152 protein-coding genes, 30 tRNA genes, 6 rRNA genes, 74 pseudogenes and 1 riboswitch (2 of these 263 cut by a window edge) are annotated in these 230,686 nt (G+C 33.8%); of the genes and pseudogenes, 54 read left to right on the forward strand and 208 right to left on the reverse strand.

What is annotated here, in order from left to right:
- Both ABLV90_RS13180 and ABLV90_RS13185 read right to left on the reverse strand, forming a co-directional pair.
- Positions 1-791, reverse strand: partial view of a DUF445 domain-containing protein gene (locus tag ABLV90_RS13180; RefSeq protein WP_460872752.1) — the 5' portion only. Its footprint begins 340 nt before the window's first position; only the first 791 of its 1,131 coding nucleotides appear in the window; its start codon is at positions 789-791; the stop codon falls past the left edge of the window.
- Positions 792-1,111: 320 nt separating this feature from the next.
- Positions 1,112-1,577 (reverse strand): annotated as a pseudogene (locus tag ABLV90_RS13185) (helix-turn-helix transcriptional regulator).
- A 431-nt stretch (positions 1,578-2,008) separates the two neighbouring features.
- Here ABLV90_RS13185 and purU point away from each other — a divergent pair.
- Positions 2,009-2,859: pseudogene (purU, locus tag ABLV90_RS13190) on the forward strand (formyltetrahydrofolate deformylase).
- Between the two features lie 323 nt (positions 2,860-3,182).
- On the opposite strand, the pseudogene ABLV90_RS13195 reads toward purU, so the two are convergent.
- Together ABLV90_RS13195 and ABLV90_RS13200 are read right to left on the reverse strand one after the other, a co-directional pair.
- Positions 3,183-3,325 (reverse strand): annotated as a pseudogene (locus ABLV90_RS13195) (IS5/IS1182 family transposase); the annotation flags it as partial.
- Positions 3,326-3,634: 309 nt separating this feature from the next.
- Positions 3,635-3,901 carry a hypothetical protein gene (locus ABLV90_RS13200; protein ID WP_460872753.1) on the reverse strand — a complete coding sequence of 89 codons (267 nt, stop codon included), beginning with the start codon at positions 3,899-3,901 and terminating at the stop codon, positions 3,635-3,637.
- Between the two features lie 327 nt (positions 3,902-4,228).
- Here ABLV90_RS13200 and ABLV90_RS13205 point away from each other — a divergent pair, with 327 nt between their 5' ends.
- Positions 4,229-4,573, forward strand: a complete 345-nt coding sequence (locus ABLV90_RS13205; protein ID WP_427706996.1) for a hypothetical protein — start codon at positions 4,229-4,231, stop codon at positions 4,571-4,573.
- 130 nt (positions 4,574-4,703) lie between these two features.
- Here the strand turns inward: ABLV90_RS13205 and ABLV90_RS13210 are convergent, their stop codons facing one another.
- From ABLV90_RS13210 to ABLV90_RS13220, 3 genes and pseudogenes are all read right to left on the reverse strand, one after another.
- Complete coding sequence (locus ABLV90_RS13210; protein WP_460872754.1) at positions 4,704-5,972, reverse strand: dicarboxylate/amino acid:cation symporter; 1,269 nt, start codon at positions 5,970-5,972, stop codon at positions 4,704-4,706.
- 120 nt (positions 5,973-6,092) lie between these two features.
- Positions 6,093-6,716 carry a response regulator gene (locus tag ABLV90_RS13215; protein WP_460872755.1) on the reverse strand — a complete coding sequence of 208 codons (624 nt, stop codon included), beginning with the start codon at positions 6,714-6,716 and terminating at the stop codon, positions 6,093-6,095.
- A 20-nt stretch (positions 6,717-6,736) separates the two neighbouring features.
- Positions 6,737-7,847: pseudogene (locus ABLV90_RS13220) on the reverse strand (GAF domain-containing sensor histidine kinase).
- A 196-nt stretch (positions 7,848-8,043) separates the two neighbouring features.
- On the opposite strand from ABLV90_RS13220, the gene ABLV90_RS13225 reads away from it, so the two are divergent.
- Positions 8,044-8,871: an RluA family pseudouridine synthase gene (locus ABLV90_RS13225; protein WP_460872756.1), complete on the forward strand. Its 828-nt coding sequence runs from the start codon at positions 8,044-8,046 to the stop codon at positions 8,869-8,871.
- A 68-nt stretch (positions 8,872-8,939) separates the two neighbouring features.
- On the opposite strand, the gene fumC is transcribed toward ABLV90_RS13225, so the two are convergent.
- The 43 genes and pseudogenes from fumC to ABLV90_RS13440 all read right to left on the reverse strand — a co-directional run bounded on the left by fumC (position 8,940) and on the right by ABLV90_RS13440 (position 27,956).
- Positions 8,940-10,325 (reverse strand): class II fumarate hydratase, encoded by a 1,386-nt coding sequence (gene fumC, locus ABLV90_RS13230; RefSeq protein ID WP_460872757.1) that lies wholly within the window; start codon positions 10,323-10,325, stop codon positions 8,940-8,942.
- A gap of 245 nt (positions 10,326-10,570) precedes the next feature.
- Positions 10,571-10,988: pseudogene (locus ABLV90_RS13235) on the reverse strand (hypothetical protein).
- A gap of 208 nt (positions 10,989-11,196) precedes the next feature.
- Positions 11,197-11,382, reverse strand: coding sequence for an SAS053 family DNA gyrase inhibitor (locus ABLV90_RS13240; protein WP_427706989.1), 186 nt, complete (start codon positions 11,380-11,382; stop codon positions 11,197-11,199).
- Positions 11,383-11,405: 23 nt separating this feature from the next.
- Complete coding sequence (locus ABLV90_RS13245; RefSeq protein WP_460872758.1) at positions 11,406-12,005, reverse strand: glucosamine-6-phosphate isomerase; 600 nt, start codon at positions 12,003-12,005, stop codon at positions 11,406-11,408.
- Positions 12,006-12,189: 184 nt separating this feature from the next.
- Positions 12,190-12,661, reverse strand: a pseudogene (trmL, locus tag ABLV90_RS13250) (tRNA (uridine(34)/cytosine(34)/5-carboxymethylaminomethyluridine(34)-2'-O)-methyltransferase TrmL).
- 1 nt (position 12,662) lies between these two features.
- The gene (gene queG, locus ABLV90_RS13255; RefSeq protein WP_460872759.1) at positions 12,663-13,793 is read right to left on the reverse strand and encodes a tRNA epoxyqueuosine(34) reductase QueG; all 1,131 of its coding nucleotides are present in this window, start codon (positions 13,791-13,793) and stop codon (positions 12,663-12,665) included.
- A gap of 180 nt (positions 13,794-13,973) precedes the next feature.
- Positions 13,974-14,697, reverse strand: a pseudogene (locus tag ABLV90_RS13260) (amino acid ABC transporter ATP-binding protein).
- Complete coding sequence (locus tag ABLV90_RS13265; protein WP_046466316.1) at positions 14,690-16,153, reverse strand: ABC transporter substrate-binding protein/permease; 1,464 nt, start codon at positions 16,151-16,153, stop codon at positions 14,690-14,692. The pseudogene ABLV90_RS13260 and the gene ABLV90_RS13265 overlap by 8 nt, the downstream one beginning before the upstream one ends.
- A gap of 168 nt (positions 16,154-16,321) precedes the next feature.
- A pseudogene (locus ABLV90_RS13270) lies at positions 16,322-17,405 on the reverse strand (PTS transporter subunit IIC).
- A gap of 223 nt (positions 17,406-17,628) precedes the next feature.
- Positions 17,629-17,714: transfer RNA gene (locus tag ABLV90_RS13275), tRNA-Leu, on the reverse strand.
- Positions 17,715-17,755: 41 nt separating this feature from the next.
- A tRNA-Gly gene (locus ABLV90_RS13280) sits at positions 17,756-17,830 on the reverse strand.
- Between the two features lie 19 nt (positions 17,831-17,849).
- Positions 17,850-17,924 (reverse strand) — tRNA-Gly (locus ABLV90_RS13285).
- Between the two features lie 18 nt (positions 17,925-17,942).
- Positions 17,943-18,017: transfer RNA gene (locus ABLV90_RS13290), tRNA-Gly, on the reverse strand.
- 18 nt (positions 18,018-18,035) lie between these two features.
- Positions 18,036-18,110, reverse strand: a tRNA-Gly gene (locus tag ABLV90_RS13295).
- 7 nt (positions 18,111-18,117) lie between these two features.
- Positions 18,118-18,191, reverse strand: a tRNA-Cys gene (locus tag ABLV90_RS13300).
- A gap of 8 nt (positions 18,192-18,199) precedes the next feature.
- Positions 18,200-18,271, reverse strand: a tRNA-Gln gene (locus ABLV90_RS13305).
- Between the two features lie 11 nt (positions 18,272-18,282).
- Positions 18,283-18,355: transfer RNA gene (locus tag ABLV90_RS13310), tRNA-His, on the reverse strand.
- A 93-nt stretch (positions 18,356-18,448) separates the two neighbouring features.
- A tRNA-Tyr gene (locus ABLV90_RS13315) sits at positions 18,449-18,532 on the reverse strand.
- Between the two features lie 7 nt (positions 18,533-18,539).
- A tRNA-Thr gene (locus tag ABLV90_RS13320) sits at positions 18,540-18,615 on the reverse strand.
- Between the two features lie 11 nt (positions 18,616-18,626).
- Positions 18,627-18,699, reverse strand: a tRNA-Phe gene (locus ABLV90_RS13325).
- 10 nt (positions 18,700-18,709) lie between these two features.
- Positions 18,710-18,785, reverse strand: a tRNA-Asp gene (locus ABLV90_RS13330).
- Positions 18,786-18,797: 12 nt separating this feature from the next.
- Positions 18,798-18,869: transfer RNA gene (locus tag ABLV90_RS13335), tRNA-Met, on the reverse strand.
- 13 nt (positions 18,870-18,882) lie between these two features.
- Positions 18,883-18,975: transfer RNA gene (locus tag ABLV90_RS13340), tRNA-Ser, on the reverse strand.
- A 42-nt stretch (positions 18,976-19,017) separates the two neighbouring features.
- Positions 19,018-19,110, reverse strand: a tRNA-Ser gene (locus ABLV90_RS13345).
- A gap of 11 nt (positions 19,111-19,121) precedes the next feature.
- A tRNA-Ile gene (locus tag ABLV90_RS13350) sits at positions 19,122-19,195 on the reverse strand.
- Between the two features lie 27 nt (positions 19,196-19,222).
- A tRNA-Met gene (locus ABLV90_RS13355) sits at positions 19,223-19,296 on the reverse strand.
- 28 nt (positions 19,297-19,324) lie between these two features.
- Positions 19,325-19,400 (reverse strand) — tRNA-Ala (locus ABLV90_RS13360).
- A 17-nt stretch (positions 19,401-19,417) separates the two neighbouring features.
- Positions 19,418-19,491, reverse strand: a tRNA-Pro gene (locus ABLV90_RS13365).
- Positions 19,492-19,499: 8 nt separating this feature from the next.
- Positions 19,500-19,573 (reverse strand) — tRNA-Arg (locus ABLV90_RS13370).
- Positions 19,574-19,596: 23 nt separating this feature from the next.
- Positions 19,597-19,682 (reverse strand) — tRNA-Leu (locus tag ABLV90_RS13375).
- Between the two features lie 7 nt (positions 19,683-19,689).
- Positions 19,690-19,764: transfer RNA gene (locus ABLV90_RS13380), tRNA-Gly, on the reverse strand.
- Between the two features lie 3 nt (positions 19,765-19,767).
- A tRNA-Leu gene (locus tag ABLV90_RS13385) sits at positions 19,768-19,849 on the reverse strand.
- 13 nt (positions 19,850-19,862) lie between these two features.
- Positions 19,863-19,938 (reverse strand) — tRNA-Lys (locus tag ABLV90_RS13390).
- A gap of 6 nt (positions 19,939-19,944) precedes the next feature.
- A tRNA-Thr gene (locus ABLV90_RS13395) sits at positions 19,945-20,020 on the reverse strand.
- Between the two features lie 14 nt (positions 20,021-20,034).
- Positions 20,035-20,110, reverse strand: a tRNA-Val gene (locus ABLV90_RS13400).
- Between the two features lie 10 nt (positions 20,111-20,120).
- Positions 20,121-20,235, reverse strand: a 5S ribosomal RNA gene (rrf, locus tag ABLV90_RS13405).
- Between the two features lie 81 nt (positions 20,236-20,316).
- Positions 20,317-23,242 (reverse strand): 23S ribosomal RNA (locus tag ABLV90_RS13410).
- A 198-nt stretch (positions 23,243-23,440) separates the two neighbouring features.
- Positions 23,441-23,516, reverse strand: a tRNA-Ala gene (locus ABLV90_RS13415).
- A gap of 22 nt (positions 23,517-23,538) precedes the next feature.
- Positions 23,539-23,615, reverse strand: a tRNA-Ile gene (locus ABLV90_RS13420).
- Between the two features lie 104 nt (positions 23,616-23,719).
- Positions 23,720-25,273 (reverse strand): 16S ribosomal RNA (locus tag ABLV90_RS13425).
- Together the 16S, 23S and 5S rRNA genes with 28 tRNA genes alongside form the textbook arrangement of a ribosomal RNA operon.
- A 713-nt stretch (positions 25,274-25,986) precedes the next feature.
- Positions 25,987-26,434: pseudogene (gene perR, locus ABLV90_RS13430) on the reverse strand (peroxide-responsive transcriptional repressor PerR).
- Positions 26,435-26,542: 108 nt separating this feature from the next.
- Positions 26,543-27,469 (reverse strand): phosphoglycerate dehydrogenase, encoded by a 927-nt coding sequence (locus ABLV90_RS13435; protein WP_460872760.1) that lies wholly within the window; start codon positions 27,467-27,469, stop codon positions 26,543-26,545.
- Positions 27,470-27,500: 31 nt separating this feature from the next.
- Entirely contained in the window at positions 27,501-27,956 is a 456-nt protein-coding gene (locus ABLV90_RS13440) for a peroxiredoxin (RefSeq protein WP_285324051.1), read from the reverse strand.
- An 82-nt stretch (positions 27,957-28,038) separates the two neighbouring features.
- On the opposite strand from ABLV90_RS13440, the gene ABLV90_RS13445 reads away from it, so the two are divergent.
- The 3 genes from ABLV90_RS13445 to ABLV90_RS13455 all read left to right on the forward strand — a co-directional run bounded on the left by ABLV90_RS13445 (position 28,039) and on the right by ABLV90_RS13455 (position 30,501).
- Positions 28,039-28,512: an aminotransferase class III-fold pyridoxal phosphate-dependent enzyme gene (locus tag ABLV90_RS13445; protein WP_460872761.1), complete on the forward strand. Its 474-nt coding sequence runs from the start codon at positions 28,039-28,041 to the stop codon at positions 28,510-28,512.
- Positions 28,513-28,641: 129 nt separating this feature from the next.
- On the forward strand, positions 28,642-29,331 hold the full coding sequence (locus ABLV90_RS13450) for an aminotransferase class III-fold pyridoxal phosphate-dependent enzyme (RefSeq protein ID WP_460872762.1): 690 nt from the start codon (positions 28,642-28,644) through the stop codon (positions 29,329-29,331).
- A 75-nt stretch (positions 29,332-29,406) separates the two neighbouring features.
- Complete coding sequence (locus tag ABLV90_RS13455) at positions 29,407-30,501, forward strand: FUSC family protein (RefSeq protein ID WP_002512520.1); 1,095 nt, start codon at positions 29,407-29,409, stop codon at positions 30,499-30,501.
- A 153-nt stretch (positions 30,502-30,654) separates the two neighbouring features.
- Here ABLV90_RS13455 and ABLV90_RS13460 read toward each other — a convergent pair whose 3' ends face one another.
- The 3 genes and pseudogenes from ABLV90_RS13460 to mutY form a co-directional block, all read right to left on the reverse strand.
- The gene (locus ABLV90_RS13460; RefSeq protein ID WP_460872763.1) at positions 30,655-32,391 is read right to left on the reverse strand and encodes an ABC transporter ATP-binding protein; all 1,737 of its coding nucleotides are present in this window, start codon (positions 32,389-32,391) and stop codon (positions 30,655-30,657) included.
- A gap of 207 nt (positions 32,392-32,598) precedes the next feature.
- A pseudogene (locus tag ABLV90_RS13465) lies at positions 32,599-33,142 on the reverse strand (DUF402 domain-containing protein).
- A gap of 67 nt (positions 33,143-33,209) precedes the next feature.
- Positions 33,210-34,256, reverse strand: coding sequence for an A/G-specific adenine glycosylase (mutY, locus tag ABLV90_RS13470; RefSeq protein ID WP_460872764.1), 1,047 nt, complete (start codon positions 34,254-34,256; stop codon positions 33,210-33,212).
- Positions 34,257-34,383: 127 nt separating this feature from the next.
- Here mutY and ABLV90_RS13475 point away from each other — a divergent pair, with 127 nt between their 5' ends.
- Entirely contained in the window at positions 34,384-35,361 is a 978-nt protein-coding gene (locus ABLV90_RS13475; protein WP_460872765.1) for a metal-dependent hydrolase, read from the forward strand.
- Positions 35,362-35,477: 116 nt separating this feature from the next.
- Here the strand turns inward: ABLV90_RS13475 and ABLV90_RS13480 are convergent, their stop codons facing one another.
- From ABLV90_RS13480 to ABLV90_RS13525, 10 genes and pseudogenes are all read right to left on the reverse strand, one after another.
- A complete protein-coding gene (locus tag ABLV90_RS13480; RefSeq protein WP_460872766.1) occupies positions 35,478-36,326 on the reverse strand; it encodes a sugar ABC transporter permease in 849 nt (282 codons plus the stop codon).
- A 9-nt stretch (positions 36,327-36,335) separates the two neighbouring features.
- Positions 36,336-37,869: pseudogene (locus ABLV90_RS13485) on the reverse strand (ATP-binding cassette domain-containing protein).
- Between the two features lie 15 nt (positions 37,870-37,884).
- Positions 37,885-38,199, reverse strand: coding sequence for a YfhH family protein (locus ABLV90_RS13490; RefSeq protein ID WP_427706967.1), 315 nt, complete (start codon positions 38,197-38,199; stop codon positions 37,885-37,887).
- Positions 38,177-38,995 carry a recombination regulator RecX gene (gene recX, locus ABLV90_RS13495; protein ID WP_046466230.1) on the reverse strand — a complete coding sequence of 273 codons (819 nt, stop codon included), beginning with the start codon at positions 38,993-38,995 and terminating at the stop codon, positions 38,177-38,179. The genes ABLV90_RS13490 and recX overlap by 23 nt, the downstream gene beginning before the upstream one ends.
- A gap of 323 nt (positions 38,996-39,318) precedes the next feature.
- Positions 39,319-40,132 (reverse strand): annotated as a pseudogene (gene sgtB, locus ABLV90_RS13500) (monofunctional peptidoglycan glycosyltransferase SgtB).
- 363 nt (positions 40,133-40,495) lie between these two features.
- Positions 40,496-41,014 (reverse strand): type 1 glutamine amidotransferase domain-containing protein, encoded by a 519-nt coding sequence (locus tag ABLV90_RS13505; RefSeq protein ID WP_285324040.1) that lies wholly within the window; start codon positions 41,012-41,014, stop codon positions 40,496-40,498.
- A 100-nt stretch (positions 41,015-41,114) separates the two neighbouring features.
- The gene (locus tag ABLV90_RS13510; protein WP_002507213.1) at positions 41,115-41,285 is read right to left on the reverse strand and encodes an SE1561 family protein; all 171 of its coding nucleotides are present in this window, start codon (positions 41,283-41,285) and stop codon (positions 41,115-41,117) included.
- Between the two features lie 310 nt (positions 41,286-41,595).
- The gene (locus ABLV90_RS13515) at positions 41,596-42,117 is read right to left on the reverse strand and encodes an acyl-CoA thioesterase (protein ID WP_460872767.1); all 522 of its coding nucleotides are present in this window, start codon (positions 42,115-42,117) and stop codon (positions 41,596-41,598) included.
- A gap of 101 nt (positions 42,118-42,218) precedes the next feature.
- The gene (locus ABLV90_RS13520; RefSeq protein ID WP_427706963.1) at positions 42,219-43,457 is read right to left on the reverse strand and encodes an aminopeptidase; all 1,239 of its coding nucleotides are present in this window, start codon (positions 43,455-43,457) and stop codon (positions 42,219-42,221) included.
- A 15-nt stretch (positions 43,458-43,472) separates the two neighbouring features.
- A complete protein-coding gene (locus tag ABLV90_RS13525; RefSeq protein WP_460872886.1) occupies positions 43,473-43,655 on the reverse strand; it encodes a DUF1128 family protein in 183 nt (60 codons plus the stop codon).
- A gap of 155 nt (positions 43,656-43,810) precedes the next feature.
- Between ABLV90_RS13525 and ABLV90_RS13530 the strand changes: the two genes are divergently transcribed.
- From ABLV90_RS13530 to ABLV90_RS13540, 3 genes are all read left to right on the forward strand, one after another.
- Positions 43,811-44,275, forward strand: coding sequence for a low molecular weight protein-tyrosine-phosphatase (locus ABLV90_RS13530; RefSeq protein WP_046466236.1), 465 nt, complete (start codon positions 43,811-43,813; stop codon positions 44,273-44,275).
- 6 nt (positions 44,276-44,281) lie between these two features.
- Positions 44,282-44,566, forward strand: coding sequence for a hypothetical protein (locus ABLV90_RS13535; protein ID WP_046466237.1), 285 nt, complete (start codon positions 44,282-44,284; stop codon positions 44,564-44,566).
- A gap of 231 nt (positions 44,567-44,797) precedes the next feature.
- The gene (locus ABLV90_RS13540) at positions 44,798-45,970 is read left to right on the forward strand and encodes a YihY/virulence factor BrkB family protein (protein WP_427706959.1); all 1,173 of its coding nucleotides are present in this window, start codon (positions 44,798-44,800) and stop codon (positions 45,968-45,970) included.
- Positions 45,971-46,160: 190 nt separating this feature from the next.
- On the opposite strand, the pseudogene ABLV90_RS13545 reads toward ABLV90_RS13540, so the two are convergent.
- The 5 genes and pseudogenes from ABLV90_RS13545 to map all read right to left on the reverse strand — a co-directional run bounded on the left by ABLV90_RS13545 (position 46,161) and on the right by map (position 49,782).
- Positions 46,161-46,791 (reverse strand): annotated as a pseudogene (locus ABLV90_RS13545) (response regulator).
- The gene (locus ABLV90_RS13550) at positions 46,781-47,824 is read right to left on the reverse strand and encodes a sensor histidine kinase VraS (RefSeq protein ID WP_285324033.1); all 1,044 of its coding nucleotides are present in this window, start codon (positions 47,822-47,824) and stop codon (positions 46,781-46,783) included. The pseudogene ABLV90_RS13545 and the gene ABLV90_RS13550 overlap by 11 nt, the downstream one beginning before the upstream one ends.
- Positions 47,821-48,522, reverse strand: a complete 702-nt coding sequence (gene liaF, locus ABLV90_RS13555; RefSeq protein WP_460872768.1) for a cell wall-active antibiotics response protein LiaF — start codon at positions 48,520-48,522, stop codon at positions 47,821-47,823. The genes ABLV90_RS13550 and liaF overlap by 4 nt, the downstream gene beginning before the upstream one ends.
- A 16-nt stretch (positions 48,523-48,538) precedes the next feature.
- Positions 48,539-48,925, reverse strand: a complete 387-nt coding sequence (locus tag ABLV90_RS13560; protein ID WP_427706957.1) for a hypothetical protein — start codon at positions 48,923-48,925, stop codon at positions 48,539-48,541.
- A 104-nt stretch (positions 48,926-49,029) separates the two neighbouring features.
- The gene (gene map / locus ABLV90_RS13565) at positions 49,030-49,782 is read right to left on the reverse strand and encodes a type I methionyl aminopeptidase (protein ID WP_046466242.1); all 753 of its coding nucleotides are present in this window, start codon (positions 49,780-49,782) and stop codon (positions 49,030-49,032) included.
- 179 nt (positions 49,783-49,961) lie between these two features.
- Between map and ABLV90_RS13570 the strand changes: the two are divergent.
- A pseudogene (locus ABLV90_RS13570) lies at positions 49,962-50,947 on the forward strand (FUSC family protein).
- Between the two features lie 112 nt (positions 50,948-51,059).
- On the opposite strand, the gene ABLV90_RS13575 reads toward ABLV90_RS13570, so the two are convergent.
- Both ABLV90_RS13575 and ABLV90_RS13580 read right to left on the reverse strand, forming a co-directional pair.
- A complete protein-coding gene (locus ABLV90_RS13575) occupies positions 51,060-51,782 on the reverse strand; it encodes a lipid II isoglutaminyl synthase subunit GatD (RefSeq protein ID WP_427706953.1) in 723 nt (240 codons plus the stop codon).
- On the reverse strand, positions 51,779-53,098 hold the full coding sequence (locus tag ABLV90_RS13580; protein ID WP_069815002.1) for a lipid II isoglutaminyl synthase subunit MurT: 1,320 nt from the start codon (positions 53,096-53,098) through the stop codon (positions 51,779-51,781). Before ABLV90_RS13580 ends, ABLV90_RS13575 begins: the two co-directional genes overlap by 4 nt.
- A 168-nt stretch (positions 53,099-53,266) precedes the next feature.
- Here ABLV90_RS13580 and ftnA point away from each other — a divergent pair.
- Positions 53,267-53,768: pseudogene (gene ftnA / locus ABLV90_RS13585) on the forward strand (H-type ferritin FtnA).
- A gap of 183 nt (positions 53,769-53,951) precedes the next feature.
- The gene (locus ABLV90_RS13590; RefSeq protein ID WP_046466246.1) at positions 53,952-54,506 is read left to right on the forward strand and encodes a 3'-5' exonuclease; all 555 of its coding nucleotides are present in this window, start codon (positions 53,952-53,954) and stop codon (positions 54,504-54,506) included.
- Positions 54,507-54,537: 31 nt separating this feature from the next.
- On the opposite strand, the gene dinB is transcribed toward ABLV90_RS13590, so the two are convergent.
- From dinB to ABLV90_RS13680, 18 genes and pseudogenes are all read right to left on the reverse strand, one after another.
- Positions 54,538-55,608, reverse strand: coding sequence for a DNA polymerase IV (gene dinB, locus ABLV90_RS13595; protein WP_460872769.1), 1,071 nt, complete (start codon positions 55,606-55,608; stop codon positions 54,538-54,540).
- Positions 55,609-55,818: 210 nt separating this feature from the next.
- Positions 55,819-56,376 (reverse strand): DUF3267 domain-containing protein, encoded by a 558-nt coding sequence (locus tag ABLV90_RS13600; RefSeq protein ID WP_460872770.1) that lies wholly within the window; start codon positions 56,374-56,376, stop codon positions 55,819-55,821.
- Between the two features lie 219 nt (positions 56,377-56,595).
- Positions 56,596-57,958: pseudogene (rlmD, locus tag ABLV90_RS13605) on the reverse strand (23S rRNA (uracil(1939)-C(5))-methyltransferase RlmD).
- Between the two features lie 153 nt (positions 57,959-58,111).
- The gene (locus tag ABLV90_RS13610; protein WP_460872771.1) at positions 58,112-59,029 is read right to left on the reverse strand and encodes a diacylglycerol kinase; all 918 of its coding nucleotides are present in this window, start codon (positions 59,027-59,029) and stop codon (positions 58,112-58,114) included.
- 212 nt (positions 59,030-59,241) lie between these two features.
- A pseudogene (gene gatB / locus ABLV90_RS13615) lies at positions 59,242-60,670 on the reverse strand (Asp-tRNA(Asn)/Glu-tRNA(Gln) amidotransferase subunit GatB).
- A gap of 12 nt (positions 60,671-60,682) precedes the next feature.
- Positions 60,683-62,142, reverse strand: a pseudogene (gene gatA / locus ABLV90_RS13620) (Asp-tRNA(Asn)/Glu-tRNA(Gln) amidotransferase subunit GatA).
- 1 nt (position 62,143) lies between these two features.
- A complete protein-coding gene (gene gatC, locus ABLV90_RS13625) occupies positions 62,144-62,446 on the reverse strand; it encodes an Asp-tRNA(Asn)/Glu-tRNA(Gln) amidotransferase subunit GatC (protein ID WP_046466253.1) in 303 nt (100 codons plus the stop codon).
- 744 nt (positions 62,447-63,190) lie between these two features.
- Positions 63,191-64,413 (reverse strand): annotated as a pseudogene (locus ABLV90_RS13630) (CamS family sex pheromone protein).
- Positions 64,414-64,425: 12 nt separating this feature from the next.
- On the reverse strand, positions 64,426-66,429 hold the full coding sequence (gene ligA, locus ABLV90_RS13635; protein WP_460872772.1) for an NAD-dependent DNA ligase LigA: 2,004 nt from the start codon (positions 66,427-66,429) through the stop codon (positions 64,426-64,428).
- Between the two features lie 3 nt (positions 66,430-66,432).
- Entirely contained in the window at positions 66,433-68,643 is a 2,211-nt protein-coding gene (gene pcrA / locus ABLV90_RS13640; RefSeq protein WP_285324016.1) for a DNA helicase PcrA, read from the reverse strand.
- Entirely contained in the window at positions 68,640-69,332 is a 693-nt protein-coding gene (locus ABLV90_RS13645; RefSeq protein WP_427706944.1) for a heptaprenylglyceryl phosphate synthase, read from the reverse strand. The genes pcrA and ABLV90_RS13645 overlap by 4 nt, the downstream gene beginning before the upstream one ends.
- Before the next feature lie 136 nt (positions 69,333-69,468).
- The gene (locus tag ABLV90_RS13650) at positions 69,469-70,140 is read right to left on the reverse strand and encodes a M15 family metallopeptidase (RefSeq protein WP_427706942.1); all 672 of its coding nucleotides are present in this window, start codon (positions 70,138-70,140) and stop codon (positions 69,469-69,471) included.
- 195 nt (positions 70,141-70,335) lie between these two features.
- Positions 70,336-70,638, reverse strand: coding sequence for a YerC/YecD family TrpR-related protein (locus tag ABLV90_RS13655; RefSeq protein ID WP_046466259.1), 303 nt, complete (start codon positions 70,636-70,638; stop codon positions 70,336-70,338).
- Between the two features lie 96 nt (positions 70,639-70,734).
- Complete coding sequence (purB, locus tag ABLV90_RS13660; RefSeq protein ID WP_069815021.1) at positions 70,735-72,030, reverse strand: adenylosuccinate lyase; 1,296 nt, start codon at positions 72,028-72,030, stop codon at positions 70,735-70,737.
- 224 nt (positions 72,031-72,254) lie between these two features.
- Positions 72,255-72,440: an NETI motif-containing protein gene (locus ABLV90_RS13665; RefSeq protein ID WP_460872773.1), complete on the reverse strand. Its 186-nt coding sequence runs from the start codon at positions 72,438-72,440 to the stop codon at positions 72,255-72,257.
- Entirely contained in the window at positions 72,437-73,015 is a 579-nt protein-coding gene (locus ABLV90_RS13670; RefSeq protein ID WP_460872774.1) for a DUF2179 domain-containing protein, read from the reverse strand. Before ABLV90_RS13670 ends, ABLV90_RS13665 begins: the two co-directional genes overlap by 4 nt.
- Before the next feature lie 86 nt (positions 73,016-73,101).
- Positions 73,102-73,924 (reverse strand): annotated as a pseudogene (nadE, locus tag ABLV90_RS13675) (ammonia-dependent NAD(+) synthetase).
- A complete protein-coding gene (locus tag ABLV90_RS13680; protein ID WP_460872775.1) occupies positions 73,917-75,383 on the reverse strand; it encodes a nicotinate phosphoribosyltransferase in 1,467 nt (488 codons plus the stop codon). Before ABLV90_RS13680 ends, nadE begins: the two are co-directional and overlap by 8 nt.
- A 229-nt stretch (positions 75,384-75,612) precedes the next feature.
- On the opposite strand from ABLV90_RS13680, the gene ABLV90_RS13685 reads away from it, so the two are divergent.
- Positions 75,613-76,677, forward strand: a complete 1,065-nt coding sequence (locus ABLV90_RS13685; protein WP_427706936.1) for a nitric oxide synthase oxygenase — start codon at positions 75,613-75,615, stop codon at positions 76,675-76,677.
- Positions 76,678-76,716: 39 nt separating this feature from the next.
- The gene (locus ABLV90_RS13690; RefSeq protein WP_460872776.1) at positions 76,717-77,529 is read left to right on the forward strand and encodes a prephenate dehydratase; all 813 of its coding nucleotides are present in this window, start codon (positions 76,717-76,719) and stop codon (positions 77,527-77,529) included.
- 84 nt (positions 77,530-77,613) lie between these two features.
- Here the strand turns inward: ABLV90_RS13690 and ABLV90_RS13695 are convergent.
- Both ABLV90_RS13695 and ABLV90_RS13700 read right to left on the reverse strand, forming a co-directional pair.
- Positions 77,614-79,174 (reverse strand): annotated as a pseudogene (locus tag ABLV90_RS13695) (SLC13 family permease).
- 162 nt (positions 79,175-79,336) lie between these two features.
- Positions 79,337-80,396 (reverse strand): annotated as a pseudogene (locus ABLV90_RS13700) (glycosyl hydrolase family 28-related protein).
- Between the two features lie 137 nt (positions 80,397-80,533).
- Here ABLV90_RS13700 and ABLV90_RS13705 point away from each other — a divergent pair.
- The 3 genes from ABLV90_RS13705 to ABLV90_RS13715 all read left to right on the forward strand — a co-directional run bounded on the left by ABLV90_RS13705 (position 80,534) and on the right by ABLV90_RS13715 (position 83,591).
- Complete coding sequence (locus ABLV90_RS13705; RefSeq protein WP_046466268.1) at positions 80,534-81,085, forward strand: cysteine hydrolase family protein; 552 nt, start codon at positions 80,534-80,536, stop codon at positions 81,083-81,085.
- Between the two features lie 55 nt (positions 81,086-81,140).
- On the forward strand, positions 81,141-82,076 hold the full coding sequence (locus ABLV90_RS13710) for a manganese-dependent inorganic pyrophosphatase (protein WP_460872777.1): 936 nt from the start codon (positions 81,141-81,143) through the stop codon (positions 82,074-82,076).
- Between the two features lie 135 nt (positions 82,077-82,211).
- A complete protein-coding gene (locus tag ABLV90_RS13715; protein WP_460872778.1) occupies positions 82,212-83,591 on the forward strand; it encodes an aldehyde dehydrogenase in 1,380 nt (459 codons plus the stop codon).
- A gap of 64 nt (positions 83,592-83,655) precedes the next feature.
- Here ABLV90_RS13715 and ABLV90_RS13720 read toward each other — a convergent pair whose 3' ends face one another.
- Positions 83,656-84,693 (reverse strand): lactonase family protein, encoded by a 1,038-nt coding sequence (locus tag ABLV90_RS13720; protein ID WP_460872779.1) that lies wholly within the window; start codon positions 84,691-84,693, stop codon positions 83,656-83,658.
- A 184-nt stretch (positions 84,694-84,877) separates the two neighbouring features.
- On the opposite strand from ABLV90_RS13720, the pseudogene ABLV90_RS13725 reads away from it, so the two are divergent.
- Positions 84,878-85,109: pseudogene (locus ABLV90_RS13725) on the forward strand (YolD-like family protein); the annotation flags it as partial.
- Positions 85,110-85,510: 401 nt separating this feature from the next.
- Here the strand turns inward: ABLV90_RS13725 and ABLV90_RS13730 are convergent.
- Positions 85,511-85,681 carry a hypothetical protein gene (locus ABLV90_RS13730; RefSeq protein ID WP_107514816.1) on the reverse strand — a complete coding sequence of 57 codons (171 nt, stop codon included), beginning with the start codon at positions 85,679-85,681 and terminating at the stop codon, positions 85,511-85,513.
- 494 nt (positions 85,682-86,175) lie between these two features.
- Between ABLV90_RS13730 and ABLV90_RS13735 the strand changes: the two are divergent.
- Positions 86,176-87,215 (forward strand): annotated as a pseudogene (locus ABLV90_RS13735) (C45 family autoproteolytic acyltransferase/hydolase).
- A 95-nt stretch (positions 87,216-87,310) separates the two neighbouring features.
- Here the strand turns inward: ABLV90_RS13735 and ABLV90_RS13740 are convergent.
- From ABLV90_RS13740 to ABLV90_RS13755, 4 genes are all read right to left on the reverse strand, one after another.
- Positions 87,311-87,520: a hypothetical protein gene (locus ABLV90_RS13740; RefSeq protein WP_460872780.1), complete on the reverse strand. Its 210-nt coding sequence runs from the start codon at positions 87,518-87,520 to the stop codon at positions 87,311-87,313.
- A gap of 25 nt (positions 87,521-87,545) precedes the next feature.
- Complete coding sequence (locus tag ABLV90_RS13745) at positions 87,546-88,163, reverse strand: DUF4097 family beta strand repeat-containing protein (protein ID WP_460872781.1); 618 nt, start codon at positions 88,161-88,163, stop codon at positions 87,546-87,548.
- On the reverse strand, positions 88,160-88,735 hold the full coding sequence (locus tag ABLV90_RS13750; RefSeq protein WP_080947929.1) for an HAAS signaling domain-containing protein: 576 nt from the start codon (positions 88,733-88,735) through the stop codon (positions 88,160-88,162). Before ABLV90_RS13750 ends, ABLV90_RS13745 begins: the two co-directional genes overlap by 4 nt.
- 77 nt (positions 88,736-88,812) lie before the next feature.
- Entirely contained in the window at positions 88,813-89,244 is a 432-nt protein-coding gene (locus ABLV90_RS13755; RefSeq protein ID WP_427707939.1) for a hypothetical protein, read from the reverse strand.
- Between the two features lie 224 nt (positions 89,245-89,468).
- Here ABLV90_RS13755 and ABLV90_RS13760 point away from each other — a divergent pair, with 224 nt between their 5' ends.
- Positions 89,469-90,029 carry a thioredoxin family protein gene (locus ABLV90_RS13760; RefSeq protein WP_046466277.1) on the forward strand — a complete coding sequence of 187 codons (561 nt, stop codon included), beginning with the start codon at positions 89,469-89,471 and terminating at the stop codon, positions 90,027-90,029.
- Between the two features lie 81 nt (positions 90,030-90,110).
- Here the strand turns inward: ABLV90_RS13760 and pmtD are convergent.
- From pmtD to ABLV90_RS13795, 7 genes and pseudogenes are all read right to left on the reverse strand, one after another.
- A pseudogene (pmtD, locus tag ABLV90_RS13765) lies at positions 90,111-90,841 on the reverse strand (phenol-soluble modulin export ABC transporter permease subunit PmtD).
- Positions 90,841-91,713 carry a phenol-soluble modulin export ABC transporter ATP-binding protein PmtC gene (gene pmtC, locus ABLV90_RS13770; protein WP_460872782.1) on the reverse strand — a complete coding sequence of 291 codons (873 nt, stop codon included), beginning with the start codon at positions 91,711-91,713 and terminating at the stop codon, positions 90,841-90,843. Before pmtC ends, pmtD begins: the two are co-directional and overlap by 1 nt.
- A gap of 20 nt (positions 91,714-91,733) precedes the next feature.
- Positions 91,734-92,396 (reverse strand): phenol-soluble modulin export ABC transporter permease subunit PmtB, encoded by a 663-nt coding sequence (gene pmtB / locus ABLV90_RS13775; RefSeq protein ID WP_460872783.1) that lies wholly within the window; start codon positions 92,394-92,396, stop codon positions 91,734-91,736.
- A gap of 16 nt (positions 92,397-92,412) precedes the next feature.
- Positions 92,413-93,298: pseudogene (gene pmtA / locus ABLV90_RS13780) on the reverse strand (phenol-soluble modulin export ABC transporter ATP-binding protein PmtA).
- Complete coding sequence (gene pmtR / locus ABLV90_RS13785) at positions 93,295-93,675, reverse strand: PSM export ABC transporter transcriptional regulator PmtR (protein ID WP_002507153.1); 381 nt, start codon at positions 93,673-93,675, stop codon at positions 93,295-93,297. The pseudogene pmtA and the gene pmtR overlap by 4 nt, the downstream one beginning before the upstream one ends.
- 178 nt (positions 93,676-93,853) lie before the next feature.
- Positions 93,854-94,039: an SE1626 family protein gene (locus tag ABLV90_RS13790; protein WP_046466282.1), complete on the reverse strand. Its 186-nt coding sequence runs from the start codon at positions 94,037-94,039 to the stop codon at positions 93,854-93,856.
- 231 nt (positions 94,040-94,270) lie between these two features.
- Entirely contained in the window at positions 94,271-94,366 is a 96-nt protein-coding gene (locus ABLV90_RS13795) for a Trp-rich small protein (RefSeq protein WP_230622036.1), read from the reverse strand.
- Between the two features lie 202 nt (positions 94,367-94,568).
- Here ABLV90_RS13795 and ABLV90_RS13800 point away from each other — a divergent pair, with 202 nt between their 5' ends.
- On the forward strand, positions 94,569-95,858 hold the full coding sequence (locus tag ABLV90_RS13800; RefSeq protein WP_460872784.1) for an aminotransferase class I/II-fold pyridoxal phosphate-dependent enzyme: 1,290 nt from the start codon (positions 94,569-94,571) through the stop codon (positions 95,856-95,858).
- A gap of 59 nt (positions 95,859-95,917) precedes the next feature.
- Here ABLV90_RS13800 and ABLV90_RS13805 read toward each other — a convergent pair whose 3' ends face one another.
- From ABLV90_RS13805 to groES, 4 genes and pseudogenes are all read right to left on the reverse strand, one after another.
- Positions 95,918-96,385 (reverse strand): bacillithiol transferase BstA, encoded by a 468-nt coding sequence (locus tag ABLV90_RS13805; protein ID WP_069815043.1) that lies wholly within the window; start codon positions 96,383-96,385, stop codon positions 95,918-95,920.
- A 230-nt stretch (positions 96,386-96,615) separates the two neighbouring features.
- Positions 96,616-97,254: an HD domain-containing protein gene (locus ABLV90_RS13810; RefSeq protein WP_427706918.1), complete on the reverse strand. Its 639-nt coding sequence runs from the start codon at positions 97,252-97,254 to the stop codon at positions 96,616-96,618.
- Between the two features lie 174 nt (positions 97,255-97,428).
- A pseudogene (gene groL / locus ABLV90_RS13815) lies at positions 97,429-99,052 on the reverse strand (chaperonin GroEL).
- A 57-nt stretch (positions 99,053-99,109) separates the two neighbouring features.
- Positions 99,110-99,398 (reverse strand): annotated as a pseudogene (groES, locus tag ABLV90_RS13820) (co-chaperone GroES).
- A 177-nt stretch (positions 99,399-99,575) separates the two neighbouring features.
- On the opposite strand from groES, the gene mroQ reads away from it, so the two are divergent.
- The gene (gene mroQ / locus ABLV90_RS13825) at positions 99,576-100,319 is read left to right on the forward strand and encodes an intramembrane glutamic endopeptidase MroQ (protein ID WP_460872785.1); all 744 of its coding nucleotides are present in this window, start codon (positions 99,576-99,578) and stop codon (positions 100,317-100,319) included.
- 98 nt (positions 100,320-100,417) lie between these two features.
- Here the strand turns inward: mroQ and ABLV90_RS13830 are convergent, their stop codons facing one another.
- A complete protein-coding gene (locus ABLV90_RS13830) occupies positions 100,418-102,373 on the reverse strand; it encodes an SdrH family protein (protein WP_427706916.1) in 1,956 nt (651 codons plus the stop codon).
- A gap of 192 nt (positions 102,374-102,565) precedes the next feature.
- Here ABLV90_RS13830 and ABLV90_RS13835 point away from each other — a divergent pair.
- Positions 102,566-103,196: pseudogene (locus ABLV90_RS13835) on the forward strand (nitroreductase family protein).
- Positions 103,197-103,334: 138 nt separating this feature from the next.
- Here the strand turns inward: ABLV90_RS13835 and ABLV90_RS13840 are convergent.
- Positions 103,335-104,476 (reverse strand): annotated as a pseudogene (locus ABLV90_RS13840) (IS3 family transposase).
- A gap of 242 nt (positions 104,477-104,718) precedes the next feature.
- Between ABLV90_RS13840 and ABLV90_RS13845 the strand changes: the two are divergent.
- From ABLV90_RS13845 to agrA, 5 genes and pseudogenes are all read left to right on the forward strand, one after another.
- Positions 104,719-105,504, forward strand: coding sequence for a carbon-nitrogen family hydrolase (locus ABLV90_RS13845; RefSeq protein WP_427706914.1), 786 nt, complete (start codon positions 104,719-104,721; stop codon positions 105,502-105,504).
- Positions 105,505-106,262: 758 nt separating this feature from the next.
- A pseudogene (locus tag ABLV90_RS13850) lies at positions 106,263-106,833 on the forward strand (accessory gene regulator AgrB).
- Positions 106,834-106,835: 2 nt separating this feature from the next.
- Positions 106,836-106,973, forward strand: coding sequence for a cyclic lactone autoinducer peptide AgrD (gene agrD, locus ABLV90_RS13855; RefSeq protein WP_460872786.1), 138 nt, complete (start codon positions 106,836-106,838; stop codon positions 106,971-106,973).
- A 23-nt stretch (positions 106,974-106,996) separates the two neighbouring features.
- Positions 106,997-108,291, forward strand: a pseudogene (gene agrC / locus ABLV90_RS13860) (quorum-sensing sensor histidine kinase AgrC).
- Positions 108,292-108,303: 12 nt separating this feature from the next.
- Entirely contained in the window at positions 108,304-109,020 is a 717-nt protein-coding gene (gene agrA, locus ABLV90_RS13865; protein ID WP_285323961.1) for a quorum-sensing response regulator AgrA, read from the forward strand.
- Between the two features lie 116 nt (positions 109,021-109,136).
- On the opposite strand, the gene ABLV90_RS13870 is transcribed toward agrA, so the two are convergent.
- From ABLV90_RS13870 to ABLV90_RS13900, 7 genes and pseudogenes are all read right to left on the reverse strand, one after another.
- Positions 109,137-110,489, reverse strand: coding sequence for an IS1182 family transposase (locus ABLV90_RS13870; RefSeq protein ID WP_427707942.1), 1,353 nt, complete (start codon positions 110,487-110,489; stop codon positions 109,137-109,139).
- Positions 110,490-110,699: 210 nt separating this feature from the next.
- A pseudogene (locus ABLV90_RS13875) lies at positions 110,700-111,669 on the reverse strand (carbohydrate kinase family protein).
- Positions 111,666-113,150 (reverse strand): sucrose-6-phosphate hydrolase, encoded by a 1,485-nt coding sequence (locus ABLV90_RS13880; RefSeq protein ID WP_460872787.1) that lies wholly within the window; start codon positions 113,148-113,150, stop codon positions 111,666-111,668. Before ABLV90_RS13880 ends, ABLV90_RS13875 begins: the two are co-directional and overlap by 4 nt.
- A 91-nt stretch (positions 113,151-113,241) precedes the next feature.
- A pseudogene (locus ABLV90_RS13885) lies at positions 113,242-114,205 on the reverse strand (LacI family DNA-binding transcriptional regulator).
- Positions 114,206-114,348: 143 nt separating this feature from the next.
- Positions 114,349-114,576: a sulfurtransferase TusA family protein gene (locus ABLV90_RS13890; protein WP_427706899.1), complete on the reverse strand. Its 228-nt coding sequence runs from the start codon at positions 114,574-114,576 to the stop codon at positions 114,349-114,351.
- A 23-nt stretch (positions 114,577-114,599) separates the two neighbouring features.
- A complete protein-coding gene (locus ABLV90_RS13895) occupies positions 114,600-115,691 on the reverse strand; it encodes a YeeE/YedE family protein (protein WP_460872788.1) in 1,092 nt (363 codons plus the stop codon).
- Between the two features lie 218 nt (positions 115,692-115,909).
- Positions 115,910-116,558: pseudogene (locus ABLV90_RS13900) on the reverse strand (redox-sensing transcriptional repressor Rex).
- A gap of 144 nt (positions 116,559-116,702) precedes the next feature.
- Here ABLV90_RS13900 and ABLV90_RS13905 point away from each other — a divergent pair.
- Both ABLV90_RS13905 and ABLV90_RS13910 read left to right on the forward strand, forming a co-directional pair.
- Positions 116,703-118,631 carry an ABC-F family ATP-binding cassette domain-containing protein gene (locus ABLV90_RS13905; protein WP_046466301.1) on the forward strand — a complete coding sequence of 643 codons (1,929 nt, stop codon included), beginning with the start codon at positions 116,703-116,705 and terminating at the stop codon, positions 118,629-118,631.
- Positions 118,632-118,987: 356 nt separating this feature from the next.
- Positions 118,988-120,589 carry a MutS-related protein gene (locus ABLV90_RS13910; protein ID WP_460872789.1) on the forward strand — a complete coding sequence of 534 codons (1,602 nt, stop codon included), beginning with the start codon at positions 118,988-118,990 and terminating at the stop codon, positions 120,587-120,589.
- Between the two features lie 55 nt (positions 120,590-120,644).
- Here the strand turns inward: ABLV90_RS13910 and ABLV90_RS13915 are convergent, their stop codons facing one another.
- The 5 genes and pseudogenes from ABLV90_RS13915 to tsaE form a co-directional block, all read right to left on the reverse strand.
- Positions 120,645-121,067 (reverse strand): VOC family protein, encoded by a 423-nt coding sequence (locus ABLV90_RS13915; RefSeq protein WP_427706894.1) that lies wholly within the window; start codon positions 121,065-121,067, stop codon positions 120,645-120,647.
- 274 nt (positions 121,068-121,341) lie between these two features.
- Positions 121,342-122,370, reverse strand: a complete 1,029-nt coding sequence (gene tsaD / locus ABLV90_RS13920) for a tRNA (adenosine(37)-N6)-threonylcarbamoyltransferase complex transferase subunit TsaD (protein ID WP_460872790.1) — start codon at positions 122,368-122,370, stop codon at positions 121,342-121,344.
- Positions 122,363-122,827 carry a ribosomal protein S18-alanine N-acetyltransferase gene (gene rimI / locus ABLV90_RS13925; RefSeq protein ID WP_427706890.1) on the reverse strand — a complete coding sequence of 155 codons (465 nt, stop codon included), beginning with the start codon at positions 122,825-122,827 and terminating at the stop codon, positions 122,363-122,365. Before rimI ends, tsaD begins: the two co-directional genes overlap by 8 nt.
- Positions 122,800-123,462 carry a tRNA (adenosine(37)-N6)-threonylcarbamoyltransferase complex dimerization subunit type 1 TsaB gene (gene tsaB, locus ABLV90_RS13930; RefSeq protein WP_427706888.1) on the reverse strand — a complete coding sequence of 221 codons (663 nt, stop codon included), beginning with the start codon at positions 123,460-123,462 and terminating at the stop codon, positions 122,800-122,802. Before tsaB ends, rimI begins: the two co-directional genes overlap by 28 nt.
- Positions 123,443-123,905: pseudogene (gene tsaE, locus ABLV90_RS13935) on the reverse strand (tRNA (adenosine(37)-N6)-threonylcarbamoyltransferase complex ATPase subunit type 1 TsaE). The gene tsaB and the pseudogene tsaE overlap by 20 nt, the downstream one beginning before the upstream one ends.
- Positions 123,906-124,796: 891 nt before the next feature.
- Here tsaE and ilvD point away from each other — a divergent pair.
- The 9 genes and pseudogenes from ilvD to ilvA all read left to right on the forward strand — a co-directional run bounded on the left by ilvD (position 124,797) and on the right by ilvA (position 135,811).
- A pseudogene (ilvD, locus tag ABLV90_RS13940) lies at positions 124,797-126,486 on the forward strand (dihydroxy-acid dehydratase).
- Between the two features lie 12 nt (positions 126,487-126,498).
- Positions 126,499-128,290: pseudogene (gene ilvB, locus ABLV90_RS13945) on the forward strand (biosynthetic-type acetolactate synthase large subunit).
- Positions 128,287-128,760, forward strand: coding sequence for an acetolactate synthase small subunit (ilvN, locus tag ABLV90_RS13950; protein ID WP_002507123.1), 474 nt, complete (start codon positions 128,287-128,289; stop codon positions 128,758-128,760). Before ilvB ends, ilvN begins: the two are co-directional and overlap by 4 nt.
- A 52-nt stretch (positions 128,761-128,812) precedes the next feature.
- On the forward strand, positions 128,813-129,817 hold the full coding sequence (gene ilvC, locus ABLV90_RS13955; RefSeq protein ID WP_460872791.1) for a ketol-acid reductoisomerase: 1,005 nt from the start codon (positions 128,813-128,815) through the stop codon (positions 129,815-129,817).
- A 155-nt stretch (positions 129,818-129,972) separates the two neighbouring features.
- Positions 129,973-131,509 (forward strand): annotated as a pseudogene (locus ABLV90_RS13960) (2-isopropylmalate synthase).
- Positions 131,506-132,546 carry a 3-isopropylmalate dehydrogenase gene (gene leuB, locus ABLV90_RS13965; protein ID WP_460872792.1) on the forward strand — a complete coding sequence of 347 codons (1,041 nt, stop codon included), beginning with the start codon at positions 131,506-131,508 and terminating at the stop codon, positions 132,544-132,546. The pseudogene ABLV90_RS13960 and the gene leuB overlap by 4 nt, the downstream one beginning before the upstream one ends.
- 17 nt (positions 132,547-132,563) lie before the next feature.
- Positions 132,564-133,935 (forward strand): annotated as a pseudogene (leuC, locus tag ABLV90_RS13970) (3-isopropylmalate dehydratase large subunit).
- Position 133,936: 1 nt separating this feature from the next.
- Positions 133,937-134,512 carry a 3-isopropylmalate dehydratase small subunit gene (gene leuD, locus ABLV90_RS13975; RefSeq protein WP_460872793.1) on the forward strand — a complete coding sequence of 192 codons (576 nt, stop codon included), beginning with the start codon at positions 133,937-133,939 and terminating at the stop codon, positions 134,510-134,512.
- A 30-nt stretch (positions 134,513-134,542) separates the two neighbouring features.
- Positions 134,543-135,811, forward strand: a complete 1,269-nt coding sequence (gene ilvA, locus ABLV90_RS13980) for a threonine ammonia-lyase IlvA (protein WP_427706875.1) — start codon at positions 134,543-134,545, stop codon at positions 135,809-135,811.
- 438 nt (positions 135,812-136,249) lie between these two features.
- Here the strand turns inward: ilvA and rrf (ABLV90_RS13985) are convergent.
- From rrf (ABLV90_RS13985) to ABLV90_RS14090, 22 genes and pseudogenes are all read right to left on the reverse strand, one after another.
- Positions 136,250-136,364, reverse strand: a 5S ribosomal RNA gene (rrf, locus tag ABLV90_RS13985).
- 81 nt (positions 136,365-136,445) lie between these two features.
- A 23S ribosomal RNA gene (locus ABLV90_RS13990) occupies positions 136,446-139,371 on the reverse strand.
- Between the two features lie 289 nt (positions 139,372-139,660).
- Positions 139,661-141,213, reverse strand: a 16S ribosomal RNA gene (locus ABLV90_RS13995).
- A gap of 141 nt (positions 141,214-141,354) precedes the next feature.
- Positions 141,355-141,428 (reverse strand) — tRNA-Gly (locus ABLV90_RS14000).
- Between the two features lie 23 nt (positions 141,429-141,451).
- Positions 141,452-141,537: transfer RNA gene (locus ABLV90_RS14005), tRNA-Leu, on the reverse strand.
- A 356-nt stretch (positions 141,538-141,893) separates the two neighbouring features.
- A pseudogene (locus ABLV90_RS14010) lies at positions 141,894-142,350 on the reverse strand (SprT family protein).
- Positions 142,343-144,493: a Tex family protein gene (locus ABLV90_RS14015; RefSeq protein ID WP_460872794.1), complete on the reverse strand. Its 2,151-nt coding sequence runs from the start codon at positions 144,491-144,493 to the stop codon at positions 142,343-142,345. Before ABLV90_RS14015 ends, ABLV90_RS14010 begins: the two are co-directional and overlap by 8 nt.
- A 175-nt stretch (positions 144,494-144,668) precedes the next feature.
- Positions 144,669-145,440 (reverse strand): annotated as a pseudogene (gene sigB, locus ABLV90_RS14020) (RNA polymerase sigma factor SigB).
- Positions 145,415-145,897, reverse strand: a complete 483-nt coding sequence (gene rsbW, locus ABLV90_RS14025) for an anti-sigma B factor RsbW (RefSeq protein WP_046466108.1) — start codon at positions 145,895-145,897, stop codon at positions 145,415-145,417. The pseudogene sigB and the gene rsbW overlap by 26 nt, the downstream one beginning before the upstream one ends.
- Position 145,898: 1 nt before the next feature.
- Complete coding sequence (locus tag ABLV90_RS14030; RefSeq protein WP_002511417.1) at positions 145,899-146,225, reverse strand: anti-sigma factor antagonist; 327 nt, start codon at positions 146,223-146,225, stop codon at positions 145,899-145,901.
- A 79-nt stretch (positions 146,226-146,304) separates the two neighbouring features.
- Positions 146,305-147,307: pseudogene (locus tag ABLV90_RS14035) on the reverse strand (SpoIIE family protein phosphatase).
- Positions 147,308-147,665: 358 nt separating this feature from the next.
- The gene (locus ABLV90_RS14040) at positions 147,666-148,028 is read right to left on the reverse strand and encodes a type II toxin-antitoxin system PemK/MazF family toxin (protein ID WP_460872795.1); all 363 of its coding nucleotides are present in this window, start codon (positions 148,026-148,028) and stop codon (positions 147,666-147,668) included.
- On the reverse strand, positions 148,025-148,195 hold the full coding sequence (gene mazE / locus ABLV90_RS14045; protein WP_002507108.1) for a type II toxin-antitoxin system antitoxin MazE: 171 nt from the start codon (positions 148,193-148,195) through the stop codon (positions 148,025-148,027). Before mazE ends, ABLV90_RS14040 begins: the two co-directional genes overlap by 4 nt.
- An 87-nt stretch (positions 148,196-148,282) precedes the next feature.
- A complete protein-coding gene (gene alr, locus ABLV90_RS14050; RefSeq protein ID WP_427706869.1) occupies positions 148,283-149,431 on the reverse strand; it encodes an alanine racemase in 1,149 nt (382 codons plus the stop codon).
- A 123-nt stretch (positions 149,432-149,554) separates the two neighbouring features.
- Positions 149,555-149,905 carry a holo-ACP synthase gene (acpS, locus tag ABLV90_RS14055; RefSeq protein WP_069817700.1) on the reverse strand — a complete coding sequence of 117 codons (351 nt, stop codon included), beginning with the start codon at positions 149,903-149,905 and terminating at the stop codon, positions 149,555-149,557.
- A 31-nt stretch (positions 149,906-149,936) separates the two neighbouring features.
- On the reverse strand, positions 149,937-150,260 hold the full coding sequence (locus ABLV90_RS14060; protein ID WP_460872796.1) for a PH domain-containing protein: 324 nt from the start codon (positions 150,258-150,260) through the stop codon (positions 149,937-149,939).
- Positions 150,238-150,477: a hypothetical protein gene (locus ABLV90_RS14065; protein ID WP_460872797.1), complete on the reverse strand. Its 240-nt coding sequence runs from the start codon at positions 150,475-150,477 to the stop codon at positions 150,238-150,240. Before ABLV90_RS14065 ends, ABLV90_RS14060 begins: the two co-directional genes overlap by 23 nt.
- Positions 150,470-151,976 (reverse strand): annotated as a pseudogene (locus ABLV90_RS14070) (PH domain-containing protein). Before ABLV90_RS14070 ends, ABLV90_RS14065 begins: the two are co-directional and overlap by 8 nt.
- A 77-nt stretch (positions 151,977-152,053) precedes the next feature.
- Entirely contained in the window at positions 152,054-152,449 is a 396-nt protein-coding gene (locus ABLV90_RS14075) for a PH domain-containing protein (RefSeq protein ID WP_460872798.1), read from the reverse strand.
- A 225-nt stretch (positions 152,450-152,674) separates the two neighbouring features.
- Positions 152,675-154,196 (reverse strand): annotated as a pseudogene (cshA, locus tag ABLV90_RS14080) (degradosome RNA helicase CshA).
- Positions 154,197-154,708: 512 nt separating this feature from the next.
- Positions 154,709-156,065 (reverse strand): annotated as a pseudogene (locus tag ABLV90_RS14085) (UDP-N-acetylmuramoyl-tripeptide--D-alanyl-D-alanine ligase).
- Between the two features lie 12 nt (positions 156,066-156,077).
- Complete coding sequence (locus ABLV90_RS14090) at positions 156,078-157,148, reverse strand: D-alanine--D-alanine ligase (protein ID WP_460872799.1); 1,071 nt, start codon at positions 157,146-157,148, stop codon at positions 156,078-156,080.
- A 274-nt stretch (positions 157,149-157,422) separates the two neighbouring features.
- Here ABLV90_RS14090 and ABLV90_RS14095 point away from each other — a divergent pair, with 274 nt between their 5' ends.
- Positions 157,423-158,619, forward strand: a complete 1,197-nt coding sequence (locus ABLV90_RS14095) for an FtsW/RodA/SpoVE family cell cycle protein (protein ID WP_460872800.1) — start codon at positions 157,423-157,425, stop codon at positions 158,617-158,619.
- Positions 158,620-158,785: 166 nt separating this feature from the next.
- On the opposite strand, the gene ABLV90_RS14100 is transcribed toward ABLV90_RS14095, so the two are convergent.
- The 3 genes from ABLV90_RS14100 to csoR all read right to left on the reverse strand — a co-directional run bounded on the left by ABLV90_RS14100 (position 158,786) and on the right by csoR (position 159,661).
- Positions 158,786-158,926 (reverse strand): Lmo0850 family protein, encoded by a 141-nt coding sequence (locus ABLV90_RS14100; protein ID WP_002507098.1) that lies wholly within the window; start codon positions 158,924-158,926, stop codon positions 158,786-158,788.
- Positions 158,927-159,140: 214 nt separating this feature from the next.
- Complete coding sequence (gene csoZ, locus ABLV90_RS14105) at positions 159,141-159,362, reverse strand: putative copper chaperone CsoZ (protein ID WP_427706861.1); 222 nt, start codon at positions 159,360-159,362, stop codon at positions 159,141-159,143.
- Between the two features lie 5 nt (positions 159,363-159,367).
- On the reverse strand, positions 159,368-159,661 hold the full coding sequence (gene csoR / locus ABLV90_RS14110; RefSeq protein ID WP_069817693.1) for a copper-sensing transcriptional repressor CsoR: 294 nt from the start codon (positions 159,659-159,661) through the stop codon (positions 159,368-159,370).
- 143 nt (positions 159,662-159,804) lie between these two features.
- Here csoR and cls point away from each other — a divergent pair, with 143 nt between their 5' ends.
- Both cls and ABLV90_RS14120 read left to right on the forward strand, forming a co-directional pair.
- Complete coding sequence (cls, locus tag ABLV90_RS14115; protein ID WP_460872801.1) at positions 159,805-161,289, forward strand: cardiolipin synthase; 1,485 nt, start codon at positions 159,805-159,807, stop codon at positions 161,287-161,289.
- Between the two features lie 127 nt (positions 161,290-161,416).
- Positions 161,417-162,068, forward strand: a pseudogene (locus tag ABLV90_RS14120) (HD domain-containing protein).
- Positions 162,069-162,136: 68 nt separating this feature from the next.
- On the opposite strand, the gene yidC reads toward ABLV90_RS14120, so the two are convergent.
- The 7 genes and pseudogenes from yidC to ABLV90_RS14155 all read right to left on the reverse strand — a co-directional run bounded on the left by yidC (position 162,137) and on the right by ABLV90_RS14155 (position 167,991).
- Positions 162,137-163,006 (reverse strand): membrane protein insertase YidC, encoded by an 870-nt coding sequence (gene yidC / locus ABLV90_RS14125; protein WP_460872802.1) that lies wholly within the window; start codon positions 163,004-163,006, stop codon positions 162,137-162,139.
- Between the two features lie 87 nt (positions 163,007-163,093).
- On the reverse strand, positions 163,094-163,732 hold the full coding sequence (gene thiE, locus ABLV90_RS14130; protein WP_427706855.1) for a thiamine phosphate synthase: 639 nt from the start codon (positions 163,730-163,732) through the stop codon (positions 163,094-163,096).
- Positions 163,732-164,523: a hydroxyethylthiazole kinase gene (gene thiM / locus ABLV90_RS14135; protein ID WP_460872887.1), complete on the reverse strand. Its 792-nt coding sequence runs from the start codon at positions 164,521-164,523 to the stop codon at positions 163,732-163,734. The genes thiE and thiM overlap by 1 nt, the downstream gene beginning before the upstream one ends.
- Entirely contained in the window at positions 164,516-165,337 is an 822-nt protein-coding gene (gene thiD / locus ABLV90_RS14140) for a bifunctional hydroxymethylpyrimidine kinase/phosphomethylpyrimidine kinase (RefSeq protein WP_460872803.1), read from the reverse strand. The genes thiM and thiD overlap by 8 nt, the downstream gene beginning before the upstream one ends.
- Positions 165,330-166,020 (reverse strand): annotated as a pseudogene (gene tenA / locus ABLV90_RS14145) (thiaminase II). The gene thiD and the pseudogene tenA overlap by 8 nt, the downstream one beginning before the upstream one ends.
- A gap of 78 nt (positions 166,021-166,098) precedes the next feature.
- Positions 166,099-166,198: riboswitch (TPP riboswitch) on the reverse strand.
- Between the two features lie 218 nt (positions 166,199-166,416).
- Positions 166,417-167,092, reverse strand: a pseudogene (locus ABLV90_RS14150) (transglycosylase family protein).
- 479 nt (positions 167,093-167,571) lie between these two features.
- Positions 167,572-167,991 (reverse strand): single-stranded DNA-binding protein, encoded by a 420-nt coding sequence (locus ABLV90_RS14155; RefSeq protein ID WP_069817686.1) that lies wholly within the window; start codon positions 167,989-167,991, stop codon positions 167,572-167,574.
- Between the two features lie 190 nt (positions 167,992-168,181).
- On the opposite strand from ABLV90_RS14155, the pseudogene ABLV90_RS14160 reads away from it, so the two are divergent.
- A pseudogene (locus ABLV90_RS14160) lies at positions 168,182-168,623 on the forward strand (YwpF family protein).
- Between the two features lie 62 nt (positions 168,624-168,685).
- On the opposite strand, the gene fabZ reads toward ABLV90_RS14160, so the two are convergent.
- The 33 genes and pseudogenes from fabZ to ABLV90_RS14325 form a co-directional block, all read right to left on the reverse strand.
- Positions 168,686-169,126, reverse strand: a complete 441-nt coding sequence (gene fabZ, locus ABLV90_RS14165) for a 3-hydroxyacyl-ACP dehydratase FabZ (RefSeq protein ID WP_046466130.1) — start codon at positions 169,124-169,126, stop codon at positions 168,686-168,688.
- 57 nt (positions 169,127-169,183) lie between these two features.
- Positions 169,184-170,450: pseudogene (murA, locus tag ABLV90_RS14170) on the reverse strand (UDP-N-acetylglucosamine 1-carboxyvinyltransferase).
- 107 nt (positions 170,451-170,557) lie between these two features.
- Positions 170,558-170,791, reverse strand: coding sequence for a DUF1146 family protein (locus ABLV90_RS14175; RefSeq protein WP_046466132.1), 234 nt, complete (start codon positions 170,789-170,791; stop codon positions 170,558-170,560).
- A gap of 321 nt (positions 170,792-171,112) precedes the next feature.
- Entirely contained in the window at positions 171,113-171,517 is a 405-nt protein-coding gene (locus ABLV90_RS14180; RefSeq protein ID WP_002507082.1) for a F0F1 ATP synthase subunit epsilon, read from the reverse strand.
- Between the two features lie 19 nt (positions 171,518-171,536).
- Positions 171,537-171,947, reverse strand: coding sequence for a hypothetical protein (locus ABLV90_RS14185; protein WP_460872888.1), 411 nt, complete (start codon positions 171,945-171,947; stop codon positions 171,537-171,539).
- Positions 171,948-171,965: 18 nt separating this feature from the next.
- Positions 171,966-172,950 (reverse strand): annotated as a pseudogene (gene atpD / locus ABLV90_RS14190) (F0F1 ATP synthase subunit beta); the annotation flags it as partial.
- 22 nt (positions 172,951-172,972) lie between these two features.
- A pseudogene (atpG, locus tag ABLV90_RS14195) lies at positions 172,973-173,840 on the reverse strand (ATP synthase F1 subunit gamma).
- A gap of 30 nt (positions 173,841-173,870) precedes the next feature.
- Positions 173,871-175,382, reverse strand: a pseudogene (gene atpA / locus ABLV90_RS14200) (F0F1 ATP synthase subunit alpha).
- 20 nt (positions 175,383-175,402) lie between these two features.
- Entirely contained in the window at positions 175,403-175,942 is a 540-nt protein-coding gene (locus tag ABLV90_RS14205; protein WP_046466136.1) for a F0F1 ATP synthase subunit delta, read from the reverse strand.
- 3 nt (positions 175,943-175,945) lie between these two features.
- Positions 175,946-176,471: pseudogene (locus ABLV90_RS14210) on the reverse strand (F0F1 ATP synthase subunit B).
- Between the two features lie 96 nt (positions 176,472-176,567).
- A pseudogene (gene atpE / locus ABLV90_RS14215) lies at positions 176,568-176,775 on the reverse strand (F0F1 ATP synthase subunit C).
- 39 nt (positions 176,776-176,814) lie between these two features.
- Positions 176,815-177,537 (reverse strand): F0F1 ATP synthase subunit A, encoded by a 723-nt coding sequence (gene atpB / locus ABLV90_RS14220; RefSeq protein WP_046466137.1) that lies wholly within the window; start codon positions 177,535-177,537, stop codon positions 176,815-176,817.
- 28 nt (positions 177,538-177,565) lie between these two features.
- The gene (locus tag ABLV90_RS14225) at positions 177,566-177,916 is read right to left on the reverse strand and encodes an ATP synthase subunit I (RefSeq protein ID WP_427706844.1); all 351 of its coding nucleotides are present in this window, start codon (positions 177,914-177,916) and stop codon (positions 177,566-177,568) included.
- Positions 177,917-178,069: 153 nt separating this feature from the next.
- Positions 178,070-179,204: pseudogene (wecB, locus tag ABLV90_RS14230) on the reverse strand (non-hydrolyzing UDP-N-acetylglucosamine 2-epimerase).
- Positions 179,205-179,226: 22 nt separating this feature from the next.
- On the reverse strand, positions 179,227-179,856 hold the full coding sequence (upp, locus tag ABLV90_RS14235) for a uracil phosphoribosyltransferase (protein WP_460872804.1): 630 nt from the start codon (positions 179,854-179,856) through the stop codon (positions 179,227-179,229).
- Positions 179,857-179,874: 18 nt separating this feature from the next.
- Positions 179,875-181,114 (reverse strand): annotated as a pseudogene (gene glyA, locus ABLV90_RS14240) (serine hydroxymethyltransferase).
- 23 nt (positions 181,115-181,137) lie between these two features.
- Entirely contained in the window at positions 181,138-181,662 is a 525-nt protein-coding gene (locus ABLV90_RS14245) for a TIGR01440 family protein (RefSeq protein ID WP_069817680.1), read from the reverse strand.
- Between the two features lie 149 nt (positions 181,663-181,811).
- Positions 181,812-182,234 (reverse strand): low molecular weight protein arginine phosphatase, encoded by a 423-nt coding sequence (locus ABLV90_RS14250; protein ID WP_427706837.1) that lies wholly within the window; start codon positions 182,232-182,234, stop codon positions 181,812-181,814.
- The gene (locus tag ABLV90_RS14255) at positions 182,231-183,274 is read right to left on the reverse strand and encodes an L-threonylcarbamoyladenylate synthase (protein WP_460872805.1); all 1,044 of its coding nucleotides are present in this window, start codon (positions 183,272-183,274) and stop codon (positions 182,231-182,233) included. Before ABLV90_RS14255 ends, ABLV90_RS14250 begins: the two co-directional genes overlap by 4 nt.
- 93 nt (positions 183,275-183,367) lie before the next feature.
- Complete coding sequence (gene prmC / locus ABLV90_RS14260; protein ID WP_460872806.1) at positions 183,368-184,204, reverse strand: peptide chain release factor N(5)-glutamine methyltransferase; 837 nt, start codon at positions 184,202-184,204, stop codon at positions 183,368-183,370.
- Positions 184,191-185,267, reverse strand: a complete 1,077-nt coding sequence (gene prfA / locus ABLV90_RS14265; RefSeq protein WP_460872807.1) for a peptide chain release factor 1 — start codon at positions 185,265-185,267, stop codon at positions 184,191-184,193. Before prfA ends, prmC begins: the two co-directional genes overlap by 14 nt.
- On the reverse strand, positions 185,267-185,866 hold the full coding sequence (locus ABLV90_RS14270) for a thymidine kinase (protein ID WP_460872808.1): 600 nt from the start codon (positions 185,864-185,866) through the stop codon (positions 185,267-185,269). Before ABLV90_RS14270 ends, prfA begins: the two co-directional genes overlap by 1 nt.
- A gap of 205 nt (positions 185,867-186,071) precedes the next feature.
- Positions 186,072-186,356, reverse strand: coding sequence for a type B 50S ribosomal protein L31 (locus tag ABLV90_RS14275; protein WP_318420555.1), 285 nt, complete (start codon positions 186,354-186,356; stop codon positions 186,072-186,074).
- A gap of 115 nt (positions 186,357-186,471) precedes the next feature.
- Positions 186,472-187,789 (reverse strand): annotated as a pseudogene (gene rho, locus ABLV90_RS14280) (transcription termination factor Rho).
- Positions 187,790-187,971: 182 nt separating this feature from the next.
- Positions 187,972-189,400: pseudogene (locus tag ABLV90_RS14285) on the reverse strand (aldehyde dehydrogenase family protein).
- Positions 189,401-189,720: 320 nt separating this feature from the next.
- A pseudogene (locus ABLV90_RS14290) lies at positions 189,721-191,074 on the reverse strand (IS1182 family transposase).
- A gap of 253 nt (positions 191,075-191,327) precedes the next feature.
- A complete protein-coding gene (locus ABLV90_RS14295; protein WP_460872809.1) occupies positions 191,328-191,651 on the reverse strand; it encodes a winged helix-turn-helix transcriptional regulator in 324 nt (107 codons plus the stop codon).
- An 87-nt stretch (positions 191,652-191,738) separates the two neighbouring features.
- The gene (locus tag ABLV90_RS14300; protein ID WP_427706825.1) at positions 191,739-192,998 is read right to left on the reverse strand and encodes a UDP-N-acetylglucosamine 1-carboxyvinyltransferase; all 1,260 of its coding nucleotides are present in this window, start codon (positions 192,996-192,998) and stop codon (positions 191,739-191,741) included.
- Positions 192,999-193,314: 316 nt separating this feature from the next.
- Positions 193,315-194,177, reverse strand: a pseudogene (gene fdaB / locus ABLV90_RS14305) (class IIb fructose-bisphosphate aldolase FdaB).
- Between the two features lie 367 nt (positions 194,178-194,544).
- Positions 194,545-196,156 (reverse strand): annotated as a pseudogene (locus ABLV90_RS14310) (CTP synthase).
- Between the two features lie 334 nt (positions 196,157-196,490).
- Positions 196,491-197,021: a DNA-directed RNA polymerase subunit delta gene (gene rpoE / locus ABLV90_RS14315; protein WP_427706822.1), complete on the reverse strand. Its 531-nt coding sequence runs from the start codon at positions 197,019-197,021 to the stop codon at positions 196,491-196,493.
- Positions 197,022-197,130: 109 nt separating this feature from the next.
- A pseudogene (locus ABLV90_RS14320) lies at positions 197,131-197,992 on the reverse strand (GNAT family N-acetyltransferase).
- A 77-nt stretch (positions 197,993-198,069) separates the two neighbouring features.
- On the reverse strand, positions 198,070-198,438 hold the full coding sequence (locus tag ABLV90_RS14325) for a VOC family protein (protein WP_427706819.1): 369 nt from the start codon (positions 198,436-198,438) through the stop codon (positions 198,070-198,072).
- Positions 198,439-198,529: 91 nt separating this feature from the next.
- On the opposite strand from ABLV90_RS14325, the pseudogene coaW reads away from it, so the two are divergent.
- Positions 198,530-199,328: pseudogene (gene coaW, locus ABLV90_RS14330) on the forward strand (type II pantothenate kinase).
- Positions 199,329-199,504: 176 nt separating this feature from the next.
- Here coaW and ABLV90_RS14335 read toward each other — a convergent pair.
- From ABLV90_RS14335 to ABLV90_RS14345, 3 genes and pseudogenes are all read right to left on the reverse strand, one after another.
- The gene (locus tag ABLV90_RS14335) at positions 199,505-200,170 is read right to left on the reverse strand and encodes a DUF2750 domain-containing protein (protein ID WP_427706815.1); all 666 of its coding nucleotides are present in this window, start codon (positions 200,168-200,170) and stop codon (positions 199,505-199,507) included.
- A 125-nt stretch (positions 200,171-200,295) separates the two neighbouring features.
- The gene (gene ldmS, locus ABLV90_RS14340; protein ID WP_427706813.1) at positions 200,296-201,489 is read right to left on the reverse strand and encodes an L-aspartate--L-methionine ligase LdmS; all 1,194 of its coding nucleotides are present in this window, start codon (positions 201,487-201,489) and stop codon (positions 200,296-200,298) included.
- Positions 201,486-202,671 (reverse strand): annotated as a pseudogene (locus tag ABLV90_RS14345) (M20 family metallopeptidase). Before ABLV90_RS14345 ends, ldmS begins: the two are co-directional and overlap by 4 nt.
- A gap of 275 nt (positions 202,672-202,946) precedes the next feature.
- Here ABLV90_RS14345 and ABLV90_RS14350 point away from each other — a divergent pair.
- Positions 202,947-203,416: pseudogene (locus ABLV90_RS14350) on the forward strand (S-ribosylhomocysteine lyase).
- Between the two features lie 129 nt (positions 203,417-203,545).
- Here ABLV90_RS14350 and ABLV90_RS14355 read toward each other — a convergent pair.
- The 4 genes and pseudogenes from ABLV90_RS14355 to deoC all read right to left on the reverse strand — a co-directional run bounded on the left by ABLV90_RS14355 (position 203,546) and on the right by deoC (position 207,132).
- Entirely contained in the window at positions 203,546-203,899 is a 354-nt protein-coding gene (locus ABLV90_RS14355; RefSeq protein ID WP_460872810.1) for a hypothetical protein, read from the reverse strand.
- Positions 203,899-205,083, reverse strand: coding sequence for a phosphopentomutase (gene deoB / locus ABLV90_RS14360; RefSeq protein WP_427706807.1), 1,185 nt, complete (start codon positions 205,081-205,083; stop codon positions 203,899-203,901). Before deoB ends, ABLV90_RS14355 begins: the two co-directional genes overlap by 1 nt.
- 11 nt (positions 205,084-205,094) lie before the next feature.
- Positions 205,095-206,397 (reverse strand): annotated as a pseudogene (locus ABLV90_RS14365) (pyrimidine-nucleoside phosphorylase).
- Between the two features lie 71 nt (positions 206,398-206,468).
- Positions 206,469-207,132: pseudogene (deoC, locus tag ABLV90_RS14370) on the reverse strand (deoxyribose-phosphate aldolase).
- A 177-nt stretch (positions 207,133-207,309) separates the two neighbouring features.
- Between deoC and deoD the strand changes: the two are divergent.
- Positions 207,310-208,020 carry a purine-nucleoside phosphorylase gene (gene deoD, locus ABLV90_RS14375; protein WP_002507045.1) on the forward strand — a complete coding sequence of 237 codons (711 nt, stop codon included), beginning with the start codon at positions 207,310-207,312 and terminating at the stop codon, positions 208,018-208,020.
- Between the two features lie 375 nt (positions 208,021-208,395).
- On the opposite strand, the pseudogene ABLV90_RS14380 reads toward deoD, so the two are convergent.
- The 9 genes and pseudogenes from ABLV90_RS14380 to ABLV90_RS14420 all read right to left on the reverse strand — a co-directional run bounded on the left by ABLV90_RS14380 (position 208,396) and on the right by ABLV90_RS14420 (position 216,746).
- A pseudogene (locus ABLV90_RS14380) lies at positions 208,396-208,846 on the reverse strand (Dps family protein).
- A 182-nt stretch (positions 208,847-209,028) separates the two neighbouring features.
- Positions 209,029-209,894, reverse strand: a pseudogene (rbsK, locus tag ABLV90_RS14385) (ribokinase).
- Positions 209,895-209,913: 19 nt separating this feature from the next.
- Complete coding sequence (locus tag ABLV90_RS14390) at positions 209,914-210,297, reverse strand: thiol-disulfide oxidoreductase DCC family protein (RefSeq protein ID WP_427706802.1); 384 nt, start codon at positions 210,295-210,297, stop codon at positions 209,914-209,916.
- Between the two features lie 323 nt (positions 210,298-210,620).
- A complete protein-coding gene (locus ABLV90_RS14395; protein ID WP_460872811.1) occupies positions 210,621-211,988 on the reverse strand; it encodes an EVE domain-containing protein in 1,368 nt (455 codons plus the stop codon).
- A 72-nt stretch (positions 211,989-212,060) separates the two neighbouring features.
- Positions 212,061-213,041, reverse strand: a complete 981-nt coding sequence (locus ABLV90_RS14400) for a YeiH family protein (RefSeq protein WP_460872812.1) — start codon at positions 213,039-213,041, stop codon at positions 212,061-212,063.
- Positions 213,042-213,284: 243 nt separating this feature from the next.
- Positions 213,285-213,515, reverse strand: a complete 231-nt coding sequence (locus ABLV90_RS14405) for a hypothetical protein (RefSeq protein WP_427706798.1) — start codon at positions 213,513-213,515, stop codon at positions 213,285-213,287.
- A gap of 20 nt (positions 213,516-213,535) precedes the next feature.
- On the reverse strand, positions 213,536-214,474 hold the full coding sequence (locus tag ABLV90_RS14410) for a type I phosphomannose isomerase catalytic subunit (protein ID WP_427706796.1): 939 nt from the start codon (positions 214,472-214,474) through the stop codon (positions 213,536-213,538).
- A 775-nt stretch (positions 214,475-215,249) separates the two neighbouring features.
- The gene (locus tag ABLV90_RS14415) at positions 215,250-215,948 is read right to left on the reverse strand and encodes a FadR/GntR family transcriptional regulator (RefSeq protein ID WP_460872813.1); all 699 of its coding nucleotides are present in this window, start codon (positions 215,946-215,948) and stop codon (positions 215,250-215,252) included.
- A gap of 141 nt (positions 215,949-216,089) precedes the next feature.
- Entirely contained in the window at positions 216,090-216,746 is a 657-nt protein-coding gene (locus ABLV90_RS14420; RefSeq protein ID WP_460872814.1) for an NAD(P)-binding oxidoreductase, read from the reverse strand.
- A 152-nt stretch (positions 216,747-216,898) separates the two neighbouring features.
- Between ABLV90_RS14420 and ABLV90_RS14425 the strand changes: the two genes are divergently transcribed.
- Both ABLV90_RS14425 and czrB read left to right on the forward strand, forming a co-directional pair.
- On the forward strand, positions 216,899-217,195 hold the full coding sequence (locus ABLV90_RS14425; RefSeq protein ID WP_046466171.1) for an ArsR/SmtB family transcription factor: 297 nt from the start codon (positions 216,899-216,901) through the stop codon (positions 217,193-217,195).
- A gap of 21 nt (positions 217,196-217,216) precedes the next feature.
- Positions 217,217-218,188 (forward strand): CDF family zinc efflux transporter CzrB, encoded by a 972-nt coding sequence (czrB, locus tag ABLV90_RS14430; RefSeq protein ID WP_460872815.1) that lies wholly within the window; start codon positions 217,217-217,219, stop codon positions 218,186-218,188.
- Between the two features lie 105 nt (positions 218,189-218,293).
- On the opposite strand, the gene ABLV90_RS14435 is transcribed toward czrB, so the two are convergent.
- Complete coding sequence (locus ABLV90_RS14435; protein ID WP_460872816.1) at positions 218,294-219,025, reverse strand: metallophosphoesterase family protein; 732 nt, start codon at positions 219,023-219,025, stop codon at positions 218,294-218,296.
- Between the two features lie 131 nt (positions 219,026-219,156).
- Here ABLV90_RS14435 and ABLV90_RS14440 point away from each other — a divergent pair, with 131 nt between their 5' ends.
- Positions 219,157-220,296, forward strand: a complete 1,140-nt coding sequence (locus ABLV90_RS14440) for a hypothetical protein (protein ID WP_427706790.1) — start codon at positions 219,157-219,159, stop codon at positions 220,294-220,296.
- A 159-nt stretch (positions 220,297-220,455) separates the two neighbouring features.
- Here ABLV90_RS14440 and ABLV90_RS14445 read toward each other — a convergent pair whose 3' ends face one another.
- From ABLV90_RS14445 to glmS, 5 genes and pseudogenes are all read right to left on the reverse strand, one after another.
- A complete protein-coding gene (locus tag ABLV90_RS14445) occupies positions 220,456-221,364 on the reverse strand; it encodes an HAD family hydrolase (protein ID WP_460872817.1) in 909 nt (302 codons plus the stop codon).
- Between the two features lie 67 nt (positions 221,365-221,431).
- The gene (locus tag ABLV90_RS14450; RefSeq protein WP_285324263.1) at positions 221,432-222,214 is read right to left on the reverse strand and encodes an ABC transporter ATP-binding protein; all 783 of its coding nucleotides are present in this window, start codon (positions 222,212-222,214) and stop codon (positions 221,432-221,434) included.
- A gap of 58 nt (positions 222,215-222,272) precedes the next feature.
- Positions 222,273-222,632, reverse strand: coding sequence for a DUF2200 domain-containing protein (locus tag ABLV90_RS14455; protein WP_427706786.1), 360 nt, complete (start codon positions 222,630-222,632; stop codon positions 222,273-222,275).
- Between the two features lie 257 nt (positions 222,633-222,889).
- The gene (locus tag ABLV90_RS14460) at positions 222,890-223,840 is read right to left on the reverse strand and encodes a DNA/RNA non-specific endonuclease (protein WP_427706784.1); all 951 of its coding nucleotides are present in this window, start codon (positions 223,838-223,840) and stop codon (positions 222,890-222,892) included.
- 300 nt (positions 223,841-224,140) lie between these two features.
- Positions 224,141-225,947, reverse strand: a pseudogene (gene glmS / locus ABLV90_RS14465) (glutamine--fructose-6-phosphate transaminase (isomerizing)).
- A 665-nt stretch (positions 225,948-226,612) separates the two neighbouring features.
- On the opposite strand from glmS, the pseudogene ABLV90_RS14470 reads away from it, so the two are divergent.
- The 4 genes and pseudogenes from ABLV90_RS14470 to ABLV90_RS14485 all read left to right on the forward strand — a co-directional run.
- Positions 226,613-228,170, forward strand: a pseudogene (locus ABLV90_RS14470) (PTS mannitol transporter subunit IICB).
- A 36-nt stretch (positions 228,171-228,206) separates the two neighbouring features.
- A pseudogene (locus ABLV90_RS14475) lies at positions 228,207-230,240 on the forward strand (BglG family transcription antiterminator).
- Positions 230,241-230,245: 5 nt separating this feature from the next.
- Positions 230,246-230,680 carry a PTS sugar transporter subunit IIA gene (locus ABLV90_RS14480; RefSeq protein WP_046466182.1) on the forward strand — a complete coding sequence of 145 codons (435 nt, stop codon included), beginning with the start codon at positions 230,246-230,248 and terminating at the stop codon, positions 230,678-230,680.
- Positions 230,680-230,686: the 5' portion of a mannitol-1-phosphate 5-dehydrogenase gene (locus ABLV90_RS14485; RefSeq protein ID WP_460872818.1), read on the forward strand. The gene runs 1,097 nt beyond the window's last position; the window shows 7 of its 1,104 coding nt (coding positions 1-7); its start codon is at positions 230,680-230,682; its stop codon lies beyond the right edge, outside the window. The genes ABLV90_RS14480 and ABLV90_RS14485 overlap by 1 nt, the downstream gene beginning before the upstream one ends.

Below are 230,686 nucleotides of genomic sequence, written 5' to 3' on the forward strand. Positions count from 1 at the left end.
GAAGTTTTAAATGAATTGTACTGACTTTCGCTAACAAGTTCATTTAAATTTTTAGCTTTCATAGTCTCATATTCATTATCAATGACCTGTTTTGCAATTGCCTTAGCTTTAGGATGTTTAGTTAAACGAATAAGTTCATGTTGAATACGATCAGCAATACTCTCTTTAGTCATAAACATTTGTAATAAGCCAACTATTTTACCTTTTTCGTTGAAGAAAGTCTCCAACATAGATGCAATATCAGTTGCACCTTTTTCTGAACTTAGATACACGCTTGCTCTTTCAAACAATAAATCAGGAACTAAATCTATTTTACTATCAATACTAGCTTCTATTTCTTCAGGAATAATCTGTTTGATAGGTGTAGTTTGATTATCTTGGTAAAATGCATCTAATTTATTTGAAATCACTAAGTCTAATTTTTCATTTGCTACTCGCGCAACATCTAAATCTAACTTATCAGCGAAATATTGCAATGTCATATGTTCTTGTTTTAATTTTTGAATTTGTTTAAGTAATACTTCTTCAATTGCTTGTCTTGAAGATGGTGCATTTAATTTTGATTGGATTAAACTTTCTGTTAATAAGTGTTCTTCAACTACTTGACCAATCTTATCAGCGACTTCTTTTCTACGTTTTGGTATTAATCCTGGTGTAAAGGGCACACGTTTATTAAAAATATAATAGGTTTTAAATGGATGAAATAGCATTCTAACTGCTAAAATATTTGTTACCCCACCTATCAATGCTCCAATCACCATCATAAATACAATTATTAAAAAAGTATGCATAGATGATTTCTCCTTTAAATTCTATAATTTATTTCTGTTTTATTGAAAGACCATTTTAAATTACAATCATTTTTACATTGTATAATACTTACTATAAAAATGTGTAGTAAAAATACCTTGTTTTCTATATTTAGTTACTTAATTCATCTTAAATATCACAAGCAACTAAAATAAAGTGACAAAACAACCAAATAAAAAAAGACCTAAATCTTTGTTTAGGTCAAGTAGAGTAAAGTGACTAAATCATTCATATACAATTTAAAGTCCCATGTCACCCAATTATATAAATAATGATTCTCCTATCACAAAATGAATTAATATTATACGTGCATTAATTCTTCTTTTGATATTCTGCCGAAGTATGTTTCAGCTTCTCTTAATTTAGACGTTCCAAATATTGGTTGCGTTTCGTTATTAAGTACACGATAGATATCACTTACTTTATTACTTTGTAAGATGAAACCGTTGCGGCTATCAATCGTATTCCAGTATATGTCACTTGTTGTAGAATGGTTAGGGTATGCACAATGATTACGAGAAATCGTTTGTACCATTTCTAAAGGATCACAACCAAAAGTACTATTTAGAACATCTGAATCTCTGAATAACGCACAAATTGATACACACGTAGTCCAGTTAGGTAATACTCTCTCTTTTTCTATTTGAACTAATGTCTTTTTTGAAAGACCAATAGTTTGGGCCATCGTATCTTGCGTATAACCTCGCTTCAATACGTACCATTTTAAATTTTGTTTGAATTAAATCTGTGAAATGCTGTCTATCCATTACTTTAATCTACCTTTCATAAAAGAATATTTTATCCGGACACAAGAAATTGCAATAATACACGCTTCTTGAAACACAAATTACATCTTAATACAATTTTCAAGAAAATAAAAGAGTGAAATGAAATTTTCATTGTTTTTTATCATTGGCGCAATTATCAAAATAATCAATCTTATATCTTATAAATAAGTTACAAACAAAAAACATTTTGATTGTAAGCGTATTATTTTTGTGAAAAGTGTTATTTTCTTAAATTACTTATTACTCTTTTAAGATAAAAACACTATTAATCATTATAGCCTACTTTACCCATTTGCGCATAGAAAAAGATTAAAAAAATTTAAAAGTTATTAAATTGAGCTATAACCGTTTACTTTTTTCAGAATCTTCATTATACTCTGAGTTACTTTTCAAAATTAGAGGTGCTTAAAATGGAAGATAAATACATATTACTAGCAACATGTTCAGACAAAGTTGGAATTACATCATTAATCACAAATATCATTTCACAATATGATTCTAATATTTTACATTTAGATCACTTTACAGAATATGATCATGCACAAGATGCCGATGGAAAATTATATTTACGATTTGAATTTAATAAAGTGCCTTTAGTAAAAGAAGCTTTAGAAAAAACACTAAGTGAAAATGATATTGAATTTAACTTATTCGATAATAGTCATAAAACTAAAATTGCCTTATTTGTTTCAAAAGAAGATCATGCTTTCAATGAAGTTTTACTGAGAGTGAAACGTGGAGAAATACTGCGGAAATTGTATGTGTTGTCAGTAATCACGAAAATAATAGACATTTTGCAGAAACGTTTAATATTCCTTTTTATTATGTGCCTAGCAACGATGCTAAAGATTTAGTTGAGAAATATATTTTAGATATTTGTGGCAAACACGAAATTGAACTCATTGTATTAGCAAAATATATGCAAATTTTAAGTGACGATTTCGTGAGCCAATATCCAAATCAAATCATCAATATTCATCATTCCTTCTTACCTTCATTTATTGGAGCAAATCCTTATAAACAAGCTTGGGAACGTGGAGTGAAACTTGTCGGAGCTACGAGTCACTATGTAACATCTGACTTAGATGAAGGCCCTATCATTGATCAAGATGTAACACGTATTAATCATCGTTATAATGTTCAAGACTTAAGAAAAATTGGTCGTCATGTTGAATCAAGTGTATTAGCACAAGCTGTTGAATACCACGTTCAACATAAAGTAATAGTTACAAAAGGAAATAAAACAATCGTATTTAATTAATAGTAAAAACGGCGTGTACTACTCGTTGTTACCATATGCTCATGTATCATTTTTTAATAATAACTATCAATATCTTCTATTATAAGTGTGATTTTTATAAATGAGATAATACCTAGAATCTTTAGGTATTATCTCGTTTTTTTATTTACATGCTCACTATTAAGTGATGCAATTAGATTTTTAGATTCAATACAATCTAAATGAACAGCTTTAATTTTAACGTTAACTGTTCTATAACAGAGCTTAACCTGACTTTGTCTGTATTAATATCTTTCGTAGGTTCTCAAACTTTTCACACGTTGTTTTAAAAATTTTCACATTCTTTGTGAAAATAAATCTGTATCATGAAAACGGCGTGTATAGTTTTTACTAAATGTACCTAAACGAGGTACTTTATCTAAATAGTTTAACCTTACTACCAATGGTAAGCTACGTTCGTTTCTATCTCTTTTATCAATTGATTTATTCAACATTACAAACACCACCACTGTTTAATTTAAATATATTACATTATTTTTGTTTGAAAAATGCCACTAATTCGTGCCGACTCCTGCGGGAAAAGCACTAGCCGAAGACTACAGGCTGAGGCTGTGCCCGCGGAAAGCGTGCACAAAAAAGTGCCAACAAAGTCGGAGACTTTGTCGACACTCTGAAAGAAACTATAAAGGCTCTTTTTTAGTTTGAATGATTTAATTTATCATGATTACTGATATTCTATTCTCTTAAAAAATAATTTTTAGGAATCAATCATTTAATTTTTTAAAACAAAGAATTGTTACATTGAGTCTGCTTGTGTACGTGTTGTCTCTTTACTTAAAACTTCCATATCATATCCATCGTCAGTTTCTGTATATTTTATCTTAACTGTTTCTCCATCTTTTTCTACTTCCGTAGGTAATTCTTTAGATTCTCCATCTTCATCAGTAAGCGTAACCGCTCCATCTTCAGCTTGAGTACCCTTGATACCTTCTTTTAATTTAAGATGTACTGTACTCTCATCTTTCTTGCTAACTTCTACCGGATTATCTATACTTGCGAGCACTTGCACTATTGAAGACACCTACTAACGAAATAATTAAAGCGACAACCATTAAACTTGCTAACCCCTTACTTTTCATAAAATTTAATGTATCCATATAGAAAATTCCTCCTTAAAATGTTGCAACTTATTTTGACTACCTTGCAACTTGGTTATAACACTAACAAAATATTCAGAATTTTTAAAGTTTTTATATGAATATATTTCGAAAAACTTTATGTTTGTATTTAAATTTTTAATTATAATTTATATTAAGTTAATCTCTTATTTGTTGCATACATTAAAAAATGATATACTAAGAAAAATTTCACTAAAATTGGAGGCTCGGCTATGACAATACAGACACACAATACAGCGTTTTCGCTATACGCCGCTATGAAAGTTTCTACAGCTCAAACAATTCCGGGTACTTTAACACTTCTAAATGATGAAATTCGGTTTCAAGCAAGCGGACCACTTAAAGGAACAGAAAATAAAGATGCTTTTCATTTTAATGAAGTCAAAAATGTTAAATTTGGGTTTTCATTTTCTCCATTCCGCATTGTCATAATAGATAACGATGGTGAATCATGGATCTTCGACCAAGTAAATCGTAAAGATGGCAAACGATTTGTAGAACTTTACAACTCCATTAATAAAATTAAAGAGGAGAATCATTCTTACTATAGAAATTAAGTATTTTTGCTCTCATCTAAACTAATAGTTATACATATTTATAATTGACATGCAAAAAGCCTCCCATTCAAACAATTGAATGGGAGGCTTTTTTATTAAAATATTATTAACTATTTATGCTTGAGCCTTTTTAGCATCTTTTCTGTCTGCTTGCGTTTGAAATAATCAACGCACAAGCCGCGTCACCAGTAATATTTACAGATGTTCTTGTCATATCTAACAATCTATCTATACCTAAAATAATACCGATTGCTGCTGGGTCTAATCCAACTGCATTTAATACCATTGCTAACATAATTAAGCCGACACCTGGGACACCCGCAGTTCCAATGGATGCTACGACTGCAATTACTACTACTGTAATAAGTTGTCCAAATGAAAGATCCACACCTGAAATTTGAGCAATAAAGATTGTTGCTACCCCTTGCATAATTGCTGTACCATCCATATTGATTGTCGCACCTAAAGGTTGGACAAAGGATGCAATTTCAGGTCTCACTCCCATTTTCTTCGTACATCTTAGTGAGACTGGTAACGTTGCTGTTGAACTCGAAGCACTAAATCCAAGCGAAATCGCTGGTATAAATGCTTTAAAGAATTTCAATGGGCTTGTTTTTCCCATGAATTTAACTGCTGAACCGTATACCACGAAGAAATGAATTGCGAGTGCTAACAGTACAATAAAGAAGTACATACCTAATTGTTTAATAGCACCAAAACCAGCTCCTGTAAAGGCATGTGCAACTAAACCAAATGTACCAATTGGTGCAAAGACACTCATAATCATGGTCACGATATACATGAGTACTTCATTGGTTTGTTCAAAAAACTTATGTACCATTTGTGCTTTAGAACCGACCATAATAATACCGACCCCAATAAAAATAGCAAATGTAATAATTTGAAGCATATTTTCATCAGTCATTGATTGTAATGGATTCTTTGGAAATAGATTAATTAAAGTTTGATCGAACGATTGACTGGCTGCGACACTTTGTGAGCCCTCTTCTTTATCTAAAGTTTTTTGATAACTAGAAACATCTTCACTATTTAATAAATCTGACTTACCTTCGCCTGGGTTAAATATTAATGCTAAAGCTATACCGATTGTAATTGCTAAAGCTGTAGTTGCTAAAAAGAATGTAATTGTTTTTAAACCTATACCACCTAGTAGTTTCGGGTCCCCAACCCCTACTACTCCTAAAACGATTGATACAAATACTACTGGTACTACTAACATAAATATTAAATTTAAGAAAATTTGTCCAATAACATTAAATACGTATTTATCAACATTTACTACAAATGCAGATTGTGCAAACATATTAAAAATAGAACCAATGGCAATACCTAATATTAATGCTATGACAATCTTCATTGAAAGGTTTTTTGTTTTCATTGCATTATCCCCCTATTGTTTATTACTCTGTATTATATAGTAATATTATATAATTAAAAGTAAAATTTGAAAATAATTACAAAAAAATGAATGCGCTTCCAATACTATGCCTTCGCTATCTTAAATGAGATTGTTTTGCATCGCATATATCGTCGCTTGTGTGCGATCAGTTACTTGAAGTTTATTGAAAATATGGCTGACATGTGTTTTTATAGTTTTCTCAGAAACAAACAGTGTTTCTGCAATTTCTTTATTTGTTTTACCTTTAGCCATCTCTGCCAATACTTCTGATTCACGCTTTGATAATTTATTAGTAAAATGTGGCTTTTTACTCACCGCTTCGATGACACTTTGCGCTTGAGGATGTATCGTTTTCTCACCTGAAAGTACTTTCTTAATTGTTTTTATTAATTGGTCTGGTTCTACATCTTTCATCTCGTATCCATCTGCACCCTTATCAATAGCGGAAATTACATGTTCATCGTCCACATAACTTGTAAGGACTAATATTTTCACTTCTGGATACGCCTTTTTCATTCTTTCTGTAATTTCAATACCATTCATTTCAGGCATAACTAAATCTAACAATACAATATCAGGTAATTCATTTGTTTCTAAATATTCAAAGAAAGATTTACCGTCTGAAAACCCTCCTATAACATCTATATCGTCAACAGTGGATAGTAGGAATTCTAATCCTTGTCTTACGATATGATGATCATCTACGAGTATAATTCGATGCATGTTAAACTTCCTTTCAAAAACTATAATGGAACTGCTATATGAATTGTAGTGCCTTTATTTTGAGTTGAATCTATTTCTAATTTACCATTAATCAATTTTGTACGTTGTCTCATATTACTTAAACCATGAGTGTCTGGTGGATTGGATTTATTAATATTAAAACCTTTGCCTTGATCTACTATATCAATAGTTAGATAACCATCTTTTTGAATCAACGATAAATCTATTTGTGTTGTACCACCATGTTTTTTTGTATTATTCATTGCTTCTTGTATAATACGATAAATATTTTCTTCAATTATACTTGGTAAATTGATCAGACCATCTACTTTAACAGTTAATTCAAGTTGTAAAAGCGTACTGTACTTTTTCAGTGCGTTAACTAAACCTTGTTCTAGTCCAACTGGCTTTAATTGCCAAATCAAAGCTCGCATCTCGTTAACAGCTTGTTGACTTGTTTGTTCTATCACTTGAAAAGCCTTGCGCGATACTTCTTCATTAGTAATTCCTTCAGTTGCATGGGCTGTTAATTTTACAGAAAAAAGCATTTGATTCACTGAATCATGTAAGTCCCTTGCTAAGCGATTTCGTTCACTTATACGAGCTCGCTTCTTTTTCTTGATCTGTTAGCCAAATACGTTTGATTGCAGAGCCAATTTGAAACGCTACAGACTCAAGCATTTCTAAATCTTCTTCACTATAATGCGTTGTATGTGGTGTAGCAACATTTAATAGTCCGAATTGTTCATCCCCTGACCTTAGCGGTACAGTTGCATGATGCGTGACACCATCTGTTTCATCATGATATGCACGGTTTGCAAGGTTGATACGCGAACAATTAATGATATTAGATGCTTTGGTCAATTTCTTATTTTGATAAGCTTGAACACACCAACACGTGCCTTCACACATATATTTACAATTTTGTTTGGCTAATGCGCCTGGTAAATCTATATGAGATACAAGCTCATGTTGACCTGAATCATCAATAAAGAAAATCCAGCCTGTTGTAAACTCACTTCCTTGAATTAAAGACTTCAATGCACCTTGCATCATACTATATGTTTCTGTTTCTACATTTAAAAATTCTGCAATTTCTTTTAATAAAGCAAGTCTAGTCGGTTTTTCCATTTAACCAGTCCATTCTTTTATACAATATTACTTTACATACATTATACAGGCTCATAAACTAATTGAAAAATACAGTTTCGATTAACCTTTAAAATGATTTAATTAACAATAAAATAAATTTCATAGAATTACTATGTCTAATATTTTTAACACGTTGTTTATGGTATGATTATATATGATAATCAAGGAGGATACTATGAAATTTGAAATCCCTATTAAATATAATCAATTAACATTGAGAGAAATTTTTCAACAATTGCACTTACCTAAAAAAGACTTACATAATTTAAATATGTCTAAGTTAATTACAATTAACGATGAACCAACAACATTAATGTCTAAAGTAAATACTGGTGACGTAGCTTATATTCCTACACCAGAAGAAGTAAGCAACTATTTACCAAGTTATCGCTATGCTCAAATTTATTACGAAGATGACGATATCGCTGTTGTGATGAAGCCAAAAGGCGTTAAAACACACCCGAATGATTTAAAAGAAAGTAATACACTAATGAATCATGTTATCTATACAGTCAAAAGTGATTACGTTGAGCCAATACATCGCTTAGACCAAGAAACGGTTGGTTTATTGATTGTTGCTAAAAATCCATTAATGAAAAAAATTCTAGATCGTATGCTAGAAGAAAATGAAATTGACCGTATTTATAAAGCAAATGTGCACAGTTTATTACCTATCAAACCACAAACGATCGATATGCCAATTGGCAAAGATAAATTCCACTCTAATAAACGTAGAGTGTCACCTACTGGACAAACTGCAATTACACATATCATTAATTCTAAAATGATTAAAGAAGATGTAAGTGAAGTAGATTTAAAATTAGATACAGGTAGAACCCATCAAATTCGCGTTCACTTAGCTGAAATTGGTCATCCAGTAATTGGTGATCCATTATATGGTAATTCAACATTAAGACAGCTTCAATTAAATAGTTATAAAATTGAATTTATCCATCCACTTACGCAAGAAACGATTTCAGTAAGTATGGACGATGAAGTTTAAATCATATTAATATAATACAAAAAAGCCAACGCGTTCTATTTAAAGAAGCGTTGGCTTTTTAATATCTTTTATTTTGGTTCAACCATATCTTCAGGTTTAATCCATTGTTCGAATTGCTCTTCAGTCACATGACCTGATTGTATTGCAGATTCTTTTAATGTAAGACCTTCACGGTGTGCTTTTTTAGCAATACTTGCGGCATTTTCATATCCAATATGTGGATTTAAAGCAGTCACTAGCATTAATGATTGGTTTAAATAATTATCTATATTTTCATGAATTGGCTCAATACCAACTGCACAATTATCATTAAATGTTTGCATGCCATCTGCTAATAAGTAAATTGATTGCAACGTGTTATGCAAGATGACAGGTTTATATACGTTAAGTTCAAAGTTACCTTGAGAACTTCCAATACCGACTGCTGTATCGTTACCCATAACTTGTACCGCTACCATTGTTAACATTTCACATTGTGTCGGGTTCACTTTCCCAGGCATTATAGATGAACCAGGTTCATTTTCAGGAATAGATAATTCAGCAAGTCCTGCGCGCGGGCCTGATGCTAGCCATCTTATATCATTAGCAATTTTCATTAAGTCAGTTGCTAATGCTTTTAAAGTACCATGTAATTGAACCACTTCGTCGTGTGCTGTTAATGCATGGAATTTATTTTCAGATGAAACAAATGCATAACCTGTATTTTTCGAAATGAATTTAGCTACTTTATCGCCAAATTCAGGATGCGCATTAATACCTGTACCTACAGCTGTACCACCAATCGCTAAATTTAAGATGTGTGCTTTTGATTCACCTAATAAAGTTTCACATTTATCAAGCATGAAACGCCACCCACTAATTTCTTGTCCTAAACGAATAGGCGTTGCATCTTGTAAGTGCGTACGGCCAATTTTTATAATATCGTTAAATTGTTCTTCTTTTTCTTTAAAAGTATCACGTAACGCTTTTAAAGCTGGTTCAAGTTTTGTTTCTACTTCATTGTATAATGCCACATGCATTGCTGTTGGGAAAGTATCATTTGAACTTTGTGATTTATTAACGTCATCATTAGGATGTATCGTTTCATCACTGCCTTGTGATTTTAAATATTCATTAGCTACATAGCTCACAACTTCGTTTACGTTCATATTACTTTGTGTGCCACTACCTGTTTGCCAAACCACTAATGGGAAATGTTCATCTAGCTCTTTATTAATGACACGGTCACAAGCATAAACAATGGCATCTTTTTTAGCGTCCGATAGTTTTCCTAATTCATTGTTAGCTAATGTTGCTCCTCTTTTTAACTGAGCAAATCCGTAAACAACTTCAATTGGCATTTGTTCTTTGCCTACTGGAAAGTTACGTTTACTTCTTTCTGTTTGAGCACCCCAATATTTTTCTGCAGGTACTTCAATTTCACCGAATGTATCATGTTCAATTCTAACTGACATTTCAAATTCTCCCCTTCATTATTCGTTATTCAGCTTTAGTATAGCATTAATTATTTTAAAGGGGCAATCGTATTATAGAGCGTTTACATATTATTTTATTTTAAATTGAATTTATGAGTTATTATTTTACCTTATTAATTAGAACCCTTCACTTTTCCACAAAAAAATACCGTCAAAATCATTAAGATTTTACGGCATTTTATATAAACTATACTTTTTTATAAATCATCTAGTAACTATACAATTTAGCTTTCTTTAGTAATGTTTATTTTGTTGAATTGTACTTTTGCTTCTTGTATTACACCTACAGCTGTTAATATGAGTAGAATCGCACCGATAACCATAGTAACAGGACTAATCGTAACTAATGTACCTAAAAATCCAGTTAAACTACTATAAAAATCTCCTAATGGTTTAAACAACAATACAGTTATTACAATACAACATATCACACTTATAATAATTCCAGTTTGGTTACCTTTAACGAACGTTGAAGCATTAACTTGATCAACAAGCCCACGCGATAAATTTATCTGCAATTTTATAACTTTAAATAACACGGGTAAGTAAAGTGCACCAATCGCCATAGGAAAACCCTTAATAGAAATTAAATTAACAATGACAAGCACTAATCATAATGTATTTCCAATACTTACTTAACATATGTATAAGTCTCCTTAAATCCAATAATGATTTAATAATAACACATTCACTTTTAACTTGGCATTTCTTTTTAAATTGAAAATAATTTATCACAGTATTTGACTATCAAAACAGATTAATTTTCATTTTTCCAAAATCTCATTTGCTATTAATAGACATAAAAATAGCCCTTTGTGAATAAAAAATCCCCCAAAGAGCTATGTTAAAACTAATCATTTAAATCTGAACGAACTTCTGGATCATGAGATTTATCTAACTTATCCTCATCATTTTTCTCGGAAATTTGTTCCATTTCCTTACCAAGTTCTACTACATCTTCGTAGTCACTGACCATTTCATTTTCAGGTTCAGGTACATCATTTTGTAAATGTTTATTATCTTTTTTGTTTGTCATACCTATCACCTCACATTTATATATTAAGCAAAACGTGCTGTGAAATAATGTCTTACATCTTCAGGTAACCCTTCTGTTGCCGCTTCATCTAAAACTACATTCACCATACGATGCGCTTTTAAATCTGAAGGTTCAAAGCTTGTTTTACCATTTTCTTCATATAATTTGTGAACAACTTCTTTTTTGTCAGCGCCAGTGATAATTAAAATAACTTCACGTGCTGAAAATAGACCTTGTTTTACACTTACGTTCAATTTACCATTAGTATCAATTGATAGTACTTGTGTAATCAATTTACCTTTATTTTCTTTTGTTTTAATTTTATCACCAATAAATGATTCAGTGTCTTCATTAAATGAAACATTATAAATTTGACCTTCAGGCACACCTAAAGCTTCAAAATAAGATTTGTTATCATCATAATCTAAAATGTTAATTTGACTAAAGTCTACAGGATGATTATCTACATTTTTCTTTAATTCATCTAATACTGGTGAATTATCATTAGAAAGGTGTACACCCGCAATAGTTGTCGGATTGTTGTTAAATTGTTTTCTTAATATATCTGCAGCATATTCAGCTACAATTTTTTCGTTTTCTAAAACTTTAAAGTTCATTGCCATAGTAATTACACTCCTCTTTTTTATTAAGACGCGTTCTAGCATTATTTTTATTAATACCCTTGATGTAATGGAGATAAACCACAACATTACTAATGTACCAATTTGATTAATTAAATGCTAAGTTATAAGACTTATCTCTATTATACAAATCTATCACATTATTTTCATTCATTTAGCGCATTTATTAATGTAATTCTGGAAAACTTTGTTGTCTTAACGCTTCGTAAATGAGCAATGATGCTGTATTAGATAAGTTTAATGATCTAATATTATCATTCATTGGGATACGTAACGCCGTTTCTTGATATGTCTCTTTCACCCAGTCAGGTAATCCAGTCGTTTCACGTCCGAAAATAAAGAAGTGATCGTGAGTAGTATCAGTAAAATCAAAATCTGAATATGTTTTCTTACCAAATTTAGTTAATAAATAATAAGTACCCTCTGTTGCTTCAAAAAAGTCTTCAATACTTTCATGATAAGTGATATTAACAGTTTCCCAATAATCTAATCCGAGCACGCTTTAGCATCTTATCATCTGTACTGAAACCAAGTGGCTTAATTAAGTGTAAATGTGTATATGTGCCCGCACATGTTCTTGCAATACTGCCTGTATTACCAGGTATCTGTGGTTGAAATAGTACTATGTGGTTTGTCATTCTATTTTTCGCTCCTCGTTTCAAGTCCTTTTAACATTTCAATTTGAACCTCTTCTAGTTCATTTTCATAATGTTGTGCAATAAATGGTCTAGCGACCTCGCCTTGAATTTGTCCTATCGCCCAATATGCTGTAGCTCTAATCATAGGTCTTGGATCATCTAACGCAACATCTTGTAATTCAGGTATTGCTGTTTCTTCTTTAAAATGTGCCAAAGCAATAATTGCATTACGTTGAATCGGTTTCTTACCTCTCCATGCCCCTGCTAAATGACCATAAGTATTTTTAAATTCTTTATTGCTCATTTTTAATAAAGGCACGAGCCTTGGTTTTAAAATTTCAGGTTCTAATTCTATATCGTCATGCTGTGTATTAATCCCTTTATTTTTCGGGCATACTTGTTGACAGGTATCACATCCATAAAGACGATTGCCAATTTTATAACGATATTCATCTTCTAGATAACCCTTCGTCTGAGTTAAAAAGCTAATACATTTCTGACTATTTAACTGTCCATCTCCAACGAGTGCTCCTGTTGGACAACGATCGACACAAATCGTACAATCGCCACAGCTATCGATTAACGGGTCATCAGGCGGAAAAGGTATACTAACTAGCATCTCTCCTAAATACGTCCATGTACCAAGGTCAGGATTGATGACGAAGCCATTTCTTCCTACAAACCCAAGTCCTGCACGTTCTGCTACAGCACGATCAGACAATGCGCCAGTATCTACCATTGATTTAATTTCAACGTCTTCTACTCTAGATTCTAAATACTCACCCAATTTATCTAACCGTTTCCTCATAATACTATGATAATCTTGCCCCCAAGAAGCTCTAGCAAACATACCTCTTCTGTCTCCGCGGACACTTTTAGGCGCACCTTTTAATTTATTTGGATAGCCAACGCCTATTGCAATAATAGATCTTGCTGTTGGCAAATTTAATTTCGGTTCTGTTCTTAATTCTATATCAGATTCTTCAAAACCAGATGCATACCCTTTTGCATGATAATCCACTAACTTTTGCTTCATTTCATCGAAAGGATCAGCTGTCGTAAAACCAATACTATCAATACCAATTGAATGGGCATAGTCTATAACATCTTGTTTTAATTGGTTTAAATCCATTTTCTTACACCCCACCTTAAAAACATACATTGTACAGTTTAACACATTCGTATGGCTTTGGCGTATTAGCTATATTACTTTTATTATAATTTAAATATAATAAAATAAAAGACCAAATCGATAACATAAGATTGATTTTAAACAATACTATGTTACCAACTTAGTCTTATTTTTAATTAATTATAAAACTCTTGATAAAAAGTTTTTCGTTCTTTCATGTTGTTGGTGGTCAAAGACTTCTTCTGGTGTCCCAGACTCGACGATGACACCATCAGCCATAAATACTACTTTATCACTTACATCTCTAGCAAAGTGCATTTCATGGGTTACAACTACCATTGTCATACCCTCTTTAGCTAGATCCTTCATAACTTTCAATACGTCTCCTACAACCTCTGGATCTAGAGCTGATGTAGGTTCATCAAACAATAGAACTTCAGGGTTCATTGCTAATGCTCTAGCAATTGCTACCCTTTGCTTTTGACCGCCAGATAATTGTGCTTGGATATGCATCAGCTTTATCCTCTAAACCCACTTTTTCTAATAACAACTGGGCCTCTTTTTTCAAGTCATTTTGATTCCCTTTTTTTAATAAACTAGGAGCTAAAATAACGTTATCTATTACTTTTTTATGCGGAAATAAATTGAAATTTTGAAATACCATTCCCATTTGTTGACGCAATTTTTCTAATTCTGTATCTTTACTCGTTAAATTATTATCTTTAAATATAACTTCGCCACTTGTTGGCGTCTCTAGTAGATTCATGCAACGCAGTAAGGTACTTTTCCCACTACCTGAAGGACCTATGATAGCTACAACTTCGCCTTGGTTTACAGTAAAATCAATGCCTTTTAAAACTTCATTTTTACCAAATGACTTGTATAAATTTTTAATATTAATCACTAACTTTCAATCTCCCTTCAAAGAAATACATAATTCTAGATAATGTAAATGTGAGAATAAAATACAGTATAGCTGCTATGATCAATGGTGTGAACGGATCAAATGAAGCACCTTGAACTACTTGTGCATTAAACATAATTTCACTAACACCGATTACAGATACTATAGAAGATTCTTTAATCACTGTTACAAACTCATTACCTAAAGCAGGCAAAATATTTTTAATCGCTTGTGGTAATACAACTGATTTCATAGTCTGACCATAAGATAATCCTAAACTACGTGCGGCTTCAGTTTGTCCTTTGTCTACTGCATTTATACCGGCTCTAATAATTTCAGCAATATATGCAGAACAGTTAATTACAAGCGCGATCATACCACAAATTAATGCGGAGATATTTAAACCTAATACTGCAGTTGTGCCGAAATAAACTAAAAATACTTGCACGAGCAATGGTGTGCCCCTTAAGAATTCAATATAAGCCGAAGCTAACCATCTTAAAACTCTAACTTTACTTAGTTTTAATAATGCAATAAATGCGCCAAACACTGCCCCTAGCACTACTCCCACAATTGAAATGAGTATCGTATTTTTAATACCTTTTATAAAGAAGTTTCCATATTTAGTAAAGAAATTTCCTTCATCCTTTTTCATCGCTTCTGCAGCTGATGCTTTATAATCTGCTAGTAAACCTTTATCTTCAACATCTTTAATAGTAGCATTAAGTCTTTCCATTAATTCAGGGGAATTTTTAGGTACTGCAATTGCTGTTTGTTTCGTACCTTCATTAAATTGCACGTCATCTGCAAATGCTAAATCTTCATTTTGTTTCAAGTAAGCTTCTGCAACTGGTCCTTCAATAACCATCCCGTTGATTTTGCCACTCTTCAATGACATGATTACTTCAGGCACTCTCGTTAAAGATTGTATTTGTGCATTTTCAATTTCTGTTTGTGCAATTTTTTCTTGTTGTGTTTGTTTTTGTACACCAATTTTTTGATTAGCAAAATCATCTATATTTTGAAATCTATCTGCTTCAGACTTTTTAACGATCATTTTTTGTTCAACCGTCATATATGGATTTGAAAAATCTACCTCTTTTTCACGTTCAGGTGTTGGTGTCATTCCAGAAATGATTAAATCGATTTTCCCAGTTTTAATTGCTCCTAACAAACTATCAAATTGCATATTAACAATTTTTAGCTTTACATCATTGTCCTTTGCAATTTTCTTTGCCAAATCAATATCAATACCGGCATATTCAGATTTACCATTCACATTATGTTCAAACTCATAAGGTGCATAATCTGCAGATAAACCCACTCTCAATTCTCCACGTTCCTTAATTTTATCCCATTGGTCTTCTTCTGCTGCCTGAGCATCAGGATTTATGTATGTAATTATGGCGCTAATAAATATAATAAAGACCATAAATAGTTTAATAATGTGTTTCATCTTGGTTAGCCCCTCTCTATATAATTAATTATTATACATAATAACGTAATATTATTCAATAACTTTTTATATAAAAGCTATGTATAAGAGAGGTTTTTTTCTAAAAATTACAAAATATGCATTATTTATGTATAAAAAAAGACCTAATAAATATTAGGTCTCTTAAGATTACTGTTTAGGAATTTCAAAACTGTATATTTCATCAGTATATCTACCAATGAATTTTTTACATAACTCATGAACAAAAAATGCCGCAACAAAAGGAATAATGAAATAACCAAAAATTAACAATATGATATTCATTGTTGGATCTCCAGACATACGGTTAAAGGCATTAATTGGTCCTACAAGTCCTGTATAACCAAAACCAGCTGACATCGGTGTACCTTCAATCCCAATAAAGTAAGCAATCAAGCCACCTATAATACCATTAATTGTTAAAGGTATCGCGATAATTAAATGTCTGAAATAGACAGGTATCATCATCTTAGCCGCACCAATAATTAATACTAAATTCACACCAAGCACCATTAACTCTGATTGATCCAAATAAGAATGTAACACAAGCCGCAACAATTCCCATATTGGCCGCACCACTACCTAGTCCAGATAGGCTAATTGCTGTTGCAATAGCTACAACCGATATTGGCGTTACCATCGGCAACGAATAAGTCACACATATTAATACTGACATCAATAATGGATTGAGTTCAGTAAATGAATGCACTACGTGGCCTAAACCTTTTGTAACATTAGATACATAGCCTAATGTATATAGACCAATAATTCCACTTACTACAGGAATAATAACTGGTAACAAGATCATTTCTAATGAACCTAATTTATTTTGTAATATTAAAAATAAAAAGCAAGCAATAATTACAACTAAAATAGTATTAATAATATCACCAATACCATTTAGTATAAATCCATCAGGAGTAATTTTAACAGCTCCACTACCTAACATAGCAGAAACACCTATCATCGTAGCACCTGCACCATTAAATTTAAATTGGTGCGCGACTAATACACCTATAATAAAAGCCATAAATGATTGAATCATAACTACTAATTGATATATTGTTTCTAATAACTCATTACCTTCTTTAAAAAACTTTAATAGTTCACCTAATAATGCATTAGGTATTAACGCAATAACTACCCCTGCGCCAACAGCTTGTAAGATATTACCAAAAAATTGCTTTCCATTTGGTTTAGTTGTTTTAGTTTTGGTTGTTTTAGTTTTAACCATTGAATTTTCCTCCAAATATAACATTAGACTAATAATATTATACTTTACCAAAAACTACAATATTTACTTTGATTATATTAATATTGCATACATAGTTTTATAAAGTGATATTTAGCAATTAAGTAAAATAATTAAAGGCATTAGCAGTTAATTAAGTTTAAACATAAAAAAGCAACCCCATCTTATGAGATTGCTTAACATGTACATCTAAGTACGTTATATATACCGGCGGTCGGGATCGAACCGACACTCCAAATCAATGGAACGGGATTTTGAGTCCCGCGCGTCTGCCAATTCCGCCACGCCGGCCCAATTAAATAAATAAAAAACTCCCAGTGTGGAAGTATCGATGGAGCGGAAGATAGGACTTACACCTATACCTCATTCCGGGAAGGAACGTGTTCTAAAAGTTGAACTACTCCCGCATGCAAATAATATTAAATATGGAGCGGAAGATAGGACTTACACCTATACCTCGTTCCGGGAAGGAACGTATTCTAAGAATTGAACTACTCCCGCATGGGATATAAATTAATATGGAGCGGAAGATAGGATTTACACCTATACCTCGTTCCGGGAAGGAACGTGTTCTAAGAGTTGAACTACTCCCGCATGGGATATAAATTAATATGGAGCGGAAGATAGGACTTACACCTATACCTCGTTCCGGGAAGGAACGTGTTCTAAGAATTGAACTACTCCCGCATATTGATGGAGGCGGCAACCGGATTTGAACCGGTGATAGAGGTTTTGCAGACCTCTGCCTTACCACTTGGCTATGCCGCCAATAAAAACTGGGCTAGCCGGATTCGAACCAACGAGTGACGGAGTCAAAGTCCGTTGCCTTACCGCTTGGCTATAGCCCAAAAATACAAAGGGCGGATGGTGGGGATCGAACCCACGAGTGTCGGAACCACAATCCGATGTGTTAACCACTTCACCACAACCGCCATGGCGGGGGCAGTAGGAATCGAACCCACATCAAAGGTTTTGGAGACCTGTATTCTACCGTTGAAATATGCCCCTATTAAATTAAAGTTATATGGTGGAGGGGGGCAGATTCGAACTGCCGAACCCGAAGGAGCGGATTTACAGTCCGCCGCGTTTAGCCACTTCGCTACCCCTCCCGAAAGATGGTGCCGGCCAGAGGACTTGAACCCCCAACCTACTGATTACAAGTCAGTTGCTCTACCAGTTGAGCTAGGCCGGCTTGCATTAAAATGATTCAGGACAGAGTCGAACTGCCGACACATGGAGCTTCAATCCATTGCTCTACCAACTGAGCTACTGAACCATAACAATAATGGCGGTCCCGATGGGATTCGAACCCACGATCTCCTGCGTGACAGGCAGGCGTGTTAACCGCTACACTACGGGACCTAAAATAAAAAATTGCGGGAGGCGGATTTGAACCACCGACCTTCGGGTTATGAGCCCGACGAGCTACCGCCGCTCCATCCCGCGGTAATAATATTAATGGCGGAGGAAGAGGGATTCGAACCCCCGCGGGCCGTTAAGCCCCTGTCGGTTTTCAAGACCGATCCCTTCAGCCGGGCTTGGGTATTCCTCCAAAAATATTAGGTAAATAAATTATATTCAATTATTATAAAAATGGCGGAGGAAGAGGGATTCGAACCCCCGCGAGCCGTTAAGCTCCTGTCGGTTTTCAAGACCGATCCCTTCAGCCGAACTTGGGTATTCCTCCAAAAAATTATATGGACCTTGCAGGATTCGAACCTGCGACCGAACGGTTATGAGCCGTTAGCTCTAACCAACTGAGCTAAAGGTCCTAAATATAATTTACAACTAATAATTAGTGGCGGTGGAGGGGATCGAACCCCCGACCTCACGGGTATGAACCGTACGCTCTAGCCAGCTGAGCTACGCCGCCGTTGTAATTTAGATTGCATTTAAATATATGGTGGAGACTAGCGGGATCGAACCGCTGACCTCCCGCGTGCAAAGCGGGCGCTCTCCCATCTGAGCTAAGCCCCCATATTATTTTAAGGATATCGGGAAGACAGGATTCGAACCTGCGACCCCTTGGTCCCAAACCAAGTGCTCTACCAAGCTGAGCTACTTCCCGTAAAATAGTGCGCCCGACAGGGGTCGAACCTGTAACCTCTTGATTCGTAGTCAAGTACTCTATCCAGTTGAGCTACGGGCGCATAATTCTATTTTCATGGGATAATGCCGAGAACCGGAATCGAACCGGTACGGTGATCTCTCACCGCAGGATTTTAAGTCCTGTGCGTCTGCCAGTTCCGCCACCCCGGCAAAATAATGGAGCAGAAGACGGGATTCGAACCCGCGACCCCGACCTTGGCAAGGTCGTATTCTACCGCTGAACTACTTCTGCATATGCGGGTGAAGGGAGTCGAACCCCCACGCCGTGAGGCGCTAGATCCTAAGTCTAGTGCGTCTGCCAGTTCCGCCACACCCGCGATATTAAAATAATGGTGAGCCATAGTGGGCTCGAACCACTGACCCTCTGATTAAAAGTCAGATGCTCTACCAACTGAGCTAATGGCTCAAAACATGGTGCCGGCCAGAGGACTTGAACCCCCAACCTACTGATTACAAGTCAGTTGCTCTACCAGTTGAGCTAGGCCGGCTATTAAAAAATAAATGGTGGAGGATGACGGGTTCGAACCGCCGACCCTCTGCTTGTAAGGCAGATGCTCTCCCGACTGAGCTAATCCTCCGTATAAAATTGCCTGGCAACGTCCTACTCTTGCGGAACGTAAGTCCGACTACCATCGGCGCTAAGGAGCTTAACTACTGTGTTCGGCATGGGAACAGGTGTGACCTCCTTGCCATTGTCACCAGACAATGAACTGTATAAAAATTATACATTCAAAACTAGATAGTAAGTAAAATTTGATAATGCCAAACAAAACACTTTTTAAATTTGATTAAGTCTTCGATCGATTAGTATTCGTCAGCTCCACATATCGCTATGCTTCCACCTCGAACCTATTAACCTCATCATCTTTGAGGGATCTTATAACCGAAGTTGGGAAATCTCATCTTGAGGGGGGCTTCATGCTTAGATGCTTTCAGCACTTATCCCGTCCATACATAGCTACCCGCCGATGCCGTTGGCACGACAACTGGTACACCAGAGGTATGTCCATCCCGGTCCTCTCGTACTAAGGACAGCTCCTCTCAAATTTCCTGCGCCCACGACGGATAGGGACCGAACTGTCTCACGACGTTCTGAACCCGGCTCGCGTACCGCTTTAATGGGCGAACAGCCCAACCCTTGGGACCGACTACAGCCCCAGGATGCGATGAGCCGACATCGAGGTGCCAAACCTCCCCGTCGATGTGAACTCTTGGGGGAGATAAGCCTGTTATCCCCGGGGTAGCTTTTATCCGTTGAGCGATGGCCCTTCCATGCGGAACCACCGGATCACTAAGTCCGTCTTTCGACCCTGCTCGACTTGTAAGTCTCGCAGTCAAGCTTCCTTATGCCTTTACACTCTATGAATGATTTCCAACCATTCTGAGGAAACCTTTGAGCGCCTCCGTTACTCTTTAGGAGGCGACCGCCCCAGTCAAACTGTCCATCTGACACTGTCTCCCACCATGATAAATGGTGCGGGTTAGAAATCCAACACAGCAAGGGTAGTATCCCACCAACGCCTCGACGTAAGCCGGCGCTCACGTTTCAAAGGCTCCTACCTATCCTGTACAAGTTGTACCGAATTTCAATATCAGACTACAGTAAAGCTCCACGGGGTCTTTCCGTCCTGTCGCGGGTAACCTCGCATCTTCACAGGTACTATGATTTCACCGAGTCTCTCGTTGAGACAGTGCCCAAATCGTTACGCCTTTCGTGCGGGTCGGAACTTACCCGACAAGGAATTTCGCTACCTTAGGACCGTTATAGTTACGGCCGCCGTTTACTGGGGCTTCGATTCGTAGCTTCGCCGAAGCTAACCACTCCTCTTAACCTTCCGAGCACCGGGCAGGCGTCAGCCCCTATACATCACCTTACGGTTTAGCAGAGACCTGTGTTTTTGATAAACAGTCGCTTGGGCCTATTCACTGCGGCTCTCCTGGGCGTTAACCCTAAAGAGCACCCCTTCTCCCGAAGTTACGGGGTCATTTTGCCGAGTTCCTTAACGAGAGTTCGCTCGCTCACCTTAGAATTCTCATCTTGACTACCTGTGTCGGTTTGCGGTACGGGCACCAAAATTCTAGCTAGAGGCTTTTCTTGGCAGTGTGAAATCAACGACTCGAGGAAACAATTTCCTCTCCCCATCACAACTTGACCTTAAGAGTGCCGGATTTGCCTAACACTCAGTCTCATTGCTTGGACGTACAATCCAATAGTACGCTTCGCCTATCCTACTGCGTCCCCCCATCGCTTAAAACGAAATTTGGTGGTACAGGAATATCAACCTGTTATCCATCGCCTACGCCTATCGGCCTCAGCTTAGGACCCGACTAACCCAGAGCGGACGAGCCTTCCTCTGGAAACCTTAGTCAATCGGTGGACGGGATTCTCACCCGTCTTTCGCTACTCACACCGGCATTCTCACTTCTAAGCGCTCCACATGTCCTTGCGATCATGCTTCAACGCCCTTAGAACGCTCTCCTACCACTGTCCTTACGGACAATCCACAGCTTCGGTAATATGTTTAGCCCCGGTACATTTTCGGCGCAGTGTCACTCGACTAGTGAGCTATTACGCACTCTTTAAATGATGGCTGCTTCTAAGCCAACATACTAGTTGTCTGGGCAACGCCACATCCTTTTCCACTTAACATATATTTTGGGACCTTAGCCGGTGGTCTGGGCTGTTTCCCTTTCGAACACGGACCTTATCACCCGCGTTCTAACTCCTAAGATAAAATTGATTGGCATTCGGAGTTTGTCTGAATTCGGTAACCCGATAAGGGCCCCTCGTCCAAACAGTGCTCTACCTCCAATAATCATTACTTAAGGCTAGCCCTAAAGCTATTTCGGAGAGAACCAGCTATCTCCAGGTTCGATTGGAATTTCTCCGCTACCCACAACTCATCCGCTCACTTTTCAACGTAAGTCGGTTCGGCCCTCCATTCAGTGTTACCTGAACTTCAGCCTGGTCATGGGTAGATCACCTGGTTTCGGGTCTACGACCAAATACTCAACGCCCTATTCAGACTCGCTTTCGCTACGGCTCCACATTAACTGCTTAACCTTGCATCAAATCGTAACTCGCCGGTTCATTCTACAAAAGGCACGCCATCACCCATTAACGGGCTCTGACTACTTGTAAGCACACGGTTTCAAGTTCTATTTCACTCCCCTTCCGGGGTACTTTTCACCTTTCCCTCACGGTACTGGTTCACTATCGGTCACTAGAGAGTATTTAGCCTTGGGAGATGGTCCTCCCGGATTCCGACGGAATTTCTCGTGTTCCGTCGTACTCAGGATCCACTCAAGAGTGAACAAACTTTCGACTACAGGATTATTACCTTCTTTGATTCATCTTTCCAGATGATTCGTCTAATTTGTTCTTTTGTAACTCCGTATAGAGTGTCCTACAACCCCAACAAGCAAGCTCGTTGGTTTGGGCTCTTCCCGTTTCGCTCGCCGCTACTCAGGGAATCGATTTTTCTTTCTCTTCCTGCGGGTACTAAGATGTTTCAGTTCCCCGCGTCTGCCTTCAGATATGCTATGTATTCACATATCGATAACACGACATAACTCGTGTTGGGTTTCCCCATTCGGAAATCTCTGGATCAAAGCTTACTTACAGCTCCCCAAAGCATATCGTCGTTAGTAACGTCCTTCGTAGGCTTCTAGTGCCAAGGCATCCACCGTGCGCCCTTAATAACTTAATCTTTTCGACTTTCAACACGAAAAAAATCGGTTGAAGACCTAAAATGTTATTAATCTGTGAGTGTTCTTTCGAACACTAGCGATTATTTCTATTTTTTTGAATTCAAGCTTTTTAAAACTCTAATTCACTCGGTTTTGCTTGGTAAAATCATAAATTTTACTTACATATCTAGTTTTCAATGTACAAATTAAATTCTTTATGGTGGAGACTAGCGGGATCGAACCGCTGACCTCCTGCGTGCAAAGCAGGCGCTCTCCCATCTGAGCTAAGCCCCCATAGTGCTTATAAAATTCTAAATGGTGGGCCTAAGTGGACTCGAACCACCGACCTCACGCTTATCAGGCGTGCGCTCTAACCAGCTGAGCTATAGGCCCATTTCGATGTTGAATACTCGTAATGAGCATTCAAAACTGAATGCAATATGTCAATGTCATTCCTCTTCATCTTCTCAAGGAAGATGTTCCGAATATATCCTTAGAAAGGAGGTGATCCGAGCCGCACCTTCCGATACGGCTACCTTGTTACGACTTCACCCCAATCATTTGTCCCACCTTCGACGGCTAGCTCCATAAATGGTTACTCCACCGGCTTCGGGTGTTACAAACTCTCGTGGTGTGACGGGCGGTGTGTACAAGACCCGGGAACGTATTCACCGTAGCATGCTGATCTACGATTACTAGCGATTCCGGCTTCATGTAGTCGAGTTGCAGACTACAATCCGAACTGAGAACAACTTTATGGGATTTGCATGACCTCGCGGTTTAGCTGCCCTTTGTATTGTCCATTGTAGCACGTGTGTAGCCCAAATCATAAGGGGCATGATGATTTGACGTCATCCCCACCTTCCTCCGGTTTGTCACCGGCAGTCAACCTAGAGTGCCCAACTAAATGCCGGCAACTAAGTTTAAGGGTTGCGCTCGTTGCGGGACTTAACCCAACATCTCACGACACGAGCTGACGACAACCATGCACCACCTGTCACTTTGTCCCCCGAAGGGGAAGGCTCTATCTCTAGAGTTTTCAAAGGATGTCAAGATTTGGTAAGGTTCTTCGCGTTGCTTCGAATTAAACCACATGCTCCACCGCTTGTGCGGGTCCCCGTCAATTCCTTTGAGTTTCAACCTTGCGGTCGTACTCCCCAGGCGGAGTGCTTAATGCGTTAGCCGCAGCACTAAGGGGCGGAAACCCCCTAACACTTAGCACTCATCGTTTACGGCGTGGACTACCAGGGTATCTAATCCTGTTTGATCCCCACGCTTTCGCACATCAGCGTCAGTTACAGACCAGAAAGTCGCCTTCGCCACTGGTGTTCCTCCATATCTCTGCGCATTTCACCGCTACACATGGAATTCCACTTTCCTCTTCTGTACTCAAGTTTCCCAGTTTCCAATGACCCTCCACGGTTGAGCCGTGGGCTTTCACATCAGACTTAAGAAACCGCCTACGCGCGCTTTACGCCCAATAATTCCGGATAACGCTTGCCACCTACGTATTACCGCGGCTGCTGGCACGTAGTTAGCCGTGGCTTTCTGATTAGGTACCGTCAAGATGCGCACAGTTACTTACGCATTTGTTCTTCCCTAATAACAGAGTTTTACGATCCGAAAACCTTCATCACTCACGCGGCGTTGCTCCGTCAGACTTTCGTCCATTGCGGAAGATTCCCTACTGCTGCCTCCCGTAGGAGTCTGGACCGTGTCTCAGTTCCAGTGTGGCCGATCACCCTCTCAGGTCGGCTACGTATCGTTGCCTTGGTAAGCCGTTACCTTACCAACTAGCTAATACGGCGCGGGTCCATCTATAAGTGATAGCAAAACCATCTTTTACTTTAGAACCATGCGGTTCCAAATGTTATCCGGCATTAGCTCCGGTTTCCCGAAGTTATTCCAGTCTTATAGGTAGGTTACCCACGTGTTACTCACCCGTCCGCCGCTAACTTCAAAGGAGCAAGCTCCTTATCCGTTCGCTCGACTTGCATGTATTAGGCACGCCGCCGGCGTTCATCCTGAGCCAGGATCAAACTCTCCATAAATGAATTATGATGTTTGATTAGCTCATAAAATACTAATTTGTGTGTTATCTCTAACACGTTTGAACCAACAATTTAATGTTGCGTTCGGAATTAACGTTGACATATTGCAATTCAGTTTTCAATGTTCATTACTGCTTTAATGCGTTACAAGAAATAATTATAACATTAAGTTTTTGTTAAGTCAATAATAAATTTCTTTTTTTATTTATTAAGTTTGTTGCGTTTTTTAACTCAACATTTAATATTGTATATCCTTTCAACTAATTTAACAAGTGTCAAATTTACACTTTGTAAAAACTTCGTTGAATCGATTGTTTTGCTACGTGTCTTGTTTCGACGACTTTTTTATAATATCAAGTTTATTCACAACCGTCAATCATTTTCAGCAATCTTTTTAGTTAAATTTTACCTTTGTGATGTCTATTTATTGTTTTTATGTATTAAACGTTAGTTTAGTGTAAATATATCGGCATACATCTTAACTTAATGAGTTGTCTTACCTTCTATTATATATAGTAGGAACTAGGATGCTTATCAAACAGTAATACCGCCACTATCGCATAAACTCATCTTTTCTAGTTTAGTATCATTCAACATATTCAATATAAAGAAGTAAGAACAAAGAAAAAGGAAAACTCATTTGTTTTAAAAATGAGTTTTCCCTTTTCTTATATCATTAGTATTACAAGATATTAGATAATGTTTTCTTTCTTCTATTGACTGTTTCTTTTATCTTGGCAGTCTTTGCATAACCCATATATTTCCATACGGTGATGCGTTACATTAAAGTCTGTTACGTGCTTGCGCTAATTGTTCTACTTCATCAAGTTGTGGATAATGGAAATCCACTATTTTTCCACAATTATCACAGATAACGTGATAATGATTATGTGTACTGAAGTCAAAACGGCTCGAAGAATCTCCGTATGGTAATTCTTTTACTATACCAATATCTTTAAAGACACGTAAATTATTATATATTGTAGCAACACTTATATTTGGAAAATCAGGTGAAAGTGCTTGATAAATCTCATCGGCTGTAGGATGTGTCTCTGAAGCAATTAAAAATTTCAATATTGCTTGTCGTTGAGGCGTTATTCTAATACCGTTATTTCTTAAAGACGCAATTGAATGTTCTAGTTGATGTTCAACTGTTTCCATCTACTGCACTCATTTCACTCACCATCTTTCTATTTAAGAATAATTATTACTTAATATAAATATAACTGTTTGATGTGTGAAATGTCAATCTTCATTACTTAAAAGTCTTTAATAGCCTTGTTTAGGATCTACTTCATTCTCAATTAAATCTTCCTTATTGAGAAAATGATTGAGATTTTTAATAAATATATCCGTAACCTCGCTCATATTTTCTTTACCATTACCTGTGATATGAGCAGTAATAGTAATATTATCTAATGAATATAGTTCATTACTTGGATTTAAAGGCTCTTTTTCGAACACGTCTATATATGCGTGTCTAATTTGCTTTTCTTTTAAAGCTTCAATTAACACACTCTCATCAACAATTGTCCCTCTACCTACATTTATAAACAATGCTGTTTCATTCATTAACTCAAAATGCGCTTTTGTTATGAGATGTATAGTCTGCTCAGTTTCAGGCAGTGTGTTAACAATTATGTCCGCTTCGGTTAAAGCATTAGAAAGTTCATTTAATGCAAAGGTCTTACTAAACCCCTCTACTGAATGACCATTTGTATTGATACCAATAATTTTCATGTTCATTGCATTTGCAATATTAGCCGTATATTGAGCGATACTTCCTGTACCTAGAAATAGAATCGTTTCCCCACTCACTCTTGAGCCCGTAAGTTTTGAATCATAATATCTATTTTGTTGATTAATATAGGAAGTTCTCATTTTTTTATAGTCATCAAGTATATAAGCTATAATAAATTCTGACATTTGCTTTGCATGTATACCTTTACCATTTGTAAGTAATATATTTTGTTTATCAATATAATCTAAAGGTAAACTATTCACACCTGTTGAATACCATGCCATCCATTTAAGGTTCGGACAATTTTCTAAAAACGATTGATTAAGTTTACCATCATAACCGAATATTATATCTAAATCTTTTTTATCTTGTTCTTCTATTTCAGAAACACCCTTTGTAAATACAAAATCGACAGTAGGATATGCTTCTATTAATTTAGATTCTAAATCTCCCATTCTTTTTAAACTGACAGACTTTCATCTATGTTCACCCCAAGATTTCTTTTAGTTCATCCATTTGTGTTTTAACTTTAACTTTTTCGATTACATCTATTATAATACCATCTTCATCAATAACAAATGTAGTTCTTACAATCCCCATCGATTCTTTACCAAATGATTTCTTCAATTGATAGACGCCCACTTCTTCTGACAACTCATAATTCTCGTCCACTAATAAGTCAAAATTTAAATCTAGTTTTTGGCTGAAATTTTCGTGTTTCTTTTTAGTATCTCCACTAATACCATATACTTTGGCATTTAAATCATTAAAGATTGCTAAATTATCTCTAAAATCACATGCTTCAGTAGTACATGTAGGTGTATTATCTCTTGGATAAAAGTAAAGTACAGCTTTACTTCCTTTTATAGATTCATTAGAAATAAACTCCCCTTTTTGATTTTCTAGTTTAAATGATGGAAATTGATCGCCTTTTCTTAACATTTAACTCACCCTATTCCTTTTTATTCTTAATTTTATGATACGATAATAGACGAAATTATTAAATTAAAAGAGGTTGATATGTATGAAATTTACTGAAAGTGAAAAACTTCAAAAATTATCTAACGAGTATATTCTAGGGGGAGTCAATTCACCTTCTCGCTCATATAAGGCGGTTGGCGGTGGCGCACCAGTTATGATGCGCTCTGGTCAGGGCGCATATTTGTTTGATGTAGATGGAAACAAGTACATTGATTATTTACAGGCTTATGGCCCTATTATTACTGGTCATGCACATCCACATATTACTAAAGCAATTCAAGAACAGGTCGCACAAGGTGTATTGTATGGTACGCCTACAGAACTAGAAATTGAATTTGCTAAAAAATTACGTGAAGCTATGCCTTCATTAGAAAAGATTAGGTTTGTTAATTCGGGTACAGAATCAGTTATGACTACAATCCGTGTCGCCCGTGCTTATACTAAAAGAACTAAAATCATCAAATTTGCTGGTCAGTATCACGGTCACTCTGATTTAGTTTTAGTTGCTCGCTGGTAGTGGGCCTTCTCAACTAGGTTCACCTGATTCTGCTTGGTGTTCCTGAAAGTGTCGCTCAAGAAGTCATCACAGTTCCTTTCAATGATATTGGTGCTTATAAGGAAGCTATTGATTATTGGGGAGAAGATATTGCTCGCCGTATTAGTAGAACCTATTGTGGGTAATTTTGGCATGGTTAAACCTAAACCTGGTTTCTTAGAACAAGTAAACGAACTTACCCATAATAATGGAAGCTTAGTTATATATGATGAAGTCATTACAGCATTCCGTTTCCATTACGGTGGCGCACAAGATCTTTATAATGTATATCCTGATTTAACAGCCTTCGGTAAAATTGTTGGTGGTGGTTTACCTATAGGGGGATATGGAGGAAAGCAAGATATTATGGAACAAGTAGCACCTTTAGGTCCTGCATACCAAGCCGGCACTATGGCGGGCAACCCACTATCCATGAAAGCCGGCATTGCACTTCTAGAAGTATTAGAGCAAGATGGCGTTTATGAAAAATTAGATGTATTAGGTAAACGTTTAGAGGATGGTTTACTTTCATTAATTAAAAAACATAACATTACTGCTACAGTAAATAGAGTATATGGTGCCCTAACATTATATTTTACAGATGAAACAGTAGAAAATTATGCTCAGGCTGAAAATACTGATGGAGACGCATTTGCTAAATTCTTTAAATTAATGCTAAACCAAGGTATTAATCTTGCGCCTTCTAAATTTGAAGCTTGGTTTTTAACTACTGAACATACAGACGAAGACATTGATGCAACATTAAAAGCGGTAGATTATGCATTTAGTCAAATGGTATAAACTTGAATTTTACACCCAATCGTTGTATAACAAGTATAAACATTATTTTATTAAATATATTAAGGAGCGGTACATTTGAAATTAGGAGCCCGTATTCTCAAAACAGGTATCGCAATTATACTTGCTTTGTTTATCGCTTCTCTATTACCTGATGAAGCTGGTTTAAAAGCCATTGCCGCAGTCAGTGCTGTCATTGCAATGCAACCAAGTGTTTTTCGTTCAATAAAAACAATTGGGGAACGAGCAATAGGTAACCTTGTTGGTGCTGTTTTAGCAGTAGTGATGGTTACGATATTTGGAAATAATATTGTAATCATGGGTGTTACAGTAATTTTATTAATTGCAATCCTGTTTCGTTTCAAATTGGAACATGTTGCTACGCTAGCAAGTATAACTGCTTTAATTATTATGGGACAACATACTGGTAACTTTTATGTTTCTGCCTTTTATAGATTTGTACTTGTTATGGTTGGTGTGCTTAGTTCTTCAGCAGTAAACCTTTTATTTCTACCACCTAAATTTGAATCTAAAATTTACTATAATTCATTAAATATCTGTTCTGATATTTTTGTATGGTTTAAATTAGTTTTAAATGACACCTCTGAGTATCATCATATTAAAGAAGATAGAGGGTTAATTGTTACCCGTATTGATAAACTCGAAGAAACTTTGGGTTATTATTCAGAAGAAAAACCATGGACTAAAAAGCAACTGTATGCACAAAATAGGAAAAAAATTCTTTTTAAAGAATTAGTCCGTAGTACTCGGCGAGCGTATGAAGTGTTGAGAAAAATGAATCGTTATCAAAATGATCTTCATAATTTAAATAACGAATTACTTTTGCAGATTAAATTAGAGATAGACACATTGATTGCATATCACGAACAAATCTTCATCAGTCTTTCAAAAAAGGCACGGTATGATGTAGATCAACTTGATAGTCAGATTTCAAACCCACAGAAAAAAGATTTGATGGATGCATTTCAAAAAGAAATCATTCAAAATCCTTATCAATCAATGTACTCATATACGAATATTATGCAAATTATTTCAGCAATCGAAGAATATCGTTATATTTTAGAACATTTAGATAGACTGCGTATTAGTTTCTTCACGTACCATCGAAATGATAATGAAATTGATATACTAGAAGAAGACTTCGATTTATAAATAAAATACCCTTTGAGCTTAATTTTCATCTGCTCAAAGGGTATTTTTAAATTTCTTATAATAGTTGTAATCAAAATAGTAGCATAATCGTTTAAGATAAAAGCGCACTCGGTATACGTTAAAATGCCCAATGCGCTTTTAAATATTTACTGACTATAAATTTTGAATACTATATAGGTGTTCATATGCACCTTTTTTAGCTAATAATGCTGAATGTGAACCACTTTCAACAATTTCACCATTTTCTACAACAACAATTTTATCAGCATGTGTGATAGTAGATAATCTATGTGCAACAATAAGTGTTGTACGATTTGCACTTAATACACTCAAGGCATCTTGAATAATAGATTCACTTTCTAAATCAAGCGCGCTCGTCGCCTCATCTAATATAATAATTGGTGGATTATTTAGGAAGATGCGGGCAATAGAAACACGTTGTTTTTGTCCACCAGAGAGTTTAACCCCTCTTTCGCCCACTTCTGTATCGTAACCTTTAGATAGTTCCATTATAAAATCATGCGCATTGGCCATTTTAGCGACGTTAATAACTTCTTCATCTGAAGCATCTGGTTTACCTAATAATATATTTTCTTTAATCGTATCCGAGAATAATATATTATCTTGTTGAACTAAGCCAATTTGTCTTCTCAAGCTACCTGTTAAATATGACTTGATATTTGTACCATCAATTTTTATTTCGCCTTCGGTAACATCATAGAACCTAGGTATTAAATTGATTAAAGTAGATTTTCCTCCACCACTCATACCAACAAATGCCACAGTCTCACCTTGATTAATTTCTAAATTAATATCTTTAAGGATATTTGCTTCATTTTGATCATATTTAAAATTAACATTATTTAATTCGATGTGTCCTTGTTTTATTTCTATTGGCAATGCACCTTTTTTGTTTTTGATGTCGTAATCCTCATCTAAAAGTTGGAATACACGGTCCATTGACGCAAAACTTTGTGTCAATGTCGTAAATGAGGAAACTAATCTACGTAGAGGACCAAATAGTTGTTCAAGATAGCCCACGAAAGCAGCTAAAGTACCTACTGTTATCGATCCATTGATTGCTAAGAATGCACCTGTACCAATAACGATTAAAGGTCCAATATCTGTAACCGTATTAATTGCTGAGAATGAATAAGCATTCCAACGTGTATGATTAAACGCTCTTTGTAAGAAATTTTGGTTATGTTTATCAAAGTTCCCTGCTTCATTATCTTCAATTGCAAAACTTTTTATAACTGACATCCCTTGTACACGTTCATGTAAGAACCCTTGTACTTCTGCCAATGCTTGTGATCTCTTTCTTGTTAAACTTCTCAAACGACCAAAGAAGAAATACACAGTTAAAATATATACAGGGAATATAATAATTGCGACTAAAGTTAACTTAACATCTAAGAAAAACATAATAGTCAATGCAATAATAATAGTTATACAGTCGAGCCATATATTCATTAAACCAGTTAATATAAAGTCTTTAGTTTGCTCAACATCATTAATAACCCTTGAAATAACCTGCCCTGCTTGGTTATTCGCATAAAATCTTGAACTCAAAGCTTGCAAATGATGATAAAGCTTTTTACGTATGTCATATAAAATTTTGTTACTTGTCCACTGTGCTAGATATTGTCTTAAAAACTCAATTGGTGGTCTTACTATCACAAAGATAAACGCCGCTATACCCATTGCAACTAATAATTTTGTGATTTTTTCTTCTACTGTTATAGCACCATTATTGATAATATCATCAATGACATATTTAATTAATAATGGAATCAGCATAGGAATACCAAATTTTAGAATACCTACAAGTATAGTGGCAATGATTCGCCATTTATATGGTCGAACAAATTGTAAATATCTGCGAATCATAAAACGATTCCTCCCCACACTATATTTGCAAATGAAACAGCCTATGTTGATGGTCCAACTAGGCTGCTAATTTATGCATTATCTAAAGTTGTTTGACAATTTCATTTGCGAATACGAATATTTTATAGCAAACTTATTTTTTCTTGTTTGTATTGTTCACATTCATATCACTATAAATGATAATTAAATTAAAAACATTAAATCTGCTTAATAATTTCTAACTTTTTTGTATCGTTCTCGCCAAACTTTAATGAAGTCTGGAGCAAATGGACCTTTCTTCTGTTCAATCCATTGCTGTAAAATATCTACATTTCTTCTTAAAATAACGTCGATATCAGGTGAATAATTCATTTGTCTCATATGCTTGCTCGTATTCATCTTCGTCTAGTAAATGATATTTACCGTTTGGATATACTTTAATATCTAAATCATAATCGATATATTTTAAAGCTTCTTCATCACAAACAAATGGTGAAGATAAATTACAATAATAATAAACGCCATCTTCTCTAAACATACATATCACGTTAAACCAATATTCAGAATGAAAATATACAATTGCAGGCTCTCTCGTAATCCATGTACGACTATCACTTTCTGTGACGAGCGTATGATCATTCCCACCAATAACAACATCTTCCGTACCTTTTAATATAGTAGTTTCAGACCAAACACGATGAATATTACCATCATGTTTATAACTTTGAATCTTAATTGTCTGACCTTCTTTAGGTATGGATTCTTTTACCATGCTCCACACCACCTTTTCTTAATTTCACATATAGAATTATAACATAACTCAAGATACAACACCGAATCTAACAATGTTTAGTTATGAAATTATATATTTTTGTCATACTTACAGGAAAATTAAAGTCTTCTTTTTCTGTTAACTGCATCCACACCATATTCTCTGGTAAGGTGATGTCATCTTTATGCACATTTTCTTGAGTCATAAATACCTCAATATCCCACGTGATATGTGTAAATTGATGTTTTAATTTAAATGCGGGCGCTTGATCAAATGTCGCTTGTGTCCCCAATACTGAGTTAATATGCTTATCTTCCTCTGCTTCATACATTGGAAATTCCCACATATTATTTAATAACTTTTGTGTACGTTTTTCAATTAAATAAGCATCATCTTCATTTTTAAGTAGATAAACATGTTGTTTTATATGTTTCTTTTTAATTTTTGTTGTTTTTACAGGTAATGATTGAACTGTACCTTTTTCAAATGCTTCACAATGATCTTGAACCGGACAGAATAAACACAACGGGGATTTCGGTGTACAAATCAATGCACCTAGTTCCATCATTGCTTGGTTAAATGTACCTGCATCTTGCTCAACGTATGGTTGTAATTCATTCTCAAATGCTTTACGTGTTGATTGCAATTTCGTATCTCTCTCATCATTGTTTAGTCGAGACCATACTCTAAAGACGTTCCCGTCCACAGTTGCTAAGGGTTTGTCGAAAGCAATACTCATAACTGTCGCTTGTGTATAAGGACCTACGCCTTTTAGTTTTCCAAATGTTTCCGGTTCGTCTGGCACGACACCGTGGTGACTGTCATGTACTTCTTTTATTGCAGTGTGAAAATTACGTGCCCTACTATAATAGCCTAAGCCTTCCCAATATTTGAGCACTTCATCTTCATGTGCTTGACTTAACTCAGAAATAGTTGGAAAGCGATGGATGAATCTATGATAATAATCTATAACGGTTTTAACTTGAGTTTGTTGTAACATCACTTCACTCAACCATATATAATATGGATTAGAGGTTTCTCTCCAAGGCATTTCACGTTGATGTTCGTCAAACCATGTAACGAGATTATTCTTGAATTTTGACTCATTAAACATTTTACACATCTCTTTCTATTAGTAATTCTTAAAAATTTCAAAATAAATTTTAGTATGTTATTTTTATTATTTATGATATTAGATTATAATGAATATATATTATTGACATGAAACGAGTTGAATACTTATGGATACAGGCACACACATTGTCATGGGTATCGGATTAACAGCATTAGCTACTCAAGACCCGGCAATGGCAGGATCATTTGTAGCCACAGCTACCACATTAGTAGTTGGCTCTTTAATACCTGATGGCGACACTGTTTTTAAATTAAAAGATAACGCTACCTATATATCAAATCATAGAGGTATCACACATTCAATACCCTTTACGATATTATGGCCTTTATTAATTACTTTATTAATTTTTACATTTTTCAAAAACGTTGATATAACACATGTTTGGCTATGGGCTCAGCTTGCAGTATTTCTACATGTGTTTGTAGATATTTTCAATTCTTATGGTACACAAGCGCTAAGGCCTATTACTAACAAATGGATACAACTCAGTGTAATTAATACGTTTGATCCAATTATATTTGTCTTGTGGTGTATTGGAATACTGCTTTGGTTAGTTGGGATTCATCCATATCTTGTGTTTTTCCCAATTATCGCTATTCTTGTAATATATTATATCATTCGCTTTAGAATGCAAGCTGTGATTAAAGAACAAGCTCTAAAACAAATTCAACAAGAACATAATCCAGTAAAAGTATTTGTTGCTCCAACAATTCGCTTCATGCAATGGCGTGTTGCAATACAAACTGAAGAACATGATTATGTGGGACGTAGTTTTGGTAGAAACATTGTATTTAGTGACAAATCAAAACGTCATCCATTTCCAAGTGATGATTTAATGCAATATGTCGAGGGTGATAAAAATATTAAAACATTCCTTAACTTCTCAACAATTTATCGTTGGGAAGCTAGAAAGTTAGATGATGAAACAACCGAAATCAGATTAATTGATTTACGTTATTTAAAAAATGGACATTATTCTTTTGTAGCTATTGCCCATTTAGACGATGAAATGAATATCGACCATTCATATATCGGTCGGGTCTTTAGCGAAGATAAATTACAGAAAAAATTATTTGCAAAATAACGCGTTTTTAAAATTTAATACCTCTAAATACAATAAGAACTGGAAAGGTTCGTTATCAATCAACGAACCTTTCCAGTTCTTTTATTACGTTTAGTTTAATTAATAGTGAATAATCTTTATTTATTTTCGCTTAAATCATCTGCTTCATTCGTATTTTCATCTTTATCTGTATCTGAATGAGCAACGATTGTTTCATCCGGCACTGCGTATAAATATTTTCTGTGTGCCATTATTCGATATTTAGCAAAAATAACTACACAAAGTATTGCTAAAAACAATATATAATACAAATGATATGGTATATTATTTAAACTTAAAGCACCCGACACGACAGATTGTGAAATACCTTCAATAAGGTAATATAGTGGATTTAACATTAATATATGCGATACCAGTGACGTATTACTTGTTGGTATAAAGAGTATTGAAACAATAAAAAACATTACTAATGAAATCACGTAAAACATGCCGTTAATTTTGCGACGAACAATAGCTGAAAGACCTAATATTGTCGATATGAGTATCATGAATAGCATCGACATTACTACATAATAAAACGTAGAAGTTATAGAACTTTCAATATTAACAGGTGTAGCATATATCATAATAACTAAAGTTATAAACATTGTTATACTCGTAATGATTGCTATAACAACATTTTGAAATATTGGGTTCAAGTTAAATAACTTACTAGTAAAGTAATCAATTTTATAAGTGTTATAGCTTCGATAAACAGCAATCCAAATATAAGCAAAAGTTGTTAATCCTGCTAATCTAAAATAGGCACGAGCTTGAATTAGTTCTTCGGTGCCATTTATTTTAAATATTAGCATTAATAAGAATAGCAATGCCAAGCTTGATAAAAAGGGTATAACAAGCCACACCCATTGTGATTTTAATCGATGATATGCTTGTTTGCTAAGATATGGCATGTTTTTAAAAAAACTAATTATACTATCAATCATTCTTTACACCTACAATTCAATATATATCCATTTATTATTTTTTAAATCTGCCATGAAATAGCCCTCTCCAGATTTAGTAATCCAGAAATTATTTTCAATATTAAACTTATCTTTTAATTCTTCCTTCTTCTTAATAGGGAATGTAAAGCCCTTGAGTTTATTTTCGTCATTAAAAATCATAGAGATAGGTTGTTGTACTATAGGTACTACAAAACGATTGTCCTTATTATTTTCTGGTACAAGTCCCTCTGTTACTGTACTATGTTTTTTATGCAAATGACTGTTGAAAAATTCATAAAAATTAATATAGTTATTATGCATGTATGGTGCTAATGATTTAGAACTATGTGCTTCATATAAACCTGCAGGTTCAAAGAAACGCAATTTATTTTTAGCAACCTTATAATGCCTATTGTCTACGTCAATTCTATAATGCTTATTATTTTTAGCGGTAATAGTTACAAAGCCATACTGATTTATTTTTTGTTTATTTCCATTGTCCATATCTTCCACAGTAATAGATTCATCTAATACGATACCGTATCCTAACATTTCTTCATAAGGATCTTTATGTTGGTTTTGTATTGAGGCTTGATCAATATTTTGTCCAATCTGTAACTTCCCGACATTATTAAACATTAAAATTGTCATAAATAATAAGCCCACTACAAATACTGAAAGCCATGTCCAAAATCTAACGAATGCAACAGGTGGTTTCACATGATTATATCTTTCTATACGTTTGAAATTATAAGTTAATTCCGGCGTTCTTGTTCTACTTTTTTCCAATCAACATCAAAATTCGCCTTCTCTTGCTCATCTTCCAACGACAATCTATCTTTCTCATGGTCTTTAAATACTGGTAAGACTTGATTTAAAGAGCCTTCCATTCTAAGTTGGCCGTGAGAGACCCAGTGCAATGTAATTACTCGTCTGAGCTATACGTTGAACATCATCATCGATTATCACAATTGTTAAATTTTGGTTTATGTATTCTTCTGTAAGTCCAATTGCTTTTTCGATAAAAGATTCATCTAAGTATTGTAAAATATGATTAAAAATTATAATGCTTGCTTTTGAAGTTCTTGCTAATGCGAATAATAATTGTGCATATTGTGAATCAGTTAATCGGCTAACTTTAACATCCGCTTTATCTTCAAGGTGCGCATATTTTATAATTTGCTCTACTTTATGATCCGAAGTCTTATATTGAAACAACATGATTGCATTAGCCACAAAATCATTTACAGAAGTATGCTTGCAATAATTTATCTTCAATATCAGCAAAAAACAAGTCTCTTTTCTTAACGACTTTTCCTTTGTCGGGTTTTATTTCACCACTTAATAAACGCCCTATTAATGATTTAGAAGAACCCGCTTCACCTATTATTCCTAAAGCTTCACCTTGATAGATATGGAGGTTAAAATTATTCAATTCTATATCTTCTTCATCATAACCAAATGGTAAATACCATTTAGATGATTTTTTATTTCTATAATAATGAGTTACATTTAGTAACTTTAATATAATTGAACTACCCATCCTATCTTCATCCTTCTACAATTTTAATAATGCGAGCGGTAAACCCTCTTCAGGTTCTGAACTTTTAATTCTAAAGCCCCACGCAAAAACGCCTTTTAACCGTTCAACTTTGAAATAGCTTTCTGTGCCATCATTTAATTTATATATTTTACCCAATTCTACTTTATTTCTATCTATAAGATAGCTTTCTGCAATAATTACTTTACTTGCATATACGTCATATTCATTAAAAATGCCATTCATTTCTGCTTTACGCATTTTCTCTTTATAACCTTGTATCTCATGACGTAATTCAATTTCACTCATTTCACTCAATTTCTTCTGTTCCATCTACTATTCCACTCTCTTCTAATTTAGCTTTAATTTTATCATATTTATAACCTTTTCTCATAAGTGCTTCTATTGTTTTGTTAATTAATTTTCTACCTGAAAATTTTCTTGAATATTTATTATATGCTTTTTCTAATTCGTTTTGTAATAACTCATCTAATTCTTCTTCAGGTTGAGAAAAATCCATTTCGTCCATTACTTCTTTAATTTTCTCAAAAGAGTAGCCTTTTTGCATTAATGATTGTGTCAATTTCTCTTTTCTTTTTACTAATGGCCCCTTTTTCTGTTTCAAAATTTTATTTGCAACTTTTAATATATCCTCCATAGATTGCTCCTGTTCATAAATCTGGCTATATTCATCAATAATTAATTGTTCAATGCCGGCTTCTCGTAATTTTTGTTTATATATTCCAGGACCTTTATCTGTCGTTAAAATCATGGTGTTTTTTAAACTATTCGCATAATCATTATGATCTATAAGCTTTTGCTCATGACAGTAATCTATGACTTTAGCAATGACTGACTCAGAAATTTCTTTTTTTGTAAGATGTTTAATTACTTCATGGTCAGTTCTTTTTCTATATGAAATATATTGAATAGCCGCGTTAACTGCTTGCCTGTATTGTTCATAGCTTTGAATTTCTTCCATATCTTTAGCTTCAACAATTTGATCTTTTTTTAAATTAAAATAGACAAAGGTATCAATATCGATACCCATTTCAAATTCATCATCTAAATATAGATTAAAACGTTCTTTATTCTTTTTTTGCACTTCTATCTTTGTTATTTTAGGCATATTATTCACTCCACTTATAAGAATAACTTATATTGATTATGAATGGAATTATAGTGTATAGCATATTTAAAATTGCTATTAATCCATGTATGTATATTTAAATTATAACATCAAAAAAGGAGCGAGATAGAAATCAAAATTTGATTTCGTATTCCGCTCCCACAAGGCTCCCTAGCAAAGGAATACAAGAGCTGAAACTCTTGCATAAGAACTACTCATCTTCTTAAATGAAGAAGTAGTTCTTTAAAAGCTTGAAACATGTGTTTTTAAACACCTTACAGCTCGTGTGCAATGTTTTATTTATGTTCTATTCTCTTAGCTTATTACACACCGAGTTCTTGGATTGCATTTTCATACTGTTCATTAGAAATAAAATCCTGTTGTTTCATTTTCTCTAAATCTATTTTTACACGATTGATATAATTATCCGACATGTTATTCACATCGTATACGCTTGGTGCATTAATCTTACTTGCTAAAATTGCACTTTGTAATACAGATATTTGAGGTAAATTAGGATTGTTTTTATCTGTTGTTACGCCAAAAAAGTGATTTGCTGCTGACTCGACAGTATATTGGTCACTTCCAAAATAAATATTGTTCACATAAAAACTTAAAATTTCATTTTTGTCATAAGTTTTTTCTGCGCGATGTGCTACAAATAATTCTTTAATTTTTCTTGTTAGTGATTGTTCATTATCATAATAATAGTTTTTCACTACTTGTTGCGTAATCGTACTCCCACCCCGCACGCTATTATCACTTATTGTTGAAAATAGTGCACGCGATGTACCTTTGAAATCAAATCCATTATGTTTATAATATCTTTCGTCCTCCATTGCTATAAATGCACCCTTAGTATAGTCGGGCATATTTGAAACAGACACGAAGGATTCTTTATCTTCAATACTTCTCAAGTCATCCACATCTGCTCTTAAAGAAAATGCGTACATTGTAGCTACAAACGCGGCGATTAAAATGATGATAGGTATTAATATCTTTATCAACAAACCTTTTCCTTTTTTCTTTTTTGGTGGTTTGTTTACCGGTTGGAAATAGGTATTATGCTCGCGGTATATTTGAGTTTTTTTGACTAGTTTGTTTTTTAGTTTGCTTATAACGATCGCTTCTTTTCATGCGCTAGCTCCTTTATGTTGCTCTCATATCATTATAAGTGAGTTTATCAATAGTTTAAATGTTTATCTACACCAAATTGAAAATATCAGTCCAAGGGTGTATGTCACGCTACGCATAGAGTTTCATTGTAAGCATATTTCATATATGTTTAAGTTATTAAACATTATACGACCATAAGATATATACTAACGCGAAAATTATCATTATAAAATACAAAAAACTGGAAAAACCCATAGCATCAGACTATATCTCACAGGTTGAACCTTTAATTCAACTTATAAGATATAATCATTACCATACGTTTTTCCAGTCATATATTAAGGACACTTATGTCCAAAGCGTGCGTTCATTAATGATTTTCAATTAGTCATTTAACTGATTTGCAATTTCTCTATTAAAATCATCTAAGTCATCAGGTGTACGACTCGTAACTATATTTTTATCTACAACTACCGATTCGTCTACAACTTGTGCGCCTGCGTTAGATAAATCTTTGCGGACATTTAACACTGCAGTTAAAGTACGTCCATTTAAATCATCAGTATCTATTAAAATTTGAGGTCCGTGGCAAATTGCAAATGTTGGAACATCATTTTTTGTGAAATACTTAGCAAATGTACCATATCTGCCTTCTGAGTCACCACGTAGATGATCTGGAGAAAATCCGCCTGGAATTAATAATCCATCGTAATCCTCTGGCTTAGCATCTGCAATACTAACTTCTACTGTAGCTTTTGCACCATGTTTACCAACAACTTCACTATTCGCTGTATCGCCAATAATTACTGTTTCATGCCCTGCTTCTTCTATTGCTTCTTGTGGGCTTGTTAATTCAACATCTTCAAATTCATTTGTTACTATGATTGCTACTTTTTTAGCCATGTATAATCACCTTTCCTATTTGCGTTCTACATTATATATAGACGAAATCAAGAAAAGTTAAACATACAATAGCTCAATCTAATTTATGGACAATCTGTGTTTATTCAGATGTGTTTGATACAGTTTTGACTTTTTCTTCTAATTGATCTAATAAACCAATCCACTCATCAATATCTTCCACTTTTACTTCGTTTGGATTAACTTGGTCTATATCGTCAATAAACTTTTCTAATCTTTCTTTTATTTGATCAATTGTTTGATTTTCATTCATTTTCAATGAGACTCCCTTTTTATAAGATATTATTATCCTAACATGGAATTAACAACTTTTGGTAGTATCAGAATAATATTATAATAAAATGTTAAGTGTCGTGTCTCAGAGTGTTAATAAAGTTTATAACTTTGTCAGCAGATTTTTTGTACACCTTTTCCGCGGTCACAACCTTGTCTTGTGGTATTTCGCTAATGCTTTATTAACTAGTTAGAAGTCAAAACAAATCACTGACATTTTAAAAATCATCTATATAAAAAACGAAAGGTACATATCGATTGTAATTAATCCGATATGTACCTTCCATTTTTTATCCTAATTGTTGCACGTTTGATAAGAACTCAATCGTACTTTTACTTTCTTCTCTACGCTCTTTTCTTCTTTTAACTCGAGCAGGTGCTGTATCATAGAACCATTTTTCTGTCTGTGATTCTGGGTAAACTTGAGGTACTTCTATTGGCTTACCATCTTCACCGAGTGCTACAAATGTTAAAAAACTTAGCGTCGCTAAATGTCTTTCATTTTTAAGTACATCTTCTATAATAATTTGAACGCAGACTTCCATTGAAGATTTTCCAGCATATGAGACCATAGCTTCATAAGAAACGACAGCTCCTGTTTTAATTGGTTTTAAAAAGTCTACCGAATCAGTTGAAGCTGTTACTACTTGTGAATTACTATGTTTCGTTGCTGTTATAGCAGAAATTTCATCAATGTTCGCCATCAACATACCGCCAAACATTGTCTGCAGATGATTCGTTTCTTGTGGAAAAACTTGTCTCTCTTTAATACTTCGTGCTTCAGACATCGATTTACGTTTAGGTCTGTCCATAATTTAATCATTTCCTTTTCTTTTATAAGACAAAAAGTGAGTGCTCTGAAAAATAGAATACTACTTCAGAACACTTTCACAGATTTCTCCATAATATCTCTCTATTTTGACCAGTTACCATTTTCGAAGACGGGTTCTTTTTCATCCTCTTGTGTAATGCCATAAATTGTTAAATCTTTACTACCAATCATAAAGTCAACATGAATAAGTGAATCATTTAACCCTTGAGCTAACTTTTCATCTGTAGTCATTTCTGTACCACCCTCTACATTAAAACCGTAAGCTGAGCCCAATGCAATGTGACAAGATGCATTTTCATCGAACAATGTATTATAAAAGATAGTATTGCGATTAGAAATAGGTGAATCATCAGGTACTAATGCTACTTCACCTAATCGCTTAGCACCTTCGTCTGTATTTAATAAATCACGTAAGACCTCTTCACCTTTTTCAGCTTTATAATCAATGACTTCTCCATCTTTAAAAGTTAATGTAAAACCATCTATAATATTACCGTTATGGCTTAATGGTAATTTATTCGTTACATAGCCATTTACTTTCAACCTATGAGGTGCAGTGAACACTTCTTCAGTTGGAATATTAGCTACAAAGGCTTGGCCTCCACTTGCATAACTTGTTGCATCTTCCCATATATGACCTTCTGGCAAACCAATTTCTAAATCTGTACCTTCAGAAATATAGTGAAGTGCTTTATAATTTTTACTTTGTAACTTATCTGCATGTTTACTTAGATTAGCAACATGAGCCTTCCAATTAGCGACTGGATCATTACCATCTACGCGAACGATATCTAATACTTCATCAATGAATGTGTTGTAGGCATCTTCTTCAGATAGTTCTGGATAGACACGGCTTGCCCAAGCTTTTGAAGGATAGGCTGCCACACACCAAGGAAATTGGTTTTTCTGACTTGCTTCCATATATCCTTTATATGCAGTAGCATACTGTCTTTGGAAAGCAGCTAATTTATCACGGTCAATGCCATTTAATAAATCAGGATCTTGTGTTATAAGTGCTAAATTTGCAGCACCTCTATTTACATAATCCATACGCTTAGCAACTTCATAATCTTTCACTTCATTACTTTCAAAATGTTCCACGGTTTCATATTCGAATTTTAAGCGAGAAAGTCGATCGTCGCTATAGTCAACTTTAACATCAGAAGCGCCTCGTTTATATGCGGCTTCTACTATGTAATGTGTTAATTCAATAGCATCAACACTTGAGCGAATAAATACTGGCTGACCTTCTTGAACATTCATTCCTACACCAACTAAAAGTTCGGCGTATTGTTTTAATTTTTCTTGTAATTGAGTCATCTTTATACACTCCTTTTATTTGCGTATTTGCCCAAGTGCGTCTGCAATTGCAGTTGCTTCACTTGGTGTAAATGACGCTTTTGATGTTACATATTCGTGAATTTCGCTTATTTCTTGCTTATCTGCTTCTTCATATTTATCTGGATCAATCAAGCTTTGATTTACAAGATTTAAACGTTCTCTTATTTCTAATATCATTTGTTCGTTAGTATTTGTCACTTCGTTCACCCCTTTTACCAACTTATTTTATCAAATTTACGTTTCTTGTAAAACTTTTATCATAATAATGCTTTAGAAATGATTAAAAAAGCTTTAAAATGGGAAATAGCATTATATAATTTGGAGGTAGTCACATGATTTCAGTAGCATTCGTTTGTTTAGGCAATATTTGTCGCTCGCCAATGGCAGAAGCTATAATGCGACAAAGATTACTAGATCGAAAGATAACAGGTTTAAACGTAACCTCTAGAGGCACAGGTGAATGGAACTTAGGTCAGCCACCTCATGAGGGTACGCAAGATATTCTCACTAAAAATGATATACCGTTTGATAACATGATCAGTGAACTATTTAAAGCTGATGATGACTTTGATTATATCATTGCAATGGATCAAAGTAATGTAGAGAATATTAAACAGATCAATTCTAGCATTAAAGGACAATTGTATAAGCTATTAGACTTTAGTGATATGAATGAGACTGACGTACCTGATCCTTATTATACAAATAATTTCGAAGGTGTTTATAAAATGGTACAATCATCTTGTGATAACTTAATTGATTTTATAGTTAAAGATGCAAATCTAAGAGAGGGGTAAAACATCATGCAAAATAAATTAATTCCAGGAATTCTATTAGGTGCCGTAATTGGAGGCGCGGCAACATTGGCAGACAAATCAACTCGCCAATCATTAAAACAATCAATTAAAGATAGAAAAGAAGGCAATCGTTCTCAAAAACCTTCAGCTATCAACAACGTAAAAGACGAAGTATTATATTGGAAAGATGTGGTAGAAGAAATTCGCCGTAATAATCCAGAATTAGAACGTTCTTTAAAAGACGCGAAAAATACATTCGTTGAACGTAAAAATAAACGTTTAAACAATTAATTGATTTATAGTATTGTATTTTTGATACCGCATGTTTAAATAATTAAATTAAGGCAATACCTAATATTACATGTTTAGGTATTGTCTTTTGTATATAACTTGTAATGTGCGATATTTTAAAAACTTAAAAACAATTTTTAAAAAAAGAATATCAACAGTTATTTACCTTCTTTAACTTTTAAAGTATATTAAACAATATACTGAAAACATCAATACATAAGGAGATTTGATATGTCTAAAAAAGAGAAAACAACTTCAAAGTTTCTAAACTCAGCTAAAAAGAATGAAGAGAAGAAGTCTAAGAAAACAAAAGATGAACAAATCGGGCGTGATCGTACTTATATCACACCTAATGAATTCAAATCAAAATCACCTAAGAAAGACAATCAAGAATTCTTTGTATCACGTATTAATAAACCAGCAAAATATACGAAAAACCCTAATTTTTTCTCTTATCTCATTTATAGAATAGGTAAAGATGATGCATCCGGTTTATCTGCACAATTATCTTATTACTTCATGTTGTCACTATTCCCTATGCTCCTATTCTTACTATCAATAGTACCTGTCGTAGGTGTTGAACAGTCAACGATAAGAGATATGATTAAAGAGCACGTCCCTTCAGATTATGCGGGACAAGTATCATCAATCATTGGTGATATTATGGGGAACGCTAGTGGTAGTATATTATCTGTAGGTTTGATTTTAGCACTGTGGTCTGCATCAAACGGTATGACTGCAATTATGAACTCTTTCAATGTCGCATATGACGTTGAAGATAGCAGAAACTTTGTTGTTTCTAAATTATTCAGTGTGTTATTTACACTTGCTATGATTATCGTCTTACCTATCGCACTGATATTACCTACCTTTGGAGAACAAATCGGTTCGCTTTTATTTGGCCCACTTGGTTTAGGTGATCAAATCAAATGGATTTTTAATTTAGTACGTGTTGTATTACCATTAATCATTATTTTCATAGCGTTTATGGTTTTATATACGTTAGCGCCGAATGTTAAAATTAAAATGAAATCAGTAATACCAGGTGCAATATTCGCTACGATTGTATTTTTAGGTGGCTCATTCTTATTTGGTATATACATTTCAAACTTTGCTAACTATTCTAAAACATATGGTAGTATCGCTGGTATCATTATTTTAATGCTATGGTTATACATTACAGGCTTTATTATTATTATCGGGGCTGAAATCAATGCGATTATTCATCAACGCAAAGTAGTCGCTGGTAAAACACCAGAAGAACATACAATGGCTGAGATTGAAGAAAATGAATCAACTCATGTTGGAAGCGAAGCAGATACTAATGCTGAAAATGAATCAACTCATGCTACTGATTCTGATTCCAATCATAATATTTCAGACTCAGACAACAAAAAAATATAATTTAATATAAACTTAGCTAAATAGCTGATAGGTATCTAAATCATGATATCTATCAGCTATTTTCACTTCCTAATTTAAAGCTATCCTATTGAATGGCTTTATAACACGTAAAAAGGCTAAAACCGAAACGTAAATGTCTATCATCTACGTTTCGGTTTTAGCCTTTTGGAAATACTTAAAATAGAATATATTACTGTATTAAATTATGCTTGGAAAGCATAAATAACTGCTTGTGTTCTATCTTGTACTTCTAATTTACTTAATATATTACTTACATGTGTTTTTACTGTTTTAATCGTTATGTGTGATGCACTCGCAATTTCTTGGTTTGAGTAACCTTTTGCGATAAGTAATAGAATTTCCATTTCTCGTTCCGTTAACATTTCATATAATTCGGCACGTTGTTTCATTCTATTTCTCATCTTCACAAGCACTTCAGCTTCAAATACAGATTCATTTTTATACGTTTTACGAATCGCCTCGGCTATATCGCTAGCACTAGTTGTTTTCAAAATATAGCTGTCTACACCAGAATCTAAAGCACGATATACTTCATTATCTTCAATGTAACTTGTTAACATCACAACTTTAATATGAGGTAAGTCTTTTTTTATTTGCTCAGTAGCATCGACACCATCCATATCATCCATAAGCGGGTCCATTAAGATTAAATCAGGATTTAATTGATGAGCCTTTTCAATCGCATCTTTTCCTGACTGACCTTCCCCTACAATATCAATATCTGGCTGTGTAGATAAGTAACTAGAAATTCCAATTCGAACCATTTCATGATCATCAACAAATAAAACTTTAATCGTCATGTGAATCCTCCTTATTTAATGGTGCCTTTACTTCAATTCTTGTACCTGAATCTGGCAAAGAAACAATATGGAACGTCGCACCAATTTCAAGCGCACGTTCTCGCATGTTTTTTAAACCATAACTTTGTTCTACCTTATCATCAACATTGAATCCTTTACCATTGTCTTGAATGCGTAATAATAAGTAATCTGCCATATTAAACAATTCTATTGTTACTTTGGTACCTTTTGAATGTCTCAAAGTATTAGATAAAGCTTCTTGAGTAATTCTGAACAAATGATCTTCAATACCTTTAGGTACTTCAAATTCTTCAATATCATGTACAACTTTCATAGGTACTTTTTTCTTTAAATCAACGACTAAATCCTTAATACCTTCACCTAACGATTTGTCTTTTAATCCAATAGGTCTTAAATGTAATAGTAAGGCTCTCATTTCTAACTGAGAATCTTGTACCATTTTTTCTAATAACGGTATTTGTTGATCTAAAGGTGCTTCCAATTGTGTTTCTTTAATAGCTGAAAGCATCATACTCGCTGCAAATAATTGCTGACTTACTGAATCGTGTAACTCACGTGCAAGTCTTTGTCGTTCATCTTCTATAATCTTTTTAACTTTCACATCATTTATATTATATGATTCATTTGTTAGATTTTGCGTTTTCATACGTAATTTGTGTACTTCTTGATTTAATGGAACTAGCGTTTGATATAATTCAATTGTTTCATTATACAATTCAATATTTTGGTCATTAATACCTACTGTTTGACCTTCAATAGAACGTTCTATTTGGTCCTGTAACCAATGATTTTGCTGATTTATTTTATATGCTAATACCGACCCTACAATAATACAGAGAAAAATAACTAATAAATTTAAAAATAATAAAACTGGTATTCCAAAAATTTGTGTATAAAACATACCTTGAAAATACACTATGTTTACAAATACTTTATCGATAAAAAATAGAGCAAAAAATGTACTATAAACTAATATCAACATGGAACCTATTGCTCTTATGTAGTGATTCATTTATAAATCACCTCAATATCGCCAATTAGCGTCGAAACATAAATGTTTACAGCATAGTTTTCTTCTTTCGTCTCTTCCACGATTTTAATGTTATTATTTTCAACTTTATAAGAAGTTTCATTAACATAAGCATTCCCATACAAGGCAGTAAAGTTTAAAATAATATTATAATTTAAAGGTACGATAATTTGAACTTTTCCTATAATATGTCGTATCACTACAGTATTGTTTTCTTTAATATTAGCGACTTTAGACATATCGATATGAATATCACCTATGCCATGTTGCACTTGTAAGTCTTCCCATTTGTATACATATACTGGTGTACGTTGCTCACCAAACCATTTTTGTTTAATGAAGTTTGGAGATTCAATTGCTTCATCAGTAGCGACTACTTTTAATGGTTTAAATCTATAAATAATATATCTTATGATTAGCATTATTAAAAAGATAAATAAAATGATAATTGTATATTTGTTAGATAATAAAGTGAATGCAATCAGCAAAGCACCAATCCAAAATGATAAGAGTCCCCGTATTTTATGGAAATACAAATAACCTACATAGGCTAGGATACAGCCAAGTAATAACACGAGTAAGAAACCAATTTTTTCAAAGAATATATAATAGAAATTGGCAATAATCAATAATGTTGTAAAAACAATTAACATCTCAGTCGATATATATTTATGAGTCATGTTTCGCCACCTTTCTTCAAGCGACTAAACTAATGCGTTCGATTAGATCACACTCAGTTTCAATATTAGCTCTCTCTGTTGCTTGTTGTGATAAATCGGTTTCAATACGAGCGTAGTCTGCTTCCATTTCATTTAATTCACATTTTATTTGCTCTATATCTTTATGTTCTATTTCTTCGGCACAATCAATGTACTCGTTATCCAACATATCAATATATTTATTTTCTAATGATAATGTCAGTCTATCAATTAAACTGCCTACATTACCCTTTCTTTCAATTAAGTATTTAATATACATTTCAACACTTCTCAATTTTTTATCAAGAAAACGTTGGTACTCCACTATGCTTGTGCGAAATGTGTGTTTTGTCATCTTTTCTAAATAAGACGTAATATAATTCATAGAATCACCTCATGATCGATTAAACTCTATTATAAAGAATATCCGGAACCATTGGTATAGGCTCCGGAACCATCTTATATTAGGACTTTAGACCGAAACACTATCTAATCTATTTTAGTAGTTAACACTGGTCCATCTTTGGTAACGATGACAGTATGCTCAATTTGAGCAACAAAACTTTTATCTTTCGTTTCAAATGCCCATTCATTTTTGCCTTCTGTCACAAATGTTGCTTTTGAAGAAATAAATGGTTCAACTGCAATCACTGTACCCTCTTTAAGTAAAGTTTTATCTTTAGGGTCATAATAGTTCATCACGTGACTTGGTGCTTCATGAAGTGATTGTCCTACGCCATGACCTGTTAAGTTTTTAATAACTGTTAAATCATTTTTACGTGCAGTAGCATGAACTGCTTTACCGATTTGACTTAACTTCCCACCTACTTTAACTCTTGTCATAGCCGCATCAAATGCTTCTAACGCTACATCACAGACTTTTTGTTTCAATGGGTTGTCCGCTTCACCAACTACAAATGAGATGCCTGTATCAGCGTAATAGCCGTTCTTCAAGGCTGAAACATCGATATTAACTAAATCACCTTCGCGTATTTTACGTTTGCCTGGAATACCATGTGCTACTTCTTCATTAACACTGATACACGTTTGTCCTGGAAATTTTTCATCATGGATTGGAGCAGAAAGTGCACCATGTTTTTCAAATAACTCTTTTGCAATATCGTCTAACTCTTTTGTTGTGATACCTGGCTTTGTTTCTGCTTGCATAGTATCTCTAATTAATGCACAAATATAACCAATTTCTTTTAAAGCTGTTAATTCTTCTTCTGTTTTTACGATCATATTATCCCGTTCCTTTTTGTAAATTATATTCCTTCTTATTATAGCAGACTTTTTTTGATATAATAAATTAGAATATTTGAACACGTATAGTTTAACATTTTGATTATATGAATAACATGGCTACTTTTGTAATTCGTGTTAATTCTCTTCTGATACATAACATGACTAGGAGTTTTTTTATGAGCAACAATTGGTATAAAGGACTAATAGGTGCACGAACAATTAAAACTGGGTTAGCTACTTTTTTAACCGCATTTTTTTGTTTGGCATTAGATTTAAATCCTATTTTCGCAATTTTAACTGCTATTGTCACAATTGAACCCACTGCGAAGGCATCATTAAAAAAGGATATCGTAGACTTCCGGCTACGGTAATTGGCGCACTCTTTGCAGTTATTTTTACATTTATTTTTGGCGACGAATCTGCTTTCGCCTATGCTTTTAGTGCTACATTTACAATAATATTTTGTACTAAGTTAAAACTTCAAGCCGGAACCACAGTTGCAACATTAACAGCAATGGCTATGATACCCGGTATACATGATGCTTATTTCTTCAACTTTTTCTCAAGACTATTAACTGCAATTATTGGTCTGGTTACGGTCGGTTTAGTCAACTTTGTTGTATTCCCACCAAAATATTATGACCAACTTGAATCTTCAATAAATAAAGTAGAGTCTAAAATGTACGGTCTCTTTCATCATCGTATGCGTCAGTTACTGTTAGGCAAATTTACTAAAGGTGCGCCTTACCAACAATTAAATATATTGTTAGATTTAAATCAAAAGGTTGAGACATTGCTTTCTTATCAAAAGGATGAGCTGAGCTATCACAAACATCACGATTCAGAATGGATACGTTTAAAATCATTAACAACACGTACACATACAAATAGATTATTTATTACGCATTTATCAAACTTAGTCTATTTACCTAAAGGCACGCATATCCAATTTACGAATGAAGAAAAAATAGCCATCTTAAGTATTGCTCAAAGTATTAATGACATATACACTACTGGATCTTTTGAGCGTCAACAACAATCTGCTTCATTATTGAAAACTTCTGTTAAAGGATTAGACGAATTTGATGACAATCAATTAAAAAGTCACCTAATTTATGAAATTTTATTAATCTATCGTATATTGGATCATCGTTTTGCGTAACACTTGTGTAGTTAAGTCTTACGCATTGAAATTCAAAAGATTTTCAAAAATAAAAGAAGTGACTGTCAGATTTCCAATAGGATTTCTAACAGCCACTTTATTTTTTTGCTTATTACTGTTTTTGTGTTACACGATTAACGATTACTTGTTTGGCGGCTTCTTCTTCAGTATTATTTACCTGCTTAGGCGTAAATGGTATACCTTTACGTTCACATGCTTTTTCTAGTAAGTAATCAGTCACTTCATGATTCTTAGGTAAAATAGGCCCATGTAAATAAGTCCCTAATAGATTTTTATAATGGATGCCTTCTTTAGCATCTTCATCATTATTACCATAACCATGTGTGACATTACCTAAAGTGCCGTATGGATGATACGTACGACCACCATGATTTTCAAAACCAACGATTGTACCGAACGTTTCACTCTCGATTACAATATCTCCAGTTAGACGCTCTTTCTGTGACTCAGTATAGAAGTCTAAAATATTAAGTCCTTCAAGTTCAGTACCATCTGGCGTAATATATTTACTTCCTAAAAATTGATAACCACCACAAATTGTCAAACCAGGCATGCCGTCTTCAATTACTTCTTTTAATGTCGTTTTGATTTTGCTTAATTCTTTAGTAGCTAGTGCTTGTTCCCTATCACTACCGCCACCGATAAAGAAAATATCACATTGATCAAAAGTAACGCCCTCTGTTTCATTTATATCTACAACATTCAATTTAATATCACGCAATTTTGCACGTTGTTTCAACGCGATAATATTCCCAATATCACTGTATAAATTTAATTTATCAGGCATAAAATGATAAACAGTCAATTCATTCATCTAGCTTTGTCCTCCTCAAAAGAGTGATTTAATTGTTCTAACATAGGTGCTAGAGAAGTATAGTTAGGAATAGCTACTGTAAAACTTTCCTTATAGTCCATCGTTTTTGCTGTCGCTTTATATATGTCTCTTTCTAAAATGATTGGTGCTTCTACACCTGCTAACTTTAACCTTAACTGCAATTCTTCTGCACGTAGCCCTGTAACAATAATTGCTTCGATTTGTTGTTTTACTAATTTTTCAAAATCAGCATCATAAATCCAAGAAGTATCTCTACCATCAGCTGCATTATCATTCAATCCTAAGACATAAACTTTGCTACCTTCTAGTTGTTCTCCTATAGAAAGGCTAGCATTCATTCCGGCAGGGTTTTTGGCAAGGTTAATCATTGCTTCTTTACTGTCTTTTTTAAAGTACTGCATACGTCCATTATTCGACGTATATGTCTCAAATCCACGTTTTATACCTTCATCATTGAGTCCTAATTCTTTTAGCACTGTATAAGCCGCAATCGCATTATAAGCATTAAAGTCTCCCGCGATTTTCATATTGAAAGTAGCAGTTCCTACATTTAAATTAATGAATGGATTTAAATTAAATTCAGACACTTCGTATTTAGTATCCTCCCGTTTAAATCCACATTCACAATGATAATGCCCAATTTGATTATATTGAATATAATCATAATGTAATAAACGACCGCAATTTGGACAATAGCGACTCTCGTTCATTGTACTTTGTTCAAATTCATGTGCATGTGCTTTCATCCCATAATATACAACTGTATCACTAGCTATCTTCAATCTACTGACAAATGGATCATCTGCATTTAACAATAACTTAATCCCTTTATTATTAATCGCATTTGCAATATTATTTACCATAATATCTATTTCCCCAAAACGGTCCATCTGATCACGGAAGAAATTAGTAACCACCATCATTGTTGGTGTTACTTCATTGAGTACTCTTGGAATCGAGCCTTCATCAATTTCAATGACTGCAATTTTTGTGCTTTGTTTAATTTGCAAAATAAATGCTGAAGTAATACCTGCAGCCATATTTGCGCCTTCATTATTATGTATGATGTCGACATCATTTACTTTTAATGTATGGCCAATTAAATTTGAAGTGGTTGTTTTCCCATTTGTGCCACTTATAAAGACAATTTCATCAACTTGTGATGCTAATTTTCTTAAAATATTTTTATCCACTTTTCTAGCAACTTGACCTGGCAAGTCTGTGCCCTTTTTCCCAGCAGCTTTACTTGCTTGCTTAGCCAATTTTGCTAAGTGGGTTGCAGTCCAATGTCTCATGTACTTCCTCCTTCACTCTTCACTCAAATATTATAACATGATTAAGTTGTATTCCAAACAATTCTCAATTGAAATAATCATGTCTTTTTTCTAGATTATAATTATTATTATTTACTAATGAGAATAGATTTGCTATACTGAAAAAAACATACATGGAGGCTATTACTTATGTTAAACAAAGAATTGTTAAATGCATTAAATGAACAAATGAATCATGAATATTTTGCGAGCACATGCGTATATGGCAATGGCCGCTTTTTGCGACAAAGAATCATACGAAGGTTTTGCGAATTTCTATGTTCAACAAGCGAAAGAAGAAAGATTCCATGGTAAAAAAATATATGATTATATCAATGACCGTGGAGAACACGCTTTATTTGCAACGATTCCTGCCCCAAAATCAGATTTCTCAAGTATCTTGGAAACATTTCAAGATGGCTTAGCGCAAGAACAAGATGTTACACGTAGATTTTATAATTTATCAGATTTAGCTAATCAAGCGAAAGATTATGCTACTATTTCATTCTTGAATTGGTTCTTAGACGAACAAGTAGAAGAAGAAGCGATGTTTGAAACACACCTTGATTACCTAAAACGTATCGGTGATGACAGCAATACACTTTACCTATACGAGAAAGAATTAGTCGCACGTTCATTTGACGAAGAGTAATCTTCATATTATAACTTAAGTTTATTGTCTCAATAAAAACTCATCCCAATTTAAATCTGGGATGAGTTTTTATGTTTATTATGCGCTTGTAATTTGCCTTGTTAAAGTCTGATTAACTTGACTCTAAGCACATATTTATATAAAGTCATATCATATTCACACATGAGAAAGGAATCTTGCTTAATGAATTCTGACGCATTTATTGCCCTTGATTTTGAAACTGCTAATGGTAAACGTACAAGTATCTGTTCAGTTGGTATGGTTAAAGTTGTTAATCACCAAATCACTGAATCATTTTACACATTAGTTAATCCAAACGATTACTTTTCACAACAAAATATTGCTGTACATGGTATACAACCAGATGAGGTCTATGACGCTCCCACGTTTAAAAAAGTATACCCTTTTATGATGCAATTCATTGACGACCTACCAGTTGTCGCACATAATGCTGCTTTTGATATGAGTGTCCTGCATGAAAGTATTAAAGCTATAGGTAGTGATACGCCAAATATGAAATACTTCTGTTCATTACAACTATCAAGAAGAACAATACAGAACCATCGCTACGGCTTAAATTATATGATGCAATATTATAATTTAGATTTTCATGGTCATCATGATGCATTAAATGATGCGAAAGCTTGTGCAATGATCACATTTCGCCTTTTAAAACACTATGATGATTTAAATAGTATGCTTAATATTTATGGCAAAGATTTAAAGGATAAAGATTAATGAAGTTAGCTTCAAATTTGAACTCACTTTTTTAAATATAATCATAAATTGTCATGTTTTCATAAGATGCTTTTTCTAAATTACCTACCGTTACACCTACTAGCCTAATGGGCACATCTGGATCTTTTAATTCTGTATATAAAGTATAAGCTATATTATAAATATCCGTTTCATCTCTGACAGGATCTCTTAAGCTTCGTTGTTTCGATAATGATTCAAATTTGTGCGTCTTTATTTTTACTGTAACTGTCTTACCGGATTTTTGTAACTTAGCTAAACGTTCAGCTGTTTTATGGCTCAATTCCCATATTTTTTGTAATATTTGATCGTCATCATTCATATCCGTCGCAAAAGTCCGCTCTGTTCCAACTGATTTCCTTATTCTTGTTGATTTAACAGGATTATAGTCTATACCCCTCGCTTTGTTATACAGCCCATGTCCTCGTTTACCAAAAAGTCTTATTAATTCTCTTTCACTTTGTTCGTATAAATCTTTACCATTGTATATTGCGTTATCATGCATTTTCTGTTTGGAAGCTTTACCTACACCAGGGAAATCGCCTATATCTAATCCCATTAATATCTCGTGTACATTATGATAATCAATTACTGTTAACCCATTCGGCTTATTCATTCCACTCGCTAATTTAGCCAAAAATTTATTATAAGATACACCAACAGAAGAAGTCAGTTGTGTTGCTTCAAAAATATCTTTACGTATATATTGAGCAATGCTTGATGCGGGTAAATCTGCTCTAACTAAATGTGTAATGTCTAAATAAGCTTCATCTAATGACAATGGTTCTACAACATCAGTATAACTCTTAAATATCTTCATAATCTTTTCTGAAGCTGCTTTATACGCTTCGAATCTTGGCGTAACATAAAAACCATTTGGACATAACTTATGTGCTTGTGCAGTGGGCATTGCAGAATGTACACCATATTTTCTAGCTTCGTATGAGGCTGTTGAAACTACGCCCCTACCGCTTGCTTTACCACCTACAATCACAGGCTTCCCTTTTAACTTTGGATTATCTCTCATTTCTACTTGCGCAAAAAAATAGTCCATATCGATATGGATAATACGTCTTTCTGACAATGCACTCGCCTCCTTCATCGTCTGGATACAATGATTAATATTAGTTCAATCTTAACTTTTAAAATATGTATTTTCTTATAATTTGCTCAAGTAACACAAAAAAAGAGCCAGTTATCTCTTATCAGAACAAACGACTGCTGAACACAATCGTCAACATCTCTCTGTAAGTAAACAACTAACTCAGATTAAAATTTATAAATTCAATTATGTTTATTTCACTTCTGTCTGAGCCTGTATTTGTGTCACTGGACTCTCTGAATAAAATATTATACCTTCTTCTGTATCTTCAATATATTGCACTTTATTATTAAATGCGCCTGTTAAGAAATACATGTCCATTACACAATATCCAATATGAAGACTCGCTATAAATATCATAGATGAATATGCAAAAAATGAGAATAATATAATCAACACTGTTGTAATAACGACTAAGGGAGCTAACATGATAGTGATGTATTGCCATTTTTTAAAATATACATTTGGCATATGAGTAGTAATTAAACCTTGGCGGATCTGGAAAGTAGGTTTATTGCCTTTTGACAACAAACGGAACATTATATTATGAATAAATTCATGTAAGAAATAAACAACTGCAAATCCTAATATACCGTATACTAAATTTAATATAATATTTTGTTCTATAATGTGTGTAAATGAATAAGCAAATTTATAAGATAATAATATACTAACCATCACTATTGTAAATTGAAAAAGTATAAAACCTTCCGACATTTTCTTGCTAGAGAACAAATCAATCTTGAACATGTGTCAACCCTCCGTGTCATCGTCATCGTTATTACCTAGACTATACAACGATTGTAACCACTAATGATGGGCTTTTCAAGTAAGTTAGTTGCTTGTAATTGAATTTTAACAAACTTACTTGTTCTGCAATATTTTGCAATAATTAGTAAACAGCTTATTAATTAAATTCACACAAATCCAATATTCACGTTAAGCCACCTAAATATAAAATATTATAATTTAGCGTCTTTCAAATTGTGCTACTGTTTCAACATGCGTGGTATGTGGAAACATATCTACTGGCGTAATTTGTGTTAATTTATATTGTTGTGCTAATTTTTGCGCATCACGTTGTTGCGTTGATGGATTGCAAGAAATATAGACAATCTTTCTTGGGTTCAATTCTAAAAGTGTTTCCAAGAAAGTTTCGTCACAGCCTTTTCGAGGTGGATCAACCATTACTACATCTGGTTTAATGCCTTGTGCTTTCCATTTTAGAATAACCTCTTCAGCTTTACCACAGACAAAAGTAGTATTTTCGAACTGGTTTAAGGTCGCATTTTGCTTAGCGTCTGCAATTGCTTCTGGGACAATTTCAACACCATAGACATGTTGCGCTTTCGGTGCCATGTATAATCCAATTGTACCTATACCACAATAAGTATCTAGTATTGTTTCTTCACCTTTAAGTTCAGCATACTCAATTGCACGTTGATATAATTTTTCAGTTTGAATAGAATTGATTTGATAAAAAGATTGATCACTGATTTTGAATGTTACATCTGAAAGTGTATCTTGAATTTCATCTTTACCATATAGCGTATATGACGTTTCACCCATAATGACATTCGAATGTGTATCATTCACGTTATGTTTGACGCTCACTATTTCTGGAAATGCTTGCTACTAATTTTTCTGTAAGCACATCACTTTGTTTGAATTTCTTGCCGTTTGTAACAAATACAACCATCAGTTCTCTAGAATGGTGTCCTGTTCTAATTACGACATGACGCATAAGGCCTTGTTTTTTACGTTCATTATATATACTGATATTTAATTCATTGAACCATAATTTGAGTTGATTCAGCACATCTTGATGCATATTGTCTTGTATTAAACATTCATCCATATCTATAATGTCATGACTTCTTTGACGATAGAATCCTGTAATCACTTTATTTTCATTGTTCTTACCAACTGGGACTTGAGATTTATTACGATAAAACCAAGGATTATCCATACCAATCGTATCGTGAATAATTGTGTCCTTAAAATCTGCTTTACGGTGGAACAAATTGACAACTTGCTCTTTTTTCATATTCAATTGCGCTTGATAAGTCATATGTTGTAGCTGACAGCCACCACATTTATGGTAATAAACGCATGGTGGTTCTACACGTTCTTCACTCTCTTTTTTAATTTCAATTAGCTTACCTATTGCAAAATTTTTCTTAACTTTTATCACTTTGAATTCTATTGTTTCATTAATCAATGCATTTGGTACAAATATAGGATAGCGATCTAATTTAACAACACCATGTCCTTCATGTGTTAAATCTATAACTTTACCTTCTATGACCTCATTTTTTTGAATTGCATCCATGACTTCACCCCACACTAAAAGAGGTTAGGATATTTGATGTCTTTACCTAACCTCTCAGTTTATTCTGTATCTTTAATTTTTTCGATTATTCATTTTAACTTGAAACACTTAAGTTCTTCAAATTGATTTTGTAATATTATACGAAACCTACTTTTATTGTTCAACTATTTCATCATTATTAATATCACTTGGCGTAAATACTTCGATATGTTGTTTTAAATTCAAGAAATTGCCTGGTAATTTACCACCATATTCACCATCTACGTTTAACTGCATATCTACAAATGATGATACGCTAATGGATTTGGCTTTCTTATAATGTATCTTAGGATGCTTAGTATGTTCTCCTCTAGAAGCTAGGGTCATTATATGTCCTAATTCAGCAAGGTTTGCTTTTTCAACGATAATCAATGTAAAATAACCATCATCTAACTTAGCATCTGGCACTAATTTTTCAAAACCAGCCATAGAATTCGTTAAACCTAATAAGAACAATAATGCTTCCCCTTGAAAAACTTCATCGTCATATTCTACACGAATATCGACAGCTTTCATTTGAGGTAACATTTCAAAACCTTTTATATAATAGGCAAACGGTCCAACGATGGATTTCAATTTACTTGGCGTCTCATAAGAAACCTGTGTTAATTGACCACCGGCAGCTAAATTTATGAAATAACGACTATTCATCTTGCCTATATCAACCCTTGTTGTATGGCCTTCTATAATCACATCAATTGCACTCATAATGTCATTTGGCAAATGTAGTGCACGTCCAAAATCATTTACTGTCCCCATAGGTATAATGCCTATATTAGGTCTGTTCGGCTGCTCTGCAATACCATTTATGACTTCATTAAGCGTACCGTCACCACCAATGACAATTAATACATCATAGTTTTGTTCTAAACTGCGTTCTGCTTCTGAAGTTGCGTCTCCAACTTTTTCAGTTGCATATGCACTTGTCTCAAACCCTGCTTTTTCCAATTTAATTAAAACATCTGGCAAGGTACGTTTAAACAATTCTTTTCCAGATGTTGGATTATAAATGATTCTAGCTCGTTTTCTCATATTTTATCCCTCGACTTCTTATACTCAATGTCTATATTATATGATTTAGATAAATGATAAAAGTATTTAGGCCAAATTTTACAGAATATATATAATATCGTATAAATAGTAAAAGAACCTGTAGACAAAAACGTTCTACAGGTTCTGCTATATCTATTGTTGTAATACGTTATTTAATCATCACATTACACTAAAATCCAACGCATTTTTAATTATCTTTTATCTAATTCTTGTTTTAACAATTGATTTACTAATTGAGGATTGGCTTGGCCTTTTGAAGCTTTCATAATTTGACCAACTAAGAAGCCCATTGCTTTACCTTTACCATTTTTGTAATCTTCAACTGATTGTTCATTATTGTCTAACGCTTCGTTTACAAATTTTAAAAGTGTAGCTTCATCAGAAATTTGAACTAGGCCTTTATCTTCCATAATTTGTTTCGCATCCCCACCATTTTCAGCGAGTTCTGGGAACACTTTTTTAGCGATTTTACTGCTCATTGTGCCATCTTCAATTAATTTAATCATTCCGGCTAAGTTTTCAGGTGTTAATTTTGTATCTAATAAATCAATTTGGTTTTTATTAAGATACTCATTCACGCCGCCCATTAACCAGTTAGAAGTTAATTTAGCATCTGCACCTTCAGCAATAGCACTTTCAAAGAAATCAGACATTTCTTTTGTAAGTGTTAATACATGCGCATCATAAGCGGGTAAGCCGAAGTTGTTCACATATTTTTCTTTTCTTTCATCTGGTAATTCTGGGATTGTTTGACGTACACGCTCTTTCCAAGCTTCATCCACATATAAAGGTACGATGTCTGGTTCTGGGAAGTAACGGTAGTCATCAGAGCCTTCTTTAACACGCATTAAAATTGTTTTACCAGTTGACTCATCATATCTACGTGTTTCCTGTAGGATTTCTCCACCATTTAATAGTTCTTCTTCTTGACGTTTTTCTTCATATTCAAGACCTTTACGTACAAAACTAAATGAGTTTAAGTTTTTCAACTCTGCTTTAGTACCAAACTCTTCTTGGCCATATGGACGTAATGAGATGTTAGCGTCACAACGTAGTGAGCCTTCTTCCATCTTACAGTCAGATACGCCAGTATATTGAATAATAGAACGTAGTTTTTCTAAGTATGCATATGCTTCTTCTGGTGAACGAATGTCTGGTTCAGAAACAATTTCAATCAATGGTGTACCTTGTCTGTTTAAATCTACTAAAGAGTATCCATCTTTATGCGTTGATTTACCGAGCATCTTCTTCCATGTGAAGACGTGTAATGCCGATACGTTTTGTCTTACCATCAACTTCAATATCAATATAACCATTTTCACCAATAGGCTGATCAAATTGTGAAATTTGATATGCTTTTGGATTATCTGGATAGAAATAGTTTTTACGGTCAAATTTAGATTCTGTTGCAATATCCATATTGATTGCCATTGAAGCTCTCATAGCCCAATCAACAGCGCGTCTATTTACAACTGGTAACACACCAGGATATGCAAGATCAATTACGCTTGTGTTTGAGTTAGGTTTTGCTCCAAAATGTCTTGGTGATGCAGAGAACATTTTAGATTCTGTTTTTAACTCAACATGGACTTCTAGTCCAATAACTGTTTCAAAATGCATGATTTCCACTCCTTATAATTTTTCGTATTCATTATGAAAATTGAATTTTGTTTCATATTGGTAAGCGACACGATATAACGTCTTCTCATCAAATGGTTTTCCAATAAATTGTAAACCAATTGGACGTCCGTTTGATTTACCACAAGGAACAGAAATACCTGGTAATCCAGCTAAGTTTACTGGTGTTGTTAATAAATCATTCGCATACATTGTAAGCGGATCATCAATTTCTTCACCTATGTTAAACAGCTGGTGTTGGTGTTGTTGGTCCTACAATAACATCGTAATTTTCAAATATGCGGTCAAAATCATTTTTAATCAATGTTCTTACTTTTTGTGATTTTTTATAAAATGCATCATAATAACCAGAACTCAATGCAAAAGTACCTAAGAAGATACGACGTTTAACTTCGTCACCAAAACCTTCACTTCTAGACATTTTGTATAATTCTTCTAATGAGTTCGCTTCAGGTGAATGGTAACCATATCTAATACCATCAAAACGAGATAAGTTTGATGAAGCTTCTGATGAAGCAATAACGTAATAAGAAGGGATACCATATTTAGTGTTTGGTAATGATACTTCTTCAACTGTTGCACCTAATTCTTTTAGTGTTTCAACAGCTTGTTTAACAGAAGCTTTAACATCTTCTGATACACCTTCACCAAGGTATTCTGTTGGTAACGCAACTTTTAGACCTTGAATATCTTTACCGATATCAGTAGTGAAATCTGAATCTTCAACTGGCGCACTTGTAGAGTCATTTTCATCTAAACCAGTAATTGTTTCTAATACCAAGGCATTATCTTTAACATTACGTGTAAGTGGTCCGATTTGGTCTAATGATGATGCAAACGCAACTAATCCAAAACGTGATACGCGACCATATGTAGGTTTCATGCCTACGATGCCACAGTAAGCCGCTGGTTGACGAATTGAACCACCAGTATCAGTACCTAAACTGAAAGGAACTAAACCTGCTTGCTACAGCTGCTGCTGAACCACCTGATGACCCTCCAGGTACTGCAGTATGATCAAATGGGTTAACTGTCTTTTTAAAGTATGAAGTTTCAGTTGAACCACCCATAGCGAATTCATCTAAGTTGAGTTTACCGATAAGTACTGCTTGTTCATTTCGTAATTTATTCATTACTGTTGATTCATAAATAGGTACAAATCCTTCTAACATTTTACTTGCGCAAGTTGTTTCAACGCCTTCAGTAATAATGTTGTCTTTAATACCCATAGGAATACCAAAAAGTTTACCTTCCATTTGGTCTTTAGCTTGTAATTCATCTAATTCCTGAGCTTGTTTAACTGCATTTTCTTTATCTAATGCAAGAAACGATTTGATTGTTGGATCAGTTTCTTCGATTGCATCATAAATATCATTCACAATTTGTGAAGGCTTAATTTCTTTGTTTTTTATTAAGTTGATCAAATTTTCCACAGATTCATAACGGATGGTCATCTTAAGCGTCCTCCTCATTCATGATAGATGGGACTTTAAATTGTCCATCTTCCGTCTCTTTAGCATTTTTTAATGCAAGCTCTTGAGGAATACCCTCGTCTGCTTTGTCTTCACGTAATACATTTTGTAAATCTAATACGTGATATGTTGGTTCTACTTCACTTGTATCTGCTGTATCTATATGATTAGCAAAGTTTAAAATACTTTCTAATGTTTCTTGCATCTCTGCAGTTGCATCTTCAGTAATTTCAAGTCTAGCTAAATTTGCTATATGCTCTACTTCTTCACGTGTAACTTTAGCCATTAAATAAAAGCCTCCTTTTTACTCATTCATTACAAAATTGTACCAAAATTCCGCCCAAAAATCTAAGCTTTTCGATAATAACAGTAAATTATAGTGATTTATTTTTATACTTTTCCAAAAAATATATGTTTTCACAACCCTTTTATAGCTAGGTTTTCAAGATGTAGATAACTATTCATCACTTTTATATGTATAATAATTCTATTATTTATATGAATATAGAACATACTCCGAAAAATTGTAAGCGTTTAATACTTAGTATCTATAGAGTAAAGTCATAAAATTACTTAACATTTATCTCGACGCTATTATGAATACGCTTGTATAACCATTCATGTTCGAATAAACACAAGCATACACGTTCAAAACTAGAAAATTTTGAAACCAAACAGAGCGGCACAGAAATCAAATTTTAAACATTCATTGTTAGTGACTAGTATCACAGTTCCAATGATATTATCTATTGAATCAGATTATAATTCTAATACATAAGCTATCGCGTTTTAAAAATATGTTAAGGCGAATTCGCTATTCTTAAGTTTTTTGTATAAATTCATGTAATAAACCGATTTTGTAAAGGGCTGACGCCTAGGGGAATAGTGTGAGCGAGAGACTACAGGCTCGAGCCATACCCAGGCAAGCATGCATTTCAAAATCGGAACATTTTAAAACAAAAAAGAGCGGGATAGAAATCAAACTTTAAATTTGATTTCGTATTCCCACCCTTACAAGGCTGAGTAAAAATTAGTTGTTGTTTTTATAAATATGAACTTGCGGTTCTTTATCTTCTTTTGTTTTACTAATTAGTGCTTTAGGGTTATTACCATCTTTAATGTGAATTTCATACTCATCTATATCATCGAAATATTTTCTTGCTTGCTCAGTGACATATTGTGTAATACCTATGGTTTCAGCTTTACCATAATAATCAATTGGTACATCTACAGATAATTGCTTAGCTTCTTTATTATCGAATTTAACAGTACCTACTGCTTGAGTGAAATTATTAAAATATGTTTGGAGATTATCATTAAACTGTTTGAAATCAGAGTTTAAACTTTCATCTAATTCTGCAGCTTCTCCAGATGGTAATAAAGCAGTTTTCTGTTGAATATCTTTCCATTCATTAATACGTGTTTTATCACCTTCAACTGTTGTACCGGCGATAAACTCACCAGGTATAATAGAGTTTTCTCCGGACTGTTTATAAACAGCAAAATGAATTGGAATATCTTTCAGTTCTTTATTTTCACGTAATCTAGTAAGTATTTCTTCAGACATTTTTTTACCTTGTTTTTTAATTTCTTTGTCATCTAATTTCTTACTATAGGTCTCCCCATCTTTTTCCTTTTGGTAATAATATGTACTGTTCATCGCTAAACCAATCGTCATGCCTTTAATTTTTTTACCTTTTGTATCTCCACTATTATAAAAATCTTGTTCTAAAATATTAGAAAGATATGCTTGGTGAATTTTCTGCAATTTTCTCAGGATCAGTTTCACCATTATGAGATGGATTTAATCCTAAATTCTCATTTGCTTTTTTCTCTTTACGTTCGTCTTCATCCATATCATCGATTTCATCTTTAGTATATTTAGGTCCTAAATATGCGTTAATCGTATCTTTATCTAGATATTGGCCATCTTGATATAAATAATCTTCAGTTGGAAAGACTTCTTTACTTAAATCTAATAGACCACTCTCGAAATCTTCACCGTTATAACTATTTGCCATGTTTTCTTGTAATACACCGCGTGCTTTACTTTCTTTAAATGGTAATATTGTTCTGTAATTGTCGCCTGATACATTTTTATCCGTTGCTATATCTTTTACAGAACCAGAATCTTGTTGTTGCTCGCTGTTGTTGTTCATTTTCATTAGATTGTTCTTTGCTTTTCTCATCATCATTGCCACATGCTGATAATAAAAAAACTGCTGAGATGAATAGTATAACCTTCCGTTTCATGCATTATCTCCTCTATCCCTCGATTTCATTTTGCTTCTGAACAAAGTCTTCTTCTGACCATATTGCTGTACCAAATTTTTCAGCTTTTGTTAATTTAGAGCCTGCATCCTCGCCGACGATGACTAAGTCTGTACTTTTAGTTACACTGCTCGTAACTTTTGCACCTTGAAGTTCTAACCATTTTGAAGCTTCGTTTCTAGTCATTTGATACAACTTACCAGTAAGTACAATTGTCTTGCCTTTAAAGTCTGGGTGGCCTTCTAAATCACTTGTCTTTATGCCTTTATATGTCATATTAACATTTTTTTCTTTTAATTTATTAATAAGTGCACGAATATCTTCATTTTCTAAATACGTGACTACAGATTGAGCTACTTTGTGTCCGATGTCATGAATACCAACAAAATCTTCTTCAGTTACTTCGAATAATTTATCCATTGTGCCATATTTTTCAGCTATAACTTGGCTTGCCTTTACGCCAAGATGTCTGATACCTAAGCCAAACAATAACTGTTCTAACGAATTGTTTTTAGACACTTCAATAGCATTGATTAAATTATCTACTTTTTTCTCTCCCATGCGGTCAAGTGGTAACAAATCTTCTTTTGTTAAGTAGAAAATATCTGCAATGTCTTTTATCTTTTCATTATCATAAAGTTGTTGAATGATTTTTGTACCTAAACCGTCGATATTCATTGCTTGTCTAGAAACAAAATGAATCATGCCTTCTACAAGTTGTGCTTGGCACTTAGGATTGATACAGCGTAAAGCAACTTCGCCTTCTATGCGTACTAATTCATGTTCACAACTTGGGCAATGTGTTGGCATATGATAAACTTCCGCGTTATCTGGACGTCTATCTAATACACTTTTAATGACTTCAGGTATAATATCCCCTGCTTTTTTAATTACTACACTGTCGCCAATTCTAATATCTTTGTCATGAATCAAATCTTCGTTATGTAAAGAAGCGCGAGAAACAGTAGTCCCAGCAACTTTAACTGGTTCAAGAATAGCTGTAGGTGTGACTACACCTGTTCTACCTATACTTAATTCAATATCTAATAAATCTGTAATTACTTCTTCTGCTGGGAATTTATACGCAATTGCCCAACGTGGTGATTTTTGAGTGAAACCAAGCTCCTCTTGGTGCTCTACCTTATTCACTTTAATTACAATACCATCAATATCATAAGGTAATGCTTCTCTTTTTTCAGTCCACTGTTCAATATATGCAATCACATCATCAATTGTTTGTACACGTTGACGTTCTTGGTTCGTTTTAAAGCCTAACTCATCTAATTCATCTAATGCTTCACTTTGTGTATTCGCATTAAATTGAGTAAAGTCATTAACACTATAAAGAAAAACACTTAGTTTACGTTTAGGCGCAAGCTTTGAATCTAATTGTCTAAGTGAACCTGCAGCGACATTTCGTGGATTCGCAAACGCTTGTTCATCATTCTTAGCTTTTGCTTCATTTAAATTAAAAAATGATTGTCTAGGCATATACGCTTCGCCACGAACTTCAAATGTTCTAGCTTCCTTGATTTTCAAAGGAATCGCATGAATCGTTTTTAAATTTTCCGTAATATCCTCACCTGTAGTACCATCTCCACGTGTTAACCCTTGTACAAATCGGCCATTTTCATATTTCAAAGATACTGCCAAGCCGTCTATTTTTAATTCACACATGTATTCTACGTCACCGATACGTTCACGTATACGTTGATCGAATTTTCTTAAGTCTTCTTCATTAAACGCGTTGCCTAAACTGAGCATCGGGGTATTATGTCTTACCTTCTCGAAAGTTGATTGGGCAGAACCGCCGACTCTTACTGTTGGAGAGTCAGACGTTCGATATTCTGGGTGAGTCTCTTCAATGTCTATTAACTCATGCAACAATTTATCATATTCACTGTCTGGCACTGATGGGTTATCTTGAACGTAGTACTCATAACTATAGCGATTTAAGCGTTGATGCAATTCGTCGACGCGTGATTGTAAATCAGCCACATTTTATTCCCCCTTTTTCTCAATTGGCGCAAATTGTGCAAGTAAGCGTTTCGGTCCTTCTGATTTAAAAATGATATCTAGTTCTACAGAACCATTTTTTTCTTTTACATTACTAACCATGCCTTCGCCCCATGATTTATGAACAACTTTGTCTCCAACTTTCCAATCAGAAGACACTTGTGCTTTTTTAGTAGCTGTAGCACGTTGGCTATAACCTCTTTTAGCTGGTTCTTTTGTTGCTGAACGGAAGCTATTGCCTTGTGTTTTAGCTTTCGCTTTAGATTTAGTTTCATTTTCCAATAGATCTTCAGGTATTTCTCTTAAAAATCTAGAAGCCATATTGGATTGTGGTCGTCCAAATAACATTCTTGATGTCGCATGTGTTAAATATAATGTTTCTTCAGCACGTGTGATAGCTACATAACAAATACGTCGCTCTTCTTGCATTTCATGTTCATCATCGCTCTTAATTGCTCTAATGTGTGGGAATAAAGACTCTTCCATGCCCATGATAAATACAATCGGAAATTCTAGACCTTTAGCAGAGTGCATTGTCATCAATGTGATACCATCTTCAATTTGTGCTTCATCTATGTCTGCAACTAATGATAAATCCGTTAAGAAGTTAATTAATGACTGTTCTTCTAATGGTGTATTCTCTTCATAATCTTTTGGAACAGACATAAACTCATCGATATTTTCAAGTCTACTTCTAGATTCTAACGTTTGTTCACGTTCTAACATCTCGCGATAACCTGATTTAACTAGCACTTCTTCAACAATTTCAGTGATTTCAAGAAATTCTTGTTGTTTGATAAGGTTTTGCATCACATCATAAAAGTTAATACATTCTTGTGTTACTTTTTTAGATAATCCAATAAAGTCTACTTCAGCTAATGCATCAAACATACTCAAATCATTTTGTATTGCATAGGCTTGAATTTTATCTACAGAAGTTGGTCCAATACCACGTTTTGGAATATTTATTACACGACGCAAGCTAATATCATCATTACTGTTAGCAATGATACGTACATAACTTAATAAATCTTTAATTTCTTTTCTATCATAGAATTTTTGACCGCCAACCATTGTATAAGGGAGGTTTGATTTCATAAACGTTTCTTCAAGTACTCGTGACTGTGCATTCGTACGATATAAAATAGCCATATCTTTATATTTCTTTCCATTACGCTGATGTTTCATAATTTCGCGTACAACATATTCCGCTTCATCTCGTTCAGTTGTTGCTTCATAATAATGGATTTTATCGCCGTCTGTATTGCCCGTCCATAACCCTTTTGGTTTACGCTCTGAATTATTTTTAATCACTTCATTAGCCGCATTCAAAATATTTTTTGTAGAACGATAGTTTTGCTCTAGGAAAACCGTTTTTGCTTCTGGGTAATCTTCTTCAAAAGAAAGGATGTTTTGTATATCTGCGCCACGCCATCCGTAAATAGATTGATCTGAGTCACCTACAACGCAAAGGTTTTTAAATTTATTTGCAAGGAGTTTAACTAATGTATATTGCGCTTTATTCGTATCTTGATACTCATCCACATGAATATACTGAAATTTATTTTGATAATAATCTAATACTTCTGGCACACGTTCAAATAGACGTATTGTAACCATAATCAAATCATCAAAATCTAGTGCTTCGTTTCTTGATAGTTGACGTTGATAACCTTTATAAACAGTAGCAACCATTTGTGCATGATAATCATTTGCTTCTTTTTGTGCATCTTCCGGCGTTTTTAATTCGTTTTTTAAATTACTAATAGCGCCTATAAACATTCTAGGTTCAAACTTTTTGCTATCAATATTTTCATTTTTTAATACATCTTTAATTACAGATTTTTGGTCAGTTGGATCAATAATTGTAAAATTGCGTTCTATGCCAATTCTATCTGCATCTCTTCGAAGGATTCTCACACACATAGAATGGAATGTAGACATCCATAGCACTTGAGCTTGTTCCCCAACTAGGGTCTCAACACGTGCTTTCATCTCTTTAGCAGCTTTATTTGTAAATGTGATGGCTAATACGTTATATGGAGACACGTCTTTCTCATCAAGCAAGTAAGCTATACGATGTGTTAAGACACGTGTTTTGCCTGAACCTGCACCTGCCATTATAAGTAATGGCCCCTCTGTTGTACGTACTGCTTGGCTTTGTTCCTCATTCATCTTATTAACTAATGCGTTCATTTATGTGACTCCTTTATCTCAACTGTTTTTAATGCTTTTTCTATATCTTTATATATAATGTCTCCAACTATAATAGTGTCTGCGATTGAAGCCATTTGTTTTGCCTCGTTATAATCACTAATACCACCACCATAAAATAGTTGTGTATCTGTTAATTGATCTGCTGCTGCTTTTACTATTTCTACTTCTCCATATGTACCACTATATTCTATATACATAACTGGTAATTTGTACATATCATTAATCATTAATGCATAAGCTTCAATATCTTCATCCGTTAAGTTTGTATTTGCTTGCGTCACTTTCGCAACTTTACTATCAGGATTAAGTACGACATAACCTTCAAATATGACTTCATCAAAATCAATTATTTGTCCGAATGACTTGAGTGCATCTAACAACATGCCATTATGGTATTTAACATCTGAACTGTTTAACACAGTAGGCACGAAATAAAAATCGAAACCAAGCATTACGCTATCTACATTTGAAATTTCCAATGCTATCGGTAATGCATATTGCTTTAAACGTTGCTTTAAATGAAAAACATTATCTTCAGTAACATCATCTGTTCCACCTATGATAATTGCGTCTGTGTTAGATAAACAAATTGCCTCTAATTCTTCGTCAGATATTAACTTTGCAGGGTCTAATTTAAAAATATGTTTCCACTTTTTAATGTCATGCATGATATGTTACTCCTTTTTTAAACATACATATGATTATATCATTTTTAGTCTGTGAGTTCTAAAATGATGTCGAAAAAACCACCCCAATATTTCTGAGATGATTTTTACAATTTAGTTTCCTTTTTACGGTAATGATTTAATTCAACTGGTAATAACTTTCTAAGTTTGTATCTTGGTTGTCTATAATTCTAGCTAATTCAGACCCTACATATCGCAAATGCCATGCCTCATATGCATAGCCTGTTTGATTTGATTGCCCTTTAGGATACCTAATAATAAAGCCATATTTAGCAGCGTTTTGAGCTAACCAGTGCGCTTCTTTTGTATGTTCAAAATCATCGTGGAAATCTTCAAGTGGTCTTTGTGTACCTACATCAAATGCTAATCCTGTTTGATGTTCTGAATGGCCCGGTTTAGCAGTATATTGTTTCGCAACTTTTTCCCCATCATTTTCAACATATGATTTCACTACTTTTTGTTGATCTTCATAACTTCTATAGCCACTAATATATTTTAAATCTAATTCTTTTTGTTCAGCTTTATCTAGCATTTCATTTAATTTACGTCTGGCTTTTTTATTTTCGCCAGGTTTATAACGTTTCGGTAATTGGTATGTTTTGTTGACAATGACATGCCCATTCACTTTCGTCACGCCTTGACTTTCATCAATAATAGGTAATGCATTTTTAGATTCGACGATATCTGAATGCACAGGTTGTTGATGATTAGAAGTTATAATAAAAGACATTCGTATGACAATACTGATAAATAATAAAGTCGCAATTACAATTATCCACTTCTTAAACACAATTATCTCCCCTCCAACATATGTACATATAACAATATTTTCACAAAACACATATAACAATGATGCAGTTGATATGTCTCAATTACCATTCTATCTACTTTACAAAACATAAAGAAGTCTGCCGACAAAGTATCATACTCTATCGACAGCTAGGATTAACTTCATGTGTTAACCTTACTTCTTATATAAAATTATCTAATCAGCCGTTTCAATATTCATGCGGTCTAGAATCATAGTATAAGCATCATTACCCCATTGCAATGATCTTTTCACACGAGAAATTGTTGCAGTCGATGCACCAGATTCTTGTTCAATTGTCGCATAAGTGAAACCTTGTTTAATCATTTTTGCGACTTGTAATCGTTGTGACAATGACTGTATTTCATTAACAGTACATAAATCATCAAAGAATTCATAACATTCTTCTCTATTTTCAAGTGTCAAAACTGCATCGAACAATTCATCTAATGCTTTTCCTCTTAATTTTTCTATTTGCATTCAAAACAACCCCTGTATCTTTCAATTTAATCTCAGTTTAACGTACTAATACATTAAAGTGTAACGATTTCCCTTGAAAAATTCAATTATTCCTGGTTATTCTAAACCAGCTCTTTCAAAAATAGTGTCAACTTGGTTTAAATGGTGTTTTGGATCGAAACATTCATCTAAGTCTGCTTCAGATAATAATGTTGTAATTGAACTGTCTTGTTCAATTAAAGTTCTAAATGGTGTTTTAGTTTCCCACGACTCCATAGCCTTAGGTTGTACTTTATCATATGCTTCTTCACGTGCCAAACCTTTATTAATTAACGCTAACAATACACGTTGTGAGTAAATTAAACCAAATGTTTTATCAATATTTTCAAGCATATTATCTTCAAATACTGTCAGTCTATCAACAATATTTGTAAAACGATTCAACCCGTAATCTAATGCAATCGTAACATCTGGAAGCATAATACGTTCAGCTGAAGAATGAGAAATATCTCGTTCATGCCATAATGGCACATTTTCATAAGCTGTTGTTACATAACCTCTTATTACACGTGCAATACCTGTAATATTTTCAGAACCAATTGGGTTACGTTTGTGTGGCATTGCTGATGAACCTTTTTGTCCTTTAGCAAATGCTTCTTCTACTTCACGTGTCTCAGTTTTTTGTAAATTACGTATTTCCACGGCAAATTTCTCCATTGAAGTACCGATAAGCGCAAGTGTCGCAATATAATAAGCATGACGATCACGTTGTAGCGTTTGCGTTGATACCGGAGCCGCATCTAGACCTAAATTTTCACACACATGTGCTTCTATTTCAGGTGGTATGTTAGCAAAAGTACCTACTGCACCACTCATTTTTCCAACTTCAATTTCTTCTCTCACACGTTTAAAACGTTCTAAATTACGTTGCATTTCTGTATACCAAAGCGCCATTTTAACACCAAATGTTGTTGGCTCAGCATGCACGCCATGTGTACGACCCATCATTAATGTATATTTGTAATCTTTTGCTTTTTTCGCTAATACTTCAATAAATCTTTCTAAATCTTTTTCAATAATGTCGTTTGCCTGTTTAATCACATAACTTAACGCAGTATCTACTACATCAGTTGAAGTTAAACCATAATGAACCCACTTACGTTCTTCACCAAGTGTTTCAGAAACTTGTCTTGTAAATGCGACTACATCATGACGTGTTTCTTGTTCAATTTCCTGTGCACGTTCAACATCAACCTTGGCGTTTTCACGTATTTTTTTGACGTCTGCCTCAGGTATATCACCTAGTTTACTCCAAGCTTCACAAGCAAGTATCTCTACTTCCAACCAAGCTTCATAGCGATTTTGATCAGTCCAAATATTAGACATTTCTTCTCTAGAATAGCGTTCAATCATTGAAATTAGCTCCTATCTTACATAAGTTTTAGTTCACAAACCTCAAAACATGTACATTTAAGTTCGTTTCCACTTTAAAGTTCGTGTTTGTTCTTTTCAATACTAGTTTACCAGAATTACTTTGAAATGTATAAGCCTTTTAAGCCTACTATAGAAATTATTTAGAATCAAAGTATTAAAAAAGAGCCCGAAACATAAATACATGTATCAGACTCCCATACTTATCATTCTTGTAATTTGCCTACGAACTCAATTTCTTGTTTTAGTACCTCTACGCCGCCATCTTTATTTTCTTTGTAAACGGGCTTTTCAAAACGTTTAACTGGTGTATAACCAGCTTCACGCATGCGACCCAAACAATCTTGAATTGACTCGTGTTCTTCGACTTTGAATTTTTGTTGTTTTTTCATATGCTTTCAACTTCATCCGTATCATATTGTTTAAGTTTTTTACTTTTAACACCTTTCGCCCAGAACCCACCATGAATCGTACGTGGTTCGTATGCGACCATAAATGCTTTTTCATCAATTTGTTTAATCGTCTCGATTAATTTAGCTTCAAAACGTCTCGGTGTAAGAATTTGTAAAATCAAGCGTTTGCCATCTCGGCCGTATGCAGTATTATGTGTTACGCCATACCCTAAATCTCTTAATTGTCTTGGTAAGTCTAACTCATACGCAGATGAAGTTACATTGACTACTGTATATCCAAGTGCTAGTTTTTCTTCAATCTTCATACCTACAATAATACCTATTGAAAAACCAAAGGCGTATGCAAGCACATTTTGGATTTGATCCAAACTAGACATTACCATACCTAAACCAATAACATATACAAGAACTTCCAAGAAGCTCACGATTGCGACTACATAGCGATAACCTTTAAGGGTTAATATCGTTCTCATCGTTAGACACGTTACATAAGCAACGTTGATTATAAAAATGGCTAAAACCATTAACCATGGCGTAGATGTTATCACTGACATGTCCATTTTCCTTTCTGTTACATTAAATTCAAGTAATTCTATCAGTAAGTTTATATTTTGTCACTAAAAATTTTCTGTTGTAACAGTTAATTTTTGGGCCATGTGTGTCTTGTATAAGCTAGTTCTCTTTTATGCACACTCTTAACATAATGATGTTCAATAACTTCTTGTGCATCATCTGGTACTGATTTTCCCTCTAAATAATCATCTATGTGATCATAACTCACACCTAATGCCTCTTCATCTGGTAACTGTGGTTTGTCTTCTTCTAAATCTGCAGTAGGTACTTTTTCATATAAATGCTTAGGCGCTTTTAAATACTTTAATAATTGTCTACCTTGGCGTTTATTCAAACCAAATAGTGGTGCAATATCAGCGAGCACCATCACCATATTTCGTATAAAAACCAGTTACACTTTCAGCCGAATGATCTGTACCAATCACTATACCTTGTTTGTTTGCGGCAATTGAAAATTGTGCTTTCATACGTTCACGTGCTTTTTCATTTCCCTTTTGAAAATCAGTAAGTAGAATGCCCGCATCTTTTAGTGACTGCACGCTTTGATTTACAGCTGATTTAATATTGACCGTTACTACTTCATCTGGTTGTATGAACTTCAAAGCATCTTCAACTTCGACTGCATCCTTTTGTTCACCATATGGTAATTTAACAGCAATAAATTGGCAATGAATTTTTTCTTCTTTTAATTCATTAACCGCAATTTGACATAGTTTACCAGCTAAAGTGGAATCTTGGCCACCTGAAATACCTAGCACTAAAGATTGGATAAAAGAGTGAGATTGTACATAACTTTTAATAAATTGAATAATGCTACGCGCTTCTTGTTCACTGTCAATCATTGGTTGGACATTCATTTCTTTAACAATGATTTCTTGTAAATTACTCATTTTCTTCCATCTCCTTCACATGTTCTGCGACTTCAAATATACGTTTATGTTTATTTTCCCAACATGCTGTGCTTAAATCTACAGGATATTCTTGTGGGTTAAGATGACGCTTATTTTCATCCCATAGATAGGTGAGATTTTCTTTCAAATAAGTTTGTGCTTCTTGTTCACTTGGTAAATCATATACTAATTTACCGTCTTTATAAATATCATGATGTAAATCTTTCGCTATAAATGATTTTATAAATTTCATTTTGTAGGTATGGACAGGATGGAAAAGTTTAAGCGGCGTCGTTTCATATGGATCTTCATGATCCAATGTAATATAGTCCCCTTCAGCTTTGTTCGTTTTTTTATTAATGATACGGTATACTTTTTTCTTGCCTGGCGTTGTTACTTTTTCTGCATTATTTGAGAGTTTAATACGATCAACATATGCGCCTGTACTATCTTCTACAGCAACGAGTTTGTAAACTGCACCAAGTGTTGGTTGATCATAGCCTGTAATTAATTTAGTACCTACACCCCATGAATCAACTCTTGCACCTTGGGATTTCAAACTAGTGATTGTCTGTTCATCTAAATCATTTGAAGCAATAATTTTTGCATCTGTAAATCCAGCTTCATCTAACATGCGTCGCGCTTCTTTAGAAAGGTAAGCAATATCTCCTGAATCTAATCGAATACCTACAAAATTAATTTTGTCTCCTAATTCTTTTGCAACTTTAATTGCTGTTGGAACACCAGATTTTAGCGTATGGAATGTATCTACTAAAAACACACAGTCCTTATGGCGCTCGGCGTATTTTTTAAAAGCAATATATTCATCACCATAAGTTTGTACCATTGCATGTGCGTGTGTACCAGATACTGGAATGCCAAATAACTTTCCTGCTCTTACATTACTTGTAGAATTGAAGCCACCAATGTACGAGGCTCTAGCTCCCCATAAGGCTGCGTCCGCTTCTTGCGCACGGCGTGTACCAAATTCCATTAACATATCATCCAGCGCAACTTGTCGAATACGACTTGCCTTTGTTGTAATCAAAGTATGGAAATTTACTATATTTAATAGCATCGTTTCTATTAATTGAGCTTGTATCAATGGTGCTTCTACTCGCATTAATGGTTCATTGCCAAAACAAAGCTCACCTTCATGCATTGAGCGAATATTACCTGTAAATTTCAAGTCTTTTAAATAACTCAAGAAATCCTCTTGATAGCCAATAGATTTTAAATATTCTATATCTGATTCTGAAAAATGAAATTGATTTACATATTCAATCACACGCTTTAATCCATTAAAAACCGCATAGCCACTGTCGAATGGCATATTTCTAAAATACAAATCAAAGACTGCTAATCGTTCATGAATACCATCATTCCAATAACTTTCAGCCATATTTATTTGATATAAATCATTATGCAATACTAATGTATCGTCTTCGTATTGGTACACAAAAATCTCTCCAATCAGCTTTTCTATTAGTTTAGCATAAAAGAAACGTTGTTAGCACCTGAAATACCATCCTATTTAATAGCATTCGTGCAACATTTTCAGATTGCTAATGTTCATTATTTTAAATTTTGATAAAAGTGTGACATTACTAACGACAAAGTAGTGACATTTATATTTTTATAATTAAAAATTAACTGTAATCACTTATAATACTAAGTGAGGTGTTTATATGTTAAATGAAGCTAAATCATTTATTAAAACAATGCATAAAGAATTAAGTTACGATGAACATGCTACATTAGATAGAATTAAAGAAATTGAAATTGCTATTCAAACAAATGGCACGTATGAACATACAGTTGAAGAACTTACTTATGGTGCTAAATTGGCCTGGAGGAATTCGAATCGTTGTATTGGTCGATTTTTCTGGAATTCATTAACTGTAGCAGACGCAAGAGATATTCAAACTGAAGATGAATTTATAGCTACAATTGAAAATCACATAACAACTGCAACAAATAATGGGAAAATCAAACCTTATATCACTATCTTTTCACAGCATCAGCCACCCCAAATTTATAATAATCAACTCATCAGATATGCCGGTTATTCAGATCAAGGTGACCCTGCCGAACGAAGTATAACGCAACTTGCTGAACATCTTGGATGGAAAGGAGAACATACTCACTTTGATGTCTTACCTTTAATTTATAAAATGCCTGAAGGTAATTTAAAGTATCATGTTTATAACCCGGAATTAATAAAAGAAGTTCCTATAGCCCATGACCGCTATCCAAAGTTAAAACAACTCGGTTTAAAATGGTATGCCGTTCCTATCATATCAAGTATGGATTTGAAAATTGGCGGCGTTACATATCCCACAGCACCATTCAACGGTTGGTATATGGTAAATGAGATTGCTGTTCGTAATTTTACAGATAGCTATCGTTATAATTTGCTAGAAAGTGTTGCAGATGCATTTGAATTTGATACACTTAAGAATAATTCTTTCAATAAAGATCGTGCACTTGTTGAATTGAATGATGCAGTATATCATTCCTTTAAAAATGAAGGCGTCTCTATTGTTGATCATTTGACTGCTTCTAAACAGTTCGAACGATTTGAAAAGAAGGAAACAAAAGAAGGAAGAGATGTTACTGGTAAATGGTCATGGTTAGCACCTTCGTTATCTCCAACATTGGTGTCAAATTATCATCATGGTTATAAGAATGAAATTCGAGAGCCTAATTTCTTTTATAAGCAATCAACATCTAAGGGTTGTCCATTCCATTAAAACTCTATCCTTACACATATGAACAAGGGGTAACGTCACATGAAACTTTATTATTTAGGCCCAAAAGGGACATTTTCATACTTAGCGACAAAACAATATAAATCAGAATCTGAAATGGATTTTGAAGCCAAATCTAACCTGTACGAAGTTGTACAAGCTGTTTCTAACGATGATAACAGTATCGCCGTAGTACCAATTGAGAATTCAATTGAAGGGACGATTAATATTGTCGCAGATGCATTAACGCAACAAAATATTTTTGCGCAAGGTGAACTTCATTTAGACATTCAATTCGCGTTGTATGGTTCTCAAGATGCTACAGTAAATGATATCTCAAAAGTTTATTCTATTGCGCACGCGATTAGTCAAACGAGCCAGTACATACAAAAGCAAGGCTTCACGTATGACTATGTAGACAGTACGATTAAAAGTTTGGAAAAAATAACTAATCACGTTGGTGCCATTGCACCTTTAGGTAGTGGCGAAGCATACGGCTATTCACCTATTGCGGAAAACATACAAGACTTTCCACATAATGTAACGCGCTTTTTAGTCGTGAGTAACCAACCGAGTAGTATCGAGGATGTAGAAGATGCGAGCGATACATTATTACTCATCACGCCTCAATTTGACAAGCCTGGTTTATTAGCAAGCATATTAAATACTTTTGTTTTATTTAATATTAACTTGTCTTGGATTGAATCTAGACCTTTAAAAACACAACTTGGAATGTATCACTTTTTTGTGCAAGCGGACACACCAATCAATGAAGATTTGGCCAAAGTTATTAAAATTTTAAACACATTAGACTTCCAAGTTTCAATTATTGGTTCATTCAATAAATTAAGTTAATTTTATTTTTACGTAAATCCATTAGACAAACCAAAAACCCTCCATTCATTATTTAGAAATGGAGGGTTTTATTTATCTATATAATTATTTAAGTGGCAATGGTTTGGTTACATCTATACCTAATACTGGTGGTACTAGGAAGTAAACAACGAGTACAATAACTACAATGCTTATTATGTTGGCCCAAAAGCCGACAGATGCCATCTTTTTAATACTAATGCGTCCTGTACCAAATACAATTGCATTCGGTGGCGTACCTACTGGAAGCATGTATGCACAGTTTGCCGCCATAGCTGCAGGCACCATTAGTAATAATGGATGAACATTTACAGCAACAGATAACGTTGCAAGAATTGGTAAAATCATCGTTGCAGTTGCAGTATTTGATGTGATTTCAGTTAAGAATAGTACAAATACGGTAATGACTATTACAATAATTAAAGGACTCACACCTTCTATCAATTTCAACTGATCGCCAAGCCATACTGCTAATCCACTTGATGCTATCCCTTTCGCTAACGCAAGCCCTCCACCGAAGAGTATCAGTACGCCCCACGGTAAATCTTTAGCCACGTCCCAATCTATAATACGTTTATGTTGTGCTTTGTTCTTCGCAGGAATTAAAAATAGTAAGACTGCGATAAACATGGCTATGGTCCCATCTGCTATTTCTGAGGTGTATGTCCAATTTTTCAATAAAAATTCTCTACTTATCCATAAGAAACTGGCAAGCATGAACACAATTAAAACTACTTTTTCTTCATATTTCATCTTACCTAATTCGTTTAGTTTCCTTTTAATTAACGCTTTTCCACCTGGTAATTCTTTCATATCATGTCTAAAAGCTATATATCTTATGTATGCCCAAATTATGAACAATAAGACAATAACTGTTGGCACACCAATAATCATCCATTTAGCAAAACTAATTTCTTCACCAAATGCAGATTGATATTGTCCCTTTAATATAATTAAAGGCGGCGTCCCAATTAAGGTTCCAAGACCACCGACTGTACCGAGCATAACCAATTGCTAATACTAAAGATTGTTCAAACTTAGTAATACTTGAATCTTTAGTATCTTTACTTTTTAATTCATTGGCTTCTTTAATAATTGCTAGACCAATCGGAATCATAATCATAACAGCGACAGTGTTCGATACAAACATGGATAAAAAACCAGTCGCAATCATGAATCCTAGCAAAATCTTTCCTGTACTTGTCCCTAATGTATTGATAATTGTTAGAGCAACCCGGGTATGTAAATTCCATCTTTCCATGGCAATAGCTAAAATGAATCCCCCAAGGAATAAGAAGATAATATCATTACCATATTGCGCTGAAACTTCTTCTGGACTTAAAACATGTCCAATTGGCATCAGTATTAATGGTAATAAACTCGTTGCCGCAATCGGAATGGCTTCAGTAATCCACCACGTTGCAATCCAAAGTGTTGTTGCTAAAACAAATATACCTTTAGTTGATAAACCTTCAGGCTGTAAAAATAGTAATGTTAAAACAAATAATAGTGGCCCCAATATTAAACCTATTAATTGTCCACTGTTATAAGACTTCTTTTCTTTCTTGTTAGAAAAAAACATTAAATAATGTGACCTTCTCATATCCCCTTTTTTCAAATCGTTCATATTCGTCCCCCTCTAAAGTTACTTTTCTGAATATTCATAACATTTCTTAGTTTATAACATAATATAATCCTAATGAAATATCAATGCTAAACCGCTTACATATAAAGTCTTTATGGTGTCAACGTAGCATTGTAATCATGTTTAATTAAACTTAACAATATTTTAAATTTTATCATCATAAGATAAAAATAAATTCTTAGTGTCCTTCAAATACATTTTGGGCGGCCATTCATCAAATTCATTTTGAGCAATAAGTATATTTTTATGTTTTATATTATTATAACTTTGAATCCGAACTGCATATTTCTCCATCGCTCCAACAAATTTATTTTGATAAATATTTAAATTACTCCCAGCTTGAGTTGATCTTTGTTTCCCTTTTAAATCTTTTGCATTTTTACCATCTTTAACTGCTAAAAAACGAACACCACCAAGCACAGTTTTTAAAAATATTATGATGAATATACGTATCTTTATATTTTAAAGGTGTTAGTGCATATTGCTTTATCTCTTCAAATGTATTAAAACGAATATGAATATTTTGATAAAATTGATTATAACGACTTGCATGAGAACCAATCGCCCTGTTCCATGACTGCATCGTAGGCGTATTTGAATTGCCAAAATAACAATTTTCTATTATTACATTTTTTGTAATCGTTCCGTCTGTCGTCCCAAATTTAGGAAAAGCACCTGGTACTTGAATATCTAACTGAATTGCTTCTGAAAACGTTCTTGTCCCATCACTATCATTGAATCCTAAAAATTTACAATTATTTATATATAATCCATTAACTCCACATGCATCCAGCCCATGGCCACCTATAATGTCTTTAAAGGTCACATCGACGATTTGAATATCTTGGGCATGTCCCATACACATTGCTGTATTATTATATGGGAAAGCATAGCCGTTCATATCAAATGTTCCTCCTGCAATATAAATATGGCTATTGCCGTTATAACCATGATAAGGTTTAAACCTTCTACCATTTTTGAGTAATGCATCTTTCCCACATCTTTTAAGGACTGCGCCTTCATCTAGCAACAATGTTGTAGACTCATAAATAACCAATGACTTGCGTATATGAAATTCACCTTTAGGTACATATATCGTTGTCGAAGGATGTTTTTTTGCATAATTCAATGCACGTTGCATTGCTCGTGTATCTGCGCTTTTACTTTCACCTTTTAATCCAAATTGCTTTGCATTAATCATCATAGGACAATCCCTCTCTTTCTCAATACTTTATAATAAACTTAATTGAGTATTTTCAAACGCGCTTGTTGTAGCTTTATTGATTTATCTACTTAGTATATAATACTTATTATCTTTAATATTAGGAGTGTTCGCAAATTATGAAAAAAAGTGCACTTATTGTAGTGGATTATTCAAATGATTTTGTTGCAGATAATGGAAAAATGACTTGTGGCATTCCAGGCCAACAAATTGAACATTATATTGTGGAAAGAATTGAAGCATATAATAAAAAACAACAGAACATTTTCTTTATGATGGATTTACATTTTGAAGAAAATAGTTATCATCCTGAGAATAAGCTCTTCCCTCCTCACAATATTCTAGGAACATCTGGGAGAGAACTTTACGGTAAAGTAAATGATATCTATCAAAATATATTATTTAATGATCACATACATTTTTTAGATAAAACACGTTATGATGCTTTTTGTGGTACTTCGTTAGATATTTTGCTACGAGAAAGAAATGTAACACATTTAGAAATTGTTGGTGTATGTACCGACATTTGTGTATTACATACAGCGATTACTGCCTATAATTTAGGTTATTCCATTAGTATTTCACATAAAGGCGTTGCTTCATTTAATCCAACGGGCCATGATTGGGCTTTAGATCATTTTAAAAATTCCTTAGGTGCTGAAGTAGAATAACTATGCAAACTCATGATAAAATAACATTAACTATATAAATAAGGAGAATTTAGATATGGCAAAAACTTATATTTTCGGACATAAAAATCCAGATACAGATGCTATTGCATCTGCCATCATCATGGCAGATTTTGAACAACAAACAGGTAATTCGGAGGCTGCGTCTTACCGTTTAGGCGAAATAGGCCCTGAGACGCAATTTGCTTTAGATCATTTCAAAGTAGAAGCGCCAGAATTACTTAACGATAATCTAGCTGATCAAAATGTTATTTTAGTTGACCATAATGAATTCCAACAAAGCGCAGATTCAATTGCTGACGCTACAATTCAACATGTCGTAGATCACCACAGAATTTCTAATTTTGAAACTGCGGCGCCTTTATATTACCGTGCTGAACCAGTTGGCTGTACAGCAACAATTTTATACAAAATGTATAAAGAACGCGGCTTTGAAATTAAACCTGAAATTGCTGGCTTGATGATTTCTGCAATTATCTCAGATAGTTTATTATTCAAATCACCTACATGTACTGAAGAAGATGTACAAGTCGCAGAAGCATTGAAAGCGATCGCCAATGTTGACTTAGAATCTTACGGTTTAGATATGTTAAAAGCAGGTGCTTCTACAACAGACAAATCAATTTCAGATATCTTATCTATGGATGCAAAATCTTTCAACATGGGAGATTATTCAACTCATATCGGACAAGTTAATACTGTGGATATTGATGAAGTCTTTGCACGTCAAGAAGAATTAACACAAGCTATGTTAGAAACAAGTGCAAATGAAAAATATGATTTATTTGTATTAGTCGTGACTGACATCATTAATAGTGATTCTAAGATTTTAGTAGTGGGACCTGAAACAGACAAAGTAGGTAAAGCTTTCAATGTTGAACTTGAAAACAATACTGCATTCTTACCTGGTGTAGTTTCACGTAAAAAACAAGTTGTACCACAAATTACAGAAGCTTTAAACGAAGTCGTTTAATATATATGATAAACACTGAGTGGACAAAGAAACTAAACACCTAACCACTCAGTATTCTGGAACATAGTAAATATGTTCCAGTTTTTTATCCATTTCCATAAGCATAGCGACATCTCATACTAGGAGGAATATCATTTGAATTCAATAGAGCAAACTTTCCATAATAGTAAACAATATTTTAATACTCACGAAACCAAAGATCTTAAGTTTAGAAAAAAACAACTCAAACTGTTGGGTAAAAGTATTAAAAATCATGAAAATGAATTACTCGACGCACTTCAACAAGATTTAGGAAAAAACAAAGTGGAAGCTTATGCAACCGAGATTGGATTCACTTTAAAAAGCATTAAGTCAGCACGCAAAGAGCTTAAAAATTGGGCGAAAAGAAAACAAGTGAACACGCCCCTTTACTTATTCCCTACTAAAAGTTATATCATGAAAGAGCCTTATGGTACTGTCTTAATTATCGGACCTTTTAATTATCCTTTCCAATTACTTATTGAACCATTAATTGGCGCAATAGCGACCGGAAATACAGCTATACTTAAACCGTCAGAATTTACACCACACGTTGCAGATATAGTACAACAAATTATTGAAGATGTATTCAACACTGAATATATTAGTGTATGCCAAGGCGACGCAGAGACTACACAATCACTTATACATTTACCTTTTGATTATGTCTTTTTCACTGGCGGCGAAAAAGTAGGGCGTATTGTCTATCGTGCGGCTAGCGAAAACTTAACACCCGTTACTTTAGAATTAGGAGGTAAATCTCCTGCGATTGTAGATGAGTCAGCAAATATCAAAGTAGCGAGTGAACGCATTTGTTTCGGGAAATTTACGAACGCCGGTCAAACTTGTGTGTCGCCAGACTATATTTTAGTTAACCGAAAAGTCAAAAGCCAACTCATCGCGGCACTCAAAAATACAATCACTGAATTTTATGGTAAATCTATACAAGATAGCCCAGATTTCGGTCGTATCATTAATCAAAAACATTTCGATCGTTTAGACCATTTATTAAATGTTCATAAAACAGAAATTGCATTTGGTGGTCAATCTGATGCAGACGATAAATACATCGCTCCAACCATTTTAGATGGTATTACTTTCGATGCTAAAATAATGGAAGATGAGATTTTCGGCCCTATTTTACCAATCATTCCGTATGATGATTTTGATGAAGCGATTGATTTAATACGTACTAAACCTAAACCACTCAGCTTATATTTATTTAGCGAAGATGAAAATGCAACAGAACGTGTACTTCATGAAATTTCATTTGGTGGCGGTGCGATTAATGATACGTTGATGCACCTCGCAAATCCAAACTTACCTTTTGGTGGTGTCGGGGCATCGGGTATTGGACAATATCATGGTAAATATAGTTTTGACACGTTTAGTCACGATAAATCTTATGTATTTAAATCTACAAGGCTTGAATCAAGTCTCATATTCCCACCATACAAAGGGAAATTTAAATACATCAAAACATTTTTCAACAAATAGAAAATCACCTAGTATGGCAATGTATTATCCATACTAGGTGATTTTTTAATTTTTTCAGTTGTCTTTATTTTAAAAATTGTACACAAACGCCCTCTGGTGCTGATTCATGATGATCAACTTTTTCTAATTCTCCCGTAATTTTATCACGTTTGAAAACCGTCAATGTATAGTCACCTTCTTGGTGTGCACAAACTAAGAAATCGTCTGAGTCAGTAATGTTGAAATCACGTGGGAATTCACCACCACTTGATACAATATCAACAAATGAAATCGTTGAACCATCATCGCTTACTTTAAAAATAGCAATACTATCGTGGCCTCTATTCGTGATGTATAAGAATTTTTGATCGTGTGACTGTCTTACTGTCGCTAATTTTGTATCACCTTCAAAATTTTCTGGAATTGTTGAATGTCGTTGGATTTCGGTGAATTTTCCATCCTCATATTTTACTGTACTTACGACATTTGATAACTCATGGACAACATAAGCAAACTTCCCATTTTCATGAAAAGTAATATGTCTTGGTCCGTCCCCTGGTTCAAAATCACTCACCGCATGTTCACTAAAACCATGATCATTAAATTCGTATGTTACTATTTTATCTGTACCTAAATCGATTGCAACTACATATTTTTCATCTGGTGTTGTACTGATAAAATGCACATGTGGCTGATCTTGTCTTTCATGTGGTCCAGTTGGATAATTGTGCTCTAACTCTTGAATCAAACGTATGATTTCACCTGTTTCAGGATTCGCTTCATATAAGCGCGCTAATCCAACACCATAAACAGACTCAAAAACAAACTTTCCGTCTGGTGACACATCTACATAACAGCCGCTACCCTTTGTAGATGCGAGGCATTTATTAATTAAACTGAGTTTACCATCTTCTTCTATTTTAAGACTTGCAACACCGCAATTATCTCCTTCACGTGTTACAGCATATAAAAATGAATTATGTTGATTTACATAAGTTGATGCTTCTAATTCATATCCTGTTTCAACTTCTGTTACGCTTCCAGTTTGTTCATCTAATTCAAAACGATAAACGCCTTTGCCCTCTTTTTTTGTATACGTACCAATATAACCTGTTGTCGTCATGTAAACCCCTCCATATTGTTATAGTTTCATTTTAATAAATATCTATACTAAATGACAATATAATGATTATTACCACTTTCTATCAAAGTACAATTAAATTTTTCATGCTTTATTAATTTAAAATAAGGAAAAACTTCTTGCAATTACACGAACGTATGTTCTATTATTATGTTGAGGTGATTTTATGATTCCGGAAAAATACCAAAATGAAAATGACTATAGAAATATACCAAGAGAATTTCTTAATGCCAATATCCCGCAAGGTCGTGGCATGGTTAAATGGGCGCCATTTGCTACTTTGCCAGAACAATTCGAAACAATTCAACAATATTTAGTAGATCAAAATAAAATTGACCGTCCTATATTATCCGACGATCAATTAAATGAATTAAATTTACAGCTTCATCAAGCGTTACATACAGATTCCTATATTTATATTGAATATTATCAAGCGAGGTTGGTTGGAAACGGCTCATATAAAAATTAAAAATATAGATATGACTCATATGTTTTTAGAAGGTTATCCAATCTATACACATGAAACAATTCAACTTTCATTATTTGATATAACTAGAATAACTCAAGACAATAGTTAACCGCTTTTCTATACTTGCGGCGCAAGTTTACAGTTCGCAGTCTTCTCGACTGCATAAGCCACCGTAACAACTTCGTTGAACGGATTTATTGTTCGCAGTCTTCTCGACTGCATAAGCCACCGTAACAACTTCGTTGAACGGTGGCTAAAAAAATACTGCCAACGAAAGCCTAAAGGCTTTGTCGACAGTATGGGAACACTCTAAAGTGTTCTATTAATAACTTAATTATTCGTTTCAATATCTGAAACAATTTCTTTTGTTTTACTTTCAATATCTTCGAAGTCTTTTTTAAAGATATAAGCGAAAACTACTGCACCAACACCTGCTGCTAATGACACAGTAAGAATTGTACCTAATACAAATTTAAATAAACCTTTAATAAAATTACACATTCTGATTCACCTCAATAAATTATTAACATATCTATCAATAATGATAGCATACTTGAAAGCATCAATAAATATATACCCACTTTTCATTTCTTTAATCTAAATATTAAAAAATGGATTTATGATATTATTGGAGTAATGCAAAATCAATAAATTTTAGTCAATATGTCTTATTTATTTTAACATTTTCTTCTCATCAGAATAAAGATAGATGTTATATTTATTATTATTATAAGTAAAAAAAGGGCTAATATCGTTAAATATTAGCCAATTCAATGTTAGTTATTCTCATCTTATTGACCCCACCAAGTGGAGACTGCATCTTTGAAAGCATCATAATAATTTGACATAATAATCACCTCATTGAATTTGTCTATCTGATCGTCCCTTGATGTTAACTCAAGCATAACTACTGGTCATACGTAATGCAATTAACAAAGCGTTACAATGAAGTTACATTTTTGTAAGATTACACACATAAATAGGAGTTTTAAACTATGCAATCAGTAAAATCAGACATCTTAACACATCGAGGTTCACACTTTGATTTAGGTGTACAAACAGCACAGTGGATGCAACAAACCCCTTACTCAAAAACAGAGAGAAAGAATGGAAAAAACGTATGCCCCGCTTTGATATCCATATCAAAGAAACATATGACATTTTCCAAACGTACGCCCCGCAAATTTGGGAAGAAATTAGAGGCATGCAAGAAGTACTTAATCTGCCTACCCGCCAAATGATTCTTAACTTTGCACACTATCGATTCACACCATTGAAAAACAGTGGCTGTACGGTCTTTTTAGGTCAGGACTATATGGTGCGAAATTATGATTATCACCCCGCAACTTATGATGGTCGTTACTTATTGTTCCAACCTACTGATGGCGGATTAGCGCAAATAGGCCCTACATCACGTGTAACAGGGAGAATGGATGGTATGAATGAATCTGGTCTATCCATGGGCTACAACTTCATGCACAGAAAGCACCCAGGTGATGGTTTCGTCTGCTATATGGTCGGCAGGCTTATATTACAATATTGTAAAGATGTACCTGAGGCCATACAATTACTAAAAGAACTTCCCCATAGAAGCTCATTTAGTTACATTGTCATGGACAAACATTTGAATCATGCGATTATCGAAGTTTCTCCTCGCTCCGTTGATGTTCGTTACGATCGTACTTGTACGAATCATTTCAAATTATTAACACATGAAAATAGAAATTTCACAAAAGAATCTAAAGAACGATTAAATCGACTCCTTAAAAAAGAACCCGCATCACTAGATAAAATGAGCGCATTTAATTTATTCAATAATCCGGAATATGAAATTTATAGTAAATTATTTAAAAGTTGGTCTGGGACAATTCATACAAGTATGTATGAACCTCAATCATTAACAGCACATATCACTTTAGGTGAAAATAAAGCCCCTACCATAATAGACTTTGGCAAATGGCTCGATGGCGAATCATTAGATATTACTTCAATTAACGGGCATCTTGACACTGATTTAACCTTTGCCACTTATTAATATTTGTCATTTTAAATCATTTATATTATAAAAAGAGCCAGAAAGTACTTAATTAAATGTACTTCCTGGCTTTCTCTATTCATGTCAACATAGAGTTAATTTATATAAATGTCCCCATGATCCGTATAGAACTCTAAAATATGCTTTCCTGCCCCTACTTTATTATCTTTAAAATTGTTGTTGATAACTTTAGAAGTCCCATCAGATGGATTCAATTTTAGCAATGTATCTTGAGGGTCATCATCATATGACATGAAAATATCACCATATTGTGTAGAGGCTCTAAAATGTGATGCAATATCCATTCGACTCAAATCAATTTTGCCGTGGTCAGCTAACAAGCACCGACTTTTCAATCAATGATTTTTTACTCGTTATACTCGCCTGTTTCGTTTTAATATTCGCATTAGTAATTTGGCTATGCTTTATATCAAGCGGTGAACTCACACCTCTATAATACAGTTTGTCTAACACTACATCACTTAAAAACACACGTGCTCCGCCAGTAGCCTTCATTGAAATATGTGCATCTTTTGCATTGATACTATCAATATTTATAATATTCGTCTTACTAGATACATCTAAATGATTTAGTTTTTTATCTGGCACAGTCACTACCATCTCATCATCAAACTGTCTAAACGGATTAAAATTCAATCCATAATGATCTTCTGTATTATCAGTCTCATGAACATGTAGTGTCTTGTTTTTATTCGTAATATCAATATTCTTTTTCCCTTTATAGGTCACTGAAAATTTGTCACCTTGCTTAACCTGAACCTTACTATTTTGGCTATCTAGGTTTAAATTTTCTATATCTTTATCATTAACTTCTTTATTCACAGAATTGAGTTGGTTGTTTTGTTTTTCAAATCCAAACCAAGCGACACAAGCTAAAAGAAAGCACACGATAAATAATGTTAAGCCGCTAAAAAATAACTTCTTCATTCGACTGCACTTCCTTTAATTGTTTTAATATTCCAACGTAAGTATTTTAAAATCACTCGATAAACAAATTGAGCAAATTTTGCAATAATGACAAATAATAAAAGACCTAATCCTGTATACGAAATGGCAAATAAATAGTTACTTATAGCAAAACTAAAATTATCATTAATTATGCCGTTGATAATCAATAATAGCGGACTAAGTGCGAAAAATAATGCAACAAGTAATAGTACAAACATGAAAATGCCAACAAATATCATAGGGATTAAAATAATGATTAATGATAATATTCCCATACCCAGAGATGCCATAATTGCTCTCACGATTGTATTTATATTAGGACGAAACTCCGCAGACACAATCGCATTTCTCGCCATAAGCTCTTTGCCTATCTTTTTAGGAGATTCAAGCGCTCCAATGATTTGATATTCATTTTTCCCTTCACTTTCTTGATCAAAAAAATATTCCTCATATTCATACATCACTTTATCGCGTTCACTTCTTGGTAATTTATCTAATTCTTGCTCTAATTCATTTAAAAAAGTGATTTTATCCAAAATATCTACCGCCATTCAAACTTAAGTTTCGAAGCAAAACGTATATGTAAAATCAAAAATGACATGCCCTATAGGAATGTCATTTTTAATTTTTATATCTTGTGTATTTCAATTTTCTTTATTTTATCATGTTTATAAATAATAAATAACTTTATTTGATTTTTCTTATCTTTATATATTATAGCATTAAAGCCTTTGCGCAACTTTTTTTGTTTATAATGTGTTCCTAGTGTCTGTGTAACTTCTCCAACATTATTATTGATCGTTCCATTAAAATTAGTTTGCACTCTAGTATCGCCAGTTAAGGTTATACCTTTAAGTTGAGAATCCTTTTTATTCACTTTGAAGATTAAATTAGGATGCTCTCTTTTTGAATAAAGACGATGTCTTTTTAAAATGACTTCATCTTTTTCAACGTATTCACTAATATTAATTTCAGACCCTATTTTGACACGATCAATGGATAGTTTTGATAAATCGGTCGAGTGTTCTTGCTTTATATAATTAACTAATAATACTGTCACAGTAGCTATTGTTATACACGCAAAAAATATAAAACGCTTATGTAGTCTATGTATTTTCAATGTTGTCACCACGCTCTACTTTACTTATTAAATATAGCATAGGTATTTGTCACTTTCATCCCTGAAGAAATCTTAAAACATATTACTTTTATATGTATTAATAATTTTCTTTCATATTAAAATATTGATATAATAATATCTAATCAATTAAAGGGGGAACTATTATGACAAGTTTAGAAACTTATTTCAAAAACAGTCAACCGCTTGATCAATATATTGAAGCTATGACTGAAAACAAAGAGAATTTACTATCAATATATCATTCATTCTCAGCACCAGAGGATGATAGTCGTCTTGAAAAAATTAAAGCATCAAACTATAGCAAAGTTCTAGTTATCACTGAAGATTGGTGTGGAGATGCTATGATGAACGTGCCTATTCTTAAACATATTAGTGAAAGATTAAATATAGAAGCTCGTGTCTTTCATCGTGATGAAAACACTGACTTAATCGATCAATACTTAACAAATGGTACTGCGAGATCTATACCTATATTTGTATTTTTAAATGATGATTTTGAACAGCAAACAGTTTGGGGGCCTCGTGCAAGACAAGTTCAACATTTTGTAGAGGAAACGCGTTCCAAACTTCCCGCAAAAGATGATCCTACATTTGAAGATAAATCGTCTGAATCATATGCAATTATTTCTAATCGCTTTAAAACAGACTCACAAATGTGGAAATATGTTTATGATTCAATTTTAGATAAACTAATTATAAATTAATAAAAGACGTATGAATTAAGGTGTTATAACCGTTAATTCATACGTCTCTTTTTTATGACTCAATCTTCGGTTATCTTTATTTTAAATATCTTTTTTAGATACATAGAATATATTAACTACGAATAATACTACAATCGATGCTTGAAGTAATAAACCACTGCCAATTAGAGAATGTGTAATCACCAGTTGTCGTTTTAGAAGTTAAGTAACTAAATGGAATATATTTCAAGGCATCTTGAATATTGTCACCAAATTTAGGAATCATAGGTATAAATGGTTCCGCAAAAGGAACAAGTAATATTAAGAATATACCTAGAGTAAAGATTAATGCTGTTTTTGGTACAACTAATGAAAATAAATATAATAATAATCCAAAGAATAAATGGAATAGAATGAAGAACCAAAGTAATTCAAAGATTTTATCAACTTCTATATTTTTACCATCAACAATTTGTTCTACGATTAATACAAAACCAACAAGTATTGCTGTAATAATTATGGCGATTAGTATAATTGAAATCACTTTTGCGATAACATAACCCACACGACTTGATGTTTTATTCATATATAATTGAATTGTACCTTGTGAAATATCACGGGTGATTGTCTTGATTACAAATAGTAAGCCCATGATAGAAAAGAACCAACTACCAATAGAAAGTAGCATATTGCCGTCTATTTTATCAGATTGCTTGAACAAATAAAACTGTAAATCCAATTAACGGAAGTATTGTTAAGAGTAATGCTAAATACGTTAATGGGCTTCTAATAATGCTATAAATGTCATATTTCACGAGTTGTAAACTATTCATTATTGGCCACCTTTCTGATTAATATTGAAGTAAGTATCACGTAAAGAACTCTTGCGTGTTTCAATAAATTCAGGGAAAATATCGATATTGGATAAACCTTTAAGTACTTTTTGATAACTTGATTGTGCTTTAATAATGATTTCTCCATTTTCTCTCTTAGATTGAATCACATCGAAATTTTCATTTAAATATTCTAAAGCATTATTGAAATTATTTTGTTCTATGATTAAAACTGTAGAATCCGTTGGTGCCCCTTCTTTCATATCAACATCTTGAACAAAATTACCATCACGTAAAAATACTGCTCTATCGCAAATTAATTCAATATCCTCAAGTTTATGACTAGAAATCAAAATTTTCATATCCAGTTCTTGCACAAGTGATTGAATTGTTTTCAATACATCAATTGATCCGTCAGGGTCCATACCATTTGTTGGCTCATCTAAAATAAGGTACTTGGGTTTGTTCATTAATGAAACGACAATGGCTAGCTTTTGTTTCATTCCCATTGAATACTTTTTAACTTTTTTCTTCACATAAGGTCTCATACCAAAGGCATCAATGATTTGATTTGCATATTTTTTATCAAACCCCTTACCTAATACATTGGCAAATAATTTCAAATTATATAAACCTGATTTATTATCATACAATTTAGGATGTTCAATAAGGTAACCGATATTGTCTTTATTACCTATCTTTACCTCCCCTTTGTATTTGATAATATTTCCGTTCATGACTTTCATTAATGTTGTTTTACCGACACCATTTTTACCAATTAAACCTACAATTTGGCTTTGTCCAAAATCAAAATTAATATGATCTAAAACATTGTTATTGCCATACGTTTTTGTTATATCTTTTAATTCCATAAATGCGCCTCCTTTTATTATTAAATTAATTTTTTATATTGAATGATGTAGCTAGCTACAAAGCAAAAAATACTTAAAGTTAAAAATCCATAGTTAAAAATAGTTTCAAAATAATTTAATATACCCAGACTATAATTAAATAATGTACATATTCCAACTACAAGTAGCACGATTATGACAGGTATTAAAATAACCATCGTAAGTAAATAAATGATATAAGAAATGTAATCAGATTTTTGTTCTGTATATTTTTTGAAAGCTATAGGTACTGCAAAGAAATTTACTGCAATGTATGAGAATGGCATTGAAATATTAAAATCAATATTACTTGTTGATACATGAGAATTCGGCATTGTATATAAAGATAATATTGTCGCCCCAACTAATGTAAAAATAATAACTGTTAAATAATTAGCATTCAATAATGACTTTTTAGAAACTGGTAAACTTCCAAAAAAGTCATAAGCCATTCTGTGCCCAAGCTTACTATTAAAACGAAAAACATGTCCAGAATCTAGTATAGAAACAAAAAGTAATATCATCGCAACTGCAGAATATAACGCATTAGTAAAAATACTATTAGGTATTATGATTAATTGCAGTGGGGAAAACAATAATAAGATTGCATATATTACGATTGTCCATTTACGTAATTTTAAATTTCTAATAAGTAAATTTTTCATCTAATGCCCCCAGTTGTTAAGTCTCATAATTTTTTTGTTCAGTCTTCTGGGTTCCTTTTTCAAGGTAAACCATTAAATCTTCAATCGTTGGCTTAGTTATTGCAACCTTGTTTCCAAAAATTTCATTAAATATATTAGCATGTTCTGTAAGTGCGATATATCCAGTTTTGTTTTCTTCTATATAGTGTGTTAATTGAATTAATTCTTCATCCAATTGCTTGCATGTCACCTTTAACTACTTTGAATCTATTCAAAATGTCATCCAAAAATTGATTCAGTACAATTTCACCATCTTTTAAATACACTAAGTAATCAGCGATTTTTTCTAAATCAGAAATGATATGAGTGGAAATAAATACTGTTTTCTTTTCATCAATGAGTTCTTTTTGAATTACATCCAAAACTTCGTTTCGAACGATTGGATCTAACCCTGATGTTGGCTCATCTAAAATAAATAATTCAGCATGATGGCTAAAAGCAATAGCAATAGACAACTTCATCTTCATACCAGTTGAGAATGTTTTGATCTTCCGCTTATAAGGTAAATCAAATTTTTCAAGATAATATGTAAATAACTGATGGTCCCATGTACTATAAAATGGTGAAACATACTGTTCAATTTTTTGGATATTCCATTTATCATTGAGGTACAATTCGGAATAAACGAAACCAATTTTATTTTTAATAGCTTCAGGGCGTGCTTTCATTTTTTGGTTAAAGATTAAAACATCTCCGCCATCAGGCTCAATTAAATCCATAATCATTCTAATAATGGTCGTTTTACCCACACCATTTGCACCAATAAATCCAGTTATAAATCCTTGAGGAACACGAAAACTAATATCATTTAACTTGAATTCTTTATACTGATAATTTACAGCATTTAATTCGATTGCGTTCATTCATCGTCCTCCTCAAAAATCATTTCTAAGATTTCTTGTAATTCTGAAAGTGGCATGCCTATAGTTTTTGCTTCTTTGCTTATTGATTTAGCCATTGTTTCAATCACCATGAACTGTTTTTCTTTTAAAATTGAACTATCTTGCTCTTTCACATATGTACCCTTACCTCTAATAGTAAAGACAAAACCATCTTTTTCTAAATCTTCATATGCGCGCTTTGTAGTTATAACGCTAACGCTCAAATCATGTGCTAATTCCCTCATCGAAGGTAAGTGTTCACCAGGAGCAACGTATCCTTTTAAAATATTTTCTTTGATTTGTTGCTTAATCTGTTCATAGATTGGCTGTTCACCACTATTTTTCAAAAGTATTTTCATGGACGTCCTCCCTTACAACTGTATATACACACTATATACAATGTATACACACTTGTAAAGTATAAATTTATTCAAACACCCATATAATTACTCATTAAAAGGGACGAGTTAACATAAAAAAGCTATAACTAAGATTTTGCATATCGCTTCATCTCACTTATAGCTTGTTTTAACAATGTTACTTATTTTGTTTATCTTTTTTCTTACGCTTATTATTACGATCAATAAAAGCGCAAATCATAAACATAATTGCGGCAATTAATAATTTAACACCAGAATCTTCATGACCTATGGCCTGTAAATAATAGCCTACAACGAGTAATATCATTGCCATTATGACAAATATTTTGGTTAAATGTTTCACTCTCTTCACCTCAAACAATATCATTGTACCAAACTTTGGCATTAATTTCTAAAAGCAATTTATTTCAAAAAAATTCTTGATACTTATGTATCTGTTTTTTATGATTTATATTTAAATATATTGTTTGCAGTCTATTACCTATGATGATAAAATTGTAATTGTATCCACGGATTATACTACACAACCCCAAGTCTGCGTCATCAGGCTTGGGGGTTTTTTGTGTAAGGCCACCTATTTGTCTTTCCATTTATTCTCTAACCAAACACGGAATACAACAAGTAAGCTACCTGTTAATAAAGTTGCAATCATTTCTTGCCACCACGCTATCATACTACACCTCCCACAGAAAAAAGTGCCATGTAGGATTTTTGATGGCCTATCCGTATTCTAACATAAAACAGAACGTATGTTCGTATAAATAGTTAAATTTTGAAATTTTCTGTCTAAAACAGTCACAAGACTTTAATTTTAAGCTATTTCAAGATAATATAAGGTTATCATTGAAAAAGTAAAGAGAGGTTGACCAACTATGAATCCTTTAGCTTTAGATTTAAACGAACAATTATCTAAATCAAATCCAGAAGTTGCGGACATGCTTTCCGACCTAGGAAAATTAATGTATTACCCGAAAGGTATATTATCCCAATCCGCGGAAGCAAAATCCACACAATATAATGCCACGATAGGAATGGCAACATATAAAGATAGCAAGATGTACGCAAATACTTTAAATGATATCTTCGCTCATTTAGAACCCGATGAAATCTTTCCTTATGCCCCGCCACAAGGTTTAGAATCTCTTCGTGATTTATGGCAACAAAAAACATTAAAAGAAAATCCAGATTTAGATGCAAAAGACATGACAAGACCTATCCTTACGAATGCTTTAACACATGGCTTATCATTAGTCGGTGACATGTTCGTCGATAGTGGTGATACACTCTTACTTCCAACCCATAATTGGGGCAACTATAAACTCGTTTATAGTACAAGACATAGTGCTGAAATTGAAACCTATGATATTTTTGACGAAGCTGGACATTTTACAACAGAAAATTTAGTTAATACGCTAGAAAATTATAATAAAGACAAAATCATCTTAATATTAAATTATCCAAATAACCCAACTGGTTATACACCAACAAAAGATGAAGTTCATACTATTGTCTCTGCAATAAAATCATTAGCAGAACGTGGCACAAACGTCATTGCTTTAGTTGATGATGCATACTACGGACTCTTTTATGAAGATGTTTATACACAGTCATTATTCACAGCATTAACAAATTTACATTTAGACAACTTATTACCAATTCGTTTAGATGGCGCAACAAAAGAATTTTTCGCATGGGGATTACGTGTAGGTTTCATCAGTTTCGGTGTCGGAAACGATACAACAAAACAAGTATTAGAAGCTAAAATCAAAGGATTAATTCGAAGCAACATTTCAAGTGGTCCATTACCTTCGCAAAGTGCAGTTAAATACGTGCTCGAAAATCACGAAACTTTTGATAAGGAAATTCAACACAATATCGACACGTTACAAGCTAGATATGAAGTAACGAAATCTGTTGTATATGATGAAAAATACGCATCATACTGGCGGGCTTATGATTTTAACTCAGGCTATTTTATGGCATTACAAGTTAAAGATGTGGACCCAGAACAGTTACGCCAACACTTAATTACTAAATACTCTATTGGCATCATTGCCCTTAATGCAACAGACATTCGTATTGCTTTCAGTTGTGTAGAAAAAGATGACATTCCATATGTATTTGATTCTATCGCTAAAGCAATTGAAGACCTAAAAAATTAAATTAAATAATAAAAAGGATGAAATCACATGTAATGGTGATTTCATCCTTTTTATTTATATTAACGTTGCTGTTTCAATACACGTGCCATTTCTTCAATTTTACCAGCATGTAGTGGTACATGAATTGCATTTAAAATTAACAACTCATCTAACGTACTACAACCGGCAATTGTTTCAGTTAATTCAACTTCTAATTGTTGGTCTGTTAATTTTTTTGCACGCTCAGGCAACGTTTTTAAATTTTTGATAATTTCATCCACACTTGGGATTTCTTCGTCGCCCCAATCAGCTGGATTAGATCCATAACCAAATAAGCGTGTATATTTTTGAATATCTACTTCATTTTGCTCACTTAAAGATAATGCAGATTCAAAAATAGTTAACACATGACCATATTGCCAATGTAACGTATTAGGGAAGAGTTCACTTTCATTATCTAATATACTTTCAATGTTCCATTTGTCATAGTCTGATATTAAATAATTAATACCTGTATCAATCACATCGTACACTGATTTTTTTGTCATAGTTAATCTCCCTTTCTTAAAAAAGCTTCACATAAATAATAATTATAAGTAGCGAATAATATTTATGCTTACTTTCTCTACCCTCAATAAGTTGTTTTTACTCACTTAATCCATTTATATCCATAACTTTTTTAATTATACATGTTAAATAATGCTATAGATTGCTTTCAAATTCAATTTTTTATACTTTAGGATTTAATGATTAAATATTACTAACGTATCGTGTGCTTTTAATCATCCCACTTTGAACGTAGGACACAAGAGCAAAAATTATTTTGAGGATATTCAGGCTCAAAATATTTCACAACATCAGATTTAATATTGCCAAACGTTGTTTCAGGTTTATGTTTAAAGCCTTCATAAAAAGCTGTTAATACATCTTTTTTAAAATTACCACGAGGAAATTTATTTACGATTGCTTTTCTAATTTCATCTGAATACTGGTCCCAATTGTCACTCATAACATCCATACCAACACCATGATATAATAATGCAACATTATTCTCTTTATGCTCAGCCACACCTATCGTCGTATGTAATGCTATTGAATCCCAAGCAAGTTGTAAATCTTGGTCATTATAATTGTGTGTATCTAAAAATTGGCGAACTGCATTTGCGCCGTCTACTTCAAATCTCAGATCATCACTACTATATTGGTTTGTTAATCCTAAATCATGAAAGAGCGAACACATATATAAAAGTTCTTTATCATATTTCAAATGATCTTGCATGCCTTTAACTTCGCCAAATAAATATACTCTATTCGAATGGTTCCATATTAACTTATTACCATATTCATGGACTACTTCTTGTGCTTCTTGGATTATTTTACTATCTGGGACAACAATTTCATTGATATCTTTTAACATAATAAATTCCTCCTTGGTTACAATATAGTCTCTATAGATATGTATATCAAACTATAGATCATTCATCATAAAAAAGACGCCTTCCACTAAGTTAAGTAACTTAACGAAAGACGTCTTATAAATATTATTTAAATACGCTCTTTTATAAACTTTAATTTTAAAGTTTATAATCTATTACATCATACCTGGCATGCCGCCCATACCGCTTGTGCATCATTACTGCTTTCTTCAGGGATATGCGCAACAACCGCTTCAGTTGTTAAGAACATAGTCGCTACACTTGCCGCATGTTGTAAAGCTGAACGTGTAACTTTAGTTGGATCTACGATACCGAGCATCCAGCATATTCACCCATTCATTTGTAGCGGCATTGAAACCAATACCTACATCAGCATTTTTAAGTCTTTCAACAATAATCGAACCTTCTAACCCGACGTTTTCTGCAATTTGACGAACTGGAGATTCTAATGCTTTTAACACAATATTGATGCCTGTTGCAATATCGCCTTCAGCTTCAATTTTAGAAACTTTGTCATAAATATTCATGAATGCTGTACCACCACCGGCTACAATACCTTCTTCAACAGCGGCTCTAGTAGAGTTCAAAGCATCTTCAATACGTAATTTACGTTCTTTTAATTCTGTTTCACTTGCGAGCACCAACTTTAATTACAGCTACGCCTCCGGCTAATTTAGCTAAGCGTTCTTGTAATTTCTCTTTATCAAATTCAGAGTCCGTCTCTTCAATTTGAGATTTAATTTGGCTTACACGTGCATCAATATTATTTTGGTCTCCATTACCATCAACCACTGTTGTATTATCTTTAGTGATTTCTGCTTTGCTTGAAGTACCTAACATGTCAATTGTTGCATCTTTTAAATCTAAGCCTAAGTCATCAGTAATCACTTGTGCGCCTGTTAAGATAGCTAAATCTTCTAGCATCGCTTTACGACGATCTCCGAATCCAGGTGCTTTAACTGCAACTGCAGTAAATGTACCGCGCATACGGTTTAATACGATATTTGTTAATGCGTCACCTTCTACATCATCTGCTACGATTAGGATAGGTCTGTTAGATTGAACAACTTGTTCTAATAATGGCAGAATATCTTGGAAAGATGAAATCTTTTTATCTGTAATTAAAATGTATGGTTTTTCAAGTTCTGCAACCATTTTATCTGAATCAGTTACCATATATGGAGATTGGTAACCACGATCAAATTGCATACCTTCAACGACTTCAAGTTCAGTATTAAAACCACTTGATTCTTCAATTGTAATTACACCGTCGTTACCTACTTTTTCCATAGCTTCTGAAATATATTTACCAATTTCTTCATCAGTTGCTGAAATAGATCCAACTTGCGCAATTTCATTTTTATTATCAACGTTTTGAGAAATTTCTTGTAATGCGTCAATAGCTACGTCTACAGCTTTATCGATACCTTGACGTAAACCTACAGGATTTGCACCACTTGTTACGTTTTTCAAACCTTCTTGTATCATTGCTTGAGCTAATACTGTAGCTGTAGTTGTTCCGTCACCTGCGATTTCATTCGTTTTGTTGGCAACTTCTTGTACTAATTTCGCTCCCATATTTTCATATGGATCTTCTAATTCAATTTCTTTTGCAATCGTAACACCGTCATTTGTGATTAATGGTGATGTATATTCTTTATCTAATACAACATTACGCCCTTTTGGTCCAATTGTAACTTTCACGGCGTTAGCTAATTTATCTACACCTCTCAACATAGATTGACGTGCGTCTTCGGAAAATTTTAAATCTTTCGCCATATTACTTTACCTCCATGATGTTCGTATTATTTGTATATTTTTTAGTTTTAATTTTGATTATTCTTCTATTACTGCTAATATATCGTCTTCGCTAACGATTAAGTATGTGTCGTCTCCACGCTTAACTTCAGTTCCGAGCAAATTGTTGGAAAACAACATTGTCGCCTTCATTCACTTCAGGAGCAACTCGAGAACCATCTTTTAAAATACGTCCTGCACCTACTGCAATTATCGTACCTTCATTTGATTTCTCTTTAGCGCTATCAGTTAAAACGATACCACTTTTAGTTGTTTGCTCTTGTTCTGTTTTTTGAATAATTACTCGGTTACCTAATGGCTTTAACATTGATTGTTCCTCCTTAAAATACTAAAATTTTTAGCACTTAATCATTGTGAGTGCTAATACACTTTCTATAATAATCAAAGTTGGTCAATATTTCAAGTTAAAACCATTACACTAAATTTTGTGTGAAAAGCTATTTTACGATAAAATAGAGTATATTCTAATTTTTGGAGGTTCATTATGTCTCGTATATGGGTGTCCATTTTGACATTAGTTATTTATGGCCTTGCACAGTTTGGTCCGATTTTCTTACAAATGGCTGGCTTATTTAACAATTTAAGTGGCAAAGAAATCCTCTTTGCTAATATTTATTCACAGGTAATTTTGTTTATTATAGTCGCTTTCCTAATCATACTAATAAACTTTTTCATTGCCAATCCTACACAACTAGAGTTACAACCTAAAGAAAAGAAAAGATATGTTATCCTTTGGGCAATCGTAGGTTATATGATTGTTATGATTTATCAAGTCATTGCGGGAATGATAAATATGTATGTATTCGGCGCACCTCAATCTAGCCCTAATACGGAAAGATTGATGAAAATAGCACAAGAAATCCCGATGTTTATCATATTAATTTCAGTTGTAGGACCTATACTAGAAGAATTCGTATTTAGAAAAGTAATATTTGGTGAGTTATACAACATATTAAAAGGTAATAAAACTTTTAAATTTCTCATTGCCGGAATTGTAAGTTCAATTATCTTTAGTGCTGCACATGCAGATCCATCATTCTTTATCATCTATTTTGGTATGGGCTTTATTTTCTCAGCATTGTATGTATATACAAAACGTATATGGGTACCTATCTTAGTACACATAATGCAAAATGGCTTTGTCGCTATTGTACAAATTTACTTTGGTCCTGAAAAAATAAAAGAACTACAAGAATCTGCATCATTTATATTTAATTTTATGTTTTAATTAAATTTTAAGTTATATAAAATAAATGGAAGAACTCAATGTTTATTACATGAGTCCTTCCATTTTTTATTTGTCTATGACACGTTAAATGTCAAAAGCTATTCATTTTCGTTTTTGTTTCTGCGATAAACGAAATATCCTACCACTACACCTATAAATATTATCGTTATTGCAGTGATTAAAGCAAACAATGTCCGTTCGAATTTAATATCAATTGTGTCTTTCGATTTCTTGTCGTTTGTACGCGTCGATTCTTCATCACTACTTGAATGATATTCGTATTTACCAGATGCGGCACTTTTGTTTTCTGGCGTTTTTAAGTCAGGCATAGAACCTATTTCTCCAGTAATCAATGCCAAAACTTGTTTATCTAAATTTTTATAGTAATCTCTTGATTTTAATGGATTAAAATATTGAAATTTAAAATAATTTGTTCCCTTTTGTAACTCATTTAAAAACGCATTATCTGAAAAACTTTGACGTCTTACAATAGAAGTAATATCTTTGTCAGATACACTATCAACATTATTATTAAGCTGTTTAACTTGGTTCAAAATAAAAGGATTATATTTAAAAGAACCTGGAGACATTTGATTAAATCTATTAACTAATCTGCTGTCACCTTGATTTGAATTTTGACTTTTTTTCTCTGTTCTCAAATCTCCATAAGTCACAACATTATTGTTACTGCCTGCTATATTTTCATTTGATTGTGCATATTGCTTATTTGCATTTTGATTCTTACCATTATATAAGTTTGAAGATGTGTGTTCATTTTGAGAACTTCCTGAGTTTGAATGATTCACTGAACTGTCTGATGTATTATTTTTACTACCCTGGTTATAATGATTTGATCCAGATGATATGTTGGGGCGCAGTGGTTTATTAGGCTTCGGGGGTTCTGTGGTATTGTTATCTCCTCCGCCTTCACTCGGTTGTTCTGGTTTAGGTGTTTCTGTTGAACTTCCCCCATCATTTTGTGGTTTATCAGGATTTGACGGTTCTGTTGAATTATCGTCTCCACCTTCACTTGGTTGTTCTGGTTTAGGTGTTTCTTCTGAGTCATCTCCACCACCTTGTGGGTTATCAGGGTTTGATGGTTCTGTTGAATTATCTTCGCCACTTTCTCCTGGATGTTCAGGTTTTGGCTTCTCTTCTGAGTCATCTCCGCCACCTTGTGGGTTATTCGGGTTTGTCGGTTCTGTTGAATTATCGTCTCCGTCCTCACTTGGCTGTTCTGGTTTAGGCTTTTCTTCTGAGTCATCTCCGCCACCTTGTGGGTTATCAGGGTTTGATGGTTCTGTTGAATTATCGTCTCCGTCCTCACTCGGCTGTTCTGGTTTAGGTTTCTCTCCTGAATCGTTGTCACTATCCCCTGTATTGTTTGAACCCGATGATTGATCATCTTCCTCTGACTTATCTGGCTCAGTAGCATCGTCTGAATCACTATTGTTAGAGTTACTATCATTTGGTTGTTCCGATGATGGCTTCTCTTCAGTTCCGTTGTCACTATCTCCTGTATTGTTTGAATCTGATGATTGATTGTCTTCCTCTGACTTATCTGGCTCAGTAGCATCGTCTGAATCACTATTGTTAGAGTTACTATCATTTGGTTGTTCCGATGATGGCTTCTCTTCAGTTCCGTTGTCACTATCTCCTGTATTGTTTGAATCTGATGATTGATTGTCTTCCTCTGACTTATCTGGATTAGTAGTAGTGTCTGAATCACTATTGTCTGAATCATTGCTATTTGGTTGTTCGGATGATGAAGTCGTTATAGCATCACTACTGGTTTTATTATCAGTTTGATCAGAATTTGAAGGTATTTCATTCTCACCTGAATTATTTACTGGCTTAGTGCTATTTTGCACATTCCCATCTATATCTGATGCATTGATACGCTTATGGTCTAAATCAGTATTATTCATAGTCGTATTCTTATTGTATTCATCTAGTCCTGTCTCTGCCCCTTGTGTCGGTTTAGAAATTAATGTAGCACTTAGTGCAATTGCAAAGCTAGATACAATAAATTTATGTGAAATATAATTTTTCATAATCTCACCTCCAAATAAATTTTCTTATATTCCTTATCAGTATATTAGAAATCGTACTATTTTTCATTAAAATCAGGCTTTTGAAAGAAGAAATTAATCTATTTGAAATTAATTGTAAAAAGCTATTTACAAATAAAGGTATAATTATTATACTAGATATATAAAATAAATTAATGTGAAGGAGTTTTCCGAATGGGACTTTTTAGTAAAAAAGAAGATACACTTGATGTATTTCAAAATGCAGTAGAATCAAGACGTACAATATATAGTTTAGAAAAAGAAATTTCAATATCTGATAAAGAGGTAGAAGGTATCATTGAACATGCAATTAAACATGTTCCATCTTCATTTAATGCTCAATCAACTCGTATTGTATTGTTATTAAGCGATAATCATAATAAATTTTGGGATATAACAAAAGAAGAATTAAAAAAATCAATGGGTCCTGATCGTGAATTCCAAGCAACTTCAGACAAAATTGATAACTTCAAACATTCATATGGTACAATCCTATACTTTGAAGATCAAGAAGTTGTCGAAGGATTGCAAAATCAAATGCCTAACTATGCTGAGAACTTTGCCATTTGGTCAAACCAAACAAATGCAATGCACCAATTTGCAATTTGGACTGCATTAGGTACTAAAGGTATTGGCGCATCATTACAACATTATAATCCACTTGTAGACGTAGCAGTAACTGAAGCGTTCGATATTCCCGCTACTTGGAATCTTGTAGCTCAAATGCCTTTTGGTAACGTGCGTGATGAAGCTCGGAGAAAAAGAATTTCATGATGTAAGCAAACGCTTCTTAGTAAGAAAATAGTTTGTTGGATTTTTTAAACATTAACAATAATACATGCGCTTAGGGTATCAACCCTTTCCAATTTATAAAAACCAATTCGTTTAAGGCACTGAACGGCACTGAACCCTTAAAATGGGAACTTAATAAAAACACTATTTTCTAGGATGCTAATTTCCTGAACTCTATAGGAGATAAGTAGCCTAGTTTTTGTTGAATTCTAACTTTATTATAGTTTTCAATGTAATTTTCGACAATATCTATTACAATGTTATTAGAGCTCTTGAGCTCTTTGTTTAAGTAGAATGTTTCACACTTTAGCGAGGAATGGAAACATTCAATCGGGGCATTATCAGCTGGCGTTCCCTTACGGGACATGCTTCTGGTAATGCTTTTTTCTTCGCATAATTTATAATATTCATACGATGTGTAAACACTTCCTTGATCGCTATGAAGTATACAACTATCTGGAATTTCTAATTGGTTCAAAGTCTCGTTTACTAAATTTTGATTCTGATGATTATCTATAGTATAAGCAACTATTTCCCCGTTATAGACATCCATAATTGACGATAGATACAACATTGTATTACCGAAAGGTAAATAAGTAATATCTGTTACAAGTACTTCTAATGGACGATTTGCATTAAAATTCCTCTGTAACAAATTGCCTATTTTATAAAATGGATTACCTGGTTTTTTAGATTTTTTAGGTTTAACCCTACAATTCAATTCGTTTTCTTGCATAAGCCTTTGCACTTTCTTGTGATTAATTTTTTCCTTACTAAATTTATTTAATTCAGCAGTCACTTTCCTATAACCATAGGTATATTTGTGCTTATGACAAATCGATTTAATTGCTTCTAATTCCGAATTTGTTTCATGTTTTTTACATTTCCAGCGATAATAGGTAGATTTGGGTATGTTAAATACCTCTAATATCATTTAAACTGTATATTTTGATTCTAATGCTTCAACCACTTGTATTATTATTTTGGGCGACACTCCCTTTCCAATTCCTTGTACTTTTTTAAAATTTCTAATTCTGCGTTTTTTCTTTTATTTTCTATTTTTAATTGTTCAATTTCTGAAAGTTCTTCTAATCCCTTTCCGTAGGAATATTGTTTTCCAACTTGTTGATGAAATCTATAATGTTCACCATTTTGGTACCATTTCCACCAAGTTTTCACTTGTGATCTATTTCTAATGTTTAATGTATTCATAATTTCTTTTGCACTATATCCCTCAATTTTCATTTCAATAGCTTTATTTTTGGTTTCTAGTGAATAAGTAACTCTTTTCATAGAAAAACACCTCCGTATAAATTCATTTTAGTATGAATTCAACGAAAGTGTTTTTATTTTATTCCCACAATTTGGGGTCAGTTCATAAAATGAATTGGTTTTTTTATTTAAATATTTCGATTTTGAGTATGCACACTTCTCACGTACGCATTTTGTAACTTCATTGAAAACTGCCCGCAATTTTGAATTTTCTGAATATATCTAGTATATTTATGCTAACAACAATTTAAGGGGCGATCGAGATGAATATAGAAATCTTTCAATTTAAAGTGGAACCAGCGAATGTTGCATTAAATGAAGAAATAATTACGAATTGGTTTGCCGAGTATGTGACAGCAGAGACAGATATCGTAGTTTTACCGGAAATGTGGAACAACGGTTATGCCCTACCTCAACTAAAAGAACTTGCTGATAATCAATTATCAAGAAGTTTTGAGTTTATATCAAAATTAGCAATCCAATATAAAGTTGATGTAATTGCGGGTTCTGTTTCAAATAGTATGAAAGATAACATCTACAATACTGCTTTTGCCGTTTCAAAAAATGGTTATTTAATAAACAGTTATGACAAGGTACATCTTGTGCCGATGTTGGATGAACCTTCATTTTTAACACCCGGTAATGCAGTTCCAGAACCCTTCACTCTATCAGATGGAGCTAAAGTTGCACATATTACTTGTTACGATTTACGCTTTCCTGAATTACTTCGCTATCCAGCGCGTAAAGATGCACAAATCGCTTTTTATGTTGCACAATGGCCGGCGGTAAGATTGAATCATTGGACTGCCCTCTTAAAAGCGCGTGCCATTGAAAATGATATATTTGTAGTTGGTTGTAATGCTTGTGGAGATGATGGCAAGACTGAATATGCAGGTCATTCTATCGTGATTAACCCTAATGGTGAAGTTATAGCAGAATTAAAAGAAAAACCAGATCATTTAACTTGTGACATTGATTTAGATGAAGTAACGAATCAACGCAATACTATTCCAGTATTCAAAAATTTAAGACCACATCTATATAAATGATTTCATAATAAAAACCGTGAGCTTGGGAGGGGCTCACGGTTTTTGTAACTTATTATTAAGGGAATGTTTTTACAGTTATTTCTCTATCTATTTTTGGGGATGTTATTAATTATGAAAAAAATTAGTGAATTTACCGATTTTAATGATAAATTGAATGATGTTTACGATAGCTTACATGTTAATACTTTAAATTGTCTCTGTTATAGACAATGTTAAAATAATATTAGATTCGAGACTGGGAAGGTTCTGCAAATCTAAATTGGGAATGCTTAAATTAATAAGCGCGTTGTGTACTCAGTAAGTACTATTTTACGAAATCACTAATTGCTGCTGAGATATCTTTTGTCACTACATCAGCCTCCTCTTGTTTGTATTAAAATTGAAAAACGATAACTAATTTTTGTAACTATAACAACTATACGAAGAAAGTACAGTTACAATATCAGCGTGTCAATTAAGCTCCTGCTCAAAAGCTTAATTAACTTCATCATTCAAATCAAAATTCAAACAAAAATTGATTAAATGATTTGTAAAATGCTATCACTTCTTTGTGATACAAGTACATTTAACCATGATTTTGAGCTTATTCGTTAAAAAATCCCTAACTCGTCATATTTCATTCCTAAATGTTCACTTTTTTATGTTAAAATTAAAGAGATAAAGATTAGCAACAGTTAGGAACACAAAATATACAGTTAAGCAATAAGACGCATAAAACTTAATTAAAATTGTATAATACGTCTGAGGAGAGAAGCCCAATGTTAAAGTCTATAGATAGCAAAATTGACCGTTTTGCTAAATATCTACAACAACGTAACAACTTAGAACATATTGATTATTTAAAGATGCGTTTAGGTATGCAAGTATTTGTAGGCAATATAACTAAAACAATTATAACTTATGGCGTTTCAATCCTTTTCCAACTCTTTTTTTACACACTAACTGTCCATTTATCGTACTTTTTAATTAGGCAATATGCACACGGTGCACATGCAAAATCTTCTTTTGCATGTCATGTGCAGAATTTATCTTTATTTGTTTTACTACCTTGGCTAATCGGGTATATTGGAGTGTCTTCATTAATTATGTATCCATTAGCAATAATTGGTTTCATTATATTAATGATATACGCACCTGCTCGCTACGAAAAAGCAGCCTATACCACAACGATTAGTAAAAGGTAAAAAAATAAAGACAGTCATTGTAACTTTATTATTAGTAGTAATATCAATGTTTTTCAGTGAGCCTTATCAACAATTAGTACTTTTAGGCATTATTTTGATTGCTATCGCTCAACTACCTATATTTTTCCCTAAGGAGGATGTTTAATTATGCATATCTTTGAATCTATTTTTAGTATAATCGCGAAGTTTTTCACAGTACTAGGTGCAGTAGTTGGGGCAAGACCTTGTTATGGATATTTTGATGAGACGGAAGTACCTAAAGAAATTACAGATTTATACGAATAATTGTCCTAGAGAGTGTGTAGAGTATGGCTATTTTAAACACAATAATGTTATCAATATTTCAAGCATTTTTGCTTTTCATAATTATTAAAATTTTAACAAATGTAACTTATACTTTGAGGGATTATATTACCATTATTGGGATTATAATCCCTTCAACCATTTTATTCTTTTATTTTGACACAAAATCGATGTTATTTTTATTGTTAGCAAGTGTTGTCTTTATGTATTTTAAAAATCGCTTCATGGGTGTTGTATCTGTACTTGTTAGCTTTTTCATCCTTTATATGGCCAACTTTCTTTCAATTTGGTTAGCAACATCCTTGCAAGATTTAATTTCAGGGAATTATATATTTAATTTAATATACTATGTAATTTTCGTTTCTATAATAATTGTTTTTTCAATACTTGGTAGATTTCTTTTTAAACTATTAACCACTTCGGTTTATCATTAAATAAAATCTATTTAATCATTGTTTGTGTTTTTCTATTGACCGTATTGTTATTAATTTATTTTTATTTACCTGATCGTGTTCTTTCTTTTGGAGATATAAAATTTTTAGTCGTAATGTATGCCGTATTAATCATTACGATAGCTGTACTTATCGTTACGATTTCTTTTAGTATTATTCGTCAAATTCAGTACAAACGTAATATGCGTGAAATCGAGAATTACTATAAGTACACTTTACAAATAGAAAAAATTAATCATGAAATGCGTAAATTCAGACATGACTACGTCAATATATTATCAACGATGTCGGATTTTATTAGAGAAAATGATATGAAAGGTTTAGATCAATACTTCCATGAAGAGATTTTACCTATGCAAGACAGTATGCAAATGAACGCCATTAAAATTAATGGTATTGAAAATCTAAAGGTTCGTGAAATCAAAGGATTATTAACAACAAAAATTTTACAAGCTCAAGAAAAAAATATTAGAATTAGCATAGAAGTACCTGAAATAATCGAAAAAATCGAAATGCCTATTATTAATTTGAGTAGAGTTATTGGCATTTTACTTGATAATGCAATTGAAGCTTCTGAAAAAATAGTGGAGGACCCACTGATTCGAATTGCTTTTATCAAAAATGAAGATGATTCAGTGATGTTTATAGTTATGAATAAATGTGATACTGATATGCCTCGAGTACATACCCTATTCCAAGAGAATTTCTCTACAAAAGGTAAAAATCGTGGACTCGGACTTTCAACATTAAAAGAATTGACTGATACGACTTCTAATGTTTTATTAGATACAACGATTGATAATAACTATTTTATTCAAAAAGTAGAAATATTAAATACTGATTCATAAGGGTGTGAAGATATGAAAATATTCATATGTGAAGATGATGAAAGACAACGTGAGAATATGATTTCAATTATCAACAACTACATCATGATTGAAGAGAAGCCGATGGAAATTGAAATTGCAACTGCCGATCCTTATGAAGTTTTAGAACGTTCAAAAGATTTAAGTGATATAGGATGTTACTTTTTAGATATACAATTGGAAGCTGACATTAACGGTATCAAGCTTGCCAGTGAAATTCGTAAGCACGATCCTGTAGGTAATATCATTTTTGTTACAAGTCATAGCGAGCTTACATACCTTACTTTTGTTTATAAAGTAGCGGCGATGGACTTTATTTTTAAAGATGACCCAGATGAATTAAAGTCTAGAATCATTGATTGTTTAGAAACTTCAGAATCTAGGTTAAAATTACTTTCTAAAGAACGCACTGTCGAAACAATTGAATTAAAACGTGGAAGTAATTCGGTATATGTCCAATATGATGATGTTATGTTTTTTGAGTCCTCTTCTAAATCTCATCGATTGATTGCGCACTTAGACAATAGACAAATTGAATTCTATGGTAATCTTAAAGAACTTAATCAGCTCGATGACAGATTTTTTAGATGTCATAACAGTTTCGTTGTTAACAGACATAACATTGAATCTATTGACTCAAAATCTCGCATTGTATATTTCAAAAACCAAGAACATTGCTTTGCTTCAGTAAGAAATGTTAAAAAAATATAATAAAAAGACTTAGCAAATTATGCTAAGTCTCAGAACGTAGACAAACCATTTGCTGTAAAAGCATTTGGTTTATTTTTTATAAATATAACTTATTTTTAAAAATAAAAAGTGGTCTTTCAGACCATTTCTGGCCCTTTTATGAGCCACATTGCCATTTTCTTAAGATTCATGGCGGCACAAATCAGCGTGGTATCCATGGAAACTTTTTTGATACCTCTATATCGTGTCCATCTCATACCATGTTGCTCTTTTGCATCTCCAAATCTTCTTTCAATTGTTTGGCTTCGCAATTTATATTGAGTTTTTATAGTATCAACAAATCTCAAATCTTCAACTATATCTAAATCATTTTGCCATACGTGTCGTCTTATTTGTTTGATAGCATCTTTACTCTCTGTACATTGATTTAACAAAGGACAATGACGGCATTTATTAGGGTTGGATACATACAATCTGTGACCTGTTGGCATTGTTCGTTTAAATATCAATGTTTCATCGTTAGGACAAATATAATTATCATAGTATTCATCGTAGATGAAATCCTTAGTTCTAAAATAACCTGGTTTTCCTTTAGGTCTCGTGTAAGGCATTGCTGGGATAATCGTTTTTTCAAGTAAGTAATGCGCGTTAAAAGGTGTTTTATATCCAGAATCAACAGCTAATGTGATGGGCAACATATTTTTCACTTCTAATCTTTCAATCATTGTTTTGAGTTGTGTACTATCATGAACATTACCAGGTGTCACGTGTTTATCGATGATAAAGCCGTTTCTATCTACGCAAGCATGTAAGCTATAAGCAAATTGTTTTTCGCGTTCTCCTTTTACATAGTAACCAGAGTCTGGATCAGTCGTACTTACTTTTTTACTTTTGTATTCCTCCTTCTTTTTCTTTTTTATAGGCTTTTTTCCTTGAGATAATCTTTGTTCATTAATTTCATTATCTAATTCTTCTTGGAAATGAAGAGAATCTTTTTTCACTAATTCAGTTATATATTTATTTTTATTTGCGTTTGCCTTTATATGTGTTGAATCAATGAATAAAGATGAATGATCTATTAAATTATATTTGATTGCGATTTTAAGAATTCTTTCAAATATTTGTTCAAATAAATCTGTATCATGAAAACGACGTGTATAGTTTTTACTAAATGTACCGAAATGAGGTACTTTATCTAAAAAGCTATAACCTAAATACCAACGGTAAGCTACGTTCGTTTCTATTTCTTTTATCGTTTGTCTCATTGACTTTATTCCAAATAATCTTTGAATAAGTAATATCTTAACTAAAATTACAGGATCAATTGATGGTCTTCCATTATCAAGACAATACTTGTCTTCGACAAGTTCATAAATGAAATTTAAACCTAATATACTATCTACTCTACGTAATAAGTGATTACTAGGAACTAATTCCGATATTGAAATCATTTCATATTGATCTCTTTTATCGATTGATTTATTCAACATTACAAACACCACCACTGTTTAATTTAAATATATTATATTATTTTTGTTTAAAAAATGGCAGTAATTTGTGCCGACTCCTGCGGGAAAAGCACTAGCCGAAGACTACAGGCTGAGGCTGTGCCCGCGGAAAGCGTGCACAAAAAAAGTGCCAACAAAGTCGGAGACTTTGTCGACACTCTGAGACTTAGCAAATTATGCTAAGTCTTTTTTTTACTGTTTAGTTAACGCTTTATTTACTTCACTTAAATTTGGAATACTCTCTATAGCGCCATATTTTGTAGTAACCATTGTCGCTACATAATTACTAAATTCTAAAATACTTTGACCTTCATTTTTCAACAATTGATTTATATCATTTGTATTCGAGGTTACGATTCTACTAATCAAAGCTCCAATAAAAGCATCTCCGGCACCTGTCGTATCAATCGGCTGTACTTTAAACCCTTGATGCGTAATAACTGTACCGTCCTTCAAATATATCATAGCTCCGGCAAGCACCTTTAGTATAAATAACCGCTTCTACATCACCTTGAAATAACCATTGAATTGCTTGTGCTTCGTCACTCTGACCTGTAACAAACGTCAATTCTTCATCAGAAATTTTAACAATATTTGCTAACGGAATAAATGATTGTATTGCTTCTTTACATGCATCTTCACTATCCCACAATGGCAAGCGAACATTGGGATCAAATACAACTGTTCCCCCTGCTACTTTAACTTTATCAATCAATGCTTTGTGTGCATATTTCATAGGACTTTCTACTAAATCCACCGAACAAAAATGTAGCACATCGTTTTCCATTACATCAATTCCTGCTACTGCTTCAGTTTGGTACAGCATATCAGCAGAAGGTTTACGATAAAAGGAAAAGTCTCTTTCACCGTCTTTGGTTAAGCTTACAAAAGCTAATGCCGTATTAGCCTCGTCTGTACGTTTTAAATACTGTGTACCGACATCTAAATTTTCTAACGTTTCAACTATTAAATCACCAAATGCATCATTCCCTAATTGAGTAATCATTTCAGCTTTGCCACCTAATTTAGTGGTCGTACATGCAACGTTACAGGGTGCGCCTCCCACTTGGCGCGAAAACCCTTCAACATCTTTTAATTTAGAGTCTGTCGTATTAGGTATAAAATCGATTAACGCTTCACCTATAGCAAGTAGTCGTTTCATACTTCCTCATCCTTTAAATCATATTTTGTGAATTTTAAATATACTTGACCAGATTCTGTTGATGTTTTAATTCCTGTAGCTTCATCATCTGTAAAAATTCTAGAAGTCATGACACGTTCACCATCGTTGCAGAATATTTCGACACTCGATGTATCTATAAATAATTGTAACTGTGTCAATGGCGTATCCAGATAGGTTGTTCTTGTTGTACTGTCGACTGGGTCTGGTAACAAACCACTTTCACTACGATCTAACGTTAACTTTTGTTCTTTCTTATTATAAGTAATCAGTGTTGTTTGTGTTTTAGACGTACGCACTTCAAAATATACTTCAGTTGAATCGTTTTCTAAAATATCGATAATCAATTCATATTGTCTTCCTTCATATGGATACAATTGTCTCGTGAATTTATTCGCATATCCTAGTGCTGTTTCTTTATTTGTTCTTAATTGTTCAAGGGATTTTGCAGGTCGTTGTTTTAAATTACCTGCTTCAATCGATAGTACACGTGGAATAGTTAGACAATGTGCCCATCCGTCAACATCAGATGGATAATTAATTTCCGGCAACCCCATCCGACCAATTAATACCCGCTGTCCATGTTCATCTATAAATGTTTGTGGCGCATAAAAATCAAATCCGTGGTCAAGTTCAAAAAAGTCGCCATGATTCATTGTTAAATTATCAATGTCGTATTGTCCCATAATATACCCTGATTGATAGATATTTTTAAAGCGTTCACCTTCTTCATCAATACCTTGTGGACAAAATAACAACATGTCATATCCATCCAAATTAAAGTAATCCGGACATTCCCACATATAACCAAATGAATCTAGATTCGTATGAACTTCGCCTTGAAATTCCCAATTCACAATATCCGTTGAACGATATTGAATCACTCTACCTTGACCTTGTTCATTTTGAGCTCCAATGACAGCATAATAGATACCATCTTTTGAAAATACTTTAGGATCTCTGAAATGCTGAGTATAGCCAAATGGCGGTTCAGCAATGACGGCTTTAGGAAACTTTTTAACTTCACCTTGTGCATTTACTTTTGCAATATGTTGAGTGGAAATTCTATTCCAATCCTCATCACGATGATTTGCAGTGTACATATAATACATATGGTTATTATATTCAAATGCACTACCACTATAAACGCCATGGCTATCATCTTTCGTATCTGGCTTTAATGATGCGCCCATATCTTCAAAACGTACTAAATCTTTACTTGTATATGTATACCAATATTTCAAACCATGAACAGGTCCTAACGGAAACCATTGATGTGATATATAATAAGTTCCATCGTAATATATCAGTCCGTTAGGATCGTTTAATAATCCTGTTTTAGGTTGTAAATGAAACGTTTGTCTATACTTAGATTGATTAACTTGAAGTGTTAAATCATCTAATGTTTGCTGATCAACGTCTTCATATCTTTGATAACGTTCATCTCTTGTCCACTCAGCCATTACTGTGTTCCTCCTACTATCAATATTCAAACTTTATTTTACATAATGGTACCGGTTCCATTACATTTCATTATATAATATCATGCTTCACTCAATTTTTAAATGAAAGACTCACATCAATAATGATACGTTGCTCTATTGATTGATGTTGAATCAGTTGATTGAGTTTACTCATTGCTACTTCACCGAGCAAATTCAAAATGATAATTAACTGTATGAATTGAAGGCGAGACAATTTCCGTAACTGGATCACCACCAAAGCCTACGATAAACTTGTCCTCATTTTGCGTAGCATCTTCTGAGATCACTTTATGTGCGCCTAATGCGATAGAATCTGTGGCTCCCACAACTGCGTCATAATTAGCTTGAGCTTGCAATATTTTTGATACATCGATCATTGCTTCATTGTAATTAAATGAGGTTTGCGAAATATGTGGTTTGACATTATATTTCGCTAAGCCACTGATCAAGCCTTTTTTTCTATGTATACCAACAGCTATATCAGTTTCTGTAACTCCAAAAAATTGGATACTTTTAAATCCCTTTAATCCGAGCGCCTCCCCTACCATATAACCTGCATGAAAATCATTATGAATGATACTGTGCAAGTCCTTATGTTCTTGACCGACAATGATAACAGGAACATCAATTTTATTAATCACTTCCATATGTCTATCTGTAATTTCTGTAGCCATTAAAATAATGCCATCGACTTTACTTCTATAAAACGTTTCTAGAGCATCAATTTCCAGTTCTGTATCGATATTTGTATAATTTAGCAATAATCTATAGTTCAAATCATCACAAACTGTCTTCACACCTTTGATTGTTTCATCTACAGCGTAAGAGTTCATTCTAGGTATGATTGCCCCTATCATATTGGTTCTATGCGCTCGTAGACTTTGTGCAAACTGATTTGGTTGGTAATCATTTTCTTGAATAATTTTATCCAACTTCTGCTTAGTTTTTAAACTTACCGAGCCATTATTAAGATATCTTGAAACTGTACTCTTCGATACGCCGGCAATTTTTGCAATATCAGATATATTTTTCATATTCTCTCACTCTCATCAATAAGCTATTCTCAATATGATTAATTCTATCATATTGCAATCGCTTTAAATACTATTTAAAATAAAAACCAACCTGATACCTTAGGTGTTTTAACCTAATAATAGCAAGTTGGTTGATCTTTCATTTATTCAGCTTTTTGAATTGTAATTGTCCAAGAAGCATCATCTAATTGTTCATAGTTTGTTATCCGATATCCTTTTTCAGCTGCCCAATTAGGTAGTGCCTCTGTTGCCTGAGTACAGTCAAAGTCTATTTTCAATTCTTCACCGTTATCCATTGTTTCCATTTTCTTTTGTGCTTCTATTAGTGGAAATGGACAAACCATTCCTACCGTACCTAATTCATGTACCATAATTAAATTCCTCCCTAATATATTTAAGTCGTTTGAGTTTGTGTTGAGACCGTATTTTCACTAGCTTGTTGGCGTTGCGCTTTTTTCATAGGTTTTATAAATATAAAGTAACTCATAAACCAAGCTCCCAAAATCATAGACGCAAGTGCAATCCAACCTTTCCATGACATCGCCGCAGTTTCTACTAAACCGTTACCTATTGAACAACCGCCAGCTACAGAAGCGCCAAATCCCATACATACGCCACCGATAACGCTATTGCGTATTGTCTTTTTATCAGGCATTCTCCATTTGAATTCTTTAGCACCTTTCGCGACAATATAAGAACCAACGAATATACCTAGAACAAGGAATACACCCCAGTCTATCAATTTCAGGTCACCAGTTACAAAGAATTGAACTATATTTGCAGATGGTGTTGTAATACCAAGACCAGACATTCTACCTGTTGATTCACTTACAGGCCATGCGAGTAATGCAATTAGCCCAACAGCAATTGCCGCAACAAACGGGTGATATTTTTTCTCGAATAAATAGTGTCTTATACCTGTATATTTTTGCTTTAATTTTGGTATAGCAAATTTAGGTTTTGGTTTACGTAACGTTTTTACAACAAGAAGAATTGTGATGATTGTAAGTAACGCGACCCAAATCCATGTTGGTATACCAGTCGTTTGTGACATACTTGCATTAACATTTGTTGGTTTGTTCACACCATTCATTAATGGTAACAACAAACCATATTTTGTTGCCGCCGCAGTGAAGCCATAAGCAATAAGTGCCATCCAGCTTCCTATTAAACCTTCTCCAGCTCTATACCACGTACCTGTAGCACAACCTCCAGATAAAATAATACCAATACCAAAAATAAATGAACCTATTACTGTTCCGATAATTGGATACGTAGATTCTGGAATTTCTACTAAGCCTGTTGATGTTAAAATTAATAACCCAATACTTTGTACGGAAATTGCAATTAATAATGCATAAAACATTTTATTGCTTTTTTGAACGTACATATCTCTAAATCCACCGACTAAACAAAATCGCGTTCTTTGCATAACAAAGCCTAAAAGCGCACCAACAATCAGTCCACTGATTACTAACCACGTCATATTATTACCTCTTTCCCGATAAAATCAATATGATTTATCATATTAAACTTTCCATTAAATATCAAGCCCGTTTGCTCATATTTTATAAAGTGTTAATTGTCAAAATAACTGTAGTTGGTAGTAATCATATAACTAAATACAAAAACTAGCTTTTTTAAACACTCACCACCTAACGTGTGTCTCGTGTAAATAAAAAAGCTAGCCTATTTTCATACGCTTTATTTGTTACTATAATTTTTCATAAAGAAGAGTAAAGATTGTAATTCAATACCTAAATCAATATGATGTACCTGAACATCCGATGGTGTCAGAACACGACTTGGTGTAAAGTTTAAAATACCTTTTACACCTGTTTTTACTAAAGTGTCAGCAACGTGCTTGCGCTACTTCTTCAGGTGTAGTTAAAATCACTACATCAATATGTTCTTGTGCTAATATATCCGTAATTTTATCAAACGGACTGACTGTTACTTTCCCTATTTGCGTCCCTATAATTTCATCTCGTATATCAAAAGCTTCCGTTATTGTCATCTCATCATGTATTGAGAAATTGTATGTTAATAATGCTTTCCCTAAATTCCCAACACCTACAATTGCAATTTTTATCTCGTCATTTTCACTTATCTCATTTTTAAAAAAATGTAATAAGCTATCTATATTATAGCCATAGCCTTTCTTGCCTAATTCACCAAAATATGAAAAATCACGACGAATCGTTGCAGAATCAATGTTCAAGCCCTCACTTATAGTTTTTGAATTAACTCTATCTATGCCTTTAGATTTCAAAGTATTGACGAATCTATAATACAACGGTAAACGTTTCAATGTGGCACGAGGAATCTTTTCGCTTTGATTAGCCAAGATCATGTCCCCCTATTTCATTATCTATTGCTGATTTATCTTATAATCACTACAACATTATACATTATTGAATAATAAAAATAAACAATGATAGTTTTAACCACGCGTTGAATACTGTAGAATGATAATGAATAGAGAGGTGCAAATTGGATGATATTATTACAACTCAATGACTTAACTAAATCATTCGACGGAGAAGATATTTTTAATAATGTAGATTTTGAAGTTAAAACTGGTGAACGTATTGGTATCGTAGGACGTAATGGTGCCGGAAAATCTACTTTAATGAAAATCATTGCTGGCGTCGAGACATATGATAGCGGTCAAGTTTCAAAAAGCAAAAATCTCAAGCTTGGTTATCTAACACAACAAATGACTTTAAATACGAATCAAACTGTTTTTGATGAAATGTCGAAACCATTTGAAAGTATGAAAAAATTAGAATCAGAAATGAAATTTGAGACAGATTGGTTAGCGCAACATGCTGATGAATATGATACTGAGTCATATAAGACACACATCGATCGCTATGAATCTTTATCTAATCAATTTGAACAACAAGAAGGTTACCAATATGAAAGTAAAATTAAAACTGTACTGCACGGTTTGAATTTTAGTGAAGCGGATTTTAATCGTCCTATTAATGATTTTAGTGGCGGTCAAAAGACCAGGTTATCTTTAGCCCAGATGTTACTTAGCGAACCTGATTTGCTATTACTTGATGAACCTACAAACCATTTAGATATGGAAACAACTCAATGGTTGGAAAGTTACCTTAATTATTTCAAAGGCGCTATCGTTATTATTAGTCACGATAGATATTTCTTAGATAAAATTGTCAATCAAATTTATGACGTTGCGCTCGGCGATGTACAACATTACGTAGGTAACTATGGACAATTCATAGCGCAAAGAGATAAATATTATGAAAAACGTATGCAAGAATATGAAAGTCAACAAGCTGAAATTAAAAAACTTGAAACATTCGTAGAAAAAAACATCGCTCGTGCTTCAACTACGGGCATGGCAAAAAGTCGAAGGAAAATGTTGGAAAAAATGGAAAGAGTTAACAAACCTATGATTGATGCTAAAAGCGCCAATATTCAATTCGATTTTGATAGAAATACTGGAAACGATGTATTTCATATTAAAAATCTAGAAATTGGATATGAAGAAGCCATAACAAAAGGCATTAATATCGAAGCCACCAAAGGAGACCATATTGCAATCATTGGTCCTAATGGTATTGGAAAGTCTACTTTAATCAAAACAGTCGCCGGTCTCCAACAAAAGATCAGTGGAGAAATTACTACAGGTGCAAATTTAAAAGTTGGTTATTACGATCAAAAACAAGCTGAATTTAAATCAAACAAAACAATCCTTGATTATTTATGGGACCAATATCCAACAATGAATGAAAAAGATATTCGCGCTGTCTTAGGTCGTTTCTTATTTGTACAAGATGACGTCAAAAAAATCATCAATGACTTGTCTGGTGGAGAAAAAGCGCGTCTTCAACTTGCTCTACTGATGCTAGAGCGCAATAATGTGCTTATTTTAGATGAACCAACTAACCATCTAGACATAGACTCTAAAGAGATGCTTGAACAAGCGTTGTCAGATTTTAAAGGCACAATCTTATTTGTGTCACATGATCGCTATTTTATAAACGAACTTGCAAATAAAGTTTATGACTTGGACACTACTGGTGGGACAATGTATTTAGGTGATTATCAGTATTACATTGAAAAATTAGAAGAAAAAGCAGCAATTCAAGCGAAAAGAGAATTGGATAACCCTACAAAAACAGAAGTAAGTGCATCACAAAATCATAATTACGTTGACCAAAAACAACAAAAACGAGAGCAACGTCAAGTTGAACGTAAAATAGAACAATGTGAAACAAATATTGAAATATACGAACAAGAAATAAACAATATAAACGAACAACTCACACAGCCTGATGTCTATTCTAATCCAGAAAAAGCAAATGATTTAGCAATTGAAAAAGAAATAGCCGAACAAAAATTAGAACAAGTCATGGATGAGTGGGCAGAATTACAAGAAATGTTAATATAATCGTTATAAGTGCAATTGAGCTAAAGTAAAATTTTCTACTTTAGTTCTTTTTTTATGCTCATTCTATTCACACTACCTTTGCTGTTATAATAGCTATCCACAGAGTTATCCTACTTATCCACAAGTAATAAGTAACTATTAGCTGTTTTCAATTTTCAGATATCAACCTATATCCACAAACATAACCACTACTTATCCACAAGTTATGCACTATTTGTTGATAAGTACGCACGTTCCCTATTGACATTCCATTCAAACTATAAATTACTCAAAACGAAAGGTATTTGTTTAAAATGGAATGCCATGTCATAATTATTACGAGTTTACAGCAAAATCGTGAAAGGATGTACAAAAATATGCCTACGTTATTATGGTTTCTAATTGCTTTTATTCTAGGAACGACAATACTGATTATTACTACGACGATTGTCGCTAATAAAAAATTAAAGCATGATTTACAAAATCTATGGACTAACCAAAAATCACTAGAAAACTTTATTCGTCCTAACCATAACTATAGTTATGAGTTTGACACATATAGAAATAGATTTGATGAAAATTTATTGCTAGATGATAAAACCTGGTCTGATTTAGATATGGAAAGTGTATTTCATAGTATGAATTTTAATTTTACTGCAATTGGCGAGATGAGACTTTTTGCTACACTAAGAAATATGTATAAAGTAAAAGATGAAAATTTAATTCATCAATTTAAAACAAATATTTCATTTAGAAATTACGTTTCTCTGCAATTAGCAAAAATTGGTAAAGCTATTTATCCTATTTTTCCAGATCAATTATTACATATTAAACGAAATAATTTTTTTATGCTATGTACATATTTACCTCTTATTTTTATGATTCTAACTTTCTTTTCACCTAGTGAAGGTATAGCTTTAACAATCGCTTCTGTTATATTCAATATGATTCTTAGTGGCTCGTTAAAAAAGACGTATAATCAAGATTTAAATGCAATATTTTATACATCTACAGTCATTAAAAAAGCACATACATTACAAAAACTTGAGGATACACCTAATCTTGATGTCGATTTCAGCCATTTTCGTATAGCTCGTAGATTTAGTGGTTTATTAGGTCGTGTTAATTCTAGCGAAGATGCCTTTGTCATATCTTTACTAATAAAAATAATTTTTATGCTGGACTATCATATCTTCCACTTAATTCAAAACAGTTTTAAAAAATATGAAGATGAAGTAATGTCTTGTTATAAATATATTGCGAGCATAGATAATCATTATGCCGTAGCACTTTGGCAAGAGACGTTGGATCATTACTCACTTCCACAAGTCAATAGAGAAGACTACCTTGAATTTGAAGAATTAACTCACCCTCTTATCTACGAAGCGGTATCTAATGATATGAGTATAAATAATCATATACTTTTAACGGGGTCCAATGCTTCAGGTAAATCAACGTTTATGAAAGCAATTGCTCTAAATTTAGTATTAGCTCAAGCAGTAAACACTGTTACAGCAACGAAATTCATCTATAAACCTGGCGTAGTTTATACCTCTATGGTTAATCAAGATGATATTTTAACTGGAGATAGTTATTTTATGACTGAAGTCAAATCGATACGACGCTTATTCGATATAACAACCTCCAACAAAATATATTGCTTTATTGATGAAATTTTTAAAGGAACCAACACTACAGAACGTATTGCGGCTTCAGAATCTGTATTAAGCTACTTGAACCAACTACCCGGTTATAGACTTATTGTCGCTACACACGATATAGAGTTAGCTACTTTACTAGAGAAAAACTATGCAAATTATCATTTCAATGAATCCATTTTAGAAAACGAAATTGCTTTTGACTTCAAGGTAAAACCTGGTAAAGCCGATACTAGAAATGCTATAGAGTTATTACGTATTATGCAATTTCCAGAACAAATCTATAAACGCGCAAATTCTTTCACCTCAAAAACCAATTAATCAAAAAGATAAGGCTGGGACATAATTACATGTCTCAGCCTTATCTTTTTATAATTTATTCTGCATTGATCATCCAAGTCACACCAAATGGGTCATTAAACATACCATATAGTTCAGACCACTCTGTCTTAGCTAATGGCATCGTAGCTTCACATCCACCTTCTATCGCTTTATTAAAAAATGCTTCTGCTTGCTGTTTGTCCGCTTCATTTGAATAATCAAAAGTAAAAGCCACAATCGCACCACTATTATCAATTTTTTTATTTTTCATTGTATCACTACAATAGAATGTTTCACCTAAAATTTTAAATGATGCATTCATAGTAAAGTTCTTATCAATATCATATTCCTCTGGCATATCTGCAAACATTTCATGATCACCGCCAACACGCTGTATGTCAGTGGCCCCTAAGTGCTTTTCATAAAAATTTAACGCCGCTAAACTATTTTGAAAGTTAAAATATTGAACTGATTTCATTAAAATAGCCTCCTTTAAAAATAATATTTTTAAATATCCTTAGACTCTATTGTTATTAGCTAATGTTTTACTAAATTACCTATACCCTTATTTTTCAAATATAAATAAAAAAACACCAACCAATCGACAAATTGAACTGCACCCAGTCAAGTAGATACTTAAAAAGTAAAAACTTTGAAGGGAGCATATCCTATCATTCAATGGTTGGTGTTATTATTTTTAGAAAATATATTAAGCGCATATGTTGTCATGAATTCATCTTTTTAAATATCAACTAATATTTAACTGAAAATTGTTCAATATCCATACTATTAAAACCGTTTAATGTCATATCAGCAGTTACGCCGACCTGATATAAATAATGGCCTGCTGAACCAATCATGGCAGCATTATCTGTGCAAAGACTAGGACTCGGTATACAAAGTTTGATGTTATGTGATTCACAGGCTACTGCTAAATTTGCTCGTAACCCTTTGTTACTTGCCACACCGCCCGCAACAATCAGTTGTTTAACATCATAATGCTCACAAGCTGAAATAGCTTTACCGACTAAAACTTCTACGACACTATTTTGAAAGCTTGTTGCTACATCTGCTTTGTTAATTGCTTCACCTTTTTGTTTTAAATTATGCAATTTATTAATTACTGCACTTTTCAAACCACTAAAGCTGAAGTCATAGCTATCTTTTTCAAGCCATACTCTAGGAAATTGATAATTATCTTGTCCTTCTGCCGCAAGACGGTCTACTTGGGGACCACCTGGGTAACTTAGTCCAATTGTTCTCGCTACTTTATCATAAGCTTCACCCACAGCGTCATCTCTTGTCTCTCCTATAACTTCAAAGCTTAAATGATCTTTCATATATACTAATTCTGTATGTCCACCTGAGACTATTAATGCCATTAAAGGAAACTGTAAAGGCGTTTCTAAATGGTTCGCATAAATGTGACCAGCAATATGATGAACAGGTATCAAAGGTTTATCATAAGCAAATGCCAAGGCTTTCGCCGCATTAATTCCCACTAATAATGCACCAATCAATCCTGGTCCTTGCGTTACAGCAACTGCATCTATATCATGCATTGTTACATTTGCTTTAACTAACGATTCATCAATCGTTGTTGTTATTCCTTCAACATGATGTCTACTCGCTACTTCTGGCACTACGCCACCAAAACGTTTATGGCTCTCAATTTGACTCAATACGATATTACTGAGTATTTCTGTACCATTCTTAATAATACTTACACTTGTTTCATCACAACTCGATTCAATTGCTAATATTAATGTTACTTCACTCATTAAAATTCACCCACATAACTAATGCATCCTCGCCTTCACCGTAATAATTTTTTCGCTTACCACCATATTTAAAACCTAAGTTTGTATAAACGTGTTGTGCTACATCGTTATCTACGCGCACTTCTAAACTCATCATCTCACATTTTTCTCGGACAAAATTCATTACATATTTTAATAAAAGTTGGCCTAAACCGTAACCCCTATATTCATTATCAATAGCGACGGTTGTAATTTGTGCTTGATCAATAACTATCCATAAGCCAATATAACCAATTATCTTCTCATTAAATTCAATAATAAAATAATTTGCAAATTCATTTTGCTCTACCTCGTGATAAAATGCATCAATCGACCAACTACTGTCATTAAAACTATTTCTTTCTATATCAAATACCTGTGGCACATCTTTTGTGTTCATTAATCGTATATTTAACTCTTGTTCTGTTGGTTTAACCAATTTCTCTCAGCCTCTGATATTTTAATATAGTTTGGTTTAAATTGATGAATGTCCTCTGCCGTTTCAATAAGTGGTTTCATATTTTTAGCTAGTGGCACATTCGCAACACAGGTACTATCTAATAGTTCCTCTAACTTCTCAGTGTCCATCCCTACAAACATGTATGGTTGACCCGTCTTGTGCAATAAATCCAATAGTTCTTCAATAGGTAGATACTGGTCTTGTTCAACTTGGACTAATTGATCCGTTTCATATTGGTATACACCTGTATAAACTGCTTCTCTTCTTGCATCAAACACAGGTACAATCAATCTCGTATCTTCTTTAATCGTTGCGGCAAGCGCCTTTAATGAGGACACGCCATACAACTCAGCATTTAAAGCATATGCTAAAGTTTTTGCCACTGTTACACCTATTCTTAAACCAGTATATGAACCTGGCCCCTGTGCAACTACAATGACATCGATATTTTCTTTCAATACTTTACTTTCAGCAATAACTTGTTCGATTGCCGGCATTAACTGTACTGAATGATTTACTTTTTCATTTGAATTCAATTCACTTAACACCTTATCATCTTGCATTATAGCAACTGACAATGGCTGGTTTGACGTATCAATCAACAGATAGTTCACGTTCAACCTCCTCCTTTATTTTTGCATAATGTCCACCTTGTGCTTCTAATTCTATATTTCTTTCCGATTCATTTAATGTCGTTATATTAATAGTTAAAGAAGACGGTGGTAAAAACTCAGAAATAAATTGACTCCATTCGATTAAAATAACTGCTTCATCTTCAAAATATTCATCAAAGCCTAAATCTTCTTCAGAGTCTTCTAATCTATAACAATCCATATGATGTAACTTCAAATTTAATCCTTGATATGATTTTATAATATTGAACGTTGGTGAATTAATATTTCTTTTTACACCTAACGCTTTTCCAATAAATTGACTTAATGTTGTTTTACCAAGCACCTAAATCACCATTAAGCAATACAAGGTCGCCGGCTGATAAATACTTCGCTAGCGTTGTAGCAAAAACCGCCATTCCATCTAAATCCTTTATCTTAATCATATTCCTCTCCCTTTTAAAGCAACTTCACAATTTATTGTGATTAGTTGCTTTTATGCATGAGCTTTAGCTCAGGCGTTCCTTTTAAATTCCCACAATTTATTGTGATTAGTTGCTTTTATGCATGAGCTTTAGCTCAGGCGTTCCTTTTAAATTCCCACAATTTATTGTGATTAGTTGCTTTTATGCATGAGCTTTAGCTCAGGCGTTCCTTTTAAATTCCCACAATTTATTGTGATTAGTTGCTTTTATGCATGAGCTTTAGCTCAGGCGTTCCTTTTAAATTCCCACAATTTATTGTGATTAGTTGCTTTTATGCATGTAAAGTGTTACTTTTCAATTTATTGAATTAGTAACTCTTATGCAAGTGCGATTAGCACTTGTATACCTTTAACACTTCTCTTATAACCCATTATAAAAACTCAGTTCTTTCTATATTAGCAATTCGCAATTTTATTCGAATTAATCACTATCTATTACTTCAATTTATCTGTTCTATATAAATAACTCTTATAGTTTAACAAATTTTTGTCTATTTTACTTCATAGTGAAACAAGTTCTTTCTTTTTTGCAATTATGTGAATTTAGAGATAATTCGAAAAAGTTATTGACATGACCTCGCCGATGTAGTAAATTTAATTTATCGAATTTTTAGACAATTCAATTAAATAAAACCATTCATTCGAGAGGAGTATAATAAAATGACCAAAAACCATATGCAATACAAACCAACAACTTCAAACAATTTAGTCATTTTATTATGCTATTAGGACTGGAACTTTAGTGAAGAATTTACTAAACGTTTAAGTCCTCTTTCTAGTTGAATGGGACTTGAAAGCGTCCCAATAATTTATTGGGACGTTTTTTTATTTTCAATTTTAAGGGGGAAACAGTATGAGAAGCGATATGATCAAAAAAGGTGATCAGCAGGCTCCGAGCAAGAAGTCTTTTGCATGCTACAGGTGCATTAGAAAAACCAACAGATATGAATAAGCCTTTCGTGGCAATTTGTAATTCATATATTGACATCGTCCCAGGACATGTCCACTTAAGAGAATTAGCAGACATTGCCAAAGAAGCAATTCGTGAAGCAGGTGCTATTCCCTTTGAATTTGACACGATCGGTGTAGATGATGGTATCGCAATGGGTCATATAGGAATGAGATATTCCCTTCCCTCACGAGAGATCATTGCCGATTCTGCTGAAACAGTAATTAACGCGCATTGGTTTGACGGTGTATTCTATATTCCTAACTGTGACAAGATTACACCAGGTATGATACTTGCATCAGTCAGAACCAATGTTCCAGCCATCTTTTGTTCTGGTGGCCCTATGAAAGCAGGATTATCTTCAGAAGGTAAAGCATTAACACTTTCTTCAATGTTTGAAGCAGTTGGTGCTTTTAAAGATGGTTCGATTTCAAAAGATGAATTTTTAGATATGGAACAAAACGCTTGTCCAACATGTGGTTCTTGCTCTGGTATGTTCACTGCGAATTCAATGAACTGTTTAATGGAAGTTTTAGGCTTATCCCTTCCATATAATGGAACAGCATTAGCAGTGAGTGATCAACGTAGAGAAATGATTAGAGAAGTCGCATTCAAATTAGTAGATAATATTAAAAATGATATTAAACCAAGAGATATCGTAACACGTGAAGCGATTGATGATGCATTTGCGTTAGATATGGCAATGGGTGGTTCTACAAACACTGTACTTCACACATTAGCAATTGCAAATGAAGCAGGCATCGATTATGACTTAACAAGAATTAATGAAATTGCTAAGAAAACACCTTACCTTTCAAAAATTGCACCTAGTTCTTCTTATTCAATGCATGATGTACATGAAGCAGGCGGCGTCCCAGCAATTATTAATGAACTGTTTAAAAGAGAAGGTACCTTACATCCAGATAGAATCACAGCAACAGGCAAGACCCTTCGTGAAAATAATGAAGGTAAAGAAATTTTAAATAGCGATGTAATTAGACATCTAGATAATCCTTACGACAAACAAGGAGGTCTTTCAATTCTATACGGTAATTTAGCTCCAAATGGTGCCGTCATTAAAGTAGGTGGTGTAGATCCTTCAATTAAAGTATTTAAAGGTAAAGCAATTTGTTTTGATTCACACGATGATGCAGTAGAAGCAATTGACAATCACGTTGTTCGAGAAGGCCATGTTGTTGTCATAAGATATGAAGGTCCTAAAGGTGGTCCAGGCATGCCTGAAATGTTAGCCCCTACTTCTTCAATTGTAGGAAGAGGATTAGGTAAAGATGTTGCATTAATTACAGATGGCCGTTTCTCAGGTGCAACTCGAGGCATTGCTGTAGGACATATCTCACCTGAAGCGACTTACGGTGGACCTATTGGACTAATTAAAGATGGTGATGAAATTACTATTGATTTAACTAACCGAACATTGAATGTCGAAGTATCAAATGAAACTTTAGAAAATAGAAAACAAGATGTAAAACCATTTAAAGCAAAAGTGAAAACTGGTTATCTTGCACGTTACACCGCACTCGTTACAAGTGCTAATACTGGTGGCGTAATGCAAGTTCCCGAAAATCTCATTTAAGGAGTGAGCACAATGTCTAAACATACTGAAACACTTGAAATAGAAAAATCAGAAAATTTTGAATCTTTGGAAGCAGCAGAAGCAGTTGAACCTGAAGTTGAACTAGAACAAGAGACAATTGATGAAATGAGATCTGGTTCAGAATTATTAGTCGAATCATTGGCAAATGAGTGTGTTGATTTTATATTTGGTTATCCAGGAGGCGCTGTTCTCCCTCTTTACGACACACTATATGAAGGGAAAATAAAGCACATCTTAGCTCGTCATGAACAAGGCGCAACGCACGCGACTGAAGGTTACGCACGTGTTTCTGGTAATACAGGTGTAGTTGTTGTTACAAGTGGTCCAGGAGCTACAAATGCGATTACCGGTATTGCTGATGCTTATAGCGACTCTTTACCTTTAGTAGTTATCACAGGTCAAGTCGCAACGCCTGGTATCGGTAAGGATGCATTCCAAGAAGCGGATTTACTATCTATGACAACACCAATTACTAAGCATAATTATCAAGTTAAAAATGTACAAGATATTCCTAAAACTATTCATGAGGCTTTTCATATCGCTAATACTGGAAGAAAAGGTCCAGTAGTAATCGATTTTCCTAAAGATATGGGTATCCTATCAACGAATGCACAAGTTACTGATGAATTAGAATTACCTGGTTACACAATACCTAATAAACCAAAAAAAGATGATATACAAAAATTGAGAGACCTTTTAAAGAGTGCTAAAAAACCATTAGTACTTTCAGGTGCGGGCATCAATCATGCCAAAGCCAATGAATTATTTACTGAATTTGTAAGTAGACATCAATTACCAGTAGTGAGTACGTTACTTGGTCTCGGCGCGATTCCATACGAACACCCCCTATTTTTAGGCATGGGTGGTATGCATGGATCATACGCAAGTAACATGGCCTTAACTGAATGTGATTTACTTATTAACTTCGGAAGCCGCTTTGATGACAGATTAGCGAGTAACCCTGATGAATTCGCACCAAATGCTAAAATCGTTCATGTTGATATCGATCCATCTGAAATCAACAAAATTATTAAAGTAGATTTGGGTATTGTTGCCGATTGTAAAGCGACATTAGAGTTTCTACTCGATTTCGATAGTTATTCAATTAGACATGAAGATTGGTTAGAAACATGTAACGAAAATAAAATACAACAACCATTTGCATACAGCGATGATGAAGATGGTGTATTTTCAAAACCACAACGTGCAATTGAATATATTGGAGAAATTACCAATGGTGATGCAATTGTAACTACAGACGTTGGACAACATCAAATGTGGGTTGCACAATACTATCCATTTAAAGACCATGGTCAACTTGTTACCAGTGGTGGTTTAGGAACAATGGGCTTTGGTATACCAAGCAGCAATTGGAGCTAAATTGGCTAAACCAGACAAAACGGTTGTAGCTTTTGTAGGCGACGGCGGTTTCCAAATGACAAATCAAGAAATGGGTATTTTAGAAGAATATGGCATTGATATTAAAATCGTAATTGTAAATAACGGTACGCTTGGCATGGTGAAACAATGGCAAGATAAATTCTTTAATAAACGTTTTTCACATTCTGTGTTTAATGGACAGCCAGACTTTATTAAGCTATCTGAAGCATATAATGTAAAAGCCTATCTCATAGATGATCCTACACACTTAGAACAAAAATTGGATGAGGCTTTCCAACACGACGGACCGGCTTTAATTGACATTCGCATTTCACCAGTTGAAATTGTCTCTCCAATGGTACCAAGTGGTAAAGCAAACCATGAGATGGAGGGTCTATTATGAGAAGAACATTTAGAACAAAAGTAAGAGATAAAGCGGGTACATTAAATAGATTAACAAGTATTTTCGTACGAAGACAATTTAATATCGTTAATCTTTCCGCAACACCTACGCTAGAAGAAGGTATTTCTAATATTACTTTTGTAGCAGAAATACCTGATACAGATGTGCTACGCACGCTACTTCAACAACTTGAAAAGCAAATCAATATTATTGAGGTTGAAGATATAACAGATACAAATACCTACAATAGAGAGTTGGTACTTGTGAAATTACAAACACCAAACAATCATCAAGAATTACAAAATTTAATCAAACCTTATGATGCGCTAGTCTCTATATTGAAAAATGAAGAAACTTATACGTACCTTCAAGCCTCAGGTCCACAATACACGATGGATAATTTATTAGACGATCTATCATCATATAAAATCGAACAAGTCTCACGTACGGGTTCGGCAGGTATTATTTAGCTTAAGCTTTAATGTTTTAACAAAAATTTCAAAACACATGGAGGATTATATTATGACAACAGTTTATTATGATGAAACAGTAAAGAAAGATGCATTACAAGGTAAGAAAGTAGCGGTTTTAGGTTATGGATCTCAAGGTCATGCGCATGCACAAAACTTAAAAGACAACGGCTATGACGTAATCATTGGTATCAGACCTGGACGTTCTTTTGATAAAGCAAAAGATGACGGCTTCGAAGTATATCCTGTAAATGAGGCAACAAAACAAGCTGATGTTATTATGGTACTTCTACCAGATGAAGCTCAAGGAAAAATATATGAAGAAGAAATCAAACCCAATCTAGAAGCAAATAATGCATTAGTTTTTGCTCATGGTTTTAATATTCATTTTGATGTTATCAACCCACCAGAAAACGTTGACGTATTCTTAGTAGCTCCAAAAGGACCAGGACATTTAGTTCGTCGTACTTTTGCTGAAGGTAGTGCAGTCCCTGCCCTATTCGCAGTAGAACAAGATGCAAGTGGAGAAGCTACAGACTTAGCCTTAAGCTATGCTAAAGGTATCGGTGCTACACGTGTTGGCGTATTAGAAACATCATTCAAAGAAGAAACTGAAACAGATTTATTTGGTGAACAAGCTGTCCTTTGTGGTGGTACAACTAAATTAATACAAACTGGTTTCGAAACATTAGTTGAAGCTGGATATCAACCAGAGATTGCTTATTTCGAAGTATTACATGAAATGAAGCTTATCGTAGACCTATTATACGAAGGTGGCATGGAAAACATGCGTTATTCAATTTCAAATACAGCAGAATTTGGTGACTATGTATCTGGACCACGTATCATTACACCAGACGTTAAAGATAATATGAAAGCAGTACTAGAAGATATCCAACAAGGAAAATTCAGTGATCGTTTCATTAAAGATAATGAAAATAATTTTGAAGAGTTCCACAAACTACGTGAAGAACAACATGGACATCAAATCGAAGCGGTTGGTAAAGAACTACGTGAAATGATGCCATTCATTAAATCTAAAAGTATTGAAAAATAATTAGATTCAACCTTTAAATTAATCGTAATTGAAGAATCACACTTAGTTAGGAATATGTGATTGCTTAAAAATGCGACTACTTTTCTCATAAAAGTGTGTTTCTTCATTACTTACGGTTATATGAGTCTAAAATTCATTTATAGGAGATGTTGAAAATGAGTAGCCATATTCAAATTTTTGATACAACACTTAGAGACGGCGAACAAACACCTGGTGTAAACTTTTCATTCGATGAACGTTTGAAGATAGCAAATCAACTTGAAAAATGGGGCGTAGATATTATAGAAGCTGGGTTCCCTGCATCAAGTAAGGGTAGTTTTAAATCAGTTGAAGCAATCTCAAAAGCATTAACAACAACTGCTGTATGTGGTCTTGCCCGTTGTGTGAAAAAAGATATTGATGCAGTATATCAAGCAACTAAAGAAGCGACAAAACCAAGAATTCATGTCTTTATCGCAACAAGCCCGATACATCGTGATTCCAAACTTATGATGTCTAAGGAAGAAGTTTTAGCATCTATAACAGAACATGTAAGCTATGCTAAAAAATATTTTGATTTAGTTCAGTTCTCCCCAGAAGATGCAACAAGAACAGAACTACCATTTTTAATAGAATGTGTTCAAACAGCTGTTGATGCCGGAGCAAGTGTAATCAATGTACCTGACACTGTAGGTTTCAGTTACCCTTCTGAATATGGTCAAATTTTCAAAACACTACAAGAATCTGTCAAAACAGACCACGAAGTAATTTATAGTGCACACTGTCATGATGATCTTGGACTTGCAGTAGCAAATAGTATGGCCGCAATTGAAAATGGAGCCAAACGAATAGAAGGTACCTTAAATGGTATTGGGGAACGTGCGGGTAATGCGAGCACTTGAAGAAGTAGCACTTGGCCTTTACGTTCGACAAGATCATTACGGCAATCAATCTAGAATTAACCTTGAAGAAACAAAACAAACTTCAGATTTAATTGCTAGATTTGCAGGAATTCGAGTTCCTAGAAACAAAGCCATTGTCGGCCAAAATGCCTTTAGTCATGAATCAGGTATCCATCAAGATGGCGTAATCAAAAACCCTGAAACATATGAAATTATGACACCTCAACTTGTTGGTGTTAAAACAACAGAATTACCTTTAGGTAAACTTTCAGGAAAACATGCTTTTGCTGAAAAATTAATTAATTTAGGTTACGATGTTGAGCCAGAAGAACAAAAAGCATTATTTAAACAATTTAAAACAATTGCAGATAAGAAAAAAGCAGTTACAGACCGTGATATCCACGCCTTAATACAAGGTACAGAACATGAACAAAATGCAATTTATCAAGTTGAAACTTTACAACTACAATTTGTTTCTAATGGGCTTCAAAGTGCTGTAGTCGTTATTAAAGATAAAGACGGTAATACGTACCAAGATTCTAGTATTGGCACCGGTTCTATCGTTGCCGTGTACAATGCAATAGATCGTATCTTTGACCTCAACACTGAGTTAATAGAATACCGTATTGATTCTGTTACTGAAGGTACCGATGCACAAGCTGAAGTACATGTACAAATTAAAATTGATAACCAAATCGTTACAGGTGTTGGTATTGACCATGATATCTTACTTGCTTCATGTAAATCATATGTAGAAGCACATGCTAAGTATGTTGCTAATTCTGCTACGGAAGAAGGTATTCATTCATGAGTTATAAGATTGTAGCCCTACCAGGTGATGGTATTGGTCCTGAGATTATGACAGGATCACTAGAAATATTAGAACAATTAAGCCAAGATTTTAATTTTAATTATGACTTAGAAACACATGATTTTGGTGGCATTGCTATAGATCGCCATGGTAAACCACTCCCTGAATCAACACTAAATGCATGTCAAAATGCTGATGCAATTTTATTAGGTGCTGTGGGTGGTCCAAAATGGACTGACCCTAACAATAGACCTGAACAAGGATTATTAGGCATACGTAAAGCATTAGGCTTATTCGCTAATATACGCCCTACTACAGTGACAAATGGTACAAGTCATTTATCTCCGATTAAAGAAGAACGTGTTGCGGGCACAAATTTTGTTTTAGTAAGAGAACTCACTGGCGGTATCTATTTTGGTGAACCTAAGAAATTGGGTGATGACGATGCACTCGATTCCCTTACTTATACAAGATCAGAAATAGAACGCATTGCTAGAGTTGGATTTGATTTAGCTCAAAAAAGAAATAAAAAATTAACTTCGGTGGATAAAGAAAATGTGCTTTCTTCTAGTAAATTATGGCGTAGAGTAATAAATGAAGTTTCACAAGATTATCCAGAAGTAGAAGTTAACCATTTACTTGTAGATGCTTGTGCAATGCATTTAATCACTAATCCTTCACAATTTGATGTCATTGTAACTGAAAATTTATTTGGTGATATTTTAAGTGATGAAGCATCTGTAATTCCTGGTTCATTAGGTTTATCGCCTTCTGCAAGTTTTAGTGAACAAGGCCCACGACTTTACGAACCGATTCATGGTTCAGCACCAGATATTGCAAACCAAGATATCGCAAACCCTTTCGGTATGCTTTTATCAGTTGTAATGTGTCTTAGAGAAAGTTTAAATGAACCACAAGCAACTGAAAAATTAGAATCAGTAATTTATCAACTCATTAAAGAAGGTAAAACAACCCGTGATCTCAATGGAAATTATAATACGTCAGATATTATTAATTTCGTAAAAGAAAATTTATAAAAAGGAGGAGATGTCATATGGGTAAAACACTATTTGATAAAGTTTGGAATAAACATGTCTTGACTGGTAAAGAAGGTGACCCACAGTTATTATATATAGATTTGCATCTTATACATGAAGTCACATCTCCTCAAGCATTTGAAGGTCTGAGACTCCAAAATAGACAACTGCGTAGACCAGACTTAACATATGCAACACTTGACCACAACGTGCCGACAGTAGATATTTTTAATATCAAAGATGAAATTGCAAATAAGCAAATTACTACATTGCAAAATAATGCTAAAGAATTCGGCGTCCATATATTTGATATGGGTTCTGATGAACAAGGTATTGTGCATATGGTAGGTCCTGAAACTGGTTTAACACAGCCAGGTAAAACAATTGTTTGTGGTGATTCTCATACTGCTACACATGGTGCTTTCGGAGCAATTGCTTTTGGTATTGGTACAAGTGAAGTTGAGCATGTATTTGCTACCCAATCCCTATGGCAAACTAAACCTAAAAATCTAAAAATTGATGTAACAGGCAAATTGCCGACTGGTGTGTATGCCAAAGATATTATCTTACATTTGATTAGTCAATATGGCGTTGATTTTGGTACAGGTTATGCCCTAGAATTTTCGGGAGAAGCGATACGTAGTTTGAGTATGGAAGCTAGAATGACAATTTGTAATATGGCAATCGAAGTCGGTGCTAAATACGGCATGATGGAGCCTGATGAAACGACATTTGAATATGTTAAAGGTCGTCCATACGCAACAAATTTTGATGCTTCCGTTGATGAATGGCGTGAACTCTACACAGATGACGATGCTGAATTCGATAGAGTCATTGAAATGGATGTCTCAGACTTAGAACCTCAAGTGACTTGGGGAACTAGTCCTGAAATGGGAGTAAGTTTTAGTACACCTTTCCCTGAAATAAAAAATGTTAATGACGAACGTGCATATAATTATATGGATTTAAAACCTGGTCAAAAAGCTGAGGATATCGATTTAGGTTATGTCTTCTTAGGTTCTTGTACAAATGCTCGTCTTTCAGATTTAGTTGAAGCGAGTCATATTGTTAAAGGAAATCAAGTCCACCCTAATATTACAGCAATCGTTGTTCCAGGATCTCGTACAGTTAAAAAAGAAGCAGAAAAAATAGGACTAGACAAAATCTTTAAAGAAGCAGGTTTTGATTGGAGAGAGCCCGGTTGTTCTATGTGCTTAGGTATGAATCCAGACCAAGTACCTAATGGTGTTCACTGTGCTTCGACAAGTAATCGTAACTTTGAAGGTCGCCAAGGTAAAGGTGCAAGAACACATCTTGTTTCCCTGCTATGGCAGCGACATGCAAGCAATTAATGGTAAATTTGTAGATGTTAGAAAGGTGGTTGTATAATATGGAAATCAAACCAATCACTACGTATACAGGTAAAGTCGTACCATTATTTCATGACAATATCGATACCGATCAAATTATACCTAAAGTCCATTTAAAGCGTATTTCAAAATCAGGATTTGGACCATTTGCTTTCGATGAATGGCGTTATTTAGATGACGGTTCTGATAATCCAGATTTCAATCCAAATAAACCAGAATATAAAGATGCATCGATTTTAATTACCGGAGATAATTTCGGGTGTGGCTCAAGTCGTGAACACGTCGCTTGGGCAATTAAAGACTATGGTTTTGACATTATTATTGTCGGCAGTTACAGTGATATATTCTATATGAACTGTACTAAAAATGCGATGTTACCAATTGTATTAGATGAAGAAGCGAGAAAACATTTAGCACAAGCAGAATCGATTACAGTAGATTTACCAAATCAAACTGTTACTTCTCCAGACAAAACATTTACTTTTGATATCGATGAAACTTGGAAAAACAAACTCGTAAAAGGACTTGATGATGTTGCAGTAACATTGCAATATGAAGATGAAATCAAATCTTACGAAAGAGCAAAAACTTTTTAAAGATACTAAACTAACAAAGGTGTGAAACATATGACTGTAAAAACAACTGTTTCTTCAAAAGATATCGATGAAGCTTACTTACAAATAAAAGATACTGTTAAAGAGACGCCATTACAAAAGGATCATTATTTATCACTTAAATATGATTGTAATGTATATTTAAAAAGAGAAGACCTACAATGGGTCAGATCTTTTAAACTTAGAGGAGCTTACAATGCGATTGTATCCTTGAATAAAGAAGACAGAGAAATGGGCATCACATGTGCAAGTGCGGGTAACCATGCACAGGGTGTGGCTTACACTGCTAATAAATTACACTTAGATGCAGTTATATTTATGCCTGTCACTACCCCACTTCAAAAGATTAACCAAGTTAAATTCTTTGGTGGACAAAATGTCGAAGTTATTCTTACAGGTGATACATTTGATGATTGTTTAAAAGAAGCGCTCGTCTATACAGAAGACAACAACATGAATTTCATTGATCCTTTTAACAATATCTATACTATTGCGGGCCAAGGTACACTTGCTAAAGAAATCATTGATCAATCTAAAGAAGCAAATATACAATTTGATTATTTATTTGCCGCAATTGGAGGCGGAGGTTTAATTTCTGGTGTTGGTACGTATTTCAAGGAAAATTCACCTCAAACATCTATTGTTGGCGTAGAGCCTGCTGGAGCAAGCAGTATGTATACATCAGTTGTTTTAGAAAATCAAATCGTAACATTACCTGAGATTGATAAGTTTGTTGATGGCGCTTCAGTTGCAAGAGTTGGTCAAATAACTTATGACATCTCTAAAAAAGTTGTTGATGATTATGTTCAAGTACACGAAGGCGCTGTATGTTCAACTATTTTAGATATGTACTCTAAACAAGCTATTATAGCAGAACCTGCTGGTGCATTAAGTATTACCGCTTTAGATAATTATCAAGCAGAAATCAAAGGTAAAACAGTTGTTTGTGTTGTGAGTGGTGGTAACAATGACATTAACCGCATGAAAGAAATTGAAGAGCGTTCACTACTTTTCGAAGAAATGAAACACTACTTCATTTTAAACTTTCCCCAACGTCCCGGCGCTTTAAGAGAATTTGTAAATGATGTACTCGGACCTAAAGATGATATTACTAAATTCGAGTACCTAAAAAAATCATCTCAAAACACCGGTACAGTTATTATAGGCATTCAATTAAATAATCATAAAGATTTGAATAACTTGAAAAAGAATGTAAATGAGTTTGATGCTTCAAATATTTACATTAATCAAAATAAAATGCTTTATTCACTCCTTATTTAAAAGCTTAGCTATTGTGCTAAGCTTTTTTTAAAGAACTACTTCCCAATATAATTGGGATTAGTAGTTCTTACACATGAGCTTAAGCTTATGTGTTCATATCTTAAATCAGGTTTTCAGTTCTTCGAACTGGTAGTTAAGCTCTTTTTAAACATAAAAAAAGAGACCCTTTCGGGTCCCTAATTGCCTGGCAACGTCCTACTCTTGCGGAACGTAAGTCAGCTACCATCGGCGCTAAGGAGCTTTCCTGATATAAGCCAAGCGCTCGCATCTTTTCTCACTTGCGCTCTTTCCTTACTCACTTACCGCTTGTAAGCTCGTCGCGTCTTTCGCTGAGTTCGTCAGCTTCAAACGCTTTCTTAAATCAGGTTTTTAGTTCTTCGAACTAGTAGTTAAGCTCTTTTTAAACATAAAAAAAGAGACCCTTTCGGGTCCCTAATTGCCTGGCAACGTCCTACTCTTGCGGAACGTAAGTCCGACTACCATCGGCGCTAAGGAGCTTAACTACTGTGTTCGGCATGGGAACAGGTGTGACCTCCTTGCCATTGTCACCAGACAATGAACTGTATAAAAATTATACATTCAAAACTAGATAGTAAGTAAAATTTGATAATGCCAAACAAAACACTTTTTAAATTTGATTAAGTCTTCGATCGATTAGTATTCGTCAGCTCCACATATCGCTATGCTTCCACCTCGAACCTATTAACCTCATCATCTTTGAGGGATCTTATAACCGAAGTTGGGAAATCTCATCTTGAGGGGGGCTTCATGCTTAGATGCTTTCAGCACTTATCCCGTCCATACATAGCTACCCGCCGATGCCGTTGGCACGACAACTGGTACACCAGAGGTATGTCCATCCCGGTCCTCTCGTACTAAGGACAGCTCCTCTCAAATTTCCTGCGCCCACGACGGATAGGGACCGAACTGTCTCACGACGTTCTGAACCCGGCTCGCGTACCGCTTTAATGGGCGAACAGCCCAACCCTTGGGACCGACTACAGCCCCAGGATGCGATGAGCCGACATCGAGGTGCCAAACCTCCCCGTCGATGTGAACTCTTGGGGGAGATAAGCCTGTTATCCCCGGGGTAGCTTTTATCCGTTGAGCGATGGCCCTTCCATGCGGAACCACCGGATCACTAAGTCCGTCTTTCGACCCTGCTCGACTTGTAAGTCTCGCAGTCAAGCTTCCTTATGCCTTTACACTCTATGAATGATTTCCAACCATTCTGAGGAAACCTTTGAGCGCCTCCGTTACTCTTTAGGAGGCGACCGCCCCAGTCAAACTGTCCATCTGACACTGTCTCCCACCATGATAAATGGTGCGGGTTAGAAATCCAACACAGCAAGGGTAGTATCCCACCAACGCCTCGACGTAAGCCGGCGCTCACGTTTCAAAGGCTCCTACCTATCCTGTACAAGTTGTACCGAATTTCAATATCAGACTACAGTAAAGCTCCACGGGGTCTTTCCGTCCTGTCGCGGGTAACCCGCATCTTCACAGGTACTATGATTTCACCGAGTCTCTCGTTGAGACAGTGCCCAAATCGTTACGCCTTTCGTGCGGGTCGGAACTTACCCGACAAGGAATTTCGCTACCTTAGGACCGTTATAGTTACGGCCGCCGTTTACTGGGGCTTCGATTCGTAGCTTCGCCGAAGCTAACCACTCCTCTTAACCTTCCGAAGCACCGGGCAGGCGTCAGCCCCTATACATCACCTTACGGTTTAGCAGAGACCTGTGTTTTTGATAAACAGTCGCTTGGGCCTATTCACTGCGGCTCTCCTGGGCGTTAACCCTAAAGAGCACCCCTTCTCCCGAAGTTACGGGGTCATTTTGCCGAGTTCCTTAACGAGAGTTCGCTCGCTCACCTTAGAATTCTCATCTTGACTACCTGTGTCGGTTTGCGGTACGGGCACCAAAATTCTAGCTAGAGGCTTTTCTTGGCAGTGTGAAATCAACGACTCGAGGAAACAATTTCCTCTCCCCATCACAACTTGACCTTAAGAGTGCCGGATTTGCCTAACACTCAGTCTCATTGCTTGGACGTACAATCCAATAGTACGCTTCGCCTATCCTACTGCGTCCCCCCATCGCTTAAAACGAAATTTGGTGGTACAGGAATATCAACCTGTTATCCATCGCCTACGCCTATCGGCCTCAGCTTAGGACCCGACTAACCCAGAGCGGACGAGCCTTCCTCTGGAAACCTTAGTCAATCGGTGGACGGGATTCTCACCCGTCTTTCGCTACTCACACCGGCATTCTCACTTCTAAGCGCTCCACATGTCCTTGCGATCATGCTTCAACGCCCTTAGAACGCTCTCCTACCACTGTCCTTACGGACAATCCACAGCTTCGGTAATATGTTTAGCCCCGGTACATTTTCGGCGCAGTGTCACTCGACTAGTGAGCTATTACGCACTCTTTAAATGATGGCTGCTTCTAAGCCAACATACTAGTTGTCTGGGCAACGCCACATCCTTTTCCACTTAACATATATTTTGGGACCTTAGCCGGTGGTCTGGGCTGTTTCCCTTTCGAACACGGACCTTATCACCCGCGTTCTAACTCCTAAGATAAAATTGATTGGCATTCGGAGTTTGTCTGAATTCGGTAACCCGATAAGGGCCCCTCGTCCAAACAGTGCTCTACCTCCAATAATCATTACTTAAGGCTAGCCCTAAAGCTATTTCGGAGAGAACCAGCTATCTCCAGGTTCGATTGGAATTTCTCCGCTACCCACAACTCATCCGCTCACTTTTCAACGTAAGTCGGTTCGGCCCTCCATTCAGTGTTACCTGAACTTCAGCCTGGTCATGGGTAGATCACCTGGTTTCGGGTCTACGACCAAATACTCAACGCCCTATTCAGACTCGCTTTCGCTACGGCTCCACATTAGTCGCTTAACCTTGCATCAAATCGTAACTCGCCGGTTCATTCTACAAAAGGCACGCCATCACCCATTAACGGGCTCTGACTACTTGTAAGCACACGGTTTCAAGTTCTATTTCACTCCCCTTCCGGGGTACTTTTCACCTTTCCCTCACGGTACTGGTTCACTATCGGTCACTAGAGAGTATTTAGCCTTGGGAGATGGTCCTCCCGGATTCCGACGGAATTTCTCGTGTTCCGTCGTACTCAGGATCCACTCAAGAGTGAACAAACTTTCGACTACAGGATTATTACCTTCTTTGATTCATCTTTCCAGATGATTCGTCTAATTTGTTCTTTTGTAACTCCGTACAGAGTGTCCTACAACCCCAACAAGCAAGCTCGTTGGTTTGGGCTCTTCCCGTTTCGCTCGCCGCTACTCAGGGAATCGATTTTTCTTTCTCTTCCCGCGGGTACTAAGATGTTTCAGTTCCCCGCGTCTGCCTTCAGATATGCTATGTATTCACATATCGATAACACGACATAACTCGTGTTGGGTTTCCCCATTCGGAAATCTCTGGATCAAAGCTTACTTACAGCTCCCCAAAGCATATCGTCGTTAGTAACGTCCTTCGTAGGCTTCTAGTGCCAAGGCATCCACCGTGCGCCCTTAATAACTTAATCTTTTCGACCTTCAACACGAAAAAAATCGGTTGAAAATCTAAAATGTTATTAATCTGTGAGTGTTCTTTCGAACACTAGCGATTATTTCTATTTTTTTGAATTCAAGCTTTTTAAAACTCTAATTCACTCGGTTTTGCTTGGTAAAATCATAAATTTTACTTACATATCTAGTTTTCAATGTACAAAATAACGCAATGAATACTCGTAATGAGCATTCAAAACTGAATGCAATATGTCAATGTCATTCCTCTTCATCTTCTCAAGGAAGATGTTCCGAATATATCCTTAGAAAGGAGGTGATCCGACCGCACCTTCCGATACGGCTACCTTGTTACGACTTCACCCCAATCATTTGTCCCACCTTCGACGGCTAGCTCCATAAATGGTTACTCCACCGGCTTCGGGTGTTACAAACTCTCGTGGTGTGACGGGCGGTGTGTACAAGACCCGGGAACGTATTCACCGTAGCATGCTGATCTACGATTACTAGCGATTCCGGCTTCATGTAGTCGAGTTGCAGACTACAATCCGAACTGAGAACAACTTTATGGGATTTGCATGACCTCGCGGTTTAGCTGCCCTTTGTATTGTCCATTGTAGCACGTGTGTAGCCCAAATCATAAGGGGCATGATGATTTGACGTCATCCCCACCTTCCTCCGGTTTGTCACCGGCAGTCAACCTAGAGTGCCCAACTAAATGCCGGCAACTAAGTTTAAGGGTTGCGCTCGTTGCGGGACTTAACCCAACATCTCACGACACGAGCTGACGACAACCATGCACCACCTGTCACTTTGTCCCCCGAAGGGGAAGGCTCTATCTCTAGAGTTTTCAAAGGATGTCAAGATTTGGTAAGGTTCTTCGCGTTGCTTCGAATTAAACCACATGCTCCACCGCTTGTGCGGGTCCCCGTCAATTCCTTTGAGTTTCAACCTTGCGGTCGTACTCCCCAGGCGGAGTGCTTAATGCGTTAGCCGCAGCACTAAGGGGCGGAAACCCCCTAACACTTAGCACTCATCGTTTACGGCGTGGACTACCAGGGTATCTAATCCTGTTTGATCCCCACGCTTTCGCACATCAGCGTCAGTTACAGACCAGAAAGTCGCCTTCGCCACTGGTGTTCCTCCATATCTCTGCGCATTTCACCGCTACACATGGAATTCCACTTTCCTCTTCTGTACTCAAGTTTCCCAGTTTCCAATGACCCTCCACGGTTGAGCCGTGGGCTTTCACATCAGACTTAAGAAACCGCCTACGCGCGCTTTACGCCCAATAATTCCGGATAACGCTTGCCACCTACGTATTACCGCGGCTGCCGGCACGTAGTTAGCCGTGGCTTTCTGATTAGGTACCGTCAAGATGTGCACAGTTACTTACACATTTGTTCTTCCCTAATAACAGAGTTTTACGATCCGAAAACCTTCATCACTCACGCGGCGTTGCTCCGTCAGACTTTCGTCCATTGCGGAAGATTCCCTACTGCCGCCTCCCGTAGGAGTCTGGACCGTGTCTCAGTTCCAGTGTGGCCGATCACCCTCTCAGGTCGGCTACGTATCGTTGCCTTGGTAAGCCGTTACCTTACCAACTAGCTAATACGGCGCGGGTCCATCTATAAGTGATAGCAAAACCATCTTTTACTTTAGAACCATGCGGTTCCAAATGTTATCCGGCATTAGCTCCGGTTTCCCGAAGTTATTCCAGTCTTATAGGTAGGTTACCCACGTGTTACTCACCCGTCCGCCGCTAACTTCAAAGGAGCAAGCTCCTTATCCGTTCGCTCGACTTGCATGTATTAGGCACGCCGCCGGCGTTCATCCTGAGCCAGGATCAAACTCTCCATAAATGAATTATGATGTTTGATTAGCTCATAAAATACTAATTTGTGTGTTATCTCTAACACGTTTGAACCAACAATTTAATGTTGCGTTCGGAATTAACGTTGACATATTGCAATTCAGTTTTCAATGTTCATTAATGTTTCTATTGGAGCGGGTGATGGGAATCGAACCCACAACATCAGCTTGGAAGGCTGAGGTTTTACCATTAAACTACACCCGCATATTAATAATATGTAATATTTTTGGTGCGGCCAAGAGGATTTGAACCTCCACGGGATTTCTCCCACTAGGCCCTCAACCTAGCGCGTCTGCCGTTCCGCCACGGCCGCTCGCAAAACGGTTTGTTTGTTAAGTTAACATTATATATTGTAATATACTTTTAATGTCTTGTCAACACGTTTTTAAAGTTAATTTAATAAAGTTAATACTTACTTAACTCAATTACCTATTAATTTCGCAACGTTTATTATCGTATAATATAATCGACTCATCGTCAACAGAAAAAACAAACAAAAATGAGTAAAATGATCTAGTTATAAGTTGGATTTAACTATTGATGTTAAAATACACATTAAAAATCACCTGAATAAGTCTTTTTCACTTAAATTCTACTTATATTTTACTTCAAAATAAAAAAACGAGCTAAAATCAATCGTTTTAGCTCGCCCTTTTATAATAACTCCTATTATTGCACTATATCATGTTCAATCAATTTACCTTTACAATGTCCACACATCATTTTTTTCGTGTTTACTTTTCTTATTCTCGGAAATTGGGCACCGCATGTATTACATTTATACATATACTTCGCACGATCTTCATATTTTTCTACAGCTGAACAAAATCTTGGAGCGCCTGTTAACTTACTCAACGCTTTAAAGTCCTTATCCTTATGCTCGGTATCCCTTTCCTAGTATATGTAAATGATAATGACACAATTCATGCTTAATAATATCTTCAACTGCTTTTTCACCAAATTTAGTGTACTGCTTATCATTAACTTCAATATTATGAGATTTTAATAAGTAGCGACCGCCAGTTGTTTTTAAGCGTTTATTAAAATAAGCTTTATGTTTAAATGAACGCTTAAAGTATGATTCAGATATCGTCTCTGTTAACCTTTGGAGCGTTTCATTATCCATGTGGATCAATCATAGTTAATGATACCTTACCTTTTTTATCATCGATATCAAGTATCCAAACATCTACAATATCTCCAACACTAACAATATCCATTGGATTCTTCACAAACTTCTTAGATAGTTTTGAAACATGTACAAGCCCATCTTGTTTGACTCCAATGTCTACAAAGGCACCAAAGTCTACAACGTTTCTAACTGTACCGCTTAGCTTCATATTTTTTGATAAATCTTCGATTGATAAAACGTCTGATTTTAGAATAGGTGTTTCAAATTCATCACGCGGATCTCTATTTGGGGCAATCAACGATTTTATAATATCTTCTAATGTTGGTTGACCTATATTCAATTTTTCAGCCATTTCCTCTATACTTAAGTGATTTAATGCTGATTTTAAATTTTCTGTGCCAAGATCTTCAGCTTTCATATTGATTTCATTTAATAATTGATACGTTGCTCTGTAGCTTTCAGGGTGAATTGAAGTATTATCTAATGGTTCACTACCATCGACAATTCTTAAAAAACCGATACTTTGTTCAAATGTTTTAGCACCTAAACGCTTAACTTTTGCAATATCTTTGTTATGTTTGATTGCTCCGTTTTCTTCACGATAGTTGATTATGTTTTGTGCAATCGTTGGTGATAAACCAGAAACATATTGGAGTAGTGAGCGTGAAGCTGTATTAACATCCACACCTACTTGGTTCACTGCTGTTTCAACCACAAATGTTAACGCCGCTTCAAGTGCTTTTTGATTAACATCATGCTGATATTGACCTACACCTATTGATTTAGGATCGATTTTAACAAGTTCACTCAATGGATCTTGCACTCTTCTACCAATTGAAACTGCACTACGTTCTTCAACTTGGAAATCCGGGAATTCTGTTCTAGCGACTTCTGATGCAGAATATACTGATGCGCCCGCTTCATTCACAATAATAAATTGCACCTTCAAATGATGTTCTTGGATCATAGATGCTACAAATTGTTCAGTTTCACGACTAGCTGTCCCATTGCCTATTGCGATAAGTTCTACGTCATAATCTTTAACAAATTTAACGAATATTTTTTCAGCATCTGCTTTTTTATTAATTGGAGGGTGCGGATACATCACGCCTTTTGCAACAAATGTACCGAACGGGTTAATAACTGCAAGTTTGCACCCTGTTCTAAATGCTGGATCCACCCCAAGTATTTGTTTACCTTTCATTGGTGGTTGTAACAATAAATTTCTTAAATTTTCACTAAAGACATCGATAGCATGGTTTTCAGCTTTTTCTGTTAAGTCCCCTCTTATTTCTCTTTCGATAGAAGGCATTATTAATCTTTTCAAACTATCTTTAATGGCATCTTCAATTATATAATTACCTTCATGATTTGTAGTTATTTCATTTTTGCGAATGAAGTTTTCAATGCCTTGTGTATCCATTTCTAATTTTACTGATAATACTTTTTCTTTTTCTCCACGGTTCACAGCTAAGACTCTATGATTAGCAATTTTTTTCACTGGTTCGCTGTAATCATAATACATAGAAAATGTTTCTTTTTCGTCTTCAGCATTCTTTTTCTTTTGTGTAATGATATTGCCATGTTGAAATGTATCTTTAAGAATTTTAGTTCTATATTTAGGCGCATCCGAAACTAATTCTGCAATAATATCTTGCGCACCTTTTACAGCGACTTCAATAGTTTCTACTTCTTCGTTTAAAAATTGTTGCGCTTTATTTTCGATTGTTGTGTCTAAGTTAGATTGTTTCAGCCATTTTGCAAATGGTTCTAAGCCTTTTCTCTTAGCTTCCGTAGCTCTCGTTTTCTTTTTTTGTTTGAATGGTCTATATAAATCTTCAACACGTTGGAGTTTTGTTTGTTTTAAAATATCACTTTTTAAGTCTGCTGTTAATAAACCTTGTTCTTCTACATTATGTATAACTTCTTCTTTTCTTTTTTGAAGGTTAACCATATATTGATATTCATCATCTATTTGTTTAATTTCTACTTCATCTAATCCACCTGTTTGCTCTTTTCTATAGCGAGCTATAAAAGGTACCGTGTTTTTATCCTCTAGGAGTGATAACACTGAATTAATTTGTTTTGTTGTGAAATTGTATTTCTCTCTTATAGATTGTATTAGATTACTATCCATAGAATCCTCCGCTCATTTATTTCTCTTTTTATTTTACTTTCTTTAACATTTTAACATATTTAATAGTAACCACTGTTCAAAACGTCATGCTTTATTAAAGTGATAGCAACTCGTATATAAATTAAAATAAGACAGCTCCCTAATTTATAGGAACGTCGCCTTATATTTTATTCAATCATTGATTAGCGGCTTCTTGCAATTTCTTGATTGCTGTTCTTTGCAATCTTGAAACATGCATTTGGCTTAAACCAATTCTTTCTCCAGTTTCTTTTTGGCTTAAACCTTCAATAAATGTACATTGAATAATTTGTCTTTCTCTTTCATTTAATATTGGTAAAATTCTTTCCAATATCATACGTTTTTCAGTTAAATCATAATTGTCATCTTGCTGACCCATAATATCTAATAAAGTAACTGTAGAACCATCTTTGTCTGCTTCAATCGAATGGTCAACACTTAATGCGTTATAACTTTGACCCATTTCCATTGCTTCTAACACATCTTCTTCATTTACTTCAAGTCGATCCGCTATTTCTGCAATAGAAGGAGAACGTTCTAACTCATTTGTTAATTCATCAGTTACTTTTTTAATACGAGGTCCAATCTCTTTGATTCTTCTTGGTACATGGACGCTCCATGTTTTATCACGTAAATAACGCTTAATCTCACCAATGACCGTTGGTACTAAAAAGGCTTCAAACTTTCTATCAAAGGATAAGTCAAATCGGTTTATTGCACCAATCAAACCAACCATACCAACCTGAACGAGGTCTTCATGATGAGATTGACCTTTTGAATATTTATATGCCAATGATTCGATTAACTTTCTATAATGTCTTACGAGTTTATCTTGAGCATCTTTGTTTTCGTCATTTTGATGCTTGCGTTATCCATTGGTTAATTTGTTCAGGTGATACATCATTAACTGATTTCGACTCTTTCGCCATTATTTCGCACCTGCTCTTTTTTAATATACTTTATCATACTGATTGTTACGCCTGATTGTTTATCGACTGTAACTTCATCCATTAAAGATTCAATTAAAAACAGACCAAGACCGCCTTCTCTTAGGAAATCTATGTTTTCGTTTTCTTTATATGGCCCTAATTGTGCTTTTGTCTCTTCATAATCAAAACTTTCACCTTGATCTGAAATTACAATCTTGATTTTATCATCGAAAATTTCAAAGCATAGATTAATCATACCCACATCTTCTGGGTTGTCTTTATATGCATGTTTTACTGCATTCGTTACTGCTTCGCTCACTGCAATCTTCGCATCTTCTATGTCGTCATATGAAGCGCCCGCACGTGAAAAAACGCCTGACAGTGTTAAACGTATTAAACTCACGTATTCTGCAGATGCTGGTAAACGCATTTCTATATAATCTTGTTTAAGTTGCATGTTATTCGACCTCCGTTCCTTCATTAACATGCATCAAATCTTTTAATCCTGTTATATCAAATAGTCGACTTATTCGATCTGAAACACCTAATATATATAATTCTTTATCATGTTGGTTTAACGCTTTTAGTGTACCAACAAATACGCCTAATCCCGTTGAATCCATGTAACTCACGTTTTCTAAATTTACATGTAAATCATGAGTTCCTTCTTGTCTCATCGGCACTAAAACTTCTTCTAGTTCTGGAACAGTATAAACGTCTAGTTCTCCGCCAACTTTAACCTCGTAATGAGTATCATGTGTTACCGTTTCGATATTAAGATTCATAACATTACACTCCTAATTATAGTCTCATAATAACTTCCATACCCTTAAATCAAATAACTTAACCTTAACTATGATAAAACTAATTAACTCTTTTTATAATTAGAATCGTTAAATCATCTCTCTTGTCAGGGTTTTGTATTTTCAAAATCGCTTCATATAAAAGTTGAACGATATCTTGTGGATGCATGTGCTTATACTTGTGAATCATCGTTAAAAGATGGTTTTTATCTAAGAAATCGCCCGCTTCATTTCTAACTTCTGTGACTCCATCTGTAAATATAATAACTAGGTCATCTAAAAATACTGGGATTTCTTGTTGCTTATATCTCGTTTGCTCGCTGACACCTAACACTCTACCTCTAACGCTGATTTCTTCAAATTCTTCAGTTTCTGCTCTATATACATATCCTGGTTCGTGCCCGAGCAGAGCTACAATATAATAAATGATTTAACTCTTCATATAGTCCATAAAACATCGTTACAAACATATTCTGATTGACGTTTTTCTCTACTACTCGGTTGAGGCGCTTTAAGCCATCACTCGGAAGTTGAGAATGACCATAAGAGTCCATGCCAAATTTTATCATACTCATTGCAAGTGCAGTTGGTATACCTTTACCTATAACGTCTGCCACTGCGAAACTCATCGTGCCATCTTTATGGTCTATTAAGTTAAAATAGTCACCACTTACTTTTTGCGCCGCTACTGATATAACACCGATTTGTATGCTATCAAATTGAGGAATATCCGTTTTAAGCATTGTTTGCCGCAAACGAGAGGCTAAATCAATCTCTTTATCGTGATATTGTAGACGATTTACTAATTGTTGATAATCTCTATAACTATACCCAAACCCTCTGACTACTTCTTTAAGCACATTAAAAGTTTCTAAAATTTGAGTTTCATTTAAATTTAGCACTCTGACATAATCTCTATGAACTTCAACTATATCTTCTGGTAATAAATCTCTTTTTATCACTTCATCTGTAAAGCTTTCACACTTTTTCATAAAATCAGTAGCATCTATAGTGTGCAAACTTTCGTCAATTAGCGCTTTATATTGATTTTTGAATTCTTCCATGTAGTAATTCCTCCTAAAAATACAAATATAAACCGCATACATCGGTTATAACATGTTTAAATGTACTATGTATGTAAGTAAAAATATCTTTTATAATGAACGCGCTTATTCAAATTTTTTACGTGTTTGTATGTGTTACTTGCTATAAATGATAAACTCGCTCCAAATACCTAAAAAAGCTTTAGGATAACCTAAAGCTTTTCAACTTAAAACATCCCACTCAAAGGTATTAAACCACAAAACTAAAATCCTTAATTTTCCAATAACAATAATATTGCTAATTAAGTGGTAATTACATGTTATAGGGAATCGATATATAATTCACTATTTTATTAACTGTTTTTTAAACCTTTGAAAATCAGGATTTACTATTTCTAACATTATGTAATCCTAAGCTTATATCAATAGCAACATTAACTTCTTTCATTTTACTTTCAGAAAGGTATGTTAATTTTTCTTTCAGCCTATTTTTATCTAAAGTTCTAATCTGCTCAAGCAGTATTACAGAATCTTTATCAAGCTTATACTTACTTTTTTCTATTTCTACATGTGTAGGTATTTTAGCTTTATTAATCCTACCAGTAATTGCGACTACAATTACGGTAGGACTATATTTATTTCCAGTATCATTCTGTATGATAACGACAGGTCTTATTCCCCCTTGTTCAGACCCTTGAACTGGTGATAAATCAGCTAAATAAACGTCTCCTCTTCTCATCATTCATTGTTATTCTTAGAGCTGAGGTAAACTTCATTGCAATCACAAGCTTCACATTCAAATGGAAATGCTTCTGCCGCAAGGGAGAGATTTAAATCGGCCATTTGAGAATAGCCTTCTTTTAATAGTTGTTCAATACTATGGTTTCTGCTTTGATTAAAACTTGCCATGAATAAAGACCTCCATGTTACTAAAATAGAATATATTGAGATTCGTTGTTAGACTCATAATAACAAATTTTACATTAAGTGACTATACTATTTTAGTAATTCATTGCGAATTTCTAGGTCTTGCGTCCCATGATAAATTCGAGGAAGCCTTCTATTTAGTCTACACAATACTTCATAATTAATAGTCTGTTGCTGTCGCCCCATAGCTTCTGCTGATTGTGGACTGTCACTATGGTGATCCATTAAAATGACTTTATCACCTGCATTAACTTCTTCAGGAATTTTAATTATTGTTTGATCCATACATACTTTTCCAATTACTTCGCATTGGTGTCCATTCACGTTTACACTAAATCCTGTCATCATTCTCGGATAACCATCTGCATAACCTACTGGGATAATTCCGATTTTTGTAGGTTCTTTCGCTGTATATATACTTCCATAGCTCACAGATTCTCCAGTTTGTAATACTTTAGTTTGCACGACTTCACTAATCCATTGTGCACTTGGTTTTAAGTGTACCTTCACATTTGATTTAACGTACTCTGAAGGATAATAACCATATAATGATATGCCTATTCTGACTGTATTACAAAACTGACTGTCTTTCATCAATGCACCTGCAGAATTTTGAGAATGTATGTAATTAGGCTTTTCTACCTGTTCAACAATTTCTTCAAAATATGCTTGTTGTTTATTCATCGAATCACCCGGCTCATCAGCACATGCAAAATGTGTAAACACGCCCTCAAAAACTAAATGCTCATGTGATTGAATTAATTCAATGACTTCTTTGTACTCATCTACATTTTTTATTCCTAACCTGCCCATGCCAGTATCTAATTTAGCATGAAGCCATAAATCTTTTTTATTATCAGTTGGAATTTCTTCAATAGCTTCAGCGAGCCATGCTTTAGATGGCACCGTAATTGCTACACGATGTTGAATTGCTTTGTTTATGTTATATGTTGGAATAACTCCAAGTACAAGTATTTTTGCATTGATTCCATGCATACGAAGTTCAATTGCTTCATCCAGTGTTGCAACTGCGAAAAACTCAGCTCCATTTTCCATTAATTGACGTGCTATTTTAATGCTACCAAGACCATAACCATTCGCCTTAACTACCGGCATAACTGTTTTATTTGGGTGTAATGTTTGAAATACTTGAAAATTTGAAACAATAGCATTTAAATCTACATTCAAGTACGTCGATCTATAATACTTATCAGACATTAAGTATGTACCTCCTATTTCAATAAATAGCTTTCGCTAGTTTTCTACAATAAATCAATTTTATAACAATGATGATAGGATAACCAAATTAAACATACTGGAATATAGAAAAAATTCAATAAATTAAACTTCTAAAATAACTTGGCTCATAGCATAATGTTCCGTATGTGTAATACTTACATGCACTTTAAAGCCTTCATAGGTAATACAAGGCTTACCATTTTCATCGTTAAAACAGTCAATATCATTAAATGCTACTGTTTTACCTAGACCCGTACCTAGTGCTTTACTAAAAGCCTCTTTACAAGCAAATCTACCCGCAAGAAATTCCATTTTACGTTGTTCATTTTTGAAACAATTAAACTTTTGTAGTTCATTGATAGTTAATATACGTTCTAGCAATTTATCTTGTCTGCTATAAAGTTTTTTTATTCTTGTTATCTCTATTAAATCTACACCTATACCGTGTATCATAAGTCTCCCCCAATCATATAAAGCCTGTAATTTATTTTAAATCACTATTATCTTTAGAATACTCAATATCTGAAGCTTCATTTTCTGTTACTTCAATTGTTTTATTAACATTCTTTATTTTGTACTTTAATGTAGCCGCTATATCTTTGTCGATAAGTTTAATCTCAGTATTTCCACCTGCTGTCGACAACGTTAAACTTGCTAATTTATATTTGCGCATTAAAATACCTTCGTGTGTATCGACATTTTGAATTCTGAATAACGGAATTTTGATTACTGAAACAAACCACAAACCATTTCTTACAATGATTTCATTTTCATCTAGTTTGTATCTAAAGATTTGATATTGGTACATTGGAATTAAAATAGCACCCAGCAGACAATTGAATTACGATAATAATCACACCAATAATTAAGACCCATATCATCGTATTGGAATTAAGCCATTCCAACCACATTGTATTAACAATATATATCGTTGCTAAAATTAATACAAATATCGTCGTCATGATATATGCCGAGAGGCGCATGACTGTTTTTCCAGATCTATCCATATAATTATATTCATTCATGATGCTCACCTCTCAAATACCAATTTTGAAGTGTTTCAACTTCTTTGTAATTATTAAATTTCAAACCCACAGCTTCATTTCCCGCAGCTTTTGCAATGATAAAATTAAAATGACCTAAATCACTATTAATTAAAAATGGATTTCGTTTAATTTCCATACCTAGTATTTTTCCATGCTTGAAATACGTGTTTTTGAATCCAAATGTAGTTACATTACGTACTACAAGTTCATCATTTCGTACTTTTAATCCAGATGATTTAATAACTATAAGGCTATGGATAATTAGCAGTAAAATAATAACTGTCGCGATAACAAATGACCATGGTGACCAGAAATGATTAACGATAGTTGCAATCACTAGCAATATGACTGTTTCTTGCCAAAAATACCTATGGAAACCTCTCCAAGGCATGCCCTGTTCCGCATTTTCAAACGCCATACTAGGAATAAGTGATTTAATGATTTCGAATGCTTTTTTACGTTTAATAAAAGGTAAGATCATAACATTTCCATCTAATGAAATATCGTCTTTATCATTACCATTCATATCGCTCGTAATCACAAAATGTATAGACGTAAAACCGAATAGTTTTCTTAAGAAAGATTGTTTTTCGACTACAGCTTGGACTCTATCAGTTGGCACTGTGATGCTTTTAACATTAAATAAACCATATCGGATATTTAATTGATTATCATTTTGTGTCACAGTGTAATTATAGTTTTTTATAATTACAATCAATGTACCCAATATATAACTTGCGACAACAATAGTCGCAACCATTATTAACACAATCACAAAAATTGCTTGAGAAATCCGCGCAAATTCACCAGTGATCCATTCCCATGGTATTACTTCTGAAAAGGCACCAATTATCGGTGAAATTGCTCGCAAACGCCACGCCTATCGCCCCACTCGTTAATGCCATAAACAATAATTCTTTAAAATTAAGTTTATATAAGCGCACAGGTTGCGATTGTTGCTTCGAAATATCTTCATTGTCCTCTTGTTCAGGAATTCTAGTTAAATCCAGTTCTTCATTTTGACTAGTTAATTCTTGCTGTTTTGCTTTAATTGTAAGTTGTATTAATTCACTTTGTTTTTTAGAAACAGTGTCCAAATCAATACCATCACTCGGTGTTTTGATTTGTAATTTCACGCCACCTACGATTTGATTTATAATGCCTTGTGATGTATCTAATGTTTGTATACGACGTATGTTAAGTTCTTTTCTTTCTTTAGTAAAGATACCAGTTGCTAAAATAAAATGATCATTTTCAATCCAATATGTCGTGTTATAAACTTTTAATACTTGTGCTACAAATGAAAATAAAAAGAAGGCAAAAACGATAGCCGGGAATATGTATGAAGTTATATTTGTAAAATCAAAATCCTGAATATTAAAGACTAAAAAAATAATAATCAAAAAGATATTTTGCTTTATAGCTTCAATAACACCCGTTAAATAAGAAATAGGATGTAATTTTTGAGGATTATACATCAAAATCAGCTCCTCTCAAGTAGTTGAGAGTTAGTAATTCAAATGATTTCGCATCATCTGTATACATCAGCGGAAAACTAACCCTGTGACCAGACAGTAATTAATGTAGTTTTAGAAAGTCTCATTTTTTTTAAAATTGGGTTGTTCTGTCTTTCAATAAGCTGTGTGCGTTCTAATTTCACTATCTTTTTAGATTTAAAGAAGAAATCGTATTTTACTTCTATATAATTTTCTTTAATTCTATAAAATGTATATTTAAACTTAATCCAGGGTCTGATCAATAAACGCACAAAGTTAAACGCTATAAAAGCAACGATTAAATATATAATGAAATGCCACCAATTAAAGTGACTCCATAAAAATATTAAAATAACCGAAACGATCAAACTAACAATAAATTCCAGTCCTTCGATTATGTAGTAATACTTCATAGCTTGTTTAGGACTTCTGTTAAATAGTTGGTCGTTAGTCATATACACACTCCTTAATTAAGATTTCAATTTATTATAACATAGCTTTTATAGTCATTTCATTATCCATTTAAAACGTATAAATAACTATTCTTGTTTTAAATATATTGCGCTTAATATTTATTGTTCATCATAGCTTTTATGACGCTTTTCTTAAAAAATGCAAAAAAAATCATCCCACGTAAGTGGAATGATTAAACCTAAATTTCATATATGATAAATTATTTTTTATTTTTGGTGGTCGGCGAACGTGCGACCTTTCATTGATTTCTTGTTGTTATTGTTTCTGTCAGAAGATTTTTCGTTCTTCTTATTATTGTTGAATCCGCCTTTTGAACGACGATTTTTATTATCAAATTTGTTGCCACGTTTATTGTTGCCTTGACCGCCACGTTTTGGTCCGCGACCTTGACGACCGCCTTTACCACGAGATAATGGTTTTTCAAATGTTAATTGAACATCAACTTCGTCATTTGATTCAACCAATTCTTGTAATAATGAAGCAACTAAATCAACATCACTATATTCTTCAATTAATTCTGAAGCAATACGTTGTAATCTTGGTTCATTTTCTCTAGACATCCACTTTTCAACTTTACCTTTAATATCGTTTTCACGTGCTTTAAGCACTTCTTTACGATGAGGTGGTCTCATTGCAGTCATTTGTCTCTTATTTGCTTGTTCAATTTGACGGATATAATCCATTTCAATTGGGTTCACAAATGTGATTGCTACACCTTTTTTACCAAGCACGACCAGTACGGCCGATTCTGTGTGTATAGCTTTCAGTATCTTGAGGAATATCAAAGTTATAAACATGGCTTACGTTTGAAATATCTAGTCCTCGTGTCGCAACATCTGTCGCAACTAAGATATCTAATTGATCATTTTTGAATTTCTTCAATACTTCCAAACGTTTCGCTTGAGTAATGTCACCATGTAAACCTTCAGCTTTGTAACCTTTAGAGATTAACGCGCTTGTTAATTCATCTACACGACGTTTTGTACGGCCGAATACAATAGCTAATTCTGGTTGGTGTACATCTAATAGATTCGTAAATGTATCGAATTTTTCTAATTCTTTTACGATTGTATAGTATTCTTCGATTTGTGGATTAGACATTTCATTATTCATTGTTTTAACAATTACTGGTGTTTTCATGAATTGTTGAACTAATGTTTGAATAGCTTTTGGCATTGTAGCTGAAAATAGCATTGTTTGACGTTGTGAAGCTGGAATTTTATCCATGATAAATTTCATATCATCGATGAAGCCCATGTTCATCATTTCATCCGCTTCATCTAATATAAGCGTATGGATGTCATTAGTTTTTAATGTACGACGGTTAAGGTGATCAATCACTCGACCTGGCGTACCTACAACGATTTGCGGTCCTTTTTTAAGCGATTTGATTTGACGGTCGATCGGCATACCACCAAATACAGTAACAACTTGTACGTTTAGACCTTTAGCAAATTCTCTGATTGATTCAGCTACTTGCATAGCTAATTCTCTTGTTGGTGCAAGGATTAATGATTGTACGCCTTCTTGGCCTGTCACTTTTTCAACTAGTGGAATACCAAACGCGCCAGTTTTACCTGTACCTGTTTGCGCTTGACCAAGAACGTCTTTGCCTTCTAAGGCAAGAGGGATACTCTCTTTTTGTATAGGAGTGGCGTCATCGAACCCCATTGATGCTAGGGTTTCTGCCATCTTATCTGAGAGCCCTAATTCTTTAAATTTTTGCAATATAATTCTCCTTTATTTATCTGTATTTATATACATATATGTTCACTTAAGTTTATTCAACTTCTTAATAGTACCACCTCAAGTATATAATCGCAATAAACCAAATTTGATTAAATGCAATAACTTTACTAGTTTTAAAATCTTTTAAAACAGCAAAAATACCGAAATATATAGGTTGTAAGCGTTTAACTTTCTTTCATAAACTTACTTTATACTCTCTTAAAAAAATTTATTAATTTATTTATTCTGTTAATTGTCAGAATATTTTACTTGTAAGATATGGCTTATTCACCCCTTATTTAACTTAAATTTTAAATCTTCTTTAACTGAACAATGCATTGGTATCGTTGTTAAGCTTAACTCTAAGTTCTTTTTGAAACATCGTTTTTTCAACAAGAGTATATGAGTTACATTTATAATTGTTGTCTTATATAAGTTTTCCCGTTTTAGCAAAATAAAAACGAGCAGTTAGATTTCTAATCGAATTCTAACTGCTCGTTTTTGGTTAATGTTTAAATTAAAGCTTCGACAACCTCTTCTAATTTCATTCCTCTAGAACCTTTGACTAAAATTTTATCATCAGGTTGAACATAAGCTTGTAAAGTTGTTATCAAAGCCTGCTTATCGTCGTAATGCTCTGCATACGTTACATAAGCTTTGGCCGCGTTACTAATATATTTTGAGGCTTGACCAAAAGTAAATAATGCATCGATATTTTTATCTTCTAAATATCGACCTACATTTTCATGCATCATCTGACTATCAGGACCTAACTCTAACACATCTCCAAGTACGATGATTTTTCTCCCTTTCATAGCTGAAAGGGTATCAATCAGTCGCTTTCATACTTGTAGGGCTCGCGTTATATGCATCATTAATGACTAATCTATTGTCACTGGTATAATGTTGTTCCATTCTCATACCAGTAAGTTCTACTTTACGTAAGTTGTTAAATATTGTGTCATAACTTAAGCCTAATCTTTTACCAACAGCAATTGCGATTGTTGCGTTCTTCATATTATGTTCACCTAATATTGGTAATTCGAATCTCTCTTCTCCGTTAATATTAAATGCGATACCTGCGTTTTCAATATCTTCAATCTGACAAACGAGTGTGTTGTCTTTGTCTTTACCAATACTTACTATATCTGCATCTTCTATTTTCGCAACGTGAGATTCTAATAATGGTTCATCACCATCATAAATAAAGACACCATTCTTTCTTAATCCTATTGTAATTTCAGCTTTAGCTTGGGCAATACCCTCTCTAGAACCTAAATCTTGCATATGTGATTCACCAATGTTAGTAATTACCGCTATATTAGGTTCCGCTAATTTTGACAATAGCTCAATTTCATTAAAACCTGACATCCCCATTTCTAAAATTGAAATCTCAGTATCTTGATCTAATTCTAATATTGTTAATGGTAACCCAATTTCGTTGTTATAATTGCCTTGTGTTTTTTTAACTTTAAACTGTGGCTTTAAAACACTTTCAATCATGTCTTTGGTCGTGGTCTTACCATTTGAACCTGTCACTGCAATGACTTGTGGCCCAACAAATTCTAAATAAGCTTTAGCTAATTGTTGTAATGCTTTGAGTGTGTGCTCTACCCATATCACTGGACCGTTTATATTTTCATCTAATGTTACGTCTTTTTGATGAAATACTGCACCTGCGCCATCCTTCAATGCTTGTGCGACGTATTTGTGTCCATCTACATTTTCACCTTTAAATGGGATGAATAAATTTTGATTGTTGATTACACGTGAATCAATAGAAACACCTTTAATCGTATGATCTAAATATTCATTATCAATGTCACATGGAATCCAGTCTTGGATTTGTTCTAAAGTTACTTCAATCATTATTCATTCGCCTCAGTCAATTTTGTATTTATTTTGTTTCTTATCTTCATGTTTTTCTTTCGCTAATTCAATTAATCTTTCAATTAATTCCGCATATGTTACGCCCATATTTTCCCAAAGTCTTGGGTACATACTATAAGCAGTAAAGCCTGGCATTGCATTTGTTTCATTAATAAAAATTTGATTGTCTTCAGTGACAAAGAAATCAGCTCGTAACAAACCAGAACAATCTGTTGCTTTAAATGCTTCGACAGCCATATTTCTTAATGTTGTTTGCACTTCTTCATCTAAATCAGCAGGAATATCTAATTTTATTTTTCCATCTTTATACTTCGCTTTATAATCATAGAATGCTACATCTTTAATCACTTCACCTGGCGCAGTCGTTTCAGGATAATCATTACCAAGTACAGCTACTTCTATTTCTCTCGCATCAATACCTTGTTCAATTACTAATTTACGATCAAATTGGAATGCTTCTTCAATACCAACTTTCAATTCTTCTTCGTTATTACATTTACTAATACCAACACTAGAACCTAAGTTTGCTGGTTTTACAAATACTGGATATTCTAACTTGTCATGTACAAGTTTCAAAATGTTATTTTCATATTTATGATATTCACTTCTTAAAAAGCTCACATAAGGTAGTTGAGGCAATCCTCTATGCGCGAATAATTGTTTCATAACAAGTTTATCCATCGAGCTTGAGGCAGCTAAAACACCGTTTCCTACATATGGTATATCTAATACTTCAAATAAACCTTGAATTGTACCATCTTCACCATTCGGTCCATGTAATACTGGGAAAACTGCACTATAGGCGTTCCCTGTGCTACCAATACTAAGTAGTTGAGAGATTTCACCTGCGACAACATCTGTTAAACGTAAAGTGTCTATTTCATTTATAGTGTCTACGATATTTTCTTTCTTTTTCCAGTCACCTTCATTTGTTATGTAAATGATGTCTATTTGATATTGATCTTTATCAATCGCGTTCAAGACATTTTGTGCTGTTAATATTGAAACATCGTGTTCCGCACTTTTTCCTCCGTATACGATACATACATTTTCTTTAGCCATACTTTAGCCTCCATATACAATTCTTAAACTACATCATATCACGATTCAATATTTTTTTGCATTTGTTTAGTAGTATAAAAACTTTTTATTTTTCAATTTAGTATATGGCACTTTACAATGGATTAAAAGTAATAACTTTAACTTATCAATATACGGTTATCTTATTATAATTTTTCAATTTAGCACCCTACTTCTAGCAATATACATAAAAGTTCGGTAAAATCTATATATATTACAAAGTTAAAGAAAACTAAGCTTTTCAAAGGAGTAAGAAATGAGTACTTCACGTCAATTAAAAAACAACCATTGGATACGGCGGGTCGACTGGACTTTAGTAGGCTTCCTCGTATTGTTAGCAATTATTAGTGTAACAATAATCAATTCAGCTATGGGTGGTGGCCAATATAGCGCCAACTTTAGCATTAGACAAATTCTGTATTATGTCTTTGGTGGATTCATAGCATTTTTAATCATGTTAATTTCACCTAAGAAACTAATGAAATATACATATTTATTGTACTTTCTTCTTTGTGCGACCTTATTTATATTAATCATTATTCCAGAAACACCGTTCACACCTATTATAAATGGTGCGAAAAGTTGGTATAAACTAGGTCCAATCAGTGTACAGCCTTCAGAATTTATGAAAATAGTGTTGATATTGGCGCTTGCTAAACTAATTTCAAAGCATAATCAATTCACTTTCAATAAATCATTGGAGACAGATTTTAAATTACTACTGAAAATTTTTGGTATTTCTGTTATCCCTATGGGGCTAATTCTACTACAAAATGACTTAGGTACAACGCTTGTTATATGTGCCATTATTGTTGGTGTAATTATAGTAAGTGGTATCACATGGAAAATAATTGCACCATTGTTTATTGCAGTATTCGTCTTAGCTTCAAGTATCATCTTATCTATTATTTTCAAGCCCTCGCTTATTGAGAATAGTTTGGGCATTAAGACCTATCAACTCGGACGTATTAGTTCATGGCTAGATCCTTATACTTATAGCAGTGGCGACGGCTATCATTTAACAGAATCACTTAAAGCCATTGGATCTGGTCAACTGTTTGGTAAAGGCTTCAATCAAGGTGAAGTATATATACCTGAGAATCATACTGATTTCATTTTCTCTGTTATTGGAGAAGAGTTTGGCTTCATTGGCTCAGTCGTTTTAATTCTAGTGTTCTTAGGATTTATGTTCCACTTAGTTAGACTTGCGACTAAAATAGAATTACCATTCAGCAAGTTATTTATTATTGGTTACACGGCACTTATTCTATTCCACGTATTACAAAATATAGGTATGACAATACAGTTATTACCTATTACTGGTATTCCATTACCATTTATAAGTTACGGTGGTAGTTCCTTATGGAGTTTAATGTGTGGTGTTGGTGTGTTATTATCCATTTCTTATCATCAACCGAAACAGTACTCACCTGACATTCAAAAAACAAAATAAAGAATGATTACATTTTAATTTCTACTTCCAACAAAAAGAACTGTTACAATCATCTCAATGATCATAACAGTTCTTTTTTTATACCAATTATTTAATAAAACAGCTTTTCTGTATAACAAAAAACGACTAGAACACACTGCTCCAATCGCTTAGTTGGGTAACTTTACTATTTCAATTCGTTAGCGGCTTTCACAGTTGTCGGCAAAGTCTGCATAACTTCTAATCTTGATTTTGTTTTCTTTATGTTTACCCCTAATGATGATAATAGTTTAACTACATTTTGAATCTTTTCGTTATCTTTACTCATATCATCACCCCTAAATTACTTGCTTCTACTATATCTTACCCTATTTAATTACTAAATACTACATTATATTCAAAATTTTTTTATTATAATCAAATATTTAGTCAATTTTATTGTATAATTACATCGTAAAAATAGTTTTTCTTTGTAAAATAAGTTTTTAAAAATAACAAACACCACTTAAAGTGAAACTATAATCTGTTTTCAGCATTTCAGTTTAATATAAAATTTCATATCCTAAATCATAAACTTCTTTTTCTAGATTATTTAAACTTGCGGGGGTTTCAAAATCAATGAAAATTTTGCCATTATTGCTCTTGATTTCGATATTAACTTGGTCTACACCGTGTAATTGCATAAGCCGCTGTTTGATATGTTTTTGCTGTGTTTCATTTTCTATACCAGAAATATAAATCACTTTTGTTTCCACTACGTTCACCTTGCCTAATCCTTCATTAATTTCTGAAATGTAACCAATAGTTCTTCCATAGCTTCCTCTTGTTGTCCTTGCTCTACTTTATCCATAATACAACTTTTCATATGATGGTCTAGTAATTTAGTAGCAACACTATTTAAAGCAGAACGAGTAGCTCTAATTTGTGTGAGTACGTCATCACAATAAACATCTTCATCTACCATGCGATTAATCGCTCTCACTTGGCCTTCTATACGATTTAATCTTGATTTTAAATTAGATTTAATTTGTTCTGAGTGATGCGCTTTTTGTATTTCCGCCATATATTACACGCCTCCTAATAATTTCAATTATATGTTATACCCCTATGCGGTATTAGTCAAATGATAAAACCTTATATTCATGTTACAATAATTAAGACTTTTATAGTACTTTAAATAACTGAAACGCATTTTGGAGGTTTAATATGATAGATATATTTTCTTTAACGTTTAACAATACAAACGTTATTCTTAACATCATTTTTCTTGGCGCATTTATATTAAACCTTATCTTTGCCTTCACAATTATTTTTATGGAACGACGTTCGGCGGGCGCCGTGTGGGCGTGGCTGTTAGTGTTAGTTTTCATACCTATATTAGGCTTTATCATCTATCTATTGTTTGGGCGACAAATTCAGCGCAACCGTATCTTCACTTTAGATGAAGAAGATAAAATAGGTATTGAAATGATTGTTAATGAACAATTAGAAGCCTTAAAGAACGATGAATTTTCAAAAGGTAATCATCAAATTGTTAAATTTAAAGATATGGTTCAAATGTTGTTATACAATAATGTTGCCTTTTTAACAACAGACAATGATATTGATATCTTTACAGACGGTAAAGAAAAGTTTGATGCACTTATTAAAGATATAAATGAGGCAAAAGATTATATCCATATCCAATACTATATCTTTAGAAATGATGACTTAGGTAAACGAATTTTAACAGCGCTCGAGCAAAAACTTGAACAAGGGTTAGAAGTGAAGATGCTTTATGATGACATGGGCTCGCGTAGTTTATCACTTAAAGATTTTAAATCATTTCGAAAAAAAGGTGGCAAAGTTGAAGCCTTTTTTCCTTCTAAATTGCCATTAATCAATTTAAGAATGAACAATCGAAATCACCGAAAGTTAGTAATCATTGATGGACATATTGGCTACATCGGCGGTTTTAATGTTGGTGATGAATATTTAGGATTAAAGAAAAAATTTGGTTACTGGAGAGATACACATTTGCGCATCGTTGGCGATGCTGTTAACGCACTTCAATTACGTTTTATGCTCGATTGGAACGTTCAATCAACACGTGATAATTTGAAATATGCTGAACGTTATTTTCCTGATGTGGATTCTGGAGGTACAATAGGTGTCCAAATCGCATCTAGTGGGCCAGATGAAGAGTGGGAACAAATCAAATATGGTTATTTGAAAATGATTACTTCTGCTAAACAATCTATTCATATTCAATCTCCTTATTTTATTCCAGATCAATCATTCTTAGACGCGATAAAAATCGCGGCTTTAGGTGGCGTCGAGGTGAATATCATGATTCCTAATAAACCTGACCATCCGTTTGTATATTGGGCTACCTATAATAACGTAGCATCACTTTTAGATGCGAGTGCGAATATTTTCCATTATGATAATGGATTTTTACATTCAAAAATACTGCTTATCGATGACGAAGTTGCAAGTGTGGGTACTACAAACATGGATCACCGAAGCTTTACTTTAAACTTTGAAATTAATGCTTTTATTTATGACACTTTCATAACGAAAGAACTTAAAGCCACTTTTGAAAAAGATTTAGCCTTATCCTATCGACTAACAAAAGAGCGTTATGAGCAGAGAAGTTTGTGGATTAAATTTAAAGAAGGCATTGCAAGACTCTTATCACCTATTTTATAATAATTTAACTCTGTCCAAAGTAATCGATTAACATCAATATTGCTTTGGGCTTTCTTTATTATAAAGTGAATAATCATATTAAATCACTAGCTTAAATAACTTTATTTCTATGAAAAGAGGCGTTTAAATGAATCCACAAGAGATAGTCAATTCAGCGCAGATATATATGGAAGCATTTCATAAAGATGATGCAACTGGCCACGATGTCGCTCACGTATTGCGTGTCGTTAAAATGGCAAAATACATTGCGCAACAAGAGCAAGTTGGAAATTTATTAACCATTCAACTAGCTAGTTTATTACATGATACGATTGACGCAAAACTAACTGATGCCGACCAAGCAAAACCTAAATTAACACAATTTCTGACTCAACTTCAGTCGCCAATACAACAGCAAGAAGCTATTCTACATATTATTGAACATATGAGTTATAAAAATGGAGAAAATAATGATATTTCATTATCAATAGAAGGCCAAATTGTACGTGATGCTGATCGCCTCGATGCTATTGGTGCAATTGGCATTGCTCGTACTTTCCAATTTGCTGGCCATTTCGGAGAACCCATGTGGATAGAAGGAGAATACAATGATACTTTGTCTAACAAAGAAATCGATAGTAATACTGTTCCGAGCATCAGCTATTAAACACTTTTATGAAAAACTGTTTAAACTTAAAGCATTAATGCATACACCAACCGCTAAACAGCTTGCACAACAAAGACATGAGTATATGGAAGTATTTGTAACTCAATTTTTTAATGAATGGTATTTCAAATAATACAAAAAAGGCGTCGTAGTTATACTACGACGCCTTTTTATTACAAATTTGTTTAAAATTCAAACAATTTATTTTTTCTTATTTTTCTTAGAAACAACTTGTGTGTTTTTACCTTTACTTGTCGCTTCAGCTTTGTTTTTCTCCATTGCTTCAATCATAGGTGCAACTTCTTTTTTAGCAAGTTTAGAATAATGCATATTCGCTACTTGTGTTTGTACAATCAAGAATGCGGCACTGACTGACCAATATAGACCTAATGCTGATGCAGAACTTAATGAAATCCACACAATCATAATTGGTGAAATAATCATCATCATATAACCCATTTGACGCTGTTCGTTTGGCATACTCTTACTTGAAACATAAGCTTGTAAGAAGTATAAGACACCTGCTATAATCGTAATCCAAATATCTGGTTGAGCTAAGTTAAACCATAAGAAATCTGGGTGTTCAGTGAAACCACCACTTGAAGGATATTTCAATACGAAGAAAAGACCCATGATGATTGGCATTTGAAGCAAGATTGGTAAACAACCTAACATGCTCTTCATCGGATTCATATCATATTTCTTGTAAACTTCCATCATTTCTTGGTTAGCTGCCATTTTTTCTTCTTGCGTACGTGAACGCTTAACCTTTTCTTGAATTGCATCAATATCCGGTTTAGCAACTTTCATTTTTTCACGCATCATGTGACTGTTTTTATAATTCGATAACATGAATGGTAATAATATGATACGCATCGCCAATACAATGACAATAATTGCTAGTCCATAGTCGTTATTAAAACTAGTTCCTAACCAATGTATAAGACTGTCCATTGGATTTACGAACGTATTATAGAAAAACCCATCTCTATTTTCAGGTTTAGAATAGTCACAACCTGCTAAAAAGACCATTACACCTAATAATAAAGGGAGTAGCGCTTTCTTCTTCATTTTTCCACCTCTAATGATTTATTCACATAGAATTTATTTTATCATACTCATAGGGAAGTAGAAAACAAAAAAAGAAATTTTTATACATTATTCAACAGTTTGTAAAAATTGTCTCACTGATTCACTTATATTTTGACTTTTAGCAATTGCCGAAATAATTGATATACCATCTGCCCCGGCATGAATTATAGATGGTGTATTATCTAAATTGATGCCGCCAATCGCAACAATAGGAAAATCATTAACGTAATGTCTTAATTGTGTAATCATTTCTGGACCAACCGGCAAACTTGCATCATCTTTAGATGTCGTTGCAAACATTGGACCGACGCCTATATAATCAACATATTTCAAATCAGAATTTAAGTACTCATCTACATCACCTACACTCAGACCAATGATTTTATTTTCAAATTGTTGTGCAAATTCATTTACTTCTAAATCATTTTGCCCTACATGAATACCATCTGCATCAATGTCTTTAGCTAAACTCACATCATCATTTACTATAAAAGGTACATCGTATTGATGACACAAAGAAAGTAATTGTTGTGCTAACTTCACTTTATCATCACCTACTAATGCAGTTTCCCCTTTCTCTCTATACTGAAATAGCGTTATACCTGCTTCTAAAGCTTCAGTTACAACATCAATAATCGATTTATCTTCTGCAACATCTTGCGTTCCACAAATAAAATAAAGTTTTAGTTTATTTTTATCAAACATTATTGCACCTCTTGACTGCGTATTAAATTCAAATAATCATCATATGTGACTTGATATAATGCATTCATTAATTCAACCATAAATGCGCCAGGCCCTCGATTATCCGAAATTTTTTCAGCTTGTTCAGCGACAATATTATATACAGTAACTGCTTCTACCAATTGATTTAATTGTGGTTGCTGGTTAGATTTTAAAAAGCTAGCTATCACAGCACCTAATAAACAACCCGCACCTGTCACTTTTGCAAGCATAGGCGAACCATTAGCCAGTTTCACAATTTTATCTTCATGCACTACAATATCTTCTTTACCTGTGATAACAATTGCTGTCCCAAATTGTTTATGAGCTTTTTCAGCAATATTTACAGCATCCAGATTCATTTCGCTATCTGTACCTTTCATCTGTGTATCATTATCAATAAGTGTTAAAATTTCTGATGCATTACCTTTGATAACTGCTACCTTTACTTCATTTAAAAATGTCTCACAAAAATCTTTGCGGTATTGTGATGCCCCTACAGCAACAGGATCAAAGACGATTGGTGTTCCAATTTGATTAGCTACCTTCGCAATTTTTAAAATATCTGACTCTTTATCTTTAGTCAGCGTGCCAATATTAATCAGTAAAGCATTTGCGTGTGTTAACATATCTGACGCTTCCTCTGGTGCTTCACTCATTGCAGGACTTGCACCTAAACTTAATAAGCCATTTGCGGTAAAATTTTTAACAACATCGTTTGTATAACAAATAACTAACGGGTTATTATTTCTGAGTGCTTCTAAATTATTCATCATCTAATCCTACCTCTTTCATATATGCAAAATGATTAACTGGTCCCCTACCTTGACCAATTTCAGGTGTGTGTTTAATACTTAAAGAAATGAACTGTTTTGCTTTATTCACTGCTTCATATATTGTTTTGCCTTTTGCTAATTCTGCAGTAATCACTGCCGAAAAAGTACATCCGGTACCATGCGTATGTTTTGTATCATATCGAGGTTCTTCAAAAGTATATACATTTTCTTTAGTGAATAAATAATCTTTAGCGAAGTCTAAATCCTCTGAATGTCCACCTTTAATTACAACACCTTTGCTGCCAATTTCATTAATGAAAATGTCACCTGCTTTATAAATTGATGCTTCATCTTGTATCGTTAATCCTGTTATTTCCTCTGCTTCAGGCAAGTTTGGTGTTGCCACAGTAGCATAAGGTAATAAAATGTTTTGCAAGTCAGCTTTAGCATCCTCATCCATCAACGAGTCACCACTTTTAGCTAACATTACAGGATCTATCACATAAGGGATCTCTGGATATTGCTTTAAATAATATTGTATTAATTCCATCATTTCTTTTGAAGCAATCATGCCTGTTTTCAACGCATGAGGCAACTCATCATCAAAGATACTTTCTAATTGCTCGGATAACCAACTTGTTTCTATGTTATGAATATGTTGAACGCCTTTTGTGTTTTGCGCTACGATACTCGTAATCGCGACCATACCGTATACGCCACAAGCATGAAATGATTTTAAATCTGCCATGACGCCTGCGCCACCCGTTGGATCAGTGCCTGCTATAGTTAAAGCAATTTTAGGTTTATTCATTATTAACCCCTCCATAAGGCCATTCTTCTTCCGTGAATGACATATTAAAAAATTTACGCTCATGAACTGTACTCTGTAAGAAACAATCTTTTATATCATCTTTCTCTTGTTTCGTACAATTTTGTGTCAATTTATCCATTAAATTATCAAAAACATGCACAAGTTCATCCATTTCGGTACTATAAAATTCAAACCATTTTGCCAAAATAGAATTGGTATTCAAAGTATTGTCTTGTAACGCTTGTTGTGCAATAACTTGATACACATATGGACAAGGCGCCATGGCGACAATTGTATATGCTCGCATTTTCTTTAGCAAAAGCATTAAAATACATATGTTTAATATAGTGATCGCCACTCGGTGGCCAAACTTTTTCTTTTACTATTTCATTGTAAGGTTCATTTACATATTCAGCCAATATTTCGTGTGCCTCTACTTCTCCATCAACTATAAATTGGATCTGCTCAACTAAAAATTTCACATCTTCCATTTGCTCCATTTTAGGTATAAGTAATGCGTAAATATTAGCAAACTCCTTTAAATAAGATGCATCTGCTCTTAAATAAAATTTAGTAGCATCTTTCGATAAATGACCTTGTAACATTTCTTGTATAAATGGATCATTATAGATGTCATCAATAATAGGCTTGGCATCTGTTTTTAATTCTTTTGAAAATAACACTTTAAGTCCTCCTAAATATAAAAAAACTACATTCCAAGTAAGAATGTAGTTAATTAATAGAAAGGCTAAGCAATTCAATTATAAATTAAACTACTTTCCTACGTTGGCATTAACCAAATCAGGTCGTAAGGGTCTGAACTAAATCATCTCAGCCATAAAGGCTCCCCTAGTAGATTTTCATATATTATTATTTCTTTAAACATAACAAATGTAGTATGACATTGCAAAAGAACGTACTTCAATAAAAAGTCTATGTTGTATATATCATAGAAATTGTACATTAACTAACTAGAAGGTGTAGTTATCTCAGCAGAAAATATGCACAAAAAAGTGCCAACAAAGTTTCTGACTTTGTTGGCACTGTTCTATATTATTAATAATTAATTACTGACTAAATTATGCAGTAACCCATTGTGAAGCGCCCGCAGTGTTATAAAGTTTAACTGCTGCCGCATCTTGTACTGATTCAGGTGCTTCTGTTGGAGATACACCTTGGTAAGCTGCTGGTGCTACTGAATCCCAAGTACTTTGTAGGAATTGGTATTTACCTGCCGCACCTGATGATGGGTTAACAGCGTTAAGGTCGCCGCCTGATTCACGTTGAGCAATTGCTTGTAAATGAGAGTTAACATTTACTGATGAACCACTTGAAGCTTCACTTGATTCTTTTGAAGCAGATTCTTGTTGTGGTTGTTGAGTTGTTTCAGTTTTTGGTGCTTCTTGTTGAGCTGGCTCTGCAGCTTGTTCAGCTGGTGCTTCTTGTTGAGCTGGCTCAGCCGCTTGTTCTGCTCGGTGCTTCTTGTTGTGCGGGTGCTTCAGTTGATCCTCCACCAAAGCTCCGGCTAAAGTTTGTACCATCTGATTCAAAGCTATAGTCTGTACCATTATAATTAAAATCTATGTCATAAGCGCCTTCTTGTACAGGTGCTTCATTTAATTGTTCTGAATTTGATTGCGCTAATTGAGCTAATTCTGCTTTGTCTACGCCTTGTTCTGAAGCGTCAGCTGAATTTACTGCTCCTGTTACGCCTAATCCTAGTGCTAAAGTTGATGCGATTACTGTTTTTTTCATTGTTAAAAAGTCCTCCTATAAGGTGATTAATTTATTTTATGATTAATTTGCAAGTACAACTATACCATTCAAAAATTCTTTGTAGGTTACAGTGAAATAAAAAAATAAGCTTTTTTTACAACCTAATTACATCAACAATACTCATTTTTATGTATATTTAAGCATATAAGCACTATCATGATAACCTTTTGTACTATTATTGGCCCTATAACCTTGTAACATCTTCGTAATTAAACTGATTATTCTGTATTATATAAATGCTATAACTCGCATTTTTAAGATGTTTTGTGAATTGAAATTTACAGTGCTTTTACATTCCTTTATTTTTTGTCGCATATATTTATGGATATAATATGTAAAGCTATTCCTCTAGATTGGGCATTATTAAGAGGAATAGCCTGAAAGAAGTATAATTGATAGTAGGATTTAATGTATATTAATTGGAATAGTTTAATGTGGGATAAATTTTAAGTGGGAGTTTATACAATTTCGTATATATCATTTTCTTGAATATTAATTTCGTTGAATGATTCATGTTCTTGCTCTAATGGGAATGGTTCAAAAAGTTCATCAGTTTCATTTTTAATTCGTGGAGACATGAATTTAATTGTTTCAATATAAAGTTCTGATACAAAATGCATCTGTCCTTCTTTTTCAAATTTACGTGATTGCATTTGTCCCGTAATACCTACAAGTGATCCTTGATTGATATACTTTTCAATATTGTCGGCAATTTTACCAAATGCTTTACAATACAAGTAATCACAGACTGTATTTTGATCTTTATCTTTATAGTTTCTATTTACCGCTACACAAAAGGTAGCTAATTTCTTGCCCTCCTTTTCATAAATTTTGGGATCTTTTGTTAATCGTCCTACAATGACGATGTTATTAATCATAGGTCACCTCCTTTGTGTTTTAATCATAATTAAATTTATAAATTGAGTCAAAACTCACTTTTCCATAAACTAAAAAGTAAATTACTACTAATTTCTACAAATTTCACCTTTCTCTTTTGAAATTACGTTATAATGATTATATAAATGCAATTATAGTAGATTTTAAATTAATCAATTGGATGTGAAGACGATGAAAACATTTAAAGCCGTTCGATTTCAAATCGTATCAGAAAATGGCGGAGTTACTGAATATGAATTAGAAGATGGAGTCATTATAAATAAAGAAAATAGTGGTACTGGTCAGGTTGCTTGAAATCGTCATTTCAGACTTCCATTATGAAACTATGAAACAGCATATGAACAATGAAGATCTCTTGGATATTCGCGTTGTCATTACACGTCCTGCTAATGACCACGCGCTATTTGACGCAACGATTAAAAACATTAGTCAATTAGATGGCACTATTTCTGTAGTTTTTGAGTGTCACATCTATACTTTGAGACAAGTTTATGCAGAAAGTTTATTAGAACAATTGATTGATGAAGGCCTAACTGGTGAAGAATTGAAAAAATCATTTAATCGTATGATGCAATCTAAACCAAGACTTAAAGATGAAAGATTCGAAAAGTAAATACTAAACGCAAAAATGCCTTAAGGATTTAGTGAAATTCACAAATCCTTAAGGCACTTTATTTATGCTTTATCTTGTATTGCAAATGTTAATTCACAACTACATGCAAGTTGACCATCAACAGTTGCTTTCGCAGTCCCTTTTCCAATTGGTCCACGCATCTTCGTTATTTCAACTTCTAACTGCAAAGTGTCACCTGGTGTGACTTGTTTTTTAAATCGACATTTATCGATACCCGCAAATAATGCAAGCTTGCCTTTATTTGCATCACTATTTAAAATAGCTACCGCACCTGTTTGTGCTAGGGCTTCTGTAATTAATACGCCTGGCATAACTGCAAATTCAGGAAAATGTCCTTGGAAAAATGGCTCATTCCCAGAAACTTGTTTAATAGCAACACAACGTTTGCCCTCTTCATATTCAATCACGCGATCAATTAATAAAAAAGGTTGTCTGTGTGGAATAATATCTTTAATTTGATTATAATCGAAAATTGTCTCCATCGTTTGCTTCCTCCAAATCTTCTTTCGTTGCGAGTTCTATATTAATACATTGAAGTATTATTTTTGTGTACGTTTGATATCGGCACCTAAAGATTTTAATTTACCATGTAAATCTACATAACCTCTATCTAAGTGTATTAACTCAGTAACTTGGGTTGTGCCATCGGCTACAAGTCCTGCTAAAATAAGTGCCGCATGCTGCACGTAAATCTGTTGCTTTTACTTGAGCGCCTTGAAGCTCACTTTTACCTTCAATTTTTGCGCTTCTACCTTCAACCTGTATCTTAGCGTTCATGCGTTTGAATTCTCCAACATGCATAAATCTATTTTCAAATACTGTTTCAGTCACTACTTTATGGCCGTCTGCTGTAAGTAACAGTGCCATCATTTGTGATTGCATATCTGTTGGAAAACCTGGATGAGGAAGTGTTTTAATATCTACAGGATTTAATGGACCATCTGCTGTAACACGGATCGTATCACCTTGATAATCTAAATTTACGCCCATTTCTTCTAATTTATAAACTAAACTTGTCATGTGTTCTTTGATAGCTCCGTTTACAATTATATCACCACGTGTAATTGCACCTGCAATAAGTAACGTTCCCGCTTCAATTCTGTCAGGAATAATCGAATGTTCCACACCATGTAATGCTTCAACACCATGAATAGTTATCGTATCCGTACCGGCGCCTACTACATTACCGCCCATTTCATTGATATAGTTTGCTAAATCAACAATCTCTGGTTCACGTGCTACGTTTTCTAATACTGTTTTACCTTCAGCTAATGATGCGACCATAATGATATTCTGAGTCGCTCCTACACTTGGAAAATCTAAGTGAATTGAAGTACCTTTCAATCCATTTTCAGTGCCGGCATAAATAAAACCACCGTCCATATGGATATCGGCACCCAACTCTTCAAAGCCTTTGATATGTTGTTCGATAGGTCTTGAACCAATTGCACAACCACCTGGCAATGCAACTTTTGCATGACCTAGACGAGCTAATAATGGACCCATTACAAGTATACTTGCTCTCATTTTACTCACATACTCATATGGTGCCTCTTCATTTAATTCCTTTGTAGCATCAACAGTGACAGATTCTTCTTCTTTATTGTATGAAACATCTGCGTTTAATGTTGAAATCACATTATTAATCGTCTCCACATCACTAAGTGCTGGTACATTCATAAGTTTACTAACACCTTTTGATGCTAATAGTGAAGCAGTTAATACTGGTAATACAGCATTTTTTGCACCTGATACTTTCACTTCACCAGTTAATCTATTTCCACCATTAATCTCTATCATATCCATCTTAAATCCTCCACTTAACTACTTTTATATTTCATTAAAATTCATCTTTTTTTATGTACTCTTAAATTATTATATCTGTAAACCAAACAAAGATACAGATATTTGAATTATTGTGCTAAATATTTTATTTGAGTTGAAAATTGTAGTAAATCTACAATAAAATTACTTACTGCTGTACCTAACAATATTGCTAAAAATATCATACATATTTGTACTTGAGCTGGATACCCTTTTTTAAAAAATTGCTCTAACCTTATTGAGTTAAGTGCCCAATAAGCAAGACAAATACAAAGCACATGTAAGATAAGATGTACAACTGAAAATTGTCCTAAATACTCCATAAGCCATACTCCTCACTTGATACTATTCAACTATTTTACACGAAATTGGCTCTAAAAGATACTTAAGAACAGCGATCAAACCCCTAATATAACTAAATGTTATATTTTGCTATTCCCTAATAGCATAAAAGATATTCATATTAAATATAAAGATAAAAATATTTTATGTATATCGCGTGATAAAATTTTCTATATAGTAATTAAGCCAATTTATTTATAGGTCATCCTTCAATAAAATTTACGAACTATGAGCATGTTGAAATTTTTTATAATAAAAAAATGAAGTCCCTGTTGTTAGGAACTTCAAATTTCAAATAATATTTATTGTAAGTTAGCGACACGAATACGGTTGTTAGCACGTTCTAACGCACGCTTAGCTCTACTAATGTCACTATTATCTTCTTCATTATTTATATGAGATTCTGCTCTAGATTTAGCTAATTCTGCTCTAGCTACATCTATTTCGTTAGCAGGTTCTGCAGTTTGTACAATAACCGATAATTTATCTTGTCTAACCTCAACAAAACCTTCACTCACTGCAATATATTCTGAACCATTATCAAAGTTAATTTTGACATAGCCAATTTCAAGTGCTGCAACTGTTGGAATATGTCCATACATGACACCGATCTCACCTGCAGTTGTTTGGAACACTGCAAGATTAACATCTTCTCGGTTGTTAACAGAACCATTAGGAGTGACAATATTTAGGCTTAATGTGTTCATTATCCATACCTCCTAATTTTTAAACTTCAACACCCATGTCTTTAGCTTTAGCAATTACTTCTTCCATACTACCAACAAGACGGAATGCATCTTCTGGGATATGGTCATACTCGCCATCTAAAATTGCTTTGAAACCTTCTACAGTTTTTTGAACTGGAACGTAAGAACCTTTTTGACCAGTGAATTGTTCTGCTACGTGGAAGTTTTGTGATAAGAAGAACTGAATACGACGTGCGCGTTCTACAGTTTGTTTATCTTCTTCCGATAATTCATCCATACCTAAAATAGCAATGATATCTTGTAACTCTCTATATTTTTGTAGAGTAGATTGTACATCACGTGCTATTTCATAATGATCTTGTCCAACAATTGTTGGGTCAAGTGCTCTTGAAGTAGATGCTAACGGATCAACCGCTGGATAGATACCCATTTCAGTTAATTTACGTTCTAAGTTTGTAGTTGCATCTAAGTGAGCAAATACTGCTGCTGGCGCAGGGTCAGTATAGTCATCGGCAGGTACGAATACCGCTTGGATTGAAGTAACCGAACCTTTGTTTGTTGATGTAATACGTTCTTGTAATTGTCCCATTTCTGTACCTAATGTTGGTTGGTACCCAACAGCTGAAGGCATACGACCTAACAATGCTGATACTTCTGAACCGAGCCTGTGTAAATCTGAAAATGTTATCAACGAATAGTAATACATCTTGTCCTTGTTCGTCACGGAAATATTCTGCCATTGTTAAACCAGATAATGCTACACGCATACGTGCACCAGGCGGTTCATTCATTTGACCGAATACCATTGCAGTTTTCTTAATAACACCACTTTCGCTCATCTCGAAGTATAAGTCATTACCTTCACGTGTACGTTCACCAACACCCGCAAATACAGAAATACCACCATGTTCTTGAGCAATGTTATTAATTAATTCTTGAATTAATACAGTTTTACCAACACCGGCTCCACCGAATAAACCGATTTTACCACCTTTGATATATGGTGCTAATAAATCGATGACTTTAATTCCTGTTTCTAAAATTTCAACTTTAGTAGATAATTCATCGAATGCGGGTGCTTCTCTATGAATTGGATCACGTCGAACTGAATCTTCAATTTTTTCATCTAAATCAATTGTGTCGCCAAGTACATTAAATACTCGACCTAGTGTAATATCTCCAACTGGTACGCTGATACTTTCACCACTATCTCGAACTTCTGTACCACGTTTAACACCATCAGTTGAATCCATTGCAATCGTACGTACTACATTATCGCCAAGTTGTAATGCAACTTCTAATGTAAGCGTGACAGTACCTTCATCTCTTTCAACGTCGACTGTTAAAGCATTGTTAATTTCTGGAACTTCATTGTGCTCAAAGCGAACATCAATTACTGGACCCATAATTTGTGTTACACGGCCTAATCCCATGCTTTTTTGCCTCCTTTAATAATTATTCAAGCGCAACTGATCCACCAACAATTTCAGTAATTTGTTGAGTGATTTCTGCTTGTCTAGCTCTGTTATATTCAATTGATAAATCATCAATAATCTCTGTCGCATTATCAGATGCATTTTTCATAGCAGTCATACGCGTCGCATGTTCACTTGCTTTTGCATCTAAAATCGTTCCATATATTAAACTCTCTACATACTGAGGTAGAATAACGCTTAAGATTGCTTCTTTGTCTGGCTCAAATTCATAAGAAGACATTTGACCATGTCCTAAACTTGAATCTTCTGGAGACAATGGAAGTACGGTTTTCATGGAAGGTGTATTTTCTAATACACTGACGAAATGACTATAGTAGATTTTAACCTCATCTACTGCTTCATCGCTATATAAATCTACCGCTTTTTTAGCGATCGCTTGTATTTCTTTAAATGAAGGTTGATCAGGTACTTCAACAAGTGAATCATGAATTTCATAACCTTTATTTTTAAGGAAGTCCACACCAGTTTGCCCTAATACTAAAATTGAATATTCATCTTTGCTAGCATGTTTATTCTCAATATCGTTAACTAAATGCTTCAATACATTTGCATTATACGCGCCGGCCAAGCCTTGATCACTTGTAATGACAATATAGCCACTTTTCTTCACTTCACGTTGTTGTAACATTGGATGATTTGAATTTTTATCTGCACCGAGCAACCGCAGTAATTGCATCTTGCATTTTTTCCATATAAGGTCTGAATTGATTTGTATTTCTTTCAGCACGACGCAATTTCGAACTTGAAACCATGTTCATTGCTTTCGTAATTTGTTTCATCTTTTTAGTTGATTTTATACGTGTATCAATCTCTTTAAGAGATCCCATTATCTCACCACCTTTTATTTACTATAACTATTATGCTTCTGTTTTACTGAAACTTTTTTGAATTCAGTAATAGCTGATTCAAATGCATCTTCGTTAGGTAAAGCACCAGAAGTTTTGATTTCGTCTAATAATTCAGAGGCATTTGATTTCGCCCATTGATTTAATTCTGCTTCAAAACGAGTGATATCTTCAACTGGAATATCATCTAAATAACCTTTAGTTAGAGCATAGATAATTAATACTTGGTTCTCTACAGGTAGTGGTTGGTTTTTATCTTGTTTTAAAATTTCAACTGTACGTTTACCACGTTCTAATTTTTGTGCAGTAAATTCATCTAAATCAGAACCAAATTGAGCAAATGATTCTAATTCACGGAACGACGCTAAGTCTAAACGTAAAGTACCCGCAACTTTTTTCATTGCTTTAATCTGTGCAGAACCACCAACACGTGATACTGACTGACCAGCATTGATTGCGGGTCTTACACCCGAGAAGAATAAGTCTGATTGTAAGAAAATTTGTCCATCAGTAATTGAAATAACGTTTGTTGGTACATATGCTCGCGATGTCGCCAGCTTGTGTTTCGATAATTGGTAATGCAGTAATTGAACCGCCACCTAATTCATCGTTTAATTTTGTTGCTCTTTCTAATAATCTACTATGTAAGTAGAACACGTCACCAGGGTAAGCTTCACGGCCTGGAGGTCTACGTAATAGTAATGATAATTCACGATAAGCCGCAGCTTGTTTTGTTAAATCATCATAAACAATTAATACATCCTTACCATCAAACATGAACTCTTCAGCCATAGCTACACCAGAATACGGTGCAATATAAAGCATTGGTGTTGGATCGGTTGCAGAAGCAGAAACAATAATTGTATAATCCAACGCGCCTTCTTGACGTAATTTTTCAACGTTTGTACGTACAGTTGAATCTTTTTGACCGATTGCAACATAAATACAAATCGTATCTTGGTTTTTTTGGTTTAAAATCGTATCAATTGCAACTGTCGTTTTACCAGTTTGACGGTCGCCTATAATTAATTCACGTTGACCACGGCCAATTGGTACTAATGCGTCAATCGCTTTAATACCTGTTTGTAATGGTTCATCAACTGATTTACGATCCATGACACCAGTTGCTTTTTTCTCAACTGGGCGTGTCTTTGTTGTGTTAGCAGGTCCTTGTCCATCTATTGGTTGTCCTAATGGATTAACAACACGGCCAAGTAATTCTTCACCAACAGGAACTTCCATAATACGTCCAGTACGTTTTACTTCGTCCCCCTCTTTAATGTCGCCGTAAGGGCCTAAAATTACGACACCTACATTTGACTCTTCTAAGTTTTGTGCTAAACCTAGAACGCCGCTATTAAATTCTACTAGCTCACCAGCCATAACATCATTTAATCCGTGGATTAATGCTATACCATCACCTATTTGTAGTACTGTACCTACATCAGTAACAGCCATTTCTGACTCATAATTTTCTATTTGTGAGCGAAGTAATGCACTGATTTCTTCAGCTTTAATGGCCATCTATGTCACTCCTTAAATTTTTATTTCACTCTAATAAATTGTTTCTCTAATTGTGCAAGATCATTTTTAATACTTGCGTCCATGACTTTCGTTCCAACTTTAACTCGGACACCACCGATAAGGTCTGGATTGATTTTATTTGTAATCATGATTTTAGAGTAATTTGTACGTGATTTAATTATTGTATCAATACGTTCTAAATCTTCATCTGACAATTCATATACTGATTCAACTACAGCATATTCCTGATTGTGATGTTGATTAAATAAAGCTTCAAATTCTATATATATTTCATGAATGTAAGAAAGATGACGGTTACTTGCAAGAATCGTTAACATGTTTTGTAAGTATTGATTGGCATGACCAAACACTACTTTTGCAAAACTACGACGCTGTTGTACATCTTTTTGTGGATCTGCATCCAATGCTTGTAATTTTTTTGTTTCAGGTTGTACTGCTTCGTTGATTGTTGAAAATTCTTCGTACATCATTTCAAGATTGTTTGTGTCTTTAGCAGTATCAAATAAAGCCTTGGCATATTTTTTTGCTATGATAGCCATTATTTATCGCCTCGCCTCTTTAATGTACTTTTCAACTAATTCTTTTTGATCTTTGCCTGAAATTTCTTTTTGAAGTACTTTTGATGCAATCAGTACTGAAAGTTCAGAAACTTGATTATTAATATCAGCAATTGCACGTTCTTTTTCACTGTTGATTTCATTCTGTGCTGTTTCAATCATGCCATTTGCTCTAATGTTTGCTTCATGAATAATTTCTTCATGTTGTTTGCGGGCTTGGACTTTAGAATCTTCTAAAATCTTTTGAACCTCATCTTGTGTTTCTTTTAGCGTTTGTTTGTTTTGTTCTTCTAACTTCTGTGCATTTAATTTAGCTTGTTCAAGCATCATCTATATCTTTATTAATATCATGTTCACGTTGATCCATTACACCTTTTAACGGACCCCAAGCGAATTTTTTCAATAAAGCTACTAATATAAGAAAAGTTACAAGGGTAACAAGAATTGTTCCCCACTGAACACCACTAGTGTCAGCCGCACCAAGTACGAACATATTTGTCGTAGCAGTCACTTACATAGACACTCCTTTCATTCATTATAATTATAAGTCATATGGATAAAAACGAACGGCGAAAGTCAACAAGACTTCGCCATAAAACTGGTTTAATTATAGTGACATGAAAGCGATAACTACACCGATGATTGGTAGTGCTTCAACTAAGCCAACACCAATGAACATAATACCCATTAATTGACCACGTGCTTCTGGTTGACGTGCTACACCTTCTACTGTTCTTGAAACGATAAGACCATTACCAATACCTGCACCTAGTGCTGATAAGCCGATTGCGATTGCTCGCTGCGATTAAATTCATTTATAAATCCTCCTAATTTTTCTTTTTAAAATTTTTTAATTAATGACTGTCCTGAACTTTATGGGACATGTATACCATTGAAAGCATTACAAAAATATAAGCCTGAATCGTACCAATAAATATTGAGAACCCTTGCCAAACAATTAAACCTGGGATACCTATCAACCATCCCCATGCTGGGAAACCGATAACTAAACCTGCTAATAAACCAAGCAGTAACTCACCCGCAAAGATATTACCGTATAGTCGTAAACCTAATGTCAATGTTGAAGTGAATTCTTCAAAGATATTAATAGGTAATAAGAATATAGGCTTAGTATAGTTCTGGAAGTATCCTTTTGGACCCTTCATTTTAACACCGTAATAGTGTGTTAAAAGGATAACTAAAGTTGACAATGTCAAAGTAACAGTTGCATCAGCTGTTGGTGATTTCCACCACAGTGTATGACCTGAAATTAATTGAAAAGGTAATCCAATCATATTACTGACAAATATGAAGAATATTAATGTAACAGCAAGGAAATGGAATTGACCACCTTTAGACCATGCCATGTTACTTTCGATAACTCCTCTTACAAAGTCAAAAACCCACTCTATAAAGTTTTGCTTACCAGATGGACGTTTCTTGAGGTTGCGTGTACAAATAATAGCTATGACAAAAACAATAAGCGCTGTAATAACCAACATCATAATTGATGATAGGTTAAACACGATGTCTAGACCGAATACATTCCAACTGACTAGAGGGTCTTTATGATCCATGCTTTCTCACCTCTTTCATATTAAGATTTTATTCCTTGTGTAAAAACGGTTTCAAAACCATTAACACATAAGAAATCATTAAACCAATAACCACACCAATTATATTTATATAGTCCTTATAAAAATACCAAATACAACATGCAAGAATCACAACCAAATATCTCCAAACGTTGCCCGTTGAAATATGTATATTATCTTTTTGTTTAGCTTTCGCTAAGTAAAACTCGAAAGTAAAAGTATTAATAAGTGATCCAATCATGCCTATGATAAGTCCTAAAATAAATGGCGAACTTGTGAAAATAAACACAAATAACAGTACAACTATACCATATAAATAAAATTGTATATACTGTTGAAAAATGATGTTGAAACGTTTCATTACTGTGCCTCACTTCATTTTTTCATTCAATGATGAAAACCATTTCAATCATACAGTTTTAATAATAATATAGGGCGGTAAAGGTGTCAATTCTATTCAAAATGTAGTTTAATTTTTTATACACTTGTCACAAAAACGACACATTTACCACTATTAATATTTAAAAAAACTAGGTTTTTTTGGAATTAGATGAAAATAATACTTTATATTTTCACAAATTCTATTTGATGCATTTCCATCACCATAAGGGTTGCGCGCTTCACTCATTGATTTGTACAATTGCTTGTCTTCCAATAATGCTTGCGTAGCATCAAAAATCATTTGCGTATTTGTACCAACAATTTTCAGTGTGCCTGCTTCTACACCTTCTGGTCTTTCAGTTGCTTCTCTTAAAACTAATACCGGTTTACCTAGAGATGGTGCTTCTTCTTGAACTCCACCTGAATCCGTTAATATCAAATAAGATTGATGCGCAAAATTATGAAAATCAACTACTTCTAATGGTTCGATCAATTCAATTCGATCATGATTAGATAAGTATAAATCTGCAATGCTTCTTACTTTTGGATTTTTATGTACAGGGTAAACGACTACTACATCTTCATATTTATCAACAATATCTCTTACTGCTTTAAAAATGTGCTCCATTGGCGATCCAATATTTTCACGTCTGTGGGCAGTTAGTAAAATAATACGTTTATCTTTATGTCTGTCGATAATATCAGATTGATAATGTTCATGTATGGTAGTCTTCATGGCATCAATTGCAGTATTCCCAGTAACTACTACAGTATCTGACGGTTTATTTTCCGCAATAAGATTTTCTGCAGCATTATTAGTAGGGGCAAAGTTCAAATCTGCCATTACCCCTACCATTTGTCTATTCATTTCTTCAGGAAATGGAGCATATTTATCCCAAGTTCTTAACCCTGCTTCCACATGGCCAATAGGAATTTGATTATATAATGCTGCCAAACTTCCAGCCGAAAGTTGACATGGTGTCACCATGCACAAGTATCATATCTGGTTGCTCTTCCTTAATAACGTCCTCTAATTTAGTCAAAATACGAGAAGTAATTTCAGATAATGATTGGCCTTGTTTCATAATATCCAAATCGTAATCTGGCGTAATATGAAAGCTTTCCAATACAGAATCTAACATTTCTCTATGCTGTGCAGTAACTACTACTATCGGTTCCAACTCAGCATCATCTCGCAATGCTAATACAAGCGGCGCCATTTTCACTGCCTCAGGACGTGTCCCGAACACAGTCATTATTTTCTTCATTCTACTCCACTCCTGGGTAAAACTATTTTGTTCCGAATAAACGGTCTCCAAGATCACCTAAACCAGGTGTAATGTATGCATGATTATCTAATTTCTCATCTAATGCGGCTATAAAAATATCTACATCTTCATGTGCTTCTTGTAATTTTTCTACACCTTCAGGCGCGACAACTAAACACATAAAACGAATGTTTTTCGCACCACGTTTTTTAAGAGAATTGATTGCTTCAATTGCTGAAGCACCTGTCGCTAACATTGGATCTACGACTACAATTTCTCTTTCTTCGATATCTTGGGGTAATTTCACAAAATATTCAACTGCATCAAGTGTTTCAGGATCTCTATATAGACCCACGTGACCTATTCTCGCTGCTGGTACTAAGTTTAAAATACCTTGTGTCATACCTAACCCAACTCTTAAAATTGGTACAAATGCTAATTTTTTACCCGTTAATCTTTTAGCTACCATTTTAGTAACCGGTGTATCTATTTCTACATCTTGTAATTCTAAATCTCTTGTTACTTCGTATGCCATTAACATACCTACTTCATCTACTAATTCTCTGAATTCTTTAGTCCCTGTATGTACGTCTCGAATGTAACTTAATTTGTGTTGAATAAGTGGGTGATCAAAAACATGTACTTTGCCCATAATTTACTTCCTCCAATTTTAATTGTATAAAGGATGTTTTGTAGTTAATGCTTTAACTCTTTCTTTTCCTTCTTCTAATGCTTTTTCATCTTCTGGATTTCTTAAAACTAAACTGATGATTTTTGCAACTTCTTCAAAAGCGGCTTCATCAAATCCACGTGTTGTTGCAGCAGGCGTACCTAAACGAACACCGCTTGTTACAAATGGTTTTTCTTGATCAAACGGAATTGTATTTTTATTACATGTAATACCTACAGCATCTAATGTTTCTTCAGCTACTTTACCAGTGATACCTACTGAACCTTTAACATCTACAGATACTAAATGATTATCTGTGCCGCCTGAAACGACTCTATAGCCTTCTTTAGTTAATGTATCTGCTAACGTTTTAGCATTATTAACTACTTGTTGCTGATATGTTTTGAAGTCGTCTTGTAGTGCTTCACCAAAAGCAACTGCTTTCCCGAGCAATAACGTGTTCTAACGGGCCGCCTTGAATACCAGGGAAGATTTTTTTATCAATTTGCTTTTTGTACTCTTCTTTACATAAAATCATTCCACCACGAGGGCCGCGTAATGTTTTATGTGTTGTAGTAGTTACAAAATCTGCATATTCAACAGGGTTTTGATGTAAACCAACTGCAACTAAACCTGCAATATGCGCCATATCTACCATTAATTTTGCCCCTACTTCATCTGCAATCTCTTTGAATCGTTTGAAATCAATAGTTCGAGAATAAGCAGATGCGCCCGCGACAATTAATTTAGGTTTATTTTCTTTAGCTACTCTTAACACTTCATCATAATCAATTTGTTCATTTTCTTTGTCTACGCCATACTCAACAAAGTTATAAAATTGTCCACTAAAGTTAACAGGCGAACCATGTGTTAAGTGACCACCATGACTTAAATTCATACCTAATACAGTATCACCGTGTTCTAATGCTACTAGATAAACAGCCATATTTGCTTGTGACCCAGAGTGTGGCTGTACGTTAACGTGTTCAGCACCAAAAAGTTGTTTGGCACGTTCGATAGCTAATGTTTCAGACACATCCACGTATTCACATCCACCATAGTATCTTCTGTTTGGATAGCCTTCAGCATATTTGTTCGTTAATACTGAACCTTGCGCTTCCATAACTGCTTCAGAAACAAAGTTCTCTGAAGCAATCAGCTCGATATTGTTATTTTGACGGTTAAATTCATTTTGAATCACTTCATATATTTCTTTATCTTGCTCTTGAATAAATGACATAGGTAAATCCCCCTCGTTCTGTATTAGTTATATTTTGCTCTTTCGCCACCAATTTTCTTAGGTCTTGAAGAAGCGATTGTAACAACTGCCTCACCAATCTGTTTAATACTTGTACGTTCTGGAATGGCTACATGCGCAATATGCATGCCAATTAATGTTTGACCAATATCAATACCTTTTGGCACTGTTATTTGTTCAACAACCATTGGATCTTGCATATGTTGGTAAGCATAAGTTGCTAAGCTACCACCTGCATGAACATCTGGTATAACAGACACTTCTTCCATTGTAAGGGGATTGAACTTAGACCTTTCTATCGTTATTGCCCTGTTAATATGTTCACAGCCTTGAAATACAAAAGAAACATTTGTATCATTCTCAATTTCCTTTAATGCTTCAAATATTTCTTGTGCTACATCCATAGAACCTACACTACCTATACGCTCACCAATTACTTCGGATGTAGAACAACCAATCACACATAATTCATCTGCTTTAAAGAAAGACTTAGTCTTTAACTCATTTAACAATAACTTTAGATCTTCCATTCTCCCACCCCTTTTAAAATAATGATTTAAAAAAAGTATTTAAACACCTTGATGCTATGAGACATACAAGATTAGACGATAGCAATTTCGCTATACGTATATTATTATAACGTATTTAGCTACTCACTCATACTACTTTAACAAAATTATTACTTTAATATTTTATTTTTTAAAGTATCTATCAACAAATTTAATTCATTATATATTTTATTATAATCATATAACGTTCCACCATATGGATCAGTGATTTCTCCTTCTTGTTGAACATATTCCGTGATTGTATACACTTTTCCTGCTTCTCCATATATTTGTTGTATCGTTTCTTTGTGCGATTGTGACATTGTTAATATTAAATCAGCATTTAAATCCTCTACAGTAAAACATTTAGCATTATTCGGTAATGGTAAATGATGTTCATTTATAATGCTCAGTGCGTTCTGAGACGTAGGCTGACCCTCTTGAGCAAAAACACCTCGTGATTCTATGATATATTCAGGCATTTTTGCTTTGGCAATACTTTCAGCCATTGGACTTCTACACGTATTACCAGTACAAACAAAAATTATTCTCATAGTTGATCTCCTTTAACAATGGTTTGACTTGCGGCTTTCATCATTCTATTCATAATCGCTACGGTATGATCAGTGATATCAAAGCCATAAATAAATGCTGTTTTAATTTGTTCATTTTGGTCGATATGATGCAATATTTTATAAAGGTTATGATTCGCACCTCTAATATCATTTTCATTTTTACACAATTCTATAAAAACGGACCCTTCAGGGACAAGCGCTCGCTTATCACTTGGAACGATAAATGCTGTTTGACTCCAATCTTTTTCTTCTGAAGGTTTTACATTGAATGCTTGAACAATTTGTAACGGTGTATCTGGCGCATAATGTTTATATTTCATTCCTGGTGCGATTGGTTTATCGTTATCAAAAGTGTTTGCTGTAGATACGCTATTAGGTAACACCGCTTCAATCATCGGTTTTGTTATTGAACCCGGCCTAGCAATTCTAAATGGAAACTGTGTGCAATCTAACACAGTACTTTCCAAACCTTCTTCACTTTGATCACCGTTTATCATGCCATTGATACGACCATTTAAGTCTGAATAAACGTGCTCAAATGTTGTAGGAGAAGGTCTACCACTTAAATTTGCGCTCGGTGTCGCTATTGGTATGTCTACAAATTGTAAAATTTGTCTGCCGATTGAATGGCTTGGCATTCTAACAGCAATTGATGATAAACCACCACTTACACTTTCACATAAGTATCCTTTTTTAAGCGGTAATATAAAAGAAATTGGTCCAGGCCAAAAATGTTTCATCAATAATTTAATTTCGTCTGTTATATCTTGTGTAAAATGCTCTATTTGTTTTAAGTCATGTATATGTACAATCAACGGGTTATCTGAAGGTCTACCTTTCGCTTCATATATCTTTTTGATTGCTTCAGCATTTCTCGCGTCCGCACCAAGACCATATACTGTTTCTGTTGGTATTGCAATCAAGCCTCCTTGTTCAAAGATGTGCTTGATTTCATTTATATCTGGAAATTGATTGATTTCATTTTTATACTGTTGTAAATCCCAAATCTTCGTTTCCATTTAGTCCCTCCATTTCTTCTCATGATCCATTTTAGAATAAAATAAAAAGTTATGCACTCTCATGATTTATCATGTTCAGTACATAACTTCTTATTACCACTCGAAAGAAATAATTCTATCGTTATTATTAATATCTTTTATAATTTGAACATCTAATGAAGGATATTTAGATTGTATTCTTTGTTTCAATGTTTGACCTTGTTTATAGCCAATTTCAAAAACGACCCTTGCATTCGGCAGAAGTACTTCCGGTAATTGATTTAATATTGCATCATAAACCTTATACCCATTATCTTCTGCAAATAATGCAGAATGCGGTTCATACTTCAATACTGTGTCATTCATCAGGGCAGCTTCACTATCATCAATATAAGGCGGATTAGAAATTAAACCATTTACTTTTATACCTTGTTCTATTAAAGGTTCTAATGCATCACCCCGCAAAAAGTGAATATCTACTTGATGATTAAGCGCATTTTCTTGCGCTACAGCTAATGCCGCATCATATAAATCTGTAGCATAGACAGTTAATGAACGATTCATCTTCTTGAGTATAATTGGAATATTGCCACTGCCTGTACCAATATCAACAATTGTATCATTCGAATGAATTTCGTGATAAAAGTGTAACATGACTTCCTCAGTTTCAGGTCTAGGTATTAAACAATCTTCAGTCACCTTGAATGTTTCACCATAAAATGATTGGCTTCCAACAATATACTGAATCGGTTCACCTTTTAACATTCGAACTTCAGCGTCGTCATATAAATTTAAATGTATATCCGACATTACTTCATCCTTATGCATCAAATAATCCGCTTTACTCCATTGCAATAGATCTAACATCAACCATTCTGCTCGAGTAGTTTCAATGTCTAGTTCAATGCATTTATTTTTTGCATTAGTCAGTCGTGTTTTATAATTCACCATTGTTAAGTTCTTTCAATTTATCAGTTTGTTCAGCTAATGTTAATGCATCTATCACTTCGTCTAATTTCCCTTCCATTACTTGATCTAACTTCTGAATCGTTAAACCAATACGGTGGTCAGTCACTCGACTTTGAGGATAATTATACGTTCTAATTCGCTCTGAACGATCACCAGAACCTACTGCCGATTTACGTTGCGCTGCATATTTTTGTTGTTCTTCTTGTAATTTCATATCAAATAAACGTGCTTTCAAAACCTTCATAGCTTTTTCACGGTTTTGAATTTGTGATTTTTCTGAAGATGTTGCAATGATTCCAGTCGGAATATGTGTAATACGTACAGCTGAATCCGTAGTATTGACATGTTGTCCACCCGCGCCACTTGAACGATAAGTATCTACCTTAATATCTTCGTTACGTACTTCAATTTCTACATCTTCAACCTCTGGTAGTACTGCGACTGTAGCAGTTGATGTATGGATACGTCCGCCAGATTCTGTCTCAGGTACGCGTTGTACACGGTGGGCGCCATTTTCATATTTCAACTTACTATATGCGCCTGATCCTGAAATTGAGAAACTAATTTCTTTATAACCACCATGGTCACTTTCAGCGGCTTCTACAATTTCTGTTTTATAGCGTTGTGCTTCAGCGTATTTAGAATACATTCTAAATAAATTCCCTGCAAAAATTGCAGCTTCATCTCCACCAGCAATGACACGTATTTCAACAATAACGTCTTTCTCATCGTTAGGGTCTTTAGGAATAAGTAAAAATTTAAGGTTCTCTTCTAGTGCGGGAACTTGATTGTTAAGTGATTGATGTTCTTCTTTTAACATCTCAATTTCATCACTATCTTTTGTTTCTTTCAACATTTCTTCTATTTCAACGATGTCTTCTTTAACTTGTTTATAATTGCGATATACTTCTACAGTTTTTTGTAGATCTGATTGTTCTTTTGAATATTTTCTTAAATTATCTGGATCGCTTACTACATCTGGATCACTTAACAATTCATTTAATTGTTCATATCTTTCTTCTACGATATCTAATTGATCAAACACTACATTTCCTCCTTCATATTATTACTTGGTGCGACAATATGATGCGCTCTGCATCTTGGTTCATAACTTTCATTTGCACCAACTAATATAACTGGATCATCTATTTTTGTCGGGTTACCATCAATCAACCTTTGCGTGCGGCTTGAAGATGCACCACAAACAGCACAAACAGCTTGTAGTTTAGTCACTTCTTCACTTACTGCTAGTAGGTGTGGAATAGGTTCAAACGGTTCCCCTCGGAAATCCATATCTAATCCCGCTGTAATGACTCTATGGCCTTTTTTAGCTAATTGTTCAACAATATTAACTACACCTTCTTCAAAAAACTGCACTTCATCGATGCCTATAACATCTGTATCTGACAAATCGTGCTTAAGTATCTCAGCCGCTGTCGAAATATTAATTGCTTCAATAGCGTTGCCATTATGAGAAACAATCTTATCTTTATGATAGCGGTCATCTATAGCCGGTTTAAATACAACTACTTTTTGCTTAGCATAAAGGCCTCGTCTTAATCGACGAATTAACTCTTCAGATTTACCACTAAACATGCTTCCAGTAATACATTCAATCCACCCGGAATGATAAGTTTCATACATTATGCGTTCCACCTTTTTCAAAACATAATCGATTCATTATAGCATATTTTTTAATTTGAAATATGCTATTTCTTCAAGATATTGAGTTATTTTATGTATAAAAATTATTAAAATTGTAATGTTCTCAATTAGGGACTTATATTTATAAAACGCTAACTAAAACAAAAAAGCATTCTCATATAATGAGAATGCCTTATAACAACGATTACTCGTCGCTTGATTTGATTCCGAATTTTTTGTTGAAACGTTCCACACGGCCATCCGCAGCAGCGAATTTTTGGCGTCCTGTGTAGAATGGATGTGAATCAGATGAAACATCTAAACGAATAACTGGGTATTCGTTGCCATCTTCCCATTCCATAGTCTCTTTTGAAGATTTTGTTGAACCACTTAGGAATTTAAAATTCGTAGTTGTATCTAAAAAGATTACATTGTGGTATTCAGGATGAATATTTTTCTCATTATTTTCAGCTCCTTTGCCCTGAACCATCTGGAACAGAGTTGTTTGTGAGTTTTTACCCAATACTTGATAATTATAATTGCTTTAAAACCAAAACGCAACCCTAAATCATATATTAGCTTGATAACACTTCGCTAATTTCAACTTAAATAATTGGTTTGCCTGTTTTAGTGCTTTCTTTAGCGACCTTTTGTAATTGCTCAAAAAATTCTGCATTATTTTCTGTACGTTTTAATTTACGTACAAATCTTTCTGTAAAATCAATTGAATCAGTAAACATATTACGTAATTGCCATAATGACTCTAAATCTTTTGAAGAAATAAGTAATTCTTCTTTACGCGTTGAACTACGACCGATATCAATAGCTGGAAATACACGACGTTCTGCCAATTTACGGTCTAGATGTAATTCCATGTTACCAGTACCTTTAAATTCTTCATAAATCATATCGTCCATACGCGACCCTGTATCAACTAACGCGGTAGCTAATATCGTCATACTGCCACCAGCTTCAATATTTCTAGCAAGCACCGAAAAATGCTTTTGGCTTGTGTAATGACGCAGGATCTAAACCACCGGACAATGTACGTCCGCTTGGTGGTATGACAAGGTTGTATGCACGAGCTAACCTTGTAATTGAATCCATTAATATAATGACATCTTTCCCTACTTCAACAAGTCTTTTTGCACGTTCCAATAAAAGCTCTGCAACTTTAACATGGTGTTGTGGTGGCTCATCAAATGTAGAATGCACAACTTCAGCAGATTCAACAGAGCGTTCAATATCTGTTACTTCTTCTGGACGTTCTCCGACTAATAATACAAATAATTCTGCATCTGGTTTGTTGATAGCAATAGCGTTAGCAATCTCTTTTAATAGAGACGTTTTACCAGCTTTTGGCGGTGCAACAATAAGTCCACGTTGACCCAAACCAATTGGCGTAATTAAATCCATAATACGAGTCGAAAAATTTTGTTTCGTTGTTTCTAAAACGATTCGCTCTTCAGGATATAATGGTGTTAACGCTTGAAAGTGAGGTCTTTTTTTAACTTCTTCTGCATTCTCGTCGTTTACAAAATCAACTTGTAGTAAACCATAATACTTTTCATTATCCTTTGGTTTTCTTACTTTACCAGTAACTTTATCGCCGCGTTTGATTTCAAAACGACGTATTTGAGCGGCAGAGATATAAATATCTTTTTCACCTTTTGAATAATTAACTGTTCTAAGGAAACCATAACCATCTTGTTGGATGTCATCTAATACACCCTCCATATAATAATTACCGTCTTTTTCCATTTGCGCTTCCATAATGGCAAGAACAAGTTCTTTTTTATTAAGTTTACTATAATTTGTTAGTTTTAGAGATTTTGCTTTTTGAGTGAGATCTTTTGTAGTGTAATTTTTGTATAATTCGTGGAACGATTCATACTGAGGTGATGTTCGTACTTTATCAGGCATTATCTTGCACCCATTTCATAAATAAGTTTTTAAATAACGCGACGTGCTACGCTACTTACTTTTATAACTATAGCAAATTTCTTATTTAATTACAAAATGTATTTCAGTTTTTATAAATTATAAAAGCAAGGCAGTTAAACTGCCTTGCTTCATTTAAATTATTTAATTACTGCTAAAATTTATTATTTGTAATAGCCAGCAATAGACTTAACTTCTAGGAATTCTTCGATGCCGTAGTCGCCCCATTCGCGTCCAATACCAGATTGTTTATAACCGCCAAATGGTAAGTCTGATTTGCGACCAGCTTCATTAATTTCTACTGTACCAGCTTCAATTGAACGTGCTACTTTGTGTAATGTGTCTTTGTCATTACCGTAAACATATCCAGCTAAGCCATATTTAGTATCATTTGCAATTTTAATTGCTTCATCTAAATCATTGTAAGTGATAATTGACATTACTGGACCAAAAATTTCTTCTTGTGCGATTGTCATACTATTATCAACATTATTAAATATTGTTGGGCGTGCAAAGTAACCTTTTTCTAAGCCTTCAGGTTTACCAGGTCCACCATAGAATAATTCTGCACCTTCTTCAATACCTTTATCGATATATGATTGTACTTGGTCAAATTGTTTTTTACTTATGATTGGACCAACTTGAGTGCCCTCTTCGCGTGGATCACCGACTTTAACTTGGCTGAATTTTTCTTTTACAGCTGTTAAGAATTCTTCTTTTAGACTTGCTCGGTACTAATGTTCTTGTACCCGCAGTACAAACTTGACCAGTGTTGCTAACAACTTTACCAGTTGCCGCACTTGCCGCGCCCTCAATATCTGAATCATCTAAAATAATATATGGTGATTTACCACCTAATTCAAGTGATACTTTTTTGAAGTCTTCAGCTGCTTTTTTCATAATGCTTGAACCAGTTGGGCCAGAGCCAGTGAATGACATCATTCTTACTTTCGGATGTTCGCTTAATGGATTACCTACACCTTGTCCATCACCATTCACTAAGTTAAACACACCTTTTGGCACACCTACTTTATCAAAAATCTCAGCCAAAATAATTGCGGCAAACGGCGTCTCTTCAGATGGTTTTAATACGACTGGACTACCTGTTGCAAAAGCGGCAGACAATTTCAATGAAGTTTGGTTTGTCGGGAAATTCCAAGGTGTAATTAAGCCAGAAACACCAATTGCTTCCTTCACAACTAAATCATCGCCACGACGTTCTTCAAATTCAAAATTATCTAATGCATCACGTGTTGCTTCAAAGTGATCTAGTCCCATTTGATAATGTACTTTTTCTGATACTGATAGAGGTGCACCTAATTCGTCAGTAATTGCCTCTATAAGATCATCTTTTCTATTCTTATATTCTTGTACTATTTTATCTAATAATGTTCTTCTTTCTTCTATTGAGCTGTGTCTAAATTCTAGATACACATTTTCTGCAGCGTCTACTGCTTTATCAACATCTTCTTTATTACCTTTCGCAATTGTACCTGCTACTTCTTCTGTTGCTGGATTAATCACTTCTAGTGTTTCTCCACTAGTGCTTTCAATCCATTCTCCGTTAATATATTGTTTAGTGAAATTTCTCATCAATAATTCACTCCCTAATTTGTGTTGATAATTATATTCTAACCGAGATTCTATATTTTTAAACATTAATGCTCACGCTATATGACTACAAACGTTGTTATTAAGCGTTTTCTAATCATTTTTCATTAATGATTAGTCTTAACAATAACCTTGAACCTCACAATTTATAAGTTACAAAATTTTTTCTTTTTTTGGAAACAAAAAAGAAGTCTATGACATGTCATAGACTTCTTCAGAACGTAGACAAACCATTTGCTGTAAAGGCATTTGGTTTATTTTTTTATAAATATAGCGTAATTTTAAAAATAAAAAGTGGTCTTTCAGACCATTTCTGGCCCTTTTATGAGCCACATTGCCATTTTCTTAAGATTCATGGCGAGCACAAATCAGCGTGGTATCCATGGAAACTTTTTTTATACCTCTATATCGTGTCCATCTCATACCATGTTGCTCTTTTGCATCTCCAAATCTTCTTTCAATTGTTTGGCTTCGCAATTTATATTGAGTTTTTATAGTATCAACAAATCTCAAATCTTCAACTATATCTAAATCATTTTGCCATACGTGTCGTCTTATTTGTTTGATAGCATCTTTACTCTCTGTACATTGATTTAACAAAGGACAATGACGGCATTTATTAGGATTGGATACATACAATCTGTGACCTGTTGGCATTGTTCGTTTAAATATCAATGTTTCATCGTTAGGACAAATATAATTATCATAGTATTCATCGTAGATGAAATCCTTAGTTCTAAAATAACCTGGTTTTCCTTTAGGTCTCGTGTAAGGCATTGCTGGGATAATCGTTTTTTCAAGTAAGTAATGCGCGTTAAAAGGTGTTTTATATCCAGAATCAACAGCTAATGTGATTGGCAACATATTTTTCACTTCTAATCTTTCAATCATTGTTTTGAGTTGTGTACTATCATGAACATTACCAGGTGTCACGTGTTTATCGATGATAAAGCCGTTTCTATCTACGCAAGCATGTAAGCTATAAGCAAATTGTTTTTCGCGTTTTCCTTTTACATAGTAACCAGAGTCTGGATCAGTCGTACTTACTTTTTTACTTTTGTATTCCTCCTTCTTTTTCTTTTTTATAGGCTTTTTTCCTTGAGATAATCTTTGTTCATTAATTTCATTATCTAATTCTTCTTGGAAATGAAGTGAATCTTTTTTCACTAATTCAGTTATATATTTATTTTTATTTGCGTTTGCCTTTATATGTGTTGAATCAATGAATAAAGATGAATGATCTATTAAATTATTTTTGATTGCGATTTTAAGAATTCTTTCAAATATTTTTTCAAATAAATCTGTATCATGAAAACGACGTGTATAGTTTTTACTAAATGTACCGAAATGAGGTACTTTATCTAAAAAGCTATAACCTAAATACCAACGGTAAGCTACGTTCGTTTCTATTTCTTTTATCGTTTGTCTCATTGACTTTATTCCAAATAATCTTTGAATAAGTAATATCTTAACTAAAATTACAGGATCAATTGATGGTCTTCCATTATCAAGACAATATTTGTCTTCGACAAGTTCATAAATGAAATTTAAATCCAATATACTATCTACTCTACGTAATAAGTGATTACTAGGAACTAATTCCGATATTGAAATCATTTCATATTGATCTCTTTTATCGATTGATTTATTCAACATTACAAACACCACCACTGTTTAATTTAAATATATTATATTATTTTTGTTTAAAAAATGGCAGTAATTTGTGCCGACTCCTGCGGGAAAAGCACTAGCCGAAGACTACAGGCTGAGGCTGTGCCCGCGGAAAGCGTGCACAAAAAAAGTGCCAACAAAGTCGGAGACTTTGTCGACACTCTGAAGAAGTCTATGACATGTCATAGACTTCTTTTCTTATTATAACGCTTTAAATCTTCGTTCATAGACTTTGATATTATTGATTTTCAAGTTCAATAAAATCTTGCGCCCACTTTTCCATTGGTACTAATGTCGCCGCTAGTGCATCACCTTTATCCGTAAGTTGGTATAATATGTTCATCGGGCTTGTAGAAACTATTTTTTTCTCTACAAGACCCCATTCACTTAAGTCTGTTAATTTTATACTAAGTGCACGTGGTGTAATTGTTTTCAAATCACGTTTCATATCCGAAAAATGAGCAGATTCTTCTGGACACCTAGACAAATAATTAATAATAAGACCATTCCAACTTCTACCTACTATTTTAAAGGTCTCTTCAAGATAAGGGCAAACCTCCATGGTCATCACCTCATATCGTTTTTATTCTATAATCTGAGTTACTAAAATATATTTCAAGTACTTAGTATATTAAGTATACCACATTTTTTAAATTTCTTCAGTCCAAATATCTGCACCTAATGATTCTAAAGTGCTCACAATATTAGTGTAGCCACGATAAATATGTTTTACATTGTAAATTGTGGTAACACCTTCTGCTAATAGACCAGCAACGATAAGAGATGCGCCCGCACGTAAGTCACTTGCATATACTTCTGCTCCTGTTAATTTAGATGGTTTAATAGTTGCTGTACCATCATCTGCATTGATATTGGCACCCATATTTTTTAGTTCATCAACGTGTCTAAAACGCGCTGGATATATAGTTTCAGTCACAAATGATACACCATCTGCCATAAATAATAGCGGCGTAATCGGTTGTTGTAAGTCTGTAGCAAATCCAGGATAAACTAAAGTTTTAATGTCAACGCTTGAATAAGGCGTACTACGTTTAATCTTAGCACTATCGTCGCCGACTTGAATATCAACACCTAATTCTTTTAACTTTACAGTTAATGGTTCAACATGTGTTGGGATAATATTATTAATTTGAATATCCTCACCACAAGCTGCAGCGATACACATATACGTTCCAGCTTCTATTCTATCTGGGATAACCTGATGATGAGAACCTTGAAGATGATCCACACCATTAATCTTAATCGTACTTGTACCTGCACCCTTAATATCAGCACCTAGACCAATTAAATATGTTGCTACGTCTACAACTTCTGGTTCTTTAGCTGCGTTTTCAATGACAGTATGACCTTCAGCTCGCACAGCCGCAAGCATAATATTAATTGTGGCACCAACACTCACAATATCTAAAAAGATATTTGCACCAGTTAATTTGTCAGCTTCAATTTTCATAGAAGTCTCACTAGATTCATCAATCTTCGCTCCTAAAGCTTTAAAACCTTTAATATGTTGATCAATCGGTCTTGGTCCTAATGGACAACCTCCAGGTAAACCAATGACACATTTTTTAAATCTACCTAACATTGCACCCATCATATAATAAGAGGCACGTAAAGACTCGACTTTATTATTAGGTAATGGTGCATTTTCAATGTCAGTAGGATCGACCTTTAATGTCATACCATCTAATTCTGTTTTAATATTTAAATCCCCTAATAGACTAACCAATGTTTCTACATCAGAAATTTCTGGAAGACCTTCAATTGTTACTTTATCTTCAGCCAGGATGGCTGCAGGTATAATTGCTACTGCACTGTTTTTAGCACCGTGGATGTCCACTTCACCTTTAAGTGTTTGTCCACCTCTAATTTTTATTACTTCTTGAGCCATTCGCTTGTTCTCCTTTGACTTGCAATCATTATTTGCATTATAAATTACTTTTTTCCAGTTTGCAAAGTACATCAGTCTACTAAAACTTTTTAAAATTAAAATTAAGTGATGCAAGTTACATATAAATTATTTACTATAGTTTTTATTTCCCATTATTTTATGTTTTAAATCATAATTATATATATTTTGTTTGAGATTTATGTAAATAGTTTGGCTTTAATAATAACCTCTTTACCAAACGATAGCAATTATAACATAAAAAAATGAGACTGGGACATAATTACATGTCTCAGCCTCATTTGTAATATAGATTAAATTATTTTGCTCGGTTAGATGTACCAAACTCTTTAATTTTACCAATAACCGTTGCTTTGATTGCTTCACGTGCTTGGTCCTAAATATTTACGAGGATCATACACTTCTTTATCTTTGTCTAATGCTTCACGTACTGCTTTAGCAGAAGTGATTTGATTTTCTGTGTTAACGTTAATTTTTGCTGTGCCGAAAGGAATAGCTTTTTGGATATCTTTAGTTGGGATACCAGTACCGCCGTGTAATACTAACGGTAATCCTGTAGAAGCACCAATTTCTTCCATTTCTTTAAATCCTAATTTAGGTTCACCTTTATATGGTCCGTGTACTGAACCTAATGCTGGTGCTAATGTATCAATGCCTGTTCTTTCAACAAGTTCTTGACACTCTTTAGGATCTGCATAGATAACACCTTCAGCGATAATATCGTCTTCTTGTCCGCCTACAGTACCTAATTCAGCTTCAACTGATACGCCATGTTCATGCGCATATTCAACCACTTTTGAAGTGATTTCAACGTTGTCTTCAAATGAACCATGAGAAGCATCGATCATTACTGATGTAAATCCAGCATCAATCGCTTCTTTACATTTTTCAAAGCTTGAACCATGGTCTAAGTGGATTGCTACAGGAACAGTGATTTCTTTGTCGTGCATTAACCCTTCAACCATTTTAACTACAGTGTAGAAACCACCCATATAGCGAGCAAGCACCTTCAGATACACCTAAAATAACTGGAGCGTTCTCTTCTTGTGAAGCTTCTAAGATAGCTTGTGTAAATTCTAAGTTATTTAAGTTGTATTGACCAACTGCATAACCATTTTCTTTTGCGTCTATTAACATTTCTTTCATTGAAACTAAAGGCATGAAAGTTCCTCCTTGGTGCTTAAAGCACATATTTTTACAATCTAATTATATCAAAATTAGAAAACTTTTGCATTATTCTAAACAATTGTAAGCGCTTTTAATTGTTTTTTCTTTTTAAAACCATAAAAATAGACGTTTTTCTGCTGATTTTTGTGAATTTGTTATAGTATACATCTTATTTTACAGTAATTATAAATATATAATTATGAAATCATTTAAAATAAATAATATGAATTTTGAACCATTTATAAAAACTTCAATTATTAATGCATAATGCTATTCAACAATTAAGTGATATAAAAAAGACGCATTGCTAACTATAACCTTTAATTACTTAGCTAACATGCGTCATTTTTATTTTATGTTTTTATTTAGCTTGTTTATTTTTTAAAGAAGCTTCAATAAATGCTTTGAAAATTGGTTGTGGACGGTTAGGTCTTGATAAAAATTCAGGATGGAATTGACAAGCTACAAAGAAGTCATTTTCAGGAATTTCTACCATTTCAATTAAGCGACCATCGGGGCTTGTACCTGAGAATACCATACCGTTTGCTTCTAACTGTTCTCTGTATTCATTGTTAAACTCATAACGATGACGATGTCTTTCTTCAATATTAGTTTCATTGTAAATTGAGTGTGCTAATGTATCCTCTTTAATATGACAAGGATAAAGTCCTAAACGTAATGTACCGCCTAGATCTTCAATATCTTTTTGTTCAGGTAGTAAATCAATAATTGGATAAGGCGTGTTTGGATCTAACTCTGCTGAGTGAGCACCTTCAAGGTTAAGTACATTTCTAGCAAATTCAACTGTTGCTAATTGCATACCTAGACAGATACCAAAGTACGGTACGTTATTTTCACGTGCATATTTAATCGCAGAAATTTTTCCTTCACTTGCACGGAAGCCAAATCCGCCGGGCACTAAAATACCATCTACATCTGATAATATTTCTGAGACATTTTCGTCTGTCACTTCACTAGAATCAATCCATCTTACTTCAATATCTTTTTTAAATGGATAACCTGCATGTTTTAATGATTCAACAACTGATAAATAAGCATCTTGAAGACTAACATATTTACCTACTAAGCCAATTGTCACTTTTCCATCTAAATTATTCACTGTATCTAGTAAATATTGCCATTCATCTAACTGTGTTTCGTATTTTGGATTTAACTCTAAACGATCAATCACGATGTTTTCCATATCTTGTTTGCTTAACTGTAAAGGAATTTCATATAGTGATTCAGCATCGCGACACTCTATTACACTTGCTTTGTCGATATCACAGAATAAAGCGATCTTATCTTTTAAATCTTGTGTTAATTCATATTCTGTACGAACCACAATCAAATCAGGCTGAATGCCTAAACCGCGTAATTCTTTTACACTATGTTGTGTTGGTTTCGTTTTCATTTCTCCAGCAGCTTTAATATACGGTAATAATGTACAGTGTACATACATTACATTTTCGCGACCTAAGTCACTGCGAATTTGTCTAATAGCTTCAATAAATGGTAATGATTCTATATCCCCTGTTGTTCCACCGATTTCAGTGATAACAACATCAGCATTTGTGCTTTCACCTGCTAAAAGTAAACGTTCTTTAATTTCATTTGTGATATGAGGGATAACTTGTACTGTTCCTCCTAAATAATCACCACGACGTTCTTTCTTCAATACGTGAGAATACACTTTACCGGCTGTAACATTAGAATATTTATTTAAGTTAATATCGATAAATCGTTCATAGTGTCCTAAGTCTAAGTCTGTCTCTGCACCATCATCTGTAACAAAAACTTCACCATGTTGATATGGACTCATCGTTCCAGGATCTACGTTTAAATATGGGTCGAATTTTTGGATTGTTACTTTTAACCCTCTATCTTTTAATAGTCTTCCTAAAGATGCTTGCTGTGATACCTTTTCCTAATGAAGAAACAACTCCACCAGTTACAAAAATAAATTTTGTCATGTTCTGCCTCCTAGTTATTAAAACAGTTTTTTTCAATCAATACCGATATTGACATCGAATTTTTAAACTCAATTGCTTAATTTTTTTGTGTAATAGCGTGTTTTACATATTATAATTATCATTTATTATTTTCATATGTATAAATTGTTGCTCTATGCAACTACCAAATTTCAAAGAATTTATAAATTTTTTATAGTCATTTAAATAAAAAAATCGCTCCCTCTCACATCGTTGTAAGGGGGAGCGTATAATATTTATACACGTCGTCCTAATTAAAGGAGCCCGAATAAAATTTTATCATTTTCACGAGAAAAGTCAATTAAATCTCTAATAATTATTTTTTAGTTTCTTCTTCGGCCTCTTCGTCTTCTTCGTCATCATCATCGAAGTCCTCATCTTCTTCATCAATAACAATGCCTTCTTCTTCAACTTCGTCCTCTTTTGGCTCTTCGGGATCATTTAAAGTTTCTTGATCATCAGTTACAGCGGGGATGTCATCATCGTCATCAGCTTCATCTTCACCAAGTAATTTTAAATTTTTATCTTCTTCTGCATCATCATCCAAAATATCGAATTTTTGAATCGTTGGCGCAATTTTTTCTTCAATATCATCTACTGAATACCAATCGCGTAATCCCCAAATATTTTCTCCAACGTTTAAAAAACGACCGTCAGTATTTAAGTCTGTATAGAATTGTACAATTCTCTGTTCTACTTCATGGTCTTCATAATGTCCAAGTGCTTTAAATTCATCGATGATATCGTATAAATTCATAGTACTGTTTTTTTCATTTAATAGCGTATAGGCCATATCGATAAATGATTTCTCATCAACCATTTCTTTTGTATAATCTTGAATTCTCATTATTTATTCTTCCTTTCAAAGGCATTTATCCAAATCCGTACTAAGTTCATCTTAAGTAATAATAACAAATGTAAATTATAAATGACAATTCGTGATTTCGCAATCTCTATTAATAATTTATATGTTTTTCAAATACCTTAAAATCATCCGCAGACTCAATTTCAACAAAATTACTATTGATACATAACGGTTTTAATTCATTATTCTCACCATATAGCGTAATTGTCAATAGACTGACATCGTCAAAATGTTTTCTAATATATGTTGAAAGTTGTCTCAAAGCACTTTCCGCAATACCATGATGTCTTTCTGCTTTATTAACCTCTACAGAAGAAATATTCATACGTTGCTCATGTTTTTCTACTGCGATAAATCCTACTTTGTTCCCATCTTTATATAAATCAATAATATGAATATTGAAAGGCACATCTTCCGTATTTGGCTTTAACTTCAATGACGATACATGGTTTGAATCTAAGTCTAAATAATATAATCTTTCTTTCCCAAGTGGCCCTTCTTCTTTAGTTGCAGTATGCATAAACCCAAGCACGTTCATAAACATTCCACGCACTTTCATTTTCTGCGTCAACAACTAAATATAAGTGATTGAAATCCGGAAATAAAGATTGTACATATTGTGGCAGATACATCATCATTTTAGTACCATAACCATAACCTTGAAAATTTTGGTTAACAGATAATGATCTAACATAAATCACTTGCTTTGGTGTATCGTAACCTTCATGTTGATAATACTGATGTAAAACGAAAAATCCTACAACTTCCCCTTTTTTATTCAATGCAATGTTTGCAATTCTATCTTTATCTTGCAATGCATCTTCCAATACTTCACTCGGTAAAGATGAATAAATTTGTTGGCGCTCGTTCAATTTAAAATTATAAAGTGCGTCTTTATATTTATCTTCATACACTTGAACTGTAATTCCTTCAAATTGTTTTTTAATAAACATATCTAATCCCCTATTTAAAACTTAGTAATTATTTATTAATACCACTTTCTAACTAATTATAACCTATATTAAACAGTTTAGTTTAAAAAGCAATTCATGAGCCAATTCACGCCAAATTGATCTTTAACTTGACCATGAATGGCATTGAAGAATGTTTTTTTAAGTGGCATATGAGGGTCACCTGATTGACTCAAAGCTTCATACACTTGTTGTTGCGCTTCTAAATCGTCAAAGGTCAAAATAATATTAGTATTATCATTACGGCATTCTTTTCCGTATGTACTTGATATGTGTAATATCACTGTTGTATTCATATGCAATTCTACATGTAGTCGTCGTCCATTCGTTTCGTTTAATATTTTTTCTTCTCCACCAAACGCATTTTTATAAAATTTTACCGCTTCATCAACGTCGTCTACTTTAATAAATGGGCTTAATTGCATCATGAAATAACGCTCCTTTTAATTTCATATTTGATTTTCCCCCATTTTATTATAATATTAGTTATAATGTAAATTTATTTGGGGGGAAATAGAGATGAAGATTGGCATTGATGCTTGGTGGAACTCTAATTAAAATAGTTCAAGACAATAACGGGGAACGTGTATACACAACAAAATCAACAACTGAAATTGATGATGTTATCTCATGGTTAAATCAACAAGATTGTGAAAGCATTAGTTTAACCGGTGGACAAGCCGCAGTAATACAAGAACACTTGACTTGTCCTTCGCGTATTTTTGTCGAATTTGATGCAGTTGCAAAAGGTTTAGAAATACTTTTAGTAGAACAAGAGCACTTATTAGATGATTACATCTTCACTAACGTCGGTACTGGCACTTCATTACACTTTTCCGACGGTAAGCATCAACAACGTGTAGGTGGTGTTGGCGCTGGTGGCGGAATGATTCAAGGGCTTGGTTATTTATTAACTGGTATTAAAGATTATAAGCAATTAACTGATACAGCTCAAAACGGCAATAGAGAGATTATTGATTTGAAGGTTAAACATATTTATAAGGACAGCGAACCGCCGATTTCAGGTGACCTTACAGCGGCAAACTTTGGCCACGTCCTACATAATTTGGACGCTGATTTTACAGATGCTGATAAATTAGCCTCTGTTATAGGTGTTGTCGGGGAAGTTATTACTACAATGTCTATTACTGTTGCTAGAGAAAACAATACTGAAAATGTAGCTTATATTGGCTCATCTTTTCATAATAACGATCTATTAAAAAAAGTTGTTACAGATTATACAATACTTCGTGGATTTAAACCTTATTATATTGAACATGGTGCATTCTCTGGTGCATTAGGTGCAATTCATTTATAAATTTAAACATAAAAAAGCAGTTTCCTACTTGTTCAGTAGAAACTGCTTTTATTAGTAATTCAAAATATTTATGGTTCAAATTACTATTTATACTTTCAAAACAAACCATCATAATTACCATTATTCAAATAATATAAAAACAAAATACTAGCGTATTCAAACGCATTTAGAAATAATTAAAATGTAAGTTGATCAATCACTTTTTGAGCAGATACAACTGTGCCTACGACCCCAGATTTTAAGTCTATTGCTACAGCTTTATCATCATCTCGTAAATTATCCAACCATTCAGCGAATACTTCCCCTTCGATTTCGATAATTTCACATTCTTCAAAGTCTTCATCCCTTACCTTTTCAGCTCTACTTTTAATGCTCCAAACAGGCATAATTTGTGGTCTTTGGTGTTCATCATCACTAATCAATATAAAATGTTTTTCTTTTTGATTAGATAAACCAAATACTGCATCCTCTTTAGAAACATCTTTCACAAATTCTTTCAAACGAATATTGTCTAAATCAGACATTAACTCATTTGTAATTTCTACAATATTAATCAATTCTCCATCTGTAGTACTAGTAGCATCAATGAGTACTTCTTCGCCTTCTTCAAATAAGTTATCCATTTCATATGTTACAAAACGGTCTATATCAATTTTCTTTATATGGGTGTAGTCAATATTAAGCTTCTTCAAAAAAGTTTCCGCCTTTGATTTTTCTGACCACGCACACACTACGTTTTTTCCCAATACTTCATGTCTAATTAATTCTTTTGATTTTGTAGCTACGTAAAAGACTTCATTGACTAAAATTTCTTGGAAAAATGAATTTTGTTTATAAGACATCATAGCACCTTCAATTCATTTATAATATTTACCTATACTTAAAATATAAATGACTCTTATACTCTAGTCAATTAACGTCTAATGCAATTCACTAGAGTTATTCATTATATTTGTGAATAGTTGTTCTAATTTGCTTCTAAATCTTTTAAAAATTGTTGCTCCATTTTTTCTACACTTGCTTTATTTTCCCCATGCCATATGCAACCAAACCTTGATTTAACAACTTCATTATCAAACCAATCTCCGTCATAATAAGATAACGGGAATAATACACCTTTATTAACATACTTCATAATTGTATTGAAAAATTTTGAATTATCTACTTGTGACAAATAACTATAAAATTTATGATAACCTTCTTGAAGAAACGGTTCTAGCAACAACATACTTGTTGAGCCATTTTGTCTAAAATTCAAATCTATCGCAAAAATGTCATCGTTGCTATCTACCAAAAGGTCAAAACCCGCTATTCCAAAATATCCATTCGACACACCGACCTCCATAATCTCTTTCCCTGCTTGAATTACAGCGTCAGGCACATCTTGTACATTTTCGTTTCCATTATAATGTCCATATTCATTGGTTAACTGTTCAGAAGTACCAATATAACGCACACCAGTATACTTTGAATATGCATATTGAACACAATAATTTGCAACTGCTTCTACTTTTTGTTCGATGATCATCGTATCAGTTTCGTTTTTAGCATTTTCAATGCGCAACTTTGCTTGTTCTAAATCAGCCTCATTATAACAAATCATCACACCATATCCACCCGCTGTTGGTAGGTCGTCTCCAGGTTTCAATACAAATGGATACTCCCATTTTGCTACTGCTTTTACAAAATCATCTATATCAACAACTTCTCTTGTAGGTAGATATTTATGGTTTGTCCATTCTGGTATGCGTGCTTTATTATTTAAAGCTACAAAAATATCCTTATCCAAGGCATAATACTTTTTATTCAAAATATCTTCACCATGAATGTATTGAAAGTAAACTTTTTTATAATCATGTGCCAAATCTTGTATCAATTGTTCATAGCTACTTTGATCTTCAAACTTAAGAATATTTGTTGGCATACCTTTACCAATTGCTTCAAATAGCATTTTTAATTTATCCGTTACGCTTGCTTCATGTACGATTACAGGCATCTCATTAGCAATAATCAGCTCTCTACCAGTCAAAAAATTAGATTGATGTACTTCGGGTTCTAACCAAGGATTTGATATATAAGATGGTCTAGAAGTATAAACAATATGTGAATCGTAAAGATCACTAAGTGTTAATGTAGGTCTTAGAGAGCTTTGATTTGTCATTTTTTGTGCCCCTTTGTATATTGATATTGTTCGATGATTTCTTCAAACAATGGCTTGTTTTCTATGAGTTCTTGCCCCATTAAAGCGAGGATTTTGGCACCTCTAATTAATGCTTGATCACCATGGGTACTACCTGTTGCTTCACGGAAACGATGTGTATGACCAACTAAATTTCGTGAACCAATTTTGATATGAGGATGAATTGTTGGTATACAATGACTGACATTACCAGTATCCGTGGAACCATATCCAAAATCATCATCTATAACTGCTTCACCCATTTCAGTGGCATATTTCGCAAATAAGTCATCTAATTTAGAAGTTTTAATAAATTCATTGACTCCATTTTGTATTGGTCCAAATTCAAAGTCACAATCTGTTTGTAGCGTTGCGCCTTTTGCTATCTGTCCAACACGTTCAGTCAAAACATCTAGCTCTTTTCGAGACGTAGCCCTCGTATAAAAACGTGCATGTGTAAAATCAGGTATAATATTCGCTGCTTTACCACCATCCAGTATCACACCATGCACACGTTGGCGGCTTTTGATGTGTTGTCTTAATTGCGCTACCCCATTGAAATAAGAAATCATCGCATCTAAAGCATTTCTTGCTTCATCTGCATTTTCAGATGCATGTGTACTTTTACCATAAAATTTTATATCTAAAACATCGACTGCTAATGTATCTATCGTTCGATATGTCTCATTCCCAGGATGGACCATGAGCGCAATGTCCAACTCATCTATAACACCTGCTTTAACATAAGTCGCTTTAGCACTGCCGTTTTCACCGCCTTCTTCTGCTTGGACAACCTAAGACGATAATTTTACCACCAATCTTATCAATCACTTGTTTCAAAGCAACACCCGCTAGTACACTGGCAGTGCCAATAATATTGTGACCACAAGCATGTCCTAAGCCTGGCAAAGCATCATATTCTGCTAAAAATCCAATTGTCGGCCCTTCTATACCTGAGTCGTATCGTGCAATAAATCCTGTTGCATGACCTGCTATATCGGTTTCTACTTCAAAATCATGCGCTATTAAATCTTCAATCAAAGTTCTCGAAGCAAAAATCTCTTCATTTCCTAATTCTGGTCTTTGATGTATCTGATGACTCATTTCTAAGTATTTATGATTTTCATTTTCTATATAATCTAAAATAATTTGTTTTTTCTCCATCGTTTGCACTCTACCTCCTGAATTACCAAAACACTATCAACTTCCAAACGCTATGCATTAAGTAATTTTATAGATAACACCACATATCATGCTAAATATTTATATCGTGTTTAATTATTATTTATTCTATCGGGTTTGTCGTCTTCTGTCATTCCTTTTCTGAATTTTAAAATAAATTAGTATTTACCGCTTTATATTTATACCCGTTTCAGAAATTGTAAATACATTGCGGTCTTGTTACAATTAACTTAATTATAATATTAGGAGGATATGACATGCCAAAAATGAACGTTGAAAGCTTCAATTTAGATCATACGATAGTATCTGCACCATTTGTCAGACTAGCTGGTAAAATGGAAGGCGCTAACGGTGATGTTATTCATAAATATGATATCCGTTTCAAACAACCGAACAAAGAGCATATGGATATGCCTGGTTTACACTCCCTAGAACATTTGATGGCCGAGAATATCAGAAACCATTCAGATAAAGTAGTTGATATTAGCCCAATGGGTTGTCAAACTGGCTTCTATGTTTCATTCATTAACCATGATGATTATGAAGATGTCTTAAACATCATCGAACAGACAATCAATGATGTATTAAACGCTACAGAAGTACCGCTTGTAACGAAGTACAATGTGGTTAGGCAGCAAGTCACTCTCTTGAAGGCGCTAAAGAAATTGCACAAACTTTCTTAGATCAAAAATCAGTATGGCAAGATGTATACGGAGAAAACAAATAATCATACTATCCTATAATTAACTTAAGATAACTGTGAGTTCATTTATTCCAAACTTAATTATGTTGCATAAAAAAGTGGCTGTTAGAGTTCCAATAAGGATACTAACAGCCACTTTCTTTATTTAACCTATCATAGCTTACTAATCATTTTTATCATGATAAATTGTAATGGTAAACGGCCATACAAAGCCCATTTAGGTAATTGTTTACCGACTAGCGGTAAATTTTTACGTGCCATATAAATATTAGCTGGGAATACAGCCCATAAAAAAGCATTTATCGTTTTTTCAAACATGTTGAAGGTCTGCTTGATTAATAATAATAAACCAAACACGATTTCAAACACACCTGTGATTAAAACTGCAGCTTTTCTAAATGGTAAATATTCAGGTACAATATTTCTAAAATTTTCTTCATCTTTAAAATGAAGCACGCCGCCTACGCTAAAACCAATGCCAAATAAAATTCTAATTATTTTCTTCATTACTCAATGCCCATTTCTTTTAAATAGCTTCTTCCGTACTCTGGTAATTTCACATTAAAATTATCAGCAATCGTTGCACCTAGCGAACTAAATGTAGTATCTACCGATAATTCATGATATTCAGCAATTTTCGGACTAAACATTAAAACTGGGATATACTCTCTTGTATGATCTGTACCTTCAGCAGTAGGATCATTACCATGATCAGCAGTGATAATGACTAAATCATCTTCTTGTAAATGCTCCATAAGTTCAGGTAAACGCTCATCAAAATCTTTAATCGCTTGTGCATAACCTGCTTTATCACGACGATGTCCGTATAAGGCATCAAAATCCACAAGATTTAAAAAGCTTAGTCCATTAAAATCACGTTGTACTGTTTCTATTAATTTGTCCATACCGTCCATATTATCTTTTGTACGAACCGCTTCAGTCACACCTTCACCATCGAAAATGTCATTTATTTTTCCTAAAGCAATAACATCATAGCCGCCGTCTTGTAATTCATTCATAACTGTTCTACCAAAAGGTTTTAAAGCATAGTCGTGTCTATTAGATGTTCTTGTAAAGGAACCTGGTTCACCAAGATAAGGTCTGGCAATAATTCTACCAATTAAATATTTTGGATCTTTAGTCAATTCTCTTACTTTTTCACAGATATCATAAAGTTCTTCTAATGGAATAATATCCTCATGTGCTGCAATTTGGAGTACTGGATCAGCTGAAGTGTAGACAATTAAGTCTCCAGTCTTCATTTGATGTTCTCCCCATTCATCTATAATTTGCGTTCCAGAAGCAGGACGATTAGCCACTACTTTGCGACCTGTTATAGACTCAATTTCATCTATCAATTCTTTAGGGAAACCTTCAGGATATACTTTAAAAGGTTGCATGATATTTAAGCCCATAATCTCCCAATGACCTGTCATGGTATCTTTACCTACTGAAGCTTCACTCATTTTAGTGTAAAATGCTTGTGGTTTTGCTTCTTTTTCAATTACAGGTAATGGTTCAATATTACCTAAACCTAACTTTTGAAGATTAGGTAATGACTGATTAAAATCTTCTAATGTGTGTTTTAATGTATGACTGCCTTCATCGTTAAAAGCTTTTGCATCAGGACCTTCCCCTATGCCTACTGAGTCCATCACAATTAAGTGTACTCGTTTAAATGGTGTAGTCATTGTCTCAACTCCTATTCAGTAATAATTTTATGGATCAATGTTGGTTCTGCACCTTGTTCACTTACTGTGATACTTTGGTTCAATTTCTCTATTACATCATCAACGTTTTCGCGATTACTGTGTATTGTTAATAGTGGTTCGCCTTCATCGACTCTGTCTCCTACTTTTTTATGCAGTACAAGACCAACACTTAAATCGATATCATCATCTTTTGTTTGTCTACCTGCGCCTAACATCATCGAGGCAACACCCATTTCATTCGCAACAATTTCAGTCACGAAACCTGATGATTTTGCTGGCAATTCTATTTGGTATTTAGCTTGTGGTAATTTTGATACGTCGTCTACTACTGAGCCATCTCCATCTTGATTCTCTAAAAATGTTCTGAAACTTTCTAAAGCAGAACCATCTTGTATTGCTGTTTCTAATAATGCACGTGCTTCTTCTAAATCTTTTGCTTTGCCGCCCACTACAACCATTTGTGAACCTAAAGTCATTACAAGTTCGGTTAAGTCTTCAGGACCTTTACCTTGTAATGTTTCAATTGCTTCTTTTACTTCTAAGGCATTACCTATAGCGTGTCCTAAAGGTTGACCCATATCTGAAATAATAGCCATTGTATTTCTACCTACATTATTACCGATGCTTACCATAGCATGTGCTAAAGCTTCAGCATCTTCAAGCGTCTTCATAAATGCGCCATTACCTGTCTTAACATCAAGTACAATTGCATCAGCACCTGCTGCAATTTTTTTACTCATAATTGATGAAGCGATAAGTGGAATAGAATTGACGGTACCAGTAACATCACGAAGACCATATAATTTTTTATCTGCTTGGTGTTAAGTTACCAGTTTGTCCAATGACAGCAACTTTTGCTTCATTAACTAACTTAACGAATTTTTCTTCACTGATTTCAACATGGAAACCTTCAACTGATTCTAATTTATCAATCGTTCCGCCTGTATGGCCTAGTCCTCTCCCGCTCATTTTAGCTACAGGTACACCTACAGCCGCAACTAAAGGTGCAAGTACTAATGTAGTTGTATCTCCAACTCCACCAGTAGAATGCTTATCCACTTTAGTACCGTGAATATCTGATAAATCAATAACATCACCTGAATTAACCATTGCCATAGTTAACGCGACTCTCTCTTCATCATTCATATCTTGAAAGAATACAGCCATCGCTAAACTAGAAGCTTGATAATCCGGTATATCACCATTTGTATAACCAGTTATAAAAAATTCAATTTCCTCTTTTGTAAGTACTTGTCCGTCACGCTTTTTTTCAATAATATCTACCATTCTCATATGAGTTGGCCTCCCCTGTTTGTCTATCATGCAAACTTAATAATATATCCCTTTTTTGCATATTAACTATTCTAGTAGTCAGAATCGCTTTCTAAGCCTTGAATAATTTGAACGCCCGCACTCGCACCAATACGTGTTGCACCAGCTTCAAGCATCTTGTTGAAATCTTCAAGGTTTCTCACGCCACCAGAAGCTTTCACTTCTAAGTCATCTCCAACAGTATCTTTCATTAATTTCACGTCTTCTGGCGTTGCACCGCCACCGACAAAGCCTGTTGACGTTTTAACGAAGTTAGCGCCTGTCGCTTTACTTAGTTCACTTGCTTTAACTTTTTCTTCGTCTGTTAATAGACATGTTTCAATAATTACTTTAACTGTTTTACCATTCGCAAGCACCGACAACGCCTTCAATGTCTTTTTGTACGTCTTCATAACGTCCATCTTTTAATGCACCAACATTGATAACCATATCAAGTTCTGAAGCACCATTTTTCACAGCGTCTTCAACTTCAAACATTTTCGTTTCTGTAGTAGACGCGCCTAAAGGGAATCCTATTACAGTACAAACTAATACTTCTGTATCTTTAAGTTTTTCAGCTGCATATTTTACATGTGTAGGATTAAGACACACTGATTTAAAATTGAATGCTCTAGCTTCCTCGATAATTTTGTCGATTTGAGCTCTAGTCGACTCCGGTTTAAGCAATGTATGATCTATATATTTTGCATAATTCATATTAAATCCTCCTAATTTTTGTTTACAATAAACATTCATTTCACTTATTATTATAAAGCAAAATTGAATATATATCTTTATAAACACTCTCTTATTAGCTATATTACAAAAATTCGCAAAAATAATAAACAAATGTTATCTTTAAATTGATAAAAGAACATAAAGGAGAAGATGATTATGACAAAATCTACACCTCATATTCAACCCAATGGAACTAAAATTGCAAAAACAGTATTAATGCCGGGAGATCCGCTTCGAGCAAAATACATAGCTGACAACTATTTAGAAAACGTTGAACAATTCAACGAAGTTAGAAATATGTTTGGATATACTGGTACTTATAACGGGAAAGAAGTATCAGTAATGGGATCAGGCATGGGCGTACCTAGTATTGGAATTTATTCTTATGAGCTTTATAATTTCTTTGATGTTGAAACAATTATCCGTATTGGATCTTGTGGTGCATTACAAGAAAACGTTAACCTTTACGATATAATTATTGCTCAAGGCGCTTCTACAAACTCTAGTTATGTAGAACAATATAATATTCCAGGTCATTACGCACCATTAGCTGATTTCGATTTAGTTTTAAAAGCAAAACAAAAAGCAGATGAAATTGGGGCAACTACACATGTAGGGAACATATTATCGTCTGATACATTCTATAATGCTGATCCAACGTTTAATGAAAGATGGCAACGTATGGGCATCTTAGGTATAGAAATGGAATCTGCTGCATTATATTTAAATGCAACTTACGCTGGTAAAAAAGCGTTAGGTATATTTACAGTGAGTGATCATATATTACGCGATGAAGCAACTACAGCTGAAGAACGTCAAAATTCTTTCACACAAATGATGGAAGTCGCACTCGAAATGGCTGAGTAATTGATATTTCAAATCATTATTTAAATAAAACAGGTCCTCCAAAACATACGTTGTTTTGGAGGACCTGTTTTTTAATGAAAAAATTTATGGGACATAAAAAGTTCGAATAGATAATAAATAGATTCACTGTGATAGTAATTATATGCATAGCCTTTATATAAATGTACAGATTTTTTAAATAGAAAAAGAGCGAAAAAAATCAAAATTTGATTTCTTATTTCCGCTCTCATTATACTGACTGGATACAGATACAGACAGCTACTATGCAATCCACTAAAAACAACAGATTACTGCTTTTAATCTGAGATTAGGCTAGTTATACACTAGCCTATTGCTCAATCAAAATATAATATTCATATATGTGACTGAATTCTCTTATTTACCTAAATAAGATTTTAACATCCAGTTATGTTTGTCTATATTTGTTTTCATACCGATGAACATATCTTCTGTTACATCATCTTCAGCGACTGAAGCCACTTCAATTGCTTCTTCTAATTGTTTTGTAATATTTTCAAAGTCTTTAGATAGTTCTTCTACCATTTCTTCAGCTTTATAGCCTTTACCAGCTTCATCAATGATTGCAAGGTCTAAACTTTCTTTTAATGTTGCAACTGGATTTCCACCTGCTCGCTAAAATACGTTCAGCTAAGTCATCGATATATTGACTTGCTTCATCATACAATTCTTCAAATTTAGTGTGTAGTGAGAAGAAATTAGGTCCTTTTACATACCAATGAAAATTGTGTAATTTAGTAAATGCTACTGTCCAGTTTGCTACTTGTTCATTTAATACTTTTACTACGTCTTTATTACTGTTTGTCATGCTAAAATCTCTCCTTTAAGTTTAATTATCATTACAAAATGACTACTCGAGTTCTTGATTACATTTATTATTATATAATAATAATTACAATCTGTAAAGTGATTTCGCTACCTAAATTAGAATTATTTTAATCTAGGACATCATTTCATAACCTTACTATATTATACCCAAATTAAGGGGGATTAATCTAGTTCTTTTCTGTATGGCATTGCACCTTGAGCACCTAATCCAGTTACAGAAAAACTACCTGCTAAATTAGCAAAATCAACAGCTTCTTCTAAAGGTTTATTTTCAATTAGTGCAACAGCTAAAGCACCATTGAATGTGTCACCAAGCACCTGTAGTATCAACAACTTTCTTTGTATATCCTTTGACAAGTTGTTGAGAATCATTATAAAACATAGCCCCTGCTTGCGCCTTTAGTTACAATAAGCTTACGCGGATATGCTTTCAGTGCTTCATCTACTCCGTTTTCAAATAGTAGTTCACTTTCTGATTCATTTGGCGTAATCCAAGTCACTTTATCTATGATGTCTTCGTCAATATGACGATATGGTGCTGGGTTTAATATTATTTTCATATCATGCTTCACAGCATAGTCTGTCACTTCTTTAATCGTTTGTTCTGGTATTTCATGTTGCATCAAAATAATATCTCCTGCACCAAAGTGTTCGAGTTTTGGCAACACTTTTTCAGGCGTTACATGATTATTAGCAGCAGGCACAACGATGATTCGATTATCATCTTCAAACAGTGTAATATGCGCTGTTCCAGAAGTTTCATTTTCAATTTTGTCCATAAAACTTGTATCTACATTGTTTTGTTCTAAGTTTTGAATAATCTGTTTACCATTATCATCATCACCTACAGCGCCTATCATGTAGACCTTATTACTCAAACGTGCTGCTGCAACAGCCTGATTAGCACCTTTGCCACCTGTAGTTGTAAAAAATGAATTACCCATAACTGTCTCACCTGCTTGCGGTAACACGTCTGTTTTCACTACTAAATCAATTGATGAACTACCTATTACAACAATGTTCTCCATATTTGCTTCCTCCGTCTATTCAATCAATAAAAAATGATTGCTCATAAGCATTAGGCTGATGCCAATGCGTTTTCCACATTTTATCTCTATTATCAGCAAACAATTGATATCCTAAATCTCTAAGTGGTTTAGGCGTCAAATGTAGCAATATACCGATCCATTTATAATTTGTCAGTGTTGTGATTAGTGTTGTGATTGCATCAGATTTATATTCGAAATGATTCCCTTCTTGCAATATAACACTGTCATATTGTTTCGCTTCAGGATAATTTTCAAATAAATTTTGTGCTGTTTCACCTTGTAATTCAGCAAATTGATAACGTCTTGATAAACCATTTTGTATTAACCAAATTGCATAATTATAGCAATATACACAATTGGCATCATAATATATTATTGGCATATACTTCACCCCTAACAGTAAAATAATTTATTGTCACTTCATAAGTGAATATGATTTCTCCACACTATTATTATATCCTAAAATTATAAAATTAAATCATTATATCACTCGTTCTACAATTTGATTGTCATTTATACTCTAATTATAACCGATGTGGACATTTTAAACTAAATTGGACTAACACTTAAAAACTCCAAGCATTTTAAAAGAGCACCAATCCATTAATCAAACGTAATGAATTGATGCTTCTATTTTAAGCTATGGGCACGCCCATCACTTTTGTTATATTATTTACTTTAAATACACTATGAGTTAAAGATAGATTAATCTTGATTTACTTTCACGATTCTTGTGTATTTCAAAAATTGCTCAGTATATTTTTGCTTAATTTCATTTAAGTCATCATATGTGATACCCACAATATGCCAATTTGGATTAAAATGATAAAATGAATCTTTTTTTCTAGACCATTTAACCATACTACCGTCTCTATTATAGCGTGGTAATGTTATTTCATAACCTTCTAGCACATTGATATATGTTTGGAAGATATCTGGATCAATGCGATTAAAGTTATCTATAACAAGATAGCTTTTATCTGTACGTGGCATAAGATTCGTTATGAATCCTTCTCTATAGTACAGTGCACCTGTTTCATTTGGTAAATATTTACCATACAACATATCTTCGGAAAAGTCAGGATGACCAGAAGTTATAACTGGTTTCGCATTCGTTTTTTGTAATAAATCTTCAGTTGCCTTTAAGCCTTCTCCTTTATCAACTACGAGTAAGATAAACGGCTTTAAATCTTCAGTATGTTCATCAATCATCTGACCACTTTTAACAGTTTCAAATTGTGATTTCATACCATCATTTTCACTTATTTCACGAATCGCATCAAATTGTGTTTTTGACATGCTAGCAATAGCTTGCTTTGCGTTTTCTTGAAGATAATATAAGTTTTTTAATTTAGGATGTTTGTTTAACGTACCCAATGAGACAGGGTCAATTTCTTTTTCAAAATAGACCTCAATTGCAGTACTGTTTGTTCTTCCAGGTATAGGTGCTTTTTCATGTATATGCTTGCTGACTTCTCCTACGCCAATGACGGACTGATCTCTATTTTTATTATAAAAAATAAGTTGATCACCTATTTCAAGTTGCGTGTAAAAATGATAACCATTTCGTTTAATTCCGTTATATGTGTGCGTATATATTGTATTGTATGATTCAGGTTCAAACTCTTGTTCTTCAGATATAAAAAAGTATCGAGGAATTTTGGTTTCTCCTTTACCTAAACTAACAATTAACTCAAATTCATCTTGTGTCATTTGATTAAATAAAGTTTCTTTCATATTTCTCATTCTAAATTCTAATTGTTCGCTTCTTTTCAAATAATCCGCAGTTAATGGTTTAAGCTGTTCTTGTAATTGAAAATGAACACGAATTTTATTTTGAGCACCTGTTTGTACACTTGTAATTTCACCAAAACCTAATAAACCAGTATCCATCTGTACTTGATAAAAGATAACACGGTCTCCTACTTTAGCTTGTTTAAATGATCGGAAACCTTGTGAAGGATTAAATTGTGCACCTGATTCAAATAATGTCGTTTGACCTACTAATAGTTCATTATGGTTCCAACGATTATATCCGCAGTTTAACCAAAAATAACTTGTTTCCTCTGCCATTTAGATACTCCTTATCTCATATAAAAATTCTATCTTACCTATTATATGCAAAAAATTCTTTCTGAACAAACATTACAATAAGTTTATCAACTTCATCGTAATTAAACTTGAAATAATGACGACAATCCATGTTACTAGCCCAAGCATTACCGGTTTCATACCTGCTTGTTTAAATTGTTTAAAATCAACACTTAGTCCAATGCCGGCCATTGCCATTGTAATTAAAAATAATGAAATTTGTTGGAATACATGTATCACTGTAAGTGAAAAATTAAAAACAGTACTGATTAAAGATGCTACGATAAACCATACAATAAACCATGGAAATATTTTAGCGATAGATGTATCAGTTTGTTTCGCTTTTTCTTTGCGTATCGTTCTATATGTAAAAAAGAGTACTACTGGTATAATCATCAACGTACGCGTTAACTTTACAACTGCGCCTGTTTCTAAGGCCGTATTGCCATAGTTTGAAGTTGCGGCAATCACACTTGAAGTATCATTAATAGCTGTACCTCCAAAATATCCAAATGCAGTTTGCCCCATATTTAATACGTGACCTAATGGTGGAAATATAAATACTGCTATTAAATTGAACAAAAATATCGTAGAAATAGCGAATGCTACTTCACTTTCTTTCGCTTTAATTACTGGACTTGTTGCGGCAATTGCTGACCCACCACATATAGCTGTTCCAACCCCTATTAATATACTTAGATGTTCATTAATTTTAAATAACTTCATTAACAAGAACACAGTTATAAAGGCAACAAGTAAAGTAATGATAATGATTGGTAAAGATTTCCATCCAATTGCTCCAATAGATTGAAAACTCAATGTAAACCCAAGCACGATAATACTGTAATGCAAAATCTTTTTGCTACTATACTTAATACCAGCTTCATATTTTTTTGGAATTAAAATTATATTATTGATAATAATTCCTATAATAATAGCAAAAATTGCACCGCCAATGACTGGAAATTCACTTCCTAATATTGTTGCAACCATTGCAATTACCAAGGTCATCATGATACCTCGCACATTGTGCACACTTACCACCTCCTAATTTAGTTCCATTTTAGCATATTTCTTTTGACATAAAACTGGAAAAACAAATATTATATTTTATAATGTTTATTTAAATATTTTCAGCTAAATTCCCACAGCTACAAAAACAACTAATCATAAGATGCTTCTTAAAATATATTTCAAAATAATTTTAAAATGTTTATACTTTTCATAAAATCAAAAAAAGTATCTTCTACAATAATGTAAAGATACTGAACTTACTGGTTATTGACCTACTGCAAACGCAGCCATAATCGGCATGATATTAATCATAACCCCGCCAAGCTTTAATAATCCGCTTATCTCTTTATTAGGAATCGTAATCAATGCTGAAATTATCCCAATTGCCCCTATAATTACCGGAAATGTCATAGAAGGAAAAATTGGTAATTTTAAAAATATGCCTGCACCTGCTAACATTCCACAAACTAATGAGATATACAAAAATTTATACATTTCAAAACACTCCATTTTTTCTATAAGTAGCTTACTATTAGTTCGTAGTCTCCTTCAAATATCGTATCTAAGTCGTCTGAAGTTAGAATAAAGTTTTGTCCGTGATTTAAATCATAGACTTCACCATCAATAATCACTTGTCCTTCACCTTTGAGTACTGATACGAGAACAAACTCTCTTGGTTTCATATAATTTAGTGTGCCTGAAATTTGCCATTTCACTATTGTGAAAAAATCGTTAGATACGAGTTGTGTACGTTTGTGATTTTCTATGATTTCAGTATCTGTAGAAATGTTTATGTTTTCATTGGCTATTTCAATGACATCTTTAGCTTTTCCTTGGTCAAGTTCGCGTTTATTACCTGAGTCATGTTCACGATCGAAATCATACACGCGATACGTGACATCTGATGATTGCATCGTTTCATACACAAGAATACCCGCACCTATGGAATGGATTGTACCTGCAGGAATAAAATAAAATTCTCCTGGTTTAACTTTAACTTTATTAAATAAACCATTATACGCTTCGTCATTTAATTTATCTATGGCCAGCTCTTTCGTCTCTGCAGAAAGTCCATAGATAATTTCTGAATCTTCTTTAGCGTCGATGATGTACCAACACTCAGACTTTCCATATTGACCATTCTCTTTTTCATAAGCATATGCATCATCTGGATGAACATGTACTGACAATGCTTCTTTAGCATCGACAATTTTAGTCATTAACGGGAATTCCTTACTTGGAAAATCACCAAACAATTCTCTGTGGTTATTCCATACTTGGTCTAAAGTCTGACCTTGGTAGGGTCCATTTAATATCTCACATTTGCCATTTGGGTGCGCTGATATCCCCCATGCTTCTCCAATACGATCGCTTGGTAGATCATATCCTAATTCTTTTAATCTATTGCCACCCCATATTTTTTCATGGAAAATTGGTTTTAAAAATAATGGCATGAATCACACCTCCAAATTCTTAAGTTGCTTCATTTAAATTTTAAGTCTTTCTATATAAAATACTTTCAACGGAAATTTTTATGTATAGTTTTGTATTTTTTAATTGAACTATAAAGATTGTATCATATAACGATGCGCGTTATAAACGACTAATTCAGCGTTCAACGATACTAAAATCACTTGTTATTATATCAAGTTTTTATAAAGCGTAATAGATTATTTTATTTGACTCAATTACATTTTCAGTCATATTAATGAACACTTATAGTATTGTTGTAAATTTTTTACAAAAATACTTGCCATAATATACCTAAAAATATTATAATTACTATAGAGTTACGGAAACGGACTCTATCTGTTTTACATATAAGGTTATTAAAAGATTGTTATGATGTACTTGAAAAAGCTGATTACTTTTTCAAAAATATAAAATTTGCGATAAAGTCCAAACTACGGAAGTTTGGGCTTTTATTATTGCTCAACAACCTAGAGTGAAAAACATGTGCTATAAACGTAATTAATAATAAAAGCACCATTTCATTTTTTAAATTGAAATTGGCGCTTTTTCAATAAGACTGAAACATAAATACATGTCTCAGCCACATTGTTATATTGGCAGTAGCTGACTAAATTGAAAATATGCCTATATTAAAGCATTTAAAAAATTTCAATTCTTGTATTCTTATCTATAGTCATCTTTGCCGACCTAAACTGACACAACAAAAGCTGGTTAAAAAATTAAATTTCTGTCCCACTCTCAGATACTTATCAAATATTATTGCTCTTTAAAATTAGCTAAAATTGTTTCTTTAACTTCAAATAAGTGAGATTCCATGGCTTTGACTGCGTTGGTAGCATTTTGTTCTACGATTGCATTATAAATAATTACATGTTCTTCATGTAATTTATTCATTGTTTTTTGTTTGCTATAAATAAATATCTTCCTTGTTTCTTCCATTGAATCTTGCATTAATTCAGAAATGTTATTTAGTAGCTCAACTAGCAATGAATTTTTTGTTGCCTTTGCAATCGAAAGATGAAATTGTAAATCTGCTTTTTCACCAGATGTGCCATCCGTTACCGCTTCACCCATTTCATCCAATGCTTTTTTTAAACTTACTAAATCTGCTTCATTGCGATGTATGGCGGCTTTTTCTACCGTAGCGCTTTCTACGATTTCTCTTAACTCTAAAAGTTCTGTAATTTGATCTAACGACGTGAACTTATCACCTAATTCAAAAAAGGTAGGTTCTATTTGCTTAATAAATGTGCCATATCCTTGTTTCATTTCTATAATGCCAATCGTTCTTAAAGCATTTAACGCCTCTCTCACTGATGCAACACTTACACCATACTGTTGACCAAGTTTTTGTATAGAAGGTAGCTTATCACCCACTTGATACTCCCCTGATTTTATACTCTCTAAAATAATGTCAGCGATTTGTTCATAGATTTTCGTGTTTGAAATTTTCATAATTACCTCCAAACGATATCTATTATTGTATCAAATTTTTGCTATATATTTATATTATAAGCTATATATTTCAAATAAAAAAAGAACCAATTTACACTTTTATGTAAATTGGTCTTCTAAAACCCGTACTATTTTTGATAATTATTTATTAAAATTTGATAAAGCTTTTGAAATTTCTTCATCGCCACTAACTATTTGGAACTCAGTATTTAAGTAGTCATCTGAAGTCAAAACTTCTGTTAATACTGACGCTACATCTTCACGAGGAATTGATCCTCTACCTTCAAAGAATGCACCTACTTCAATTTTATTCGTAGTCGCATCATCTAATAAACCGCCTGGATGCACAATTGTATAACCTACATCTGCTTTTTTAAGATATTCGTCCGCATAGTGCTTCGCAATTGTATATGGTTTTAAACCTCCACTTGCTTCGAACGACTCTCTTCTAGAATCATAAGTTGAAACCATCACATATTGTTTTACGTTGTTGGCTTCACTTGCTTTAATTGATTTAATTGCACCATCTAAATCCACACTGATTGTTTTATCTGCACCTGTGTTACCACCGGATCCAACAGAAAAGACAACTTTGTCAAATCCTTTAACCTTTTCAGTCAATGTTTTGATATCATCCGTTTCTACATCTATTAAAGTTGCATCTATGCCTTTATCTTTTAACGCGTCTGCTTGTTCTTGCTTTCTCACAGCGGCTGTAAAGCTTTCACCACGTTCTTTTAATTGATTTACTAGATGTTGGCCAACGCCACCATTTGCTCCAATTACTAATATACTCATAAATTATTGCCTCCTTAAAGGTAGTTGCTACTTAAAAGTTTACCACTTCTGTAGGATTTTAAAACTAAAGCGATTTATACTTTGACAATAACGCCTCCTTATATTAATATATGAATAAATGTTCATATATTAATATAAGGAGGCGTTACATAATGAATGAATCCTTAGATTCTCAAACAATTGATAACGTGACTGAAATTTTCAAAGCATTAAGTGAAGGCAATCGTTTACGTATTATGCACTTATTATCGCATGGCGAAAATAGTGTCGGTCATATTGCTCACAAATTAGAAATGAGCCAATCTAATGTTTCTCATCAATTGCGTGTACTGAAGCAAGCGCATTTAGTGAAAGCAAATCGTGATGGTCAATCTATGATATACGCCATAGATGATACGCATGTTACTACCCTATTAAAACAAGCGATACATCACGCAACACATCAATAGTAAGGAAAGGTGGCGTTTGACATGTCTGAATCTGAACACCATGGACACAATCATGCACATGGTCATGTACACACAAATAACAAAAAAATATTACTTATTAGTTTTCTAATTATTGGAATCTTTATGATTGTTGAGATTATTGGCGGCTTTGTTTCTAATAGTTTGGCATTACTCTCCGATGGTCTACACATGTTTAGTGATACGATTTCTTTAGGTGTAGCGCTTCTTGCATTTATTTATGCTGAAAGACACGCTAATCGTCATAAAACATTTGGTTATAAAAGATTTGAAATATTGGTTGCGTTATTTAATGGAGTCACATTATTCGTTATAGGAATTATTATTATTGTTGAAGCTATTGGTCGTTTCTTTAATCCACAAGAAGTTCAATCCACAGAAATGTTTATAATTAGTGTTACTGGACTAATAGTGAATCTTATAGTCGCTTATTTAATGTTTAAGGGCGGAGACACATCGCATAATATTAATATGCGTGGCGCATTTCTCCATGTACTCGGAGATTTATTAGGGTCAGTTGGTGCAATTATAGTCGCTGTACTTATATGGAGTTTCAACCTAACAATCGCAGATCCTATTGCAAGTATCATTGTATCTGTACTGATTATTAGAAGTAGTCGGGGCATCACAAAGTCTTCTCTCAATATCTTGATGGAAGGTACGCCAAGTGATGTTAATCTGAATCAAGTCTTTTCTATGATTACGAAAGAAGAACAAATTAAAAATATCCACGATTGTCATATTTGGACAATTTCAAACGAAATGAATGCTTTAAGTTGTCATGCTGTAGTGCCAAATACGATGACTATTGAAGAAGGCGAAGTGCTCTTAAACAGATTAGAACATAAATTAGAACACTTAAATATTCAACATATGACCATACAACTAGAAACAACTGATCATCTGCATGATAATAATATTTTATGTTCTGCAATTTATTCAAAACAAACAACTGATCATTCACACTCACATTAAATTTTCATATTAAATAATATTTAAAAAAAGTGATTTTCCAAATACGATTGGAAAATCACTTTTTTATTTATGAAACCTTATATTTTTTAATAGACCGTTGATAATTTAAATGAACTTATCAAAAATTAAATCTTTTGTTGGTACTTGCTTTTCACTAAATCCTCTTATAAATTCTTCATTATCATATGGAACTTTAACACGTTCACATGAGCATTCATTTTCATCAATCGTTATAATACCATAAACTGCATAAGGGCCATTATTAAGTCCTACAGAACCAGGGTTAAAGTACACAGTAGATTTGTCGTCATAAAAATGTACTGTATGATTATGTCCAAAAACAATTAAATCAGCATCCTTGTCTTCAAATAATGCTTTAACGTTTTCTTCACTCGGCTCAACAATTGGACTATAAGGTTGCCCATCAATAGGTGTATTTAATTTCTCATTGGCGATTTCGTAATGAATAAACAACACTTTTTTATTATTAAAAGTCTTCTCAATTACGCGTGGTAATTCATCCAATTTCTCATAATAGTCTTCATCTAAATGACTTTCAATCCATTGATGATGCTCATAGAATTTATCCTTTAAGTCTTCTGGATAAGGAGTATCATTTACGATCGACATAACCGCTTCATCATGATTACCTGCAATGACTTCCATATCATCTCTATCGAAAATTTCATCAAGCACTTTATTTGTTTCATGCCCAACTCCGATATTATCGCCTAGATTAAATATTTTATTGATTCCTTCTCTTCTATCAATATCATCCAAAACGGTTTCTAATGCATCAAAATTTCCATGTACATCAGTAATAATTGCAAATTTCATGATGATATCTCCTTTCAACTTTTTCTCATTAGGATATTCTAACATTTTATAGCCAATTTGTTACCTATTAATTTTAAAATCTTCATTTTTTTGATATCGTATTGTTATCACTAAAAAGGAGTGCTTAAAATTTGTTTAAATATCATAAACTAGCTTTGCAAAATGTAAAACCCCAAAATGCTAAAACAATACTGTTTTCAATTGTAAGTTTTATCATATTATTTGCTTTAACAATTTTATCGTTTATACCCGTTCAACCCGCAATTTATAAATTCGCAATGTCGATGGCAATGCAACAACCAATTGGTGGTTCAATATTTATGTTGATACTAACAATTCTGATTCCACTGTTGATTTTTGTATTCATTGGTTACCCTTTAATAGCTGGAACTATATACACTATAGACAAAGCATTAAATAAAGACAAGGTTAAATTAAAAGATTTATTCTCTGTCTTTAAAAAAGGTAAATATCTTAAAAGTTTAAAATTAGCTTTATTCACTTTATTATTTATTCTAATTTTATTCGCGCTCAATTTACTCATATCTCAAGTGCTTAATTTAGGAATTATGCAATTATTCCAAGCACTACAAGGTCCATTAAGTAGTTCTGATCATGCACTTGGTCTTTCACTAACATTCCAAATTATTGCGGCAACAATCACTGTCTTTATTCAATCATTTATTTACTGGTTCTTTGCTATTGTAATTATTAACTTTACTGTAGCATTTGTTAAAGATCCTAGTGTTGGTGCTTGGGCAGCTGTTAAACGTGGATTCAAGGGCGTTAAAAATGGTAAGAAAACATGGTTTAAATTCTACCTTGGTATATTACTATTAAACTTAATCGTAATTATCCTTGCTAACCCTGTGAGTCAATTAATTTCAATTTCAACAGGTGGTATTTCCCAAACTATCGCAATGATTTTAATTTACATTGTATCTATTATCGTAATTATCGTAAGATTAGCCGTTTACTATATGAATATTTTAGCGATTATTCAATATTATAACCGCAATGGTGAAGATATAGATAAAGCTGAAATTAAAAAAGATAAAAAGAACTCTAAAAAACAATCAAACAACGATTCAAAAATAGAAAACAGTGTAAATAATACTACTGAAAAAACGAAGTCTAATCTAAGTGATAAAAGTAATAATATTCAAGAAAATGCAAAAGATAACTTAAACGATAAAAGTAATAATATTCAAGATACTACAAAAGATAAAACTTCAGATTTAAAAGATCAAATTAACAAAACAGATAAATAATATATTTCACAAACACGAATTGCCAATGTAGCATTTTAAATGTCTACATTGGCAATTTTTATATTTCGATACATTCATACCGCTTATTTATCCGCAGAGTTTTAAACCCCTATTATGTGCGCTCTATCTATATCATGTATTATAAAGTTCTTGAACATATTAAAAAACTGATAGATAACCTTTTTCAGGAAAACCTATCTGTTTTATATTAATTATTTTATGAAATGTTCTTTTAAATATGCTTGCCGCACCATTTTCTTCATTTGTTAAAGATGTTACATCTTTTGCTAAAGCCTGAATTTCAGGTCTCGCATTTCTCATAGCAACAGTATAATGTCCAAATTCAAACATCGCTCTATCATTATCACTATCACCAATAACTAAAGTTTCTTCCTGATTAATACCAAAGTGTTCGATCATTTCTTTAATGCCTGTACCTTTGTCTGTATTAAATGCCATAGTCTCTGCATTAAAGCGTGATGAATTTGATACACTGATTTGTAATGCTGTTTTATCCTCGATTAATTGGTTACGGAAATTAGTAATTTTCTCATAATCAGGTGAGAATAAATAAATTTTTGAAAATGACGTATCAGGAATAGCATCTTCCCAATCTACTTTGCCTTTTAGAGACTCTCTTCTAGAAGTCCATTCACTTTCTCCTACTTTGCCTGGTGGTGTTGTTGGTTCAAATAATGCCTTCGCCCATGATTCGTCTTCTTTAAGCACGACACGGTCACTACCAAATGGGAAGATTTCATAATATATAGCTTCTTGTTTTGCACGTTTAATAACTTCACTTACTGTATTATATGAAAGACCATGTTTAAAAATAGTCTCTTTTTCCACTACACCTAACGTTCCATTCGAACTTATAATGCCATCTACTTCAAAAGTTTCGGGCACCAAATAATGAATTTCGTCATGTGCTCTACCAGTTGCTAAAAACACTTTATAACCAAGGTTTCGTAATTGTTGAATCACTTCAGTTGTTTCCGTATCTACTCGGTTATCTTTATGTAAAATCGTACCATCCATATCTAAAAATATTGCTCTCACATTATCCATTAAAATAATCCTCCATCACATGTTATCGTATTAAATTATGGCATTATATTTCCTTTTCCGCAACGCGTTATCGTTTTAAAAATAGTGAGTAGCGGTGGTTTTGATACACCACACTCACATCTCTATTGAAAAAATCACTTAAAGTGTCACTGTTCAATACAGACTGTAGTTCTCCTTGCTTATAACATGTACCATCTTTTAATAAAAAACCGCGTTGAATATTTTGTGTGATTTCTTCAACAAAATGTGTAACATAAATCACCGCAAGTTTTGGATTTTGTTTATATAATTTATCAAGTGCACTGAGCAAATCTTCGCGTGCTATAAAGTCTAATCCTGAAGCCGGTTCGTCTAAAATCAGTAATTTAGGATCGCCCATTAATGCTCTAGCAATCAATACTTTTTGTCTTTCACCCGTTGATAAATAACCATAATATTGATTTTCAAATTGACGCATGCCCATTTGCTCTAAATATCGCTTAGCCATTTCAATATGAGTCGGTTTCACTTCTTTATAAACGCCTATTGATTTAAAAATACCGCTGATGACTACATCTAATACAATTTCACCATCTTGAAATCGATTCATTAAACTGCTTGAAACAAACCCGATTTGATCACGTACATTATCTGCAGAATAACCTTTGTTCCCTGGTTGCATACCAAACAATGATAGCGTCCCTGATGTATGTGGTTCATAAGCATTTAAGATGTTTAGTAATGTTGTTTTACCTGCGCCATTTAAACCGTATAACATCCATTTTTCACCTTCGTTTATTTGCCAACTCACATTTTCAATTATTTCTTTCCCTTGCTTTCTTCTTGCAACGTTTTTCAACTCAACAAGCATGAAATCACCCCTATTCTATTTACTTCAACTGATTTTTAAAACACTTATTTAAATCACTTTATGATTGAGAGACTCTAAATATTTTTTCAATAGTTTTGCCTTTAGCAAGTTCATCAATCATTTTATCTAAATATCTAATTTCTTTCATAACTGACGGCTCCATATTTTCAATTCTATCACCACATATGACACCTGTAATTTTAGTTCTATTAGGATTTAACTCTGGTGCTTGTAAAATAAATGTTTCATAATCCGTACCGTCAACAACAAGTTTATCTATTTGTGCTTGCGTATATCCTGTCATCCAACGAATAACTTCATCTGCTTCAGCTTTAGTTCTTGCTTTCTTTTCAACTTTTTTAATCAGATGCGGATATACAGAGCCGAAAGCCATCGTATATATTTTCGGTTTCGTCATTTTAAAAATCCTCTCTTAGTTTCTCTTAACAATTTTTATAATAATATTAGCATAATAGAACAATTTATAATTTGAAAATAATATGAATACTATATACCTTTCAAAATCAAAAATAAAAGGCAGGTTTGCAAAAGCAACCAGCCTTTTATGAAAGTAATGCCTATACAGCAACAAACTTTTCTTTAATCGTCACTATAATATCAGTATAGAATTAAACTTATATCATTTATTTAATATTTCACTAAAACAATGAAATACTATTCACCTACGACCCCATCATTATCTCGATCGTCCATATGTGCATATAACCAATGATCACTATTTATTGGCATACTGAACCCTGCAGCTTCTGCCTCTGCTATTGTCACTTGTCCATTACCATCAGAATCAACGTCCGCAACTGCTCCTTCATCCCCCGTTGAAGTTGCCGGCTCGGACTCAGGTTCCTTATTACCAGTTAACCCAAGTGACTCATTTAATTCATCAGGGTTCACATTATCAAATGAATCTGTTACTTCGTTTCCATTTATAGTATAAGTATATTGATAGCTAGAAGGGATTTGTGTTTCGGTATCGGGATAAGTAATATTAGCTTCAAAATTAGTAGCTCCACCCGCTTCTCGGATAGTCTTTTCGAGATAAGCTTGATCACCATGTCGGTTTAGCGTACTATCTTGTGGAGTAATATTATAAGCATTCGACACGCCACCAAGTGAGTCAGCAATAATGTGTCCTTCGTCTAAGTCATCACTTTCAACACCAGGTACCTTCGCCTCATCAGCATAATATCTACCAGAGGATAACACATCCTCTGTCTCATCATCTTGTATTTTAATTTCATCTGCGATAACTCGTGTCAATTGCCCGTATTCGTTAGTGAACGCCCAATATTTTCGATTGCCATAACCGATATCTACAACGACATTCGCGTCACGATTGCCAGACAAATCACCACCATCGACTTCAATTTTTTTGTAGCCTGGAAACGTATCATCACTAGCTTCAGTTGTCGTTTCACCTTCTACTTGAGGTTCTTCTGATTTGTTTTCATTCTTTACCTTAGTAGTTGTTTCTTCTTTTTCACTTTTTAAATCTGTGACTACCTTAGCATCTGTCTCTTTATCGGCAGAAGATGTATTTTCTACGTTGGCACAACCAACAATAAAAACAGACATTAAAAGTAAGACTAAATATTTTATTTTTTTCATTTTAGTTCGCTCCTATTATGTTAGTTGTTAATCATTCAAAACCCTCAAAATTATAATCTCGAACGTTGTAGTACTTACAACTTTTTATGTATTTTTGTATGATATTATTTATTTCCTATTATACAGGAATAACATTACATTTGTTTTAGTTATGCTACAATTGTTTATAATTATTTTATGCCTAATTCTTTTGAAAAAAATCAATATATTTCACTAAGTTTACTACATAATAAAAAGGCTGAATCACTAATAGATTCAGCCTTTTGTTATATAAACAAAGATTTATAATTTGATTTTTATTTATTCTACTGTAACTGATTTTGCTAAGTTACGTGGTTTGTCTACGTCTAAATCTCTGTGTAATGATGCGTAATAAGAAATGAGTTGCATTGTTACTACAGAAACTAATGGTGTTAACAGTTCATATACTTTTGGAATAACGTAAGTATCGCCGTCTTTGTTTAAACCATCCATTGAAATAATACATGGGTTTGCACCACGTGCTGCAACTTCTTTCACATTACCGCGAATAGATAAATTAACTTTTTCTTGTGTTGCTAATGCAATCACAGGTGTGCCTTCTTCAATTAACGCAATCGTACCATGTTTTAGTTCTCCACCGACAAATCCTTCTGCTTGGATATATGAAATTTCTTTAAGTTTTAAAGCACCTTCTAGACTCACATTATAGTCTACTGTACGACCGATAAAGAATGCATTACGCGTAGTTCTTAAGAAATCTGTTGCAATTTGTTCCATAACATCTGCGTCATCTACAATCGCTTCGATTGCAGTTGTTACTTTAGCTAATTCACGTAATAAACTTACATCTACTTCTTTACCACGTTCTCTGGCTACGATTTTTGCAAAAATAGAAAGTACTGCAATTTGCGCTGTGTATGCTTTTGTTGAAGCAACAGCTATTTCCGGACCTGCATGTAATAGTAATGTATGGTTAGATTCACGTGATAACGTTGATCCTGCAACATTCGTAACTGTTAACGATTTGTGACCTAATCTGTTCATTTCAACTAATACAGCACGACTGTCTGCTGTTTCACCTGATTGTGAAATATAAATAAATAATGGTTTTTCAGAAAGTAATGGCGTGTTATACACAAATTCTGAAGAAACATGAACTTCAGTAGGAACACCAGCCCATTTTTCAATAAATTCTTTACCTACTAAACCTGCATGATAACTTGTACCTGCGAGCAATAATATAAATACGATCCGCTGCTGCAACATCTTTGATGATGTCTTCATCCATTTTCAAGTTACCTTCTTCATCTTGGTATTCTTGAATAATACGACGCATTACTGCTGGTTGTTCATGAATTTCTTTTAGCATGTAGTGGTCATAAACACCTTTTTCAGTATCAGCTGCATCAATTTGTGCCGTATAAGCTTCTCTTTCTTGAATAGTGCCATCTTGATTTTTAATAATAACTTCATCACGTTTAACGATTACAATTTCATGATCGTGAATTTCTTTATATTGGTTCGTAACTTGTAACATAGCCATTGCATCAGATGCAATCACATTGAAGTCATCGCCTACGCCAATTAATAATGGTGATTTGTTTTTAGCTACATAAATTTTATCTTTATCTTCACTATCGATTAAGCCAAGTGCATAAGAACCTTCTAATAAAGAAACTACTTTTGTAAATGCGGCTTCAGTAGCAAGTCCTGTATTTGAGAAATATTCTACTAATTGCACAATCACTTCTGTATCTGTTTCTGAGATAAACGAAACATCTTTTAAGTATACGTTTTTAAGTTCTTCATAATTTTCAATTACACCGTTATGCACAAGTGTAAAGCGTTCTGATGTTGATTGATGCGGATGTGAGTTTTCATGATTCGGCACACCATGTGTCGCCCAACGTGTATGTCCGATACCTACATTACCGTCTGTATCATCACTATCTGCAACTTTTCTAAGCTCAGCAATACGTCCTTTAGATTTAAATACTGAATTACCTTTGTCATTCACTACTGCAACACCGGCAGAGTCATAACCTCTGTATTCTAATTTTTCTAAACCTTTTAATAACAATTCTTTGGCATTATCATGCCCAATATATCCAACAATTCCACACATTTAATTTTCCTCCAATGTAATGGCGATGGGCAACGAACGTTCGGCGTGTACGAACCTGTTCAATTGCGTATATGCCATCATAGACGGACTGGTGTCTTTGTTTATTTAAAAGCGAATCCATGTCTAAGATAGGCATATTAGTCCCATACACCTTATAATATTATTTTTATTTTGTTTTTGGCTATCTTATTAACTTTGTGCACTAGGTCGCCCTAATGTTTTCCTTAATAAGTTCACGAATGAGCCACATCCGGGATAGCATCCGCCGATGGTTCGATAACTATCCTCCTCGTCTACAAGTACTGATATCATGTCTATTAAGATTTCTGTTATAAACCTTAAATAATTAACATTTCATCACTTCACTTGCACAGGCGCTATAATTGAACTAAACGATTTAACTGTCCTCCTTTCCCTCAATAATTCTTATTGTACAATGTAAACAATGCTGATTGCAAATCATTTATTAACATTATTTTTACAACCACTTAAAAAATTATTTATATGTTGTTACACTACGTATTTCACTTTATTTTTCATATTAGATAACTGTCGTAAAGTTGTCAAAAACTCTATGACAAAATTGAAATTACTTTAAGTTGTTTATTAATGTGAACAGCCATACAATGAACTTATAAATAAAAAGAGAAAAAGAGGTGCAATTTATGTCACAAACAGAGACTAAAGAAAACAAAGGTATTGGGCGCAAAGTCCAAGCATTTGGGTCGTTTCTTAGTAGTATGATCATGCCAAACATTGGCGCATTTATCGCATGGGGTTTTATCGGCGCTATTTTCATTGATGGTGGTTGGTGGCCAAATAAAGATTTAAGTGAATTATCTGGACCAATGATTTCATACTTGATTCCATTACTTATTGCTTATAGTGGTGGACGTTTAATTCATGAAATGCGTGGCGGTATTATTGTCGCTGTAGCAACAATGGGGGTTATCGTTGCTTTACCGGATACACCAATGTTACTTGGTGCAATGATTATGGGACCTCTCGTTGGTTGGTTAATGAAAAAAACTGACGAATTTATTCAACCGAGAACACCACAAGGCTTTGAAATGTTATTCAATAACTTCTCTGCTGGTATTTTAGGTTTTATAATGACTATCCTAGGTTTCAAACTTTTAGCACCAATTATGGAATTCATTATGTACATCCTTTCATTAGCAGTTGAAACATTAGTACATGCACATTTACTTCCATTAGTGAGTATTATAGTAGAACCTGCAAAAATCGTATTCTTAAATAATGCAATCAACCACGGCGTGTTTACGCCACTTGGTGCCGATCAGGCAGCTTCTGCTTGGTCAATCCATTTTATATACAATTGAATCTAACCCTGGACCTGGTTTAGGTATTTTAGTTGCTTATATGATTTTTGGTACTGGAACTGCAAGAGCAACATCTTACGGTGCTTGGTATTATCCACTTCTTAGGTGGTATTCATGAAATTTACTTCCCTTACGTATTAATGCGTCCGTTACTATTCGTAGCTGTAATTTTAGGTGGTATGACAGGCGTTGCTACTTATTCACTATTTGACTTTGGATTCAAGAGCCCAGCCTCACCCGGCTCCTTTATTGTCTATGTTCTGAACGCACCTAAAGGCGAATTTTTACACATGCTTATCGGTGTAGTACTCGCGACCTTAGTTTCATTCATCGTTGCTGCCATCATCTTGAAATTCACAAAAGAACCTGATGAAGATTTAGAAGTCGCGACAGAAAAAATGGAATCTACTAAAGGTAAAAAATCAAGTGTATCTTCTAAACTAACAGGGAATAAAGATAATAATACTGTTGGAACGACTGGCTCTGGTGCTGCAGACTACATCTGCAGATACTGAAAGCGGTGAAGCACAATCTGAAGAAGACTTATTAGATAATTATGATACAGAAAATGTACATGCGCATGATTATAGTAAAGTAAACCATGCTATATTCGCTTGTGATGCTTGGTATGGGTTCAAGTGCTATGGGTGCAAGTATGTTACGTAATAAATTTAAAAAAGCAGGTATCCAAGATGTGGATGTTTCAAATACCGCAATCAATCAATTACCTGAGGATGCACAACTTGTTATTACACAGAAAAAACTTACTGATAGAGCAATTAAACAAGCACCTAATGCAATTCATATTTCAGTAGACAATTTCTTAAATTCACCTAGATATGATGAATTACTTGAAAATCTTAAACAAGACGAAAATTAATTAAAACTATATAGAATAATACTGGAGGGTATGACTATGTTTTTGAGTACACGTGAAAAAGAAATTATCGAAATGTTAATTAAGTATCACGGTCAATATGTCACGATTTATGACATAGCTCAACATCTAGCTGTATCCTCTCGTACTATTCATAGAGAGTTAAAATCAATTGAGTCATTTATAAATACTTTTAATATTAACTTAGAACGTGTAACTAAAAAAGGCATACAACTGGATGCAGATGAGCATGCAGTGACCTCACTGAAAAATGTACTGTCACAACAAAATACAATTGATTTATCTCAAGAAGAACAAAAAGTTATTATTTTATATGCTTTGATTCAAGCTAAAGAACCTATCAAGCAATATGGCTTAGCACATGAAATTGGTGTATCTACACAGACGTTAACCAAACTTTTGGATGAATTAGACATCGAGCTTGACCAATATCAATTAAAATTACAGAAAAAACGCGGTGAAGGTATTCATTTAAATGGTGCTTGAATCAAAAAAACGTGAATTATTAAGTCAACTTATGGTCAATAATTTAAATAGTACGAGTGTCTATTCAGTGATTGAAAATCATTTTGTCTACCAATCCATTAACCAATCTCAACTGGCAATGGTAGATATGGATAAGATTTTCCAAGTAGAGCGTATACTTATGGATCATTTAGATCAACTCCCCTATTCATTGACTGAATCTAGTTATCTCACATTGACTGTGCATATCGTATTAAGCATCGATCGTATGCTCAATGGTGAATACGTTGCGCTAAATAATGATATCTATAATAATGTTAAAGATTCATTTGAACATAAAGTAGCTAGCTGCACTCGCCTTACATTTAGAACACATTTATGGCGTGCAGTTTAATCAAGCAGAAGTAACCTTTATTACAATCCATTTACGCGGTGCGAAACGTAAGGAATCCGTAGAAGTGTTTAAAGATAATAAGGACGAAGCTCGTATAGATCAACTTATTCACTCTGTTGCTAAATATTCACAACAAGACTTTAAAGATTGGGATACACTGAGTGAAGGTTTGAAATTGCATCTTATCCCCGCAATTAATCGATTGAACGCAAACATTGAGACATATAATCCATTAACAGAAATGATTAAACATAAATACCCTAGACTTTTTGAAAGTGTACATCGAGGTTTATCACATATTTGGCCAGATTTTAATTTTCCAGATAGTGAAATTGCATTTATTGTGTTGCACTTTGGTGGCGCTATTCAAAATCAAGGAAGTCCATTTTATAGCGTCTTAGTTGTTTGTAGTAGTGGTATTGGCACAAGTCGCACTGCTCGCTACACGATTACAGCAAACATTCAGTGAGATTCAAAAAACGACACAAGCTTCTGTTGGAGATTTAAATGAATTAGATCCAACACAATTTGATGCGATTATCACGACGGTAGATTTGGACATTACAACACCTTATATCACTGTAAATCCACTACTGCCTGATTCAGATATTAATCATGTTGTCGCATTTCTAAACATGCAAAAAGACGTACAACCAAGCGACACATTAGATTATACACATCAAAATATACCAGACCCTGAAGCTAAACTATCTTATATCAGAAAAGGTTTAGAACTTATTGATTCAGTATATATTGACTATATAAGCGTTTCTAATTGGACCACCTATTTAACCGAAACATTATTATCACATCAAATTATTACAGATGGTCAGTCATTCGGCGAACTCATTAAGCATCATATGGATACTCAAGGATTTGTCTTGGAACCATATCCGATAGCTATACCTCATTTAAAGAATGAAATAATTCAACAACCTTTTATCTTAATTACGATTTTAAATGAGCCTATCACACTAAAGAGTAATCAAAATGACGATCTATCAGTAAATTATTTATTAAATATGTTTGTACCGCATGATGATACGATGTCACAACTTGTCAGTGACATATCAGGAAAAATGGTTGAACATTTAGACAATATTGATGAATTTATGCAACATCCAGAACAATTGTTAGATATTTTAAAGCAGAGTTATCTTATACAATTACAAAATCTATTAAACTTGGAGTGAAGAAAATGAGCGAATTATTCAGTAACGAAAACATTTTTATTAACCAATCAATGAAAGACCAAAACGAAGCAATCGAAAAAGCGGGACAAGCCTTAGTTTCAAGTGGTGCCGTGACAGAAGCCTATATTCAAGCAATGAAAGACCGTGAACAAGTCGTTACGACTTTCATGGGTAATGGCTTAGCAATTCCACATGGTACTGACGAAGCTAAAGCAAGTGTCTTAAAATCAGGTTTGACATTAATTCAAATTCCTGAAGGTGTCGATTGGGATGGCGAAGAAGTTAAAGTCGTGGTCGGAATTGCGGGTAAAGATGGTGAACATTTAGACTTACTTTCTAAAATTGCCATTACGTTTAGTGAAGAAGAAAATGTGGAGCGTATTGTTAAAGCTTCATCTGCAGAAGAAATTAAACAAGTCTTTGAGGAGGCTGATGCATAATGAAAG

The sequence above is a fragment of the Staphylococcus sp. 2S1 genome, from assembly GCF_046721335.1.
GTDB classification, from domain to species: domain Bacteria; phylum Bacillota; class Bacilli; order Staphylococcales; family Staphylococcaceae; genus Staphylococcus; species Staphylococcus equorum_A.

Excerpts from the sequence above, each read along its gene's own strand:
- ABLV90_RS13205 (WP_427706996.1), top strand. The coding sequence starts at position 4,229 with ATGACAATACAGACACACAATACAGCGTTTTCGCTATACGCCGCTATG.
- ABLV90_RS13210 (WP_460872754.1), bottom strand. The coding sequence starts at position 5,972 with ATGAAAACAAAAAACCTTTCAATGAAGATTGTCATAGCATTAATATTA.
- ABLV90_RS13215 (WP_460872755.1), bottom strand. The coding sequence starts at position 6,716 with ATGCATCGAATTATACTCGTAGATGATCATCATATCGTAAGACAAGGA.
- ABLV90_RS13225 (WP_460872756.1), top strand. The coding sequence starts at position 8,044 with ATGAAATTTGAAATCCCTATTAAATATAATCAATTAACATTGAGAGAA.
- fumC (WP_460872757.1), bottom strand. The coding sequence starts at position 10,325 with ATGTCAGTTAGAATTGAACATGATACATTCGGTGAAATTGAAGTACCT.
- ABLV90_RS13240 (WP_427706989.1), bottom strand. The coding sequence starts at position 11,382 with ATGACAAACAAAAAAGATAATAAACATTTACAAAATGATGTACCTGAA.
- ABLV90_RS13245 (WP_460872758.1), bottom strand. The coding sequence starts at position 12,005 with ATGGCAATGAACTTTAAAGTTTTAGAAAACGAAAAAATTGTAGCTGAA.
- queG (WP_460872759.1), bottom strand. The coding sequence starts at position 13,793 with ATGGATTTAAACCAATTAAAACAAGATGTTATAGACTATGCCCATTCA.
- ABLV90_RS13265 (WP_046466316.1), bottom strand. The coding sequence starts at position 16,153 with ATGAAACACATTATTAAACTATTTATGGTCTTTATTATATTTATTAGC.
- ABLV90_RS13435 (WP_460872760.1), bottom strand. The coding sequence starts at position 27,469 with ATGGGAGATTTAGAATCTAAATTAATAGAAGCATATCCTACTGTCGAT.
- ABLV90_RS13440 (WP_285324051.1), bottom strand. The coding sequence starts at position 27,956 with ATGTTAAGAAAAGGCGATCAATTTCCATCATTTAAACTAGAAAATCAA.
- ABLV90_RS13445 (WP_460872761.1), top strand. The coding sequence starts at position 28,039 with ATGAAATTTACTGAAAGTGAAAAACTTCAAAAATTATCTAACGAGTAT.
- ABLV90_RS13460 (WP_460872763.1), bottom strand. The coding sequence starts at position 32,391 with ATGATTCGCAGATATTTACAATTTGTTCGACCATATAAATGGCGAATC.
- mutY (WP_460872764.1), bottom strand. The coding sequence starts at position 34,256 with ATGTTTAATGAGTCAAAATTCAAGAATAATCTCGTTACATGGTTTGAC.
- ABLV90_RS13475 (WP_460872765.1), top strand. The coding sequence starts at position 34,384 with ATGGATACAGGCACACACATTGTCATGGGTATCGGATTAACAGCATTA.
- ABLV90_RS13480 (WP_460872766.1), bottom strand. The coding sequence starts at position 36,326 with ATGATTGATAGTATAATTAGTTTTTTTAAAAACATGCCATATCTTAGC.
- ABLV90_RS13490 (WP_427706967.1), bottom strand. The coding sequence starts at position 38,199 with ATGGAACAGAAGAAATTGAGTGAAATGAGTGAAATTGAATTACGTCAT.
- recX (WP_046466230.1), bottom strand. The coding sequence starts at position 38,995 with ATGCCTAAAATAACAAAGATAGAAGTGCAAAAAAAGAATAAAGAACGT.
- ABLV90_RS13505 (WP_285324040.1), bottom strand. The coding sequence starts at position 41,014 with ATGGCTAAAAAAGTAGCAATCATAGTAACAAATGAATTTGAAGATGTT.
- ABLV90_RS13510 (WP_002507213.1), bottom strand. The coding sequence starts at position 41,285 with ATGAATGAAAATCAAACAATTGATCAAATAAAAGAAAGATTAGAAAAG.
- ABLV90_RS13515 (WP_460872767.1), bottom strand. The coding sequence starts at position 42,117 with ATGGACAGACCTAAACGTAAATCGATGTCTGAAGCACGAAGTATTAAA.
- ABLV90_RS13520 (WP_427706963.1), bottom strand. The coding sequence starts at position 43,457 with ATGACTCAATTACAAGAAAAATTAAAACAATACGCCGAACTTTTAGTT.
- ABLV90_RS13525 (WP_460872886.1), bottom strand. The coding sequence starts at position 43,655 with ATGATATTAGAAATAAGAGAACGTTTAAATCTTGTAAATCAAAGCTTG.
- ABLV90_RS13530 (WP_046466236.1), top strand. The coding sequence starts at position 43,811 with ATGATTTCAGTAGCATTCGTTTGTTTAGGCAATATTTGTCGCTCGCCA.
- ABLV90_RS13535 (WP_046466237.1), top strand. The coding sequence starts at position 44,282 with ATGCAAAATAAATTAATTCCAGGAATTCTATTAGGTGCCGTAATTGGA.
- ABLV90_RS13540 (WP_427706959.1), top strand. The coding sequence starts at position 44,798 with ATGTCTAAAAAAGAGAAAACAACTTCAAAGTTTCTAAACTCAGCTAAA.
- ABLV90_RS13550 (WP_285324033.1), bottom strand. The coding sequence starts at position 47,824 with ATGAATCACTACATAAGAGCAATAGGTTCCATGTTGATATTAGTTTAT.
- liaF (WP_460872768.1), bottom strand. The coding sequence starts at position 48,522 with ATGACTCATAAATATATATCGACTGAGATGTTAATTGTTTTTACAACA.
- ABLV90_RS13560 (WP_427706957.1), bottom strand. The coding sequence starts at position 48,925 with ATGAATTATATTACGTCTTATTTAGAAAAGATGACAAAACACACATTT.
- map (WP_046466242.1), bottom strand. The coding sequence starts at position 49,782 with ATGATCGTAAAAACAGAAGAAGAATTAACAGCTTTAAAAGAAATTGGT.
- ABLV90_RS13575 (WP_427706953.1), bottom strand. The coding sequence starts at position 51,782 with ATGAATGAATTGACTGTTTATCATTTTATGCCTGATAAATTAAATTTA.
- ABLV90_RS13580 (WP_069815002.1), bottom strand. The coding sequence starts at position 53,098 with ATGAGACATTGGACTGCAACCCACTTAGCAAAATTGGCTAAGCAAGCA.
- ABLV90_RS13590 (WP_046466246.1), top strand. The coding sequence starts at position 53,952 with ATGAATTCTGACGCATTTATTGCCCTTGATTTTGAAACTGCTAATGGT.
- ABLV90_RS13600 (WP_460872770.1), bottom strand. The coding sequence starts at position 56,376 with ATGTTCAAGATTGATTTGTTCTCTAGCAAGAAAATGTCGGAAGGTTTT.
- ABLV90_RS13610 (WP_460872771.1), bottom strand. The coding sequence starts at position 59,029 with ATGAGAAAACGAGCTAGAATCATTTATAATCCAACATCTGGAAAAGAA.
- gatC (WP_046466253.1), bottom strand. The coding sequence starts at position 62,446 with ATGGCTAAAGTTACACGTGAAGAAGTAGAGCATATAGCAAATTTAGCT.
- pcrA (WP_285324016.1), bottom strand. The coding sequence starts at position 68,643 with ATGAACGCATTAGTTAATAAGATGAATGAGGAACAAAGCCAAGCAGTA.
- ABLV90_RS13645 (WP_427706944.1), bottom strand. The coding sequence starts at position 69,332 with ATGCATGACATTAAAAAGTGGAAACATATTTTTAAATTAGACCCTGCA.
- ABLV90_RS13655 (WP_046466259.1), bottom strand. The coding sequence starts at position 70,638 with ATGCAAATAGAAAAATTAAGAGGAAAAGCATTAGATGAATTGTTCGAT.
- purB (WP_069815021.1), bottom strand. The coding sequence starts at position 72,030 with ATGATTGAACGCTATTCTAGAGAAGAAATGTCTAATATTTGGACTGAT.
- ABLV90_RS13665 (WP_460872773.1), bottom strand. The coding sequence starts at position 72,440 with ATGAAAAAACAACAAAAATTCAAAGTCGAAGAACACGAGTCAATTCAA.
- ABLV90_RS13670 (WP_460872774.1), bottom strand. The coding sequence starts at position 73,015 with ATGTCAGTGATAACATCTACGCCATGGTTAATGGTTTTAGCCATTTTT.
- ABLV90_RS13685 (WP_427706936.1), top strand. The coding sequence starts at position 75,613 with ATGTTAAATGAAGCTAAATCATTTATTAAAACAATGCATAAAGAATTA.
- ABLV90_RS13690 (WP_460872776.1), top strand. The coding sequence starts at position 76,717 with ATGAAACTTTATTATTTAGGCCCAAAAGGGACATTTTCATACTTAGCG.
- ABLV90_RS13705 (WP_046466268.1), top strand. The coding sequence starts at position 80,534 with ATGAAAAAAAGTGCACTTATTGTAGTGGATTATTCAAATGATTTTGTT.
- ABLV90_RS13710 (WP_460872777.1), top strand. The coding sequence starts at position 81,141 with ATGGCAAAAACTTATATTTTCGGACATAAAAATCCAGATACAGATGCT.
- ABLV90_RS13720 (WP_460872779.1), bottom strand. The coding sequence starts at position 84,693 with ATGACGACAACAGGTTATATTGGTACGTATACAAAAAAAGAGGGCAAA.
- ABLV90_RS13730 (WP_107514816.1), bottom strand. The coding sequence starts at position 85,681 with ATGTGTAATTTTATTAAAGGTTTATTTAAATTTGTATTAGGTACAATT.
- ABLV90_RS13740 (WP_460872780.1), bottom strand. The coding sequence starts at position 87,520 with ATGGATATTGCATCACATTTTAGAGCCTCTACACAATATGGTGATATT.
- ABLV90_RS13745 (WP_460872781.1), bottom strand. The coding sequence starts at position 88,163 with ATGAAGAAGTTATTTTTTAGCGGCTTAACATTATTTATCGTGTGCTTT.
- ABLV90_RS13750 (WP_080947929.1), bottom strand. The coding sequence starts at position 88,735 with ATGGCGGTAGATATTTTGGATAAAATCACTTTTTTAAATGAATTAGAG.
- ABLV90_RS13760 (WP_046466277.1), top strand. The coding sequence starts at position 89,469 with ATGACAAGTTTAGAAACTTATTTCAAAAACAGTCAACCGCTTGATCAA.
- pmtC (WP_460872782.1), bottom strand. The coding sequence starts at position 91,713 with ATGGAATTAAAAGATATAACAAAAACGTATGGCAATAACAATGTTTTA.
- pmtB (WP_460872783.1), bottom strand. The coding sequence starts at position 92,396 with ATGAAAAATTTACTTATTAGAAATTTAAAATTACGTAAATGGACAATC.
- pmtR (WP_002507153.1), bottom strand. The coding sequence starts at position 93,675 with ATGAAAATACTTTTGAAAAATAGTGGTGAACAGCCAATCTATGAACAG.
- ABLV90_RS13800 (WP_460872784.1), top strand. The coding sequence starts at position 94,569 with ATGAATCCTTTAGCTTTAGATTTAAACGAACAATTATCTAAATCAAAT.
- ABLV90_RS13805 (WP_069815043.1), bottom strand. The coding sequence starts at position 96,385 with ATGACAAAAAAATCAGTGTACGATGTGATTGATACAGGTATTAATTAT.
- ABLV90_RS13810 (WP_427706918.1), bottom strand. The coding sequence starts at position 97,254 with ATGTTAAAAGATATCAATGAAATTGTTGTCCCAGATAGTAAAATAATC.
- mroQ (WP_460872785.1), top strand. The coding sequence starts at position 99,576 with ATGTCTCGTATATGGGTGTCCATTTTGACATTAGTTATTTATGGCCTT.
- ABLV90_RS13830 (WP_427706916.1), bottom strand. The coding sequence starts at position 102,373 with ATGAAAAATTATATTTCACATAAATTTATTGTATCTAGCTTTGCAATT.
- ABLV90_RS13845 (WP_427706914.1), top strand. The coding sequence starts at position 104,719 with ATGAATATAGAAATCTTTCAATTTAAAGTGGAACCAGCGAATGTTGCA.
- agrD (WP_460872786.1), top strand. The coding sequence starts at position 106,836 with ATGCATATCTTTGAATCTATTTTTAGTATAATCGCGAAGTTTTTCACA.
- agrA (WP_285323961.1), top strand. The coding sequence starts at position 108,304 with ATGAAAATATTCATATGTGAAGATGATGAAAGACAACGTGAGAATATG.
- ABLV90_RS13870 (WP_427707942.1), bottom strand. The coding sequence starts at position 110,489 with ATGTTGAATAAATCAATCGATAAAAGAGATCAATATGAAATGATTTCA.
- ABLV90_RS13880 (WP_460872787.1), bottom strand. The coding sequence starts at position 113,150 with ATGGCTGAGTGGACAAGAGATGAACGTTATCAAAGATATGAAGACGTT.
- ABLV90_RS13890 (WP_427706899.1), bottom strand. The coding sequence starts at position 114,576 with ATGGTACATGAATTAGGTACGGTAGGAATGGTTTGTCCATTTCCACTA.
- ABLV90_RS13895 (WP_460872788.1), bottom strand. The coding sequence starts at position 115,691 with ATGACGTGGTTAGTAATCAGTGGACTGATTGTTGGTGCGCTTTTAGGC.
- ABLV90_RS13905 (WP_046466301.1), top strand. The coding sequence starts at position 116,703 with ATGATATTATTACAACTCAATGACTTAACTAAATCATTCGACGGAGAA.
- ABLV90_RS13910 (WP_460872789.1), top strand. The coding sequence starts at position 118,988 with ATGCCTACGTTATTATGGTTTCTAATTGCTTTTATTCTAGGAACGACA.
- ABLV90_RS13915 (WP_427706894.1), bottom strand. The coding sequence starts at position 121,067 with ATGAAATCAGTTCAATATTTTAACTTTCAAAATAGTTTAGCGGCGTTA.
- tsaD (WP_460872790.1), bottom strand. The coding sequence starts at position 122,370 with ATGAGTGAAGTAACATTAATATTAGCAATTGAATCGAGTTGTGATGAA.
- ilvN (WP_002507123.1), top strand. The coding sequence starts at position 128,287 with ATGAGAAGAACATTTAGAACAAAAGTAAGAGATAAAGCGGGTACATTA.
- ilvC (WP_460872791.1), top strand. The coding sequence starts at position 128,813 with ATGACAACAGTTTATTATGATGAAACAGTAAAGAAAGATGCATTACAA.
- leuB (WP_460872792.1), top strand. The coding sequence starts at position 131,506 with ATGAGTTATAAGATTGTAGCCCTACCAGGTGATGGTATTGGTCCTGAG.
- leuD (WP_460872793.1), top strand. The coding sequence starts at position 133,937 with ATGGAAATCAAACCAATCACTACGTATACAGGTAAAGTCGTACCATTA.
- ilvA (WP_427706875.1), top strand. The coding sequence starts at position 134,543 with ATGACTGTAAAAACAACTGTTTCTTCAAAAGATATCGATGAAGCTTAC.
- ABLV90_RS14015 (WP_460872794.1), bottom strand. The coding sequence starts at position 144,493 with ATGGATAGTAATCTAATACAATCTATAAGAGAGAAATACAATTTCACA.
- rsbW (WP_046466108.1), bottom strand. The coding sequence starts at position 145,897 with ATGCAACTTAAACAAGATTATATAGAAATGCGTTTACCAGCATCTGCA.
- ABLV90_RS14030 (WP_002511417.1), bottom strand. The coding sequence starts at position 146,225 with ATGAATCTTAATATCGAAACGGTAACACATGATACTCATTACGAGGTT.
- ABLV90_RS14040 (WP_460872795.1), bottom strand. The coding sequence starts at position 148,028 with ATGATGAGAAGAGGAGACGTTTATTTAGCTGATTTATCACCAGTTCAA.
- mazE (WP_002507108.1), bottom strand. The coding sequence starts at position 148,195 with ATGGCAAGTTTTAATCAAAGCAGAAACCATAGTATTGAACAACTATTA.
- alr (WP_427706869.1), bottom strand. The coding sequence starts at position 149,431 with ATGTCTGATAAGTATTATAGATCGACGTACTTGAATGTAGATTTAAAT.
- acpS (WP_069817700.1), bottom strand. The coding sequence starts at position 149,905 with ATGATACACGGTATAGGTGTAGATTTAATAGAGATAACAAGAATAAAA.
- ABLV90_RS14060 (WP_460872796.1), bottom strand. The coding sequence starts at position 150,260 with ATGTACCAATATCAAATCTTTAGATACAAACTAGATGAAAATGAAATC.
- ABLV90_RS14065 (WP_460872797.1), bottom strand. The coding sequence starts at position 150,477 with ATGAATGAATATAATTATATGGATAGATCTGGAAAAACAGTCATGCGC.
- ABLV90_RS14075 (WP_460872798.1), bottom strand. The coding sequence starts at position 152,449 with ATGACTAACGACCAACTATTTAACAGAAGTCCTAAACAAGCTATGAAG.
- ABLV90_RS14090 (WP_460872799.1), bottom strand. The coding sequence starts at position 157,148 with ATGGCTAAAGAAAATGTATGTATCGTATACGGAGGAAAAAGTGCGGAA.
- ABLV90_RS14095 (WP_460872800.1), top strand. The coding sequence starts at position 157,423 with ATGAGTACTTCACGTCAATTAAAAAACAACCATTGGATACGGCGGGTC.
- ABLV90_RS14100 (WP_002507098.1), bottom strand. The coding sequence starts at position 158,926 with ATGAGTAAAGATAACGAAAAGATTCAAAATGTAGTTAAACTATTATCA.
- csoR (WP_069817693.1), bottom strand. The coding sequence starts at position 159,661 with ATGGCGGAAATACAAAAAGCGCATCACTCAGAACAAATTAAATCTAAT.
- cls (WP_460872801.1), top strand. The coding sequence starts at position 159,805 with ATGATAGATATATTTTCTTTAACGTTTAACAATACAAACGTTATTCTT.
- yidC (WP_460872802.1), bottom strand. The coding sequence starts at position 163,006 with ATGAAGAAGAAAGCGCTACTCCCTTTATTATTAGGTGTAATGGTCTTT.
- thiE (WP_427706855.1), bottom strand. The coding sequence starts at position 163,732 with ATGTTTGATAAAAATAAACTAAAACTTTATTTTATTTGTGGAACGCAA.
- thiM (WP_460872887.1), bottom strand. The coding sequence starts at position 164,523 with ATGAATAATTTAGAAGCACTCAGAAATAATAACCCGTTAGTTATTTGT.
- thiD (WP_460872803.1), bottom strand. The coding sequence starts at position 165,337 with ATGAATAAACCTAAAATTGCTTTAACTATAGCAGGCACTGATCCAACG.
- ABLV90_RS14155 (WP_069817686.1), bottom strand. The coding sequence starts at position 167,991 with ATGATTAATAACATCGTCATTGTAGGACGATTAACAAAAGATCCCAAA.
- fabZ (WP_046466130.1), bottom strand. The coding sequence starts at position 169,126 with ATGGAGACAATTTTCGATTATAATCAAATTAAAGATATTATTCCACAC.
- ABLV90_RS14175 (WP_046466132.1), bottom strand. The coding sequence starts at position 170,791 with ATGGAGTATTTAGGACAATTTTCAGTTGTACATCTTATCTTACATGTG.
- ABLV90_RS14180 (WP_002507082.1), bottom strand. The coding sequence starts at position 171,517 with ATGAACACATTAAGCCTAAATATTGTCACTCCTAATGGTTCTGTTAAC.
- ABLV90_RS14185 (WP_460872888.1), bottom strand. The coding sequence starts at position 171,947 with ATGGGTATCTATCCAGCGGTTGATCCGTTAGCATCTACTTCAAGAGCA.
- ABLV90_RS14205 (WP_046466136.1), bottom strand. The coding sequence starts at position 175,942 with ATGGCTATCATAGCAAAAAAATATGCCAAGGCTTTATTTGATACTGCT.
- atpB (WP_046466137.1), bottom strand. The coding sequence starts at position 177,537 with ATGGATCATAAAGACCCTCTAGTCAGTTGGAATGTATTCGGTCTAGAC.
- ABLV90_RS14225 (WP_427706844.1), bottom strand. The coding sequence starts at position 177,916 with ATGAAACGTTTCAACATCATTTTTCAACAGTATATACAATTTTATTTA.
- upp (WP_460872804.1), bottom strand. The coding sequence starts at position 179,856 with ATGGGCAAAGTACATGTTTTTGATCACCCACTTATTCAACACAAATTA.
- ABLV90_RS14245 (WP_069817680.1), bottom strand. The coding sequence starts at position 181,662 with ATGGAAGATCTAAAGTTATTGTTAAATGAGTTAAAGACTAAGTCTTTC.
- ABLV90_RS14250 (WP_427706837.1), bottom strand. The coding sequence starts at position 182,234 with ATGAGAATAATTTTTGTTTGTACTGGTAATACGTGTAGAAGTCCAATG.
- ABLV90_RS14255 (WP_460872805.1), bottom strand. The coding sequence starts at position 183,274 with ATGGAAACGAAGATTTGGGATTTACAACAGTATAAAAATGAAATCAAT.
- prmC (WP_460872806.1), bottom strand. The coding sequence starts at position 184,204 with ATGGTGAATTATAAAACACGACTGACTAATGCAAAAAATAAATGCATT.
- ABLV90_RS14270 (WP_460872808.1), bottom strand. The coding sequence starts at position 185,866 with ATGTATGAAACTTATCATTCCGGGTGGATTGAATGTATTACTGGAAGC.
- ABLV90_RS14275 (WP_318420555.1), bottom strand. The coding sequence starts at position 186,356 with ATGGTTCAGGGCAAAGGAGCTGAAAATAATGAGAAAAATATTCATCCT.
- ABLV90_RS14295 (WP_460872809.1), bottom strand. The coding sequence starts at position 191,651 with ATGGAGGTTTGCCCTTATCTTGAAGAGACCTTTAAAATAGTAGGTAGA.
- ABLV90_RS14300 (WP_427706825.1), bottom strand. The coding sequence starts at position 192,998 with ATGGCTCAAGAAGTAATAAAAATTAGAGGTGGACAAACACTTAAAGGT.
- rpoE (WP_427706822.1), bottom strand. The coding sequence starts at position 197,021 with ATGAGAATTCAAGATTATACAAAAGAAATGGTTGATGAGAAATCATTT.
- ABLV90_RS14325 (WP_427706819.1), bottom strand. The coding sequence starts at position 198,438 with ATGATGCAATTAAGCCCATTTATTAAAGTAGACGACGTTGATGAAGCG.
- ABLV90_RS14335 (WP_427706815.1), bottom strand. The coding sequence starts at position 200,170 with ATGTCTTATAAACAAAATTCATTTTTCCAAGAAATTTTAGTCAATGAA.
- ldmS (WP_427706813.1), bottom strand. The coding sequence starts at position 201,489 with ATGACAAATCAAAGCTCTCTAAGACCTACATTAACACTTAGTGATCTT.
- ABLV90_RS14355 (WP_460872810.1), bottom strand. The coding sequence starts at position 203,899 with ATGAAGAAAATAATTAGAATTTTATTTGGCATTGGTTTTAGCGTAGGC.
- deoB (WP_427706807.1), bottom strand. The coding sequence starts at position 205,083 with ATGACTACACCATTTAAACGAGTACACTTAATTGTGATGGACTCAGTA.
- deoD (WP_002507045.1), top strand. The coding sequence starts at position 207,310 with ATGACAAAATCTACACCTCATATTCAACCCAATGGAACTAAAATTGCA.
- ABLV90_RS14390 (WP_427706802.1), bottom strand. The coding sequence starts at position 210,297 with ATGCCAATAATATATTATGATGCCAATTGTGTATATTGCTATAATTAT.
- ABLV90_RS14395 (WP_460872811.1), bottom strand. The coding sequence starts at position 211,988 with ATGGCAGAGGAAACAAGTTATTTTTGGTTAAACTGCGGATATAATCGT.
- ABLV90_RS14405 (WP_427706798.1), bottom strand. The coding sequence starts at position 213,515 with ATGTATAAATTTTTGTATATCTCATTAGTTTGTGGAATGTTAGCAGGT.
- ABLV90_RS14410 (WP_427706796.1), bottom strand. The coding sequence starts at position 214,474 with ATGCCATTATTTTTAAAACCAATTTTCCATGAAAAAATATGGGGTGGC.
- ABLV90_RS14415 (WP_460872813.1), bottom strand. The coding sequence starts at position 215,948 with ATGAAAATTTCAAACACGAAAATCTATGAACAAATCGCTGACATTATT.
- ABLV90_RS14420 (WP_460872814.1), bottom strand. The coding sequence starts at position 216,746 with ATGAGTATATTAGTAATTGGAGCAAATGGTGGCGTTGGCCAACATCTA.
- ABLV90_RS14425 (WP_046466171.1), top strand. The coding sequence starts at position 216,899 with ATGAATGAATCCTTAGATTCTCAAACAATTGATAACGTGACTGAAATT.
- czrB (WP_460872815.1), top strand. The coding sequence starts at position 217,217 with ATGTCTGAATCTGAACACCATGGACACAATCATGCACATGGTCATGTA.
- ABLV90_RS14435 (WP_460872816.1), bottom strand. The coding sequence starts at position 219,025 with ATGAAATTTGCAATTATTACTGATGTACATGGAAATTTTGATGCATTA.
- ABLV90_RS14445 (WP_460872817.1), bottom strand. The coding sequence starts at position 221,364 with ATGGATAATGTGAGAGCAATATTTTTAGATATGGATGGTACGATTTTA.
- ABLV90_RS14450 (WP_285324263.1), bottom strand. The coding sequence starts at position 222,214 with ATGCTTGTTGAGTTGAAAAACGTTGCAAGAAGAAAGCAAGGGAAAGAA.
- ABLV90_RS14455 (WP_427706786.1), bottom strand. The coding sequence starts at position 222,632 with ATGACGAAACCGAAAATATATACGATGGCTTTCGGCTCTGTATATCCG.
- ABLV90_RS14460 (WP_427706784.1), bottom strand. The coding sequence starts at position 223,840 with ATGAAAAAAATAAAATATTTAGTCTTACTTTTAATGTCTGTTTTTATT.
- ABLV90_RS14480 (WP_046466182.1), top strand. The coding sequence starts at position 230,246 with ATGAGCGAATTATTCAGTAACGAAAACATTTTTATTAACCAATCAATG.